The organism is Sorangium sp. So ce119, assembly GCF_051524405.1.
Classification (GTDB): domain Bacteria; phylum Myxococcota_A; class Polyangia; order Polyangiales; family Polyangiaceae; genus Sorangium; species Sorangium cellulosum_G.
This window is the reverse complement of sequence record NZ_CP150310.1, coordinates 6,562,203-6,792,888: the sequence shown is the minus strand read 5'-3', so window position 1 is coordinate 6,792,888 and position 230,686 is coordinate 6,562,203. Positions and strand designations below refer to the sequence as shown.

The 230,686-nt window shown below is 70.2% G+C and carries 174 protein-coding genes and 2 pseudogenes (2 of these 176 only partly in view); 105 read left to right on the top strand and 71 right to left on the bottom strand.

What is annotated here, in order from left to right:
* The 4 genes from WME76_RS25575 to WME76_RS25560 all read left to right on the top strand — a co-directional run.
* Positions 1-356: the end of an amino acid adenylation domain-containing protein gene (locus WME76_RS25575; protein ID WP_437954893.1), read on the top strand. Its footprint begins 4,876 nt before the window's first position; only the last 356 of its 5,232 coding nucleotides appear in the window; its start codon lies off the left edge, out of view; the stop codon is at positions 354-356.
* The gene (locus WME76_RS25570; protein WP_437954892.1) at positions 343-5,799 is read left to right on the top strand and encodes a type I polyketide synthase; all 5,457 of its coding nucleotides are present in this window, start codon (positions 343-345) and stop codon (positions 5,797-5,799) included. The genes WME76_RS25575 and WME76_RS25570 overlap by 14 nt, the downstream gene beginning before the upstream one ends.
* 112 nt (positions 5,800-5,911) lie before the next feature.
* Positions 5,912-6,313 (top strand): nuclear transport factor 2 family protein, encoded by a 402-nt coding sequence (locus tag WME76_RS25565; protein ID WP_437520054.1) that lies wholly within the window; start codon positions 5,912-5,914, stop codon positions 6,311-6,313.
* Between the two features lie 143 nt (positions 6,314-6,456).
* Positions 6,457-10,647, top strand: a complete 4,191-nt coding sequence (locus WME76_RS25560) for an ATP-binding protein (protein ID WP_437954891.1) — start codon at positions 6,457-6,459, stop codon at positions 10,645-10,647.
* Between the two features lie 56 nt (positions 10,648-10,703).
* On the opposite strand, the gene WME76_RS25555 is transcribed toward WME76_RS25560, so the two are convergent.
* Entirely contained in the window at positions 10,704-11,120 is a 417-nt protein-coding gene (locus WME76_RS25555; RefSeq protein WP_061614382.1) for a nuclear transport factor 2 family protein, read from the bottom strand.
* Between the two features lie 496 nt (positions 11,121-11,616).
* Positions 11,617-13,287, bottom strand: coding sequence for an NTP transferase domain-containing protein (locus WME76_RS25550; protein WP_437954890.1), 1,671 nt, complete (start codon positions 13,285-13,287; stop codon positions 11,617-11,619).
* Positions 13,288-13,495: 208 nt separating this feature from the next.
* Between WME76_RS25550 and WME76_RS25545 the strand changes: the two genes are divergently transcribed.
* The 6 genes from WME76_RS25545 to WME76_RS25520 all read left to right on the top strand — a co-directional run bounded on the left by WME76_RS25545 (position 13,496) and on the right by WME76_RS25520 (position 20,006).
* Positions 13,496-13,957, top strand: a complete 462-nt coding sequence (locus WME76_RS25545; RefSeq protein ID WP_437954889.1) for a (2Fe-2S)-binding protein — start codon at positions 13,496-13,498, stop codon at positions 13,955-13,957.
* A complete protein-coding gene (locus WME76_RS25540) occupies positions 13,954-16,089 on the top strand; it encodes a molybdopterin cofactor-binding domain-containing protein (protein ID WP_437954888.1) in 2,136 nt (711 codons plus the stop codon). The genes WME76_RS25545 and WME76_RS25540 overlap by 4 nt, the downstream gene beginning before the upstream one ends.
* Before the next feature lie 11 nt (positions 16,090-16,100).
* Entirely contained in the window at positions 16,101-16,694 is a 594-nt protein-coding gene (locus WME76_RS25535) for a hypothetical protein (protein ID WP_437284805.1), read from the top strand.
* 202 nt (positions 16,695-16,896) lie between these two features.
* On the top strand, positions 16,897-18,093 hold the full coding sequence (locus tag WME76_RS25530; protein ID WP_437954887.1) for a hypothetical protein: 1,197 nt from the start codon (positions 16,897-16,899) through the stop codon (positions 18,091-18,093).
* Between the two features lie 13 nt (positions 18,094-18,106).
* Positions 18,107-19,300, top strand: a complete 1,194-nt coding sequence (locus WME76_RS25525; RefSeq protein ID WP_437954886.1) for a hypothetical protein — start codon at positions 18,107-18,109, stop codon at positions 19,298-19,300.
* Between the two features lie 133 nt (positions 19,301-19,433).
* Positions 19,434-20,006: an SgcJ/EcaC family oxidoreductase gene (locus tag WME76_RS25520; RefSeq protein ID WP_437954885.1), complete on the top strand. Its 573-nt coding sequence runs from the start codon at positions 19,434-19,436 to the stop codon at positions 20,004-20,006.
* A 38-nt stretch (positions 20,007-20,044) separates the two neighbouring features.
* Here the strand turns inward: WME76_RS25520 and WME76_RS25515 are convergent, their stop codons facing one another.
* Positions 20,045-20,224, bottom strand: a complete 180-nt coding sequence (locus WME76_RS25515; RefSeq protein WP_437962241.1) for a hypothetical protein — start codon at positions 20,222-20,224, stop codon at positions 20,045-20,047.
* A gap of 55 nt (positions 20,225-20,279) precedes the next feature.
* On the opposite strand from WME76_RS25515, the gene WME76_RS25510 reads away from it, so the two are divergent.
* Positions 20,280-20,423: a hypothetical protein gene (locus WME76_RS25510; protein WP_437962240.1), complete on the top strand. Its 144-nt coding sequence runs from the start codon at positions 20,280-20,282 to the stop codon at positions 20,421-20,423.
* A 412-nt stretch (positions 20,424-20,835) separates the two neighbouring features.
* Positions 20,836-23,313, top strand: a complete 2,478-nt coding sequence (locus WME76_RS25505) for an SGNH/GDSL hydrolase family protein (protein ID WP_437954884.1) — start codon at positions 20,836-20,838, stop codon at positions 23,311-23,313.
* 75 nt (positions 23,314-23,388) lie between these two features.
* On the opposite strand, the gene WME76_RS25500 is transcribed toward WME76_RS25505, so the two are convergent.
* A complete protein-coding gene (locus WME76_RS25500) occupies positions 23,389-24,108 on the bottom strand; it encodes a hypothetical protein (RefSeq protein WP_437954883.1) in 720 nt (239 codons plus the stop codon).
* 232 nt (positions 24,109-24,340) lie between these two features.
* On the opposite strand from WME76_RS25500, the gene WME76_RS25495 reads away from it, so the two are divergent.
* The 4 genes from WME76_RS25495 (at position 24,341) to WME76_RS25480 (ending at position 31,500) form a co-directional block, all read left to right on the top strand.
* Positions 24,341-24,751 carry a CBS domain-containing protein gene (locus WME76_RS25495; RefSeq protein ID WP_437954882.1) on the top strand — a complete coding sequence of 137 codons (411 nt, stop codon included), beginning with the start codon at positions 24,341-24,343 and terminating at the stop codon, positions 24,749-24,751.
* Between the two features lie 99 nt (positions 24,752-24,850).
* Positions 24,851-26,761 (top strand): GNAT family N-acetyltransferase, encoded by a 1,911-nt coding sequence (locus WME76_RS25490; RefSeq protein ID WP_437954881.1) that lies wholly within the window; start codon positions 24,851-24,853, stop codon positions 26,759-26,761.
* A 96-nt stretch (positions 26,762-26,857) separates the two neighbouring features.
* Positions 26,858-28,591 (top strand): acyl-CoA carboxylase subunit beta, encoded by a 1,734-nt coding sequence (locus WME76_RS25485; RefSeq protein WP_437954880.1) that lies wholly within the window; start codon positions 26,858-26,860, stop codon positions 28,589-28,591.
* Positions 28,592-28,593: 2 nt separating this feature from the next.
* Positions 28,594-31,500, top strand: coding sequence for a biotin/lipoyl-containing protein (locus WME76_RS25480; protein ID WP_437954879.1), 2,907 nt, complete (start codon positions 28,594-28,596; stop codon positions 31,498-31,500).
* Positions 31,501-31,588: 88 nt separating this feature from the next.
* Here WME76_RS25480 and WME76_RS25475 read toward each other — a convergent pair whose 3' ends face one another.
* A complete protein-coding gene (locus WME76_RS25475; protein ID WP_437954878.1) occupies positions 31,589-32,353 on the bottom strand; it encodes a zinc-dependent peptidase in 765 nt (254 codons plus the stop codon).
* A 166-nt stretch (positions 32,354-32,519) separates the two neighbouring features.
* Here WME76_RS25475 and WME76_RS25470 point away from each other — a divergent pair, with 166 nt between their 5' ends.
* Both WME76_RS25470 and WME76_RS25465 read left to right on the top strand, forming a co-directional pair.
* Positions 32,520-34,778 (top strand): 5'-nucleotidase C-terminal domain-containing protein, encoded by a 2,259-nt coding sequence (locus tag WME76_RS25470; RefSeq protein WP_437954877.1) that lies wholly within the window; start codon positions 32,520-32,522, stop codon positions 34,776-34,778.
* A 106-nt stretch (positions 34,779-34,884) separates the two neighbouring features.
* On the top strand, positions 34,885-35,511 hold the full coding sequence (locus tag WME76_RS25465; RefSeq protein ID WP_437954876.1) for a glutathione S-transferase family protein: 627 nt from the start codon (positions 34,885-34,887) through the stop codon (positions 35,509-35,511).
* 12 nt (positions 35,512-35,523) lie between these two features.
* On the opposite strand, the gene WME76_RS25460 is transcribed toward WME76_RS25465, so the two are convergent.
* The gene (locus WME76_RS25460) at positions 35,524-36,267 is read right to left on the bottom strand and encodes a formylglycine-generating enzyme family protein (RefSeq protein WP_437954875.1); all 744 of its coding nucleotides are present in this window, start codon (positions 36,265-36,267) and stop codon (positions 35,524-35,526) included.
* 92 nt (positions 36,268-36,359) lie between these two features.
* Between WME76_RS25460 and WME76_RS25455 the strand changes: the two genes are divergently transcribed.
* The 3 genes from WME76_RS25455 to WME76_RS25445 all read left to right on the top strand — a co-directional run bounded on the left by WME76_RS25455 (position 36,360) and on the right by WME76_RS25445 (position 39,210).
* On the top strand, positions 36,360-36,797 hold the full coding sequence (locus tag WME76_RS25455) for a hypothetical protein (protein WP_437954874.1): 438 nt from the start codon (positions 36,360-36,362) through the stop codon (positions 36,795-36,797).
* Between the two features lie 133 nt (positions 36,798-36,930).
* Entirely contained in the window at positions 36,931-37,650 is a 720-nt protein-coding gene (locus WME76_RS25450) for a hypothetical protein (RefSeq protein WP_437954873.1), read from the top strand.
* A gap of 21 nt (positions 37,651-37,671) precedes the next feature.
* Positions 37,672-39,210: an NFACT RNA binding domain-containing protein gene (locus WME76_RS25445; RefSeq protein WP_437954872.1), complete on the top strand. Its 1,539-nt coding sequence runs from the start codon at positions 37,672-37,674 to the stop codon at positions 39,208-39,210.
* 84 nt (positions 39,211-39,294) lie between these two features.
* On the opposite strand, the gene WME76_RS25440 is transcribed toward WME76_RS25445, so the two are convergent.
* Both WME76_RS25440 and WME76_RS25435 read right to left on the bottom strand, forming a co-directional pair.
* A complete protein-coding gene (locus tag WME76_RS25440) occupies positions 39,295-39,753 on the bottom strand; it encodes a tellurite resistance TerB family protein (protein ID WP_061613874.1) in 459 nt (152 codons plus the stop codon).
* Between the two features lie 25 nt (positions 39,754-39,778).
* Positions 39,779-40,558 carry a HAMP domain-containing protein gene (locus tag WME76_RS25435; protein WP_437954871.1) on the bottom strand — a complete coding sequence of 260 codons (780 nt, stop codon included), beginning with the start codon at positions 40,556-40,558 and terminating at the stop codon, positions 39,779-39,781.
* 356 nt (positions 40,559-40,914) lie between these two features.
* Between WME76_RS25435 and WME76_RS25430 the strand changes: the two genes are divergently transcribed.
* From WME76_RS25430 to WME76_RS25420, 3 genes are all read left to right on the top strand, one after another.
* Positions 40,915-41,208, top strand: a complete 294-nt coding sequence (locus WME76_RS25430) for an element excision factor XisH family protein (protein WP_437954870.1) — start codon at positions 40,915-40,917, stop codon at positions 41,206-41,208.
* A complete protein-coding gene (locus WME76_RS25425) occupies positions 41,205-41,399 on the top strand; it encodes an element excision factor XisI family protein (RefSeq protein ID WP_437954869.1) in 195 nt (64 codons plus the stop codon). Before WME76_RS25430 ends, WME76_RS25425 begins: the two co-directional genes overlap by 4 nt.
* A gap of 278 nt (positions 41,400-41,677) precedes the next feature.
* The gene (locus WME76_RS25420; RefSeq protein ID WP_437954868.1) at positions 41,678-43,114 is read left to right on the top strand and encodes a hypothetical protein; all 1,437 of its coding nucleotides are present in this window, start codon (positions 41,678-41,680) and stop codon (positions 43,112-43,114) included.
* Here the strand turns inward: WME76_RS25420 and WME76_RS25415 are convergent.
* Positions 43,111-44,346, bottom strand: coding sequence for a hypothetical protein (locus tag WME76_RS25415; RefSeq protein ID WP_437962239.1), 1,236 nt, complete (start codon positions 44,344-44,346; stop codon positions 43,111-43,113). The two genes, WME76_RS25420 and WME76_RS25415, sit on opposite strands and share 4 nt — an antisense overlap.
* Here WME76_RS25415 and WME76_RS25410 point away from each other — a divergent pair.
* Positions 44,307-44,651 (top strand): pyrimidine/purine nucleoside phosphorylase, encoded by a 345-nt coding sequence (locus tag WME76_RS25410; RefSeq protein WP_437954867.1) that lies wholly within the window; start codon positions 44,307-44,309, stop codon positions 44,649-44,651. The genes WME76_RS25415 and WME76_RS25410 overlap by 40 nt on opposite strands.
* Here the strand turns inward: WME76_RS25410 and WME76_RS25405 are convergent.
* Complete coding sequence (locus WME76_RS25405; protein ID WP_437954866.1) at positions 44,536-46,176, bottom strand: glycoside hydrolase family 43 protein; 1,641 nt, start codon at positions 46,174-46,176, stop codon at positions 44,536-44,538. The genes WME76_RS25410 and WME76_RS25405 overlap by 116 nt on opposite strands.
* A 103-nt stretch (positions 46,177-46,279) precedes the next feature.
* Complete coding sequence (locus WME76_RS25400; protein ID WP_437954865.1) at positions 46,280-47,317, bottom strand: PA0069 family radical SAM protein; 1,038 nt, start codon at positions 47,315-47,317, stop codon at positions 46,280-46,282.
* A 213-nt stretch (positions 47,318-47,530) separates the two neighbouring features.
* Here WME76_RS25400 and WME76_RS25395 point away from each other — a divergent pair, with 213 nt between their 5' ends.
* Positions 47,531-47,953: a cupin domain-containing protein gene (locus WME76_RS25395; RefSeq protein ID WP_437954864.1), complete on the top strand. Its 423-nt coding sequence runs from the start codon at positions 47,531-47,533 to the stop codon at positions 47,951-47,953.
* A gap of 97 nt (positions 47,954-48,050) precedes the next feature.
* Here WME76_RS25395 and WME76_RS25390 read toward each other — a convergent pair whose 3' ends face one another.
* The 5 genes from WME76_RS25390 to WME76_RS25370 form a co-directional block, all read right to left on the bottom strand.
* Complete coding sequence (locus WME76_RS25390) at positions 48,051-48,665, bottom strand: DUF4276 family protein (protein ID WP_437954863.1); 615 nt, start codon at positions 48,663-48,665, stop codon at positions 48,051-48,053.
* A gap of 2 nt (positions 48,666-48,667) precedes the next feature.
* The gene (locus WME76_RS25385) at positions 48,668-49,831 is read right to left on the bottom strand and encodes an AAA family ATPase (protein ID WP_437954862.1); all 1,164 of its coding nucleotides are present in this window, start codon (positions 49,829-49,831) and stop codon (positions 48,668-48,670) included.
* A gap of 85 nt (positions 49,832-49,916) precedes the next feature.
* The gene (locus tag WME76_RS25380) at positions 49,917-50,363 is read right to left on the bottom strand and encodes a CoA-binding protein (RefSeq protein ID WP_437954861.1); all 447 of its coding nucleotides are present in this window, start codon (positions 50,361-50,363) and stop codon (positions 49,917-49,919) included.
* A gap of 93 nt (positions 50,364-50,456) precedes the next feature.
* Complete coding sequence (locus tag WME76_RS25375; RefSeq protein ID WP_437954860.1) at positions 50,457-52,013, bottom strand: hypothetical protein; 1,557 nt, start codon at positions 52,011-52,013, stop codon at positions 50,457-50,459.
* Positions 52,014-52,486: 473 nt separating this feature from the next.
* Positions 52,487-53,422, bottom strand: a complete 936-nt coding sequence (locus tag WME76_RS25370; RefSeq protein ID WP_437962161.1) for a M57 family metalloprotease — start codon at positions 53,420-53,422, stop codon at positions 52,487-52,489.
* A gap of 493 nt (positions 53,423-53,915) precedes the next feature.
* On the opposite strand from WME76_RS25370, the gene WME76_RS25365 reads away from it, so the two are divergent.
* Positions 53,916-55,115 carry a mechanosensitive ion channel family protein gene (locus WME76_RS25365; protein ID WP_437954859.1) on the top strand — a complete coding sequence of 400 codons (1,200 nt, stop codon included), beginning with the start codon at positions 53,916-53,918 and terminating at the stop codon, positions 55,113-55,115.
* Positions 55,116-55,157: 42 nt separating this feature from the next.
* Positions 55,158-56,120, top strand: a complete 963-nt coding sequence (locus WME76_RS25360) for an L-lactate dehydrogenase (RefSeq protein ID WP_437954858.1) — start codon at positions 55,158-55,160, stop codon at positions 56,118-56,120.
* A 33-nt stretch (positions 56,121-56,153) separates the two neighbouring features.
* On the opposite strand, the gene WME76_RS25355 is transcribed toward WME76_RS25360, so the two are convergent.
* Positions 56,154-57,647, bottom strand: coding sequence for a cellulose binding domain-containing protein (locus tag WME76_RS25355; protein WP_437954857.1), 1,494 nt, complete (start codon positions 57,645-57,647; stop codon positions 56,154-56,156).
* Positions 57,648-58,120: 473 nt separating this feature from the next.
* Here WME76_RS25355 and WME76_RS25350 point away from each other — a divergent pair, with 473 nt between their 5' ends.
* Positions 58,121-58,891, top strand: coding sequence for a hypothetical protein (locus WME76_RS25350; RefSeq protein WP_437954856.1), 771 nt, complete (start codon positions 58,121-58,123; stop codon positions 58,889-58,891).
* A 273-nt stretch (positions 58,892-59,164) separates the two neighbouring features.
* Here the strand turns inward: WME76_RS25350 and WME76_RS25345 are convergent, their stop codons facing one another.
* Both WME76_RS25345 and WME76_RS25340 read right to left on the bottom strand, forming a co-directional pair.
* The gene (locus tag WME76_RS25345) at positions 59,165-60,373 is read right to left on the bottom strand and encodes an FIST signal transduction protein (RefSeq protein ID WP_437954855.1); all 1,209 of its coding nucleotides are present in this window, start codon (positions 60,371-60,373) and stop codon (positions 59,165-59,167) included.
* Positions 60,374-60,605: 232 nt separating this feature from the next.
* Positions 60,606-66,227 carry a DNA repair ATPase gene (locus WME76_RS25340; protein WP_437954854.1) on the bottom strand — a complete coding sequence of 1,874 codons (5,622 nt, stop codon included), beginning with the start codon at positions 66,225-66,227 and terminating at the stop codon, positions 60,606-60,608.
* A gap of 455 nt (positions 66,228-66,682) precedes the next feature.
* On the opposite strand from WME76_RS25340, the gene WME76_RS25335 reads away from it, so the two are divergent.
* Positions 66,683-69,622: a DUF4215 domain-containing protein gene (locus WME76_RS25335; RefSeq protein WP_437954853.1), complete on the top strand. Its 2,940-nt coding sequence runs from the start codon at positions 66,683-66,685 to the stop codon at positions 69,620-69,622.
* Between the two features lie 239 nt (positions 69,623-69,861).
* Here WME76_RS25335 and WME76_RS25330 read toward each other — a convergent pair whose 3' ends face one another.
* Positions 69,862-73,464, bottom strand: coding sequence for a hypothetical protein (locus WME76_RS25330; RefSeq protein ID WP_437954852.1), 3,603 nt, complete (start codon positions 73,462-73,464; stop codon positions 69,862-69,864).
* 464 nt (positions 73,465-73,928) lie between these two features.
* Between WME76_RS25330 and WME76_RS25325 the strand changes: the two genes are divergently transcribed.
* A complete protein-coding gene (locus WME76_RS25325; protein WP_437954851.1) occupies positions 73,929-75,323 on the top strand; it encodes a hypothetical protein in 1,395 nt (464 codons plus the stop codon).
* A gap of 199 nt (positions 75,324-75,522) precedes the next feature.
* Here the strand turns inward: WME76_RS25325 and WME76_RS25320 are convergent, their stop codons facing one another.
* The 3 genes from WME76_RS25320 to WME76_RS25310 form a co-directional block, all read right to left on the bottom strand.
* Positions 75,523-77,745, bottom strand: coding sequence for a hypothetical protein (locus WME76_RS25320; protein WP_437954850.1), 2,223 nt, complete (start codon positions 77,743-77,745; stop codon positions 75,523-75,525).
* Positions 77,746-77,927: 182 nt separating this feature from the next.
* Positions 77,928-78,785 (bottom strand): glycine zipper family protein, encoded by an 858-nt coding sequence (locus tag WME76_RS25315; protein WP_437954849.1) that lies wholly within the window; start codon positions 78,783-78,785, stop codon positions 77,928-77,930.
* A 169-nt stretch (positions 78,786-78,954) separates the two neighbouring features.
* Complete coding sequence (locus WME76_RS25310) at positions 78,955-80,754, bottom strand: RICIN domain-containing protein (RefSeq protein WP_437954848.1); 1,800 nt, start codon at positions 80,752-80,754, stop codon at positions 78,955-78,957.
* Positions 80,755-81,388: 634 nt separating this feature from the next.
* On the opposite strand from WME76_RS25310, the gene WME76_RS25305 reads away from it, so the two are divergent.
* The 3 genes from WME76_RS25305 to WME76_RS25295 are packed head-to-tail and all read left to right on the top strand — an operon-like array spanning position 81,389 to position 82,922.
* A complete protein-coding gene (locus WME76_RS25305; RefSeq protein WP_437284769.1) occupies positions 81,389-82,036 on the top strand; it encodes an RNA polymerase sigma factor in 648 nt (215 codons plus the stop codon).
* Entirely contained in the window at positions 82,033-82,287 is a 255-nt protein-coding gene (locus WME76_RS25300; protein WP_437954847.1) for an anti-sigma factor family protein, read from the top strand. The genes WME76_RS25305 and WME76_RS25300 overlap by 4 nt, the downstream gene beginning before the upstream one ends.
* 11 nt (positions 82,288-82,298) lie before the next feature.
* Positions 82,299-82,922, top strand: coding sequence for a hypothetical protein (locus WME76_RS25295; RefSeq protein WP_437954846.1), 624 nt, complete (start codon positions 82,299-82,301; stop codon positions 82,920-82,922).
* Positions 82,923-82,980: 58 nt separating this feature from the next.
* On the opposite strand, the gene WME76_RS25290 is transcribed toward WME76_RS25295, so the two are convergent.
* Positions 82,981-83,343 carry a BON domain-containing protein gene (locus WME76_RS25290; protein ID WP_437962160.1) on the bottom strand — a complete coding sequence of 121 codons (363 nt, stop codon included), beginning with the start codon at positions 83,341-83,343 and terminating at the stop codon, positions 82,981-82,983.
* 102 nt (positions 83,344-83,445) lie between these two features.
* Here WME76_RS25290 and WME76_RS25285 point away from each other — a divergent pair, with 102 nt between their 5' ends.
* Complete coding sequence (locus WME76_RS25285; RefSeq protein WP_437962238.1) at positions 83,446-84,780, top strand: hypothetical protein; 1,335 nt, start codon at positions 83,446-83,448, stop codon at positions 84,778-84,780.
* 519 nt (positions 84,781-85,299) lie between these two features.
* On the opposite strand, the gene WME76_RS25280 is transcribed toward WME76_RS25285, so the two are convergent.
* Positions 85,300-85,812, bottom strand: a complete 513-nt coding sequence (locus tag WME76_RS25280) for a hypothetical protein (RefSeq protein ID WP_437954845.1) — start codon at positions 85,810-85,812, stop codon at positions 85,300-85,302.
* 205 nt (positions 85,813-86,017) lie between these two features.
* Between WME76_RS25280 and WME76_RS25275 the strand changes: the two genes are divergently transcribed.
* Positions 86,018-87,355, top strand: coding sequence for a DUF5690 family protein (locus tag WME76_RS25275; protein ID WP_437954844.1), 1,338 nt, complete (start codon positions 86,018-86,020; stop codon positions 87,353-87,355).
* Positions 87,356-87,495: 140 nt separating this feature from the next.
* On the top strand, positions 87,496-88,266 hold the full coding sequence (locus WME76_RS25270; protein ID WP_437954843.1) for a hypothetical protein: 771 nt from the start codon (positions 87,496-87,498) through the stop codon (positions 88,264-88,266).
* Positions 88,267-88,332: 66 nt separating this feature from the next.
* Here WME76_RS25270 and WME76_RS25265 read toward each other — a convergent pair whose 3' ends face one another.
* Positions 88,333-89,517 (bottom strand): cytochrome P450, encoded by a 1,185-nt coding sequence (locus WME76_RS25265; RefSeq protein ID WP_437954842.1) that lies wholly within the window; start codon positions 89,515-89,517, stop codon positions 88,333-88,335.
* Positions 89,518-89,808: 291 nt separating this feature from the next.
* Between WME76_RS25265 and WME76_RS25260 the strand changes: the two genes are divergently transcribed.
* Both WME76_RS25260 and WME76_RS25255 read left to right on the top strand, forming a co-directional pair.
* Positions 89,809-90,165, top strand: coding sequence for a hypothetical protein (locus WME76_RS25260; RefSeq protein ID WP_437954841.1), 357 nt, complete (start codon positions 89,809-89,811; stop codon positions 90,163-90,165).
* Positions 90,166-90,305: 140 nt separating this feature from the next.
* A complete protein-coding gene (locus WME76_RS25255; RefSeq protein ID WP_437954840.1) occupies positions 90,306-91,679 on the top strand; it encodes a phosphatidylglycerol lysyltransferase domain-containing protein in 1,374 nt (457 codons plus the stop codon).
* 33 nt (positions 91,680-91,712) lie between these two features.
* Here the strand turns inward: WME76_RS25255 and WME76_RS25250 are convergent, their stop codons facing one another.
* The 3 genes from WME76_RS25250 to WME76_RS25240 all read right to left on the bottom strand — a co-directional run bounded on the left by WME76_RS25250 (position 91,713) and on the right by WME76_RS25240 (position 95,814).
* Positions 91,713-93,074 carry a CotH kinase family protein gene (locus WME76_RS25250; RefSeq protein ID WP_437954839.1) on the bottom strand — a complete coding sequence of 454 codons (1,362 nt, stop codon included), beginning with the start codon at positions 93,072-93,074 and terminating at the stop codon, positions 91,713-91,715.
* 356 nt (positions 93,075-93,430) lie between these two features.
* Complete coding sequence (locus tag WME76_RS25245; RefSeq protein WP_437954838.1) at positions 93,431-94,906, bottom strand: hypothetical protein; 1,476 nt, start codon at positions 94,904-94,906, stop codon at positions 93,431-93,433.
* Positions 94,907-95,301: 395 nt separating this feature from the next.
* A complete protein-coding gene (locus WME76_RS25240) occupies positions 95,302-95,814 on the bottom strand; it encodes a hotdog fold domain-containing protein (RefSeq protein ID WP_437954837.1) in 513 nt (170 codons plus the stop codon).
* Between the two features lie 386 nt (positions 95,815-96,200).
* Here WME76_RS25240 and WME76_RS25235 point away from each other — a divergent pair, with 386 nt between their 5' ends.
* Positions 96,201-97,598: an RNA polymerase sigma factor gene (locus WME76_RS25235; RefSeq protein WP_437954836.1), complete on the top strand. Its 1,398-nt coding sequence runs from the start codon at positions 96,201-96,203 to the stop codon at positions 97,596-97,598.
* A 48-nt stretch (positions 97,599-97,646) separates the two neighbouring features.
* Here WME76_RS25235 and WME76_RS25230 read toward each other — a convergent pair whose 3' ends face one another.
* The 4 genes and pseudogenes from WME76_RS25230 to WME76_RS25215 all read right to left on the bottom strand — a co-directional run.
* A complete protein-coding gene (locus WME76_RS25230; RefSeq protein ID WP_437954835.1) occupies positions 97,647-99,974 on the bottom strand; it encodes a hypothetical protein in 2,328 nt (775 codons plus the stop codon).
* Positions 99,971-101,383 carry a hypothetical protein gene (locus WME76_RS25225; protein ID WP_437954834.1) on the bottom strand — a complete coding sequence of 471 codons (1,413 nt, stop codon included), beginning with the start codon at positions 101,381-101,383 and terminating at the stop codon, positions 99,971-99,973. Before WME76_RS25225 ends, WME76_RS25230 begins: the two co-directional genes overlap by 4 nt.
* A 17-nt stretch (positions 101,384-101,400) precedes the next feature.
* Positions 101,401-101,715 (bottom strand): hypothetical protein, encoded by a 315-nt coding sequence (locus tag WME76_RS25220; protein WP_437954833.1) that lies wholly within the window; start codon positions 101,713-101,715, stop codon positions 101,401-101,403.
* A 745-nt stretch (positions 101,716-102,460) separates the two neighbouring features.
* Positions 102,461-102,946: pseudogene (locus WME76_RS25215) on the bottom strand (hypothetical protein); the annotation flags it as partial.
* Between the two features lie 194 nt (positions 102,947-103,140).
* On the opposite strand from WME76_RS25215, the gene WME76_RS25210 reads away from it, so the two are divergent.
* Entirely contained in the window at positions 103,141-103,458 is a 318-nt protein-coding gene (locus WME76_RS25210; RefSeq protein WP_437954832.1) for a hypothetical protein, read from the top strand.
* A gap of 303 nt (positions 103,459-103,761) precedes the next feature.
* On the opposite strand, the gene WME76_RS25205 is transcribed toward WME76_RS25210, so the two are convergent.
* Positions 103,762-104,076 carry a hypothetical protein gene (locus WME76_RS25205; RefSeq protein WP_437954831.1) on the bottom strand — a complete coding sequence of 105 codons (315 nt, stop codon included), beginning with the start codon at positions 104,074-104,076 and terminating at the stop codon, positions 103,762-103,764.
* A 278-nt stretch (positions 104,077-104,354) separates the two neighbouring features.
* Positions 104,355-105,743 carry an IS1380 family transposase gene (locus tag WME76_RS25200; RefSeq protein ID WP_437954830.1) on the bottom strand — a complete coding sequence of 463 codons (1,389 nt, stop codon included), beginning with the start codon at positions 105,741-105,743 and terminating at the stop codon, positions 104,355-104,357.
* Positions 105,744-105,911: 168 nt separating this feature from the next.
* Here WME76_RS25200 and WME76_RS25195 point away from each other — a divergent pair, with 168 nt between their 5' ends.
* Positions 105,912-107,546: a DUF1552 domain-containing protein gene (locus tag WME76_RS25195; protein ID WP_437954829.1), complete on the top strand. Its 1,635-nt coding sequence runs from the start codon at positions 105,912-105,914 to the stop codon at positions 107,544-107,546.
* Between the two features lie 66 nt (positions 107,547-107,612).
* On the opposite strand, the gene WME76_RS25190 is transcribed toward WME76_RS25195, so the two are convergent.
* Both WME76_RS25190 and WME76_RS25185 read right to left on the bottom strand, forming a co-directional pair.
* Positions 107,613-107,792 (bottom strand): pentapeptide repeat-containing protein, encoded by a 180-nt coding sequence (locus WME76_RS25190; protein WP_437962159.1) that lies wholly within the window; start codon positions 107,790-107,792, stop codon positions 107,613-107,615.
* A gap of 68 nt (positions 107,793-107,860) precedes the next feature.
* Positions 107,861-108,721 carry a hypothetical protein gene (locus tag WME76_RS25185; RefSeq protein ID WP_437954828.1) on the bottom strand — a complete coding sequence of 287 codons (861 nt, stop codon included), beginning with the start codon at positions 108,719-108,721 and terminating at the stop codon, positions 107,861-107,863.
* A 569-nt stretch (positions 108,722-109,290) separates the two neighbouring features.
* Here WME76_RS25185 and WME76_RS25180 point away from each other — a divergent pair.
* Entirely contained in the window at positions 109,291-112,260 is a 2,970-nt protein-coding gene (locus WME76_RS25180) for an nSTAND1 domain-containing NTPase (protein WP_437954827.1), read from the top strand.
* A 7-nt stretch (positions 112,261-112,267) separates the two neighbouring features.
* On the opposite strand, the gene WME76_RS25175 is transcribed toward WME76_RS25180, so the two are convergent.
* Complete coding sequence (locus WME76_RS25175; protein ID WP_437954826.1) at positions 112,268-113,035, bottom strand: glucose 1-dehydrogenase; 768 nt, start codon at positions 113,033-113,035, stop codon at positions 112,268-112,270.
* Between the two features lie 122 nt (positions 113,036-113,157).
* Between WME76_RS25175 and WME76_RS25170 the strand changes: the two genes are divergently transcribed.
* Both WME76_RS25170 and WME76_RS25165 read left to right on the top strand, forming a co-directional pair.
* Positions 113,158-116,553: a protein kinase domain-containing protein gene (locus WME76_RS25170; RefSeq protein WP_437954825.1), complete on the top strand. Its 3,396-nt coding sequence runs from the start codon at positions 113,158-113,160 to the stop codon at positions 116,551-116,553.
* Positions 116,554-116,862: 309 nt separating this feature from the next.
* Positions 116,863-117,501: a hypothetical protein gene (locus WME76_RS25165; protein WP_437954824.1), complete on the top strand. Its 639-nt coding sequence runs from the start codon at positions 116,863-116,865 to the stop codon at positions 117,499-117,501.
* Between the two features lie 97 nt (positions 117,502-117,598).
* Here WME76_RS25165 and WME76_RS25160 read toward each other — a convergent pair whose 3' ends face one another.
* Positions 117,599-118,726 (bottom strand): sensor histidine kinase, encoded by a 1,128-nt coding sequence (locus WME76_RS25160; RefSeq protein WP_437954823.1) that lies wholly within the window; start codon positions 118,724-118,726, stop codon positions 117,599-117,601.
* Between the two features lie 483 nt (positions 118,727-119,209).
* Here WME76_RS25160 and WME76_RS25155 point away from each other — a divergent pair, with 483 nt between their 5' ends.
* From WME76_RS25155 to WME76_RS25140, 4 genes are all read left to right on the top strand, one after another.
* Positions 119,210-120,295: a serine/threonine-protein kinase gene (locus WME76_RS25155; protein WP_437954822.1), complete on the top strand. Its 1,086-nt coding sequence runs from the start codon at positions 119,210-119,212 to the stop codon at positions 120,293-120,295.
* Positions 120,292-120,633 (top strand): hypothetical protein, encoded by a 342-nt coding sequence (locus tag WME76_RS25150; RefSeq protein ID WP_437954821.1) that lies wholly within the window; start codon positions 120,292-120,294, stop codon positions 120,631-120,633. Before WME76_RS25155 ends, WME76_RS25150 begins: the two co-directional genes overlap by 4 nt.
* 64 nt (positions 120,634-120,697) lie before the next feature.
* On the top strand, positions 120,698-122,197 hold the full coding sequence (locus tag WME76_RS25145; RefSeq protein WP_437954820.1) for a hypothetical protein: 1,500 nt from the start codon (positions 120,698-120,700) through the stop codon (positions 122,195-122,197).
* Positions 122,198-122,405: 208 nt separating this feature from the next.
* Positions 122,406-123,398: an aldo/keto reductase gene (locus WME76_RS25140; RefSeq protein ID WP_437954819.1), complete on the top strand. Its 993-nt coding sequence runs from the start codon at positions 122,406-122,408 to the stop codon at positions 123,396-123,398.
* 819 nt (positions 123,399-124,217) lie between these two features.
* Here WME76_RS25140 and WME76_RS25135 read toward each other — a convergent pair.
* Positions 124,218-128,843 (bottom strand): nSTAND1 domain-containing NTPase, encoded by a 4,626-nt coding sequence (locus WME76_RS25135; RefSeq protein ID WP_437954818.1) that lies wholly within the window; start codon positions 128,841-128,843, stop codon positions 124,218-124,220.
* Positions 128,844-129,101: 258 nt separating this feature from the next.
* Here WME76_RS25135 and WME76_RS25130 point away from each other — a divergent pair, with 258 nt between their 5' ends.
* The 4 genes from WME76_RS25130 (at position 129,102) to WME76_RS25115 (ending at position 134,876) form a co-directional block, all read left to right on the top strand.
* Complete coding sequence (locus WME76_RS25130) at positions 129,102-129,977, top strand: sigma-70 family RNA polymerase sigma factor (protein WP_437954817.1); 876 nt, start codon at positions 129,102-129,104, stop codon at positions 129,975-129,977.
* A gap of 353 nt (positions 129,978-130,330) precedes the next feature.
* Positions 130,331-130,609, top strand: a complete 279-nt coding sequence (locus tag WME76_RS25125; RefSeq protein WP_437954816.1) for a hypothetical protein — start codon at positions 130,331-130,333, stop codon at positions 130,607-130,609.
* 123 nt (positions 130,610-130,732) lie between these two features.
* A complete protein-coding gene (locus tag WME76_RS25120; RefSeq protein WP_437954815.1) occupies positions 130,733-133,375 on the top strand; it encodes a M60 family metallopeptidase in 2,643 nt (880 codons plus the stop codon).
* A gap of 409 nt (positions 133,376-133,784) precedes the next feature.
* Positions 133,785-134,876 carry a hypothetical protein gene (locus WME76_RS25115; protein WP_437954814.1) on the top strand — a complete coding sequence of 364 codons (1,092 nt, stop codon included), beginning with the start codon at positions 133,785-133,787 and terminating at the stop codon, positions 134,874-134,876.
* Between the two features lie 89 nt (positions 134,877-134,965).
* Here WME76_RS25115 and WME76_RS25110 read toward each other — a convergent pair whose 3' ends face one another.
* A complete protein-coding gene (locus WME76_RS25110; protein WP_437962158.1) occupies positions 134,966-135,394 on the bottom strand; it encodes a cellulase family glycosylhydrolase in 429 nt (142 codons plus the stop codon).
* 302 nt (positions 135,395-135,696) lie between these two features.
* Here WME76_RS25110 and WME76_RS25105 point away from each other — a divergent pair, with 302 nt between their 5' ends.
* The gene (locus tag WME76_RS25105) at positions 135,697-139,107 is read left to right on the top strand and encodes a protein kinase domain-containing protein (RefSeq protein WP_437954813.1); all 3,411 of its coding nucleotides are present in this window, start codon (positions 135,697-135,699) and stop codon (positions 139,105-139,107) included.
* Here WME76_RS25105 and WME76_RS25100 read toward each other — a convergent pair.
* The 3 genes from WME76_RS25100 to WME76_RS25090 all read right to left on the bottom strand — a co-directional run bounded on the left by WME76_RS25100 (position 138,995) and on the right by WME76_RS25090 (position 144,873).
* The gene (locus WME76_RS25100; protein ID WP_437954812.1) at positions 138,995-141,754 is read right to left on the bottom strand and encodes an ATP-binding protein; all 2,760 of its coding nucleotides are present in this window, start codon (positions 141,752-141,754) and stop codon (positions 138,995-138,997) included. The two genes, WME76_RS25105 and WME76_RS25100, sit on opposite strands and share 113 nt — an antisense overlap.
* 71 nt (positions 141,755-141,825) lie before the next feature.
* A complete protein-coding gene (locus tag WME76_RS25095) occupies positions 141,826-143,556 on the bottom strand; it encodes an ATP-binding protein (protein WP_437954811.1) in 1,731 nt (576 codons plus the stop codon).
* 57 nt (positions 143,557-143,613) lie between these two features.
* Entirely contained in the window at positions 143,614-144,873 is a 1,260-nt protein-coding gene (locus tag WME76_RS25090; RefSeq protein WP_437954810.1) for a toll/interleukin-1 receptor domain-containing protein, read from the bottom strand.
* Positions 144,874-146,803: 1,930 nt separating this feature from the next.
* On the opposite strand from WME76_RS25090, the gene WME76_RS25085 reads away from it, so the two are divergent.
* Genes WME76_RS25085 through WME76_RS25075 form a run of 3 tightly spaced genes read left to right on the top strand, consistent with a single transcriptional unit; the run spans position 146,804 to position 148,658 of the window.
* The gene (locus WME76_RS25085) at positions 146,804-147,343 is read left to right on the top strand and encodes a hypothetical protein (RefSeq protein WP_437954809.1); all 540 of its coding nucleotides are present in this window, start codon (positions 146,804-146,806) and stop codon (positions 147,341-147,343) included.
* Positions 147,340-148,116 carry a hypothetical protein gene (locus tag WME76_RS25080; RefSeq protein WP_437954808.1) on the top strand — a complete coding sequence of 259 codons (777 nt, stop codon included), beginning with the start codon at positions 147,340-147,342 and terminating at the stop codon, positions 148,114-148,116. The genes WME76_RS25085 and WME76_RS25080 overlap by 4 nt, the downstream gene beginning before the upstream one ends.
* Entirely contained in the window at positions 148,113-148,658 is a 546-nt protein-coding gene (locus WME76_RS25075; RefSeq protein ID WP_061616602.1) for a hypothetical protein, read from the top strand. The genes WME76_RS25080 and WME76_RS25075 overlap by 4 nt, the downstream gene beginning before the upstream one ends.
* Before the next feature lie 645 nt (positions 148,659-149,303).
* Here WME76_RS25075 and WME76_RS25070 read toward each other — a convergent pair.
* From WME76_RS25070 to WME76_RS25060, 3 genes are read right to left on the bottom strand one after another with little or no spacing between them, the layout of a single operon-like run.
* Positions 149,304-150,842: a hypothetical protein gene (locus WME76_RS25070; RefSeq protein WP_437954807.1), complete on the bottom strand. Its 1,539-nt coding sequence runs from the start codon at positions 150,840-150,842 to the stop codon at positions 149,304-149,306.
* Between the two features lie 37 nt (positions 150,843-150,879).
* Entirely contained in the window at positions 150,880-152,538 is a 1,659-nt protein-coding gene (locus tag WME76_RS25065; protein ID WP_437954806.1) for a hypothetical protein, read from the bottom strand.
* Entirely contained in the window at positions 152,532-153,710 is a 1,179-nt protein-coding gene (locus WME76_RS25060) for a hypothetical protein (protein WP_437954805.1), read from the bottom strand. The genes WME76_RS25065 and WME76_RS25060 overlap by 7 nt, the downstream gene beginning before the upstream one ends.
* A gap of 228 nt (positions 153,711-153,938) precedes the next feature.
* Between WME76_RS25060 and WME76_RS25055 the strand changes: the two genes are divergently transcribed.
* From WME76_RS25055 to WME76_RS25035, 5 genes are all read left to right on the top strand, one after another.
* Entirely contained in the window at positions 153,939-155,057 is a 1,119-nt protein-coding gene (locus WME76_RS25055) for a sigma-70 family RNA polymerase sigma factor (protein ID WP_437954804.1), read from the top strand.
* 120 nt (positions 155,058-155,177) lie between these two features.
* Positions 155,178-156,068 (top strand): helix-turn-helix transcriptional regulator, encoded by an 891-nt coding sequence (locus WME76_RS25050; RefSeq protein WP_437954803.1) that lies wholly within the window; start codon positions 155,178-155,180, stop codon positions 156,066-156,068.
* A gap of 56 nt (positions 156,069-156,124) precedes the next feature.
* On the top strand, positions 156,125-156,685 hold the full coding sequence (locus WME76_RS25045) for a sigma-70 family RNA polymerase sigma factor (protein ID WP_437954802.1): 561 nt from the start codon (positions 156,125-156,127) through the stop codon (positions 156,683-156,685).
* A complete protein-coding gene (locus tag WME76_RS25040) occupies positions 156,682-156,882 on the top strand; it encodes a hypothetical protein (protein ID WP_437954801.1) in 201 nt (66 codons plus the stop codon). Before WME76_RS25045 ends, WME76_RS25040 begins: the two co-directional genes overlap by 4 nt.
* Before the next feature lie 218 nt (positions 156,883-157,100).
* Positions 157,101-157,346, top strand: coding sequence for a hypothetical protein (locus WME76_RS25035; RefSeq protein ID WP_437954800.1), 246 nt, complete (start codon positions 157,101-157,103; stop codon positions 157,344-157,346).
* On the opposite strand, the gene WME76_RS25030 is transcribed toward WME76_RS25035, so the two are convergent.
* Together WME76_RS25030 and WME76_RS25025 are read right to left on the bottom strand one after the other, a co-directional pair.
* Positions 157,343-158,317 carry a hypothetical protein gene (locus WME76_RS25030; RefSeq protein WP_437954799.1) on the bottom strand — a complete coding sequence of 325 codons (975 nt, stop codon included), beginning with the start codon at positions 158,315-158,317 and terminating at the stop codon, positions 157,343-157,345. The two genes, WME76_RS25035 and WME76_RS25030, sit on opposite strands and share 4 nt — an antisense overlap.
* Before the next feature lie 782 nt (positions 158,318-159,099).
* Entirely contained in the window at positions 159,100-159,321 is a 222-nt protein-coding gene (locus WME76_RS25025; protein WP_437954798.1) for a hypothetical protein, read from the bottom strand.
* A 463-nt stretch (positions 159,322-159,784) separates the two neighbouring features.
* Between WME76_RS25025 and WME76_RS25020 the strand changes: the two genes are divergently transcribed.
* Together WME76_RS25020 and WME76_RS25015 are read left to right on the top strand one after the other, a co-directional pair.
* Positions 159,785-161,491 carry a phosphorylase family protein gene (locus tag WME76_RS25020; protein ID WP_437954797.1) on the top strand — a complete coding sequence of 569 codons (1,707 nt, stop codon included), beginning with the start codon at positions 159,785-159,787 and terminating at the stop codon, positions 161,489-161,491.
* A gap of 419 nt (positions 161,492-161,910) precedes the next feature.
* Entirely contained in the window at positions 161,911-162,480 is a 570-nt protein-coding gene (locus WME76_RS25015; RefSeq protein WP_437954796.1) for a hypothetical protein, read from the top strand.
* A 1,540-nt stretch (positions 162,481-164,020) separates the two neighbouring features.
* Here WME76_RS25015 and tnpC (WME76_RS25010) read toward each other — a convergent pair.
* From tnpC (WME76_RS25010) to tnpA (WME76_RS25000), 3 genes are all read right to left on the bottom strand, one after another.
* Complete coding sequence (gene tnpC / locus WME76_RS25010; protein WP_437954795.1) at positions 164,021-165,625, bottom strand: IS66 family transposase; 1,605 nt, start codon at positions 165,623-165,625, stop codon at positions 164,021-164,023.
* 120 nt (positions 165,626-165,745) lie between these two features.
* A complete protein-coding gene (gene tnpB, locus WME76_RS25005) occupies positions 165,746-166,117 on the bottom strand; it encodes an IS66 family insertion sequence element accessory protein TnpB (protein WP_437954794.1) in 372 nt (123 codons plus the stop codon).
* A complete protein-coding gene (gene tnpA / locus WME76_RS25000; RefSeq protein WP_437954793.1) occupies positions 166,114-166,455 on the bottom strand; it encodes an IS66 family insertion sequence element accessory protein TnpA in 342 nt (113 codons plus the stop codon). Before tnpA (WME76_RS25000) ends, tnpB (WME76_RS25005) begins: the two co-directional genes overlap by 4 nt.
* Positions 166,456-166,998: 543 nt before the next feature.
* Between tnpA (WME76_RS25000) and WME76_RS24995 the strand changes: the two genes are divergently transcribed.
* Together WME76_RS24995 and WME76_RS24990 are read left to right on the top strand one after the other, a co-directional pair.
* The gene (locus tag WME76_RS24995; protein WP_437954792.1) at positions 166,999-167,862 is read left to right on the top strand and encodes a hypothetical protein; all 864 of its coding nucleotides are present in this window, start codon (positions 166,999-167,001) and stop codon (positions 167,860-167,862) included.
* A 474-nt stretch (positions 167,863-168,336) separates the two neighbouring features.
* Positions 168,337-170,358: a hypothetical protein gene (locus WME76_RS24990; protein ID WP_437954791.1), complete on the top strand. Its 2,022-nt coding sequence runs from the start codon at positions 168,337-168,339 to the stop codon at positions 170,356-170,358.
* Positions 170,359-170,689: 331 nt separating this feature from the next.
* On the opposite strand, the gene WME76_RS24985 is transcribed toward WME76_RS24990, so the two are convergent.
* A complete protein-coding gene (locus WME76_RS24985; protein ID WP_437954790.1) occupies positions 170,690-172,384 on the bottom strand; it encodes a recombinase family protein in 1,695 nt (564 codons plus the stop codon).
* Positions 172,385-172,550: 166 nt separating this feature from the next.
* Between WME76_RS24985 and WME76_RS24980 the strand changes: the two genes are divergently transcribed.
* Together WME76_RS24980 and WME76_RS24975 are read left to right on the top strand one after the other, a co-directional pair.
* Positions 172,551-174,089, top strand: coding sequence for a hypothetical protein (locus tag WME76_RS24980; protein WP_437954789.1), 1,539 nt, complete (start codon positions 172,551-172,553; stop codon positions 174,087-174,089).
* Between the two features lie 325 nt (positions 174,090-174,414).
* Complete coding sequence (locus WME76_RS24975) at positions 174,415-174,903, top strand: SMP-30/gluconolactonase/LRE family protein (protein ID WP_437954788.1); 489 nt, start codon at positions 174,415-174,417, stop codon at positions 174,901-174,903.
* A gap of 105 nt (positions 174,904-175,008) precedes the next feature.
* On the opposite strand, the gene WME76_RS24970 is transcribed toward WME76_RS24975, so the two are convergent.
* Positions 175,009-175,779: an SDR family NAD(P)-dependent oxidoreductase gene (locus WME76_RS24970; RefSeq protein ID WP_437954787.1), complete on the bottom strand. Its 771-nt coding sequence runs from the start codon at positions 175,777-175,779 to the stop codon at positions 175,009-175,011.
* Positions 175,780-175,900: 121 nt separating this feature from the next.
* On the opposite strand from WME76_RS24970, the gene WME76_RS24965 reads away from it, so the two are divergent.
* Positions 175,901-176,593, top strand: a complete 693-nt coding sequence (locus tag WME76_RS24965; protein ID WP_437954786.1) for a TetR/AcrR family transcriptional regulator — start codon at positions 175,901-175,903, stop codon at positions 176,591-176,593.
* 465 nt (positions 176,594-177,058) lie between these two features.
* Here the strand turns inward: WME76_RS24965 and WME76_RS24960 are convergent, their stop codons facing one another.
* The 4 genes from WME76_RS24960 to WME76_RS24945 form a co-directional block, all read right to left on the bottom strand.
* Positions 177,059-177,796 carry a class I SAM-dependent methyltransferase gene (locus WME76_RS24960; RefSeq protein WP_437954785.1) on the bottom strand — a complete coding sequence of 246 codons (738 nt, stop codon included), beginning with the start codon at positions 177,794-177,796 and terminating at the stop codon, positions 177,059-177,061.
* Positions 177,797-177,976: 180 nt separating this feature from the next.
* Complete coding sequence (locus tag WME76_RS24955; RefSeq protein WP_437313651.1) at positions 177,977-178,432, bottom strand: hypothetical protein; 456 nt, start codon at positions 178,430-178,432, stop codon at positions 177,977-177,979.
* 145 nt (positions 178,433-178,577) lie between these two features.
* Positions 178,578-179,408, bottom strand: a complete 831-nt coding sequence (locus tag WME76_RS24950; protein WP_148314292.1) for a DUF998 domain-containing protein — start codon at positions 179,406-179,408, stop codon at positions 178,578-178,580.
* 32 nt (positions 179,409-179,440) lie between these two features.
* Entirely contained in the window at positions 179,441-179,575 is a 135-nt protein-coding gene (locus WME76_RS24945; protein ID WP_437284697.1) for a hypothetical protein, read from the bottom strand.
* Positions 179,576-179,653: 78 nt separating this feature from the next.
* On the opposite strand from WME76_RS24945, the gene WME76_RS24940 reads away from it, so the two are divergent.
* The 5 genes from WME76_RS24940 (at position 179,654) to WME76_RS24920 (ending at position 184,368) form a co-directional block, all read left to right on the top strand.
* Positions 179,654-180,553, top strand: coding sequence for a LysR family transcriptional regulator (locus WME76_RS24940; protein WP_437954784.1), 900 nt, complete (start codon positions 179,654-179,656; stop codon positions 180,551-180,553).
* Positions 180,554-180,555: 2 nt separating this feature from the next.
* Complete coding sequence (locus tag WME76_RS24935) at positions 180,556-180,861, top strand: hypothetical protein (protein WP_437954783.1); 306 nt, start codon at positions 180,556-180,558, stop codon at positions 180,859-180,861.
* A 343-nt stretch (positions 180,862-181,204) separates the two neighbouring features.
* Complete coding sequence (groES, locus tag WME76_RS24930; RefSeq protein WP_437954782.1) at positions 181,205-181,495, top strand: co-chaperone GroES; 291 nt, start codon at positions 181,205-181,207, stop codon at positions 181,493-181,495.
* A 33-nt stretch (positions 181,496-181,528) separates the two neighbouring features.
* Positions 181,529-183,160, top strand: a complete 1,632-nt coding sequence (gene groL, locus WME76_RS24925; protein ID WP_437954781.1) for a chaperonin GroEL — start codon at positions 181,529-181,531, stop codon at positions 183,158-183,160.
* A 596-nt stretch (positions 183,161-183,756) separates the two neighbouring features.
* Positions 183,757-184,368, top strand: a complete 612-nt coding sequence (locus WME76_RS24920) for a substrate binding domain-containing protein (RefSeq protein WP_437954780.1) — start codon at positions 183,757-183,759, stop codon at positions 184,366-184,368.
* 12 nt (positions 184,369-184,380) lie between these two features.
* On the opposite strand, the gene WME76_RS24915 is transcribed toward WME76_RS24920, so the two are convergent.
* A complete protein-coding gene (locus WME76_RS24915) occupies positions 184,381-185,331 on the bottom strand; it encodes a hypothetical protein (RefSeq protein WP_437954779.1) in 951 nt (316 codons plus the stop codon).
* A 1,110-nt stretch (positions 185,332-186,441) separates the two neighbouring features.
* Here WME76_RS24915 and WME76_RS24910 point away from each other — a divergent pair.
* The 3 genes from WME76_RS24910 to WME76_RS24900 all read left to right on the top strand — a co-directional run bounded on the left by WME76_RS24910 (position 186,442) and on the right by WME76_RS24900 (position 187,752).
* Positions 186,442-186,702, top strand: a complete 261-nt coding sequence (locus WME76_RS24910; RefSeq protein ID WP_437954778.1) for a hypothetical protein — start codon at positions 186,442-186,444, stop codon at positions 186,700-186,702.
* Entirely contained in the window at positions 186,689-187,021 is a 333-nt protein-coding gene (locus WME76_RS24905; RefSeq protein ID WP_437954777.1) for a hypothetical protein, read from the top strand. Before WME76_RS24910 ends, WME76_RS24905 begins: the two co-directional genes overlap by 14 nt.
* 68 nt (positions 187,022-187,089) lie before the next feature.
* Positions 187,090-187,752 (top strand): hypothetical protein, encoded by a 663-nt coding sequence (locus WME76_RS24900; RefSeq protein ID WP_437954776.1) that lies wholly within the window; start codon positions 187,090-187,092, stop codon positions 187,750-187,752.
* Between the two features lie 137 nt (positions 187,753-187,889).
* Here WME76_RS24900 and WME76_RS24895 read toward each other — a convergent pair whose 3' ends face one another.
* On the bottom strand, positions 187,890-188,180 hold the full coding sequence (locus tag WME76_RS24895) for a hypothetical protein (protein ID WP_437954775.1): 291 nt from the start codon (positions 188,178-188,180) through the stop codon (positions 187,890-187,892).
* 1,571 nt (positions 188,181-189,751) lie between these two features.
* Between WME76_RS24895 and WME76_RS24890 the strand changes: the two genes are divergently transcribed.
* The 4 genes from WME76_RS24890 (at position 189,752) to tnpC (WME76_RS24875) (ending at position 193,085) form a co-directional block, all read left to right on the top strand.
* Positions 189,752-190,021, top strand: coding sequence for a hypothetical protein (locus WME76_RS24890; RefSeq protein WP_437954774.1), 270 nt, complete (start codon positions 189,752-189,754; stop codon positions 190,019-190,021).
* A gap of 429 nt (positions 190,022-190,450) precedes the next feature.
* Complete coding sequence (gene tnpA, locus WME76_RS24885; protein ID WP_436617722.1) at positions 190,451-190,774, top strand: IS66 family insertion sequence element accessory protein TnpA; 324 nt, start codon at positions 190,451-190,453, stop codon at positions 190,772-190,774.
* Between the two features lie 11 nt (positions 190,775-190,785).
* Positions 190,786-191,127 carry an IS66 family insertion sequence element accessory protein TnpB gene (gene tnpB, locus WME76_RS24880; RefSeq protein WP_437297537.1) on the top strand — a complete coding sequence of 114 codons (342 nt, stop codon included), beginning with the start codon at positions 190,786-190,788 and terminating at the stop codon, positions 191,125-191,127.
* 50 nt (positions 191,128-191,177) lie between these two features.
* On the top strand, positions 191,178-193,085 hold the full coding sequence (gene tnpC / locus WME76_RS24875; RefSeq protein ID WP_437954773.1) for an IS66 family transposase: 1,908 nt from the start codon (positions 191,178-191,180) through the stop codon (positions 193,083-193,085).
* A gap of 72 nt (positions 193,086-193,157) precedes the next feature.
* On the opposite strand, the gene WME76_RS24870 is transcribed toward tnpC (WME76_RS24875), so the two are convergent.
* Positions 193,158-194,027, bottom strand: a complete 870-nt coding sequence (locus WME76_RS24870; RefSeq protein ID WP_437962157.1) for a transposase — start codon at positions 194,025-194,027, stop codon at positions 193,158-193,160.
* Positions 193,991-194,827 (bottom strand): annotated as a pseudogene (locus tag WME76_RS24865) (transposase zinc-binding domain-containing protein); the annotation flags it as partial. The gene WME76_RS24870 and the pseudogene WME76_RS24865, both read right to left, overlap by 37 nt.
* Here WME76_RS24865 and WME76_RS24860 point away from each other — a divergent pair.
* Positions 194,799-195,284, top strand: coding sequence for a hypothetical protein (locus tag WME76_RS24860; RefSeq protein ID WP_437954772.1), 486 nt, complete (start codon positions 194,799-194,801; stop codon positions 195,282-195,284). The pseudogene WME76_RS24865 and the gene WME76_RS24860 overlap by 29 nt on opposite strands.
* Before the next feature lie 580 nt (positions 195,285-195,864).
* On the top strand, positions 195,865-196,143 hold the full coding sequence (locus WME76_RS24855; RefSeq protein ID WP_437954771.1) for a hypothetical protein: 279 nt from the start codon (positions 195,865-195,867) through the stop codon (positions 196,141-196,143).
* 392 nt (positions 196,144-196,535) lie between these two features.
* Here WME76_RS24855 and WME76_RS24850 read toward each other — a convergent pair whose 3' ends face one another.
* The 5 genes from WME76_RS24850 to WME76_RS24830 form a co-directional block, all read right to left on the bottom strand.
* Positions 196,536-196,820 (bottom strand): hypothetical protein, encoded by a 285-nt coding sequence (locus WME76_RS24850; RefSeq protein ID WP_437954770.1) that lies wholly within the window; start codon positions 196,818-196,820, stop codon positions 196,536-196,538.
* Positions 196,821-196,914: 94 nt separating this feature from the next.
* Positions 196,915-197,682, bottom strand: a complete 768-nt coding sequence (locus WME76_RS24845; RefSeq protein WP_437954769.1) for a thaumatin family protein — start codon at positions 197,680-197,682, stop codon at positions 196,915-196,917.
* 777 nt (positions 197,683-198,459) lie between these two features.
* The gene (locus WME76_RS24840) at positions 198,460-199,350 is read right to left on the bottom strand and encodes a transposase zinc-binding domain-containing protein (protein WP_437954768.1); all 891 of its coding nucleotides are present in this window, start codon (positions 199,348-199,350) and stop codon (positions 198,460-198,462) included.
* A gap of 612 nt (positions 199,351-199,962) precedes the next feature.
* Positions 199,963-201,372 (bottom strand): PLP-dependent aminotransferase family protein, encoded by a 1,410-nt coding sequence (locus WME76_RS24835; protein WP_437954767.1) that lies wholly within the window; start codon positions 201,370-201,372, stop codon positions 199,963-199,965.
* Between the two features lie 36 nt (positions 201,373-201,408).
* Positions 201,409-202,434, bottom strand: coding sequence for a helix-turn-helix transcriptional regulator (locus tag WME76_RS24830; protein WP_437954766.1), 1,026 nt, complete (start codon positions 202,432-202,434; stop codon positions 201,409-201,411).
* A 138-nt stretch (positions 202,435-202,572) separates the two neighbouring features.
* Here WME76_RS24830 and WME76_RS24825 point away from each other — a divergent pair, with 138 nt between their 5' ends.
* Positions 202,573-203,028 carry a GFA family protein gene (locus WME76_RS24825; RefSeq protein ID WP_437954765.1) on the top strand — a complete coding sequence of 152 codons (456 nt, stop codon included), beginning with the start codon at positions 202,573-202,575 and terminating at the stop codon, positions 203,026-203,028.
* Between the two features lie 123 nt (positions 203,029-203,151).
* Here the strand turns inward: WME76_RS24825 and WME76_RS24820 are convergent, their stop codons facing one another.
* The gene (locus WME76_RS24820; protein WP_437954764.1) at positions 203,152-203,511 is read right to left on the bottom strand and encodes a VOC family protein; all 360 of its coding nucleotides are present in this window, start codon (positions 203,509-203,511) and stop codon (positions 203,152-203,154) included.
* A gap of 381 nt (positions 203,512-203,892) precedes the next feature.
* Here WME76_RS24820 and WME76_RS24815 point away from each other — a divergent pair, with 381 nt between their 5' ends.
* Together WME76_RS24815 and WME76_RS24810 are read left to right on the top strand one after the other, a co-directional pair.
* Positions 203,893-204,213, top strand: coding sequence for a hypothetical protein (locus tag WME76_RS24815; RefSeq protein WP_437954763.1), 321 nt, complete (start codon positions 203,893-203,895; stop codon positions 204,211-204,213).
* A gap of 265 nt (positions 204,214-204,478) precedes the next feature.
* The gene (locus WME76_RS24810; RefSeq protein ID WP_437954762.1) at positions 204,479-205,300 is read left to right on the top strand and encodes a hypothetical protein; all 822 of its coding nucleotides are present in this window, start codon (positions 204,479-204,481) and stop codon (positions 205,298-205,300) included.
* A gap of 194 nt (positions 205,301-205,494) precedes the next feature.
* Here WME76_RS24810 and WME76_RS24805 read toward each other — a convergent pair whose 3' ends face one another.
* Complete coding sequence (locus tag WME76_RS24805) at positions 205,495-207,159, bottom strand: hypothetical protein (RefSeq protein ID WP_437954761.1); 1,665 nt, start codon at positions 207,157-207,159, stop codon at positions 205,495-205,497.
* Between the two features lie 389 nt (positions 207,160-207,548).
* Here WME76_RS24805 and WME76_RS24800 point away from each other — a divergent pair, with 389 nt between their 5' ends.
* From WME76_RS24800 to WME76_RS24780, 5 genes are all read left to right on the top strand, one after another.
* The gene (locus WME76_RS24800; protein WP_437954760.1) at positions 207,549-207,689 is read left to right on the top strand and encodes a hypothetical protein; all 141 of its coding nucleotides are present in this window, start codon (positions 207,549-207,551) and stop codon (positions 207,687-207,689) included.
* A gap of 226 nt (positions 207,690-207,915) precedes the next feature.
* Entirely contained in the window at positions 207,916-208,320 is a 405-nt protein-coding gene (locus WME76_RS24795; RefSeq protein ID WP_437954759.1) for a hypothetical protein, read from the top strand.
* A gap of 415 nt (positions 208,321-208,735) precedes the next feature.
* The gene (rnk, locus tag WME76_RS24790) at positions 208,736-209,158 is read left to right on the top strand and encodes a nucleoside diphosphate kinase regulator (protein WP_437954758.1); all 423 of its coding nucleotides are present in this window, start codon (positions 208,736-208,738) and stop codon (positions 209,156-209,158) included.
* Between the two features lie 363 nt (positions 209,159-209,521).
* Positions 209,522-210,871, top strand: coding sequence for a hypothetical protein (locus WME76_RS24785; protein ID WP_437954757.1), 1,350 nt, complete (start codon positions 209,522-209,524; stop codon positions 210,869-210,871).
* 177 nt (positions 210,872-211,048) lie between these two features.
* Positions 211,049-211,522, top strand: a complete 474-nt coding sequence (locus tag WME76_RS24780; RefSeq protein WP_437954756.1) for a hypothetical protein — start codon at positions 211,049-211,051, stop codon at positions 211,520-211,522.
* Positions 211,523-211,636: 114 nt separating this feature from the next.
* Here the strand turns inward: WME76_RS24780 and WME76_RS24775 are convergent, their stop codons facing one another.
* Together WME76_RS24775 and WME76_RS24770 are read right to left on the bottom strand one after the other, a co-directional pair.
* Complete coding sequence (locus tag WME76_RS24775) at positions 211,637-212,860, bottom strand: matrixin family metalloprotease (RefSeq protein WP_437954755.1); 1,224 nt, start codon at positions 212,858-212,860, stop codon at positions 211,637-211,639.
* Between the two features lies 1 nt (position 212,861).
* The gene (locus WME76_RS24770) at positions 212,862-213,434 is read right to left on the bottom strand and encodes a hypothetical protein (protein WP_437954754.1); all 573 of its coding nucleotides are present in this window, start codon (positions 213,432-213,434) and stop codon (positions 212,862-212,864) included.
* Positions 213,435-213,866: 432 nt separating this feature from the next.
* On the opposite strand from WME76_RS24770, the gene WME76_RS24765 reads away from it, so the two are divergent.
* The 14 genes from WME76_RS24765 to WME76_RS24700 form a co-directional block, all read left to right on the top strand.
* Positions 213,867-216,278, top strand: coding sequence for a type VI secretion system Vgr family protein (locus WME76_RS24765; RefSeq protein WP_437954753.1), 2,412 nt, complete (start codon positions 213,867-213,869; stop codon positions 216,276-216,278).
* An 82-nt stretch (positions 216,279-216,360) separates the two neighbouring features.
* Positions 216,361-219,477 (top strand): DUF2169 domain-containing protein, encoded by a 3,117-nt coding sequence (locus WME76_RS24760; protein ID WP_437954752.1) that lies wholly within the window; start codon positions 216,361-216,363, stop codon positions 219,475-219,477.
* Positions 219,470-220,561, top strand: a complete 1,092-nt coding sequence (locus WME76_RS24755) for a pentapeptide repeat-containing protein (protein ID WP_437954751.1) — start codon at positions 219,470-219,472, stop codon at positions 220,559-220,561. The genes WME76_RS24760 and WME76_RS24755 overlap by 8 nt, the downstream gene beginning before the upstream one ends.
* 7 nt (positions 220,562-220,568) lie before the next feature.
* The gene (locus WME76_RS24750) at positions 220,569-221,219 is read left to right on the top strand and encodes a DUF3540 domain-containing protein (RefSeq protein WP_437954750.1); all 651 of its coding nucleotides are present in this window, start codon (positions 220,569-220,571) and stop codon (positions 221,217-221,219) included.
* Positions 221,220-221,225: 6 nt separating this feature from the next.
* A complete protein-coding gene (locus WME76_RS24745; RefSeq protein ID WP_437954749.1) occupies positions 221,226-221,600 on the top strand; it encodes a DUF4150 domain-containing protein in 375 nt (124 codons plus the stop codon).
* Between the two features lie 93 nt (positions 221,601-221,693).
* Complete coding sequence (locus WME76_RS24740; RefSeq protein WP_437954748.1) at positions 221,694-222,164, top strand: hypothetical protein; 471 nt, start codon at positions 221,694-221,696, stop codon at positions 222,162-222,164.
* Between the two features lie 136 nt (positions 222,165-222,300).
* Entirely contained in the window at positions 222,301-223,233 is a 933-nt protein-coding gene (locus WME76_RS24735) for a hypothetical protein (RefSeq protein ID WP_437954747.1), read from the top strand.
* Between the two features lie 154 nt (positions 223,234-223,387).
* Complete coding sequence (locus WME76_RS24730) at positions 223,388-224,320, top strand: Ig-like domain-containing protein (protein WP_437954746.1); 933 nt, start codon at positions 223,388-223,390, stop codon at positions 224,318-224,320.
* A gap of 84 nt (positions 224,321-224,404) precedes the next feature.
* The gene (locus tag WME76_RS24725) at positions 224,405-225,250 is read left to right on the top strand and encodes a hypothetical protein (protein ID WP_437954745.1); all 846 of its coding nucleotides are present in this window, start codon (positions 224,405-224,407) and stop codon (positions 225,248-225,250) included.
* Between the two features lie 138 nt (positions 225,251-225,388).
* Positions 225,389-226,267 (top strand): AraC family transcriptional regulator N-terminal domain-containing protein, encoded by an 879-nt coding sequence (locus WME76_RS24720; RefSeq protein WP_437954744.1) that lies wholly within the window; start codon positions 225,389-225,391, stop codon positions 226,265-226,267.
* Between the two features lie 81 nt (positions 226,268-226,348).
* Complete coding sequence (locus WME76_RS24715) at positions 226,349-227,260, top strand: SDR family oxidoreductase (protein ID WP_437954743.1); 912 nt, start codon at positions 226,349-226,351, stop codon at positions 227,258-227,260.
* 442 nt (positions 227,261-227,702) lie between these two features.
* Positions 227,703-229,247: a cellulose binding domain-containing protein gene (locus tag WME76_RS24710; protein WP_437954742.1), complete on the top strand. Its 1,545-nt coding sequence runs from the start codon at positions 227,703-227,705 to the stop codon at positions 229,245-229,247.
* A gap of 102 nt (positions 229,248-229,349) precedes the next feature.
* Complete coding sequence (locus WME76_RS24705) at positions 229,350-229,967, top strand: glutathione peroxidase (protein ID WP_437954741.1); 618 nt, start codon at positions 229,350-229,352, stop codon at positions 229,965-229,967.
* A 79-nt stretch (positions 229,968-230,046) separates the two neighbouring features.
* Positions 230,047-230,686, top strand: the 5' portion of a protein-coding gene (locus WME76_RS24700; RefSeq protein ID WP_437954740.1) for a LysR family transcriptional regulator. Its footprint extends 311 nt past the window's final position; only the first 640 of its 951 coding nucleotides appear in the window; the start codon lies at positions 230,047-230,049; its stop codon lies off the right edge, out of view.

The following is a 230,686-nucleotide window of genomic DNA, read 5'->3' as shown; positions in this document are numbered from 1 at the left end:
CCGAGAGCGCGCCGATGGTGGCGCCGCGGAGCTCGCTCGAGGAGCGGCTCATCGCGATATGGCAGGACGTCCTCGGCATCGAGCGCGTGAGCGTGCACGACAACTTCTTCGATCTGGGCGGCCACTCGTTGCTCCTGGTACGCCTCCACGAGCGCGTCCGGGAGTCGTTCGGGAGCGATCTCTCCCTCGTCGACATCTTCGCGCGCCCGACGGTCACCGACCTCGCCGCGTTCCTCGCGAGCAGCAGCGGCCGTGGGAGCGAGCTCTCGGCGGCCGACGCGCGGGCGCTGAAGCAGCGAGAGATCCTGAAACGAAAGAAGCAAGCAGCCAAGAGCAGACAGAATGGATCCGCTTGATCAACCCGTCCCCGAGGACCAGATCGCGATCATCGGGATGGCGGGCCGCTTCCCGGGCGCGAGGAGCGTCGACGCCTTCTGGCAGAACCTGCGCGATGGAGTCGAGTCGATCGTCGCGCTCTCGGATCAGGACCTCGCCGCGGCGGGCGTGCCCCCGGAGGTGGCCTCGGACCCGAGCTACGTCCGCGCGCGGGCCGTGCTCGAAGACGTGGAGTGGTTCGACGCCGCCTTCTTCGGGATGACCCCGAGAGAGGCCGAGATCCTGGACCCCCAGCACCGCTTCTTCCTGGAGTGCGTCTGGGAGGCGCTGGAGCACGCCGGCTACAACCCCGAGGCGTTCAAAGGCACCATCGGCGTCTACGCGGGCGCGAGCGGCCACGACACGTATTTCCTGAGCAACCTTTACCCGAATCACGAGCTCAGGAAGGCGATGGACTACCAGATGTACATCGCCAACGACAAGGACTTCCTGGCCACGCGGACGTCCTACAAGCTGAACCTCCGGGGGCCGAGCGTCGCGGTGCAGAGCGCCTGTTCGACCTCGCTCGTCGCCGTCCACATGGCCTGTCAGGCGCTGCTCACGTACCAGTGCGACATCGCGCTGGCCGGCGGCGTGGCGATCAACGTCCCCACGCGGTCGGGTTACCTCTACCGGCACGGCATGATCCTCTCGCCCGACGGGCGCTGCCGCACGTTCGACGCCGAGGCGCAGGGGACGGTCGCCGGGAACGGCGCGGGCGTTGTCGTGCTGCGCAGGCTCGAGGACGCCCTCGACAGCGGCGATCACATCGAGGCGGTGATCCGGGGCTCGGCCGTCAACAACGACGGATCGGCCAAGATCGGGTTCACCGCGCCGGGCGTGGAGGGGCAGGTGCAGGCCATCGCGCAGGCGCTGGCGATGGCGAACACGGATCCGGAGACGATCTCGTACGTGGAGGCCCACGGCACGGGCACGCGCCTCGGGGATCCCATCGAGGTCGCGGCCCTGACCAGGGCGTTCCACGCCCGCTCCCGCAGCCAGCGCAAGGGCTGGTGCGCGCTCGGCTCGGCCAAGCCGAACGTCGGACACCTCGACGTCGCGTCCGGCATCACCGGCCTGCTCAAGGTCGTCCAGGCGCTCCGCCACCGGCAGCTCCCGCCCACCTTGCACTTCAACACGCCGAACCCCGAGATCGACTTCGCGAACAGCCCCTTCTACGTCAACGCGGCGCTCGCGGACTGGGATCCCGGCGACGGGCCCCGCCGCGCCGGCGTGAGCTCGTTCGGCATCGGCGGCACCAACGCCCACGCCATCCTCGAGGAGGCGCCCCACGCGGCGGCGGCGCCCGGCGGGCGGTCCTGGCAGCTCCTCCTGCTCTCCGCCCGCACGAGGACCGCGCTCGACACGATCACCGAGAACCTCGTCGGGTACCTCAAGGCGCACCCGGACGTCAGCCTGCCCGACGTCACGTTCACGCTCCAGGTCGGCCGCAAGACGTTCCCGCACCGGCGCATGCTCGTCTGCAACGACGCGGAGGAGGCGGTGAGCCTCCTGTCGACGCTCGGGGAGCGGCGGGTCCTCGCGCACGTCGAGGAGGCCGTCGACCGCCCGGTCGTCTTCATGTTCCCGGGGCAGGGCACGCAGTACACCGGCATGGCGCGGGAGCTGTACGAGCGGGAGCCCACGTTCTGCGCCGGCGTCGATCTCTGCGCGGCCATGCTCCAGCCGGAGCTCGGGCTCGATCTCCGCGAGGTGATCTACCCGCCCCCGGGCCGGGAGGCGGCGGCGGCGGAGATGCTCAAGCAGACGCGCTTCGCCCAGCCCGCGCTCTTCGTGATCGAGTACGCGCTGGCCACGCTCTGGATGGAGTGGGGCATCCGGCCCGCGGCGATGATCGGCCACAGCCTCGGCGAGTACGTCGCGGCCTGCCTCGCGGGCGTCTTCTCGCTGGAGGACGCGCTCCGGATCGTCGCCCGGCGGGGCAAGCTGATGCAGGAGATGCCGCCGGGCGCGATGCTCGCGGTCCCGCTGCCCGAGGCCGAGGTGCAGCAGCTGCTCGACGAGGGCGGCGGCGCGCTCTCGCTCGCGGCCGTCAACGGGCCGTCCGCCTGCGTCGTGGCCGGGCCCGAGGACGCGATCGAGGCGCTCTCCGACCGGCTCTTCGCCGAGCGCGAGCTGGAGTGCACCCGACTCCAGACCTCGCGCGCGTTCCACTCCCGGATGATGGAGCCGATGCTCGCCGCGTTCACCGCGATCGTGGCCCGCGCGCGCCCGAGCGCCCCGAAGATCCCGATCGCGTCGAACGTCACCGGCACCTGGCTGTCCGCGGCCGACGCGCAGGACCCCGCGTACTGGGCGAGGCACGTGCGCGAGCCGGTGCGCTTCATGGCGGGGCTCGGGGAGGTGCTCGCCGATCCGACCCGCGCCCTGCTCGAGGTCGGCCCGGGCCGGGTGCTCGCGACCCTGGCCAAGCAGCACCCCGCGCGGGGCGCCCGCCGGGTGATGCTCTCGTCGATCCGGCACGTCCACCACCGCCAGTCCGACATCGGGTTCCTGCTGGAGACGCTGGGCCAGCTCTGGCTCTCCGGCGTCCGCCTCGACTGGTCGGGCTTGTACACCCACGAGCCCCGCCGGCGCGTGTCCCTGCCGACCTACCCGTTCGAGCGGAAGCGGTACTGGATCGACCCGCCCGCGCCCGCCGCCACGACCGCCGCGCGCCGGCCGGCGCGCAGCGCGCCGGAGCCGGCCGGCCTGATCCACCTCCAGGCCTGGAAGCGCTCGGTGTTGTCGGGGTCGATGAAGGCGTCGGCCCGGCCGCCGAGGGCCCAGTGCTGCGTCGTCTTCGCCGACAGCTACGGGCTGGGCGCCCGCATGGAGATGCGGCTCCGCCGGGACGGCTACAAGGTCATCACCGTGCGGCCGGGCGAGGGCTTCGCCGCGACGGGCGAGGGCGAGTTCACCGTCGCCCCCGCGAGCCGCGAGGACCACGCGTCCCTCTTCTGCGCGCTCCGCGCCGCGGGCGTCTCCCCCTCGCGCATCATGTTCCTGTGGGGCGTGACGAAGCCCGCGCGCGCGCCGCTCGACACCGCCCGCCTCGCGGACGCCCAGCGGCTCGGGTTCGCCAGCCTCGTCGCGCTGGCCCAGGGCATCAGCGACGCGGGGCTCCGCGACGACGTGCGGCTCGGGGTCGTGACGAGCCACATGCAGAAGGTGACCGACCCGGCGGTGCTCTGCCCCGAGAAGGCCACGCTGCTCGGCCCGTGCGAGGCCATCCCCAGGGCGTACCCGAACATCTCGTGCATCAGCGTCGACATCGACCTGCCGGAGCCGCGGACGCTCCAGGAGGCGAGGCTCATCGACCAGCTCCTCGCCGAGGTCACGCTGGAGCAGACCGAGCCCGTCATCGCCTACCGGAGCGGGGAGCGCTGGGTCCGGATCTTCGAGCCCGCGCGCATGGACCGCGCCGAGGGCCTGCCGCCGCGCCTGCGGGAGGGCGGCGTCTACCTGATCGCCGGCGGGCTCGGGGTCGTCGGCTCCGCCATGGCGGAGCACCTCGCGAAGGTCGCGCGCGCGAAGCTCGTGCTCACGGGCCGGACGGCGCTCCCGCCCCGGGAGGCCTGGGGCGACCTCGCCGGCGCGGGCGCCTCCGACGCGTTACGCCGCAAGATCGGCGCGGTGCTCGAGATGGAGCGGCTGGGCGCCGAGGTGCTCCTCGTGACGGCCGACGTCTCGCGGCTTGACGACATGCAGCGCGCGGTGGCCGAGGCGCTCCAGCGCTTCGGGCGGATCGACGGCGTGATCCACGCGGCGGGCGCCCGCCGCGCCGTGCCCCTCCAGCGCATGACGCGCGAGGAGGGCGAGGCGCTCCTCGCGCCGAAGGTCGACGGCGCGCTCGTCCTCGACGAGGCGCTCCGGGGGCTCCGGCCCGATTTCGTCGCGCTGTGCGCCGCGCGGACCACGGGCTCCCGCGGGCCGGGCCTCGCGGGCCAGTGCGCCGCGACCGCCTTCCTCGGCGCCTTCGCGCAGCGGCGGGCGGCCGGGGACGGCCCGCTCACGATCGCGATCGAGTGGGACCCGTGGCAGCGGCAGGACGCCTCGCGCGGCAAGGAGCTCGAACCTGCGGCCGAGTCGGGCGAGGGCGGCGCGGCCGCCGCGGAGGAGGGTCTCTCGCGCGACGAGGCGCTCGACGCCTGGATGCGCATCCTCACGAGCCCCACGCCCCACGTCCTCGTCCTGAAGCGGGAAGCGCAGGCGAGGCAGCGCGCCTCGGCCAGCTCGAGCGCGCCGAGCTCGAGCGCGCCGGCGTCGCGGGAAGCCGACTCCGAGGGCATCCCGAGGTCGGTCCACCCGCGGCCCGACCTCGGCACGGCCTACGTGGCGCCGCGCGATCCGCTGGAGCGCGCCGTCGCCGAGACCTGGGAGAAGCTGTTCGGCATCGAGCGGATCGGCGTGCACGACGACTTCTTCGCGCTCGGCGGCGACTCGCTGCTCGCCGTCCAGCTCATCTCCCGGCTGCGCAACGTCGTGAACATGGATCTACCCGGCCACAGCCTGCTCAACGCGCCGACCGTCGCGGCCCTGGCCGAGCTCATCGCGCAGTCCGACTCGCCCTCATCCACCTCGATGTCGCGGCGCTCTCCCGCGCGCCTCTTGCCCCCCTCGCTCGTGCGGATCAAGCCCGGCACCGGGCGGCCGCTCTTCCTGATGCACCCGGTCGGAGGGCACGTTTACTTCTACCACGATCTCGCCACCTGCCTGGACCCGGCGCAGCCCGTGTACGGGCTGCAGGCGCAGGGCATCGAAGGCAAGGCGCCGCCCTTGACCCGCGTCGAGGAGATGGCCGCGCGCTACCTCGAGGCGGTACGGCGGCACATCCAGCCGGAGGGCCCCTACGTGCTCGGCGGGTCGTCCTTCGGCGGGGTCGTCGCCTTCGAGATGGCGCACCAGCTCATCTCCGGGGGCGAGCGCGTCGCGCTTCTCATGATGATCGACACGCCCGCGCCCTCGGCGGTGTTCCCCGAGGATCTCGACACCCCCGAGCGCCTCGCCTACCTGATCAGCGGCGATGCGAGTCTCCCCGTCCCCGCGGAGGAGATCCGGCACCTCTCCCCGGACGAGCAGCTGCTCCACGTGCTCCAGCGCAAGAAGGGTGTCTCCCGGATGTTCCCGAAGCTGGCGCTCCAGGAGCTCGCCACGTTCCGCAAGATCGTCACCGCCAACCTGCAGGCGATGCTGCGCTATGTCCCCCGCCCCTACCCGGGTGACGTGCTCTTCTTCGAGGCGAGCGAGCGCGACGCCATGACCGTGAACAACCCGGCGCGGGGATGGCTCGATTTGATCCAGGGCCAGCTCACTGTCCACGAGGTCCCTGGCAATCACATCACCATGAATTTGCCGCCGAACGTGCAAGTCATGGCCGATCATCTTCGCGCGGCCCTCGAGGCGGCGGGACATCAGGGCTGATGTTGACGGCCGGCCGCCGGTCTCTCTAGCATGGGTGTGGAGCGGCGACGGCGACGCCCCCGCGCGGTCGCGCGGGACCGAGCACGGCCAGGGCGCGCGGCGGAGGTGGAGAATGTCGAAGATCACCGCGGAGCAGGCGAGAGACGAGCACGTCGCGCTCCTCAAGGCGTGGACGAAGGCGGTGGGGGGGGCCGTCAAGGACTACGGCTTCCTCGACCGCCACCTGGCCGAGGGCTGGAGGTACGTCGATTACAGCGGAGTGCAACGCGGTAAGGACGAGTACCTGAAGCTCGTCGACAGCATGTTGACGTACACGCAGGAGCTCCGGCAGTGCGACGTGCGTATCGCCGGCGGAGACGTCGCTATCGTGACCGGAGTCTACCGCTCACGCGCCGAGATCAAGGGTGGTGTCAAGTTCGATAACACCATCGCCTTCACCGCGGTCTGGGAGCTCCAGGGCGGTGAGTGGAGAGCGCTCGTGCTCCACACGACGAGGATCCCTGACGCGTCGTGATCGACGTCCGCGCGGAGCGGGTCGATGTCGAGGCGCTCCGGCGGCCGGCGTCGGGCCGGCGAGGCCGGAGGAAAGATTGACAGGGATCTTGCTTCTAGTACCGTCAACTCAGGATCGTCCTGTCGACGATCTCCAGGGCTCCCATGGATCTTCGTCCGTTCCTCGCATACGCGGTGCAGATCGCATCGGCGCTATCGAAATTTCATAAGTCAGGCACCCTTCACCTGGACATCCGCCCCGCGAACCTCTCCGTGCACCCGGAGAGCGGGGAGGTGTCGCTCGACGGCGGGCTGGCCGTGGTGCGCGGCGATCTCGGCCTCTCCGACGAGGCGAAGATCAACCCGGAGTCGCTGCCCTACATCGCGCCGGAGCGGACGGGCCGCGTCGACTGGCCGATCGACGAGCGCGCCGATCTCTACTCGCTCGGCGTCACGCTGTACGAGCTGCTCTCCGGCAAGCTGCCGCTCGACGCAGACGACGCGCCCGCGTGGGCGCACGCCCACATCGCGAGGGCCCCTGTGCCGCTCGCGGAGGTGGTGCAGGACGTGCCCCGGATCGTCTCCGACGTCGTCATGAAGCTCCTCGCGAAGTCTCCGGAGGAGCGTTATCAGACCGCCCGCGGGCTCTGGTCGGATCTCCTCATGTGCCATACCGAGATGGAGGAGCTCGGGATGATCGACTCGTTCCCGCTCGGGACGGCCGACATCCCGGACCGGCTGCAGCTCCCGACGAAGCTCTACGGCAGGAAGCGCGAGCGCGCGCTCCTGCTCGAGGCGTTCGATCGCGTGGTCGTCACGGGCACCGCCGAGCTCGTGCTCGTCGCCGGGTACTCGGGCGTCGGAAAGACCTCGCTCGTGAAGGAGGTGCAGGAGCCCATCGTCCGCGAGCGCGGGGCGTTCATCTCCGGGAAGTTCGATCAGCTCCAGCGCGACATCCCCTACCGCACGATCGCCCAGGCGTTCGGGGAGCTCGTCCGGCAGTTCCTGACGGAGAGCCCGCAGTCCCTCGCAGGGTGGAAGCACCGGCTGAGCGACGCGGTCGGCGAGGAGGGGCGGGTCATCACCGACATCATCCCGCAGCTCTCGCTGATCCTCGGCGAGCAGCCGCCGGTGCCGCCGCTCGCGCCGAACGAGGCGCGCAGCCGCATCGTCCGCGTGTTCCATGCGTTCCTCGGCGTGGTCGCGCGCAAGCGGCACCCGCTCGTGCTGTTCGTGGACGACCTGCAGTGGGCGGATCCCGCCAGCTTGAGGCTCATCCGCGACATCGTCGCGGTGCCCGAGAAGCGGCACCTGCTCGTGATCGGGGCATACCGCGACAACGAGGTGAGCCCGTCGCACCCGCTCATGGAGGTGCTCCGGCAGATCCACGCCACGGGCGCGCGCGTCTCGACGCTCAGCCTCGACCCGCTCCCGCACGAGAACGTCCTCGAGCTCGTCATGGACACCTTCCGCTGCGAGGACGAGCAGGGGGCTCAGCTCACCAGGCTCCTCGTCCAGAGGACGGGCGGCAACCCGTTCTTCGTGGGCCAGTTCCTGACGGAGCTCTATCGCCAGAAGCTGGTCTGGGTCGACCCCGTGAGCGCCGTCTGGTGCTGGAACATCGAGGCCATCGCCGCGCAGAACCTGACTGACAACGTCGTCGATCTGGTGCTGACCCGCCTCAGGCGGCTCGACGGCGAGACGCAGCGGGTCCTCTCCCTCGCCGCCTGCCTCGGCGCCCGCTTCGACGCCGAGGTCCTCTCGGCCATGTACGGCGAGTCCACGCAGGCGACGCACGCCGCCATCACCCCGGCCATCCGCGAGGGGCTCGTGGCGCGCCGGGGCGGCACGTACAAGTTCCTCCACGACCGCGTGCAGCAGGCCGCGTACCTGCTCATCCGCGAGGGCAACCACGCCTCGACGCACCTGCGCATCGGGCGCCTGCTGCTCGTCCAGACGCCGGAGGAGGCGCTGGAGGACCGGCTGTTCGAGATCACGAACCAGCTGAACATCGGCGCCTCCCTCATCACCGATCCGGGCGAGCGGCGCAGGACGGCCGAGCTGAACCTCCGCGCCGGCAGGAAGGCGAGGGCCTCCGGGGCCTACGGCTCCGCGGTGGCCTACTTCGCCGCGGGCTGCGCGCTGATCGGGGAGGACGACTGGGCGGGAGCCGACGATCTGCTCGCCTTCGCGCTGCACCTCGATCTCGCCGAGAGCGCGAGCGTGAACGGGGAGTTCGATCGGTCCGTCGGCCTCTGCTCGGTGCTCCTCGAGCGCGCGCGCACGCAGCTCGACAAGGCGGCCGCCTACCGCGTCCTGATGCAGAACCACATGGCCCGGTCGGAGCACGACGCGTGCATCGGCGTCGGGCTGGAGTGCCTCGCGCTGCTCGGCATCAAGCTCCGGAGGCAGCCGGCCGACGAGGAGGTGACCGCGGAGATCACGGCGCTGCGCGACGCGCTGCGCGATCGCACGGCCGACGAGATCCTGGGCCAGCCGAGGATGACGGCGCCGCCGATGGTCGCGGCGATGGGCGTGATGGCGGTGATGTACGCCTCGTCGTTCTACACCGATCCGAACCTCAACGACCTCCTGGTCTGTCAGATGGTCCGGCTCAGCCTGCTCCACGGCAACGCGGAGTCGACCGGCATCGGGTACACGAGCCTCGGCAAGGCGCTGTGCGTGAGGCTCAACGCGTACCAGGACGGCGACCGGATCGGCAGGGTGGGATACGAGCTGACCGAGAAGATGAACGCGCTCGTCTACAAGCCCGAGGTGGCCAACCTCTATGGCTGCCTGATCTCGGTCTGGACGCGCCACATCGACACCGGGATCGCCTGCCAGCTCGCGAGCATCCACGCCGCGAACGAGGTCGGGAACCTGACGTGGGGGAGCTTCAGCAACATCCAGCTCACCTTGAACGTGCTCGTGCGGGGCGACCCGATCGAGGAGACGTACAAGGTCGCGGTGAGCGCGCTCGACTACGCGACGAAGGCGAAGATCACGTTCGCCGTGGACGCCGTGACGAGCATGCTGCGCCTGGTCCAGGCGCTGAGGGGCGCCACGCGCCACCTCGGCACGATGAGCGGGGACGACTTCGACGAGCAGGCGTTCGAGGCCCGCCTCGAGAAGGAGAGCTTCCCGAGCGTGCGGCTCGTCTTTTATATCATGAAGACCGCGCAGCACCTCCTTGCGTGCAACGACGAGGGGGCGGCCCTTGCCGCGGAGGCGTCGGAGCGCAACATCGCGGGGGGTAGCGGGTCGCTGTTCGCGGCCGAGTGCCACTATTACTGTGCCCTCGCCCGGGCGGCCCGCTTCTCCGGGGCCCCGGCCGAGGAGCAGGCCGGGCTCCGGCGGTCGCTCGCCGGCCACGAGGAGCAGCTGCGCGTCTGGGCCGAGAGTTGCCCCGACAACTTCGCCGGCAAGCACGCGCTCGTAGCGGCGGAGCGCGCGCGCGTCGACGGCAGGCACGACGAGGCCGCGGCGCTCTACGATAAGGCGATCGTGGCCTTCCGCGAGTCCCGGTTCATCCACCAGGAGGCGCTCGCGAGCGAGCTCGCCGCCCGGTTCTACCTGGATCGCGGCTACAGCGGCCTGCCGGGGCTCTACCTGCGGGAGGCGGTGGCGTCGTACTCGCGCTGGGGCGCGAGCGAGAAGGTGAGGCAGCTCGAGCAGCGGCATGCGCTCGTCCTGAACCAGGAGCAGCGCCGCGCGACGAGCAGCGGCGTCATGACGATGGCGGCGGAGGCCATCGACGCGCAGACCGCGGTGAAGGTCTCGCGGTCGCTCTCGAGCGACATGACGCCGAAGGAGATGATGGAGTCGCTCATGCGGCTCGTCGTCGAGCACGAGGGGGCGGAGCGGTGCTGTCTCCTGCTCACCGGGGACGGCCTGCGGCTCGCCGCCGAGGCCGTGGTGGACCGCGACGGCATCAGCATCCGCGTGTACGAGCGGAGCACGGCGCCGCTCGCGACCCGCGTCCCGGCGTCGATCGTCAACTATGTCGAGCGGACGCGGGAGCGGGTGGTGCTCAGCGACGTCGGGGCGAGCGGCGCCTTCGCCGGGGACGAGTACCTCGTGCGCGAGCGGCCGAAGTCGGTGCTGTGCATGCCGCTCATGAAGAACCCCGGCGAGGTGGGCGGCCTCCTCTACCTGGAGAACCGGCTGGTCCACGGCGCGTTCATCCTGCGCCGGCTGCCGCTCCTCGAGTTCCTGGCCGCGCTGTCGCTGCAGAACACCGTGCTCCGCGGCGAGCTGGAGCAGGAGGCGCTGAAGGTCCAGCGGACCGAGGAGGCGCTGCGCCGGAGCGAGAGGGCGCTCCGGGATCTGGCGGAGTCGAGCGACGTCCCCACGTGAGGCGCGGGCCGCGCCGCCGCACCGGCGTGGTGTGGCGGCGCGGCGTTCAGGCGCTCTCAGGCGCTCTCGAGCACGTGGCCCACGCTGTCGAGGAACGGCCTGTCCGACACGGAGAGGTGGAGTTGCACGAACCGCCAGTGATCCCCGTGGCGCTCCACCGTGCAGGTCAGTCGGAGCGCGGGCAGGTCGAAGCGCACGCCGCCCATGGTGGCGTGGATACCGAAGCCGGCGGTCCCGGCGCAGGCGGCCGCTCCCCCGGCCAGCAGACGCACCTGGACATCGCCGGTGATCCTGCACACGAGGTCCTTCAGGATCTCGCTCTGCCGCCGGAACGAGGCCTCGATCTCGGCCCAGCGCGTGAAGTGCAGCTTGTCGTGTGTGCCGTAGAAGATCAGGGCATCGTCACGTACGAACATGTCGCATAACGCGTCCACGTCGCCTCGCTCGAAGGCGCGCGCGAACTCGACGAGCATCTGGCGAACCGAATCTTCTGGACTTGCCGGCTTTCTCTCCGAGGACTCCATGCGCTCCGCTGCTCCCGTACCGATCCGAGCCTGATCTCGGCCGAGCATACAGCACCCCGGAGGCGACGCGCGACGCCCTGCGCGCGAAGGCGCTCGGAGCCCGGGCGGCTGCGCGCGACAAGGGTCGTCGTGGTCACGAACACGTAACACCACACGACCCCGACCAGCGCCAGCCGACCAGGTGCCCCCTCGAACCCCGGAACCCAGCTGACCAGAAACCCCACGAGCAAGGAACAGCAGCCCCACGCCCTGCAGCTGCGCGATCGACATCCGCTTCAGGAGGGCGCCGACCGAGAGCGAGGGCAGGTACATGCTCAGCCAGTACAGCGCGCGGGCGCGCCGGAAGGGACGGCACAGCGTGGCACGGCACACCGGCAAGGGCCCTCGTGGGCTCAGCCGAGGAGTCCGCCGCGGCCTGCGGGAGCTCGCCCGGCGCGGCGGCGGCTCAGCAGCTCGGCGGATGCGCCGGCGCGTGGCTGTCGAGCGCGCGCACGTCATCGGCCGTATCCACGTCGATCGCCCCGCCCGCCCAGTCGATCGCCACGACGCTCTCGGCGCGCAGCAGCCGGCCGGCGCCCTGGTCGCCCTCGAGGCGCGACAGGGCGTCCCAGCGCGATCGGTCGAACACCGCCGGCGCGCCGACGACGCCGCTGAACCGCGACGCGGCGATCGGCGCGCCCGCCAGCCACGCATTCCGCAGGGCGGTGAGGTGCTCGACCGTGATCAGCGGCTGATCCGCGAGCGCGATCAGGAGCGCGTCGGCCTTCGAGGCCTCCGCCCACCGGACCGCGGCGCGGATCGAGGAGGCGATGCCCTCCTCCCAGCCGTCGTTCGCGACGAGCGCGACGCCCAGATCGCCGAGCGCGGGCGCGACAGCGCCGGCGTGGGCGCCGAGCACGACGCCCACCGGCCCGGAGCGCGCCTCGACGCACGCCGCCGCCACGCGCCGGACCAGCGGCGCCCCGTCGAACTCGACGAGCTGCTTGGGGCGCCCGAGGCGGCGCGAGCCGCCCGCGGCGAGCACGGCCATCGCCAGGCCCGCGTGCAGCGGTCGCGCGCGGTCGCGGAGCTTCCCCCCCTGCGCCCGGCGCGCGACGGCCTGGAGCTCGCCCACGACCGAGAGCGCGATCTGCTCGGGCGTCTCGGCGCCGAGATCGAGCCCGATCGGCGCGTGGATCCGGGGGTCGTCGCCGGGGCCGCGGCCGAGCTCGGCGAGCAGATCGCGCGTGCGGCGCGCGGGCCCGAGCACGCCGATGTAGCGGGCGCGCGACGCGAGGGCGGCCGCGAGCGCGTCGCGATCCGGCGTGCGCTGGTGGTGCATGATCACGACGTACGGCTCGGCCGCCGCGTCGATGAGCGCGCGGAGGCGATCCGTCGCGCCGCCGGTCGACAGCACGCGATCCGCGGCGACGAACCGGGAGCCCTGGCGGATGACGGGGCCGGCCACCGTGACCCGGAATCCCACCGACTTCGCGAGCGTGACGAGGGGGACCGCGTCGTGGCCTGCCCCGAGCACGAAGAGCTGCGGCGACGGCGCGATCTTCTCGACGAGCACCGTGATCCCGGGCCCGTCGAGCTCCACGACCCCGGCCGGCCCCCGCGCCGCGCGCTCGATCGCGGCGCGCGCGGCCGGATCGGTCACCGTATGCGCGAGCGCGCACGGCGGACCGAAGGCGAGGCGCGCGCCGACCGGGACCGCGGACGCCGTCGAGCGGATCACCGTGACCAGCGTGCCCGTGGTCTCCTCGGCGAAGCAGGCGCCGGCGAACGCGAGCGCGTCGTGGGTCGCTCCGGCCTCGACGCGCTCGAGCAGGACGTCGACGACGCCGTTGCAGCCGAGCCCCACGCCCCACGGCTCCCCGTCCTCGGTGGTCGAGTCGTAGGTGACCACCACGGCGCCGTCACGGCACCGGTGCTCTCCGCGGAGCATCACGTCGCCCTCGAGGCAACCGCCGCTCACGCACCCCGACAGCCATCGATCGCCGGCGACAAGCATCCGCGCGCCGGGGCGCCGGTACGACGACCCGGACACCCGCACGACGGTCGCGAGCAGAAACGGGGACCGGTCCGCCACCAGCTTCGTCGCTTCCCGCACGATCCGCTCGAGCTCGTTCATCCGCGTGGCATCATCATCCTTTCGCGACGTCCCCGCCAGGACGTTCATCGTCGCTGGACGCCACGCGGCGCCCTCGCGCGCCGCGGCGCGCCCGGGTTCCCCGGGATGTAACGGGACGATGTCATCCGCTGAACGATGTTGAAGAAACGATAAGAGTGGATGCCGTCGCTTGACGGCGCGCCAGCGCAAAAGTATGGCCTGGACGGCCATGAAACTCCATATCAACGGCGCTGTTCGCGAGGTCGATGCCGCACCGGACATGCCTCTGCTCTGGGTGATCCGGGATCTGCTGGGATTGACCGGCACCAAGTATGGCTGTGGCATGGCCCAGTGCGGCGCCTGCACGGTCCACCTCGACGGCAAGCCCGCGCGCTCCTGCGTCCTGCCGGTGTCGAGCGTCGGGGCGCGCAAGGTGACGACGATCGAGGGCCTGTCCGCCGACGGGTCGCACGCGGTGCAACAGGCGTGGGCGCAGGCCGACGTGGTGCAGTGTGGGTACTGCCAGTCCGGGCAGATCATGACCGCGGTCGCCCTGCTCGAGCAGAAGCCGGATCCGACGGACGCCGACATCGACGCTGCGCTGTCCGGAAACGTGTGTCGGTGCGGGACGTATGGCCGTGTTCGTGAGGCGGTGATCCTCGCGTCGCGGCTCAATCGAGGTGGCAAGTGACCGTCTCCCGGCGTGACTTCTTGCAGGTGACCACGGCCTCCGCGGCGGGGCTCCTGCTCAGCTTCTACGTGCCGGAGGGCGTGCGCGCCGCGCCGAAGGCGGCGCAGCCGGCCCCGGTGTCGCCGAACGCGTTCGTGCGCATCGGCACGGACGACTCGGTGACCGTGGTGCTCGCGCACTCCGAGATGGGCCAGGGCATCTGGACCGGGCTCGCGATGCTGATCGCCGAGGAGCTCGAGTGCGACTGGTCGAAGGTGCGGTCGGAGCACGCGCCGGCCGCGCCTGTGTACGGCCATCCGGTGATGCACTTCCAGATGACCGGCGGGTCGATGACCACGAACAGCGAGTTCGATCGGTATCGCACCGTCGGCGCGATGGCGAAGGACATGCTGGTGCGCGCGGCGGCCGCCCGGTGGAAGGTCGCGCCCGCGGCGTGCGTCGCCGCGAAGGGGATCGTCACCCACGGCAAGAACCAGTTGACGTACGGCCAGCTCGCCGAGGACGCGATGAAGCTGACCCCGCCGGCGAAGGTGAAGCTGAAGGAGCCGAAGGACTGGAAGCTGATCGGCACCCCCGTGCGCCGCCTCGACACGCCGGAGAAGATCTCGGGCAAGGCGCAGTTCGGGATCGACGTGCAGTTCCCGGGGCTGCGCACGGCCGTGGTGCTCCGCCCGCCGGCGTTCGGCGCGAAGCTCGCGAAGTTCGACCCCGCGGACGCGCTCAAGGTGCCCGGCGTCGAGAAGGTCGTCCCCACCGCGAACGGCGTCGCCGTCGTCGCCGCGCATTTCTGGGCCGCCAAGCTCGGGCGCGACGCGCTCCGCGCCGAGTGGACGAAGCCCGAGGGCGGCGGGGTCGACACAGGCAAGCTGCTCGACGAGTTCCGCGCGCAGTCGCGCAAGCTCGGCGCGATCTCGACCCAGGTCGGCAAGGTCGAGGACGCCCTGGCCGCGGCCAAGGCGCGGCTCGTGGCGGAGTACGACGTGCCCTACCTCGCGCACGCGCCGATGGAGCCGCTCAACTGCACGGTGAAGATCGACGGCGATCGCTGCGAGATCTGGACCGGCACGCAGTTCCAGAGCGGCGACCAGATGGCCGCGGCGAAGATCCTCGGCACGGCGCCCGAGAAGGTCCAGATCCACACGCCGTTCCTCGGCGGCGGCTTCGGGCGGCGCGCCAGCAGCACGAACGATTTCGTCGCGGAGGCCGTGACGGTCGCGAAGGCCGCCGGCGTGCCGGTCAAGGTCGTGTGGACGCGCGAGGACGACCTGCGCGGCGGCTTCTACCGCCCCGCCTTCGTCCACCGGATGCAGGTCGGCGTCGACGCGCGCGGCCTGCCCGTGGCGTGGGATCACGTGGCCGTGGGCCAGTCGATCGTCGCCGGCACGCCGCTCGAGCCGTTCATCGTCAAGAACGGCATCGACCACACCTCGGTGGAGGGGATCGCCGAGTCGCCCTACGTCGGGAGGACGCCGGCGCTCCGCGTCTCGCTGCACTCGCCGAAGACGCCCGTCCCCGTGCTGTGGTGGCGCTCGGTCGGCAACACGCACACAGCCTTCGCGGTGGAGAGCATGGTCGACGAGCTGGCCCACGCCGCCGGGCAGGATCCGCTCGCGTACCGCCTCGAGCTGCTCAAGGACAAGCCGCGGCACGCCAACGCGCTGAAGCTCGCCGCCGAGAAGGCGGGCTGGGGCACCGCGCCCCCGGCGGGGCGGGCGCGCGGGCTCGCGATGCACGAGTCGTTCGGCTCGATCGTCGCCGAGGTCGCCGAGGTCTCGATCGAGAAGGGGCGAATCCACGTCCACCAGGTCACCTGCACCGTCGATTGCGGCACCGCGGTGAACCCGCTCGGCATCGACGCGCAGGTCCAGAGCAGCGTCGCCTTCGGCCTCACGGCGGCGCTCTACGGCAAGCTGAACCTGGTCGAGGGGCAGGTCCAGGAGAGCAACTTCCACGACTATCCGATGCTCAGGATGTTCGAGATGCCGCGCGTCGCCGTGCACATCATCCAGAGCGAGGCGAAGATGGGCGGCATCGGGGAGCCTGCCACCGCGCCGATCGCGCCCGCCGTGGCGAACGCGGTGTTCGTGTTGACCAAGCAGCGGCTGCGCTCTCTGCCGTTCCGTCTCGCGTAGGTGCCGACCTTATGATCCGATCCTCTCTCGTGCTCGCCTTCCTCCTCGCCTCGTGCGGGGGGCAGACGCCCGGGGCCTCGCAGGCCCCCGCGCCGTCGCCGGCCGACCGCCAGGCCGGCCTCGCTGCGTTCGAGACCGTGCGCGGCGTCCTCCAGCACCCTCGCTGTCAGAACTGCCACCCTGCCGGCGACGTGCCGCTGCAGGGCGACGAGGGCCGCCTGCACAACCAGCTCGTGCTCCGCGGCCCCACGGGACACGGCATGGCCGGCGCCGAGTGCACGACGTGCCACGGCCCGACGAACCCGCCGAACAGCTTCGGCATGCACGTGCCGCCTGGTGTCTCGAAGGGCTGGCACATGCCGCCCCCCGAGATGAAGATGGTGTTCGTCGGCGTCGCCCCGCGCGCGCTGTGCGAGCAGATCAAGGACCCGGCGCGCAATGGCGGCAAGGACATGGCGGCGCTGCGCGTCCACCTCGAGGACCCGCTCGTGACCTGGGGCTGGAACCCCGGCGCCGGCCGCACGCCCATCCCGACGCCGTACCCCGAGTTCGTCGCCGCCTGGGAGACCTGGGCCCGCGCCGGCGCGCCCTGCCCGGGCGGGTGACCGACCTCCCTCCAGGGACGCCCGCGACCCCGGCGACGGGGAGCGCACGGCAGCCTCCACGAGAAACGATCACCAGGGCTGTTGCTCTCCGCCGCCGGATTGCACAGGATCGCGGTTCGCTCTCGTGCACGCATTGCCCTGGAGGCCCCTCATGCTCTCCGCGTTACGCCGATCGGTCGCCCTTGCATTCAGCCTCACCTTCGTGAACGCCTGTTCGCCGCACGTCAGGGATTTCTCGGGAAGCGGTCCCGGGGGCGGCGGAGGGGCCGGCGGGGGAGAGAGCGGCCCCGCGAGCAGCGTCGGTCCCGTCGGCCCCGCGAGCAGCAGCAGCAGCAGCGCCGGCGGGAGCGGCGGCGCGGGCGGGGACGACGGCCCTGGCGGCAGCGGCGGCGAGGGCGCGACGAGCGCCTCGTCGAGCGCGTCGACGGGCCCCTGCGCGCCCCCGGAGGTCGCGTGCGGCGGCGGGTGCGTCGACGTGCAGACCAGCCCGCATCACTGCGGCGAGTGCGGCCACGGCTGCCAGGGCGGTGCGTGCCGCGCCGGCCTGTGCGAGCCGGTCGAGCTGGCCCGGGGGCAGCGGGACGTCGTCGCGATCGCGGTCGGCGCGAACGCGGTCTTCTGGACCGCGAAGTCGATGGGCAACGTCATGTCGGTGCCGCTCGACGGGGGCGCCCCGACGACGCTGGTGACCGGCCAGCTCAACCCGGAGAACATCGCCATCAATCCGGACGGCGTCTACTGGTCGACGATCTTCGTCCCCGACGCGACCATCAAGTCGCTGCCGCGCGGCGCGCCGACGGAGCAGGTGCTGTACGAGGGCTCCGAGCGGTTGAACGGCCTCGTCGCGCACCGAGGGACTCTTTACTTCGTCGAGGCGGGCGGCAAGGTCGCCTCGCTGCCCGCCGGCGCGGGGCGCGTCACCACCTACGCGAGCAGCCGGATGAACCCGCGCGGCGTGGCCGCCGACGACAACCACGTTTACTGGACGAACAACTATGGCGGCGACACGGGGGTGCGAAAGCACGAGTTCGCGACCGGCACCACGACGGTGCTCGCCTCCGGCCAGGCGTTCCCGTTTGCCATCGTGGTCGACACGCGCAACGTGTACTGGAGCAACCTGGACGACGGGACGCTGATGTCGGTGCCGATCGCGGGCGGCACGCCGGCGCCGATCGCCACCGGACAGGGCCGGGTCACCGGCATCGCGATCGACGAGAGCGGGCTCTACTGGGCCGACAGCACGAACGGGACGATCATGGCCCTCCGGCGGGGGAGCACCACCCCGGTCACCCTTGCGGCAGGACAGAAGAGCCCGTGGTCCATCGCGGTGAACGCGACGAGCGTCTTCTGGGGAACGAGCGACTTCGACAACGGGGTCGTCATGAAGGTCGCCAAGTAGCGAGGAGGACATCATGCGACGATCGCTGGATCTGATGGCGTGTCTGTCGGTGGCCGTCGTGTTCGGGGCGTGCGCCGACGACGACGGCGGGGAGGCGACGGGCACGGGCGGCAGCGGGGCCACGAGCGCCTCGGGGAGCGGCACGGGCACGGCCGGCAGCGGGGCGACGAGCGGCGCGGGCACGGGCGGCGCGACCCCGGGATCTCCCGCGCACGAGGGCGGCGGCCCGCCCGCGGGCAACCCGGACGGCGCCTGCGCCGTGCCGGCCGAGGCGCTGGCGGCCGACACCTCGTCTCCGACGACCGTGATCGGCGACGGCACACCGGCGAGCTGCACCTCGGCGGCCGTCGTCGCCGCCGTCGCGGGCGGCGGCGTCATCACGTTCGATTGCGGCCCCGACCCGATCACCATCACGCTCGAGGAGACCGCGAAGATCTTCAACGACACCGGCCCCGAGATCGTGATCGACGGCGGCGGGCTCGTGACCCTGAGCGGCGGCGGTCAGCGGCGCATCCTCTACATGAACACGTGCGACGAGGCGCAGGTCTGGACGACGCCGAACTGCGATAACCAGGATCACCCGCGCCTGACGGTCCAGAACCTCACCTTCATCGAGGGCGACTCGACCGATGAGGACGACGAGGGCGGCGGCGCCATCTTCGCCCAGGGCGGGCGCCTCAAGGTCGTCAACTCCCGCTTCTTCAACAACGCGTGCGATCCGACCGGCCCCGACGTCGGGGGCGCCGGGATCCGGGCCTTCATGCAGTACAACGGGCTACCGCTCCACGTGGTGAACAGCACCTTCGGCGGCGCCGAGGGGTACGGGAACGCGTGCGCGAACGGCGGCGGGATCAGCAGCATCGGCGTCTCCTGGACGGTGATCAACAGCCTGTTCTCCCACAACCGCGCGCTCGGCAACGGCGGCAACCCCGCCGAGGCGGGCACGCCGGGCGGCGGCAGCGGCGGGGCCATCTACAACGACGGCAACACGATGACGCTCACGCTCTGCGGGACGCGGATCGAGCGGAACGAGGTGAACGCCCACGGGAGCGCGATCTTCTTCGTGAGCAACGACCACTCGGGGAACATCGTCATCGATCGATCGGTGATCACCGGGAATCTCGGCGGCTCGTGGTACCCCACCTACCCGCAGATCTCGAACCACGACGACACCCCCATCACCGTCACCGACTCGACCATCGAGTGAGCGCGGGAGGGCAGCGCCTCGCGCTGGGCCCTTCTCGATCGATGATCACGAGGCCACGGCCCGCAGCGCGCGACGCGCGCGCCGGTTGACGCCTCGCGCCATCTCGATGTAATGGCGCTTCATGATTCGACCCTTGCTTGCCGCGGCTTTGCCGCTCCTGGCCCTCGCGTGCGCCCCGGCCTCGCCGCCGCCCGCCGCGCCGGCGGCGCCCGTCGCGGCGGCGCCCGCGCCGGCCGCCTCCGCTGCGTTGCCCGATGCGCGCGCGCAGCAGGCGCTGGGAGAGCAGCTCGCCGCTGCCTTCTGCGATACATGGAACCGGCACGACATGGATGCGTTCTCGGCGCTGCAGGCCGAGGACGCGGACTTCGTGAACATCTTCGGGATGTGGTGGCACGGGCGGCCGGAGATCCGGAAGAACCATGTCGGAATTCACGAGACCGTCTTCCGCCAGAGCCGCCTGACCAGCGTGCGTGTCGAGACGCGCTTCGTCGCGCCGGAGATCGCGGTCGTCCGCTGGGCCTGGGAGCTGACGGGCGTCGTCACCCCCGACGGCAAGCCGGTGCCCGACATGCAGGGCATCCTGGTGCACGTCGCGCGGCGCGAGGGGGACCGGCTCCGGATCGTGACGACGCAGAACACGCAGGCCACCGCCGACGCCTTCCGCGCGGTGCGCAGCATGGGCGCGCCGGCCAGCCCGGCGCTGTAGTCGCTCGCCGGTCGCGCCTCGCGCGGCGCTCGACGGCCTCAATCGACGCTGACGGTGGTCACGGCGGTCCAGTCGTTGCGGCCGTCGGCGGAGACGAAGTGGAAGCGCAGCGCGTCCTCGTGGCGGGCGGTCGAGACGATGGCCGCGCGGGCGCCGACGAAGTCGTCGTCGCGGCAGGTGTCGCGCAGATCGGTCTGGACGACGCCGAACTGCGACAACCAGGATCACCCGCGCCTGACGGTCCAGAACCTCACCTTCATCGAGATCTTCTCCGTGAGCAACGACCACTCGGGGAACATCGTGATCGACCGGTCGGTGATCACGGGCAACCTCGGCGGCTCGTGGTCCCCGACATACCCGCAGATCTCGAACCACGGCGACACCCCCATCACCGTGACCGACTCGACCATCCAGTGAGCGCGGCCGGGCAAGGCCTCGGGCAAGGAACGTCCGGAGGTCAGCGCGCCCGCAGGGTGAGGAGCCCATCGTGCGCCCTGCGGCGGCAGGCGCGAGGGGGGGGCACCTGGGTTTCGGGGGACGCATGCTCCGGTCGATGTCGTTGCGCAGGCGTCCAGGGTGCTCACCGCCCCGCCGCGCGATCCACGACGTCTCGCAAGCATCAACTCCAGGATAGAGAGCGAGTCCGAGCGTCCTTTTTTGAGTACTGGTTCGACGTTCAGGGTGATATAAGACAAGCTACTTCCGCGCTCTCGCGAGGGTCTCCGTGCGGGAAGCGCGCTTGTCGACGGGTGCAGAGCGGAACGCCGACCGGGTCGGATCAAAGCCTGGGTCGGGCTGGTCTGCGTCACTATCATCCTGGGGAAACGTCATGAACAACATGGACATCGAAAATCCTTTCGGTGGTGTCCTGACGCGGCTTGGTCCCGTATCGGCCGCGTTCTCGGACCTCAATTCACTCGTCTCTGGCCGCCTCCACTCGACGGCATGGAAGGTGTCGGCGTGGGCGCGCGCTCCGCGCGTCCTCCAGCTCCACGAGCACGCGGGCCACTCCGGGCACGGACGACGCTACTGGGTGAATCACGACGCGCTGTGCGCCGACGGCGGGTACCTGGAGCGCCCCTGGACGTGCCCGCCCGGCGTCTCGAGCGTGATCCTCGGGCTCGATGGAGTGCAGCTCCCTCCCGGCGTGTCGTCGTCGCCGGACTTCGCGCTCCAGCTGCTCGACAGCACCAGGACGAACGTCCTCCACGCGACGTCGTTCACGCCCACGAGCGCGATCGCCCACGTGGCCACGCCGGCGATCGCGGTGACCCCGGGCGTGCAGTACTGGACGCGCCTCGCTGTGTGCTTTGCTGGACAGGCGACGTTTCTCTGCGACCGGATCCGGGTCCGCCCGGTCGCTACGTCGGGGATCTTCGCCGCCCCGTTCGTGCGGATCGACGCGCATCCCAGCCTGCTGCACGACTCGAACGAGGTCCGCCACGAGGATCCGGCCTTGTGGCCAAACCCTCGCTTCGCGATGCACACGTCGTTCGCGAGCATGCGCTTCCGCACGTCCGCCACGATGCTGGCTGTCGAGATCTACGACACCGCGAACCGAGGGCTCGGGGACCGGGGGAGGCCTTCTGTGTTCGTGGACAGCGAGCCGCTCGACCCTCCGCTGCCGGTCACGAGAGATCGGGTGAGCTATCACGAGATCCGGATCCCGTCCGGGCGCCGCGCCGACCGCGAGGTGGTGGCTCACGCCGGCCCCCAGCTCTACACGTCCCTCCCCTCGCCCGCGAGAGAGCATCGGGGCGCGTACCTGTCTGCCCTGTACGTGCCCGCCGACGCACGGCTCGACGTCCTGCGACCGCCGGCGGCGCGCCCTGACATCCTGTTCGGCGACTCGAAGGGAACAGGGTACTACTCCTCCTATGTCGGGAGCAACTCGATGCACTTCCAGCTCCACGAGCGCGGCGTCTCGCTCATCACGTACGCGGCCGGCGGGTGGTACCTGGCCGCGAAGACAGGCACCGGGCTGACCGTGGCGGCGTGCAAGCCGCTGGCCCGCGAGCTCGTCCGGCACCATCCGGCGCGGCTATGGCTCCAGATCGGTCGGAACGACCTCGCCGGCCAGACCTTGGGTACGATCCAGAACCTGGCGACGCAGCTCGGCAACCTCTGCGACGCCTGCCACGAGCTGCTGCCCGATCTCACGATCATCGTCCCGACGATCACGCGCGAGGTGAACGAGCCCGACGTCGCGGGCGGCTCATGGAACGACCTCCGGGCGCTCCAGCGCGCTCTCGTGACGGGGAGGGACTACGTCAAGATCCAGGACTGGGCCTCCGCGTGGACAAGGGCCGAGGCGGCGCAGTTCACGGCCGACGGCGTGCATCCGAACGACCGCGCGCAGGAGCATTGCGTCGCGCTGGCGATGGGCGAGCTTCACCCGTACTCGCCAAGGCGGATAAGCTCCCTCGTCGGGTGGTGGGAAGCCGACGCGGGCCTCGGCGGTGGTGAGATGTCCAGCGTGACCGCGACGGGCAACACCCCGCCCGCGGTGACCATCTCGGGGACGGCCACGCGCGCCTTCCGTCTGCGCGTCGAGGTGACGACCGCGGGCGTGCCGCCGAACTCCCGGCTGCGGTGGTCCATCGACGAGGGCCGGTACTGGGAGGAGATCGATGTCCCGCTCGGCGCGAGCGTGCCGCTCCCCGGGACCGGTCTCACGCTGACGATGCCAACGGGCATCGCCTACGCGAACAACGTCGTCTACACGTGGAACGTCCGCCCCGCGAGCTGGGCCGACCTCTCGGGCAACGGGAACCACCTGGGGGTCGAATCGGCCGCGTACGCCGGTCGGTACGACGCTGTCGGTCTCAGCGATCAGCCTGGAGTGCTCTGGGCACCCCAGCAGGGAATGCGTCTGCTGGGGCTCAACCTCACGGCGCCCTATGCCGTGGCGGTTGTCGCGACGCTCGGGTCGATGACGCCCTCCCGCGCGCTCGTGGGGCGGCAATCCGCTGGAGACGGCGTTCTCCTGTACTCGACGAGCTCGACGAGGATGTCGGTGGCCGACGGGACGTTTCAGCTCGACGCGAATGGCGTCGTCGCGACGGCGCCGCACGTCTACGTCGCTGTCGTCGACGGGGCGAACAGTCGGCTTTACGTCGACGGCGTGGCGGCGGTCACCGGTACCCTGAGCAACGCCCCGCTCACCGGGATATGGTTCGGGCTCGATCGCGTCGACGGGTGGGCGTCGGACGGCCGTCACCTCGCCGCCGCGCTGTTCGGTGGTCGGCCGTCCGATGACGAGATCGCCTGTCTCACCGCGCGGTGGCGCCAGAAGTACAGGTTCTAGCGACACGCGCAGCCGGCCGCGGGGCGCCGGCGAGCGGCGCGACACGGGACGACCCGGCCGCCGCGGCGGCGGCGCTCAGTCGACGCTGACGGCGGTCACGGCGGTCCAGTCGTTGCGGCCGTCGGCCGAGACGAAGTGGAAGCGGAGCGCGTCCTCGTGGCGGGCCGTCGAGACGATGGCCGCGCACGCGCCGACGAAATCGTCGCCGCGACAGGTGTCGCGAAGATCGCCGCCGTCGTCGAGCACGCCGACCCGGACGGGCGTCGCGGGCTCTCGCAGGTACGGGGCGGCGATGAGCTCGGCCGGGGTCGACGGGGAGGGGACGCCCGCCTCGAGGTCCCAGAGGCGAAGGTGCTTTGCGTCGGCGAGGTGGGCATAGAGCCGCTCGACCTCCTTGCCGGTGTCCTCCTCGACGGCGAGGGCGAGGAGGAGGATACGGTCGCCCTCGCGGCCGCGCGCGCGGGCCTTGAACGCGACGGGCGCGCGCAGGGTGACCACCGTGGGGAAGCGGCCCTGCGGCGCGTTGAAACGGACGAGGGTGCGGCCGAGGGGGCGAGGGGGCGTGAGGCCGGCCGGGGCGCTCGGATCCGCGGGGAAGAGGAGGTATGCGGCGAGGAGGAGGACAGGCTCGGGCGCGCCGCGGAGGAGACCGTCGTGGCCGGAGGCGATCTCCAGGCCGGCGAGGTCGAGGCGAAGGCGGAAGGCGCGCACGCGCCTCGCGGCCGGCGCGGCGGATACGGGCGGCGCGGCGGACGCGCCGCCCTTGCGGGATTTGCCTTTGCGCTTTCGGGCCATCGAGGGGGCAGAGAGATACCATGATCGTCAGCGGATCGACGGCGGCTCGAGCAGCGGCGCGCGATCCGGCCCGGCGAAGGGCTTGCGCTCGCGCGCAACCGCTGCGAGCGCGCGGGCCGGTCACGCGCCGAGCCGCGGTGACGAGGGCACCGCGACCGCCGGGCTCGTCCAGTGGTCCGCGTCTTGCAAACCCTCTGGGCCATCACGGACGCCCAGCGCCGGCGGAGGCCTCATGAGCACTTCCACTCTTCGCATCCAGGACTGCATGACCAGGAGCCCGCACTCGATCGGCGCCGATCAGAAGGTCGGCCTCGCTCGCTCGCTCATGCGCGGTCACCGCGTCCGGCACCTGCCGGTGCTGCGCGGCGGCCGGCTGGTCGGCATGATCTCCGAGCGGGACATCTACTGGATAGAGACGCTCAAGGAGGAGGATGGAGATGATCTCCTCGTCAGCGAGGCCATGTCGCCGAGCCCGTACGCCGTCGCGCCGGACGCGCCGCTCTCCGAGGTGGTCCGCGAGATGGCCGAGCACAAGTACGGCTCGGCGGTGGTGCTGAAGGGCGAGCACGTCGTCGGCGTCTTCACCACGACCGATGCGCTGGCCGTGCTGGCGGCGCTGCTCACCGGGCAAGAGACCGCCTAGCGAGCTCGCCCGGCGCGACGCGGCGGTCGGCGCAGCGGTCGCCGGTCCCGGCGTCCGCAGAGACACCCACCGATCGAGAGCACGGGAAGAAGGCACACGATGCAGCAGAACGTCGCGGACTGGCGGGCGCGTTACGCCGACAAGATCACGACCGCCGAGGCGGCCATCCGCGCGATCCCGCGCGGGCGACGCATCCTCGTGGGCTCGGGCGCCGCGGAGCCGAGCGACCTCGTGAACGCGATGGTCGAGTCCGGCGACCACCTCGTCGACAACGAGATCGTCCACCTGATGACCGAGGGCCCTGCGCCGTATGTCCGTCCCGGGCTCGAGCGGCGCTTCCGTCACACGGCGTTCTTCATCGGCCAGAACGTCCGCGAGGCGGTCCACGAGGGGCGCGCCGACTTCATGCCGGTGTTTCTCTCCGAGATCCCGAGCTTGATCCTGTCGCGTCGGGTGCGCATCGACGTGGCCCTCATCCAGGTGAGCCCCCCCGACGCGCACGGCTTCGTCAGCCTCGGCGTCTCCGTCGATATCGTCCGCGCCGCCGTCGATTCGGCCGATCTCGTCCTCGCCGAGGTCAACCCGCGGATGCCCCGCACCCACGGAGACTCGTTCCTGCACGTGGATCGGATCACGCACCTCGTCCCGGTCGACCGAGAGCTCCCCGAGCGCGCGAGCGAGCCGCTCGACGAGATCGACCGCGCCATCGGCCGGCACGTGGCGTCGCTCGTGCCCGACGGCGCGACGCTCCAGACGGGCATCGGCAAGATCCCGAACGCCGTCCTCGCCGCGCTCGTCGACCGGAGCGACCTCGGCGTCCACTCCGAGATGTTCTCCGACGGCGTGATGGATCTCTTCCAGCGCGGCGTGATCACGAGCCGCAGGAAGACCCTGCTGCCGGGCAAGCTCGTGACCTCGTTCCTCCTCGGGAGCCGCGCCCTGTACGCCTGGGCCCACGACAACCCCGTCATCGAGATGCGCGGGTCCGCCTTCACCAACGATCCGCTCACGATCGCGAGGAACGACAGGATGATCGCCATCAACGCGGCGCTCGCCGTCGATCTGACCGGCCAGGTCGCCGCCGACACGCTGATGGGCCGCTTCTTCTCCGGCATCGGGGGCCAGGTCGACTTCATCCGGGGCGCCGCGCGGAGCCGCGGGGGCAAGCCGATCATCGCGCTCCGGTCCACCGCGAAGGACGGCAAGATCAGCCGGATCCAGCCGGCGCTCGAGCAGGGCGCCGGCATCGTGACGAGCCGCGGGGACGTGCACTACGTGGTGACGGAGCACGGCGTCGCCGATCTCTGGGGCCGGAACATCCGGCAGCGGGCGCTCGCGCTCATCGAGATCGCCCACCCCGACCACCGCGCCGATCTCCTCGCCGCGGCCAAGCAGCGCCGTTACGTGTTCATCGATCAGGTCATCTCGCGCGCGGATTACCCCTGGCAGGAGGCGCGGACGGCGAGCCTCCCGTCGGGCGAGGCGCTGCTCTGCCGGCCCGTCCGGCTCTCCGACGAGGCCGCGCTGCAGGACCTCTTTTACCGCCTCTCGGACGACAGCGCGCACCGCCGGTTCATGAGCCACCAACGGGAGCACCCTCACGAGGAGATGCAGCAGCTCGTGAACCTCGATTACGATCAGAACATGGCGATCGTGGCCTGCGCCGGGCCGGAACACGAGACCATCCTCGGGATGGCCCGCTACGACGTCGATCCGAAGAACAACCTGGCCGACATCGCCTTCGTGGTCCGCGACGAATGGCAGGGCAAGGGGGTGGGCACCTTGCTCATGCGGCGGATGGCCGAGATCGCGAGGGCCCGGGGGATCTCGGGTTTCGAGGCCGACGTCCTGCTGACCAACAAGGCGATGTTGCGGGTGGCCGAGAAGAGCGGCCTGCGGCTCAACCTCGATCTCCACGCCGGTGTTTACCACATCACCGCTCACTTCGAGCCGCGCGCGGCCAGCGCGCCGGAGGCCGGCGCGAGCAGCTCCGGGCCCGGCCACGCATGACTCGCCCCGTCGGCCGCCGAGGCCGGCGCGCGCCTCGCTCGGGCGCACGAGACGCTTCCCCGGATGCTGCCATGGGGTACGATGGATCTCGTGTCCATGACTCCCCTTGACCATAACGATGTCGTCGCGAAGCCCTCCGCTCCCGTCCCCTCGCTCGACGATCCGCTCGACGATCGATCCAGGGAAGCGGCCGAGCCGGCCTCGACGTACGACGCCGCGCTGAGGGAGGCCGAGGAGCTCCGGCGGCGGCCGTATGTCTCGGCGGGCGTGGAGAACATCATCCGGCAGCACGGCAAAGGCCGGATGACGATCTGGGAGCGCATCCGGGTGCTCACGCCGGAGCCGCCGCGGGTCCTCTTCGAGAACTGGGGGCCGAACCTCGACGGCGCCTCGCTGGTCACGGCGATCCTGCGCATCGGCAGCCGCGACGTCGCGCTGTACGGCCACGATTTCACCGTCCGCGCCGGGTCGATGGACGCGACGAACGGCCGCAAGCTCGCGCGGCTGTTCCACATGGCGGGCGAGCGGGGGATCCCGCTCATCGGCCTCAACGACAGCGCCGGCGCCTACGTCCCCGCGGGCGTCGGCGGGCTCGACGGTTATGCCGAGGCGTTCGCGGCGCTGCGCAAGATCAGCGGCGTGGTCCCGAGCATCATGTGCATGTTCGGGTTCAACGCGGGCGGCGGCTCCTACCTGCCGCGGCAGGGCAGCTTCGTCATCCAGCCCGGCGACACGTTCTTCGGCCTGACCGGGGCGGCGGTCGTCAAATCGGTCCTGGGCGAGGTGGTGTCGCCCGACGAGCTCGGCGGCCCGCGGGTCCACGGCGCCTCGGGCGTGGCCGATCTCACGGTGCCTGACGAGGTCGGCGCGCTCCGCACCACCGTCCGCCTGCTCGGCTACCTGCCGAGCAACAACCGCGAGAGCCCGCCGTTCCAGCGGACGAGCGATCCGCTCGACCGGGAGACGACCGAGATCGACACGCTGCTCCGCCGGGCGATCTCGTCGCCGACGGGCTACAGCACGCCGCTCGATATCAGCATCATCATCCAGCGCATCTGCGATCACGGCGATTATTTCGAGGTGCAGCCGCTGCGCGCGCGCAACACGATCACGGCGTTCGGGCGGGTCGGCGGGCGCGTCGTCGGCTTCGTGGCGAACAACAGCGCTGTCGCGTCGGGGCAGATCGACGTGGCGGCGGCCTACAAGAACGCGCGGTTCATCCGCTTCTGCAACCTCTACAATATCCCGATCATCTTCATGGAGGACACCACCGGGTTCCTCCCCGGCAGGGAGCAGGAGGCGATGGGCATCGTGCAGGCCGGCCGGGCGATGCTCGACGCGATCATCGACGTGCGCACCCCGCGCATCTTGCTGCTCGTGCGCAACGCCTTCGGCGGCGCCTACGCCTCCTTCAACAACTACGCGACCGGCGCGGATGTCGTCCTGGCGCTCCCCACGACGCGCGTCGCCGTGATGGGGCCCGCCGGCAAGGAGTTCGTCTACAAGGACGAGCTCCGCAAGGCGCGCGCGCAGGCGAGCGCCAGGGAGAAGGCCGGCGTCAAGGAGCGGCTCGGCCGCGGCACGGACGAGGCGAGGGCGAAGGCCGAGGCGCGCGACGAGGCCGCGGCGTGGCTGAAGGCCAGAGAGGCCGAGCTCAACGCGCGGTACGAGCGGGAGCTCATGAACCCGCGCGAGGCGCTCAGCCTGGGGTCGATATCGCGGCTCGTGATGCCGCGCGAGCTCCGCGCGGTGCTCGGTGAGAACCTGGAGTTCTTGCTCCGCCATTACCAGCCAGGGCCGTTCGTCGGCGTTCAGCGGGAGTTTCATTGATCATGGGTGCGTCCGAGAGCAAGCGCGGTTACGACCGCAATCCGATGGTGGTGCGGGACCGCAGGCTCGGCCGATCGAGCTCGGCGTGGGTGCGCTCCTTCGCCGCCGAGGACGTGCGGCCGCTGATCGTCGGCCGGGGCCCGATCCGGAAAGAGGCGATGGATGTCTTCGCCCAGATGGGGATCGAGCACCACGGGATCCTCCTCTCGGAGAAGGACTCGATCGTCTACACGCACGCGCTGGCGCCCGAGCTGCGCTGCCTCCACCCCGCGCGCGTGCACCGGGTCAAGGACTACACCGGCGCGACGAAGGACGAGCGCGTCAAGCTGATGCACGAGATCGTCGCGATCGCCCGGGCGGGCGGCTACACGCACGTGTTCGCGGGGTACGGCTTCATGGCCGAAGACGAGGAGTTCGTGCGCACGCTCGAGGAGGCGGGGCTCGTCTTCATCGGCCCTCGCTCGTCGGTCCAGCGCGCCGCGGGGCTCAAGGACGAGGCCAAGCGCACGGCGCTCGCGAGCGCTGTCAGCGTGACGCCCGGCGTCGACGACGCGACCCGGCGGATCGTGCTCCGCAAGTGGCCCGATCACGCGGCGCTCCGCGCGGCCGCGGCCGAGCGCGGCCTGTCGATCGACGGCGCGCGGCGCTCCGGGGAGGTCCCGCTCGCCGAGGCGGCCGACGCGCTGCTCTCGGCCGCGTACGCGCGGCGCGTGGATCTCTACACGACGGACGAGCTCTGCGCCGAGCTCGAGCGGGCCGCGGCCGAGCTCCTCGCCCGCCACCCGGGGCGGCGGATCCGGCTCAAGGCCATCGGCGGCGGCGGCGGCAAGGGGCAGCGGCTCCTCGCCGGCGTCGCGCCCGACGCGGCGGATCCCGCGGCCGCGGCGCGCGCGCGGGCGGCCGAGGTCCCCGCGCTGGCGCGGGAGGTCCTCGCGGAGGTGAAGGCCGGCGGCGTCGGCGACAACAAGAACATCCTGCTCGAGCTCAACATCGAGGAGACCCGGCACAACGAGATCCAGCTCATCGGCAACGGCGCGTGGTGCGTGGCGCTGGGCGGGCGCGACTGCTCGCTGCAGATGCACGAGCAGAAGCTGCTCGAGGTGGCGATGACGCAGGAGGGGCTGAGCGAGGCGAGCGCGCGGGCCCGCGCGGCCGGCGACGACCGTCGCGCGGCGTCGCTCGAGCGCGAGCTCGCCTCGCTGGCGCGGATGGAGGCCGAGGCGGAGCGGTTCGGGCTGGCGGTCGGGCTGAACTCGGCCTCGACGTTCGAGTGCATCGTCGAGGGCGATCACCACTACTTCATGGAGGTCAACACCCGGATCCAGGTCGAGCACCGGGTGTCGGAGCTCTGTTATGCGCTCCGCTTCGAGAACCCCGATGACCCAGCCGACGCGTTCGAGGTGACGTCGCTCATCGAGTGCATGGTCCTCCTCGCGCGCCACGGGGAGCGGCTCCCTCGGCCGATCCGCGTCCGCAGGGAGGCTTCCGCGGTGGAGGCGCGCCTCAACGCCACGAACGGCGCGCTGGAGCCGCACGCGGGCGGCGTTGTCGTCTCCTGGAGCGATCCGCACCCGCACGAGATCCGCGACGATCAGGGCATCTGCGTGAAGAACCCGGATACGGGGGTGTTCATGCATTACCGGCTCGCCGGCGCCTACGACAGCAACATCGCGCTGCTCGTGACCTATGGCGGCTCTCGCGAGGAGGCCTGTTCGCGTCTCTGCGAGATCCTGCGCACGACCACCCTGCGCGGCAACGATCTGCACACGAACCTGCTGTTTCATTACGGGCTCGTGCACTGGTTCCTCGCGCGGGACGTGTGGGCGAAGCCGACGACGCGCTTCGTGGTCCCGTACCTCACGCAGGTCGGCCTGCTCTCGGTGGAGCTCGGGGGCCTCGATCTCGACGCGATGTGGGCCGAGCTCGGCGCCCGCCACGAGCGGCGGCTCGCGGCGCAGGCCGGGGCCGCCGACGGGGCGGGGGTGGCGCTCAAGAAGATCTTCGCGCTCAAGGACACGCTGGTGCGCCGTCCCGTGGAGAGGATCTGCGCGGAGCCGCACCTCCTGTCCGCGTGGCTGAGCCGGAACATGGGGTCGTTCGAGATCCGGTCGGGGCGGGTGCGCTGGCTCAAGAACCCGGTCGAGGTGCTCGCGGACACGTACTGGCTGCTCAACATGGAGCCGCAGCCGCACGCCCCCGCGGTCCACGTGATCTGGGATCACGACCAGGCGCTCCTCTCGCGCGCGCTCGGGTTCTACGGGCGCCTCCGCGAGCGGATGAGCCTGGCGGGCAGCGCGCCGTCGTGGCCCGCGCTGCGAGAGGTCCTGTCCCGGGACAGCGCGCCTCCCGGCCACGACGACGAGCTCTGGCGGCGGGTGCGCGGCGCCCACCTGGGCTTCCAGGCGGGGCTCGAGCTGCTCGACGCGCTGGTCCTCGCGGGGGAGGCCGCGCGCTTCTTCGAGCTCGGGGTGCGGGAGGACGGCACGGTCGCCATCCCCGAGCGCCTGCTCGATCGCGAGCTGTCGGCCCGGATGCGCAAGGTCCTCGCGCCGCCGCCCGCCATGCGAGCGAACGAGATCGTCGCTGTCACCGGCGGCATGTTCTACGCGCAGGAGGCGCCGGACCGGCCTCCCTTCGTGACGAAGGGCAGCCATTTCGACGCGGGCGAGCCGCTCTACGTGCTCGAGGTCATGAAGATGTTCAACAAGGTGCTCGCGCCGTTCTCCGGCACCATCGAGGAGGTGCTCATCGACGGCGGCGAGGGGACCATCGTGCAGAAGGGACAGCCGCTCTTCCGGGTGAGGCCGGACGAGGCGCTCGTGGAGGAGGACGCCGTGGAGCGCAAGCGCCGCCGGCGCGAGCAGACCCTGCGGTACGTCGACGCCATCTTCGACGCGGCGGGGCCCTGACGGAGCGGGTGGCCGGGGGCGGCGCTGCGTCCGGACGCAGCGCCGGCGCCGGTCAACGCGCTCCAGGTCTCTGCCCCGCGGTCGGGGGTCAGCGGCCGGCCGGGTCCTGCCGGTAGAAGGCCTTCAGTTGATCGTAGAGCTCCGGGTGCTTCGCCCTCAGCTTCCGTGGCTTCTCGAAGAACGCCTCGGTGACGACCGCGAAGAACTCGGCCGGGTTCGTCGCGCCATAGGGATCGATGACCGTGCGCTTGAGGCTCGCCTCGTCGCGCAGGAGGCGCTCGTACTCGCGGCCGAGGATGCGCGCCCACGCCGCGTACATCGAGCGCTCGGGCAGCTCGGGCGCGCCGTCGGCGGGGCCGTCCTCCTGGTCGAGCTGGTGCGCGAACTCGTGGAGCACGAGGTTGTGCCCGTCGCTCACGTCCGCGGCGCCCGCGAGGACGCCGTCCCACGCGAGCACGACCGCGCCGCGCGACCACGACTCCCCGAGCCGCGCGTGGTCCCCCTCGACGACGACGCCGCCCTCCCGGACCTCCCGGCCGCGGGCCACGTAGGTGCTCGGGTAGACGAGGATGACCTCGAGCTCTGGGTAGTAATCGGTCTCGCGGTGCAGGAGCAGGAGGCACGCCTGCGCCGCCACCGTGACCCGGATCTCGTCGGTGATCTCCAGGCCGCCGCACCCCTCGAACCGCTTCTCGGCCAGAAAGACCTGGATATGCCCGAGCAGCTCCTCCTGGTCCTCGGCCGGGAGGCGGCCGAAGCAGGGCACGTTCCGGTCGAGGATCGCGCGCCACGCGGCCGGAAACGGCGCGCGGCGGACGGCGGCGCGCCGACGCCTCCTGAGAAAAGCGAGCATCGGCGCCCATCTTACCCGCGATCGACTCCGAGGATCGGCCCTCGGCAGCGAATCAGGCCCTTGATCCGAGCGTGGAGGGGTGCAACAACCTGGTCGTACAGTTCCGACGTGACTGTCGCCATGTGAAGCGGCATCGGCCGGAGCGACAGCGGGAAAGGAGCTTAGGATGAAGGGTCGATTCGTAGGGTACGCGGCGATCGCCTCGGCGATCCTGGCCATGACCGCGATGGCCGCGTGCGGCGATGACGAGGGCGGCGCCGGCGCGCCGTCGTCCAGCTCCGGCGGCTCGGGCGGCGGCGGCGGCGCGCCGTCGTCGAGCTCCAGCGGTTCAGGCGGCGAGGGGGGAGCGATCGCGACGCCGAGCGGGGCCACGGCCGACTTTGCGCTGCTCGAGACCACCGATCTCCACACCAACATCCTCGGCTTCGATTACTTCAAGCTGGTCGCGGATCCATCCATCGGCCTCGAGCGCACCGCGACGCTCATCCATCAAGCGCGCGCCGAGCTCCCGAACAGCCTCCTGGTGGATAACGGCGACACCATCCAGGGCACGGTGCTCGCCGACCATCAGGCGCTCGTCGATCCGGTCGCGTGCGGCGAGACGCTGGCCATCTACAAGGCCATGAACCACCTCGGGTTCGACGTCGGCGGGATCGGCAATCACGAGTTCAACTACGGCCTCGACTTCCTCTCGCAGGTGACCCACACGCCGTTCGACGTCGAGGGGCACGATCTCGCGGGCTCGGCCGCCTGCATGGGCCCGGAGTTCCCGCAGGTGAGCTCCAACGTCTTCAGCCTGAGCACCGAGGAGACGCTCTTCCCACCGTCGGTCCTCGTGTCGAAGACGATCACGGCGACGGCGCCGGGCGGCGGTACGGTGGAGAGCGAGCTCAAGGTCGGCTTCATCCACATCACCCCGCCGGCGATCCTGACCTGGGACAAGAGGTGGCTCGACGGCAAGGTCTTCACGAAGGGGGTGAACGAGGTCGCGGCCCCGCTGGTCGACGATCTCCGCGCCAGGGGGGCCGAGCTCGTCGTCGGCATCATCCATGGTGGGCTCGACGACGCGCCGTACACGCCGACCCTCGAGAACCAGGCGTGGCACCTCGCCCACGTGTCCGGCATCGACGCGGTGCTCATGGGCCACTCGCACCAGATCTTCCCCAACCCGAGCAGCACGGTGTCCCAGTTCAGCCTGCCGGAGGTCGACAAGGACGCGGGCACGGTCGCCGGCGTCCCCGCGGTCATGCCGGGCTTCTGGGGCCAGCACCTCGGCGTCATCAAGATGGGGCTGCTCCACGACGGCGAGCGCTGGACGGTCGACAAGGCGAAGACCGTCGTCGAGGCGCGGCCGATCGCGACGAGCTGCAAGGGCGGGCTGCCCGAGGCGTGCGACGCGATGGAGCGCTGGCGCACGGGCGCGCCGTGCGCGTTCGCGACGCTGTGCGCCGAGCAGCCGGACAAGGCGAAGGTCTTCGTCGAGGCCGACCCCGCCATCGCGCCGCTCCTCGAGGCCGAGCACCAGGCGGCGATCGATTACGTCAAGACGCCCATCGGCACGAGCGATTTCGAGATGTCGACGGCGTTCGCCGACGTGGGCGACGTCAGCGCGATCCAGATCGTCAACCAGGCCCAGGCGGACTACGTCGCCCGCTACATCGAGCAGAACCTGCCGCAGTTCGCGGCGCTCCCCGTGCTCTCGGTGAGCGCGCCGTTCAAGTCCGGCTTCCAGGGCGGCAACGATTACACCGGCGTGCCGGCGGGGGGCATCGCGATCAACAACGCGGCCGACCTCTATCTCTACGCGAACACGCTCCAGGCGGTGAAGGTGACCGGCGCCGACATCCTCGACTGGCTGGAGAGGGCCGCGACGCGCTTCAACCAGATCGACCCGAGCGCGACGGACCCGCAGCCGCTCATCAACGTCGGGATGCCCGGCTACAACTTCGATATGTTCACGGACCGGCGGATCTCGTACGAGATCGACGTGACGCAGCCGCTCCCGCCCATGGGGATGAAGGCCAGCGGCCGGATCAAGAATCTCCTGTGGAACGGGGAGCCCATGGATCCGGCCGCGGAGTTCGTCGTGGCGACGAACAACTACCGCGCGAGCGGCGGCGGTGGCTTCCCTGGACTCGACGGCTCGAAGACGATCTTCGCCGCGCCGGACACGAACCGCGACGTGCTCATCGCGTACATCAAGGAGATCGGGAGCCTCACGCGGGCCGCGAACGGCTCCGACCGGAGCTGGCGCTTCGCCGAGGTCTCGACCGCTGGCCCCGTGACCTTCACCTCGGCGCAGGGCGCGCTCCCGAAGGCGGAGGCCGCCGGGCTGACCAACATCTCGCTGCTCGCGCAGGACGACGGCAGCGGCAAGATGCTCTCGGTCTACGCCGTCGATCTGAGCATGCCTTCGTCGATGTAGTCGTCCTTTCGGGAGATCCCTGATCCGGACGCGCGGTCCGATCGACGGCTGCACAGCGGTGCGCGGCGCTGCTATGGAGGTGCCCACCGGACGGAGGTGCGTTGCGATGGTGACGATCTACGGGTGCAAGGGGTGCGGCTCGACGGTGATCGAGGCGGTCTGCAAGCTGCTCGGCGAGGAATACAAATTCATCGAGGTGGCGCCCTGGGAGTCCGGGCCTGCCGTCGAGTCGTTACGGGCGCTGAACCCGCTGCTCCAGGTGCCGACGGTCGTGCTCGAGGACGGCACGGTCATGACCGAGACCGTGGCGATCCTCCTCTGGCTGCTGGAGCGTCACCCGGACACGGATCTCGCGCCGCCCCCCGGCGACCCGAAGCGCGCCGCATTCCTTCGACAGCTCGTTTATTTTCCGTCGGCTATCTATCCCATGTACACGGTGGGCGATTTCCCCGAGCGGTGGGTGAAGGGCAAGGCGGCGCAGGACGAGCTCAAGGAGGCCACCGTGCAGCGCACGCTGAAGTGCTGGAGCACGATCGAGGCGAGCTTCGGGCCGGGTCCCTTCTTCCTCGGAGATCGGATGAGCGTGCTCGATGTCTATGCCTCCATGCTCTCGCGCTGGCGCCCGGGCCGGGATCGCCTCCGCGAGGTGGCGCCGCGCGCCGTCGCCGCGGCCGAGCGCGCCGAGGCCCATCCGGGCGTCGCCCCGGTGATCGCGCGCAACTTCGGCGGCTGACGCCCGCGGGCCTCACGGCCCCGCGCCGGGCTCCTTGCAGCAGCGAAACCCGATCTCGTAGAACCGGAACATCGGGCCGTGCGAGTCGTTGGTGCCGCGGCACCCCGCCCACGGCTTGGACCAGTAGCCGCCCTTGAGCGACGACGGATGGGGCCACTCGGGTCGCGACGTCGACACCCACTCTTCCACGTTGCCGACGAGATCGACGACGCCGTACGGGCTCACGCACGCCGGATACGAGCCCGACGGCTCGCCCTGCCAGAGCCGCTGCGTCTCGGCGGCGCGCACGGCCGGGTCGTTCGACGCGAGCCGCCGCTCGCTGATCCCTCGGTACGGCTTGCTCACGTTGCAGGCGGCCGGGTCCTGCGCGTACCCGTAGGGGAAGGGGAGCGCGGACGGCCCCTCGCACGCGAGCTCCCACTCGAACTCGGTGCAGAGGCGCTTGCCGGCGGCGGCGCACTCGCGCTCGGCCTCCACGTAGCGGAGCATCACGACGGGCAGCGCGCCCGCGCGGTTCGGCCACTCGTGGCGGTCCATGCACGTGCGCACCGGCGTGAAGCGCGGCTCGGCCGCGAACAGCCCGGGGAAGAAGCTGTAGCAATGGCCGCCGCGGTAGCTCGTGCAGATCCGCTGCACGTTCTCGTGGTGCGTGCCCTCGACGAGCACCATGTCGGGCGGGCAAGGCGCCGCGGCCCCCGGTCGGGGCGGCGGGTCGGCCTGGGCGAGCAGCGGGGCGAGCAGGAGATCGAGGAGCACGCGGCGGCTCTCTATCGCAAAGCCGCGCGGCGCACGAGGGGCTGCGCGCGTCGCCGTCGCGCCGGAGCGCGCACCTGGGGTAGTCTCGCGGCATGGAAATAACGTGGTTCGGGACGCGCCTTGCTGCGCTCGCCGCCCTGGCCTGGGGGAGCGCCTGCGGCGGCCACGTCGTCGTCGACGGGACGCCCGACGGGTCGGGAGGCGCGGGCGCGGCGAGCAGCGCCGCGACGAGCACCAGCGCGAGCTGGGCGAACACCTCGGCCTCGGCGAGCACCACCGGCGCGGGCGGCGGCGACCTGGCGACGACCTGCCTGTCCTACTGCGAGCTGGTCGCGGCGACGTGCCCGCGGGACCTGGGCGAGTGCAGCGCGTTCTGCGGGACGCTGCTGTCCCAGGCGCCGGAGTGCCACGAGCTCCTCGTACCGGTCTTCGAGTGCGCGAGGACCACGGTGGAGCAGTGCGACTTCCCCGCGCGCGAGTGCTCGGTGCTCGTGTCCGCGTACGAGGAGTGCGTGTTCGGCGCCGACTGATCGGACACCGAGCGCGCCGGCGGCGCGGGGGCCCGGCGTCCGCGCGGGCGCGGCGGCCCGCGTCGAGCCGACGCCTCGCCGAGCTCATGACGCGCTCGCGCCGGAGCGCGCACCTGGGGTAGTCTCGCGTCCCATGGAGAACTCGCGGCTCGGGACGCGCCTTGCTGCGCTCGCCGCCCTGACCTGGGGGAGCGCCTGCGGTGGTCACGTCGTCGTCGACGGGATGCCCGACGGATCGGGAGGCGCGGGCGCGACCAGCGCCAGCGCGGTCAGCGTCGGCGTCGGCGTGACCAGCGCCAGCGCGGTCGGCGTCGGCGTGACCAGCACCAGCGCGGGCTGGACGACCACCTCGGCGGTGACGAGCTCGTCCACGGGGGTGGGCGGCGGCGACGCCTGGTCCATGTGCATGGGCTATTGCGAGCTCGTCGAGGAGAACTGCGCGCCGGTGTCGCCGGACGGCTGCGTCGCGGAGTGCGACCGGCAGCTCGCCGAGGCGCCCGAGTGCAACGACCTGCTCGTCCCGGTCTTCGAGTGCGCGATGCCCAGCGCGAGCCGGTGCGACCTCATCCCGGCCGCGTGCCAGCCGGACCTGCAGCGGTATGCCATGTGCGCGTCCGGCTCCGGATCCGGCTGCGAGCCGCTCGCGTGCGCCGGCGGCGGCGACAGGACCTGCCATTGCAAGGGCTCGTGCTCGGGCGTGAACGTCGCTGCCGAGTGCCGCCCCAGCGGGCCCATGGGGGTCGTCTGCTCCTGCTTCGTCGACGGCACGGAGGTGCTCGCCTGCGACGACTTCGGCCCCGCGTGCGGTCTCGCCGAAGGCTGTTGCGGGCCGATCTTCGAAGAGCTCCGCTGAGGGGCGCGCGCGGCGTTCGCCATGGAGGACGAGCAGGGGAGCGGGCAGGGCGGGGCGCTCGCCGAGGCGCTCGCGGGCTGGGTGGGCGCGCGGATCGACGCGGCGCACGCGAACCCCGCGACGGGGCTCGTCGCGCTCGCGGTGTACGCCGGGGCGCGGCGCGTGCTCGGCGCCGGCATCGGGCCGCGCGTGGCCGGGGCAGGGGTCCTGCCGCGGGCGCCGAGGCTCCGCGCCGGCGCCTCGCACCCGCTGGTCGCCGCGATGCGGGCGCACCTCGTCGGCCGCAGCGTGCTGGCCATCGAGGTGCGGCGCGACGGGATCGCCGTGGTGGCGGGAGAACCGCTGCCGGGGGAAAAAGATGGTGAGGACGAAATCGAGGCCGAGGCGGCGCGCGGGCCAGGGGGCCGGCCGGAGCTCGCGCCGGGGCCTCGGCCGGAGCTCGCGCCGGGGGCGCGGCTGGAGCTCGCGCCGGGGCGCCGCGGCGAGGCGCGGCTGCTCGACGCCGCCGGCAACCTGATCCTCCGCTGGCCCCCGCAGGGGGGCGACCCGCCGGCGGAGGTCGCCTACCCGGCGGATCCGCTGGCCGCCGGCGCGGCGCTGGTCGAGGCGAGCGACGCCGCGGCCGCCGCGCAGGAGAAGGCGGCGCTCGCGCGCGCGGTGAAGACGCGGCGCGCGGCGCTCGAGCGCCGGGCCGAGGCGGTGCGCGGCGATCTCGGGCGGCTGGGGAGCGTCGCGCGCCTCCAGAAGACGGGGCAGCTCCTGCTCGCGCAGGGCGCGCGGGTGCCGCGGGGCGCCGCCAGGGCGCTGCTCGACGACTGGGAGACGGGCGGCACGATCGAGGTCGCGCTCGACCCGGCGCGCCCCGCGAAGGCGCAGGCCGAGGCCTTCTTCGCGAAGGCGCGGCGCTACCAGCGCGGCGAGGCGGTGATGCGCGCGCGCCTCGTCGAGACCGAGCGCGCCCTCGAGGCGGTCGCCGCGCTCGAGGCGGACGTCGCGGCGGCGGAGGCGCGGCCCGAGGCGCTCGAGCCGCTCGCGCAGCGCGCGCGCTCGCTCGGCGTCTCGCGCGCGGAGCTCGCCGGGGTGGGCGCCGCGGGCGGCGCCGCCGAGCCGGGCGCGTCCGGGGCCCACGGCGCCCGCGGCGCCCGGGCGGGGCGGGCTGCCCCGCGGCTGCCGTTCCACGCGTACCGGAGCGCGTCCGGCGCCGCGATCCTCGTCGGCCGGGGCGCCGAGGACAACGACGCGCTGACGACGAAGCACGCGCGGCCGCACGACCTCTGGCTGCACGCGAAGGGCGTCACGGGGTCGCACGTCATCGTGCCGCTCCCGAAGGGCGCGAGCTGCCCCGCCGACGTGCTCGTGGACGCGGCGACGCTGGCGGCGCACTTCAGCGACGCGCGCGGCGAGGCGGTGTGCGAGGTGAGCTACGTCCAGCGCCGCTACGTGCGCAAGCCGCGCGGCTCGGCCCCCGGCGCGGTGACGTACGACCGGGAGAAGGTCATCGCCGTCCGCATCGAGGCAGAGCGCCTGTCGCGGCTGCTCGCGACAAAGGACGAGGGCTGACGCCGGGTCCACGGGGCGACGGTCACGCGCGGCGCGGGCCACGCCCTCGGCGGCGCGGGCCACGCCGGCCTCTCGCGGCCGCCCTCAGGCGGCGAACGCCGCCCGGACCTGGTCGTTCAGGTGGGCGAGCCGGCGCGCCGGGAGCTCTGCGGCGCGGGCGAGCGACTCGATGACCGCGCGCTCCGCGTCGGAGACCCCCTCGCTCGCGTGGGCCACGGCCAGCGCGACGATGATGCCCTCCTCCACCGCGTCGCAGTCCATGAGGATCTCCGCCAGCAGGCGCACCCGGGGCTCGACGCCCGCCGCGGCGATCACCTTCAGGCTCGCCTCGATGAGGTAGCGGACGAGCTCCGCGTTGAGCTGGGTGCCGAGCATCGGCTCGATGAGCTGCCGCAGGGCGTCGATCTCCTCGGCGTCCACGGTGCCGTCGGCGTTCGCCACGAGCGCGCCGAGGTCGACGATCGGGGTCGGGTTGTACTCGTTCAGATCGAAACGAGCGCGGAGCAGGCCGGCGGCCTGCTCGACGAGCGCGGGGGGCTTCATGCGGCCTCCGATCCGGCGATTCGCCTCATGACTTGCCACCTCTCGGCGCGCGGCGCCGCACCGTCTCGGCCTCGGGGAGGCCGAGGCAGAGCTGCGCCCGGAGCGCGCGCAGCCCCGCGAGCACCTCGGCCGACGCCGACTCGGCCTCGGCCTTCTCGATGGCCGCGTCGAGCGTCGCGAGCCTGCCTGTCTGGAGCGCCTTGAGCGAGTAGGTCATCTGCACGAACGTGTCGAACAGGTCGCCGAGCTCATCGCCCTTGCGCAGCCCTTCCCCGATGGTGAGCCGCGTCGTGCCGACCTGCCGGCACAGGCGCTTCATCTGGTGGACCGGCCCCACGATGCGCTGGGTGATGAAGATCCCGAGCACGCCGAGGACGACGAGGAGGAACGCGCCGCCGCCGATGAGGATGTTGAGCAGGCGCTGGCGCAGCCCCTCGACCTCGGAGCGCCGCTTCGCGACCTCGGCGAGGTTGCGCTCGTGCTCGCGGTTGGTCTTCTCGAGCTCCTCGTCGAGCGTGCTGCCGAGCTCGGATCCTTCGCCCCCGAGCGCGGCGGTGCTCATCTTCAGGATCTTGGCGCTGTTGGCGGCTTCCTTGAGCGCGAGCTCCGCCTGGGTGGCCGCGTACTGCGCCTGTTCGTTCGCGACGCTCGCGGTCTGCCAGACGACGAGGCCGAGCACCACCATCACCGCGAGCACCACCGAGACAAGGAGCCCCGTGTACTTGAGCTGGAATCGCGGGTTCAGGAGCAGCTTGCGGCGGGCGGCCGGGCGGGCTGTGGCGCGATCCTGGGCGGGAGAGGTCATGAGGTCTCGTCAGCGGGCGGACGGCATCACCGCCTGCACAGGACAGGGCACGAGCGGGGGGAGGCCGCGCCGGTGCGACCCCCTGAAACGCGCTGCGGTCCCCACTGGTACCCCATTCCTCGCGCCCGTCGCAAGGCCCATTCAGCCGCCGGGAGCCCCTCGAAGCGCTCCCGCGCCGTGCCGCGGGCGGCCCGCGCACCGTCGTCGCCCCTGCGCGGCGCCCGCTGCAGGCGTCCCGTGGCCGTGCCCGCTCGGGTCGCGGGATGCGGCGTCCTGCCTGAGCCGGTGGCCTGCGCGGAGCGGGTCAGGCACATCGCCTGGAGGCGGAGCGGGGCCCCTCCTAGGCTTGCGACGCCATGCCCGCGCGCGACCATCATCATGACCAGGTGCGCCAGGCGCTCGTCAAGGACGGCTGGACCATAACGCACGACCCCCTGCGCCTCAGGTGGGGCCAGAGAGATATGTTCGTGGATCTCGGCGCCCAGCAGCTCCTCGCGGCGGAGAAGAGCGAGAGGAAGATCGCCGTCGAGATCGAGAGCTTCGCCGGACCGTCGCTCATCGACGATCTGGAGAAGGCGATCGGACAGTTCGTGCTGTACCGCGACGTGCTCGCCACGTGGAGCCCGAGCGTGTCCTGTATCTCGCCGTGACAGAGTTCATCTATCTCGATCTCTTCGCGGAGCCTGTCGGGCAGCTCCTCCGCAAGATCTGGATCCAGCGCGACGGGACCGAGCGCGGCATCGCGCGCGAGCTCATCCGTGAAGGCATCCCGCCCGAGCGCGTCGTGCTCGCCTTCCGCCCGTCCGGCGCGCGGCCGTACTCCGAGTTCCAGGCGGCCTGAGCTCTCCGATGAGCTGAGCCTGGCGGGGCGCGACGGGCCGAGGTGGGGGACGCGCGCGGCGAGCCGGGGCCGGCAGCGCTGGAGGCGGGGACGCGAGAGGCGGAGGCGGGGGATGAGGCGGCGAGGCGGCCTGGTACGAGCGGAGCCCTGGCAACACGTCTGACCGGGAGCCCTGGTGACACTTGCTTGAGCTATGGGCCCATGCTCCGGGAGGACCGGCTGCCTTCGCCGCCGACGCCTCCAGGACGCGATTGCGGTGTGCATGACGCGATTGCGGCGTGACAGCGGCCGGGCGTATCCTACCGCTCCGGTTACGCGCGTGGCTTCGGTCGTTCGCGCGAGCGTTCGAAAAGGAGCAGAGCGTGAAGCATTTTTGCGTCCTCGGATTGGCCTTGTTGGTGGGGGCATTCGTCGCGTGCAGCAACAGCGAGGAGCCGACACCCCCGGACGAAGGGGAGGGGGGAGGTGGCGGCAACGAGGGTGCGTGCGCAACCGACGGCAACGGCACGGTCACCATCGAGGTGACCGGGCTACCGTCGGGGGTGGACGGCAGCGTGGAGGTCGCGCGCCGCGACTCGCGGCAGGCTGTGACCGAGACAGCGACGCTGATGGATCAAGGGGCGGGCACCTACGCGGTGACGGCGATGCGTGTCACCGACGACGATCCGATCGTCCGCACCGTCTACGAGCCGACGGTCTGGAAGGGCTTGTTCTGTCTCGAGCCGGACGTCGGCCACACCGTGACCGTGGAGTACAAGGCGATTCCGAGCAGCAACAAGCTCTGGACCAGCAATCTTCGAGGCTTTGCCTCCGCCCAGCTCGGTGCCAGCGGGGACGCGGACCCGAGCGTCGTCGGCGACGCGCCCATCGGCAAGGACGTGGCGTTCGACCGCGATGGCAATCTGTGGTCGCTCGGCGCAACGCTGGCGGAGAAGATGCTCGTGCGCATTCCCGCGGAGAACCTCGCAGCCTCGGGCAATAACACGTTCGACCGCGAGATCGACGTGCCCCAGATCGAGTGCATACCGGCGCTCAAGTCGATGGCGTTCGACCGCAGCGGCAATCTCTGGCTCGGCGCGTGTGACGGCAATATCCTCGAGATCCCGGCGGAAGCTCTCGCGCGCTCGGGCGATGCGACGGCCGGCACCGTGATATCCGGCGTGAGCGACAGCGCGGATCTGGCCTTCGACGCGGCGGGGAACCTGTGGGTCGCGACGGGCGACGCCATCCTGCGCTACGACGCCGAGCGACTCGCCGCCTCGACCAGCGACGACGCGGATCTCACGCTCACGCCGCGCGACGCGGAGGACAGCCGCGATCTCGGCACGACTGGGCTCGCCTTCGACGAAGGCGGGAACCTGTGGGGCTTCGACTTCGGTAGCAATTCGATCTTCGAGCTGGGCGCGTCCGAGCTCGAGGGCACCGGCAGTCAGACGGTGACCTCGCGCGTGAGCTTCGTGGTCGGCGTGCTCTCGCTGCTCGACCGAGGCGCCTTCGACGAAGGTGGTGGACTCTGGATCAGCTATGCGACGGACCAGCTTGCGCGGCTCAGCCCCGCCCAGCTCGGGGAGAGCAGCGGCACGGGCGATCCGGTCACTCCCGAGCTCATCGTCACGAGCGACACGCTCGACAGCGGGCTCAGGGGGGCGTTCTTTCCGGCGCCCGAGGCGCTGCCCCTCTACCACACGGCCCTCGGTGGGCGGAAACCGCGCTAGAGGCAACCGCAAGCGAGCGAGCCTTCGCGCACCGAAAAGCCGTCGGCGTCGGCGTCGTCGGTCCAGAAGAGCGGCTTGACGCCGCCGCTGCACTCCGCGTCCGGCGCGAGCGCGATGCCTTCGTTGTTGGAGTCCGGCAGCCCGCTGGGGTGCGTGAAGCGCCGCTCCAACACGAAGCGCCCGAGCGCGTCGTCGATACCGAACACGGCGGATTGGTTGTCGCACGTGTCGTCGCAGTGAGCCCACAAGCTCCCGGTGTCACGGTCGAACTCGAGCCCCATCACGCCCGCGAGCGGCGTCGAGATGCTGGCGACCAAGGTGGCCGCGCCGCTCTCGTGATTCAGCGCGAGAGCGTACACCTTGCCGGTCTCTTCCACGCCCACCAGAAACAGGCCGGCGCCGTGCTCGCCGTAGTCGCTCGGGACGTAAGCTCGGGCCTTGCTCTCGTCGAAGAAGTGGTGCGCCGTGAGCAAGCTGTCAGCCGCCCAAGTGACCGCTTCCAGACCCGCGTTCGCGTCGACCTCGGGCAAGAGGGCGGTGAGGTTCCACTCGTGAGTCGCGGTCAGCGTCGCTCCGGCGGCCGTCACGTCGTAGCGCAACACGGACAGCCGGCTCACGGACGGATCGTCCGTGTCGCGCTCGGCGCACACGTAGACGCCCGCGGCGCTCGTGGCGCCGAGCGTCACTCCCTCCGCGTCGGGCGTGCCCCTGCCGTTCGGGTAACGTAGCCGTTTGCCGGAGGCCCAGTCATTGGACGTGTCCGGCGCGTAGCTCCCTCCGCTCTTCAACAATCGAAACAGCTTGGCGGAGAGGTTGTCGGTCGCCCACAGCGCTCCGGGGGCCTCGTAGGCCAGCCCGCTCAGATCGCTCTCGAACGCGTCCTCGCTGTCGAGCGTGCGTACCTCGGTCTCGCCGGGCCACGGCGACAGCTGCGTCGAGCCCGCCGGGCACGCGCCGGCACCGCTCGCACCGCCGGCTCCGGCGCCGCCGCCAGCGTCCGCGGCGCCGGCCACGCCGGTCGAGCCCGCGACGGCCGCAGCGCCGCCGCTCGCTCCCGCAGCGCCTGTTTGTGCTGCGCTCCCGCTCGAGCCTCCTGCCGCGGACGCGGCGCCGGCCGCCGACGTACCGCCTGCTCCGCCCGACGGCGCTGGCAGAGGCGGCGCGCCAGAGCCGCTGTCGCACGCGGCCACCCATGCCATCGCGACGACGGTCGCGTAACACCGGAGGTTCATCGCGCTCGCTGCGCTTTCTTCCGAGGCGCCAGGAACAGCTCCTGCCAAGGAGACCATTGGGCGAGTGTACCCCGGTGAAGTACCACGGTTCAACGGACGCCGCCGAGCGCATGGAAATCATCGCCGGAAGCTGCGCCGTGCGGCTCGACGGGCAGAGCAGCTTCGAGGCATTCTCCGCGGGCGCGGCGTTCAGGCGCAGGGATCGGGCACGAACGCGCGCGAGGCGTAGTCGAAATGGGCGAAGTCGGCGGGGTGCTGCGTGCCAGCGAGATCCTGGCAGGCCATGCCCACGAACGCGCCGGTGAAGTTGGGCAGGCCCGGCATCGTCGCCTCGTCGGAGAGGATGCTCGCGTCGAACGGCTCGGGGAACCACACGAGCGGCCCTTGCCCGACACGATAGCCGAAGTAGAGGCGCTCGTAGTCGACCTCGACCCGCAACTCGACGGGCTGGCCCGGCGCGATCGGCACCGGCGGCGTGAAGGCGTCGAACACGAGCTGATCGGGGCGCCGGGACATCACGCGCAGGTGTTTGCCGTGCGTGTCGTCGTGCGAGACGTACAGGTAGTGGAACTTGGAGCTGTTGTAATAGGCCACGAGCCCCGCCATCTGCTGGAAGTGCTCCGGCTCGAACTCGACGACGGTCGAGGCGCTGTAGCAGAGCGACTCCTGGCGCCGCGCCACGAGCGCTTGCCGGAACCAGCTACCGATCGTCTCCCGCCCGAACAGGCGCAGGTAGCCGGGGCGCTGGCTCAAGCTGAAGAGCTCCTCCGGGTACGGTGAGCGCAGCCACTGGAACGCGAGCGGCAGCTCCTTGCCGTCGAAGCGCTCGCGCGCCGGGGGGCGCTCGAACCCGTGCGGCGCGAGCTCCGGCGCGAGCACGTCCACCTCCGGCAGCCCGCTGCCATCGAAGGTGCGCAGCCAGCCGTCGTCGCACCAGCGCATGCGAGCGATCGCCGTCTCGCGGCCCAAGGTGCAGCGGCCTCGGTTGTGCAGCGGCCGCCCGCACAGGTACACCATGTAGACGTCTCCGCTCGGCGTCTCGACGAGGTCGGCGTGGCCCGCGCGCTGCAGCGGGAGATCGGGCCGCAGGCGCGAGGAGAGAATGTACTTCTCGGGGTGCAGCTCGTAGGGGCCGGTGATCTGCTTCGAGCGCGCCATCGTGACGGCATGGTTCCAGGCCGTGCCGCCCTCGGCCGTGATCAAGTAGTAATAGCCGTCGCGCTTGTAGAGGTGGGGCGCCTCGGTGAGCCCGAGGCTCGTGCCCTGGAAGACGTTGCGGCGCTTGCCGATCAGCTTGCCTTCGCGCTCCGAGTACTCCTGCAGCACGATGCCGGCGAAGGGGTTGGCGAGCGGGCGGTGGTCCCACAGCATGTTGACCAGGTACTTTCGACCATCGTCATCGTGAAACAGCGAGGGATCGAAGCCGCTGCTGTTCAGATAGACCGGGTCTGACCAAGGGCCGTCGATGCGCGGGCTCGTCACGACATGGTTGTGCGTGTCGCGCAGCGACGCGCTGCCGTCCCGCAGGGAGCGCCCGTAGCGCTTCACGTCCGTGTACACGAGGTAGAAGCGGCCGCCGTGGTAGCTCAGGCACGGCGCCCAGATGCCGCACGAGTCCGCGTCGCCCAGCATGTCGAGCTGGCTCGCGCGCGTCAGCGGGCGGGTCACGAGCCGCCAGTTCACCAGGTCCCGCGAGTGGTGGATCTGCACGCCGGGGAACCACTCGAACGTGGACGTCGCCACGTAGTAGTCCTCACCGACACGGACGATGGAAGGGTCGGGGTTGAACCCCGGCAGGATGGGGTTATGAATGATCCGGTTCTGGCTCATGGGGCGAGAGTCTTAGCATTGCTGCGGGGAGTCGCCCCTGATCGGCAGAAAAACCGCTATGCGCCAGGGGCGCCAAGGGGAGAGAGGAATGCCAACTCCACCCTCACAGGTCGAACAACGTCCCCTGTCGGCTCGGCCGCCGGAACGTCGACTCGCCTTCTCCCTCGCGCACCTCGTCGCCCACGCGCGCCGCGTTCAGCCCGAGGCGCTGGCAGTGGACCTCGAAGAGCCGCTGGATCGCCGCCCAGCGCGGGCCTGCGCCCTGGAAGCGCGCCCCGAAGGCGGCCTCGTTCATCTTGCCGCCGCGCATCTCCTGGATCCCGCGGCGGACCTTGCCGGCGCGGTCCGGGAAGGCCTCCTCGAGGCGCTCGTCGAAGACGGGGAGCACCTCGCGCGGCAGGCGCAGCGGCATCATGAAGGCGGTCTGCGCGCCGGCGTCCCGGGCGCGCTCGAGGAGCTCGGGGACGTCGCTGTCGTTCAGGCCGGGGATCATGGGCGACAGGGAGATGCCCGTCGGCACGCCCGCGTCCGAGAGGGCGCGCATCGCCTCGAAGCGGAGCGACGAGCGGCTCGCGTACGGCTCCATCTTGCGGGCGACCGCGTCGTCGGCGAAGGGGATGCTGAGGTGGACACGGGCGCGGGCGCGCCGCGCGAGCTCGCCGAGCAGGGCCACGTCGCGCCGCACGAGCGCGCCCTTCGTGATGAGCCCGACGGGGTTCCGGAAGGCGAGGCAGACCTCGAGGCAGCGGCGGGTGAGCTCGTAGCTCGCCTCGAGGGGCTGGTAGCAATCGACGTTGCCGGAGAACACGATCGTGTCGCCCTGCCACCCCTTGTGGGAGAGCTCCTTCTCGAGCAGCTCGGGCGCGTTCGCCTTGACGACGATCTTGCGGTCGAAGTCCGTCCCGGCGCCCCACCCGAGGTACTGGTGCGAGGGGCGTGCATAGCAGTAGGCGCAGGCGTGGATGCAGCCCCTGTACGGGTTGACGCTGAACCGGAAGGGCAGGTCGGGGCTGTCGTTCGAGGTGATGATGGAGCGGGCCTGCTCCTCGAAGACCTGCAGCGTCGCCGGGGGCGCCTCTTCGAGGTACTCGACCTGCGTCGACGACCACGGGTTCGGAGGGTTGTTCACGGGGCGCGGCATGGTGCGGGCGGCGCCGGGCGAGGGGCCGGTCGCCGCGAGCGGAGTGTAGCGCTTTCTCGGCGGGGTGGGAGCATTTGTTCAGGTGAGCCCGGTGAGCGCCGGCGTGGCGGGCTGAGCGGAGGCGGAGGGCGCGGCGGGGGAGGGGGGAGCGGATTGACAGGGCAGGGAGGCCCTGCTCGCATGGGCGCCTCCAGGAGCTTTGAGAGGGACAAGATGGCCAATCCGACACAGCCCGGGTTCGATCTTCGCAGCACCTACCTGCACCTCGCCGACGGGGGCGATGCGTTGCCCATCGAGGTGAGGCCGACGTTCTGGCAAGAGCTGATGTCCGGCGACGCCAGCGCCGAGGACGTCCGGCGGGTCGCGCACGCGGGCGGCTGGCTGGTGACGACGTTTCACCTCGTCGAGGACATGCAGCAATGGGAGATGCACCCGGCCGGGGACGAGATCCTGTACCTCCTGTCGGGCGCGAGCGACATCGTGCTGCAAGAGCAGGGCAGCGAGCGGGTCGTCGCGCTGCGGGCCGGCACGGCGTGCAAGGTCCCGCAGGGCGCGTGGCACCGGTTCATCGTCCGGGAGCCGGGAGATCTCCTGGCGATCACGTACGGCAAGGGGACGCAGCACCGGCCGCTGTAGCGGGGCTGCGGCGATCCCGCCGTCGGGCGCTCACGGTTCGGGCGTTGCCGGGCCGCCCGAGAGCGCGACCGGTGCGTGCGCCGGCCAGCGCGCCAGCTCAGGGCGGCCCGGCCGCGGCATGATCCATGAGCGTGTCGAGGAACCGCGCCGCATGTACGGAGGCCGCGCGCACCTTGTTCGGGTCGATCAGCCCGATCAGCTCGAATCCGTGATGTTTCGCGTACTTACCCTTGGTCTTGGACTCCCTGGTCGCCCGCTCGAGCGCCTCGTAGAGGTCTCTCTTCGCGACCAGCTCGACGTTCTTCTGACGGGGTAGCGCATCCTTCCGGAATCCCTGCTTGTAGTACGCTGCGAGCGACTCCGCGTCGGCGACCAGCCAGGCCTCCATCGCTTGCACCATCAGGTGAAGCTGCTCATCGCGCACGCCATCCGGCCTTGGCCACTGGTCTCCCTCGCGTCTGGAGACATGGTCCCAGGTTGAGATCCCGGACTTCACGGGCTCCTCGCTGTCCACGAGCAGAATGCACAGCGCGTGCGGGTGGCTCTTCAGCGCGCGTTTGAAATCGTCGAACGCCTCCTTGCGACTGCCGCATGCGATGACCTTCGGCTTGCCGCGCCCACCGAGGACCTTCTCGAACAGCTTGCTGAAGCCTTCGCGAAGGGGCTCCTGAGCCCGCCTCGAGGCGCCGCCCCCCTCCACGTAGACGCGCACGGCTACCATCTCGTGCCCCCGAGCTCGCCTTTGCGCCAGAGCTCACCGAGCGCGTACGTTTCCAGCCATGTCGAGAGAGCGTCCCGCGTGAGGCGCCGCATGGTCGTCCGACCTGCGTGGCGCTCGCAGACGATCACGGCCTCTGGCCTGTCGGAGAGCGCATCGACGAGGACGTCCGAGTGTGTCGTCACCACGAGCTGCGTGCGCTCGGACGCGCCCACGAGGAGGCGTGCGAGCGCGGGCATCAGATCCGGATGCAGGCCGAGCTCCGGCTCCTCGATGCACACGAGCGGCGGCGGCGCCGGATCGAGCAGGATGGCGAGCAGCGCAAGCCAGCGGAGCGTGCCGTCGGAGAGGCGCGTCGCCGGGATGGTCCAGCGCTCTTCTTCGAGGAAGACCTGGACGGTGCTCCCCTCGATCTGCACAGAGAAGTCGACCACTCCATCGAAGACCTGCTGCAGAGCTTCGATCAGCGCCCGCTTGGTGGGTACATCCCGGCGGAACCGATTCAGGATCAAACCGAGGTTCTGTGCATCTTCGCGCAGGTGATCGGTCGGCAGATCGGGAGGCTGTGGGCGCCGGGGGGACGAGAGGCGGCCGAATCCCCAGTCGCGGTAGAGCCGGATCTTGCTGTACTGATCGCCGATGAACGAGAGCTCCGGATACTGATCTGGATCCTTGCGCTGCGAGAGGATGGACTGCTGCGGGTCGATGTCCTCGCGCCGGAGCTCGCGCTTGCCGTTTTTCGTGTTGAGCGTCGGGCGCCCATGCTCGTAACCGAAGTGGAGGCCATTGCTGGTCTCACCGGCCGATGACTTCTCGCTCTCGATGCGCTCGTCGACGATCTCCAGGCGCGCTCCTACCTCGGTGAAGGAGAGCCGGTGGCGCAGGTTCCAGCCCGACTCCGGCCTGTAGGCGAGGATGGCCTCCACCTCGGCCGTCGCACCCGGCTCACCCCTCCAGATCCACGCGCTCACCCCTCCGCCCTGTCGCACCGGGGCGAGCAGATCCGTGGGTGCGGCGTGGAGAAGGTCGATGGCCTCGATGAAGTTCGACTTCCCCGAACCGTTCGGGCCGATGAGGACGTTCAGGTTGCTGAGCTCGATCGCATCGGTGCCAGGACCGAACGAGAGGAACCGATCGAGCCGCAGACTCTCGAGGAGCATGCGCCGAACTCTACTCGGATCGTCCTCACGAGCGCCACCCGGTGCGCCAGTCCGGCGCGGCGCAACGCCGGCGCCCGCGCCGCCCTCAGCCCCGCCCGGCGTAGCGGCGGTGGTCGACCATGAGGCAGCGGCTCTGCACGACCAGGATGCCGGCCTCGACCAGCCGCTCGGCCACCTGGTCGTTCTGGATTCCGCTCTGCAGCCACACGGCGCGCGGCCGCGCGGCGAGCAGGTCGTCGAGGTGCCCGGTGACGTCCTGGCTGCGCCGGAAGACGTCGACGATGTCGATGGGGCCCGGGACGTCCGCCACGCGGCGGTAGACCTGCTGGCCGAGGATCGTCTTCGCGTCGGGGTAGTAGACAGGGACCGGGATCACCTCCACGCCCGCGCTCTTCAGGTAGCTCGGGACGTAGAAGGCGGGCTGATCCGCCTGCGCCTCGGTCTTGATGCCGAGCACGGCGACGCGCCGCGCCGAGCGGACCAGCTCCGCCACCCGGGCCTCGTCGTGGCTGATGTCGCGAATGTCGTTCATGCGGCGAGTGTACGCCCGCCGAGCCGGCGCGGCACCCCGCACGGCCGGGGGCGGGGGACCCCTGAACCGCCGGGCCGGCGCCCTGCTCCGTCCTCAGTACTTGTACACCTCGGCGAAGATCGAGCGGCGCATGAGGCTGTTCGTCGTCGTCTCGCGCACCCACGCGGCGATCCCGGTCCCGTTCGGGCCAAAGGCCACCGCCGGCTCCGCGTGCTCGGCAGCGTTGTCGTCCTCCAGCGCGTGGGCCTCCGTCCATCCCAGCGCGGGCGACAGCTCGCTGGCGAAGATCGACGGGAGGGCGGCCGATTTCTGCGCCCACACGGCGAGCCCGCGCCCTGCCTCGTCCACGGCGACCTCGGGGCCGCCCACGCTATTTTCGTCGGTCGAGAGCTTGTCGGCTGGTCGGAAATTCGCCCCCGAGAAGCGCCGCGCCCAGATCGCGCAGGCGGGACCGCACTGCCGGAACACCACGACCCCTTCACCCTCCTGATTCATCGCGACGGAGTAGTCGCTCGCGATCTCGCCCGCGGTGTCCACGCCGGTTGCGCCGGTCCACGCGCCCCCTGAATACGAATTGGCGATGACGTGCGACTCCGATCCGGTCGAGCCGCGCTGGAGGAATACAACCATCGCGTTCCCGTTGCGGTCCATCACGACGCGGGGGCTCAGGTGATCGAGCGTGTCGTCCGTCTCCAGCGGCTTCGGGTCTTCCATGCTGCCGTCGTGGGTCGTCAGATCGTAGGTGACCACGTTGCCCAGCACGTTGAGACGCTCGCCATCCGACTGGTGCCACGCTGCCACCGCGCGCAGCGTCGTGCCCACGGTCGAGACGCCGACAGCCGTGCCGCTGGCGCTGGTGGTGCTCCCCGACACCTTCACCGGTGTTCGCCAGCCCTGCCCGTTCTCGTAGATGGCCAGGTATCCCTCATGCGACGAGTTGTCGCTGATGCGCACGTCAATCCCCACGACGGCATGGCCGGCGGGGGTCATCGCGACCGTCATCGATTGTTGCACGAGCCCCGCCGTGCCCTCGGCGACCGTCTCGACCGGGCTCCACCCGGCGGGCCATCCGAGCGATGCGGTGAACCGCCTGGCGAACACGGCGCCACCCACCAGGTGCGAGTACCAGACGACCATCCCGTTGCCCTCGGCGTCGACGGCCACCCTGGCGTTCACGCCCTCCGAGGTCGCGTCGTTGAGCTGCAGCAGCGAGTCCCAGCTGTCGCTCTCCTTGACATAGCGGCGCGCCCAGACGGTGCCCTGATCATAGAACACGAGCAGCGCGTCGCCGCTGGCCGATACCGCGACTTGCGGGAAGAAATTCGAGATCTCATTGGCGAGATCGTCATGACCGACGCGCTCGAACGTGTCCCAGTGGGGTGGGGTGGCTTCGCCCCCGGTACCGGCGTCGCCTGCCCCGCTCCCGCCAGTCGCGCCGCCTCCTCCGCTGCCCGCAGGACCGCCACCTGTGCCGTTGCCCGCAGGACCGCCACCGTGGCCCGCGGCGCCGTCCACGCCACCGGAGCTCGACGACGACTCGAAATCTCGCACCTTCGTTCCGCAGGCCGCGACGAGGACGAGCCCCAGAATCAAAGCCAGCTTGCGCCTGGCGCCCGACCCTCCATCGTGTCCGAAATGTTCGCGCATCATGCGTGAGGATGAGATCCGAACGACTCGGAGATGTCAATCCCGAGCAGCGCGACCTGCTCCGGCTTGACGAAGCACATTCATGCCCTCGGTTATGTATTGACTTCAGATTCACGCCTCGGAGCCGGGGGGGCGCGTTCAGAGATGTCGCGGCGCCCGGGCGCGAACGTCAAGGACGTGGGCGGAATCTCCTCGTCCACAACGTCAATATCGTGTCCATCAGGGATCGATCGGGCGGCGCAGGTGCTTTCGTGTCCGCGGTAAGACCGCGCCGGTGACCTGCTGTCCCAGGGCATGCACGGGATTCCTGATGACAGCCCCACACCGATCCTCGCGCCAGTGTCCGGGATGCGGGGATCCGGCGCCGGACTTCCGCAAGAGCTGTTACGTCTGCTGCTTCGAGCTCGGACGCAGATGACGGAGGGGATCGCGACCGTCGGCGGCGAGGCCGCCGTGGGCGCAGCGCGCTCGGCGCGCTACGGGTTGGCGAGCGAGATGTAGGTGCCGCCGTTGCCGAACCCGACGATGTCGGCGAAGCCGTCGGCGTTCACGTCCGCCAGGAGGCGCGGGTGCTGCTCGACACGCCAGCCTCCGGCGTCGTATCCGAAGTTGTCCACCCAGAGCTCGGCCCGGCTGAACGACGCGCCCGTCGAGAGCGACGTGTAGGCCCCTGCATTGCCGAATCCGACGATGTCCTGACGACCGTCGCCGTTCACGTCCGAGAGGAGGCGCGGATGCTGCTCGACACGCCAGCCCCCGGCGTCGTGGCCGTAGTTGCCGATCCACAGCTCCGGCGCCGAGAAGCTCGACCCGGTGGAGAGCGCCACGTAGACACCGGCGTTGCCGAAGCCGACGACATCGTCGCGGCCGTCGTTGTTGACGTCGGCCATGAAGCGCGGGTGCTGCTCGACGCGCCAGCCCCCGGCGTCGTGGCCGAAGTTGCCTGTCCACAGGGCGGGCGCGCCGAAATTGGGGCCGTAGAGCTTGCGCGCGCCCAGCGCGTCGAACCCCGTGATGCTCAGATCGGACGTCATCACCCCGTTGCACCACGGGTAGTGCATCGTGGAGCCGGCGTCGTACCTGGTCAGCGTGCGCCACTCTCCGCCCTCGACGCACGTTCCGCCGCTCTCCGCGCGCACGTGCTCGTGGCGCAGGCCAAGCACATGTCCGAGCTCGTGCGTGACCACGCCGGTGGTGGTCATGTTGGGCGCGTTCGTCTCGTAGAACGGGTTGGTGTCGAGATCGTTGTAATCGATGACGACGGTCCGCGCCACGCAACCGCCGCCCGACGGGAAGAACGAGCAGGCGCCCCCGCTGTTCCACGGCCTGACCGCGAAGACGACGTTCGTGTTCGCGTTGTTGCAGTCGCCGTTCTGCCCGGGGACATAGACGAAGTCGACATCGGCCTCGATCTCCCTCCCAGGCGCGGGCGGCGGCAGCCATCTCCGCGACCGCTCGCGCGTGGTTCGCCCCGAAGGCGTTGCTCACGCAGTAGGTGAGGTTCGTCTGCTGGCCCCCCCAGACGTCGTCCCGCGATCCCACCCGGTTCACCGTGCTCTTCGGCTGGCTGCGAACCCTGTCCGTCGAGATGCCGTACGCCACGTGCTGCTCGTATGATCCTGCGCATCAAGGACGTTGACTGCGATCTCGCTCACCGAGCGCGCGTCGTGCTTGAGCGCTCCGTCACGCAAGGGATTGCGTCGTTGCACAACGCGCAGCGCGCGGCGCGAGCTCCAGCGCGCAGATGGCAGGCGTCAGGGACCGCAGCGCGAGCTCCAGCGCGCTGAGGACGGGCGCCAGGGGCGCAGGGCAGCAGGCGCGCGGCGGCGCGCCGGCACGCGCGCTGCCGGCACGCGCGCTGATCCGCGCGAGCTCCCCGGTCTCCGCTTGTGGCAGACTCGTTGCGTGAACCTCGAACGGCTGCCCGCGCTCTGGGCCGACCTCGTCCGCTCCCCCGCCTCGCTGCCCGTGGCGCTGGGGATGTCGCTCGCCGTCCTCGCGCTCGGGCTCCTCGTCTACCGCCTCCTCTTCGCGTTGCTCGCGCGCATCGCGGACGCCACGCAGACGTCGCTCGACGACCTCCTCATCCGCCGCATGCGGCTCCCGGCGCGCCTGCTCGTCGCGCTGCTCTCGATGCACACGTTCATCGCCCTGCGCGGGGGCGACCTGCCCACGCTCCACAAGGGCGTGCTCCTCATGGAGCTCGCGCTCGCGTCGTACCTGGGCATCGAGGTCGCCGAGACCCTGGTCATCGACTTCTGGCTCGCCGAGCGCCAGAAGGTGCAGATCCCGGCGCTGGTCCGGCACCTCTTGCTCGCGATCCTCTACCTGGTCGCCGGCCTCTCGATCGTCGGCGCGGTCACCGGGGTCGACCTCGTGCCGCTGCTCGCGACGTCGACCGTCATCACGGTGGTCCTCGGCCTCGCGCTCCAGGACACCCTCGGCAACCTCTTCGCCGGGCTCGCCCTGCACTCGGAGCGGTCGTTCGGCGTGGGCGACTGGATCCTCGTCGACGGCGTCGAGGGGCAGGTGGTCTACGTCGGGTGGCGCTCGACGCGCCTCAGGACGTTCTCCGGGGACGTCGTCATCCTGCCGAACTCGGTCATCGCCAAGGCGCGCGTGCAGAACTTCTGCGCGCCGGACCGCCGGTGCGCGCGCAACATCGAGATGCTCGTCGCCCTCGCCGCCCCCCCCGAGGCCGTGGAGCGCGCCGCCCAGCGCGCCTGCGCGCAGGTGCCGGACGTCCTCGAGGATCCCGCGCCGAGGCTCTGGCTCGCGGCGGTCACGCCGCTCTTCCAGCGCTACGTCATCAAGTTCTGGATCGGCGACTTCGAGCGCCACGATCTGATCGAGTCCGAGGTCATGAAGGCGTTCTTCCGCGCCTGCCGCGAGGAGGGCATCGCGCTCAGCCCCGGCGCAGCGCAGGCGGGCCTCGCCGTCGAGCTGCACCCCGGCGCCCCCCCGACCATGGCCCCGCTTGTGCTGCCGGCGATCGTCGCTGCGCCCGCTTCGCCGCCGCCGACCGCCGCCCCGGCGGGCGCGGCCCTGACCGCCGCGTCGCCGACCGCCGTTCCATCGCCTACGGCCGCCCCTGACACGGCCTGATTTGGCTTGGTCCGGTCGCGTCGCTGCGGTACCCCGGGCGGCATGCCCGATCTCCAGTCCGTCTCTCCCAGCAAGGTCGCGGTCGTGGGCGCTGGCAGCGTCGGCGCGACGATCGCTTATGCCTGTCTGCTCCGCGGCGTGGCGAAGCAGGTGGCGCTGTTCGACGTGAACCGGGCCAAGGTCGAAGCCGAGGTGCTCGACCTGAACCACGGCCTGCAGTTCGTCCCGGTGGCGACGCTCGAGGGCAGCGATGACGTCGAGGTCTGCCGCGGGGCGCACGTGGTCGTCATCACCGCCGGCGCGAAGCAGAAGCCCGGGCAGAGCCGGATGGACCTCGCCACGGCGAACGTCGCGATATGCCGCGAGCTCCTGCCGCGGCTGCTGGCCGTGGCGCCGGACGCGCTCTATCTGCTGGTGACCAACCCGGTCGACGTGATCACGTATGTCACGATGAAGCTGACGGGCCTCCCGCCTGCCCGCGTGATCGGCAGCGGCACGGTGCTCGACAGCAGCCGGTTCCGCTTCCTGATCGCCAGGCAGCTCAACGTGGCCGTGCAGAACGTCCACGCCTACATCGCCGGCGAGCATGGCGACAGCGAGGTGCCGCTGTGGAGCAGCGCGAGCGTCGCGAACATCCCGCTGGACGAGTGGTCCGTGCCCGGCCATGGCAAGCTCGGCGCGAGCGACAGGACGGCGATCTTCCATGGCGTGAAGAACGCCGCTGCCCAGGTGATCTCCGGCAAGGGCGCGACGAACTACGCCATCGGCCTGGCGACCGCCAAGATCCTGGAGGCGCTGCTGAGGGACGAGAACCGCGTGCTCCCCGTCAGCAGCCTGCTCAGCGGCTACCGCGGCATCGACGATGTGTGCCTGAGCGTGCCGTGCATCGTGAACCGGTCTGGCCTCGACTCGCAGCTCCCGATCCCGATGAGCTCCGAGGAGGAGGCCGGCGTCCGCGCCAGCGCCGACACGATCCGCAAGGCGATCAGGTCGCTCGGGTTCTGACGGGACCGGGCGCGCTCGCGGCCGATCCGGAGCTCACCGGATCCTGCAATAGCCCGGGAAGCTCGCCGGGATGCCCGCCGCGTAGGGCCGCGGCGTGACCTTGTACGGGTGGTCCTCGAGGAACTGCCAGCTCGACGCGGCGATGCCGGACGGGATGCGGTGTCCGCCGCCGCTGTCGCAGTCGATGGCGAAGCCGCCTTTCGCCTTGATGTCGTCCTCGAACGCCGCGCTGGCGCGCGCGAAGTCGATCCCGACGACATCGGAGCCCTCGGCGCCGTGGACCCCCATGACGGCGGGCGGGTTGGCGGCGTCCTGGAGCGCCGGGGTGCCGAAGCCCGTCGTGCCGCCCGAGTACGTCACGACGCTCGCGACGTAGCTGGATCGCGCGTACGCCATGTACGCCGCCTGGAGCCCGCCCGCGCTGAACCCGAGCGAGTGAATGCGGCGCGTGTCGATGTTGCGCTGCTGGATGGCGCACGCGAGCGCCTCATCGGCCGTATTGAGATCTCCCACGTACCACACGTTGTTGCCCGTCGTCCGCGTGCCGTCCTCGCCGCCGTGACCGTCGTACGCGTTGGGCGCGAACACGACACCTCCGCGGCTCGTGATCTCGTCGATGGCGGCCTGTCCGAGGCCGGTCACCGCCTCTCGCGGCCTGGAGCCCGTGGCGTGCCAGTAGACGACCACCGGCGCCGGCGTGGCGGACCGCGCGCCGGCCCACACCTGCACCTCGCGGCCGCGGAACGTCATCGTCCCGGTGGCGATCGTCGGACACGCCTCCCGGGCCGCCGGCAAGGCGCTTGGCGCGCTCGCGCCGTCCGAGCCGCCGGCGCCGCCGCTGCCGCCGCTGCCGCCGGTGCCGCCGCTGCCGCCGCTGCCGCCGGTGCCGCCGGTGCCGCCGGTGCCGCCGGTGCCGCCGCTGCCGCCTGCGCCGCCGCTGCCGCTGCCGGTCGTGCCCGTCGAGCCGGACGCCGGCGTCCCGTCGCCAGTCACGGATGAGATCGTCGGGCGGGTCGTGCCCGTCGCGCAGAAGTTGAACGTGACCGAGGCGCCGGACGCGATGCGCGCGTTGCTCGCGGTTGGCGTCGCTGTCAGGAGTGTGCCGCTGGTCGAGAACGCGGCGCCCCAGGACCTGGTCACCGTCGCGTTCTTCACGTCGGTGACGACGCTCCAGGACGTGGTGGGGCTCGCGCTGTCGTTCGTCACGGTGACGGCGGCGCAGTAGCGGCCTCCCCAGAGTGGCTGGTATCTCAGCTCGGCCGAGAGGCCGCTCTCGGCGGCCATCGGCGACTCGTCGCCCAGCTCCGCGTCGCCGGCCTCTCCAGCGACGCACGCGCCCAGCGTCGCGAGCAGCCCGGCCAGGGCGACGCGCGCGAGGAGGTGTGTGCCTGCGCGTCCTGCCTCGACCGGGCGCGGGCTCGACGAGCCGGCGGCTCGCTCGTCCCTTGCTTGACGCTGCTCGTCGCTCCCGCTCCGGGACTGCGGACGTCGATGCGACGAGAGCTTCTGCGAGGGTGCAAGGTTCATGAGGATCTCCTTCGTCCTTGTGATGCTGAGAGCACGCGGCTGCGCCAGGCGCTGAACGGCCCGCGCGCGATGCGCGACGCGAGCACCCCCGGGAGCAGCCGCGAGCTTCCTGAGAGAGAAGCTGGCTCAAGGCCGCGATGAGCACATCATAACAGATGCTGAGTTCTCCGTGAGCAGATGAGTGTCTCTCAGGTCCGAATTGTCTGCAGCTTTGCCTGAAGTTTCCACGGCGCATGCAAACGGTTCGCACGGTGTGAGATGCGGACTCCGATGACAGCATCGTTGTGTGTGGCGCTATGTTGTGTAAAGTTTCATGAGCGCGATCCGATGCTGTGTTCTTGCTTTCAGTTGGCTTCCCGTGCTCGCGGGCGGGCCTGGGACGAAGAGCGCGGCCGCACGAGCGCTCTTGTTGTCGTTCCGATCATTGGGCCACTCACCGTGCGAGATTCTGTGGTTGTCCTGGCGACCATGGGTTGGTTGGTCTCACCGCTTCCGATCGGCTAGGATCGCCCCGGATGACCAGAAACGACCGCTGCAGGGATGGGGTTCAGCGCCGAGCGCGTCGGTGCGCCGCGCTCCTCGCGCTGCTCGCCACCGGCGGTGCGCGTGTCGCCGGGGCCCAGGAGGAGGGCGCGTCACGCGGCGCGTGCATTCTGCTTGCCATCATCGATTCGACGCCAGCGGTGGCCGAGTGGTCCTGGTGGCTATCGGGCGGCGCCGGCGCGACGCTCGGCGGCGCGTCCGAGGGCGGTCTGGGCGTGCTTGGCGTGGGGAGCGAGATGACCACGGGCCTCGCGTCGTTTGGCTCCGAGGCCATGGTTGGCGGACCGATGGAGCTCCGCTGGGGCCCCTGGTTCGGCGTGCACACCGATCTTGACGGCGCGCGTGGCGAGGGCGGGTTGCTCCTCAGCATGGGCCAGGTGCGGCACGCGCGGTGGGGGACCTATGCGCTTCGTCTGGGCGGTGGTCTTGGTGACGACAGGCTCGGGCTCACGCCGCACCTGGCGCTGACGCTCACGGGCGGCGTGCGTCATGTGGAGGGCCGGATCTCGGAGCGCGGCGCGTGCGACTCTCCCGCCACCCCCGTGCCGTCGGCGTTCGCGTCCGGTCTACGCCTCTTCGCGACGACGCGTGCGGGGCTCGGCGACGAGCGCGCGTGGCAGCTCACGTTCGGCGTCGAGATCGAGCCATCCTTTCTGCTACCTCCGCACTCGCTGTCGAAGTGGATCGGCGTGCATCGATAGCCGTCATGGTCTCCCGTCTCCCGTCTCCCGTCTCCCGTCTCCCGTCTCCCGTCTCCCGACCTTCCCTCTCCCGTGCACGTCTGTCGTGCGCGTGCGCGTGCGCGTGCCCGATCCATCCCTCTCCCGTCACCGTGAGACGTGTAGCGGCACGACGGAGGACGGGGAACGCGCACGCGCACGCGCACGCGCACGACAGACGAGGACGGGGATCGGAAGACGGGAGACGGGAGACGGGAGACGGAAGAGGAGAGAGGGAAGAGGCGAGGGACGGTGTTACCCGCTCGCGGGCCCTGTCCCTTGGTCGGACTCCCCCCACGCCACCATCACCGCGCTCGTGTTGTGGAACCCCTCGACGCTCCCCCCGAACTTCGCGATCTGCCCGTAGCACGCCATCCCGAACATCGGATGCGACGCCGCGTTCGGCGACAGGAACGCCCTCACCTCGTCGCGGTACCGCTCGCCGAGCAGCCGCAGCCGCGACGCGCAGTCGAACACCAGCGACCCGGACACCGCCGGCAGCGGCCCCAGCACCTTGGTCGACAGCCCCTTCGCCGCCTGCACCAGCGCGTCGGGCGCCGCGTTCACCACCCGCACGACCTGCCCCCGCGCCAGCCCGCCGGTCAGCACCACCGCGCCATCCCCGCGGATCGCGATCGGCGACCTGATCTTCAGCGCCTCCCCGAACGGCGTCTTCGCCCCCAGCGCGTGCTTCGCCATCGTCTGGAGCAGCCCCTCGCCGCTCGTCCTGAAGCCGAGCCGCGACAGCTCCTCCTCGTACACCCGCGCCGCCGGCTGCCCGTCCAGCGTCCTGAGCACGTTCCGCTCGATGTCCGTGATCGTGAAATCCCGCCCACCCTCCGCGGCCCGGAACCCGTGCACCACGTCGATGTTCACCCGGTGGCGGTGCGTCAGCCGCACCAGGATCGCCGCGTCCGTCAGCGCCTTCCGGCCCAGGAACACCCGCGCCCCCTCGAAGGTCCACCCGTCGCCCGCCGTCCCGCCGAAGACGCGCGTGTGCGGCGGCACACCCTGGCGGAGCGCCGCCACGAGCTCGTCGCCGTCGCACGCGAACGCGTCCGCCAGCACCAGGATCGAGCTCGGCGAGCCGCTGCGCGGGCCGTTGCTCGAGATCGCCTCGTCCATGTCGCTCAGCGCCGCCCGGATGCTCTTGCCGTGGTCCGCCCGCAGCTCGCGCGCCGCCGCGCACGCCACCTCGACGCTCGTGCCGCCGAGGAACGCGCACGAGATGCCGCTCCTGCCGAAGCCGCGCTCCGTGAACGACCCCCCGCCGGTCGTGGCCCCGACCACCGGAAGGCCGGTCGCGTCCTCGACCGCGGCGAGGTACTCCTCGTGCTTCGTCCCGCTCGGCATGGCCACGATCGCGAGCTTCGCCGGCTCCTTCCACTCCGCGACCGTGCGCTCCACCTTGCGGCCCAGCAGCCACGCGTTCCCATCAAAGGGTCCGAGGGTCATCATCTTCATGTGCCGAAGCTCCTGCGTGCCCGGCGCCGGTGCGCGGGCTTCGAGTCCTGGCCATCGCTGACGATACGCGTCGCGGCACGGTGATAACACGCACAAGGGACGCGCCTCCACTGCTGATGGAGGCTCCTGTCCCGTGCGTCCGCTCGCTGTGTGTGGGGAACGCGCGGCGGGCCGGCGGCCGAGCTCGTGCGCTGTGATCACGGCGCGCACCTCCGCAGCGGCGCCCGCGCCCTCACGCGCGCAGCAGCATCGGCTCCCGCTGCCGCACGAACCCCTCCACGAGCTCCCGCTGCTCGCCCGAGAGCCGCACGAAGCGCGCGCCGAACCCGGGCGGGCCCTCCTCCTGCGCCTCGCGCGTCCACTCGACCACCGCCACCGCCTCGAGCTCGCCGCCCTCCGCGAACGGGATCTTGATCGCCACCGTCGTCCCACGCGCCGGCGGCTGCCGGGAGGTCGGCACGAAGATGCCGCCGTGATCCACCACGTCGGCCGCGGGCGCGGTCCGGTAGAAGTTCGCCGGCGACCCCGCCCCGAGCCGCGCCTCGTAGCGCGGCGGCGGCGGCTGGCTCGCCGGGCGCGCCCCCGCGCGGACCTTCTCGTCGAGCGACCGCAGCGCCTGCCCGAGCTCTGAGACCTGCGCCTCGATCGCCCGGATGCCGAACGCGCTCTGCGTCGTCGCCTTCGCGAGCGGCGCCACGATCCGCTCCACCAGCGACAGGTGGTGCCCCACGAACTCCGACACCGATCGATCGGTCTCGACCTTCACGTCGACCCGCGGCTGCGCCACCCCCTTCAGCGCCGTCGACAGCCGCTCGATCTCCGGCGCGAGCCACTGCTTCATCTCGCGCGCCCGCGCGTCGCCCGCCTGCGCCACCGCGGCCGCCTTCCCGATCGCCCCGCGGATGCCCTCGAGCTGCTCGCCCAGCATCGACAGCGTGCCGGTCACGCGCACGACCGGGTCGTCCTCCTTGCCGCCCATGCGCTTGATGCGCACGAACCCGCTCTTGATCGCCTCCCACCGCGCCTTCTGCTCGGGCGTCATCCGGCCGCGCAGCTCGGCGAGCTTCAGCAGGTTCTGCTCGGCGCCCGTCGTCAGCGTCTGCGACTCGCTCACGTAGTGATCGTCGATGAGCCGGTCGACCTCCGCCGGCGTGTGCGCCGCGACGACCTTCTCGGCGAGCTTGTTCATGTTCCGGTAGCTGCCCTGCAGCTTGAACGGCGGCTCGGTCCGGAAGGCGTCGTCCTGCGACGCGCTCCGGATGTACTCCAGGTTCACCGAGAGCAGCACCCGCTGCACCTGGAAGAGCCGCTCGAACACCGCGACGATCTCCGACACCTCCGCCGCCGAGTAGGCGTGCTCGAGCTCCGTCGTCGCCACGGCCTCGCCCTGCGCCATCCGGAGGAGCCGGTGCGTGTCGCCCGGCGCCCGCCCCGAGAGCGGCGCGAGCGTCGGGTTCGACGTGAGCGCGTTCTCCAGGTAGCTCAGCGCGAACAGCGCCTCCTTGCCGTCGAGGATGTCGCCGAGGTTGTACGTGTCGGCCCGGTTCGACAGCATGTCGGGGATCTGGAACCGCGCGCCCGACTCCGTGTACGGGTTGCCCGCCATCACCACGCAGAACTTCTTGCCGCGCAGGTCGTACGTCCTCGTCCGGCCCCGCCACACGCCCTCGATCCGGCGCTGCCCGTCGCAGAGCGAGATGAACTTCTGCAAGAGCTCCGTGTTCGTGTGCTGGATGTCGTCGAGGTAGAGCATCACGTTGTTGCCCATCTCGAACGCGAGGTTGATCTTCTCGACCTCCTGGCGCGCCGTCGCGTTCGGGGCCTCGGCGGGGTCGAGCGACGTCACCTGGTGGCCGAGCGACGGCCCGTTCACCTTCATGAACACGAGCCCGAGCTTGCTCGCGACGTACTCCATCAGCGTCGTCTTGCCGTAGCCGGGCGGCGAGATGAGCAGCAGCATGCCCATCAGGTCGGTGCGCTTCACGTCGCCCGCCGCGCCGAGCTGCTTCGCCAGGTTCGCGCCGACGAGCGGCAGGTACACCTCGTCGATCAGCCGGTTGCGCACGAACGACGTGAGGACCCGCGGCGCGAACTCCTCGAGCCGCAGCCGCTTCCGCTCCCGCTCCGCGATCTCGCTGCGCACCTTGCGGTAGGCGCGGTAGCGCGGCGCCCTGTCGTGCAGGAAGTCCTCGATCCTGCTCAGGAATTCGTCGAGCCGGAGCGCGAGCGCGCGCTCCCGGATGCGCGGGTGCTGGCCGAGCAGCCCCTCCACGCGCGCCTCGGTCACGGCCCCGCTGGGCTCCCGCTCCAGGTGCCGCTCCGTCACGATCACCACCGCCGCCTCGAGGGCGAGGTGGCTCAGGGGCGCGCGCGCGGCGTCTCTCGAGACGAACCCCCTCAGCCAGGCGAGCGCGAGCTGGAGCCGCTCGGCCGGGTGCTTCTCGAGCTGCCGGAGGTCGTCCTCGAACGCCGCGCGGCCCCCCGCGACGTCGAGGTGGGCAAGGAGCGCGTCGCGCAGCGACAGCGCCGCGTCGCTCGTCACGAACCGCACGCGCTCGGCCGCGAGCTCCTCCACGAGGTAGCGCGCCGCCACGCGCACCTCCGCCGCGGTCGGCTCGAGCCGGTGCGCCGCCGCCGTCGCGCGCACGCCCTCCGCCAGCTCGGTCGCGAGCGCCGCCCGCGCCTCGCTCTCGCCGAGCTGCGCCGCGAGCCGGCCCAGGCTCCGCGCCCGCCGGTGCGCGAGGTCCCGGGCGCGCGCGTCGAGCCCCGCCCAGTGCAGGCAGCCGAGCGCCCGCGGCGCGCTGCCGAAGCGGAGCAGCCCCGCCGTGGCCCGCAGCGCGAGCAGCTTCTCCAGGATGAGCGCCGCGTCCGCGTCGTGGACGCCGCGCTCGTAGCCCTCGTCGTGCCGCCCCTCCGCGTACGCGCGCACCGCGGCGAGCAGCCCGCCCGGGCCGATCGCCGCCTCGCGCAGCCGGTCGATCGACATTCCGCACAGCCCGTGCCGCCCCGCCTCGGCGTCCGCGAGCATCGAGCCCGCGAGGAACTCGCCCCGGTACACGTCCGGGGTCTCGCTCGCGAGCTCCTGGCCCCAGAGGTCGCGCGCGCTCTCGAGCGCCGGGTCCTCGATCGGCTCGAAGAAGTCGGTCCCGGTGAGGTGCAGCGCCAGCCCGTCGCCGCGCGGGACGAGCGTGAGCTCGAGCGGCTGCGTGCTCACGTTGAACCGGTGGCGGCCGAGCTTGATGACGTCGCCGCCGCCCTCGAACAGGTCCTCGCGGTCGCGCAGCGCCCGCAGCGCGTCCTGCCGCGCCGACTTGAGCCGCGCCTCGACCTCGTCGCCCTTCACGCTGTCGCCGAGCGCGTGGAGCTCGGCGGCGAGATCGCGGACCTTCGCGACCATCGCGTCGGACGCGAAGTACGTGTTCAGCTCGTCCGCGCTCGCGAACGAGCGCGCCCGCCGCCCGACCCCCTGGACGATCCGGTCCGCCGCGGCCACGAGGTTCGAGACGCGCCGCTGCCGCTCGTCGAGCAGCGCCTGCCGCCGCGCGGCGATCGCGTCGTTGACCTCCTCGCGCTTCGCCGCGAGCTCGCCGAGGAACTCGTCGAACTCGCCGAACTTGCCCTCGAGCTCCTCGAGCTGGACGAGCAGCTTCGACAGCTCCCTGTCGCAGCGCTCGGGCGAGTCGCAGATCGCGATCGCGCTCGAGACGCTCTGGCCGAACACCTTGAACTGCGCGCCGAACTCGGCGCGCCCCTCGGCGCCCCGGAGGTCCTTGCCGCGGGCCGCGAGCGTCGCGCGCGCCCGGTTGAGCTGCGCGTACACCTCGCTGATCCCCTCGAGGATCCGCGTCCGCGCCGTGGGGTCGTCGACCTTGAGGCTCGCCACGATGTCGGCGAGCACCGAGAGGCCCTCGTTCACCGCGTCGAGATCCGCGGCGAACGGCGCGAGCCCGGGCGACTTCGCGACCGCCTCGATCTTCGCGATGAGCCCCGCGAGCCGGTCGGCCAGCGGCTTGAACGCCTGCTCGCCGAGGAGGAACGTCACGCACGCCTGGCTCACCTCGTCGGCCCGCGCGACGACCTCGGCCTCGAGCGCGTCGACGCGGCCGAGGTCCATGTACTTGAGCTCGCGCAGCGTGATGAGGTGCCCGCGCTGCCGCCGCAGGGCGGTGAGCGCCGTCAGGAAGGCGTCGACGCTCGCCGCGTCCTCGGGCCGCACCCCGCCGAGGAGCTGCTTCTGCGCGGCCTCGGTCTCGGCGAGCGCGCTCGCGGCGCGCGCCTTGATGGCCTCGACCTTCTCGAACTCGTCGACGATGCTCTCGGACACGGCCCGGAGCTCGGTCACGGTCGACTGGAGGTCGCCCGCCTCGGCGTGGCCGAGCCAGTAGAAGGCGTCGGTCATCCGCCCGGCGGTCCGGATGAGGTCCTCGAACGTCTGGCGGGTCGGCGACCCGTCCATCGCCGCGCGCCGCAGGCTGAGCGCGTCGGAGATCCCGCGCACGAGGTCGGCGTTGCCCACCTTCGCGAGGTACGAGCCGTCGGTCGGCGCCGACGCCGCGAACTCCGCGGTCATGAACGGCGTCTGCCAGATCTGCATCGGGTGGACGCGCGTCGCCTCGTCGCTCGACGCCCGGAAGATCACCATCTTGCCGTCGTCGAAGAGGCTGTACCCGTGGCACTGGATCGGGGTCGCGATCTCCTTGCGGATCAGGTTGTAGGGGAAGAGCACGTAGCGCCCCTCCACGACCTGGTGGAACACGTAGAGCACGTCTTCCCCGTTGGGCGAGCGGATGACGCGCTCGAAGACGAGGCTCTCGGTGCTGCCCTCGAAGCGCTTCGTCTCGCCGGTGACGAGGTAGTAGCCGTTCGGGAAGACGATGCCCTGGTCCTCGGGGAGGCTCAGGCAGGCGAGGCCGATCGCGTCGATGCGCACGACCTTGCGGGTGCGGCCGTTGTAGACGAGGTAGCGGTACGACGGCTCGCGGAACGGCTTGATCTTGAGCAGGATGAGCGGCCCGAGCCGGGCGTACTGGATGTCGGCGTCGTCGAGCGCCTGGCCCGCGTCGTCGACCGGCTCGCGGTAGATGCCGAGCCCCGTGGTCGTGTTGTTCTCGACCTTGACGGTGAGATCGCCGCCGACCGTCTCGACGAAGATCTCGCCGAGGATCGAGACGTGCGGGTGCTTGCCCTGCACGTGGTCGTCGCGCGTGGACTGCGTCCAGGCGAAGTCGTGGGCGCGCGGCCGGACGCTGTCCTCCTCGCCGCGCGAGTCGAGGTACCGGATGCGCCCTGTCGCGTCGATGCTCCAGCGGAACACCTTCACGTCGCGCTCGGTCGCGCCGACCTGGAAGATGGCGAGCAGCCGCGTGTCGCTGCGCCTGAGCTGGAGCAGCCGGGGCTCCTTCACGTAGCGGTGCAGGTCCTTGAATTCCTTGAGGAATCCAGCGTCGGTAAGAAACGCGTCGCCCTCGTCGAGCGCGACGGGCGTGAGGTCGAAGGCGCCGTCCTCCTTCGCGAAGCGGTGGAGGCTGAAGACGTCGCCGACGTTCACCTCCTTCAGCCCCATGAACACGAGGTAGCCGACGAGCAGCTTGCCCCGGATGCTCACGATGTCGCGGGGGACGCAGTTGTTCTCGGTCCTGACGCGCGCGTTCTCGAGGAGCGCGAGGTCGGCGCCGCCGAACACCTGCTTTCGCCGCGCGTTGAGCGCCTCGGCGCGGCGGCCCAGCTCCTCGGCGCGCTCGACGAGCCGCCGCCGGATGACCTCGTAATTGCCCCCATCCAGCGTATCCGCCGGCTTCGGCGGGGCGGCCTCCGCCGCGCGGGCCGCCCCGTCCAAGGCCCCTGTCGACACCATGCCTGCTCCGTTCGATCGCCTTGTTCCTCGCCTCGACCCGCCCCGCGTCGCGCGAGCCCGGCTTCCCCGCGGCCAGACTACAGCCCTTCTGCCGCGCCCGGGGGACGAGTTGGCGCCTTCGTGCGGCCCGTGAGGGCCGAGCCGCGATGTCAAGACCGAGCGGCCGGCGAGCCGCCCGCGCCCGCGCCGCGCCCGCGCCGCGCACCGCCCGGGCGGATTCCGTGGCGGCGCGGCGCGCGGCGCGTCGCAAACCCGCTGTGGCGAGAAATCCGCTTGCAATATTGCAGTGTTTGCGTTGCGATCGGGCCGGGACGAGGGCGGCCTGCACGCGCGAAAGCGCGGTGCGACACGCGCCCACGCCGTCCCCGGAGGCGCACGTCCATGGGCGGAGGCGCTCCGCGGCATTCCTTAAACAAAGTGACGCTCTTCTGAAGCGGGTTGGGATGGTGGCATCGATGCGCTTGGCAAAGGGACTTTCTTCTGTGGTGCTCGCCCTGCTCGCCGGGCCGCTCGTCGCCTGCGGTGGAGGCGGCGGCGACACGGGCGCGGGCGGCGGCGCGACGGGCACCGGCGGCGCGGGCGGCGCGGGCGGCGCGGGCCAGGGCGGCGCGACGGGCACCGGCGCCGACGACAGCTCCGGCGCCTTCGGCGGCTTCATCACGGTCGGGCCCGCGTCGGGGAGCGGCGGGGGCGATCCGTGCGACGGGCCGGACGCGCCGCCGGAGTGCGACGCTGTCGAGCCTGCGTGCGGCGACGGCGAGACGAACCGGGAGGAAGAGCAGTGCGACGACGGGAACAGCCTCCCCGGCGACTGCTGCTCCGGCGCCTGCAAGATCGAGCCGTACTGCGCCTGCGAGCCGGGGGAGGGGTGTCACACGACGATCGCGTGCGGCAACGGCGCGATCGAGCCCGGCGAGACGTGCGAGGACGGGAACACCGCGGCGGGCGACGGCTGCGACGATCGCTGCCAGCGGGAGCCGGGCGACTGGGTCTGCCCGCGCGCGGGGGAGCCGTGCTACCGGCTCCACACGTGCGGCGACGAGCGCGTCTCCACGGGCGAGGCCTGCGACGACGGGAACACGACGGCCGGCGACGGGTGCTCCGAGGTCTGCGCGCTCGAGGACCCGGACAACATCGTCTGTCCCCTGCCGGGACAGCCGTGCAGGCCGATCGAGCGCTGCGGCGACGGCCGGCTGCGGCCGAGCGAGCGGTGCGACGACGGGAACACGGAGCCGGGCGACGGCTGCTCGCCGACCTGCCTCGTCGAGGCGGGCTGGGTGTGCGCGGACGGCCAGCACTGCACGTTCACGGTCGTGTGCGGCGACGGGCAGATCGGCGTGGGCGAGGGGTGCGACGACCGCAACCGGACCTCGGGCGACGGGTGCTCCGCGACGTGCCAGATCGAGGCGGGGTTCGACTGCCCGCGCGCGGGGAGCCGCTGCACGGCGGTCTGCGGCGACGGGCGGGTCGTCGCCCGGGAGCAGTGCGACGACGGCGGCACGCTGGACGGCGACGGGTGCGACGCGGCGTGCCAGTGGGAGCCGGGCGTCGTGTGCGAGCCCGCGGCCGGCGGCTACATCTGCCGCGACACGGTCTGCAACGACGGCGAGCGGGAGGGCTCCGAGCCGTGCGACGACGGCAACGCCAACCTGGGCGACGGCTGCACGCCGTTCTGCCAGGTCGAGCCGGACTGCGGCGACGCCGGCTGCACGTCGGCGTGCGGCGACGGGCTGCGCCTCGGCGGCGAGGCCTGCGACGACGGCAACACGGCGGACGGCGACGGCTGCTCGTCGGCGTGCGCCGTCGAGCCGGGATACAGCTGCACGAACGTGGTGACGCTGGGCGACGAGCTGCGCGTGCCGATCGTGTACCGCGACTTCAAGGAGGACGCGCCGAACTTCGAGCCCAACACCGACCCGCCGAACGCCCTCGTGCGCGGGCTCGTGCGGGCGACGCTCGGCGCCGACGGCAAGCCGCAGTTCGCGGGGTCGCCGCCGACGGCCGCCTTCCTCACGAACGCGACGGATTTCAACCGCTGGTACAACGACTCGTCGATCTCGAGGACGGTCGTCGACCACCTCGCGCTCCTGCGCGCCGGGGCGTCGGACGTGTTCGTCTTCGAGGATCCCCTGTTCTTCCCGCTCGACGGCCGCGGCTGGCAGGACCCGTTGGTGCCGGCGGCGCAGCGCGAGGCGAGCCGCCTGGCGCGCGATCCGTTCAACGACTGGGCGGAAGCGGGCAACCACAACTTCTACTTCACGAGCGAGGTCCGCTACTGGTTCGAGTACCGCGGCGGAGAGCGGCTCGACTTCTACGGCGACGACGACGTCTGGGTGTTCATCAACAACCGGCTCCGCATCGATCTCGGCGGCATCCACACGCCGATGGGGACGGGCGAGGTCGCCGGCGTGGAGGACGATCGCGGGACGGTGCTCATGGACGAGCTCGGCCTCACCGAGGGGCGCGTCTACGAGGTCGCCGTGTTCCAGGCGGAGCGCCACACCGCGGCGTCCAGCTACAAGCTGACGCTCGGCGGCTTCAACGCGGCCCCGTCGGTCTGCGAGCCGGTGTGCGGCGACGGCATCGTCACGTCCGACGAGCAGTGCGACGACGGCGCGGCGAACGGCCCGGGGTACGGCAAGTGCTCGACGAGCTGCACGCTGGGGCTCTACTGCGGCGACGGCGTCCGGAGCTCCCCGTACGAGATCTGCGACGACGGCACCAACCTGGGCGGCTACGGCTCGGCGGCGTGCGCGCCGGGCTGCGTGGCGGCGCCGCTCTGCGGCGACGAGAACATCGACAGCCAGTTCGGCGAGGAGTGCGACGACGGCGTGAACGACGGCCGCTACGGCGGGTGCACGGAGGAGTGCCTGATCGGGCCGCGGTGCGGCGACGCGCGCATCGACGCCCCCCAGGAGACGTGCGACGACGGCGTGAACGACGGCCGCTACGGCGGGTGCACGCCGGAGTGCGCCAAGGCGTCGGACTGCGGCGACGGCGTCATCCAGGAGGAGTGGGGCGAGGAGTGCGACGACCGGGTGAACGACGGCAGCATGGGCTGCCTCGGCTGCCGGATCGGCGCGGTCTGCGGCGACGGGAGCGTGCAGCGGGACCTCGGCGAGGAGTGCGACGACGGGGTGAACGACGGCGGCTACGGCGAGTGCGCTCCCGGCTGCGTGATCGGTCCGCGCTGCGGCGACGGCGTGACCCAGACGCCGCCCGAGCAGTGCGACGACCGGGTGAACGACGGCGGCTACGGCGAGTGCGCGCCCGGCTGCGTGTTCGGCCCGCACTGCGGCGACGGCGTGCGGCAGGCGCCGTACGAGGAGTGCGACGACGGCAACACGGCGAGCGGCGACGACTGCAGCGCCACGTGCCACACCGAGGTCCAGTGATCCCGGTGGGCCCGTGACGGCGTGAAGCGCGCGGCGGCCTTCTCGGGCCGCCGCGCCGCCGTCACCAGGCCTCGGTCGCGCGGCGTTCTCTCGTCCCCGCCTTCAGATCCCGCCCTCGATTCCCCTCTTCGGTTCATCGATCCCGAGCGCGAGCAGGAACGCGTGGCGTCCCGGAGCGCTTGCGCGGCCCGGCGCCCGCGCGCGGGCGTGAGCGCCGCGCGCGTCGGGCCGCCGATCTGTCAGAACGAATCGCCCGACGCGCCCGCCGTACCGGCGTTGCCGCTCGAGAGGCCGCCCGCGCCGCCTGCGCCCGCCGCGAGGACGTTGCCCGCGAGCGACACGGTGGTGCTGACGCGGTAGACGCCGTACGAGACGCCGCCCGCGCCGCCGCCGCCGTGCCCGCCACGGCCGCCGGCGCCGCCCGTGCCGCCGTTGCCGCCGGCGCCGACCTCGCCGGTGCACACCGTGCCGCCGGCGCCCCCCGTGCCGCCGTTGCCGCCGTTGCCGCCGTTGCCGCCCCGGCCGCCGGCGCCGCCGCTGCTGCTGGAGATCTGGTTGGCGACGAGCTGGAACCCCGTCGAGTTCACGAGGAACAGCCCGAACGAGCCGCCCCCCGCGCTGCCACCGAGGCCGCCGCTCCCGCCGCAGCCGCCCGCGCCGCCGCCGCCCCCGCCGTTGCCGGCGCCGTTGATGATGGTGATGCCGCCCTGCCCGCCGCCGCCGCCGCCGCCGCCGGCCCCGTTCCCGTGGACGCCCGTGCCGCCCACGTTCCCGGCCCTGCCCTGCCAGAAGCCGCCGGTGACCACCCCCCCGGTGGCACCGGTGCCGTTCAGCCCGGCCGCAACGACGGCGCCGTTCTGACCGTTCGTGCCGGGCAGCCCCCGGCTTTCGCTCCCTGCTGCGCCTCCGCTGCCGCCGAGCGCTCCGCCGGTGCCGTTGCTGCCCGCGAGGCCGGCGTGTGTCCCCTGGGCGCCGCCGTTGCCGCCGTTCCCCCCGGTGCGCCCGCAGCTCGACGTCCCGCCCGCGCCCCCGGTGCGGGTGCCGACGCCGTCGCAGCTCCCCGCCCCGCCGGTCGCGCCGTTGCCGCCCGCCGTCCCTGTCGCGCCGTTCGCGCCCGCGGCGCCCGGCCCGCCGCCGCCGGCCTCGAGCCGGCTGTTCCTCAGCGTCACCGCCGTGCAGCTCACGCACCGCATCGCGTAGTTCGACGCGCCGGCCAAGGTCGCCGTCGACGTCCGGATCGTCAGCCGGTCGAGCGTCGTCGGCGCGTTGATGTTCTGGCCCTCGACCGCCGCGAGGTAGCCGCCGGTCGTGCTCCCCGAGCGGATCTCCACGATCGACGCGGCCGAGCGCGCCCAGCCGGCCGTCGCGTCGTAGCCGCCGTAGAGCGACACCCCGCTCGAGAGGGTGACCCGGCCGATGTACGTCCCCTGCGAGACGTAGACCTGCGTCTTCCCGGTCAGCACCGCCTCGTTGATGCCCCCCATGACCGACACCTTCGGCGCCTGACGCGTCCCCGGGTTGGCGTCGCTCCCCGTCGGCGCCACGAAGACCGCGAGGCTCGCGTCGCCGTCGATCCCGTCGCAGTTCGCGTCCACGAAGCCGTCGTCGGGCCGGTCCTCGTCGCTCACGAACGCGCACGCGTACTCGCAGCCGTTCGCGAGCGACCCGTCGAGGTCGTAGAAGCCCGGCAGGCAGCCGCCGAACGTGCACGCCCCCACGCTGCACCCGACCGCCGCGTTCGGGATCCCCTCGGCGCAGTCCGCGCCGCACGCGCCGCAGTTCGCCGGGTCCGACGCGATGCTGACCTCGCACCCGTCGGCCTCGACGCCGTTGCAGCTCGCGAAGCCCGCGTTGCAGGCGACGAGCTCGCACGACCCGAGCTCGCACGCCTCGGACGCGTTCGCGAGGTTGCACGCCATGCCGCAGCCGCCGCAGTGCGCGAGGCTCGTGCCGGTGTTCGCCTCGCACCCGTTCGCCGCGGCGCCGTCGCAGTTGGCGAAGCCGGCCTCGCAGGCGCCCATCACGCATGTCCCGGCGAGGCACGACTCGGCCGCGTGCGGGAGCGCGCACGCCAGGTTGCAGCCGCCGCAGTGCGCGAGATCGCTGGCCGTGTTCACCTCGCAGCCGTCGAGCGCGCTCGCGTTGCAGTTCGCGAACCCCGGCTCGCACGCGCCGATCACGCACGTCCCGGCGAGGCACGACTCGGCGGCGTTCGCGAGGGCGCACACGGCGCCGCAGCCGCCGCAGCTCGCGGCGCTGCTGTTCGTGTCGACCTCGCAGCCGTTCGCCGCCTCGCCGTCGCAGTTCGCGAACCCCGCGGCGCAGGCGCCGAGCGTGCAGGCGCCGTCGACGCACGACTCGGACGCGTTCGCGAGGTTGCACGCCATGCCGCAGCCGCCGCAGTGCGCGAGGCTCGTGCCGGTGCTCACCTCGCAGCCGTTCGCCGCCTCGCCGTCGCAGTTGGCGAACCCCTCGGCGCAGGCGCCGAGCACGCACGTGCCGCCGAGGCACGACTCGGCGGCGTTCGGGAGCGCGCAGGCGATGTTGCAGCCGCCGCAGCTCGTGAGGCTCGTGTCGGTGCTCACCTCGCAGCCGTTCGCCGCGCTCCCGTCGCAGTTGGCGAAGCCGGCGTCGCAGGCGCCCAGCACGCAGACGCCCGCGAGGCACGCCTCGGCGGCCCCCGGATAGCTGCACACGGTGCCGCAGGCGCCGCAGTGGTCGAGGCTGGCCCCGAGGTTCGCCTCGCAGCCGTTCGTCAGGTCGCCGTCGCAGTCGGCGTAGCCGGCGTCGCACGCCCCGAACTCGCACTCTCCCGCCGCGCACGTCCCGCTCGCGTGCGCGAAGTCGCAGGCGATGTTGCAGCCGCCGCAGTGGGCCGCGCTCGCGAGGAGGTCGGCCTCGCAGCCGGTCAGCGGGTCGAGATCGCAGTCGGCGTGATCGGGCGCGCAGCCGATGATGTTGCAGTTGCCCCCGTTGCAGAACGCCTCGGTGTGCTCCTTGAGGCAGCTCGTCCCGCACGCCCCGCACGAATCGACGTCGGTCAGCAGGTTGGTCTCGCAGCCGTTCGTCGCGTTCCCGTCGCAATCGGCGTGGGAGTTGGTGCACGACGACACCGTGCAGATCCCGTCGATGCAGCCGGTGGTCCCGTTCGGCGAGACGCAGAGCTGGCTGCAGGCGCCGCAGTGGGCCGCGCTGCTGAGGAGGTCGGTCTCGCAGCCGTTGTCCGGCTCGTCGTCGCAGGCGGCGGTCCCCACGGGACAGCCGTTCGAGCGGCCGATGACCGGCACCACGACGTCGGGCGCGTGCGCGTCGCCGACGTCGGCCTCGACCGTCACCCGGTCGGCGGGCAGCGGCCCCGCGATTCCCTTCGAGGTGAACGTCACCTCGAAATAGAGCGCGCTGCCCGGCTCGCTCTCCGCCGGCAGCTCCTCCGCGGCGCGCGTCCACGCGCCCGGGCTCCCCGGGTCGGGCTCGTAGCGCACCGGCTCGATCGTGAAGTCGGCGCTGGCGATGGTGGCCTCGGTGAACGTGACCGTCTCCGCGGTCTGGTTCTCGACGCGGAACAGGCGCGTTTGCTGCCGGCCCGCGGGCACCGCCTCGAAATCGAGGACCTCGGGGCTCGCGCACGCGTCCGTCGGCCCTCCGTCGTTGAGCACGCAGAGCTCGAGCTTCCCGCTCGGGGCCGCGCCCGCGTCGCCGCCGGCGCCGCCCGCGCCGCCCGCGCCGCCGCTCCCGCCATGGCCGCCGGTGCCCGCCGCGCTGCTGGACCCGGTGGGCCCCGTCGTCACCTCCGAGCCTCCCGCGCAGCCGGCCGCGGTGAGCGAGGCGAGCACTGCGATCATCGGGACCAGCGGCGCCATAGAGGCGGCCAGCGAGGCGAATACGAACCGAGGACGCAGAAAATTCCTGTCGCGCGCCATAAGACGAGTGGACCCGATGGCCTTCACGGTGTCCACAGGTCTCGAGCGCGCCGGACGCAGGGAGGCGCCCTGCGCGGGCGCGTTCCTGTGTCCGAGATGCACCGCGTCCGAGATCGCTCCCCGCGGCGCGCTGCGCGGCGTCACCGGCCGCGGTCGCCGCGCTCCCTCGCTGACGAGAGTGTGCTTCTCTGCCGGCGCAGCGCGTCTGTCCTGGAACTATCCGGCCTGTCCCGCGGTCCGTGTCGACCTCCGGGACGCTGCATCATACGGTGATCTGTCTCACATCGATTGAGGGGGGCGCCGGCAGGGCCGGCGACCCGCTGGCGATGAGGCTTCATGACCCCGCTGGCGCGTCGGCGCGGCGGGCGCGGTTGAAAAGGAGTTCCATGCGACATTCGATATCGGGCGTGTTCGCGCTGCTCGGGCTGCTTCCGGCGCTGCTCCTCGGCTGCTCTGGCGAGGATGCGCCTGGCCCCACGGCGGCGTCGCCGACGTTCCATCGCGACGTCGAGCCGCTGTTGCAGAAGCACTGCATGAGCTGCCATTCCCCTGGCAACATCGCCCCGTTCAGCCTGACGACGTACGACGCGGCGCGCTCGGTGGCCAACCTGGTCGCGCGCTCGACGCGGGAGCGCACCATGCCGCCGTGGGGCGCGCAGGAGACCGACGAGTGCGCGCCGCCTCATGGCTGGAAGGACGACCTCCGGCTCACCGAGGCCGAGATCGCGACGTTCGAGGCGTGGGCCGCCGCGGGCAGCCCCGAGGGCGATCCTGCGGACGCGCCGGCGCCGTTCGTCCCCGGGGCCGGCGGCCTCGCCGGCGTCGAGATGGAGATCGCGCCGAAGGAGCCGTTCGTCGCGAGCGGCGACGCCGACCAGTTCCGGTGCTTCGTGATGGATCCCGGGCTATCGGAGGTGCGTTACCTCAACGGCGTGCACGTCCTTCCTGGCAACAGCAAGGTCGTGCACCACGCGCTCGTGTTCCTCGACAAGGAGGGCGCGTCCGTGGAGCTCGCCGACGAGCAGGGTGGATACGACTGCTTCGGCGGCCCCGGTTTCTCGGGCGAGCTCGTCGCCGCGTGGGCGCCGGGGGGTGTGCCGCTGGAGTTCGAGCCGAACATCGGCGCGGAGATCCCCGTGGGCTCGCGGCTGGTGATGCAGGTGCATTACCACCCGGCCGGGACGACCGCCGAGCCGGACACGACGCGCGTGCAGATGCGCTTCACCCAGGGCGTGCCGGAGTACTTCATGGGTGTCGCGCTGATCGGCAACTTCGAGTCTCCCATGGACGAGGGGGGCGGGCTCCTGCCCGGCCCGAACGACGCGGACGGCGTCGGGTTCCTGATCCCGGCCGGCGTGAGCGATCATGTCGAGACGATGCAGTTCAGGATGCCGGCGTCGCTGTCCGAGTCGGAGGTTTACCTCTACGGCGCTGGCACGCACATGCATTATGTCGGCAAGGACATGAAGATCACCCTCGCGCCCGAGGCGCCCGCGGCCGGCGAGCCCGCGGAGCAGTGCCTGGTGCAGACGCCGAGGTGGGATTTCTCGTGGCAGCGCGGCTTCTATTACGACGCGCCCATCGCGGACCTCCCGCGCATCCGCGGGGGCGATCTGCTCACGATGCGCTGCACCTACGACAACACGATGAGCAACCCGTTCCTCGCCAGGGCGCTCAAGGAGCAGCAGATCCCGGCCCCTGTGGACGTGCGCCTCGGCGAGAGCACGCTCGACGAGATGTGCATCGCCGCCCTGATCTACGTGACCAAGAACCAGCAGTGATCGTGGCTTGATGAAAGCAGGTGCTCGGGGAGCGCGCGGTGACTCCTCGGCATGCGGTTGGACTCCCGCCGAATGGGAGCGGTGCTCTCCCGCACAGGAGACGGGCTCAGATCGGCGTTTTCGGCGCGCAGGCGCACTCCTGTGCGCCGAGCACCGAAAACGTCGAGATGGGCCCGTATCCGAAGCGGGTGAGCGCCGCTCAGGCGCGCGGGCTTCGCTGCTGGACGAGCTCGTCGAGGCCGAGCTCCCGCGCCTTCTGGGCGAGCGCCTCGATCTTCTTCTTCCCGTCGTCGTCGGTGCCCGGCAGGAGCGACGTGAGCATCCCGGACAGGGTGCCGTCCTTGGGCCGCGCGAGGGGCGCGGGGTGGGAGATGATCTGCTTCAGGTCCTCGGGGAGGCTCGCGTTGCCGTTCAGGTAGTCGCCGACCAGGGCGCGCACCGTGGCGCTCTGGTCGACCATCCCGTCGACCGACTGGCCCAGGGTGACCGCCTTGACGAAGCGGTCGAAGAACGCCCCGTCGCCGCCGACGATGTTGATCTTCGCCTGGTCGAACGCGCCCCGCAGCACCTCGGCCTGCGCCCGCGCGATCTCGGCGCGGATGCGCAGCGCCTCGAGCTCCACCGCGCGCTCCTTCTCGAGGCGCAGGCGGAACTCCTCGTGCTCGCGCCCGACCCCGTCGAGCGCCTTCATCGCCGCCGCCTTCTCCGCCGTGCCGGCGGCCTCGGCCAGCAGCCGCTGCTTGATCGCCGTCGCCTCGGCGAGGCCCGTCTTCTCCAGCGCCAGCGCCTCGGCCTCGCGCGTCCTCGCGGACGCGAGCCCCTTCTGCTCGATGCCGGCGGCCTCGGCGAGGAGCCGCTCCTTCGCGGCCAGCGCCTCGGCGCGCCCCTGCTTCTCGATCACCTGCGCGTCGGCCTCCTTCACGAGCGCCCGCGCGAGGCCCTGCTTCTCCTCGCCGGCCGCCGCGGCCGACATCTTCTCGAGCGTCACGCGCGCCTCGGCGAACCCCTGCTTCTCGATCGCCTGCGCGTCGGCCTCCTTCACCCGGATGCGCGCCAGCCCCTCGGCCGCGGCCTCGGCCTGCACGCCCTCGGCCATCCGGATCTTCGCGCGCGCGGCCTTGTCGCTCGCCTCGAGCTCGGCGTCGGCCGTGATGAGCTTCTCGCGCGCCCGGAACTTCGCCGCCTCCTCGCTCGCCTCGGCGCCCTTGATGTGCTTGACGAGCTGCTCCTGCGCCTCGGCCTCGGCGTTGATGCGCACGACGTCCTTGAGGCGCGTCGCCTCGGCCACCGCGCGCACGTCCTTGATGCGCTCCTCCTCCTCGGCCACCGTCTTCTCGACCGCGATCCGCGCCCGGACCACGTCGGCGATGTCCTTCTTCTGGAGCTCCAGCTCCTTCTCGCGCGCGATCTGTTGAAGCGCCACGTCGCGCTCGCGGCTCACGATCTCGAGCTGCCGCGCCTTCTCGACCCGCTCGGTCTCGACCGCGATCTCCCGCTCCTTGTTCTTCTGGGCGACCGAGACGCCGCGCTCCTTCGCCTCGCGCGCGATGAACGCCTCCTCGTCGTTCTTCTCCTGGAGCAGCACCGTCTTCTTGCGCTCCTCGCTCGTGATGCGGGCGGCCTCGTTCTGCTCGCGCGCCTGCGCCACCGCGATCTCCTTCGCCTTCTTCGCCTCGGCCTCGGCCCGGCGCTGATCGAAGCGGAAGACGGCCTCGTCGGAGTTCAGGTTCTGGCTGCCGATCTCCATCCGCTCCTTCTGGCGGAGCTCGTTCGTCAGCACGTTCTGCGCGACCGTGAGCTCGGTGATCTTCCGGATGCCCTCGGCATCCATGATGTTGTCCTTGTCGAGCAGCTCGATCGGCGTCTGCTCCAGGTAGTCGATCGCCGCGTCGGCGAGCACGAACCCGCTCAGGTCCTTGCCGATGACGTCGATGATGTCGTCCTTGAACTTCTGCCGCTCCTTGTAGAGGTCCTCGAAGTTCAGCCGCTTGCCGACCGTCTTCAGCGCCTCGGAGAACTTCGCCGCGAAGAGCTGCTCGAGCGTCTCCGGGTTCGACGCGCGGACGCAGCCGATCGTCCGGGCGACCGTGCGCACGTCGTCCTGCGTCTTGTTCACCTGCACGAAGAACGTGACCTTGATGTCCGCGCGGATGTTGTCCTTGCAGATCAGGCCTTCCTTGCCGCGCCGGTCGATCTCGATCGTCTTGACCGAGATATCCATGTACTCGGCGCGGTGGATGATCGGGATCACCAGCGTCCCCGTGAAGGTGACGATGGGGTCCTCACCCCGCGTGTTGATGATCAGCGCCTTGCCCTGATCCACCTGCCGGTAGAACTTGGCGTACATGACCAGCATCCCGAGGGCGACGAAGGCGAGGACACCGACGAGAGCGATGATGAGGGGGACGGTCAGAGTGGGCACGCGGAGCTCCTTCGCGTTTTCGGCGGGGGGCAGGGCGACGGCCCTCGCTTCCGCGTTCGCGTCAGCGAGGGCTCGGCGCCCGGCCTGAGCCGGATCGGGGGCCGCATGATGCCCCCTCAGGGAGGAGCGTACACGAAACCGCCAGCGCGACGGCGGCGTTCGAGCGGACCGCGCTGACGGCTTCAGCGACCGCGCTGACGCACGTTTCCGGCGCCCGACGCGGCGATCTCGTTGTCCTCGGCGTCGTCCGGGGGGCCTTCCGCGGGGGACGCAACCCGCTCGGCGAGCGGAGGGGGCGGGCCCAGCAGGGCGTCGAGCGGCTCGACGCCGAAGACCTCGCCGTTCGGGTCCCAGCTCACCAGCAGCGCGCGGTCGCCCCGGCGGAGGGCGCCGGGCGTGTCGCTCCGCACGTCGAGGATGTGGCTCGCGCCGCCCTCCTCGATCACCGCCTGGCCGAAGCGCTCGTCGACGCGGCCGGTGGAGATGACGCACACGCGGCCCACGAGGTCCTTCTTCGCCTGGGCGTGCCGGGTCACGAACAGGGGGGCGATCGGCCGCACCGCCAGCGAGGTCAGCAGGACGGCGACGGTGAGCGACCCCGCGAGCACCGCGAGGCCGAGCGCCCAGCGCGGCAGCCCCGCGCCGATCCAGGCCGGCTCGGCGAGCATCGTCGACAGGACGCTGGAGAACCAGCCGAACGCCGCGACGAGCGTGAGGGACACGGTCGCGGGCACGCGGTGGAGCTGGAGCGCGACGAGCAGCGATCCGACGCCGTCCGCGACGTCGCCGCCGTCGGCCAGGCCCTCCGCCGCGCCCTTGGCGGCGCCCTCGAGCGCGCCCTTGGTGGCGCCCTCGAGCGCGCCCTTGGCGGCGCCGCCGAGCGCGCCGAGGTCGGGCGCGGCGTCCGCGTGCGCGCCGCCGAGCAGGTCGAGGTCGAGCGCGCCCAGGAGCACGAACAGCCAGTAGATGAGCGCGAGCGCGAGCACGACCGTGAAGAGCACGGCGGGGAACATCAGCGATGCGGCGAGCACCTCGGCCATGGGCAGACCCGGGCAGGAGGCAGGCGCAGCGGGCGAAGCGCGACGCGGCGCCCGCGACCGGCGTTCCGGATTGGATCACAGCGACGGGAGGAGCGGGGTCAAATTCCACCGCCGCGGTGCGCCGCCGAAAAGGGTTGACATGTCCGGACAGGCGCCCCTGCGGATCCGGTCACGGGACCATACGGAACCGCTGGCTGTCGGCGCCGGTGCAGGGCATCTGGACGACATCGGCCAGGGGCGCGGTGCTCCCGTTCGCGATGCTCAGGCACTGGCCGCTGTGCTTGGCCTTGACGTAGAAATAGCTGCCTCCCGCGTCGACGAGCTGGAATCGCTGGTTGGGGGCGCCTGTGCACGTCCACTGGACGACGTTGGTCCCAGGGTCCGGGCTGGAGTAGTGCACGTCCAGGCAGAGGCCGCTGTGCCTGGGCTTGAGGAAGTAGTGGCCATCGCCCTCGGGGGTCTTCACGAACTCGAAGCTCTGGTTGGGGCCGCCCGTCGGCGTCCACTGGATCACCGGGGTTTCGAGCGCGGTGCTCGAGTAATAGACGTCCATCGCGAGGCCGCTGTGCCTGGCGATCAGCGGCGCTGAGAACTCATGGATGCTCACGTGGCTGAAGTCCACGGTGGTATTCGTCCAGATCGTGTTCTCCTTGGAGGACGAGAACACGTCCGACCAGAAGACGTGCCACTCGACGTAGGTGTCGCGCAGCGTCTGGCTGTACTGCAGGCGAACCGGCACGGCGCCCGTGTAGCGCGAGTCCGCCCGATAGATGGTCTGGAACTGGGGCGTCAGCGTCGATTTGGCCAGGAGCGGCAAGTAGCGCAGATAGCCGTTCAACGGGTTCACGAGGTCCTGCGGTGCGTTGTACGGATTCCCCTCCGCGGCGCTCATCCGCCAGGTCCAGTCCGTGCGCGTCCCGACGCTGCTGTCTATCGCGCTGAAGTCGCTCAGCGTGACGCTGCTCGTCGCCGCCGTGCTGCACGAGAAGCTCGTCGTGGCGCCGTCGGTGCCAACCCCGCCGCCGAAGGAGCAGCCGTTGGAGACAGCGTACGAGTTCACCCCGTTGGGCGAGTTCGGCGTGTGCATATGGGAGATCAACGGCGCCGACGCGTCCGGCTGGATCTGCACGTTGACCGACTCCTGGAACCAACCCCGCTGACCGCCGTCGTCGGCCGGAAGACCGCCGGGGTTCGTGCCCGAGCCGACGCCGGAGATGATCAGGAACTTGCCGGGCGGGTTGGCCGATGCCACGAGCTCGACCTCGAAGCCGATATCCATCGTCGCCGTCTGGACCCAGCTGCAAGAGGGGCACCATCCAGGGCTCCAGGTCGTGCGCAGATTGACGAGGTAGCTCCGGTACGTGCCCTGCGGGTAGCTCGACATGGTGAGCGCCATCGGCTTCACAGACGTCGCCTTCTCCGCCACGATCTCGCGGAGGCGCCGGGCCACGTCGTTCGCCATCTGCTCCGGGCGCGCTGCGGGCGGCGATGCCCCCGTGGGCGCCTGGCTCGACGCCGGCGCTTCATCCGTGGCAGGAGCGCCGAGGTCGAGGCGACCGCTCTGCGCGTGGGCCTCGTCGGACGGCTGGGCGGCCACCACCGCGTGCTCGCTGGGCCCGGAAGCCACCTGCATGTCGCCGGCGCTGCCGAGGATCTCGATACGGAACCTGGTCCCGCCCATCGACGGCTCGACGATCGCGGCGTCGGCGGGCACACCGTACCCGATGGCGGCGGCCATGCGCGACGCGTCGCGGGCGTTCTCCAGGACGAGGGGAATGCCGGCCTCCGTGGCGGCGCGGAGGAGGGGCAGGACGGCCTCGATCCGGTCGGGGCCCAGCGCCTCCATGTCGGCCACGATCGCGCTGGCGTCGTCGAGCAGCTCCGCCAGGTCTGCATCCGCGGTGGGGAGCCGATCGAGGACGCTGTCGGCCTCGAGAATCCGGAACTCGCCGGCCAGGCGATCGAGCATCGGCGCGCTGTCCGCCGATATCGGCGTCAGCGCGACGAGCGAATCGCGCGCGCCGAGCGGTTGGCGCGACAGGACGGCCTCTCGCGACGGGATTGCCTCTCGTGGCGGGACGGCCTCTCGCGACGGGATGCCGTCCGGCGGGGCCAGATCTCCAGTGGCGTCCACCTCGGCGGGCGCGCCCTCGCCTTCCGCTGCACAGCCGGCATGGAGGGTGCTCAGGGACAGAAGCGCCAGGGAGAATGACAGACCAATCCTGTGTTTGCGCATGGATTCCTATCTTTCGATGGTTGGGTTCGTGGTTCGCAGCGGCTCCGGCGACGCGGCGCTCCTGCACGGCAGAGGCTTCCCCGAACGCGCGGCTCCTGCGACGCGGTGGAAGAAAACGGCCCTCGTCCCTGCTCCTCGACAGGTCTTCGAGGGATGGGAGCTGCCGGGGCAGGGCGCGGTCGCCACCCGGTCGTGCATGGAGTGTCCGCGTCGCGAGCGAATGTTACAGCGCTCGCGGCGATTGTCGGCGGACGCCCAGGACGAGCCCCCGACCGGAGGGTCGAGCGAGGATGGCAGTCCGGCGCGACGTCGCTGCTCCGCGGCGCCCGATGGACATGCCGCCGCTGGGGCACTACCCTCAGCGACCATGCCTCCCACCGAGGAGAGCGATGCGTCGCTCGTCGACGGGCTGCGCGCTGGACAGCAGGGGGCGCTGGCCGAGCTCCTCCGGCGCTACCACCGCGCGAGCATCCGCGTCGCGCTCACCTACGTGGGCAGCGACGCGCTCGCCGAGGAGGTCGCCCAGGAAGCCTGGCTCGGCATCGTGCAGGGCGTCGAGCGCTTCGAGGGGCGGTCGTCGTTCAAGGCGTGGCTCTTCTGCATCGTCGCGAACATCGCCAGGCGGCGCGGCCGGCGCGAGGCGCGCACGGTCCCGTTCTCGGCGCTGGGCGACGGTGACGGCGACGACGAGCGCGGGCCGACCGTGGATCCGTCCCGGTTCCAGGAGGGCGGCCGGTGGGACGGCCACTGGGCGGTGCCCCCCGCGGGCATGAGCGACGTCCCCGACGACCGGCTGTTCGGGCTCGAGGTGCGCGCCTTCATCGAGCGCGCGATCCGCGAGCTCCCCGCGCTCCAGCAGCGCGTCATCGTGCTCCGCGACGTCGAGGGGACGAGCGCGGAGGAGGCGTGCAGCATCCTCGAGATCACCGAGGCGAACCAGCGCGTGCTCCTCCACCGCGCGCGGGCGAAGGTGCGCAGCGCGGTGGAGAGCCTGCTCAACGAGGCCAAGGAATGACGATCGACCCGCTCGACATCGCCTGCCGCGACCTCGTCGAGGTCGTGAGCAACTACCTCGAAGGCGCGCTGGGGCCCGCGGAGCTCGTCGCTCTCGAGGCGCACCTCGTGATCTGCTCGGGTTGCGCCGAGTACCTCGCGCTCCTCCGCCGCGTCCAGCGCGCCACCCGCGGGCTCGCGACGACGGACCTCGACCCCGCCCTGCTCGATCGGCTGACCCAGGCGCTGCAGTCGCGGCGGGGAGCGCCGTGATGGAGCGGACCGTGCGCGCGCTCAAGTTTCTCGGCGAAGGGGGCGTGGGGCCGTTCTCCGGCTTCCGCTGGCCGCTGCCCGAGGGCGGCGCCCCGGGCGCGTGGGTCGAGGCGAGCGAGGCGACGCGCGCGTGCGCGCGCGGCGTCCACGCGTGCCTGCCGGCCGATCTGCCCTACTGGCTCGCGCCGGAGCTCTACGTGATGGAGCTCGGCGGGGCGGTCACGCGCGCCGAGCTCAAGCTGGTCGCGCCGCGGGGCCGGCTGCTCGGCCGCGTCGAGGGGTGGACCGGGGAGCAGGCGCGCGAGCTCGCCGTCGCCGCCGTCCTCCACGCGCGCGACACGGCCGCGGCGATCCTGTGCGCGGAGGCGGAGGCGCCGATCGCCGATCGGATCGCCGCCTGCGCCGACGTCACCGCGCTCCAGGAGGCGCTCGCTGGCGCGTCACCATCGAGCGACCGGGGGAAGCTCGCGCTGGAGTACCTCGACGACGCGGCGTGCTCGCTCGCGTCCCCCGTCGTCAGCGCGTACTGCGCCGCGCGGGTCGGGCTCGATCGACGAGGCTACCTCGCGGAGAGGGCGTGGCAGGCGGAGTGGCTCGCCAGGGCGCTCGGGCTCTGGGAGGCGCTCGCGGGCTGACGAGGGGGCGTAGAAGTCCGGCGCCTCTGGCCGGCGCCGGACGTCTGGGCGGGCGGAGCTACGAGGCGTTCCGGCGCGACTCGTTGTTCTTCGTCTCCGTGGACGACGTGGCGCCCGCGGAGGTGATGGCGCCGGACGCGCCCGCGGTGGAGCCGGACGACGCGGTGGAGCGCTCGCTCGACGACAGCCCGGCGCTCGTCTTCGTCTCGCCCTGCTGCTGCTGCTCGCGGTAGAGCCGGATCTCGTTCCGCACGTCGGACACGCCCGACACCCGCTCCGCGAGCGTCTCGAGCTGGTGCTTGAAGCGGCGATCGCGGACGGTGCCGGAGAGGATGACCTCGCCGTTCTGCACCTTCACCTCGACGTCGCTCGCGTCGAGGTCCGGGTGGTCGGAGATCTGATCGCAAATGTCCTCGCGAATCCGGTCGTCCGAGCGCTTGTAGCCCTTGGGCGGGCGACCGCGCGAACCGCTGAGGCCTCCGCCCTGTCCACCGACGGTCTCGAGGAAGCTCCGTCCGCCGCCGTGGCCGCCCTGGCCGCCGTGGCCCTGTCCACCCGGCTGGTGCTGCTGGAAGCCTTGATCGCCCCGGAAGCGCGATTCCTGGCCTTCGAATCCTCGCTGCTGGCCGGACCGCTCGGTCCAGCCGCGCTCGTCGTCGGCCCACTGCCGGAGGCCGCCGCGGGCTCCCTGGTGCTGGCCGCCGCCGAAGCCTCCCTGGCCACCGAAGCCGCCCTGGCCGCCACCAGGTCCACCCTGGCCACCGAATCCACCCTGGCCGCCGAAGCTGCTCTGGCCGCCGCCGTAGCCGCCCTGGCTGCCGCCGAATCCACCCTGACCGCCGAAGCTGCTCTGGCCGCCGCCGTGGCCACCCTGGCCACCGAATCCACCCTGACCGCCGAATCCACCCTGGTGGCCGCCGTAGCCACCCTGGGCGCCGTAAGCGCTCCGGCCGCCGAGCTCATGCTCGCTGCCGAAGTAGCCCGGGCCACCCTGGCCGCCGTGCTGGCCCCCGAAGCCGCCCTGGCCGCCGCCGAAGCTGCCCTGGCTGCCCCCGAAGCCACCCTGGCCGCCACCGTGGCCGCCCAGGCTTCCTCCGAATCCACCCTGGCCCCCGAAGCCGCCCTGGCCGCCGCCGTAACCGCCCTGGCCGCCGCCGAATCCGCCCTGGCCGCCGCCGTGACCGCCTTGGCCGCCGCCGAAGCCGCCTTGGCCGCGGTAGCCGCCCTGGCCGCCGCCGAAGTGACCTTGGCCGCCGTGACCGCCCTGGCTGCCGCCGAAGCCGCCCTGGCCGCCACCGAAGCCGCCCTGGCGGCCGCCGTAGCCGCCCCTGGCGCCAAGATCGTCGCGACCTCCTCGCTGGAAGTCATCGCGGTAGCCGCCCGAAGCGTGGGATGCGTGGTGCTGGCCTCCGAAGTCCTCGCGCTGTCCCCAGCCGCGCTCCTGCCGGCCCTCCCAGCCACGCTCGCCGCCGTGGCCGCGTCCGCCCTGGTCGCGATCGTAGCCGCCTCCGCCGAACTCACCCTCGTAACCGCGCTCCTGGCCGCGTCCACCGAACTCCCGTTGATCCGCGCCACCACGGAAGTCGTCGTGGCCGCTTCGGGCGTGACGCTGGTCGTCGCGCTGGAGTACTTGCTCGTAATTGCCACGGTGGCCGTAACTAGCATCGCCGGTGGCTCCGCGCTCGCTACGATATCCTTGATCACCTCGCTGCCCCTGCTGTCGCCCGAACCTCTCGTCGTCGCGTCCCCGACCGTCACTTTGCTCCTCGTCGATCCAACCCTGACGATTCGGCATGACTCCTCCGCCTTTCTCTGCAACACGAGCGACAGCTCGGCGAAACCGTGTCGCTTCCGGTGATGATCCAGTGGGCGCTCATGGCACGCGGGACAGCAGTGATCGGGCCGCCTGTTGTTCGCGCCTGTCCGGTGCCGCGCCCCTGAAAAAACCGGGGCCCCGATGCCCCAGCGCGGTCGGATGTCGCAAGGGGTATTCCAGATCCGCCGGGGCGACGTTTCGGTCCGTTTTCAGGAAGATGACGGGACTCGACCCCGCGCGCGGAGGTGCAAAGTGCCCCACGCGCGAGCGACAGAGCGTCCCATCGAGACGATGTGCCACAGGGGCGAGAGCGTCGATTCAGGTCGTTCCTGAGCTCTCTCCAGGGATCGATTGACGCTCTCCCGCAGCGGTCGAGCGTGCGCTGATCGAGGCATCTTCAGCGCGAGAGAGAGAAATCCCGCGGGTCGATCTGACCTGGGCGTCTCTCGTCCTGTCGAGCTCGGTCGCGCGTTCGCCTTGCTCGGGTCTGCTCGCGCGCTTCCTTTGCGCGCTCTTTTCTCGTTCTTTGCTCGTTCTTTGCTCGTTCCGTGCCGCGCGCCGTCAGCGCGGCGCGCGCAGCGCCTCGAGGATCCCGTCGAGCCGCTCGAGGATCGCCCGGTTCTGCTCCTGCAGCTCCTGGGACGCCGGCGCGCCGCCGGGCGCGCTCAGCGCGGAGCCCACGAGCGTCGGGCCGAAGGTCATCGCGAAGGAGGCGATCGTCTTGCCCGCGGGGGTGCGCGCGAACAGGTCGGTGTAGCCGCCGGACAGGCACGTCGAGATGAACAGGAGCGCGTCCACGAAGCGCGTGCACCGCGGGTTCTCGGCGTGCTCGGCCTGGTAGAACAGGTACGAGCACCCGAGGACCATCACCGCCATCGAGTCGAGCGGATCGCGCGTCATCGCGCTCCGGAAGCGCTGCTTTATCTGGTCGAAGGAGAGCTCGCCCGCCCCTCCGGCGGCGAGGCCCACCGCGAGCAGGGCGACCGCGCCGCGCAGCCGCTCGTCGCGGCCGAGGGCAGGGGCCGCGGCGTCTCCCAGGACCTTCCTCGCGGCGAGCGGTGACGGATCTCCCACGGCGTGCCCTCCCGGCCGCGCCGCGGACCGCGGCGCAGCCTCCATGTCTCGCACGGGAGCGGGCGGAAGGGAACGGCCGCGCGCCTCACCGAAACCGAAAAATCCTGCGCGCGCCGCGCACCCGCGGCTACCCTCGCGCCTTCCCCGGAGCGCCCATGCCGGACAGGACAAGCGTGATGACATGGCTCGTGAGCAGCGTGACCCGATGACCCGTGCGCCGCGTGACGAGGCGGCGCGCGGGAGCGTGACCCGGTGGCTCGCGCGCGCGCCGGCGCCGGTGTTCATGGCCTTCGCCGTGACCGCCGCGTTCGCGACGTACTTCTGCATGTACGCGTTCCGCAAGCCGTTCGCGGTGGGCACCTTCCCGGGCGCGGTCGCGCTGCCGCTGCTCCCCGCGCTCGACCTGAAGAGCCTCTACATCATCGCCCAGGTGCTCGGGTACTGCGCCTCGAAGTTCCTCGGCATCAAGGTCGTCTCCGAGATGCCGCCCGAGCGGCGCGCCCTCGCCATCCTCGTGTGCATCGGGGTGAGCGAGGCGGCGCTCGTCCTGTTCGGGCTCACGCCGGCCCCCTACGCCGCGGTCTTCCTCGTGCTCAACGGGCTGCCGCTCGGGATGGTCTGGGGGCTCGTCTTCGGCTTCCTCGAGGGGCGCCGCGTGAGCGACCTGCTCGGCGCCGGCCTCTGCGCGAGCTTCATCGTGGCGAGCGGCTTCGTGAAGACGGTCGGCAAGCTGACGCTCGGCTGGGGGGTCCCCGAGGGGTGGATGCCCGCGGTCACCGGGGCGCTCTTCTTCCCGCCGCTGCTGCTCTCGGTGTGGATGCTCGCGCAGATCCCGCCGCCGTCGGCGACCGACGAGGCGCTCCGGACCCGGCGCGCGCCGATGGACCGCGCCGCGCGGCGCGCGTTCGTCCTGGCGAACGCGGGCGGGCTCGCGACGCTGGTCCTCGGCTACATCGTCCTCACCGCCTACCGCGATTTCCGGGACAACTTCGCCCGCGAGATCTGGGACGCCCTCGACTACGCCGATCAGCCGGCGATCCTGACGACCGCCGAGATCCCCGTCGCCATCGGCGCGCTCCTCTCGGTCGCGGTGATGATCGGGATCCGGAGCAACCGGACGGCGCTCCTCGCGATCCACGGCATCATGGTCGCCGGGGCGGCGCTCGCCGGGGTGAGCACGGTGCTCTACCAGGCGGGCGTCATCGGCCCCGTCGCGTGGATGATCAGCGTCGGGCTCGGGCTCTACGTCGGGTATGTCCCGTTCAACTGCGTGCTCTTCGACCGGCTCATCGCGGCGGTGGGCTCGGTGGCGACGGCGGGCTTCCTGATCACCGCGGCCGACGCGTTCGGCTACCTCGGCAGCGTGGCGCTGCTGCTCTACAAGAGCTTCGGCCAGGCCAGGCGCTCGTGGCTCGAGTTCTTCCTCGGCTTCAGCTACGCGACCTCCTTCCTCTGCGCGGCGCTCTTCGCCGCGTCGGCGGCCTACTTCTGGCTGCGCACGCGCCCCCCGCTCCCCGCCGCGCGCGCCGCGTTCGACGCCTGAGCCGCGGTCACCCCCTCGTCGAGCGCAGCACATCGTGGTCGGGATGGCGCCGTCCCGGCGATCCGATTCCTGCTCCGCGTGCCTGCGCGTCCTTGACGTCCGTTATCCTCGGCGGTGCTTTACAACCCAGGAGGTCCAGGTTGATCCGAACAGCACTTGTCAGGCTCGGGTTCGCGGCGTTTCTCGCGGCAGCGCCGCTGCTTCCAGCATGTACCCTCGGTCCGGACGGCGCGGAGCAGGCGGAGGCCACCGGCCGCGCGAGCCTGTCGCTGGTGACGCAGGCCAACGGGCGCGTGTACCGGTTGAGCAACGCGGTCTTCTCCGTGGAGGGGCCGATCGTCACCTATCTCAGCAGCTCGGACGATCCGGGCGAGACGGCGCTCACGGCGGCGTTGCCCGTGGGCGATTACACGAGCTTCCTGGAGACGGGCTGGGTCCTGGAGCGCGACGACGGCGGTACGTTCGTGCCCGTGCAGGCGACGCTCGTCTCCGGCAATCCTGCGCTGTTCACCATCCACGAGGGGGCCACCACGGCGCTCGTGTACCGGTTCCAGACGGACGGCACGGTCGTCACCATCGGGGATGGTCAGCTCGACATCTCCATCGAGGTGACCGAGGTCGGCGGTACGTGCACGCCGCTCGTCTCGGGCTGCGGTGACGGCGGGTGGTGTGTCCCTGGAGAGCTGGCGGGGGGACAGCCTGCCTGCCTCGAGGACGGCGACATCCCCGTCGGCGGCGCCTGTGACGACCCTGCCGCGTGGTGCGTGGCCAACGCGCTGTGCGGCGACATCGACGGAACGGGCGCGGCCGTCTGCATCGAGCTCTGCCCGATGGACAGCATCGGATCGCCGTGCGAGAGCGGCGGGTTCTGCCAAGAGGTCGGCTTCCTCGAGTTCGGGATCTGCTTCTGATCGGGGCCCGCCCCGCCGGGGGCCGGCGCGGCACGGCGGGCTGATCGGCCGATCACCGGGCGCCGTTCAAAGCACGTAACGGACCCAGCACTCCTTCAGCCCCCGCAGCAGCAGGGAGAGGTTCCACTCCGGCGCCCTGCCGTCTGCCCGCTCGAAGCGCCCCGGGAGGGACGCCAGCACCTCGATCCCGATCTTCGCCTCGGCGCGCGCGAGCGCCGCGCCGATGCAGAAGTGGACGCCGTGGCCGAACGACAGTCCGACCTGCCGCTCGCGGTCGATATCGAAGCGATCCGGGTCCGGGAAGACCTGCTCGTCGCGGTTGGCCGAGCCGATGAGCGCCGCCACGAACGCCCCCGCCGGCACCGTGACGCCCCGGATCTCGACATCGGTCTTCGCCTGCCGCAAAGCGATCTGCCCCGGCGGCTCGAACCGCAGCACCTCCTCGAGGAAGGCCGGGATCAGCGCCCGGTCCGCGCGGATGCGCGCGTACACCTCGGGGTGATCCATGAGGAGCACCAGCGCGGCGTTGAGCAGGTGGGTCGTCGTCTCGAACCCGGCGGCCAGCAGCACGAAGAGGAAGCTCACGAGCTCGGGCTCGGTGAGCGCGACGCCGTCGACCCGGGCCGCCAGGAGATCGCTCACGAGATCGTCCCGCGGCGCGGCGCGGCGCGCCGCGATGACCTCCAGGAGGTATTGCTCGAGCTCGACGATGGTGGCGCGGATGCCCGGCCTCATCTCCGGCGTGGCCGCCGCGGTGGCGACGAAGTCCGCGGTCCAGCGCTGGAAATGGGCGCGCAGCGCCGGGTCGAGGCCGAGGAGATCGGCGATGGCCGCCGCCGGGATGGGCATCGCGAGCTCGGCGTAGAAGTCGAGCTCGCGCCCGGGGGTCAGCCGCTCGACGAACTCCCGGGTCACCGCGCGCAGCACGGGCTCGACCCGCGGGATCACGCGCGTGCTGAACGCGCGGCTCACGAGGGCCCGGGTCTTCGTGTGCTCCGGCGGATCCATGAGCAGCAGCGAGTCGGCCATCGGATTGCGATCGAGCCAGGGCGGGAGCACCGCCACCCGGCCGCCCTGCGCGGAGAACAGGTCGTTGTTCTTGAGGGCGAACGCGACGTCGTCGTAACGGCTGAGCGCCCACAGGCCCCCTGGATCGACCTGGCACACCGGATGGGAGCGGCGCAGCTCCGCATAATAAGGATACGGGTTCGCGCGCAGCTCCGGAGAGAGCAGATCCAGGCGATGGCTCATGTGTCCTCCCTGATGTCGGGTAGCTGGATGAAGCCCCCCATGGTCCGCGAACGCGCGGACGACGTCAATGGACGTGGGCCTCCGGGGCGACGGCCGCCGCGTCGCCTGCGGGCGACCGAGGGCATCGCCGCGGTCGGGCCGGGGGTGACGATTCCGTGATCCCGGCGCTCGGCGCCGAACATAGCGCGGGGAGACCACGATCGGCGCGACCCGGGCTGACCACCCTGCTCGCGCGAGGTGGACGTCTCACCATGTCGCGCTCTCTCGAGCGCTCATCCAGGAGGAATCGCCATGCGCAACATTCTTGTCTTCATGTTCGTGCTCGTCGCTGGATGCGGCGGTGAGGGTCAGGTCGCCGGCAAGGTCGCCTGCGACTTCAGCTCCTCCGCCGCGAGCGGCGTGAAGGTCCATAGCTGCAGCGAGGTCGAGGCGGACGACATCGACGAGCAGGAAAGCCAGTGCAAGGATTCCGGAGACGTCGACGCCACGCTCGTCGATAGCTGCTCCACGGAGGACGTGCTGGGCACCTGCGTCATCACCCGCGGCGAGGAGACGATGACGACGACCTATTACAACGCGGAAGGGTTCACGGAGGAGGCCGCGAAGCCGATCTGCGACGGGCTGAACGGCACCTGGACCGCGAGCTGACCGGCGGCGCGTCGCCGCGGTCGTCCCGGCACGGCGCGGCCGTGCCCCCGCGATCACCGATCCATGCAGGCTACCTTGCCGGGCTCCCTCGAACCGCGCCGCGCGCGCCGGAGCGCCCCTGCGCTATGCTCCGCCGGACCGTGCCGCCGCTGAATGAGCGCTCCGACCGCAAGCGCGTCCTCGCGTTGCTCAAACGCTACGGGTGGAACGCGACCTCGTTCCAGACCCTGGAGTCCGACTTCCGGTACTGGTTCCACGGCGACGACGCCTGCGTGGCCTACGTCGACACCGGCAGCGCGTGGGTCGCCGCCGGCGCGCCGCTCGCTGCGGCCGAGCGGCTGGCCGAGGTCGCGCAGGCGTTCGTGGAGGCGGCCGCGGCGGCGGGGCGGCGGGCGTGCCTCTTCGGCGCGGAGGCGCGGTTCTCCGAGCAGGTCCCGTGGAGCGCGATGCTCATCGGGGAGCAGCCGGTGTGGGATCCGGCGCGCTGGGGCGATGTCCTCCGGTCGAGCCGGAAGCTGCGGGAGCAGCTCCGGCGCGCGCGCGCGAAGGGCGTTGTCGCGCGCCCGGTGAGCCCCGGCGAGCTCGAGGACGCCGAGAGCCCGCTGCGGCGCGAGGTCGAGCGTCTCATGGCGCGCTGGGCCTCCTCGCGGCCGATGGCGCCCATGGGCTTTCTCGTGCAGCTCGAGCCGTTCTCGTTCGCCGGCGAGCGGCGCTACGTCGTGGCGGAGGCCGGAGGCGCCGTGGTCGGCTTCCTCGCGGCGGTGCCGGTGTACGCGCGGCGCGGCCTCTTCCTGGAGGACCTGCTGCGCGACCCGTTCGCGCCGAACGGCACCACGGAGCTGCTCGTGGATCAGGCGATGCGCACCGCCGCGGCGGAGGGGTGCCTCTATGTCACGCTGGGCCTCGCGCCGCTCGCCGGGCCTGTGCGGCGCGGGTTGCGCGCGGCGCAGCGGCTCGGCGCTCGCCTCTACGACTTCCAGGGCCTCTACGCGTTCAAGGCGAAGCTGCGGCCGGACGGCTGGGCCCCGATCTACCTGGTGTACCCGCCGGGCGGCCGCGGGCTCGTCGCCATCCATGACGCGCTCGCGGCGTTCGCGCGCGGGGGTCTCCTGCGCTTCGGGCTCGCGACGCTGCTGCGCGGGCCGGCCGTGGTCTTCGAGGTGCTCGGCTGGTTGCTCATCCCGTGGACCGCGCTGCTCGCGCTCGCGCCCGCGGCGCGATGGTTCCCGTCGCCCGCGGTGAAATGGGCGTGGGTGGCGTTCGACGTGTGCCTCGCGCCGGCCATGCTGCGGCTGAGCCGGCGGCACGGCCAGGCGCTCTCTCTGGTGCTCGCGGCGCTGGTGACCTGCGACGCGGCGCTGACGCTGGCGCAAGCGTTGCTGTTCAACCTGCCGCGGGCGCGGAGGCCGTTCGAGCTCGCCGTCGTGGGGGTGGCGGTCGCGGCGCCCGCGGTCGCGGCGGTGCTGCTGTGGAGCGCGCGGATGCACAGGCCGGAGCGGCTCGTCGGCGTCTGAGCCGCGGCCGCGCTCCGCCCGCGCGGCGGGGCCTCAGTCGCCGCGCTGCGCGCGGGCCGCGCCGTCGAGGAGGCCCCCCATGCGGCTGCGCATCTCCGACAGTTCCCTCCTGAGGTTCGCGACGTCCGCGGCCCAGGTGTGCGGGCGGGGTCCGCGCGGGTCCTCCGCGATGGAGGAGCGAATCAGCTCGGCGTAGCGGTCCACCTGCGCCTCGAGCCGCCCTTCGCGGAACGGGCCGTCGAGCAGGTCCCGGACCGCGCGCCGGTGGCCCTCGAGGTCCTGGTTCAGGGCGCTGAACAGCACGTCGCAGCCGGGCGCGCGCACGTGCGACCTGCCGTCCAGGACCGGGATGTCTTCGTCGCACAGGTCCGGTGTCTCCGTCCAGTGAGGCACAGGGCCGAAGTAGCGCCAGCTCCCCACGCTCAAGGTGTTGTCGAGATCCCACGGGACCACGCGGAACCTGCCCGACGAGGGCTCTTCGTAGACGAAGTAGTTGTGGTTTGCGGCGGAGCCCTCCTCCTCGACGTAGAAGGTGGTGATCCCGTCCCAGTTCAGGATGGCGTCGTCGACGGCCATGTAGCGATGCAGCTCCTCGACATCCATCCGTGTCGACAGGGCGGCGAGGCGCTCCGCGCCCTCGGTGGCCGCGAGCTCCTCCGCGAACGCGATGAAGCGATCGTGCGTGGCATCTTCCTCGTTCGTCGTGATCTTCTCGGCGTAGTAACCGGGGTCGACCGTGACCGGCCAGGCCGCCTCGTAGAGGCTGCCGTCCGGATCCTCGGGAAACTGGTTCTCCGTGAAGCGGCCGTCGACGTCCTCCACCATCGAGAAGAGGCCGAGCGGCTCGCCGTTCACGTACAGCGTGGCCCACGCGCTCCTCGGGGCGACCACGCCCATGTCCCTGTAGAGGTCATAGCCGAGCCGCTCGTGGAGCTTCGTGGGGTCGCGGATCATCGAATGGAAGTTCAGGCGCTTCTGCCGGAAGAAGCGCTTTCCGTCGACGTACTCGTCGAACCTCACCTTCATGCTGAGCTTCGGGCAGGGGAGCACCTGCGGCTCCTGGAAGCACATCTCGAGGGTGCCGTAGCCGCCCTTGAAGCGCAGGCCCACGAGGCCCAGGCTGCTCTCCTCGTAGCAAGCCTCTGCCTCGACGTACTCCTCATCGAGCGCGTTCGCCTGGAGCTCCGCCCATGTCTCGTCGTGAAGTCGGAAGTCGAAGCGCGGTATGTCGACGGCTGCGTACAGCGCGTCCGGGTCGCCGTCGGCCACCGCGGCGTCCGGCGGATAGCACGGCAGCGTCGCGCCCCGCCCGCCGTTCTCGGCCGCTTCCTCCCCGCAGCCTGCGCTCAGCGTGGAGAGCGCCAGCGCGAGCGAGATGCAACAAGTCATTCTCATCAGCCGCTCCTTCGGGGCGGCGACTAGTTCGTGACGCTCGGCCTGTCAACGTTCGCGCGAGCTGACTCCTTCTGGCGCTGCGCGACCGGCGTGCGACGCCTGAAACCCGGCCAGCCCCGCTGCGCGCAGCGTGTCCCCGGCGCCGTGGTGGGTGAGAATTCGAACCACAGAGGCACAGAGGGCACAGAGGGGAGAGAAGAAGAAAGGATCATTGTCCAATCTCTCTTTTCTTCCCTCTGTGCCCTCTGTGCCTCTGTGGTTTTTCTCTCTCTCTCCCTCATGTGCGAGGGCGGCGAGGGCGCCGGCGCGGCGCGCCGACCGACCCCGCCGCTCGCGGGCGCGCACGGGGGAGGGGCTCAGTTGACCGGCGGGACCTCGGTCTTGCAGCCGACGCGCAGCTCGACCTGACCGCCCTCGCGGAACTGGGTGCAGGTCGCGGGGCACATCACGATCTTCGTCGGCGCGCCGCCGGTCGCGGGGTCGACGTCGTAGTACCAGCCGCCGGCGGCCGCGTCGCAGCTCGCCTCGTCGGCCACGTAGAAGATCGTCGACGGGTCGTTGCCGTCCGGCCGCGTGTGCTGGACGTTGAGCGTCCCGTAGTCGAGCGTCTGCCCGGCGGACGGCGCCGGGACCTGGTACTCGCACGCGAGGCTCTTGCCGCGGATCTCGGTGAGCGCGTCGAGGAACGCCTGCGTCACGTCGGTGCTCGTGTCGATGAAGAAGGCCGACGTCGTCCCGCCGCCCTCGGCGATGCGGTCCATCGTGTCCTGCGCGCCGTCGTCGTCGCCGTCGAAGACGCCGATCACGAAGGTCGAGATGCTCGGCGTGCCGCTCAGCGCCTCGCCCGCGATCTGCGCGATGCCGTCGGCGCTCAGGGGATCACACTCGGTGGGCATCCCGTCGGTGGCGAGCACCGTGACCACCCGGTGCGTCGGGTTCGCCTCGGCGTGGGCGCGGGCCTGCTGGAGCGCGCCGGCGAGGGCGCCGGCGGTCGGCGTCGCGCCGAGCGGATCCTTCTGCCCGATCGAGGTGACGAGCGCCGCGGCGCTGGCGTCGTCGAGCGGCGTGATCGGGACGGCGGGCGCCGCGTACACATCGGCGCTGCACGAGTCCGGGTGCGCGCACTCGCTCTCGGTCAGCTGCCGGCACGAGCCCCCGCCGTTGCGGCAGGTCCCGCCCGCGGGCGCGCACAGGTCGCCGCTGACGGAGCACTCGCCGAGGGCGATGCAGGTGTCGCGGGGCCCGCAGTCGTCGTCCGTTTCGCAGACCGTGATGGGCACCGCGTTGCGGCAGATCCGCAGCTGACACGGCCCGTTGGCGCCGCACTGGGAGCTCGCCGTGCAGGTCTCGGGCACGCCCGGGTCGCGCAGCGGGAAGTACTGGAGCCCGACGCCGAGCCCCGCCGACTGCGGGTCGGTGAAGAACGCCTCGAGCGCCTGGGTCACGGCGTCCCACTTGGTGACGTTCCTCGAGATGTTCTCGTCCATCGACCCCGACGCGTCGAGCATGATGTAGAGATCGAGCGGCACGAGCTCCGCCGTGCTCGTCTCACCGGCGCACGACATGTCGCCCCCCGAGCCCTCGCCCGAGCCGCTGCTCGGCCCCCCCTGGGTGCCTCCGGGCTCGTCACCCGGGCCGTAGCCCGCGCCGGAGCTCATCCCCGAGCCCGTCCCCGTGCCGGTGCCAGCGCCCCCGCCCGAGCCCGAGCCCGAGCCGGATGCATCTCCGCCGGTCCCCCCGCCGAAGACCGAGCCATTGGACCCACCGCACGCCGCGAGGATCACGCTGATCCCTGTCGCGGCGAGCGCCACCCTCGTTGACCGGTTCTCCATGAAAGTATCGAAACACCCCGGATGGCCTTTGTCGAGTGTGCGCTGAATCGAGCCTCACTCAGGAGATGGTCTGATGTGGTGCCGGGTGAGACTCTTTATGAGAAGTGCGGGGACATCCGGATTCAGGGGTGTCCTGGAGAGCGGGCGGCATGCAGGCGCACGGGCGCTCCGTGCCACCGCGCGCTCCGGAACGCGGGGTGGCTCGAGGCGCCGCGGGCCCTGGAGGACATGGGGTATCGGGGCGTCGTGTGCTTTGACGCACAGGGCGCCTCGGGGCGCAGGGCGCTTTGCGGCGCGGGCGGCGCCGTGGCGCAGGGCGTTTTGCGGCGCGGGCGGCACCGGGGCACAGGGTGCTTTGCGGCGCGGGCGGCACCGGAGCGCAGGGGCTCCGGAGATCAGGATTGCTTCTTGGGGCCGACGAGGCTGCGGAGGACGGCGCGGGCGACCTCGGCGCCCGTCGCGTCTCGCATGCTCACGGGGATCTGGTACTCCCGGCGCTCGCTGCTGTCCGGGACAGGGCACTCGCAGACGGCGCGGATCGTGCCGCGGGACTTCTTCAGGTACTCGATCGAGAGGCCCGCGACGATGAACCGGGCGTCGTCGGGCAGCGCGTAAGCCAGCGCGGTGTTGCCGGTGAGCTCGGCGAGGTTGACCAGGGCGACGGCGTGCACCGAGCGGAGGTGGTTGCGCAGGCCGGGCCGGTCGCGCATCGTCACCTCCGCGCGGCCGCGCTCGAGGACCTCGATCTGGGCGCCGATCGTCCCCGTGTAGGGCGCCATCCTGCCGAGGAGCGTGCTGAACAGACGCTTGCCCCCGGGCATGTGGCGCAGCCTGTCCCAGAGGTCGCGGAGGACGTTGCGGCGCGAGGTCGCCGTGAGCGAAGCGAGGGAGAAATCGGAGAGGTTCATGCGCAGGATCCGCGGTGCGGCGGCGGCAGCGTGCCTCAAGTCGCCCGCGCGCGCACCTGGAATGCGGCGGCCGTCCGCCTCGCCCGCTCGGCCCACGGCCAGGGCGACGATCTCGTCCGCTCCGCCGGTCAGCTCCTGCGTTCCAGGGACCCTCCGTGGGCCCCGAAAAGGGGTCTGAAAGAGCAATTCGCACCGCGAATTGCTCATCCGTCGCGCATTGAATCGTTGGATGGGTCGTCCGGGGCGCCAGCGCCGCGTCTTCGCGACGTTTCCGCGGTGTTTGCGGCCCACGGGGGCCGGCGAGCGGCCGCCCGGGGCCAGCGCGCGCCGCGAGGCGCCTGCCACGGGAGATAAACCCCCGTCTGGCCCCGGAATTTGGCATATGTATGACACGACCTCGCCGCCCGGGCCAAGGTGGTCCACCCGAGAAAGAGCGGGCTTTCGAGCTGCTCTTTCGTGAGAAGACGTTCGCGCTTGTATGGCGCTGGTTGACGCGCCTCGGAGTCCCGCTGCGCGACCGCGGAGATCTCGCGCAGGACGTCCTGCTCTCCGCGTACCTGAGCTTCGACAACTACAAGCCTGAGATCTCCCGGCCCGAGCGGTGGCTGAACCGCATCGCGGTCCACACGGCCGCACACTACCGCGAACGGGCCCAGCACCGCTACGAAGAGCTCGTGTCCGAGGACGAGTTCCCGGTCCTCGTCGACCAGTCCAAGACCCCGGACGAGCTGATGATCTCGGACCAGGAGCGGCTCATGGTGCTCGAGCTCCTGCACCACCTCGACGTCGACGCGCACTCGATCCTGGTCGCGCACGACCTCGACGGCGTCCCGATGGCCGACATCGCGCAGCAGCGCGGCATCCCGCTCTCCACGGCGTACAAGTGGCGCGCGCGCGCGCTCGCGCTGTTCCACGACATCGTCGCGAAGCGCCGGCGCGAGGACCGCAAGAAGGAGGGCCCGCGCTTCGTGGTGCCCGTGGATCTGGCGGCGCTCTTCGCGTCGGCGCGGGTCGCGCCGCGCGTGCCCGACGACGTGCGGCTCTCGATCCTCCGCGGCGTGCAGGAGGCGGCGCGGGCGCTCGAGGACGGCGCCGCCGGCAAGGCGGCCAGCGGCGCCGGCAAGGCGCTGAGCGACGTCACGGCGTGGCTCAAGGGGCTCTGGAAGCTCGTGTCGACCGCGGGCGTGGGGCCGGTCATCGCCGCGCCCGTCGCCGCGACGGCGGTCGCGGGGGCGCTCTGGCTCGCGCTCCGCGCCCCGGCCGAGCCGCCCGCGCCGGCGGCGATGCACGTCGGGCCCGCCATCACGGCGGCGGTGCCCCCGCCCGCCGCGGAGCCGGAGCCGCCGGTCGTCGAGCCGGAGCCGCCGGTCGCCGAGCCGGAGCCGCCCCCGGTCGACGCGGCGCCGGTCGAGCCGCCGCCGACGAGCACCGCGGCGGCCCGCCGCCCGCGCCCCCCGGAGCCGGCCGCGCCCACGTCGGAGCCCGTGGCGCCGGCGAGGGCGGTCACGACGCCCGGCGGCGACCGGGACATCGAGCTGTTCGAGGTGTGCAGCGAGGCGGTGCAGCGGCGCGAGCCGCTCCGGGCGATCGCGGCGCTCGAGCGGTACGAGCGCGAGATGCCGAAGAGCGCCTTCGGGTCGGAGCGGACGGTGCTCTGGATCCGGGCGCTGCGGCTCGCGGGCCGCCTCGGCGAGGCGCGCGCCCTGTTCGAGCAGGCCAGGCTCGATCCGGCGATCAACCAGCGGCTCCTCGACGAGCTCGAGGACAGCCTGATGGTGCCGTGAGCGGCGCGGGGCTCGCGGGACGCGCGGGGCTCGTGGGGCGCGCGGGGCTCAGTCGCCCGCATAGGTGCCGAAGCTCGCGCTGCGGCTCGAGGAGACCTGCGGCGCGGCCTGGCCCACCTGGACGACGGCGGACAGGAACGCGGCCGGCTTGAGCCCCTCGTCGGGGCCCGCCTCGTTGGTGATGTACTCCAGCCCGAGGCCCGCCAGGAAGCCGAACGACGTGGTGTTGCCGCCGGATCCGAGGATCGGGACCGTCGGCGCGACGCCCACGTAGCCGAGCAGGCCGACGCGCCCCTCGCCGAGCGTCTGCACGAAGCCGCCGAGCTGCGCCGCGACAGGGAAGGCCCGGCGCTCCACCGGGTCGTAGCGGTCGATCGCGAGCGCCACGCCGACGGCGCTGAGCACGCTGCGCGTGACGAGGGGCTTCTCCACCCACGGCGCGCGCGTGATCTGCAGCGTCGCGAGCATCGCCGGGACGGTCAGGTAGGCGCGGAAGCAGCTCCCGGCGCCCTCGAGCGTCTCGAAGTTGTCCTCGCCGCAGAGCGGGACCGAGTGGATCGCCACCGAGCCCACGAGGCGCCGGGCGCGCTCCGGATCGCCGGGCTCGTTCGAGCGCAGCGAGCTCGCGACGCGGCCCGCGTCGGACAGGAGCACCACCTTGCCCTGGGGGCTCAGCGGGTCGCTGTAGACGGCCAGCCGGAGCCGCGCGTCGCCGTCGAAGTCCTCCGCGAGCGGCGGGAGCGGGAACTCCGCGCTGCTGGGCGTGACGATCCACGTGCCGTCCTGCAGGAGCTCGATCGGCGCGCCGCCCCGCATCTGGTCGGTGCGCGTCAGCGAGACGTGGAGCGCGAGCGGCGCGACGAGGCGGTGCTTCGTCTGGCCCGTCAGCCGGATGCGGCAGTTGCCCAGCCGGAGCGGCGCCGGCGAGATGACGACCGCGCCGTGCGCGAGCGGCTGCGGCCCGGGGCGCGACGGATCCACGTCGGGCGCCCGGCGCGGGGGGAGGCCGGCCGGCGCCGGCGGGGCGCCCTGCGGCGGCGGGGCGCCCTGCGGCGGCGGGCCGCCCTGCGGCGGCGGGGCTGCCGACGGCGGCGCTGCGGGCCGCTGGCCGGCGCTCGCGGGCGCCGCGGCGGGGCCCGGGCCCCCGGGGCCGCCCCGGGGGTGCCCGGCGGCGCGCGGCGGCGCAGGACCCCCTGGCGGGGCCGCGGGCGACCCCGGGGAGCCGGGCGGCGGGGCGCCTGCCGGCGGCGGGAAGCCGCCGGGCGCCGCGCGGGGCGCGATCGGCGTGGGGCCGCAGTCGACCTTCAGGTCGTCGGCGAGCGGATCGGGGAAGAGGAGCCGCGCGGGGTTCGACTCGACGAGGTTCTCGAGCGGCGGGATCGTGACCCGGTAGGTCGCGTTGACCACGGTGCCCGCCGCGGGCGCGTGGAGGTTGAAGGCGGTGACGCGCAGCCAGCCGCCGCCCGGGAAGACGCGCAGCACCTTGCCGTCGGGGCGCCCGCAGCTTCCCGAGGCGACCTCGAGGACCGGCACGGTGAACGTGCGCTGGAACGGCTGCACCCGGGCATTGCCGCAGCTGTCGACGATGGCGAGGTAGTGGAAGTCGGCCATCTCGGACTGCTTCGGCCACTGCATGCCCAGCGTGAGCTCGCCCGCGTCGGGCGGCGGCGGCTCGGGCCGGCCGTCGCGGCAGACGTCCACGCGCTCGGGCGACGGCGCGGCCGCGGGAGACAGCGCGCCCGGCGCGGCCGCGGGAGACAGCGCGCCCGGCGTACCCACGGGCGACCGCGCGACGTCCGCCACGGGGCGGTACGCGCAGACGTGCCGGTAGGACCGGCGGCCGAGGAGCACGGGATCGAAGTCGAGCAGGCGCTGGCCGTCCTCGGTGATCCGCCCCCAGACCGTGAGCGGGAGGGGCAGCGTCGGGGTCTGGAGCTTGATCGAGCGGAGGATCTGGTCGCCGATCGCGCTCTGCCCGGGATCGCCGGTCTGCGCCGCGCAGCCGCCGCCGCTGCACAGCCAGCGGCCGCCGCGGCGCGCGGCTTCGATCGGGACCGGATCGGTGTCGCGCACGCTCATCCAGACGCGGCGCGCGTCCGGGAAGATCTCCGGCCCGCCGCCCGCCGCCGCCGCCGCGCCGGCCGTGCCCGCCGGGGCGCGCACGACCTGCAGGCTGCCGCCGAAGTCGGCGGGGACGGCCATCGGCGCCGCGCCGGCCGCGCTCCGCGAGGCGGCCTGCGCCGCCGCGGACGCGTCCTCCTCCGCCCCCCCGGCGTCCGTCTCGGGCTCGTCCTGCGCCGGCGCGGCCGCGGGCGTCACGAGCGCGGCCGCGAGCGCGGCGGCCGCCAGGAGCATCGCGGATCGGGGCGCGCTCACGGCGAGCCTCCCTCGCCGGGGTTCGGTCCCGGCTCGGGTTCCGGCTCGGGTTCCGGTTCCGGTTCCGGTTCCTCTTCTTCCACTTCCGCCCCCGGTTCCGGCGCGACCACGGTGATGGGCTCCGAGGTGCACTCCGGGCTCGCGAGCAGGCGGGGCGTCACCCGGAGCTCCGTCGTCCCCGGCGCGACGGCGACGCCCTGGATGATCGTCGCCTCGCTGTCCTCGCCGCGCAGGGTCACGGACGCCTCGCCGAGCGCGATCACCTGATCGTCGCCGACGGCGAGGTCGACGGGGACGGCGATGCGCACGCGCTCGGCGTTGTAGGCGCTCACCTCGAACAGATCGCCCGGCGTCCCCGCGGTCACGACGCTCCGGAGGGCGCGCACGCGGAGCAGGCGCGGCTCGGGGTCGACGGTGAACGACGGGCTCGGCTCGATGACCTTCTGCCCCGAGCTCACCGCGAGCCTCACCTCGCCGCCGAGATCGCTGAAGCACACGGTGAACGGCGGGCTCTCCCCGGTCGGGCCGAGCAGCGCGCGCAGGCGGGTGGCCCGCTTGCGGCAGTCGGGGTCGAGCGAGAGGGCGGCCTCGCTGTGCAGCGACTCGATGATCACGGGGGCGTGCTCCACCACGCCCGGCGCGTTCTGGGGGGGCGACGCGCGGACGCGCGCCTCGCGCGCCCGGATCGCGCCTGGTCGCCAGGTGGCGCCGAGGTCGCCCGGGAGCGGGCCGATCGTGCACGTGAGGGGCAGGTACGTCGCGAGCACCCGGTCGCTCTCGCCGAGGCCGCCCGCGATGAGCGCGAAGTTCGTGGCGTCCTCGGGCAGGCCGGCGGGGAGCACGGTGATCGGCAGCTCCTCGGTGCGGTCGGCCCAGGCCACGACGAGCCGCGCCTCGCCGGACCAGTCGCCCTCGGAGGCGGCGGTGAGCCGGGCGTAGCCCTGCGTGCCGGCCGTGCAGCGGAACGCGCCGTCCTTCACCCCGCACGAGGCCCCGTCGCCCTGGGCGTCGTCCGCCGGGTGCAGCGCGAGCGCCTCGCTCGGGACGACGCGGACCTCGACGTAGGCGCCGTAGGCCGGCTCGTTCGCCTCGGTGAGCTTGAGCGAGACCCCGGTGCGCCACGGGCTCTGGCGGGGGAGCACCGGCTTGCCGGCCGCGTCGAGCGTGTCGGCCGCGAACAGCGGCCCCGCGACGTCGGCGCGGAGGTCGACCTGGCCGCTGCCGGCGAGCGGGTAGCCGCGCTCGATGCAGGCGGCGGCGAGGAGGAGCGCGCCGCCGGCCGCCGCCGCGAGGAGCGGGGCGCCCGGCCGGCGCCGGCGAGGCGGGCTGTGCTGGGCGAGGGGGGCGCGCGGGGCGCGCGGGGCGCGGGGCGCGGGGGCGGCGCGGGGCCAGCGCGCGGCGGGGGGCATGGCCCGTCGAGGCGCGCTCACTTCTGGTAGATCTCGGTGTACTCGGTGCCGAGCGGGTGGCGGTGCCACGCGTAGGCGGTCTGCGGGAATCCGCTCTCGTCCGTGTAGTCGCACGGGCCGAGCTCCCACTCGGTGTGCCAGGCGCTCGCGCCGGTCGTCGGGTCGACGGACATGGAGTGGGCGGTCACGTCGATCTCCGGCTCGACGCCGTCGTGCACGAGGCGCGCGGCCTCGACGACGTAGCGCTCGAGGACCGCGACGGGGATGCGCGCCACGCGCCTGCCGGGCATCGGGATGAGGAACACGTCGCTCTCGTCAACGGTGCTGGTCATGGACTCTTTCCTGGCGAGCAGCGGGGGGCGGCCGCTGGGCCGCGGAGCGCCGCGCCGGTCCCGCGGCCGCGCGCCGCGCCGGGGCGCGGGCTCTGGCTGGTGCTCGGCGCTGTCCCTCCACGCTGTCTCGAGCATACCTGCATCCCGCGGCGCGCGGGAGCGCATCGCGCGGTGCGCGGCGCCCGGGAGCGCTGGGCGGCGCAGGTCGAGCGGCCCGCGTCGAGCTGGTCGGCGAGCTCCCGAGGTCCCGTCGAAGAGCCCCCGCCAGGCAGCCCGAAGCCGTCCCCGCGCCCTCGTTCGGGGCGGGCGGGACGCCCTGAACCCATCCGGGTGAGGTGGCGCGTCCACGCCGAGACGCTGGCGCCCCTCTCTCGGTGGCCGCGCCTCCAAGAAAAAGATGGGTGGCACCCATCTCCTGGTGGACGTGCCTCCACGAAAAGATGGGTCGTACCCATCTCCCGGTGGACATGCCTCCACGAAAAGATGGGTGGCACCCATCTCCTGGTGGACGTGCCTCCACGAAAAGATGGGTCGTACCCATCTCCGCGGTGGAGAGGCTGTACGAGCGGAGCCCCGGGTTCACCTCGGACCGGGAGGCGCGGTGACACGTGAGGGGCCAGCTCGGCGGACCATCAGTCAGCCTGAGCGTCGACGGCCCCGGCGTCAGGGCACGAGCTCCGCGATCTTGATCTCGGGGATGCTACGGGGCGGGACAGACGCTCGACGGCTTCCGGCGGCCAAGGGTTCAGGAGCCGTTCGTGGCGAGGAGCTCCCTGGCGTCGCTGACGACCGCGGCTCGGCGGAGCCAGCGGTCCAGCTCGGCGAGGTCGGCGTTCGCGAGGACGCGCTCCCGGACCTCCGCGGGGATCTCCAGCCCGCGGGCCTCGAGCACGACGAGCACGGCCTGCGCCTTGGCCTTGATCTCCCCCTTCGCCACGTAGCTGCGCGCGAACTCGCTCTGAAATTCGTATCCGGCCTTCATCATCGCCTCCAATGTCCGCCTCGCCGCTGCGTTCAGAGAGGATAGCACCACGTCCGCGTACAGGGCGCGGCGCTCCTGATCGAGCCCGGCCGCCGCCGCCAGGAACGCCACGCCGATCGCCTCCCCGGCCTCCTCCTGCCCGTGCGCCATCGCCGAGAGCGCAACCACCTCGGGCGCCGCCTTCGCCTGCTCGGCGTCGGTGACGATCGGGACGCCCTCGGGCCCGAGCACCAGCGGGGTCAGGACCCAGCTGTAGATCCCGGGCAGCTTCCCGGACTGGTCACGCCGTGTGAGGGGACCGCGTTCACTCCACAGCCTGCGGGGTGAGCGCCGCGCTGTAACGGAGAGTCTTCGCTTGCGCCACCGATCTGTCACGAGCGCGGATCACGCTGTTTCCCAGGAACATGCGGATCGATCCACCAGCCACGCTGGGACGACACACCGTGACCCTGTACCTCGGGCCCGCGGAGGACGAGGGCCCCGAGGCCAACGAGTCGTTTGGCGAAGCCATCTGGTTCGACCGGCGGGATCCACGATCCATTCGCCGCGCCCAGGAGATCATCCAGGACCGGCTGCGACTCTCGGTCGCACCGACGCTGTGCGACGAGCCTTCGCCTGGCCTCGGGGCAGCGCTGGGCCGGATCCTCGCGGCCCTTGGCAACGTGCTCGGGCGCTGGCATCGGCGCAACGCTGGTGAAGAACACCTTGAGCTCGAGCCTCGAAGGACGGGATCAAGCCGCAAGGCATCTCCAGCCTGTTAGGGCGTGTCGGCAAACGCGTGCGACCACAGGCGGACAGCCGCCAGGTTGACCATGGACAGGTCCTGTTCGCCTCGTTTCTCGTATCGGGTCGCGACGCGGGCCGACTTCCTGAGACCGATACGCCGATCCCGGGCCGAGATAGATCGGGCCCGGCGCTCGCCGTTGACCATGCGAGCCTGACGACCCCAAAGGCGAGCTGTCACGGGTGCGCCGTGACCAGCCACCCCTCTCGCGCGAGACGCTCGACGGTCCGGACGATCCCCCCCGACGACCGCCCCCGTTGTGCGAATTCCGAACTCAATGTTATTCCGGAGGCCGCCCGCGATCGGTCTCCCGGCGATGGAGTCCCTTTCCATCGAAGCGAATGAAGATGCCCTCGCCGCGCAGCTCCACGGCCGGCAACCAGGGGAGGGCTTGCCCGTAGAGCCTGCCCATCCGGCTCGTGGGGGCGCGGAGCGAGGTTGAGGGCGGCGCTACCACGACGGCGTCGTCGCCTGGCGGCGCGGGCGCATCGTCGGACGGCCCGGACTCGGGCGCCTCGATCTCGGCGAGGTCGGGCGGCGCGGGCGCGCGGGGCGAGAGCGCGCGGTCGAGCCATTCGCGGAGCCGGCGGAGCATCCGCGCGGTGCATCCGAGCCGGCGACGCCCGCCACCGCGCGCGGCCGAGCGAAAACCAAATACAGGAACGGGCCTGCGGGCATTCAGTGACGATGGAGACGTGGCCAACGCGGGCACTCAGCGTAGATTTCGCGCCCATGGGGCACGAGTGGGCCGACGGCGACGCGCCAGCGGCGTTCCGCTGACGAATGCGACGCCGATTACAACGATGCGCTTCCAGAGCGTCACGAAAACACACGCCCCCCTTACCCCCGCTATGGTTTCGGCTGGTTTCGGGCTCAATTATGCCAGCGGGCGAGCTGCGAGCGCTCCGGCACGTGCAGCTTCGTGCCCCGGCTCGACCGGGCCAACCTTCCCGGGACGAGGATCAGCGCGCGGCGAAGCCACGGCGTTCGCCAGCTCGCGAGCTGCGGAACGTGGTCCAGCACATAGCGGCGCATCAGGTTGGCGGTCAGCAGCTTCAACAGCAGCGCGGCATGATTGGCGTTGAAGCAGTGGCTCGGCACGCGACCGCATCCCCACCCGTGCTTGAGATCGCCGATGAGCGGCTCGATGCCCGCGCGCAGGTCATATCGCGCCGCTACATCTTCCGGCGCTTCGACCGGCTCGTTGGTCAAGAAGACCTGCACCGTGTAGTCGAGGCCTTCCCAAAGGTAGATCTGCTTGCCGTTCTCCCGGTCGCGTGTGCGTACGGCGATGACGCGGACCCCATCCGGCCAATCGCCGCGCCGGAAAGGCACCTCGGCCACCTGCCGTCGAGGACGACCGTCGGCATCCCGGTCGATGGTACGCCATCCGGTGGCGTGTGCGACCATGCCCACCAGATCGGGGCTCATCCGCGCCTTGGTCAGGAAAAAGCATCCCCTCGCGGCGACGGCGTGCATCAGCGCGCTGCAATCGCCCGCGCCATCGATCCGCACGTAGATGACCGCGCTTGGCGCTGCGGCGCGCGCCCGGTCGATGCACTCCTCGACGAACGGTACATCGGCTTCGCCGAAGCTCGTATCGCCGGGTCGCAGTTTGGCTCCCACGATAGCGTCGGCCTCGGCGATGCGCGCCAGGATCGGGTGATAGCTCGGCCGGCCGTGGTAGCGCGGGTTCGGGCCCGGAAGCGCCCCCTCCTGCATCCCGAAGAGCGGCTCCACGGTCGTATCGACGTCAATGTGCACGAACCGGTGCTTTCGGCGAGCAATGAGGGCGAGCCCGTGGTCGACGACCATGCTGTGCAGCGCTTCGAGCGCCTGCTCATCGAAGCGGCACAGGTCCCGATAGACGGTGTCGATGCTCGGAACGACCCCGCCTGCGAGACGTACGAAGAGCGGATCGACGGCGAGCGCTTCGATGCCGAAGACGCGCTCCTCGCCGGCGAGCGCGCAGTCCATCAGCAGGCGCATCTGTGCGGCCATTGGGTAGATGACCGAACGGCCCGTCTTCAGCCGGAAAAACCTGCGGCTCAGGGCCGCGTCGACGCCGAGCTCCCGGAGGAAGACGCCGAAGGGAGCAAGTCCTGCGATGCCCGTCAGGTTCTTCTCCGAGGGCTCGACGTGAATCCTGGAAGGGTCTGGCCGCCGGATTCGCTCCTGGTGCCGCCTATCGCCTTTGCTCTTGAACCCGAGCTCGCGTCGGCGCACCTTGGAGGTGCTCGGCGTGCGTCTTCGTTTGGTCATAGCAACCCGGGCGGGTCGCCACGCCGAGCCTTTCTTTCAAGGCGTTCCGTTTACCTCGCCGGATTTCTCACGCCCCGGATCGGCATGGTAGGCGCGAAATCCACGCTCAGGAAGCGTCTCGGGTGACAGCCGGGCGTCTGCATCCATTGAGACCGGAGAAATACAGCCATGACAACACGCATCAACCGAAGAATCTTCCTCCGGGGGCTGGGCGGAGCCTGCGTCGCTGCGCCGTTCCTCGGCTCGATCGCCGGCCGCACCCTGATGGCGCAGCCGGCCGCGCCACCGAAGCGGCTGATCGTGATGTACACGCACCATGGCTGCATCACGACGCGGTTCTTCCCGAAGAAGTCGCACGGGCCGCTCACCGCCGCGGACCTCGAGCCGACGACGCTCAAGCACCTGGCGCCTTACGTCGACAAGCTCCTCATGCCCCGGGGCATCCGCGCGATGAACGAGTGGACGGCGACGCTGGCGCGGGGGCAGGGGAACGATCACCACACGCAGGTGAACGGGTCGTACTTCACTTGCCACCCGGTCACTCCCAACAGCAACGACCCGTTCAGCTTCGACCAGGCGACGAAGTTCAACGCCATGCCGACCGGTCCCTCGCTGGACCACGTCATCGCACGACAGCTCAGCCCGCACGGCACTCCGCTGTTCATGAACACGATTGGCGGGAATGACAACGCTCAGTCGGCGATCTCCTACTCCGCTGCCGAGACCATCTTCAAGAGCATCCCCGCGTCGCAGGTCTTCAACAGCCTCACCGGCCTCTTCGAGGCGGGGAGGCCGACGTCTCCGGACACCTACGCGGCGGTGCGCGGCAAGAGCATCCTCGACCTCGTGAGGGACGATCTGCAGACGCTGGAGCGGTTCGACATGAGCCGTGCCGACAAGCAGAAGCTCGCAGCCTGGAAGGAGCTCCTCCACGCGACAGGAAGCGTGGTGGTTCCTTCGCAGTGCAACACGTCCCTCGCCACGGCGCTCGGTGTGACGCAAGAAAACATCGACCTGCAGAGCACGCGCCCGAGCGTCGACGACTGGCTGACGCGGCGAATCTCGGACAGTCTGGATGGCGCCGACCTCTATTCGAACCTCGCCGTGCTCGCGGCGGCGTGCAACGCGAACCCCGTCATCTTCCTGAAGTACCCCGCGGCCTACACCTTCAAGGGGCTCGGCCTGACGCAAGAGAGCGAAGGTCTCTCGAGCCGCCTGGACCACGCGGGAGTGCAGGGCCCCTGCGTCCCGGGTGTGATCGACATGCTCCTCACGATCGACGACTACCATGCAAGGAAGTTCGCCCACCTCGTCGGGCAGCTGAACAGCATCGACGAGGGCGACGGGACGCTCCTCGACAACTGCGCGGCCGTCTGGTTCCAGGAGATGTCGGACGGCTGCGCCCTCAACCTCAACAACCTGCCGATCGTCCAGGTCGGCAGCGCCGGCGGCTATTTCAAGACCGGCTGGGCCGTGAACGTCGATGACGGCTCGCCCGATCTCACGACCGGCAACAGCGAGATCACGTGCGCCGAGGGCGCTCCGGACGAGGTCGACGGGTACTCCCAGGAAACGGGGACCGATCCGTCGCTCGCCAACGCGCCGATCAACAAGTACTACTGCAACTTGATGAACGCCCTCGGGGTCAAGGCGGGCGCGGATGGCTTCCCGGCGCGGGGCGGTTCGGGACCGGTGACCCACTTCGGCATGTATGACCGGACGGAAGACTTCATCGGTGGAGGGACCAATCCCCCCACCATCCACGATCCAGGCGAGTTCACCGCGCTCCGGGCGAGCTCCTGAGCGGTTCGCGCGGGGACGCCGCCATGCTCACCCGTCACCGGCGTGTACCGCCGGAGGTAAAGGCCGCTACGGGCGTCTGGAGCCCTGCGGGAGCCTGGCGCCGTCGAGCTTGGCGCCGTCGAGCCTGGCGCCAGTGAGCTTCGCGTACCGCAGGTCCGCGTCGCGGAGGTCGGCGCCGCGGAGGTCAGAGCCGTCGAACTCGGCGCCGGTGAACTCGGCGCCGGCCAGCTTCGCTTCGCGGAGGATCCGTTGCCTTTCAGCGCTCCATCGGTCGTCATTGGCGTCTGGAGACCCGGCGGCGCTGCGCCGCCGGATCAGAACACGAGCCGGGCCGACAGCCCCGCAGGGCCGAGCGACGCGATGGGCCGAAGCTCGATCTCCACCTCGCCCCGATCGCGGACGCGGTAGGCCTGTGGCCTGTTCATGAGGAGCAGGACCGTCCCCGTGATCATCGTCGCTCCGCCGGCGACGAAGGCGCCGATCGCCAGGTCGCCGCCGCCCCGGTTGCCCTCGTCTGCCGCTCCGCTCCACATCAGCCCGCCACCCGCGACACCCAGGGCTGCGCCTGCCCCGAGCATGGTCCAGGGGATCCACGTGGGCCACCGGGGCTGGCCGATGACGGTATCGACGCGCCGCGCGAGCTGGCCGGAAGCCTCTTTGCCGGCGATGACGAGGATGGGCTTGACGACCGTGGAGTAGCCGTCCCTTCTCACCATGACCACGTGCTCTCCGGGCGTGACCATCCGGCGCGCGGTGCCGGGGCCGACGAACCACGACTTGTCGTCGAGCAGCACGGTAGCGCCCGGCTCATCGCAGCGGATCTCGATGGCGGCGAGCTCGTGCTCCATGAGCGCACGCATCGCCGCGCGCGCCTCCTGCTCCTTGTCGGGCGCGAGCGCGCCGGGCCCCCATCGCAGGGCGAGTCGCAGGTTCTCGTAGGCCTGGAGCGGCAGCCCGATGCTCTTCAACACCCGCGCGAGATAGAGCCGGAGCTCAGGATGCTCCCAGGCCGCCAGCGCCTCTTCGTATTTGACCCGCGCCTCGGCGAACATCATGCGCCGGTGCAGCGCCCGCGCCTGCGTGAAGAGCTCGTGCGCCTGCTGCTTGCGATCGTCGGAGATGCCCTGGTGCCATGGCCGCGACGACAGCGATGAACGGGGCGGTGACGCCTCCACCGCCGCCGGCGGCAGCAGCGGCGGCGGAGACGAGAGAGAAGGTGGATGCGGCGACAGCGACCCTGGCGGCGGGCTCGCCGTCCCTGGGCCCGTCCCTGAACCCGTCGTCCCTGAACCCGTCGCCCCTGGGCCCGCCATCCCTTGGGCCCGCGCAGGCGCGGCGCAGAAGGCGCACAGGGCCACGAGAGCGATCGATGATGGGAGCTTCGCTGCTGGAATGCGGACGTGCATGGGTCGCGTGTGGGTCGTTTTGCTTTGCGGGGGTCGCCCGAGGTGATCCATCGAGCCTTCACCCCGGCTCACCGGGCCGGCGAGCATGCCGCGCTCCCGAGCGTACGCCCTCGCATGTCCTCCTGTGAAGCGAGCTCGTATCCGATCCGAGGTTGGGCGCGTCCATTGGGCGCCTGTGCTATCGTGATCGCTCTCGCAGCTCTCGCCGTGGTAACCACGGTTTCAGTGGTGGCGTTGTTTTACGCGCAGGGGGGAAGATGTCCACCGAGCTGATCGTTCCGGGGCCGAATCGTCGCTCGTCCGGCGCAGGCGAGCGCCATCCTGAGGGGAGCTTGCCAATGCGCGCCGGAGGGCTCGAGGACGCGTGCTACTCCAGCACCGTGTCCGTCGGCGCAGCGCCGGCTGCGCCCGCGCTGGCCGGCTCCGCGGCGGCGGCCGATGCCATGCGGGCGGGCGCTCGAGCGGTGAAGGCCGGCCGGGCGACGAGCACGGGCGCTCCGCCGTCCTCGTCGCCTCCGCATAGCAATCCGCTGCTCTCGGTCGGTGCCCGCATCGGGCATTACGAGCTCTTGCGCGAGCTCGGCCGGGGCGGCATGGGCAGGGTCTTCCTGGCGCGAGACATCAAGCTCGCGCGCCTCGTCGCGATCAAGCTCCTCACGAAGCTGAACGGCAACGGGGTGCAGCGCTTTCTGATCGAAGCGCAGATGACCGCTCGCTGCAAGCACGAGCATATCGTGACGATCTACGAGGTGAACGAGCACGACGGATACCCGTACATGGTGCTCGAGTACATCGAGGGGCAGAGCCTGGGTGCCTGGATGAGGCAGCGCAGGCCCGCGGACGCCGGGGAAGACATGTCGACGGCGCCGGTGCCGCCCAGCCTCGCCGTGGAGCTGATGGTCCCTGTCGTGAGCGCGCTCTCGCGCGCGCACGCGTCCGGCATCGTCCATCGCGATCTCAAGCCCGAGAACATCATGATCGAGGCGTCGGGGGCGATCAAGGTGGTCGATTTCGGGATCGCCAAGCTGCGCGAGGACGAGACGAGCCTCGCGCTCGCGGTCGAGCGCTCCGTCGCCGGCGATGCGCGCCTGACGCGCGACGGAGCGATCATCGGCACAGTGCCTTATATGTCTCCAGAGCAGTGGCGAGGAATGGATATCGACCAGTCCAGCGATATCTGGGCGGTGGGCATCATGCTCCACGAGCTCGTGCTCGGCGCGCACCCGCTCGCGCCGGTCAGCATGGCGAGCCTCCTCAGGGTCTCGAGCGCCGACGATCCGATGCCCGAGGTCGGCGCGCGCCACCCGGCGCTCGGCCCGCTCGGCGCGATCATCGATCGCTGCCTGCGCAAGCGAAAGGCCGAGCGGTTCGCCTCCGCGGAGGAGCTCCTGGCCGAGCTGTTGCCCCTCCTGCCCGGGCGCCGGGAGATCCACCTCGCCGCCGACGAGAGCCCGTTCGCCGGCCTGTCGTCGTTCCAGGAGGCCGACGCGGACCGCTTCTTCGGCCGCGCGCAGGTGCTCGCCGCCGTCGTCGCGCGCCTCCGGAACCAGCCGCTGCTCGCGCTCGCCGGGGCGTCCGGCGCGGGGAAATCGTCGCTCGTGAGGGCGGGGGTGATCCCGGCGCTCAAGCGCTCCGGGGAGGGCTGGGAGGCGCTCGTCCTGCGGCCCGGGCGCGAGCCCGTGGCCGCGCTGGCGCACCTCTTCAGCCACCCCGCGCTGACGCCGAGCGCAGCCACGCGCGCGCTCGCCGCGCAGGGCGGCGCGGCGACGGGCGCGGGCTGGAGCGAGCGGCTGCGCGCCGAGCCTGGCCTCCTCGGCGCCGCGCTGCGCGCGTGGTCGGACAGCACGCAGCGACGCCTGTTGCTGTTCATCGATCAGTTCGAGGAGCTCTTCACGCTCGGCACCCCGGCCGGCGAGCGCGAGTCGTTCCTCGCGTGCCTCGAGGGGGTCGCCGACGACGCCTCCTCGCCGCTCCGGGTCGTCCTGTCGGTGCGATCGGACTTCCTCGAGCGGATGGCCGAGCACGAGCATTTCATGACGGCGATGATCCGCGGCCTCGTGTTCCTCCGGCCGATGGGGCGCGAGGGGCTGCGTGAAGCCCTGATGAAGCCGGTGGAGGCGGCGCGGTACCAGATCGAGGATCCGGCGATGGTCGAGGGCCTCCTCGACGCGCTGGAGAGCACGCGCGGCGCGCTGCCGCTCCTCCAGTTCACCGCGGCGAGGCTGTGGGAGATGCGCGATCGGGGGCGCCGGCTGCTCACGCGCGCCAGCTACGAGGCGCTCGGCGGCGTGGCGGGCGCGCTGGCGAGCCACGCCGACACGGTGCTGGCCGCGATGAGCCAGCGCCGGGCGAAGCTCGCGCGGGCGGTCCTGGAGCGCCTGGTGACGCCGGAGCGGACGCGGGCCGTCGCCAGCCTGGGGGAGCTGTGCGAGCTGCCGGGGGACCGAGGCGAGATCGAGCGGGTGGTGGGGCTGCTCGCCGATGCGCGGCTCGTGGCGATCGAGACGGGGAGCGACCGCGCGGGCACCACGGTGGAGCTCGTGCACGAGTCGCTCATCGAGCGGTGGCCGACGCTCAAGCGCTGGCTCGATGAGAACCAGGAGGACGCGGTGTTCCTGGACCGCCTGCGCGCGGCGGCGAGGCTCTGGGAGTCGAGCGATCGCGCCGCGGACACGCTCTGGCGTGGCAAGGTCGCCGACGACGCGCGCCGGTTTCGCAAGCGCTACCACGGGGAGCTGCCCGAGCGGGAGCGGCTCTATCTGGAGGAGGTGCTCCGGTTCGCCGATCAGCAGCAACGCGGGAGGCGCCGCCTCGTGTCCGGGATCATCGCGTCGCTGTCGCTCCTGAGCGTCGCGGCGGGGGCGGGGATCGTCACGGTGACCCGTCAGAACCGGGTGATCACGGCGCAGTTCCGCGAGATCCAGAGCACCGAGCACACGCTGAAGGACACGCTCGCGAGCGCGGAGGCCGCCCGGAGCGCGGCCGAGAGGGCGCGGCAGGAGAGCGAGGCCGCGCGGCAGGAGAGCGATGCGCAGCGGAGGCGGGCCGAGCAGCTGCAGCAGGAAGCCGAGGAGGTCCGGGACCACGCGGAGGCCGAGGCCGAGAGGGCCCGCGTGGCGGCCGGCCAGGCACAGGCCGCGCGGGATGAGGCGCGGAGGTCCGAGGCGGAGGCGCGACAGGCCGAGCTCAAGGCCACCCAGGAGCAACAAAAAGCCAGGGCGGCGTCCGAGGAGGTGCTCCGGAGCCAGCGCGAGCAGGAGGTGCTCATCGAGCGGAGCGTGGGGAGGATCGAGGAGAGCTTGGACTAGGTCCGGCTTACTTCGCTGTCTGCCCCCCGTCGACCGCCAGGGAGTGCCCGTTCACGAACGACGCGTCGTCGGAGCAGAGCCAGACGATCACCCGCGCTACCTCGTCGACCCGGGCCGGGCGACCCACCGGGATGTCGGCGATGTACGGCTCTATCAACCCCGGGTAATTCTTCATCACGTTGTCGATGAGCGGCGTGCCCGCGACGACCGTTGGCGCGACCGCGTTCACGCGGATCCCCTGCTTCGCGTAGCTGAGGGCGGCCGACTTCGTGAGCCCCTCGATCGCGTGCTTCGTCGCCACGTAGATCGATCCCGACGGCGCGGCGACGTGGCCCATGATCGAGGACAGGTTGACCACGCTCCCGCCGCCGCCCTGCCGCAGCATCTGCCGGAGCTCGTGCTTCATGCACAGGAATGTGCCCTTGCAGTTCACGGCCATCATCCGGTCGAACACCGCGTCGTCCGCCTCCGTGATGGGCACCACGTCCTCGTTGATGCCCGCCGAGTTGACCGCGCAGTCGAGGCGGCCCCAGCGCTCCACCGCCGTCGCGACGAGCGCCTCCACCTCGCCGGGGATGGTGACGTCGACGCGGGCGAAGACGGCCTCGCCGCCGCGGGCCGCGATCTCGCCCACCACCTCGCGGCACTCGGGCTCGCGACGGGCGGCGACGACCACCCGCGCGCCCGCCGCCGCGAGCGCGAGCGCCGCGCCTCGCCCGATCCCCGAGCTGCCGCCCACCACCAGCGCGACCTTGCCGTTCAATGCCATGGACATGTTCTCTCCTCCCGCCGACACGACAGCATAGAACGGCGGCGGCTGAGCTCGGCGCGAGGGCGCCCTGTGGTAAGCTGCGCCGGCCGCGGCCTTCACGAGGTGGTCCCGACCGCGATCGTCCCATGCTGCACCAAGAGCGCCCGATCGTCCTCGGCGGCCGTTACCGTCTCCTGAGCGAGATCGGCCGCGGGGGGTCGGGCGTGGTCTACAGGGCCGACGACCTCGAGGGCGGCGGCCAGGTCGCCGTGAAGGTCCTGCTCCGGGTGCACCGGGGGGGGCCGGCGCAGGCGCGCTTCGAGCGCGAGATCCGGGCGATGAGGCTCCTCGACGCGCCCGGGTTCGTGCGCATGGTCGACGCCGGCGTCGCCCCCGAGCTCGACGACGCGCCCTTCCTGGTGATGGAGCTGCTCCGGGGCAACGACCTCGAGCACCTCGTCGCCACCGAGGGCAAGCGCTCGCCCGGCGAGGTGCTGCGCTGGCTCGGCGAGGTCGCCGAAGCGCTCGAGGTCGCCCACGCGCGGAGCCTTTTCCACCGCGATCTCAAGCCCGCGAACCTCTTCCTCGCGACCGGCGACGACGGGCGGGAGCGCGTGAAGATCCTCGACCTCGGGCTGGTCAAGGAGCTCGACCCCGGCGCGCTCGGCGCCTCGGGCGGCATCACCGCCACCGGCACGGCCGTCGGCACGCCCATCTACATGGCGCCCGAGCAGGCGCGCGGGCGCGCGGGCCAGATCGGGCCCGCGGCGGACGTGTGGGCGATCGGCCTCATCGCCGTTCGCCTGCTGACCGGCGACATCTACTGGACCGCGAACAGCATGGCCGAGCTGATGGCGGCGCTCCTGGTCATGCGGCTCTACCCGCCGTCGACGCGCTGGCGGTGGCTCCCGCCCGCGTTCGACGCGTGGTTCCTGCGGTCGTGCGACCGCGATCCGGCCCTGCGCTTCCCCTCGGTGCGCGAGCAGAGCCTCGCCCTGCGCGCCGCGCTCGAGGGGTACTGCGCGCCCGCCGAGCTGGCCGGCGCCGAGGGGCCCGGGTCGACCGCGGGCGGCGCGCCGCTGGACATGCTCAGCACCGAGACCATGGAGGTCGCCGGCACGGTCGAGGCCCCCTCGCAGCGCTTCGCGCAGGCCGCCTCCGCGGCCGCCGGCGCCGCCGGCCGCGATCCCGGCGGCGGCCCGGCGGAGCCCGCCGCGCCCCCGCCGGGCCTGCACGCGCCGCCGCCGCCCGGCCTGCACGCGTCGCCGCCGCTCGGCGCGAACGCCTCGCCGGAGCCCGAGCGGCCGCGCCACAACCTCCCGGTCCAGCGCACGGGGTTCGTGGGCCGCGCCCGCGAGCGCGCCGAGATCGCCTCGCTCGTGCTCGATCCGAGCGCCGGCCTGCTCACGCTCACCGGCGTCGGCGGCACCGGCAAGACCCGGCTCGCGCTCCAGGTCGCCGAGGACCTCGTCCCCGTGTTCACCGGCGGCGTCTGCTTCGTCCCGCTCGCGTCGCTGCGCGACCCGGCGCTCGTGCCCTCCGCGATCGCGCAGGCGCTCTGCCTCGGCGAGGGCGGCGCGCGGCCGGACCTGGAGCGCGTGGCCCAGTTCCTCCGCGACCGCCGTTTCCTGCTGGTGCTCGACAACCTCGAGCACCTGACGGCCGCGGCGCCGGTGGTCGCGCACCTCGCCGCGAGCTGCCCGCGCCTCTCGCTGCTCGTGACCAGCCGCGCCGCCCTGAACCTCTCGGGCGAGCGGCGCTTCGTCGTGCCGCCGCTGGAGCTGCCGGAGCCGCGCGAGGTCACGGTCGACGCCGCGCTGGCGAGCTCGGCGGTGAGCCTGTTCTGCCGCCGGGCGTCGGTGATCAAGCCCGGCTTCCAGCTCGGCCCCGGCAACGTCGCCGAGGTCGTGGAGATCTGCGCGCGCCTCGACGGCCTGCCGCTCGCCATCGAGCTCGCCGCGTCGCGCCTGCGCGTCCTCACGCCCGCGGCGCTGCTCGCGCGCCTCCGCGACCGCGGGGCCGCCGGGCGCGGCGGCGGCGCGACCGCGGGCTCGTTCCGCCTGCTCACGGGCGGCGCGCGCGACCTGCCCGAGCGCCAGCAGACCATGCGCGCCGCCATCGACTGGAGCTACGGCCTGCTCGAGCCCGAGGAGCAGCTCGCGTTCCGCACGCTCGCGGTGTTCCCGGGCGGCTTCTCGCTGGCCACCGGGGACCGGATGTGCGCCTTCCGCGATCCGGCGCTCGACACGCTCGGGATCCTCGAGTCGCTGGTCGACAAGAGCCTGCTGCTCCCGGTCGCGGGCGACGAGCCCCGGTTCCAGATGCTCGCGATCCTCCGCGAGTACGGCGTCGAGCGGCTCGAGGAGGAGGGCGCCGCCGCCGCGTGCAACCGCCGCTTCGTGGAGCTCTCGCTGGAGCTCGCCGAGCGCGCGGCCGAGGCGCTCCGCGGGCCCGAGCAGGCCACGTGGCTCGCGGCGCTCGATCTGGAGCACGACAACCTGCGCCTCGCCCTCGAGCTCGCGCTCCGGGGCGAGGGCGAGGCAGGCGGCGACGCGGCCGCCGCGGTCCGCCTCGCCGCCGCGCTGGCGTGGTTCTGGTACATCCACGGCCACTACCAGGAGGGCCGCGCCTGGCTCGGCCGGGCGCTCGCGGGGGCGGCCGGCGTCGCGCCCGAGCACGTGGCCGCGGCGCTCCGGGGGGCCGGCAAGCTCGCGCTGCTCCAGTGCGACTACCGCGAGGCGCGCGCGCTGCTCGAGCGGGGCGCGGCGCTCTACCGCGGGCTCGGCGACGAGCGCGGGCTCGCCTCGGTGATCCAGATCCTCGGCAGCGTCGCGCGCGAGCAGGGCGACTACGAGCGCGCGCTGTCGCTGCACGGCGAGAGCCTCGCGCTGGCCACGCGCCGCGGCGACACGCTCGAGGCCGCGCACGCGCTCGGCTACACGGGCTTCGCCGCGTGGCTCTCGGGCGACGTCGCCCGCGCGGAGAGCGCCTGCCGGCTCGCGCTCGCGGAGCTCCGCCGCGCGGGCGATCGCGAGGGCACCGCGACGGCGCTGCTCAACCTCGGCTGCGCGGCGTTCTACCGGGGGGAGCTCGGCGAGGCCGCCCGCCTCTGCGAGGAGAGCGAGGGGCTGTCGCAGCAGGTGAAGTTCAAGGAGGGGATCGCCTGGACGAGCAACATCCAGGGCCTCATCGCGATCGAGCGCGGCGACCTCGCCGTGGCCGGGCGGCGCCTGCGGGCGAGCCTCCGGCTGCACCGGGAGCTCGGCGACCTCTGGCGCTCCGCGAGCGTCCTCGAGGCGCTCGCGCGCGCCGCGGTGGGGGCGGGGAGGGCGTCGCGCGGCGCCCGCCTGCTCGGCGGCGCGGCGGCGCTGCGCGAGGCCATCGGCACGCCGGTGCCGCCCATCGAGCGGCCGGCGCTCGCCGCCTGCGTCGAGGCAGCGCGCTCCGCCCTGGGCGACGCCGCGCACGAGGCGCGCCTCGCCGAGGGGCATACCGCCGGGCTCGACGCGACGATGGCGGCGGCGCTGTCCGACGGAGCGTGAGCCTGGGCGTTGCGGGTGCTGGTGCCGTGGAGTGGCGGGGGCGCCGCAGGCCGCGAAGCGAGCGTGAGCTCGCGCCCTGCGTGAACGGGAGTTCGTTCGACGGAGTGAACTTGAGTTCGCGTCATGGGGCGCAATCTCGCCTCGTGGAGTGAATGTGAGCTCGTTCCGTGCGGTGAACGCTGTTTCGCGTCGGGCGAGCGAGCCAGATTCCGCGTCTCGAGGGGCGAGATCCGCTTTGCGTGTCAGGGCGAGTCGTGTTTCATGAGGGTCATGAAGACAACACGATGGTTGTTTGCAGGGTTGATGGGAATGACGTTGGCCTTGCCCGCGTGCTCGGATGACGACCCGCAGGGCGGCGGCACCACGAGCAGCAGCAGCGGTACGGGCGGCAGCACGGGCGACGGCGGCAGCGCCGGCGACGGCGGCAGCACGGGTGACGGCGGCAGCGGCAACGGGACCGAGGGATTCTCGGTCACGGGACCGATCTCCGGCGACGCCGCGCCGGAGGACGCCGAGGTGATCGTCGCCTGGGTGGTGAGCTCGAGCAGCCCCGACTACGCGTTCAATTTCGGCGAGGGGAGCGTCTCCGGCGCGAAGTTCACCGTCCGCTTCGGGGCCGAGCCGCCCAGCGAGGCGATCAACAGCTACGGCGTGGGCGTCGGCGTGGTCATGCTCCTCGAGCCGGGCACCGAGGTGCCCGAAGGCGAGCTCGACGAGGACGTCGTCGAGGCGGCCATCCTCGGCGCGAGCCCGCAACACGCGATCATCTGGCGCGACCCCGCCAGCCAGGGCCCCGACTGGTCCGAGGGCTTCCCGGACGGGTACGGCTGCGGCAAGTGCGTCCCCGCGGAGGAAGGGTTCGACGCGTTCGAGCAGGTCGACTGCTCGGAGGTGGAAGTCCAGGCCACCTCCGACTTCGATTCGCTCGAGTTCTGCAACTGGACCTGACGTCGCGGCCCGCGCGCCTCGCCGAGGGCCGGGGGGCAGGGCTCGACGCGAGGATGGCGGCAGAGCTCTCGGATCGAGCAGGATCCGAGAGATCCGCTCAGACCGCCGTCTCGCGCCGGTCTGACGCGCCGAGCGCACCTGGAATCGTGAAATAGAACGTGCTGCCCTCGCCCACCCTGCTCTCGGCCCAGATCCTGCCGCCGTGCGCCTCGACGATGCTCTTGCAGATGTACAGGCCGAGGCCCAGGCCTCTCCGGTCCTTCTTGCCGACTTGCCAGAACCGCTCGAAGATGAGCTCCAGCATGTCGCTGGGTATGCCAGGGCCGGTGTCGCTCACCGAGACGAGGAGCTCGCCTCCAGCGCGCTCGCCGCGAACGCAGATCCTCCCGCCCGGCGCTGTGAACTTGATCGCGTTCATCACGAGATTGGAGAGCACCTGGAACATCCGCTCCTGGTCGAAGTGTGCCGACAGGGAGCTCTCGGCGATCACCAGCTCGATGTTGATTCCCCTCTCCGACGCGGCGGGCCGGAACGTCTCCACCGTATCGACGATCAGCGCGAACGCATCGCCTCGATCCGCGGCGGTGGCGAGCTGGCCGGATTCGATGCTCGCGACGTCCACCAGGTCGTTGATGAGCCTGCTCATCCGGGCGGCGTAGCGTCGGATTCGCTTCGCTGCCACGGCGGGCTGGCTCTCCTTGTCCTGAGCGGAGGCATCCTTGGAGAGCAGCTCCGCGCTCAAGACAATTCCGCTGAGCAGGTTTCTCATGTCGTGGCTGACCATGCCCAGGAAGTCGTCCCGGTGCGCGATGGCGTCGTCGGAGCGGGCGCGCTCGGTCAAGAGGTGCCTGTCGGTCGTGTCTCTCTCCAGCGGCAGCAGCCTGGAAAGTATCCGGGCATGCTCGGCCCGCTCGCGGCGAAGGTTGTCATCCGCAATGGCCCGCTCGCCTCGGACGATGACGTCTTCCATCAATCGTGCTTCGGCGACGTCCCCGCTCGCCTGAGCGGCGCGCTCGGACTCCTGCGATCGCTGGTCCGCCTCCTCGCGCGCGGCGCTCAGCACCGCGTCGGAGCGCTCCCGGGCCTGGACGACCGCCGCGTCGGACTGCGCTTCGACGATCGCCCGCCTCTCGGCCAGCGCTCGATCGGTCGCATCCCGCTCGAGGCGCAGGCTCTCGTCCGTCTCTCCACGCTCCGGCCGCGGCTTCGCGACTTCACCCATCATGCCAGAACGCTAGCACGAACGCGCCGCGGCCAAGCCAAGGTGTTTGGCCATCGCGGCGAGCGCGTCCGCGTCGAAGGAGGGCCGCCCCCGCCCAGCCGAACGAGCACGGCGTCGAGCGCGCTCACCTCGCGCGGGCGCTGCTTCGGCAGCGTTCCACATCGCGGGCGGAGACCGTCCGCAAGCCAGTAGAGCCTCCGCGGCGATGCAGTCGATCAAGGTGGTCGTGCTGAATCGATCGCTCCTGGGCGATCGATCACGATCCAGACAGGGAGGACCCGCGGCCGAGACGTCGTTGACGGCGGGTAGACAAGGCCGGCCCGCAGGCCGTGGACTCCACCCGAAGGGAGCTGCCGAGCCGACATGACATCGCAGCAAGAGTGAACGAGACGCCCCCACCGCACCGGTCGAGAGGCCGATGCGGTGGAATTGCAAAAACTTCTGACCGTGGCATATTGGAGGCCTCTCCGCAACCGTGCCAGGGCCATGTCCATCACGTCCACCACCGACGAGTACGCGCTCGAGTACCCGATTGCCCCCGGAGACATCCTCCTCGGCAAGTACCGCGTGGAGAACGTCCTCGGACGGGGCGCCATGGGGCTCGTCGTCGCCGCGCGCCACCTCGCGCTCGACGATCGCGTCGCGATCAAGGTGCTCCTGCCGAAGTACGTGCAGGACGCAGACATCCTCCAGCGCTTTCTGAGGGAGGGGCGCGCCGCGGTGCGCATTCGCAGCCGGCACGTCGTGCGTGTCGCCGACGTCGGCACGCTGGAGAACGGCGCGCCGTACATGGTGATGGACCACCTCGAGGGGAAGGACCTCGCCGCCGTGCTCGCGGAGAGCGGGCCCCTCCCGGTGCCCGTGGCCATCGAGCTCGTGCTCCAGGTGTGCGAGGCGCTCGCCGAGGCGCACGCGCAAGGCATCGTCCACCGGGACGTGAAGCCGAGCAATCTGTTCCTCACGCGGAACGCGGACGGCTCGCCGTGCGTCAAGGTGCTCGACTTCGGTATCTCGAAGATGACGCACGCAGAGGACCACGCGCTGACGCGGGTGGGCGGCGTGCTCGGCTCGCCTCTCTACATGTCGCCCGAGCAGCTCCGCTCCGCGAGCGACGTCGACGGCCGCGCCGACATCTATTCGCTGGGCGTCGTGCTCTTCCAGCTGCTCACGGGGCGGACACCCTTCATCGCGCTGGAGCTCGCGCAGCTCGTCTACCTGGTCACGCAGGGGGAGCCGCAGCGGCCGCGCGCGCTGCGCCCCGACATCCCGGAGCCCCTGGAGCAGGTGATCCTCGTGGCGCTCGCGCGCGATCGCGATCGCCGCTTCCCGACCATCGCGGAGCTCGCGCTCGCGCTCGTGCCCTTCGCTCCGCCGCACATGCGGGCGGCCGCCGAGCGCCTCTTCGGCGTCCTCCCCTCGCGGCCTCGGCGGCGGGGGCGTCCACGTCCCCGGCGGCCCACCCCCTCGACGGGGGAGCGCTCACGATCGCGCCGGTCGGCACGACCCACCGCAAGCCAGCGGCGCGGAGGCACGCCCTCCCCGTCGCGCTCGGGATCGGCCTGCTGGTCATGACCGGCGGCCTGTTCCTCTGGCGCCTGTCGCCCCGAGCACCGCACCACGTCGAGCGTGAGGCCGCGCCGGCAGACGGCCCTCAGGGCGCCGCCGCGGAGCCCCGCGCCGCCCAGCCGAGCGCCGCTCAGCCCGCGACCGTCGAGCCTTCCGCGAGCGCCGTGCCGCCGCCGAGCGCCGCTGCCAGCGCGTCGGCCGAGGCGCCGCCGCCGGAGGCGCGCGCCACGGCCACGGCGGCGCCGGCGCGCGCGAAGCCGACCGGCTCGGCTCCCCCCAGGCGCAGCGCGCCGCCCGTGAAGCGACCCGCCAGCGCCGACCCCTTCGATCGCGATGTCTTCTGATACCCTCGCAGAGACGATGACGCCGCTGCACAGGAGGAGCCGAGTCGAGCGCGGACGCCGGTGGATGGCGCGCCTCTGCGCGATCGGCGCCGGCCTGACGGCGGCGATCGGGGGAGCAAGCGCGGCGAGGGCCGAGGACAAGGCGGGCGCCGTGGCGCTGTTCAGGGAGGCGGGGGCGCTCATCGATGCTGGCCAGCCGGCGCGCGCCTGCCCCAAGTACGAAGAGAGCCTTCGCCTCTACGACAGCAGCAACACCCGCTACTTCCTCGCCGATTGCTACGAGCGCATCGGCAAGATGGCCTCCGCGTGGGCGCACTTCCTCGAGGTCGCCGCCCGGGTGCACGCGAGCGGCGACCGGGCGAAGGAAGCGAAGGCGCGCGAGCGCGCGGCGGCCGTCCTGCCCAAGGTCTCCCGCCTCGCGGTGGTCGTCGGGGCCGCGAGCGCGCCGGGCCTCGAGGTGAAGCGCGACGGCACGCCGGTCGGCGCCGGCCAGTGGGGCGTGCCCATGCCGGTCGACGCCGGGACGCACGTCGTCGAGGCGAGCGCGCCGGGCAAGCGAACGTGGACGGCGCGGGTCGCGGTCGGGCCGGGCGGCGCGACGTCGACCCTCGTCGTGGGCCCGCTGGAGGACGACCCCGCGTCGAGGGACGCGGGCGGCGCGGGCACGCAGCGCCGCACGCTCGCGCTCGCCACGGGCGGCGCGGGGATCGCGGCCGTGGGCGTCGGGACGGCGCTCGCCTTCGCGGCGAAGTCGACGTTCGACGAGTCGAGCGCGTTCTGCAACGGCGACCGCTGCGACAGGCGCGGCTATGGACATCCGCGACAGCGCCGTGGCGCGCGCGAACGTCGCGACGGTGGTCTTCGGCGTCGGCCTCGCGGCCATCGCCGGCGGTGGCGTGCTGTGGCTCACCGCGAAGAGCCCGACGAAGGGCGCGTCGATCGGGCTGGCGCCCACGGTGGGCGGCGCGCTCGTGCGAGGCAGCTTCTGATGCGTCTCCAGGTGCTGGTCGTCGGCCTCTGCGCGTCGACGCTCGCGAGCGGATGTGGTCTCGTCTTCGGCATCTCGCCCGGCGAGTACGACCCCGATCCGTTCGGCCTCGGCGGCGGCGCCGGGGGCGCCGGCGGCGGTGCCGGGGGTGCCGGGGGCGCCGGCGCCTCGGACGCGGGGGCCGAGCCGCCTCCCTGCACGGCGCTCCTGGACGACCTGGAGGACGGCGACAGCGCGATCCTCACGTGTGAGGGCCGCGTCGGGAGCTGGTACACGTACAACGACGGCACCCGGAGCGGCACGACGCACATCTACCTGAACTTCCCCGACCGCAACACCGATCGCGAGGGCGGCGTGTGCGAGGGCTCGGGCTGCGGCGACCACTTCGGCGAGGGACTCGACCTCACGACCGAGTGGGCGCAGTACACGGTGATGTTCTCCATCCTCAGCACGGACGGCTGGGGCGTGCCGGCGCCCCCCGCGTTCGACGCCGCGCACGTCTACTCGGTGGAGTTCCATACCGCCAAGTCGACCGTGTTCGACATGTTCGTCGACGACATCGCCTTCGTCCCGTGAGCGCGGGGGCGGCGACGGGCGCGCTTCCCCGCGCGCGCGCCTCCATCGAGCCGGCTCATGGGCCCCTCCAGGGAGCGTGGTCCGCGGCGGCCGCCCCCGACCGTCGCTGACCCGGTGGTCCACGCCGGAGCCGCAGCGGCGGTCCTCGTCCCCGCGCGCCTGCGGCCTCATACCTGGCCTCGGACATCGGGTCCACGAGGAGGACGCCATGAAGCGACGATGGGAGAGAGCGGGCATCGAGACGAGCGCGCTGGGCCTGGGGTGCTGGGCCATCGCGGGGAAGTGGAACGATCCGGGCGCGAGCTGGGAGTGGCACGGCACCGACGATGCAGAGTCCATCCGGGCCGTCCGCGCCGGCATCGACGCCGGCGTCACGCTGCTCGACACCGCCGACGTGTACGGGTCGGGGCACAGCGAGATCCTGGTCGGGAAGGCCATCCAGGGGATCCGCGACCGTGTCACGCTGGCCACCAAGTTCGGTCACGTCTTCGACGAGGAGAAGCACGCCAACCTGGGCAGGACCGAGGCCAGCCCGGCGTACATCCGGCGTGCCGTGGAGGGGAGTCTGCGGCGGCTGGGGACCGATCGGATCGACCTCTACCAGCTCCACATCTGGGAGCACCCGCCGGACAAGGCCGGCGAGGTGGTGGAGGTGCTCGAGCAGCTCGTGGAGGAGGGGAAGATCCGCACCTACGGCTGGAGCACCGACGTGAAGGCGTCGGTCGAGGCCTTCGCCCGCGGCCCGCGCTGCGGCGCGGCCCAGATCCTCCTCAACGTGTTCGAGGGGAACGACCGGCTGATCGCCTATGGCGAGGGCAAGGGGCTGGCGCTCCTGTGCAGGAGCCCGCTGGCGATGGGCATGCTCTCGGGCAGGTACACGAAGGGCGAGACCTTGCCCCGCGGCGATGTGCGGACCAGCAACTTCGAGTGGATCAGCTGGTTCAAGGACGGCAAGGTGAACCCCAACTACGCCCGTCGCCTGGAGGCCGCCCGCGAGATCCTGACCAGCAACGGCCGGACCCTGGTGCAAGGCGCGCTGGCGTGGATCTGGGCCAGGAGCCCGAACACCATCCCCATCCCCGGCTTCAAGACCGCGGCCCAGGCCGTGGAGAACGCGCGGGCCATGGAGAAGGGGCCTCTCACCGCCGATCAGGCGCGCCAGGTGTCGGAGCTGGTGGCGTACGAGGATCGGAACCTGTAGCGCCCGCGCTGCGACTCCGCCTGTCCAGAGCTGCCGAGCTTTTGGTAGACGCAGGAGAGGTAGAAATTCCGGCCGAAACCGGCGATTTGATCAGCTTGGCCGGCCGGCATAGAATCAGCCTTTTGGACAGTATCGATAGACAATATCGAGCAGCTCATCGAAGCTGTGTTTCATAGATTCACTTGACCCTGGTACCAAGTTCTTCGTAATACTTCGGAAAACGCTCTCTCATGCAACCTTTGTGTCTGTCACAGAATATGCCCGGCGGGAGATCCCGACCGCCCTCCTCGTATAGGTGCTCAGCGCACCGATTCGCGACATCGGTGCTATAGATCGCTGCGGTGGGCGGCTCGCCTGCGATTCTCGGAGCCGTCCCTGACTGGTGGAGTCCGACTGGACGAGCTCATTGACAGAACGGGCCTAATGCGATTAGCCAGGTCTTCCACGCCTGAAACGCCTGGGATTACCCCGACGTAGCACCAGGCGGTAGGCATCCTACGTAGTTCTGTACCCTGCTGACACTCGCGGATGACAGCGGACGACAAGCCGCACTGCGCCGCGCCCGATGCCGGTGGCCTTTTCGCGGCCGACCTGGGACGCCGCGTCGAGCTGCGTGCTCATCAACCTGTCGAGCGATATCGTCTCCGAGACGCGCACGCAGTTCCCCGGGGACGAGGACTACTACCTCGGCAACACCTTCCTGCCCGACAAGGGCGGCATCATGACGTCGGGGCATATGGCAGTCGACGTCCCGGGGAGCCCAGGCGAGGCCGACGCGCGCGCCCGCAAGCCAGCGCCGACGTCGGTGGTCACGGACCATCAGCGCCCGGGCGCGGCGGCTTGCGTCTGGACCTCACGGACACGACGCTGGCAGCGCTCGAGGTCGGCGCGGGCCTGCTCCTCCGGAAAGCCGAGCAGGCGCTTTCGGATGTCGAGGGGCATGCAGTAGGTGGTGGCAGTCCACAGCTTTGGGTCGTCGGCGCCCGAGAGCGGATCGAGGTCGCTCCACACGATCACCGTCTTGTCGTCCGAGGCCGTGACGATGCGCCTTCCATCGGGGCTCCACACCGCCGTGTTGACGGCATCGTCGTGCCCAAGGAGCACGAGGGGTTGTCCCGTGCCGTCGGCCTTCCACACGCGCACAGTCTTGTCCTGCGACGCGGAGACGATGCGCTGGCCGTCTGGGCTAAACGCCGCCGCGTAGACGGGGTCGTCGTGTCCAAGGAGCACGAGGGGCTGGCCCGAGCCGTCGGCCTTCCACACGCGCACCGTCCTGTCCTCGGACGCGGAGACGATGCGCTGGCCATCGGGGCTCCACGCTGCTGTATGGACGTCACCGTCGTGACCACGGAGCACGAGGGGCTGGCCCGAGCCATCGGCGTTCCACACGCGCACCGTCTTGTCTTTCGACGCGGAGACGACGCGCCCGCCATCGGGGCTCCACGCCGCCCCATAGACGACAGCGTCGTGACCACGGAGCACGAGGGGCTGGCCCGAGCCATCGGCGTTCCACACGCGCACCGTCTTGTCCTGCGACGCGGAGACGATGCGCTGGCCGTCGGGGCTCCACGCCGCTGTATTGACGCCACCGTCATGGCCACGGAGCACAAGGGGCTGGCCCGAGCCGTCGGCGTTCCACACGCGCACCGTCCCGTCCCACGACGCGGAGGCGATGCGCCGGCCGTCGGGGCTGAACGCCGCCCCATAAACGATATGGTCGCAACCACGGAGCACGAGGGGCTGGCCCAAGCCGTCCGCCTTCCACACGCGCACCGTCCTGTCAGAAGCGGCGGAGACGATGCGCTGGCCATCGAGGCTGAACGCCGCCGCGTTGACGCAGTCGCTGTGACCACGGAGCACGAGGGGCCGGACCGAGCCGTCGGCGTTCCACACGCGCACCGTCCTGTCTTCGGACGCGGAGACGATACGCTGGCCGTCGGGGCTCCACGCCGCCGTAGGGACGCGGTCTGCGTGACCACGGAACACGAGGGGCTGGCCCGAGCCGTCGGCGTTCCACACGCGCGCCGTCTTGTCAAAAGACGCGGAGACGATGCGCTGGCCGTCGGGGCTAAACGCCGCCCCATAGACGCTAGCGTCGTGACCACGGAGCACGAGGGGCTGGCCCGAGCCGTCGGCGTTCCACACGCGCACCGTCCTGTCTTCGGACCCGGAGACGATGCGTCGGCCGTCGGGGCTCCACGCTGCCGTATGGACGAAATCGTCGTGACCACGGAGCACGAGGGGCTGGCCCGAACCGTCGGCGTTCCACACGCGCACTGTCTTGTCCATCGACGCCGAGACGATGCGCTGACCGTCGGGGCTGAATGCCGCCGCATAGACGCGGTCGTCGTGACCACGGAGCACGAGGGGCTGGCCCGAACCGTCACTGTTCCACACGCGCACCGTCTTGTCCCACGACGCAGAGGCGATGCGCTGGCCGTCAGGGCTAAACGCTGCTGCATAGACGACAGCGTCGTGACCACGGAGCACGAGGGGCAGTCCCGAGCCGTCAGCGTTCCACACGCGCACTGTCTTATCTGCCGACGCGGAGACGATGTGCTGGCCGTCGGGGCTGAACGCCGCCGCATAGACGTGGTCCTCATGACCACGGAGCACGAGGGGCTGTCCCGAGCCGTCACTGTTCCACACGCGCACCGTCTTGTCCCACGAAGCGGAGACGATGCGCTGGCCGTCGGGGCTGAATGCGGCAGACCAGGCCAGATCCTCGTGGAGGAGCACCATCGTGGCGACGCCTGCACCCCGTGCCCACCGCGCAAGCTCGCCCCATCCCGGCGGCGCCGGGCCCGGCTCGATCTCGCGGAGTAGCGCGAACATCGTGGTGGGGTCTCCCTGGGACTCGCGGGCCGCGGCCATCCGCGTGGCATTCCGGGCGCTCGCGGCGCTGCGCTCTGCCTCGGCCCTCTCCGCCTCGGCCCTCTCCGCCGCCCGCTTCGATTGGACCGCCAGCGCGGAGACCAGGAGCACGACCAGGCACAGGGCACCGAACAGCACCGCGACGACCTGCCTCCTCCTCCGTCGTTCCCGCTCCCCCAGCGCCACCACCGCCGCGAGGTAGCGCGCCTCCCGCGCGCCCTGCTGCGCGCCCGCCGCCGGGCCCTGCCGCTTCTGCCAGCGCCGGGCTTCCGCCGCCGCCTCGCCTCGCCAGAGCAGGCCGTCGGCGCAGCCGCTCGCCTCCCATTGCTTGGCCGCGGGGCGCACCCGCGCGAGGAACTCCGCCGCCTCCTGGTTGTCGTCCAGCCATCGCCCGAGCTTGGGCCAGCTCTCGATCAGCGACTCGTGCACGAGCTCCACCGTCGGGAACGCGCGCTCTTCGGCGGTCTCGATCAAGAGCAGCCGCGCCTCGCAGAGGCGGAAGACCACCCGGTCCACGGCGTCTACCTGTTCGTCGAGCTCTCGCAGGTCGGGCAAGCTCACCACGGCGCGCGTCCGCTCGGGTGAGACCAGCCGGAGGAAGATCGCCCGGCAGAGGCTCTGCTCGATCCCCGAGAGACCTGCGAGCACCGCGTCGGCATGGGTGGAGAGCGCCCCTGCGACCCCCCCGAGCTTCTCGTAGCTCTCTTGCGTCAGGAGCCGGCGCCCACGATCGCGCGCCTCCCACAGCTTGGTCGCGGTGAACTGCAAGAGCGGCAGGGGGCTCGCCGCGCTCTCCAGGGCGCGGAGCATCGCTAGCGTCATCTCGGCGGTCTCGAAGCGATAGCCGAGAGCCTCGACCGGCCGCATCAGCGCCGCCACGAGGCCGTTCGCGTCGAGGGGCGGCAGGAACCAGAGCCCGCGGGTCACCTCGGTCATGAGCCGGCGATCTTCGGCCAGCCGGTCGAGGAAGTCCGAGCGCATGCAGAGCACGACGCGGAGCGGGGACAACGCGTCGTCGGCGACGCCCTCCAGGCACGCGACGAACGCGGCCCGCTCCGCCGGATCGATGCCCTGCGTGTAAAGCTCCTCGAGCTGATCGACGAAGACGAGAATCTTGTGCTCGGCGCTCTGGCTGCGGCAACGCGCGCGCAGCCGGGCGCCCAGGAGGCCGGGCTGGGCGCGCAGGGCCGCGATGAGCGCATCGGGATCGCTCGCCGAGGAGAAGGCGTGCGAGCTCGACGCGTCGGGTGGAGCTCCCGTCGTCACCGGCGTGGCCGCGATCTGCGCGAGCAGGTCGGCGAGCGCGTGGAGCGGCCTTCGCCCCGGCCTGCGCGTGAACGCCTCCCAGGGCTCGCCCGAGCGCTTCAGCGCCGGGATCACGCCCGCGCGCACGAACGACGATTTTCCCGCGCCCGACGGCCCGGCAACCATCACGAGCGGCTGGCTGCGAAGACGTCCGACGAGCGCGGCGACGTCGTGATCGCGCCCAAAGAAGCGCCCGGCGTCCACCTCCTGGAACGCGCCCAGCCCGGCAAAGGGGCTCTCGTCCTCGCGGAGCGCCGGCGCCTTCGCGCCCGGCAGCAAGGGCTCGAGCGCCGCGATGAGCTCCTCGGTTCCGCCGAAGCGCTCGTCCGGGCGCTTCTTCAGGCAGCGATCGATCACGTCGCCCAGCGCGCCCAGGTCGGGACGCGTGTCGCTTGCGCGCGGCATGGGCACGTCGAGACGCCGAACCTGCCCGAGTTGCCCCACCGCGAACGGCGCGAGCGGGTGCGTCCCGGTGCAGAGCTCGAAGAGCATGATCCCCACGGCCCACAGATCCGTCCTGGGATCGACCTTCTCCGCCCGCCATTGCTCCGGCGCCATGTACGGGACGGTGCCGACGAGCGCTCCTTCCTGCGTCAACGCCGGTAGCCAGCGCGAATTCTCGCCCTGGGCCGCGAGCCGCTCGATCTCGTCGGCGTCGAGCTGCTTGGCGATACCGAAGTCGAGCACCTTGATCGGCCCCGCCTCGGTCAAGAAGACATTCTCCGGCTTGAGGTCACGGTGCACGATCCCGAGCGCGTGGGCGCAGCCCAGCGCGCGCACCACCGGGAGCATCAGCTCGACCGCGAGGCTCAGCGGCAGCGGCCCTCCTCGCTCGACCAGGAAGGCGCGCAGCGTGCGGCCCTCTAGGTGCTCGAGCACCATGTAAGGAACGCGGTCGACCTCGTCCACCTCGTGGATCACCACGATGTTCTCGTGCTTGCAGCGCGCCGTGGACCGCGCCTCGGCGAGGAAGCGCTCGGCGCTCCGGCCGTCGGACTCGAGGAGGACCTTGACGGCGACCAGTCGGCCCAGCTTGGTGTCGCGGGCCAGGTAGACCACGCCCATGCCACCCTGGCCCAGCTTGCGGATGATCTCGTAGTGCTTGAGGGTGGAGTCCACCTGCGGAGCCGCGACCGCCGGGTGCAGGGGTCGCGACCGCAGGGCTGCGGTGGCGATCCGCGCGCGACCGAGGGCGCCCGTCGCGTCGTCCTGATCGCTGGTCTGGAGGACCTCCCCCGGCGGCGATCCCTCGGCGACGCCACGCAAGGATTCTCCCGGAGGCGCCGCCACGCTACTGAACTCCAGCTCGGCCAGCCGAGCGACGATGACGCGGCAAACCGCACATCCGTCGATGTGGTGCGCGATCGCCTCGAAACCTGACGGATACGCGGCGTACTCTGCGAGCTGGTTGTCCGTGGGGCAGTGCGACGTCGGCTCGATGGTGCCCGACTCTTACCACACGGAGCGGGACTGTCAGGCGGCACGCCTTCTTGACGGCGCGCCAACATCAGCCATTCTCCGCAGGTGGATCGAGCGAGCGGTCTCTCCTCTGCGTTCGCGGCGGGCCTCGGCGGGGGCGGGGTGATGCCCGAGGCCGATCCCGGCGCGACGATCGCGGCGCTCTTCGAGGCGGGGCAGGCGGCCTTCCCGGCCGTCGCCGTCGAGGCGACCGCGCTGGCGCGCTACCTCGGCGAGCGTTGCTCGGCCGCGGGCGGCGCGCTGCCGCCTCCGTCGCTCGCGGCGGACGTCTACCTGGCGTGCGCCTGCGTCCTCGGGGTACCGGGTGCGCACGCCGCGTTCGAGCGGGAGTTCTCCGGGGTGATCGCGCGCGCGGCGGCCCGCGTCGAGCCGTCGCCCGCCTTCGCCGACGACCTCCGGCAGGTGGTCCTCGAGGGCCTCTTCAGCGCGCCGCCCTCGGCCACGCCGAAGATTGCCGAGTACGCGGGGCGCGCGCCGCTCCGGACTTTCCTGCGCGTGATCGCGGTACGCACCGCGATCAACCTGCGGCGGCGCAAGGCGGACAGGGCGAGCACCCCGCTCGACGAGGCGCGTGAGATCGCCGCCTCCGTCGACGTGGAGGCCGCCTACCTCGAGGCGCGCTACAGGGCCGAGTTCGAAGAGGCCGTGCGCGTCGCGATGGGGCGCCTCTCGCCGAAGCAACGCGCGCTGCTTCGCCTCCACCTGCTCGACGGCCTGAGCATCGACGTCCTGGGCGCGCATTACCAGGTCGGGCGCGCCACGGCGGCGCGCTGGCTCGCGGCCGCGCGCGAGGCGCTGCGCGAGGGCACGCGCGCGGAGCTCGTCGCCAAGCTCGGCCTCACCGAGTCGCAGTACGCGAGCCTGGCCAGGTTGATCCGGGGCCGGCTCGACGTGAGCGTCGCCTCGCTCCTCCGCGAGTAGGCACACCTCGCCAGACTATTTTTGAGACTTCGTCCGCCTCACGGTGACTTCCCGGTAGGCACGCGGGTGTGAGCCCCCGGCCCTCCTGGCGAGGGAAGGGCCTGGCACCACCGCGAAACGCCGTGGACCGTTCGGCGACGTCGCACGTCGCCGATATAGCGTGACGAGAAAAATGCACCCGGAAAGGATCAAGAAGGACGCGATCACCCGCACGCCGCGTCCTCCTCGCAGCCGACCGAGGGGCGCGCCGCCAATCCCTCCTCGCCCTCGCCGCGCCTCTTTCCTCGCCACCGCCGCCCTCCTCGCGTCGGCGCCCCTCGCGTGCGCGCCCCCGGGCGATCCGAGAGGGGCAGATGGCTCGGACGCCGCGGGGCGACGGCCTGAGCATCGACGTCCTTGGCGCGCATGACCAGGTCGGGCGAGCCACGGCGGCGCGTTGGCTTGCGGGCGCGCGCGAGGCGCTGCGCGAGTTCACGCGCGCAGAGCTCGTCGCCGAGCTCGGTCTCACCGAGTCGCAGTACGCGAGCCTGGCCAGGCTGATCCAGGGCCGGCTCGACGTGAGCGTCGCCTCGCTCCTCCGCGAACAGAGCTCCTTTCGCAAACGTACGGCGGGAGGGCTGCGCCTCGCGTAGCGCACGTGGGTGCCGCCTTGTCTCGGGAGACAGAAGCTAGCCCCGCGCGCGCGAAGGACGTTTGCGGCCGTCGGGGTAGCCATGCCCTCGCCAAACTATTTTTGAGACTCCGTCCACGTCGCAGTGACCTTCACGTGGGCAGAGCGATGTGGGCCCCGGTCCTCCTCCCGAGGGGAGGGATCTGGCCACACCGCGGGGGGGAGCGCTGTAGACGAATCGGCGAAATCGCCGAGAAAAACAATGAGAAGCATCATGCAATCGAAGAGTATCAAGAACGACGCAATCACCCGCGCGCCGCGTTCTCCTCGCTGGGTACCGATGGGCACGCCTTCACGACCTGCTCGCCCTCGCTTCGCCTCCTTCCTCGCCACCGCCGCCCTCCTCGCGTCGGCGCCGCTCGCGTGCTCGCCCGCCCACGATGCGACAGGATCAGATAGCTCGGACGCCGCGAGCGCGAGCGTGACCGCGAACCTGTTCGGCGATATCAACGAGTGCCTCACCGACAACGGGGGTTGCGGCGATCCCGCCCTGTTCGCGTGTCGGAGCGCAACGGCCGCGCCACCTGCGTGCGAGTTCCTCCCCGCGAAGGACCACGCCGCGCTCACGCAAGGGATCTGGTCAATCGACGTGGGGGGTGCGCTCCCGTCCGCGCTGGTGGTCTATGGAGACACCGCTTTCCCCGTCGCGGTCGACGCTGCTCACAACGCCTACATCGCCGCCGCGCGCGTGGGCGCGGGCAAGGTGGTGCACTACGGCCACGACGCGTTTCTGGCGGACCTGCTCTACACCGATCTAGGCTCGGCGACGCTGCTCCTCAACACGCTTGCGTGGATGTCCCCTGCCAAGAAACCCACCGTCGGCGTCCAGCCCGGGCTCCCCGTGCTCACGGAGTTCCTCACACGGCACGGCTTCACGGTGACGACGACGACGCCCTCCAACCTCTCGGGAATCGACGTCTACTGCATGAACTCGCACACAGACTATCCCGACGCTGACGTTCAGAAGATCAGCGCCTTCATGCAGTCCGGCGGAGGCCTCGTGAGCGCCGGCCTCGCCTGGTGGTGGGGCAATTCGCACACGCAAGCCGCCGAGAACTACCCTGGCAACAAATACCTGCGCACGGCGGGGATCGGCGTCACCACGGCCACCTCCGACAGCCTCCCCGACCGCAGCGATCGGCCGATTTCGCCGGTGGCGCTCTCGGATGTGTTCCACGCCCGTAAAGCGCTGTCGCGCCTCGTCGAGCACGTCTCCGGCCGGGCTCAGCTCCCCTTCGCCGATCAGGACATCGCCGCCGACACCGTCGCTTCCGCGATCGATTTTTTCCCGCTCTCGTCCACCGACTATTTTACTGCGGCGAACGTCCTGAAAGAGAAGACGGGCCCGGTCGTCCCCACCGCGGCAAACCCCCTCTTCGTAAAGGATCACCCCATCGAGCGCGCCGTCGTCCACATCGATCACAAGTACGCCAACGAGTCCCCGCCCGACGAGGTGAAGGCGCACCCCGCCGCCGCGGATTTCCCTGGCGCTGTGCCCGCGGGTGCGATGGCGATCTCGAAGACGATCACCATCGACGGCAACTACGCGGGTCGCGATAGCCGATTCGGGGGCGCGCACCCGACAAAGCCGGTGTGGCGGAGCACGGGAATCTATGCCCCCGCCGGCAAGAAGATCCACGTGAAGATCGACGCCGCCGCCGCTGGAAAAGGGCTCGCGGTGCTCCTGGGCGCGCACACCGACACGCTGTGGGATCTGTGGGATAGCGACACCTGGTCTCGCTTCCCCGCGATCTCGCGCTCTTTTCCGCTCGACGCGCCCGAGATCGACACCGCGAGCGCGTTCGGAGGGCTCGTGTACGTGCAGGTCCCCGTCGGAAGCAAGCTCGGGCCGGTCACGGTAACGATCGAGGGTGGGGTGGGCGCACCGCTCTTCCAGCTAGGCAAGACGACCCTTACCGCGTGGCAGAGCGTGGAGCGGAGCCTGCCTGGCCCATGGGCGGAGATCACGAGCGACAAGTTCTCGATCACGGTCCCTTCGGCGGCGATCGCCGCGCTCACCAATCCCGGTGCGTTGCTCGGTCTCTGGGGTGGGGTCCTCGACGCCGACGCCGATCTCGCGGGGATCCCCCGGGCCCGCCCGCGCGCGGAGCGCATCCTCGTCGATCGCCAGATCAGCAATGGATCCATGCACTCGGGATACCCGATCATGGCTGGCCTGGACGTGCAGAACGACCTGGTGTCGTTATCGCGGCTCATGGCGGGCCTCTGGGGCCCTCTGCACGAGCTCGGCCACAACCACCAGTGGGACCCCTGGGTGCTCCCGGGTTCGGTCGAGGCGAGCGTCAACCTGTGGAGCGTCTACGCCTACGAGAAGGTGCTCGGCATCCCTCGTGGCAACGCGATGCCCGAGCGCGTTGCCGATCTCGCTCCCGCGATGCGCGCCAAGCGGATCCAGGACTACCTGGCGGGAGGGGCCAATTTCGCGAATGACTGGAAATTGTGGACGGCGCTCGAGACGTACCTCCAGCTTCAAGAGGGCTTTGGCTGGGAGCCCTTCACGCAGGTCTTCAAGCAGTATTACGCGGACGCGCCCAACACGGATCCGACGGACGCTCAGGGCAAGATCGACCGCTGGGTGCTGCGCTTCTCGCTGGCGGTCAACAAAGATCTCGGCCCCTTCTTCAGGGCGTGGGGGTTCCCTGTCTCGGCGGGGGTGCTCGCGGAGATCGGCACACTGCCCGCCTGGGAGGAAAACCCGATGCCCTGAATCAAGTCCCCGATCGCGTGAGACGTGCTGCCCGCAAGCCGTCAGCGTGCTCGGCCTACCTGAGGGCAAAGGAGGGGCTTCTCGCTGGATCGGCCGACATCGGCCTCCCCTCCTCGCCCGCAGTCCCCCCACAAGGAGATCGCAATGCGCGTTTCAATCCGTCAGACGACGTCGGTGTGCCAGCCGCCGAGAACTACCCTGGCAACAAATACCTGCGCACGGCGGTCGCTGAATACGATCCGCTAGACAGAAACGTCGCTGAAATGGATTTGAACAGCGTTGAACACCGTTGGACAGCGCCAGGCAGCGCCAAGCAATGACGATGGAAGCTCTCGCCTCTCGGCCAGCCGTGATTGCCCACGCGAGCCCTCACATCGTGCGAGATCACACGCCTCGTAAAGGAGACACCATGAGAAATACATTCGCCTTCGCCATGTTCGGAGCCACGCTTCTCGCCGCCACGGCGAGTGCCCAAGCGAGCACAAAGAGTGTTCGTGTCCTCTACGTCGTGCCGAGCGACGCGCAGCGAAGTGACCGCGCCGCTCTCGTCGCGAACGCCGTCGAGCACAACCGTCAGACATGGCAGAACTACGGCGCCACGATGACCACGGAAGACGTCGTGACGGTTCGAAGCCATCATGACGTGAACTGGTTCCTGACCAACCCCAACGACTATCACGGCGCCCTGGCAGAGTGGTACTGGCTCGGAAACGCCTGCAACGCGGCCAGGGACGTGTACCCTGACGCCTGCACGTGGGACGCCAACCACAAATACATCATCTTCCTCGAGGCCGACATCTCGAGCGTGAACGGCAACGGGGCGGCCACCGGCTTCGGCGCATCCGTCATGCCCAAGTGGATCATCGATGGAGCCGAGCAGGGAGACATGGGCAGAATCGGAAGCATCGGCCACGAGCTCGGGCATACGTTCGGCATGCCGGATCCGGGTCCGGATACCGACTGCGCGTCGCAATGGCCTACGAAAAACATCATCTGCAGTGGCGACTACTACCCGCACAACCGGCTGAACCATCTCGACTACCCCTACCTGTTCAGCGCTGAGCACAGTGCCTATTTCGAAGAGACTCCATCTGATCTGTTCGACGTCGGCCAGGGGAAGGTCCTCGACGGAGAGATCTGGAAGACCCAGCTCGGGCTCGACCTCGAGGGGTGCGCGCTCTCCTGCCTGAGCGACCCTGACTGCAGCGCCTTCGTTCACTTCGGCACGACGTGCGAGTTCAAGGGAGATCACCTGAGCCAGGCCTGGGATGTTTCTGGGTATACCTCGGCTCAGATCAAGATACCCGCCGACGGCGCCGTCGAGAAGAAAGTTGCGCCGATCTGGGACCCGAATCACGCGACGCAGGTGTGCCCGCAGGTGTGCGACATCTGGAAGAACGTCCCCTGGACCGAGTCGAGCTGGACGGGGGGCTCGTGGACCCCCCTGGAGAATGAATACTCAGTTTGCTTCTGCGACTACAATCCTGACTACAATCCGTGAAGCGATACGCCGGGGCATGCGCTCGCGCATGCCCCGGCGGTGGCCGAGCTCGGCGCGAGCGACGTTGGTATGAATCCCGCTATCGACCGCTACATTTCCCGGGATTTTTGCCGTAGGAGGTCGATAGTGAGGCTGGAACCGGGGCCCCGCCGCTGTTGCTGACGACCTCGAACTCCTCCCAGCGCTGGGCTGAGCTGCGGTTGGCGACCAGCGGCGCGTTGCCGGCAGGGCGCTCGTCGCCTTTCGCGGAGCCGCTGCTCGTGCGTTCCCGCGTAGAAGTGCAGCGTGTAAGCGACGTTGGTGTGCCTCGTGATCGGGTCATTCGCGGCCAGATCCACGTCCTGGGACCAGGTCGGGGTCCCGGCGCGTAGGTAAAAGAAGCCGGATCGCAGACGCCCGAGGCCGTGCGCCACGCGTCCGGACCGGGGAGGCCCCGGCCCCGCCCGGAAGCTCGCGCAGGGCAGGCCGGGCGAGGCGCTCGCCGCCGCGGAGGAGGCCCTCTCGCGCCACGCGTCCATGGGATTGCACGACCACGTCTTCCGCGGCTCCTTCCTCCGGCTGGTCCACGTCGAGAGCCCGCGGGCCACAGGGCGCCACGACGAGACGCGCGCGCCCTTGACCTTGCCCGCGCCCGCCTCTTCGCGACCGCCACGAAGATCGCCGACCCCGCCGACAAGAAGACCCTTTTCGAGCACGTCCCCGAGGACCGCCCGAGAATCGCGCTCGCTCGCGAATGGTCCGTTGAGGGAGACGATCGATTCGCCCGCAGCAGACGTGACGCCCAGCGCTCTGACCGGACTTTACACGCGCAGCCCGATGCGTGAATACTCACCCCGTGCGGCCGGAGACAGTTTTCGCGGGACGTTACCTCCTGGAGCGCCGTGCGGGAGCCGGGGGGATGGGTGAGGTGTGGAAGGCGCTCGACCAGGAGACGGGCGAGGCGGCGGCGGTGAAGGTGTTGCCCGGGAGCGACCCAAAGGACGTGGCCCGGTTCGAGCGAGAGGCGCAGATCCTCGCGGGCCTCGCGCATGCGCATGTCGTCCGGTACGTGGCGCACGGTGCGAGCGCGGAGGGGAAGCCGTATCTCGTCATGGAGTGGCTGGAGGGCGAGGACCTCGCGGCGCGGCTTTCGCGCGGTCCGCTCGCCGTGGGCGAGAGCGTGGCCCTGGCCCTGCGCGTGGCGGAGGTGCTTGCGTTTGCGCACGAGCAGGGGGTGATCCACCGCGATCTGAAGCCGAGCAACATGTTCTTGCCGGGCGGACGGCTGGACGCGGTGAAGGTGCTCGATTTCGGCATCGCGCGGGTCAGGCACGCGACGCGGATGACGCGCACGGGAGCGCTGATCGGGACGCCCGGGTACATGGCCCCCGAGCAGGCGCGCGGTGAGGCGAACGTCGATGCACGCACGGACGTGTTCTCGCTGGGATGTGTGCTGTTCGAGTGCCTGACGGGCGAGGCAGCGTTCGGCGGCCAGCACATGGTGGCGGCGCTGACGAAGGTGCTGTTCGAGGAGACGCCGAGCGCAAGGAGCGTGCGGCCGGAGGTGCCGGAGGCGCTCGACAGGCTGTTACGAAAGATGCTTTCCAAAGAGAGAGAAGAGCGGCCGCTGGATGGTCGAGCAGCCGCGGAGGCGCTGCGGGCGCTCAAGGACCTGCCCTCGAACGGGCCCGGAGCATCGAGCCGCGCGCCGTCGCTGACGGCAAGCGAGCAGCGCGCGGTCGCGGTGATCCTGGTGAGCGCGCCGGGCGATGCCGAGGTCAAGGCGTTCGATGGGAGCTCGACCCTGGTTGTGACCCCCGTCGGCTCGGCGATCCTTCGCGAAGCAGCCGAGCATGGCGGCAGGGTCGAGATGCTGCTCGACGGGTCGGTGGCGGTGATGCTGGCGGGCGCGGGCCTGGCCAAGGATCTCTGCGCGCAGGCGGCGCATTGTGCGCTCTCGCTGCGCGCGCATGCCGAAGGTCGGCGCGTGGCGCTGGCGATGGGGCGCGGCGAGCGGACGGCGAGGTCGATGGGGCCGGTCATCGACAGGGTAGCGCGCCTGTCGGATACAACGGCGCGGCGCGCTGCGCCGGAAGGCGCGGTGATGATCGACGACGTGGCCGCCGGGCTGCTGGACGCGCGGTTCGAGGTGCGCGAGGAAGAAGGGTTCTTCGCGCTACATGGAGAGCGGGCGCTGGCCGATGGCGCGCGGCTGCTCCTGGGCAAGGCGACGCCGTGCGTGGGGCGCGATCGCGAGCTGGGCATGTTGCGAGCGCTCTTCACCGAGAGCGCGGAAGAGGGCACGGCGCAGGCGACGATGGTCGTGGCGCCGCCGGGTGTGGGCAAATCGCGGCTGGCGCAGGAGTTCTTGCAGGAGCTCAGGGCGCGCGGCGAGGCGGTGTCGATCTGGATCGCGCGCGCCGACGGGCTGCGGGCCGGGTCGCCGCTGGGAATGCTGGGACAGTTGGTGCGGAGCGCTTGCGGGATCCGCGAGGGCGAGCCGCTGGGGGTCCGGCGAGACAAGCTCTCCATGCAGGTGGCCGTGTGGGTTGCGCCGGGCGAGCAGCGGCGCGTCGCGGCGTTCCTGGGCGAGATCATCGGCGCGCCCTTCCCGGACGAGGACAACCTGCCGCTGGAGGCCGCGCGGCTCGACGCGCGGCTCATGGCAGATCAGGTGCACACGGCCTTCCTGGATTTCGTGCGCGCGGCATGTGAAAGGGCGCCGGTGCTCGTGCTCCTCGAGGACCTGCACTGGGGAGACAAGATCACGGTTCAGCTCCTCGATGCGGCGTTGCGCGCGCTGGAAGAGCGTCCGCTGTTCATCCTGGCCCTGGCGCGACCCGAGGTGCATGAAGTCTTCCCGAAGCTCTGGACCGAGCGCCGGTCGCACGAGGTACGGCTCAACGAGCTGAGCCGACGTGCGGGCGAGCGGCTCGCGCGCCACGTGCTGGGCGCGCGCGCGGATGCCGCGATGGTCGAGCGGATCGTGCGCCTGTCGGAGGGCAATGCGTTTTACCTGGAAGAGCTGATCCGCTGGACGGCCGAGGGCAACGGCTCCGACATGCCAGAGACCGTGGTGGCGATGGTCGAGTCGCGGCTCCTCGGGCTCGACGAGGAGGCGCGTCGGCTGCTCCGGGCGGCGAGCGTGTTCGGAGAGGTGTGCTGCAAGAGGGAAACAATTCGCAGACGCAGAAATAATCCTGAGTGGTTCCGAAACGTTGGCTGCTGTGCCCGGCGGCTGCGCGGCAAGCGCGGGGAGGCAGGCGGGACGGTACGGGGCCATGGGCGCGCGCCCGTGCCGGTGCTGGCGGTCGCGGGTCGCCAAGGGCGCGGCTTCGGATCGCTGCGCCTGGGGCACGCGCTCGGGGCTGTGGTCGTTCACCATCCAGCAGCTCGACAAGGAGGAACTCGGCGCGGCCGCCATCGAGCGCATGGCGCGGGAGCCGATCGGCACGGTCCCTCGCCGCGGCGCGAGGGTCGGTCGGGGCGCCACTCCACGCCTAGCCGGCGTCAAGGTCGCCGCGCGCGAAGTCGGGGCCGCCGCAGTCGACCTAGGCACGCTCGGGGCCGTCGCGGATGTCGAAGCGGACGTCGGCCACCTCGGCTACTTCCGTGTGTCAGAAATTCCGTGAGAAAGACCGGTCGACGACGAGCGGTCGCCGGAAGCAGAAGCGATTTCGTAGTTTCCGCTTGTTTCACCGCCGAGGGCGGCTCCGGTGTGGGCCAACGGGCGCCCTCCGCCGTGGCGTCGCCGCGGTTAAGGGACGGCGGCATCACAGATCGGGGTCGGCGCCTGGCCCGGCCGCGCAGCACCGAGGCATTCTCCTTCGCTCGCCGCCCCGTTGCCGGGCCCTTCGATGCGTTGCCGCCTGTTTCGGGATCGTGCCTGCGTCCCCGCACTCTGCTGGCCCAACGGTCGGATGAGCCGCGGCGCGAAGCGCCGTCGGATCCATCCGACCGTCGGGCAGTTCTGGGTATGCAGTGCGATCCATGTGGCGTTCACGATCAGCCATGCGCCGGATCGACGTCTCGATTGCAGGTGCGCAGAACGTCAGCCTCAAGGACCGAGGCCGGCGAGCACTCGGATAGTGAGGGTAACGGTGGGCCGGAAGATGGTGCGTCGCGTACTCCTATGGAGTTCAAAAGCGCGGTCGCCACACTTCCAGCTCACGATTCAGCCCCTTTCCAGTTACCACTCCGGCCTTCTCGAAATCTGTTGCGTCCCAGAGTCCCCACCTCGCGCCGGAGTTGATTGCCGACGTCGCGCTGAGGACCTGGTGTGGACTCGATTCGAAGAGAGCCTTGTCGCCGGCGATGCGAGCGGCCTCCACGATCGGCAAGCCGATCGCGTTGCGGGTCGGGCCCACCTGCCCGAAGTAAATCTCGCCATAGCTGAGGCCGACGCGTAGCCGGGGCGGTTTCTCCTGCATCCGATTGAAGAGCGCCCGAAGAACCTCGTGGGAGGTCCCGGCCACTTCGAGCGCGCCCGCGAGGTTGGCGAGCCGCGCGCGGACGTCGACGGCGACCTTCCTGCCTTGAAGGACGGCAAATAGGACGCCGTCCCCCGTAAAGGAGATCGTCGTCCCACCGAACGCCCCGATCTGCCTCTGGAGCTCCTCCGTCAGCAGCCGGAAGACGTCCCACCTCTCCTCCGGTGAGACCTTCGGGTTCGACATGAAGGATTGCGTGGAGTTCACAAAGTCGACGAACCCACATATCGCATCGAGCTTCTGCGGGGCGGATTCGGACTTGACGATCTCGGCGAGCGCGCGCTCGGCGGCTTCGCGCGCCCGCTCCGCCGCGTCCTTCTCGGAGCGCGTCAGTTCCAGGTCCACCCGGATGCGGGCCGTCTCGCCGCTGGCGGTCAGCAAGTTGCGGATAATCGCGTGCGCGTTCTCGCGGTCTCGACCGATCATGTCGCGCGTGCTGGTCCAGCCGAAGTAGTCGATCACGGCTCGCCAGGAGATGAGCGAGAGACCATCGGTCGCGGCATTCCTGAGCTCGGACTGGCCTTCGGCCAAAGCCTCTCGCAGCCGATTCATGAGGTCGTTTCGCGCGTTGACGTGGATGACAAGGTTTCCACCCTTCGACTCAAGCTGTTCCAAAAAGCCGATTAGCTGCTGGCCGACTCCGGCCACGTTGTTCAGGCCCGATAGCTGATCCCGAAGCGTCCGCACCTGCTCGTTATCGACCTTCGTGTCCGTAATGATGATCGGGATGGTCTTCGGCTCGAACGCCTCGACAACGACCTCGTGTGAGCGGCCCGAGAAGATGAGGCCGCGCTGCAAATGCTGTCGGACTTGGGTCCAGCGCTCGGCCTCGTGGCCGTCCACGTCACCGAACCGACTGGCCTGGACCTCTACGAGCGCGACGTTCGGCACGTCGGCCCCCATCGACTGGAGCGCCGCGAACACGAGTTCGTGCGACTTTTCTGTGCGGCCGACGTCGAACAGCTCCTTGTACCTCTCGATCAGCAGATCCTTCTCGACCGGCTGCTGGCTCCGGGTGAAGTACACCCGCATGCGCCCGTGCTCGTCGACCGGCTCGTCGGTGGAGGCAGACCGGTTCCTGACTTGCTCCGGGGTGAGTTCGCGGCGGCGTTTCTCGGCGAACTCTTCGATGGTTGTCCACGTCGGCCGTCCCTGCGAACCGCTAATCAGGTCCACCAGGTAGAACGGCAGCTTGACGCCTCCAGACTTCAAGAAACGCTTGGCCGCAGCCTTCAGCGTGTCGTCGTTCTCGTTCTGGTACGCGTCCATCAGGTGGACGATGAAGCTGTTGTCGATCGCGGGCCACACACTGACGAACTCCTCGATGCGGCGGTTCGTCATCTCCAGAAAGGCCCGCTCGAACTCCTCCAGCATCGACGATCTAAGCCACTTGTATGCCGGGTCGAAAGGAGCCACCTGGCGGCGCGAGAGATCGACCTCGAGCTGCGGACAATCGACGATACCGGAGGCAAACACCCCGTACGGGGGGATGAGCTGCCGGTCCTCGGGGTTGACGAGCATCCGCTTGACGTAGAGCTGCACCGACGGCGTCCGGTTGAGCTGCTCGCGGAAGTACAGCACTCCCGCTACCCTGTATCGACCGTTCGGATCCTGCCGCTCGAAGCGGTGGGTAAAGAAGGGGGCGTTCTTGCCGAACAATGCCTTGAACGCCTCCGCGGCGAGATCGTCCGACTGCCATGGTGCGCGGACGAGGTTCGCCACGCGACCGGGCTCGTCGCGGACCGCTACACGGATCGCGAACGGCAAGAGGTAGCAGTTCGCGCGGACGATCTTCTCAATGCCGTCGATCGTTCGAAGATCGTTAATCCGCTCGGCGTTCGTTCCATCGTACCGGTCGCGGAAGTAGAGTCGAACGCGCGTCCCATGACGGAAGTCGCCCGTTCGTGCCCACTCCGCGGCCTTTTGCGGCGTAAGCTGCGCGAGCGTCCAATTCTGTTGATCACGCGTGGCCCAGAGCCAGTAGCCGCCGTCCTCCCCGGCCGCAAGCGCGTCGTGCTTCTTGGTCAGCACCTCGACGTGATCGGCTACGATGAAGGCCGACAGAAAACCGATGCCGAACCGGCCGATGATCTCCGGCTTTTCGAGCGCCCGTTGGAGCTTCTCCGAGTCGCCGATCTTGCCGAAGTTCTCCTTCATCTCGGTCCCAGACAGACCTATTCCGGTGTCCTGGATCTCAAGGAAGGGACGGGCGTCCATCGCCCACAGGCGGAGCGTAACGGATTTGTCGCGATCAGAGACGGAGTTACCGAGATCGACGAGGGCATCGTGAGCATTTTGGATCAGCTCTCTAATCGCGAGGTGAGGGTCGTGTCCATACAGGCTGCCCACGAGCAGCTTCATCACATGGGAGACGTCCTTGATGGTGATCTGGCCGGATTGTTCGGTCATGTCTGGCTCCAAAAGAGTGTCAGTTCACGTTGTCATCGTCGAAGGCGCGCTGGGAGGCGAGGCGCCGGCCGTCAACCCATTTGTTCGGCGAGGAGCTCATAGATCCTGGTCGATTCGCCAATCGGGACGCTCACTCCACACGCAACGCGGGCCAAGAAGAACAGGAGGCGCGCCAGGCGTGTCTCGGTGTCGCGCAACGCGCCGGACTGCGACTCGATACGGGCGTTCAAGGGGTGCCGAGTATTGATTACGGTTACCATGTGGCCCTTCCGCTCGAGCAGACGATTGAGCAGCATGCGTAGCACAATCACATCGATGCTGTCGGCCTCCGGCCCATCAAGGCCCGGGCCGCCGAGAGAGAGGACCTTGAGAGGGAACCGTTCGTCTTCGTCGTCGCTGCAGATGATCTCACAATCTTCGGGAACGACCTGGCGGAAGAGCCGTTCGACCCTGGGAGCGGTGGTCACCCTGCCGCGCATGTCTGTCACGTAGGCTCGCGGAGCCGACTCGCAGGCGATCCCGAGATGCTTCGAGATCATCTGCACCAGATCTCGTTCGGGGGCGTCCTTCAAGACGACGGGCTGTTGATTCAGATGAAAGGCGCGATCAGCAAAGACCCTCTCGCGATCGGGGTCGCCGACCCAAATAATGCGTTGGCCGGCCGCCGCGGCCTCGCTGATGGCCAGCGACTCCACGGCGCCGGCCTGCGCATGGTAACGCGACATTCGATAGGCGGAGCCGATCGCTTCCCGCAAGCCTCGGTGCTTGAGCATGGCAATGATCAGCGGCTTGCGATGGGCACTCAGGATGGCCGAGAAGGCGGCCGGGCTCTGCCGATGCAGATCCGCCAGCATGGAGTGGCTCGCCTCCTCCATCTGCTCGCTGAGCCGTCGCAGCGCGTCGTCGTCGACCAGCGTCTCCCGATCCGGTTTCAAGTGAACTTCATCGCAATCGACCAGCCCGCAGAGAAAGGCATTCAATGGCGCGGGAATGATCTCGGCTCGAGTGACCGCGATTCCGCGTCGATAGATCTCGACCGGCGGCGCCATGACACCGTCGGGACACACCACGAGCCAGCCCCGGACCTCCCCAGTCAGGGCGTGGACGCCGAGCGGCCTCTCGTCCCAGCCATGTCGCTCTCGAAACCAGTCGAGCGCGTCTGCCCCCGCGTGGCGCGCGCCCGCCAGCCGGGTCCACGCGCGGCGCGTTGGAAGGCCCAACGGTTGACGATGGATATCGATCCGATAAGGGACGTAGAGGAAGGTCTTGATCAGCTCCTCGCGGATGAGGTCATATGCCACCCAGTGCCTCAGCTCCGGGCGCAGCGACAGCTTGACCGCCGTCCCGCAGCTCACCGCCCCGGCCGCGACGGGTTCGATCTGGATGCTTCCGTCGGAGGTGGAGATCGTCATCCGATGGCACAGATCCGGCTCGAGGCGTGATCGGGACACGACTTCGATCCGGTCCGCTGCGAGAAAAACGGAATAGAACCCGAAACCGAACTGCCCGATGCCGAGCGTCTTGTCGGCGTCGGTCGGCCAGCCGCTGCGAAACAGCACGGTCAGCTTGGTCTCCATCTCTTCCCGCGTCATGCCGATCCCATCGTCGGTCACGCTCACGGTCCCGGTGGAATCATCAGCGTCGATCGACACCCTGCCTACCGGCATGCCGCGGCGCTCGGCCTGAAAGATCGCTTCCATGGAGTTCTGCACGAGTTCCCGCAAACAGACCATTTCGGCGCGAAACAGGCGACGCATCATGCCGATGAAGCCGCGGATGTCGATGCTGTGAGCTGTCGTCATGGCGTTTCCTCCCTCGATACGTGGCTAAAAAGCAAACGAGGAGGCGAATCGGCCCTCCTAGAGCTTGCGGGCGTCCTCCAGGATCGTGGTCGCGAGCTTCACGAGCACCTCGTCGGCATCGGCACGGGTCATCGCCATGAGCGGGCGGCTCGGTGGGTTGAGGGCCTGATACTTCGACAGCTCGGCCACTTGTGAGAACAGGCAGTGTCCTACGATGACAGGCAGGATCAGCGTGCCCCCCCGGGAGGCGCTGTCCAGAAGGGGCGGCAGCTCATTCTTCATAATGAAGTCCGATGCCAAGAAGTGCGCGCTGACCAGGAGAACCGCCGTGTGAGCGCGCGCGAGGGCGTGGGCGACCTCGGTGCGCCATACGTCCCCGGGACGCATTCTCGTGTCGTCCCAGAGATCCAGGACCCCGCGACGCGCGAGCGGCAGGAGGTGCAGTTGAAGCCTCTCCAGCCACTCTGCGTCCTCATGGGAATAGCTGACGACCACGCGCCTCCGGGCGGCCGGTCGCGCCGGTTGCGGAAGATCGGTGGCCGGTCGCGCCGGTTGCGGAAGATCGGCGGCCGGTTGATCTGGGATCGCGGGGGCGTGCGAGGAGGTATCGATGCTCTGGGACCGCGGGGCAGCTGGTACCGCAGCTGGCGATTGCGCGCTCGGGCCGCAATCGGGGGGGATGGGCGGGTTGGCGATGCCCGTGCCATGCGCCGACGGAGTGACATCGACGATGGTCCATCCAGCGCCATCGGCGCACCGGCGGACGAAAGGATGCAGTGTGCCATCACGGAAACGCACCTGTGAGAGTTCCTCGAGCACGGCGGACACCGACGTCTCATCCACCCTCGTGGTCGTCCGAGAATCGAGCTTTCGAGTGAGCTCGGCGGGCGATACACACGATGGCGCGACCTGCGCGAGGAGACTCAACAACCGAACATGAATATCGGTGAGGCAGGCAGCGCTGCGGCGCAGGATCGCGAAGGCGATCACGCTCACAGCCACCAACGGGGGCGCCGCGGCGGAGGGCGATGCGGGCTGTTCGAGCATTCCGGGCACGGAGGTGATTAGCTCGCACACGCGATCGATGGTTCTGAGATCGATCTCGCGAACCACCCAGCGTGCAAGGGGGAATCGGTTAAATTCGCTCGGCCCACCTGCCGGGGCCCCGCCGACATCTTCCCTCAAGCGGTCGGAGATGCCGTCGATGACGCGCTCCACCGCGGCCGGAGGCAGCATCGGAGCCGCTTGGACGAGTCGTGCTCTCAGTAGTCGGCGCAGCTTCCGGCGATCTTCGAAGAAACGAGGGGGGTTCGTCATGGGCGAGACCGCCTTGCCGGCACGAGGAGGCGGCTGGATGCCGAGCCCGGGATCGACTCGCCTCGTGAGGAATGGGGATCACTCCACATTCGGGACGAGCGGCTGACCCACGTGAACCAAGATGCGAGGGACGGCTCAGGGGGTTGGCCAGGACGCGCTGTTGCGGTGCAGAGGGCCGCCTTGAGGGTGCGGACAACGGCGCCACGCGCCAGATGTCGTGGCGAGCTTTTCGCCTGGAGCCGCTGCACCGCGCCCGAGGAAGTCCCTTTCCCTACGCGCGGACAGACTACGGAGCAGCCGGCGGCATGGCTTGTCTCGGTCGCGCGGAACAGATGTATACAACCAAATTTAAAACACCTTGTGGGACCATTCTTCTCTTCGCGGAAATCAGACCCTCGTGCGATGCTTTTGTGGACTCTTACCGGCGCATTGGCGATGGGGTATTCGGGGGTGAGCCGCTCACGGATTCCCTCGATAGCTTGGGCGGCCGCGTATCCGGAGCCGAGCTGGTCGCGGATTCTCCGGACGGCTTGCACGGCCTCGGATTCAGGCGTGAGGGCTTCGCGAGCACTCCGGACAGTTTCAGCGAGGTCGATCTGGTGAAGCGCAGAGGGATGTACGGCGCCTTGCAGAGCCATAATTCGCTGAAGCCGTAGCGGGTTTGCAAGGCCCCAAAGCGCCCCGATCTGCTGAAGCGACTGTGGGTTCAAGAGGTCTTCAAGCGCGTTCATTTCATCGAGGTCGTCGTCGTTCATCACGGAGTGTTCCATCGAGATAGAGGAGTGACTGGGACACATTCCCACCGCGTAGATCTGCAACGACTCTGCAATTGCCTGACTAACTATCAGTCGATTGGTCATCCGAAGCCGCCGGACCAGGTCTATCTAGCTCGTCGCCTTTCGTAGCCTCCCTCGCGAAAATCTTGTCGCCGATTGTGGCCTCTCTCACGAAAATTCTCACGGATCGGCTCTACGCCGCAAGGCTGAAATGCTGTCCAGTGCCATAGGGCAGCAGGTGTTTCCCTGAGTGGCTCTCCACGTGCCCGAGCGCAGGAACGACGCTGGCAACGAGCAGCTCGAGGGCGAGCGTGGCGCCGTCGCCTACCTGGCCGAGCACAGGAGCGGTGTCGGCGACGAGGAGCGCGGGCGCGAGCTCGGCGCGGCCCCTCTCCGCCGCTCCGGTCGTAGAGGTCGAAGCGCATGCCGGGACGCACGGTGCCTCTGCCATAGTCAAGCGGAATAGTCGCGGTCCTGCGGATTTCCGGGCGGGGGCCGTTCGTCGACCAGTTGGTTGGCGAACACTCCCGCCGCGTAGCCGCCTGCGCACCTGCGTAACGCGATCTCGGCGACGCCCCCAGGCAACGGCGGGCTCTGCGGGATCGTCCGGGCTGCGGTGCCTGCGGAGCCCCATCGGGCCATCCGTAGCCGGTCTCGTGGCTCCCCGCCGATGGCGCACGCGACGTGCGGTGCTCGCAGCCGGCGCGACCGCGAGCGCAACGTCGTGCGGCTCCAGGCGCGTGAGCGCTAGCGCGTCGCCGTCGCCGATCGCGCAGGCCACCGCCAGGCGCCGCGCACGCAGGCGGCGTGGCCGCCCGAGCGACGTCGTGCGGCGCCCCGCGCGCGGCCGTCACAGCGCGGTCACCGCTGCCTGAGCACGGCGCCGCGCTGGGTCGGGCGTGCAGCCGACATCGTGCGGCGCGGGGCCTGTGGCCGGTCGCGCGCTCCTGCGGCGGCGCGACAGGCAGCTGCCGCCAGCACGTCGACACGCGCTGGAGCCGCGCAGGTAGCTGCCCGCTGGCGCACGCTCTGGACGGTACGACCCGCGGTCAGCGTGATGTGCTCGTCTAGATTCCGTTTGACGCCGATCCCGTGATCAGAAGAATGGCCCGCGTCGGCACGGTGCTCGCGAGTTGCGGAACAGGAAGGGGACGATGAAGACGACAGATCGGCGTATCCGATCGGCGACAGTGCTCGCTTTCGTCCTCAGTGTCGTTCCGATACAGGCAGACGCATCCGAGCTGAACGCTGGAATCAACTTCGGGTGGCTCCAGGCTGGCACCGCGACGCGCCTCGCGGTGAGCCCGCATGCGGGAATATCGTGGCACATCAAGAACGATCTCCTGTTTAGTATTCGCGATCTGTTCAGTGTTGTGCCCCCAATCCAGATAGGTGGAACTGGCGTCTACAACAGCACCATCGTTGCCCTCGGATATAGTTGGGAGACTGGCGACTTGAGTGCGGGGCCATCAGTCGCGTTCTACTTCATGCCGGCTTGCGGACGTGCATTGTGTGGGCACGTTGCCGGGGTGGCGGCAGGCGCGCATACGCAAGCCAACGCGTACGTCGCCGGACCGCTTGGCGTGTCGGCGAGCGCCAATGTGGATTGGGTTGGCGGGAGCAGCCTTGTGCTTCCAGGCTACGTATCGGTGCTCGTTGTCGCCGGTCCCGTGCTTCGGTGGAGTATAAAATGAATACAGAAAGAACTCTACTGCCGATTCTGGCTATCGCCATCTGCGTGCTGACGGCATGCAACTGGACGGTAGGAGACTGCTACCCACGCGAGGAGTGGGAGAGGGGTGCAGGTGCAGGTGGCCCAGTCGGGCCGTCCGTTCCCATCTTCAGCTCCAGCGCATCGGGTGACTTCGGGGCTGCGCCGCCGGATGGCCCGCAGGACGGCAGCGAGCGCAAGATCCAGTGCAACAAAACGGACGACGACGAGGAGCAGAGCCCGAGCGAGAGCTCGGAGAGGCCGACAGATAGCCCGGAGAGCCCGCCAGACCCTTGCCCCGGAGTCGGCGACATACCCGTAGATGGCGCGACCTTCTTGAGCTGTAGCGATGCGTGCAGCTCGAAGTGCCCGCCGCCCGGAATGGCCCCATGGCTATACGTGGATTTCCAGCCATCGGATTTCAAGTTCGTCACCATTGTCGAGGACGATGGCGAGGGTAAAGGCGGAGGGTGGCAAGAGGCCAGGGCCAAACTGCATTTCAAGAGACTCAATATCCCGCATAAGATCAAGAACTGGTCCTGCCCTTTGACCATCGGCATGCCGCTCCGGACTGAGATTTATGGAGAAATCGATGCCGACCGTGCGACCAGCCTCAGCGAAGAGATCACGGAGGAGGTAGCGAACCGCATGGATTACGATCTCCCGCAGGAGACGTTCTGCGACACATTTCGCAAAGAGGCGGACGCCGCGTTCAAGTCTAAGTATAAGCGACTCGGTGCCAGGGTGACGAAATGAAGGTGATAACTCGCTCCGAGCTGCTCGACGTCGTCTATCACTTCTACCCGCGGGGCGTACGTTGCACCGATCGCAGCAACGTACCTCCGAATGAGGCCTTCTACGACGACACGGAGGAGCACCGCCGCTTGGTGGAAGCCGCGAACCGAGGGCGAGCGGAATACCCAACGTGGAAAGCGATGATCCGCCGCCTGGGGGATCGGTACGGCCTTCAGAACGAGTCGCTCCACCTTTTGGCGGGAGGGGGCGACCCGGCGTACTCGGCCCGCATCTGGCTCACTGACGAAACGGCGCTCAGCTTCCACGTGTCCCTGCTCGGGCCATACTACGGGATCCACCTCCCCGGCATCCCCGAGGAGGAGCCGGTGGCGCGCGAGATCGCTCGGGAGATCGAGGCCACCTACCCCGGTTACCGACCGATCCCGGCGGAGCTCGGGAACGAGGTGGTGCCGGATGTGGCGATGGATACGGTGTTGATGGGCGAGGCGACGATCTACATCTGCCTCTTCTCGGTCGTGTGGACTTGGGTGGATCCGGCGTAGACATTCCCTGGCGCCCGCCGTCCACGTGGACGAGCTCGGGCGCGACAGCGATAGCGGGGCCGCGGCGTCGAGGAGCACCGCGGCGGAGTGCGCACCTTCCGGTGGACCGAAGGGAGCGGTTTATGAGAGGATGGGCTGCCTGATGAAAAGAAGAGCGTGGTCTCCCGGGTGCGGCGCAGTGGCCGTCTCCTTTAGCTCGGATCCCTGGGATTGGGCGTGGGTCGGCGTGGCCCTGCTCGTGCTCGTCGGCATGGGCGCCGCGGTCGTTCTCGGCATCCGGCGCCGTCGCTGACGTGGTAGGGCGGCTGTACCCGCAAGGGGCGCCGCTCGCTTGGGGCGGCGCCAGGCGGGGGAGCGGCCGCGGGGTCGAGGTGGATGCCGGCGAGCTCGGCAACGTCGATGTCCATCTGGTCGAGGGCGAAGCGTTGCAGTCGGCCTGGTCGCAAACCGCATGGACTACACTCTCCCGCAGGGGATCTTCTGTCATGAGTTCGTCAACGCGGCGGACGCTGCCTTCAAGTCCATCTCGGATATCTGGACTTGGGTGGATCCGGCGTAGCCCTGCCTTAGCGTTCGGGTTGGATCCCGAAGCTTTCTCATAGCCGTCGCCGAGATCCGCGCCGTCCGCCCATGACGTGGCTGCGGCTATTCCGGAAAGCGAAGCGTCTCGTGGGCCTCGCCGCTCTCCCCCACCGTCGTGCTGCCATCGTGGTTCCAGCTCGTGCCGCCCTTGCCCGGCTGTCCGATCTCGAAGGTGACGCCCTCGAGCGTGAGCTGATCCTCGTCGAGGTAGGCGACGCCGATCGAGTCGCCGCCGCGCCCCGGGCCGCCGTAGCCGCCAGGCCCTCCCTGGCCGCCCCGTCCACCCATGCAGGCCTGAAAGACGTCCAGCAGGGCGGCGCCCGGTGCGCCTCTGCCGCCTTCGCCGCCCTGCTGGGGCGGCCCGCCGTTGCCGCCCGTGCCGCCGTAACCCGTCATGATCATGCTGTCGCGCACGGTCAAGCGAGCGTGAAGCGCGACGACGCCGATCGCCGGATGAGCATTCGCTCCCCCGCGGCCACCTCGACCACCACAGCCGCCGGCCCCGCCCGAGCCTCCTCCCGCGCCGCCCTTGGAGGCCACGCCGCACATGGCGAGCCCACCCCGACGACCACCGCCGCCGCCGCCGCCTTGGCCCGGCGTGCCCCAACTCCCCTCGGCCCCCGTGTCGCCCTCCCATCCTCTCTCGGTGAGGCGCCCGATGCCCTCGCCGGGCGCGCCCTGTGTTCCCGGCGCCCCGGGGCCCCCGTCGGACCCGCCGTAGCAGCGGACATTCTCCTGCTCCGCCGTACCACCGATGCCCGAGGGCGATGGTTGTCGCTCCGGGACGGGCTCACCGTCGCCTCCATCCTCGGCGCTGTCGGCCAGCCCGTCCCCTCCCTTGCCGCCGATGCTCGTGAGCCCGCTCTCGCACCGGTTCACGGCGGCAGCCCCGCCGGCGACGATGGCCGCCGAGCACGCCTCCGCGGCGAACGTGCCGTCCGGTCCGACGGGAGGGCTGTACCGGGGCCACTTCTCGCCATTGCTACCTGCCCTTCCGCTGTTCACGCGGATCTCGCTCCGAAGGATCTCCACCACCGTGTTGGACCGAACGATCACGCCAGTCGCGCTGGCCACCCGGAAGTCGAGATCGGCGAGCGTCGAGACGCCGTCCGCTGCCCCCTGGTCCTCCTGGCCCGCGGGCTCTATCGTCATCGGGGTACCGTCGAACTCCCTGTAATTGATCATGGATCTCGGGCGCTGGGAGTCGTGCACCCATGTCCGACAGTTGAAGCCGCCGAGGATGTCCACGCCAGAGGGTAGCAAGATCGGAGCCTCCTCGAAGATCTCGTTGCAGAGGAACACTCGCCCTCGTCCAGCACGCGCGAGCTGGATGGCATGCTGGATGGTGTAGACGGGCTTCTCCTTCGTGCCGGGGTGCCTGTCGTCGCCGCCACCGAAGTTTCCGGCGACGAATACGCCGCAACCGCTGTCGAGGATACCGGCGGCGATGTGCTCGACGCAAACCGACTCCGGGGGCGGCTCGCCATCGCACGAGGTGCCCTCGCAAGGCGCACCAGCGTCGTTCACGTCGGGCACAGTTCCGCAGCCAGTAGCCCACGGTGACACCAGGAGGAACAAGGTAGTGGCAGTCATCTTTCTCATGTGCGTCTCCTGAGGCGTGCGGCCAGAAGAGGGCGGCTCATCGAGGCGGTTCGTGATCTGGCGCATCGAACCTGTACCAGAACAGCGCAGGCCCCGCTCGCCCCTGCCCTGGCGCGTCTTCGATGACTGCATTGCCAGAGCGGCCACCCTGGCCAGGTTGTCCGGGCAAGACGATCGCATCCTCCAGAAGGTTCACGGAGGCGCTCATGGAGGCGATGCCGAAGGACGCACCCCCGAGACCGCCGCCGCCGTCGCCCCCGCGGCCGCCGTTGCCTCCGGTTCCACCGCTGCACGCGGGCAACATGTCACCTAAACCCGCATGGGGCTTTCCACCGTAACCGCCGAATGACCCGCCACCGCCGGGTTGGCCCGTTCCGCCGACGCCACCATTGCCGCCCTTTCCTCCGAGGACCTCGCTGGCCTCGACCGTGAGGGCGCTCCCCTGCAACGCGACGATCCCGATGCTCGCGCCGCCGTAGTCGCCCCCCTGGCCTCCCGTGCCACCGCAGCCGCCGCTGCCCCCCGATCCTCCGGCCGCGCCGCCCTGGGGTCGGCCTGTCGGACACGCGAACGTAGGGCCGCGCGACCTGCTGCCACCACCACCGCCGCCGCCCTGGCCGACGCCGCCCCTCTTACCGTCCTGGCCGCGGACGCCGATCCATCCGTCAAAGCCCAGGCGGCCAACGCCAACCGCTCCGGCAGCGTGTTCCGCATCGGCGCCGTCTGCTCCGCGGCCCCCATTTGTGCACGGCATGCTGGACGCGCCGGTCCCAGCCAGGCCGCGGCTGTCCGGACTGCCGACCGGCTCCGGCAGCCCTGAAGCACCATCCCCGCCGTTCTCCATCCCGCCGTCTCCGCCGTACCCGCCCGTCGACTCGATCCCATCGCCGCACACGGTCACGACCGGAAGGGCGCCCAGCGCTGCGTCCGCGGTGCAGGCGTCGGTGCCGTCGTTCCCCAACACGCCGGAGTTCGCGCGGAAGCTCGGCGCGTCCTTGCCCGGCTCTCCATCCTTGCCATTGCCAGGGAGGATCTTGCTCTGCCGCACGATCGCCCTGGCCCCAGGGCTCAAGATCATCGCGATCGACGACTTGCCGTCGTCCGCCGACGCATCCGACGCCTCGACGCGCACGCCGAAGACCGTTGACGTCGCGTGCTCTTTGTCATTCGCGATCACCCTCAGCGGGATACCCACCTGCGGAGCGATGATCGTCGGGTAATTCGGTCCACCGAACGACCCGTCGTACGACCAATCGCCGCCGTCACACAGGCGCCCGCCCCAGAGGTCGACCCCCGAGGGCAGCGTGATCTTCTCCTCGAACAACCCGCCGCACGCGTACACGCGCCGGGTCGGCCGCTCGCCGTGGCCGCGCCCGTGCGCGGCGAGCCCGATCGCGTGCTGCAACGTCCTCACAGGCGCGCGCTTCGTTCCGGCGCTGTTGTCGTCGCCCTGCTCGCTGACGAACACCCCGCACTTGTCCAGCGCTGGCGCTGTGCCGGGCTCTCCCGCGCAGAGGTCGGGCGGAGGCTCCGGATCGGGAGCACACGCCAGCTTTGCCGAGCAATCATCGGGATACGCCGCGCAAGCTGTCAGCGTGCTAGCTCCCCACACGCAGACAGCGAGAGCGGCGACCGACGTCACCGCGCTTTGGCCCGCGAGCGAACCCGTTCTCCCGGCCCCCCGCGCGTTCACCATACCCCCTCGATTCGCGCGCCGATTTCGCTCCCATTCGCCACGGGCGAGACCTCGACCCGATCCTGAGCCGGCTTGAATCGCAGGAAGGAGAAGTCCGTGAAGAACGACGCGGCGGTCACGGCACCGACGACACCGCCGGTGATCACCGCGGCCAGACCGGCGCGGCCGTGCATGTTGCGCGCGTCCAGCAGGCGCGCCAGCTCGCCACACGGCGAGCTCCGAGGCGCTTGCCAGCACATCGACGCGCTCGATGACGGCTCGCTTTCGAGCCGAGCTCGCCGGGCGCTCAGATCGTCGTCGAGCTTGCCCGCCCGGACCATGAGGATGGTGCCCACCGTCACGCCGGCCGTCGTGACGGCGATCCCCGTGATGCGCAGCGTCCCCGGCCAGGAGGCCCACGGGCTGGGAGCCTGCGCGCGCGCAGCGGGCAACGTGCGCAAGGGAGGCGGCGTCGCTGGCGCGGTATCCTTGGCGCTGCTGGCCTCGTTGGCGCTGCTCGCCACCGCAAGGGGGAGCAGCTCCAGCGTCATCTCGTGCTCCGCGCCCACCACGCTGCGGAAACTCTGAAACGCCTCCGTGCGGCCCGGTGCGTGAGCCCGCACCATGACGTGTTTGCCCGGCTCGAAGAAGAGCGTGTAGGTCCGCGCGGTCCTCCCGACGCGCTCGCCGCCGATGAGCACCTCGGCGTCGGGCGGATCGACCGAGAGCACGAGCGTAGCGACGCGCTTCACTGCCTCGCGCTGGCCTGCCTCGAATCGCCGCTCGAGCGCGTCCGGCAGCGCTTCGCGCTGTTCGAGGCTCTTGGCAAGGTGCTCGGCCGCATCGCGGTACTTGTGCAACGCGACCTCGCAGAGGCCGAGCTCGCCGGCGATCTCCGCCCGCTCTCGCTCGGTGCTGGTCGTCGGGTCTGCGGCCTCGAAAGCGGCCTTGTAGGCAGCGTATGCCTCCATCCACCGCCCGGCATTGCGCGCTCTCTGACCACGGCGAACATGGTCTTTCACCGATGAGCTGTCGCGCGGTCTCGCCTGTGGGGCCGAGATCGGCGGCGCAGGCAGACTTCGGGAAGCCTGTTGCGCCTTCGGGGGGCCATCATTCGCGCTGGCCGCGGTCGGGAAGCCTGTTGCGACCCCGAGCATGAGAGAAATCGAGAGCGAATGCGCAATGCAACGCATCCCGTGACGGTACTTCCGCCGGCCGTTCGGCGTCAACCGGCGGGGGCCGCGACACGTCGGCCGTTTGGGCGAGAATCGGCGGCCGTATGACGGAATGAGCTCGGCCGTCCTGATAAGACCGCTCATGTGTATACAAAAGTGGCATATTGGCGCACGTTGGCCGACCAAAAATCGCTCGTTGGTTCTTTCCTCTGAAGCATCGGGGGTGGTTCAAGTGTGCTGCTAACCGTGGACAAGCCCGCGACCGTCTCCCCCGGCTTCGAGCTCTTCCGACGCCTCGCCCGGCGCCACGGTGTGCCGGCGCGAAACGCCGCGGATGTCGCCCAGGACGCGCTGCTGCGGGGCCTGCAGGCCGACAAGCGGATCGAGCCGGGGGGAGACCCAGGCCCGTACCACGTCACGATCGCCATCAACCAAGCGCGCAATCACGTCCGTGACGCACACCGCCGCGGCGAGGTGCTGACATCGTTCGATGGGTGCGAGATCCAAGATGAATGCCCCACGCCGGAAGAACTGCTCCGGAGACGGCAGCGGGAAGAGATCATGCGGCAGCTTCTGGATCGACTCGATCCCAAGCACCGAGATCTCTTGATCAAGCACGACCTCCAAGGGGTTTCGCTCGCCGAGATCGCGGCCGAGCAGGGACTTCCGCTGGACACGGTGAGAACGCGACACTGGCGGGCGCGCAAGGCGCTCAGGGTCCAGCGGGAGCGGTGGCAGGAGCAACAGCGCTCTCAGGGATGGGACGACAGCGCCTGCGTGCCGCTTGCACTGGGCTTCCGCCGTCGCGCCTCGTGGGTGGCCTCGCTGCGCCGTCTGGGCCTGAGGATCCTTGTCCAGGCCGGGCTCGTCCTGCTGACCGGCGCGCTCGTCTCCTCGGCGGCATCGTTGCCCGACCCGGAATCGTGGCTCGGGGCGGCTGCGGTCCCTACCAGCCCGCACGCTGCGCAGGAGACTGCGGCGTCCCCTGCGCGAGACGGCGTGCCCAGCGCCTCGGCGCCCGCCGGTGGAGAACGCGCGCACACCGTGGCGCCACCGGCCGCGCCGATCGCGCGCGAGATCTCGTCGCCGAAGGAGCAAGGAAGCGCGCGCGCGCAGGCGGTGGGGAGCAGCAGGCCCGCTCCCTCAACGACGACCGAGCGCCGGCCCGCGTCTTCGGCGAGCGCCGTTCGACCGACCCGCAGCGAGCGCGAGATGAGCCTGATCACCCAGGCCCGGAGGGCCGTCGAGGCCCGCAACGCCACGGCGAACGTCGAGGCTCTCCGGCTGCTGAACACCCACGCGCGGGAGTTCCCCCGTGGGCGGCTGGTCGCCGAGCGCGAAGCGCTCCTCCGGCAGCTTCGCTGAATCCTCGGCTGTCGTGCGGCAGCTAGCAGGCGGGGACCCTGGTGACGTCTTCGAACGGCACAAGGCGGAGATCCGCCTTGCGTACCGACAGGAACGATCACGTCCAGGAGACGAAACGCGATGAATACGATGGAGGATCTACTTGGTGCGATGTGGCTCATCTCGCCGCTCGGGCTCGCGATGATAGCCTGCGTCGCGATCGGCTACGCGGTCACCGCGCGCGAAGCGCTGGGACGGGAGCGGGGGCTTCGCGAGGCGCGCGAGCTCGCTCACGATGACGAGGAGGCCGCCCTCACCGATGCGAAGGAGCAGGCAGCGGGGGAGCGGGACCGATACCGGCGCCTTCTGGACTGTCACGTCGATGCGGTGCTCGCCGAGCTGACCGACGTCCGCGCGCGCCCCGTCCCCTCGCCAGGAAGGGTCCTCGAGTCGTGCTGCGCGACGATGCCTTCGTGGAGGAGGAAGCTGGCCGAGAGCACGGGGTTGGAGCCGGCGGAAGTGGAGCGGCTCCTGAGGAGCGACCTCCCGATGACGCCCGGCCTTGCCCGGCAGCTCGAGGCCTTCACCGGCACGCCTGCTCGGTACTGGGAGCGCCTGTGGCGGCTACACGACGACCGCCGAGCGGACGCAGAGGAGACCGTGATGATCCAGGTCGGCGAGCCCGTCACCAAGCGCGAGAGCGCGGCGCGTCGCGTGGAGTCGACGCCACTGACCCCGCCGACGATACCTCCTCGCGCGCTCGATGTTCCTCCGCCGGTGGTGCCGTCGCCGGAGCCTGCGGCCAGGAGCCCGCGGGCGAAGCTACCGCCGCCTCCACTGCCGCGGCTTCGGTCGCCGCTCCCTGTCCGCGCTGCCATGGGGGCCGAACTCGCCCGGCGCGCGGGGACGCTGACGAGCTTCCCGCTACAGCGTGATGAAGGAGGGGCGAGCTCTGCCAACGCGTCCGATTCGGAGGAGGCCGAGCGCACTCCGCTGATCAAGACATTTCCGGGAGTAGGGAGCCATGGGTGAGCGTAGCCGTGCCTCGCGTTCACCATAGGGTGCGATTGCCCAAGGGGGGTAAGGCCATGGATCGTCCGAACGAAGGCAAGCGCGCTGAGGCGTACGCGCGCTTGTTTTGCCCGATGTTGGTTCGTTCCGTGCTGCGCTGGCTGGAGAGGCTGGGGGTCCCACGGTGCCATCGTGGCGACGTCGCGGGCCAAGTCTGGGTCAATGTCTGCGAGAGCTGGCACAGGTTCGATCCGAAGCTCGGCAGGCCGGAGCGCTGGTTGAACACGATCACCGTACACGTTGCCGCGCACTACCACGAGCGTGCGCAGCACCGCAGGGAGGAGCTGGTCGATCTGATCGAGGTGCTCGATCCGGCGCCGGATGCTGCTGCCGTGATGGAGTCCGACAATGACAGGGCCAGCACCATCGATGCAGTGAATGAGCTCGTTCCGGAGCTGCGATTTGTTCTCGTGGCACACGACCTGAACGGCGTTTCGATGGCCCAGGTAGCCCAAGACACAGGGGTGCCTCTCTCCACGATATACAAGCGACGCACAAGGGCCATTGGCGCGCTACGCGACATCATCAGGTGTCGGGAAGCCGGGGAGACCATCGCGCGGAGAGCGCGGTTGCAATGAGCGCCAAGGGTCTGGTTGTTCACTTCCGGCGTGACTTGGATGACCATGAGGCGGAGCGAATGATCGACGCTCTTATGATGATCAAAGGCGTCGTCAAGGTGTCACCCGTCGAGGCCGGTTACGAGGACGAACTGAACCGGCAGCGGGTCAGGCGAGATCTGCTCGACAAGATGCGCGCGCTTCTGGGCGAAGAATAGGCGTCGAACTCGGCGCTGGCGGACCGGGGTTCGAGGCCGTCAGCGTCGGCCGATCACCGAGCCCGTCGACCCGTTTCCCTGAATAGGATCGGCAAGCAGGGCGCGAACGGCCAGCACGGGCGACGTCCGCCCTTGTTGCCCCTGACGGGGAGCAGGCGGACGAGCGGAGCAGCGGGCAGTCCTGGTGCGCGAGGAGACCGGGGCGCACGGAGCGGGCGATGCGCGCGCCGAGCGTGACGTGCGCGCGCTCCGCCCAGGCGAGGATCGCCGCGTACTGCGCCTCGGCGCCGAGCTCCTGGAGCTCCTCGCGCTCCATGGACAGCTCCGCCGCGGTGGCGCGCGCCGGCGTCGAAGGCGCAGAGCACGGCCGCGGCCGGAGGCCCTTGGAGCGCGAACTCGTCGAGCGCGCTGACGTCGAGCTCGTGCTCCTCGAGCGCCCGGAGCGCGACCGCTGTGCGCCCTAGAGCGGCGCGTCCTCGTCGAGGTCTTCGCCGGCGCTTTCGTTGTCGTGGTCGCTGTTGCCTTCGAGCTTGCTGGCGAAGTGGAGGGTCAACAGGGACATGAGCTCGCGGAGCTGGGTGTCCTGCTGCTCGGCGGCCTCGTCTCCGTGGGACTGCGCGGTGGGGCTGCTCTGCTCATCGGCTCGGGGCTTGTTCTTCTTGCCGGGCTGCGCGCGGGGGTAGGCGGGTCGCCCCCTCCGGCGCTTGGTCGCCTTGGAGGCCTTCGGCTCGTCCGGGGGTGGCGGCATCCGGCGCGGCGGACGCTCGCCCGCGAGGACGTTGCGGGCCCTCTCCTCCTGCTCCACGACCGTCTCAGCGTACGCCACGAAGCGCAGCGCGTAGAACGGGACGCCGGCCTTATCGAGCTTTTCACCTAGAAGGGGCGGCAGCCGCGCGATCCGTGCGTACTGGCTCTGGCGCGCCTTCGACACCTGCGCACGCACATTCGGCGGCGTCTGGTACCTGAAGGCAGCGCACCAGGCATAGGTGATGAATTCTGGCACCAGCAGCCGCTCTTGGTGACGTTCGTCGAAGCCGTAGGTCGTCACGAAGCGGGGCGGCGGGGGTCTCCTGCGGCGCTGAAAGCGCCCTCCATCGCCGCTTGGCGTGGGCGCCAGCCGCGCGGCTTCGTCCTGGAGGCGCTTGTGCTCCCGCTCCAGCTCCGCCGCCCTGCGCTCGAGTACCCGCTCCCTTCGGGCGAGCTCCCGCCGCTCCTGCTCGAGCTGATGGCGCTCTAGGGCGACCTGCATCTCCTGCTCGTGGTGGTCGGTGCGGTCCTCAGTGAGCAGCTCAACGACCACCGGCAAGCCCACGGCCAGGGCGGGCGCGGCAGCAGCGAGGGCCTCGACCAGCGGCGAGGGCTGCGGCGACTGGGGGGCCTGCGGCGGCTGTGGGGCGTGCGTGCCCTGCGGGGGCTGCCGGTCAGGGGAGGCCATCCGTCCCACCGTACCGATGGACGCGGCCGGGTCGACTCCATACCCGGTTTACGACGGCGTAAACCGGTCGCATCTTCCGCGCCATCGCTGCCAGATGCCGAACCATTTCGCAGGGTTGGCCGTACAGCCAACGAGGGCTCAAGCGTCGTCTGGCGCGGCGCTGCGCGCAGAAACGAGCTTCGTGCCAAGCGGGACGCGCAGCGGAGTCGAGGTGGGCGCCGGTGAGAGCAGGGCCGTCGATGTCCGCCAGGTCGGCGGCATAGCGGGCCTCGTCGAGTGCCTCGGCGCGGCGGTCGTGCAGATCGAGGCGTGCATCGGACAGCCCGGGGCCGTTAGTGGCGTCACGCTATATGGCGACCGGTGCAGATGAGCCGCTCGAGCTGGGCGCGGGCGAACTCGGGAGCGCGCTGGCGTCGAGGCCGAGCGACGCGAGGTCGTCGAGCGCGCCGGCGTCACTGAGCAGCGCGATTCGTATACGAGACGCTGGGCCAGGTCGGGCGAGCTCGGGGCCGTCGAGGTCTTCGAAGCACGGCGCGGCTGGCGTCGAGGCCCTTGCGCGCGAGCTCGTCGGGCGCGTCGGCGTCGACTCCCGACTCGGTTGGCTCCTGGGCCGTCATCTATTCGCCGACCTCCGCCGGTCGCGAGGGCCAGCGAGGAGCCGTTCGACCTCACGGCGGGCACTGGCTCGTGGCCATGGCGTGGCCGTAGCGCTGACGTGGCATTGACGTAGCGGGCGTCCCGGGGCCCCTCCGTGGCAGCATGCTCCACGTGGTTCCGTGGGGTTATGCGCGCCCTTCGGCCGTTCTGGCGCGGTGTGTTGAGTCCGGCGCCATGTACGACGCCAGTGTGATCGCGAGCTCGCCGGCGTCCACCTCGACGCCCGCGGCCCCTCCGCGGTCGACCCGGGCCGCGGCGCCAAGCCTGCGCTCGAGGAACCCGCCGGCGACGGCCCCGAGCTCGACCAGGTGGACGGCGACGGCCCCGAGTTCGCCGGCGTTGAGCACCAGTGTCCAATCACCAGCGCCCGACGTGACCCTCGACCGCGCGGACCGCCCCGAGCTCGCCGGCGTCGTCCTCAACGCTCGCGGCCGCTCCATGGTTGATCAGGCCGTGGCGTCGAGCCCGCGCTCAAGGAGCTCGCCAGTGACGGCCCCGAGCTCGACCAGGTGGACGGCCGCCTAACCAGCCGCTGTGCCGCGGTCCGGGCAGCCACGCCGGGGCGCGGCTGCCCGGACCGCGGCACAGCGGCCGATCGTTGGGCCGGCGGGCTGTTATGCCAGCAGAGGCACAAACGGGTAACATCTTCCAAGATAGGGCATTTCGACCGACGTCCCGTCCGAGACGTCAGGAGAGTCCACTGGCGCGTGGTGGTCGACATCGACGCGTTCGCCATAGCGGACCGGAACGAAGCCCCCCACCATGGGCTTGACATGGGCGAAAGGTCTAGGTTTTCCTACGCCTTGGTCCATGGAGGTCAGAGACATCAGGGGGCGCGTAGATTTCGGGATCATCACGATCCGCGAGGACGAGTTCGAGGCGGTGCTGGACCGCTTCCCGGAGCATCTAGGCATTGCCTCTGGTCGCCGGCAGTACAATATTCGCCGCATCGCGTCAGACGATCCTTACACCGTTGCCATCGTCCGCTGCGCCGCTCAAGCAAACAGCGAGGCGCAGCAAGTCGCCAACGCGCTCCTGGATGAGCTGCAGCCGCGCTGGCTGCTCGTCGTCGGCATCGGCGGGGGGGCGCCGGCGTTCGAGTTCACGCTGGGCGACGTCGTGGTGGCCACCGAGGTCTGCGACTTCAACGTGGGCGCCGTACTGAAGGACGGCTCGCACGAGTATGCGCTGCACGGCTGGATGAGCCACATCGAGGTTGCGAAGCTGGCGGCTAACCTCCCGGCGATGCGCAAGCAGCTCGGGGCGTGGAACAGCGCGAAGTCAGTGCATTGCGAACGCCCGGGCATGAAGATCTCGCCGAGGTCGCTGTACGGCGACGCAAACTGGAAGAAGAAGGTCAGGAAGACACTGGAGCACCATCTCACCGAAGGACGGCAGGAGCCAAAAGTGACAGCCGGCGCGATCGCGTGCAGCGACATCGTGATGAAGGATGCTGAACTATTCCAGGCATGGCTGAAGTTTACTCGCCAAGTCATCGCCGTAGAGATGGAGTCGGCAGGTGTCCACAAGGCCGCGCAGGACCGGCACGTGCCGTTTATGTCGATTCGCGGACTGAGCGACATCGTAGGACTCAGCCGCGATCCCAAGTGGACGGCGTACGCCTGCCACAGCGCGGCGGCGTTCACGCGTGCGTTCCTCCTCACCAGGCCCATACCGCCGCACGTATCCAAGCATTACGATCCCGCGATCGGTCATGACCTAGGACAAATATCGGATGCAAACCCGACTCGAACACCGATAGATGCGAACTCCGTCACGGCGACCACGACCACTTCCTATACCGTGGGCCACGGTCACCTCAAACGGCTTCCTGTACCGGATAGAATCCTGGATCAGCAGTTCGATCAACTCAACCAGTTGGCCGCGCTCTTTGAAGGGAAGTCAGAGTTGGATTTGCGCCAAGATGCAGCTCTCGACGAGCTTATCGTGGTAAACTGGCTGAGAACTGTCGACGACTACGCCTATATCTCGTTTCGAATGGAACCTAAGGACGTCAAAGAAAGGCCGTATAACAGGATTGGTCGGACTGTTATTACCACCGAAGGATTAATTAAGTATTATCGTCCGGTGGATAGCCATGTTAGGCCGGATCCGGTCGCCCAGGACACCAACGATGCCCCGAAGGACTACCGATCTGTCCCGTGGGCTGAGTACGACCTCTTTGAACTTAAAATACCTGACCGCCTGGGAGACTTGCATGATAATCTTATGCGATTCGTTGAGTCACGGTTCATTCCGGAGGAGTGCATATCTCTAATTCGGGCGTATGCCGACGCGTTGAGCTATAATGAGAGACAGGCTTGGGACCTCTTGCGAGAGGCGGCACGAGAATTCCCCTATGTGTACGCGAATTTCGATGTGCTTCGACGAGCAACGCCGGAGTCGGTGTTGTTCAGATTTACTTCGCGAGTTCATCATCTCAAAGGCCCTGCCGACGCAATCCTCGCCTTTGTACGCAAGTTCCTGACGGTCGATGCGGTGACTCGTGTGCGGTGAGGAACTGCTATGCGCTTTCTGCGGCCCAACAAGGGTCTGCTAGCCGACGCTTAAGTGCGCGAAGCGCGCCCAAGGTTGCGGCCCCGCATCGAAACGGCTGCAGCCTTCGCGGATACCCGGAGTTTCTTGCATCTAGAGGAACCGGACGCTTGACTCTGAGAGCAGTCGCGCATCGCCGCCCACGGAGGCCGTTACTATCTAGGCCAAGTGGACGCCAGCCGCAGTCCGAACCGACAGCCGCGTCGCTGGTGGGCGACACGTCCCCGTTCCGGATACCAGGACGGCGACTGTTTCTACTAGGCTTGCTTTGCACGTGGAGCCAGAGGCACGCGTGAGTGCAAATGGCGGTGAGAAAGATGGCATGAACTACACGCGTTGATTGATAGAAGATGTATGTCGCACCAGAGAGGAATCGATAAATGCTCACACACGACGATCTAGAAGCGGACGACGCAGTTGCCGTCCTCAAGATGTATTGGCCTATTGGGCGACGGCTCAGCGATGCAGTGAACGACTGGGCGAGGTGCCATGATCACTGCCCTGGATACCCACAGATGCGTGAATGTCTGCAACGGACGCTTGAGACATCGAAGGCCGCTGCCCGCGATGTGCCACACAAGAAGATGACGCGCTTGCCTTGCGGGATAGAAATAGAAGACGCGCACCTGCGGTACGTCGAAAGCCAAATTGCACATTTTACCCGGATGACACAGTGGGCCGAACGAAACGCGAGCGACCTTGAAGTGCGGATGCGCGACAAGCCGCTCGCGGAGGTCTGGCCCGAGATCGTCGACAAGTATCCGATTGATATGTCCTATGGCTACGCACAGATCATGGACGTTGAGCGCACGAAAGCTCTGTTCCAGTGTGGACCAGAAGACAACCTTGCCTCGATCAACAAGGTTGCGGCGCGACTCAAGCTGGGGCCGGAATCGGAGGGCGGTGGCTCCCTGCGCGTTCGTTCATCGCAACGTGTGCTCGTTCCTTGAACCGCACCGAGGATCGGCTCGCGAGCCCCACTCGCGATCGCCGTGCTCGGTCAATGAGCGCCACGAGGGACAGGAGCGCCGGGCCGGAGCGGGGCAGCGTCGAGCCCTCTAGGGGCGCCGAACAGGTTGGGGCGGTGCACCTTCAGCGAGGCGGCCCCATGGGATCGGCGTGGGCGCGCGCACCTTGGGGTGCCCGACGGAGCTCCGGGGGCTCCCCTCAGCGCTGCCAGCCCGTGGACCTGGGCGCCGGCCACGCTGGCGGCGTGAGCGCTTCGGCACTTCCTCGGCGCCGCTAGTAGCCGCTGGCGACATCGCGCTGGGCGGGGGCGCCGCGCGCCGGCGTGGACGCGGCGCCGTGGCTCCTGCGTCGCCGTCCAGCGCGGCGCGCGGCTTGCGACCGCTCTTGTGCGGTTCGGGCTTGGTGGCGGACGCGCTCGACTTGTCGGCGCGTCGCCTTCGCACGCCGGCGTCACTGGTCGCGCGTGCTTCGGCCGCCGCTTCAGGTCCCCTCAGTCCGGTCTCGCCGCTCTTGCCAGCGCCCTGCCGTCGCTCTCGCATCGCACGGCAAGCCTATGTCCCCGGCCTGCTCGGCGTCAGAATGCGCTCTGCCGAACGGATACTGTGCGCCGCGCCGGCGGTGGCCCCGCGCGTGACGGTGTCCGCCTCGATCCGCGTGGCCGCCCACGCTGGTGGAGGCCACTCCGGCGTGCGACCGTCGGCGCACCCGGCGCACCGTCACCGCCGCCTTCCTACAACGCCGCAACAGGCCGCGCTCGCGGGCGACGCTGGCGCGCGCGGGCGCCGTCGTGCAGCTCCTGTGTGCGGGCCGTCAGCGCGGCAGCCTACGGGCGGCGCAGCGATGGGCCACGCTCGGAGGGAACGCTGGCACGGCGGCGCCGTCGTGCAGTCCCAGGGGTGCGGCCGGCAGCGCGCGGCCGCGGCGACCTGTGCACCGCGCCGTGACGGGCCCGCGCTGCCGCGGTTTGGTGGCGCACGGACGAGGTGGTGCACTTCCAGGCGCGCATCTGTCATCGCGCCGTCGCGGCGCGCCGGGAACCGTGACCTCAGGGCCTGTACACGCCTCCGAAGGCTTGACATGTCGGGCTGGCCGTCCGCTACGCTACCTTCCTAACGATGCGCAGGACGGGCACGAGGGGTGGGAGCGGATCTAGGGGGTATCCGTCCTGTAGACCCCATCCTCGCGAGGTGCGTGCCGTCGCCGTAGATTCGCGACGCGATGCGAGAGCAAGAGCGGCCTGCGGCGAAGGGTGGTTGGGCGCAGCAGCGAGCGGGTAAAGCGGCGGTCGATGCCGATCTCCCCGCCCGCGTGCAGGTCGCCCGCAGGCGCACGGCAGCGAAGCCGCGTGCCGCCGATGCCACTGCCGACCCCGAGTCGTCGACGAGGCGCCGGAGGCCACGCGTCGGCCGAGCGAGCGCCGAAGAGGCGGCACCAGCGCAGCAACGCCGGCGAGCGGCGAGTCCGGCGGCCGGCAAGGGGGCGCCGGTGCCTGCGGCAGCGGACGGCGAGGCCGGGGAGCGATCAGCTGGCGGCCGCGGCCGGCGCCCGAGGCCACGGACTGGCCGCGAGCTGCTGCCGAGCGTCAGTGTTCTCGAGGGTCTGCTTCCAGGACTTGGGAGCGAGCTCGATGAGCCGCTCGGGAGGCCAGGTTCGCAGCAGGATCAACACGTCGCGCAGGTAGGCCCAGGGCTCGATGCCGTTCAGCCCACAGGAGGCAATGAGCGACACGATAGTGGCGTTCCACTCGGCGCCGTCCTTGCTGCCCACGAAGAGCCAGTTCTTCCTGCCGACGGCTTCGCGGCGGAGCTCAAGCTCGCTCCGATTGTTGTCCAGGCGGAGCCGACCATCCTCAAGGAAGCGAGTGAGCGCGGTCCACTGATTGAGCGCGTAGCCGATGGCCCCGGCGATGGGGCTTTTCGGCAGGACGAGCACGTCCTCTGTCTCAAGCCAGGCGCGGAAGGCCACGAGCACGGGCTCGGCATCCGTCCGGCGCTTCTCGGTCCGGCGGCTCGGAGGCAGCTCCTTGGTCGCCTTGTCGATCGCGTAGAGCTTGCGAATGAAGCCGATGGCGACTGTCGCGCGCTCCCGGTCGGAGGTCATCGCTTCGAAGAACTTCCGCCGGCTATGGGCCCAGCAACCGACCTCGGTCACCTGCTCGGTGCGGAAGAGCTGCTCGTAGACGTTGGAGGCGTCGGCCTGGACATAGCCCTTGTAGCCCCGAAGGAACTCCTTGGGGCCATCCTGGTTGTGATGGGGCGTGAACCGGAACAGGACGTGATCTCGGTCCGCCACCAGGACCCAGAAGTGGCCCCGCCGGCACCTTTCCTTTGCTTGCACCAGCACGCCGGTGGCATCGATGGCGATGCAGTGCGCGTTCAGGGCGTCCTTGGCCATCGCCCCGACGAGGATCGCGAGCTTGTCGGCGCACGATTCGACCCAACCGCACAGCGTCGAGCGCGAGAGGTGAAGGCCCCAGCGCTCGAACATCTTCTCCTGCCGGTGAAGCGGCAAGTGATCCGCGTACTTGCTCACCAGCACGTGCGCGAGCAAACCCGGACCGGCGAGACAGCGCGGGATGGGGCTGTCGGGGACGTCGGCGATCGTGATGCCTTGCTCGGGCTCACCTTTGACCGCGAACTTCGGCCTCACGATCTGCAGCCGCACGAAGCTCGCGGGCCGCCACTCCAGCGTCTCCGACACCTCCTCGCCGACGCGGACGAGCGCGGTCGCGCGCTCATCCTGCGCCTCCGGCGGCAACAGCTCGATCCGCTCGACAGGCAGATGCTCGGGCAGGCGTTGCCGCCCGTGCGGGCGGGCCTGGCGCCCCTTGTCCCCGCCGCCGGAAGAGCCGTTCGGCGTGGCGTCATCGCGGCCTTCCGGCGAGCCGGTCGCGCCCGCGTCCGGCTGCGCACCGGCGCCCGCGAGCATCTGTACGATCGCGTCGAACGCGAGCTGCATCTGCCCGGGGTCGACGTGCTCGGCCTTCTGGCCGAAGATGTGCCGGCGAAGCCGCTCCAGCTCGATGCTGGCGAGCTCGTAGAGCTTGCGGTACTCGTCCCGCTCGTGGGCAGCGCGCGCGAGTTTGTCCTTGAGCTCGCGAATCTGCTCTTCGACCGGCTTGCTCACGGGGCGGTAAGTACTCGTGAGCTCCTGCTTTTTGAAGGGGCTTGTTGAGGAAAGTTACAGCGTCTCGCGGGAATGCAACCATGGGTGCTGCCCGCGAGAATGCAGTGCTATCAGGTAGGATCAGGGGGCTGGAGGGGGTGCAGCCTCAGCGAGGCGGACCTCTCGCCGCAGCTTCGAGGGCGCAAGCGCGATGCCCTCCAGGATCTTCGCGAGCTCGGCGGCGTCGATGATGACGCTCGTGCCACCCGGTGTGATTGCGCGCGGGACTCGAAACGTTCCGCGCTCTAGCCTTTTGTAGAGAAGACAGTACCCGCTGCGGTCCCACCACAGGGCCTTGCAGCGGTCAGCTGCCCTGTTGAAAAAGAGAAACAGCGCTCCGGAGAGCGGGTCCTCCCGTAGCACTTCCCGCACGACAGCAGCGAGGCCATCGAACGACCGGCGCAGGTCGAGCGGCTCGGTGGCAACGTAGATCGAGACGCGGCCCGGGATCATCGCATACCCCCGAGCGCTCGAACAACGCGCGCCAATGTCTCCTCGTCGAACGTCGGTGGTACGCGCACGACCGCGCCGTCTGGGAAGACGATCTCCAGCGCCGCGCCCGAAGGGCAGGCCGCAGCGCCCGACGGGGCGACCACCACCGGGAGCAACGTGGGCAGCGTCGCCTTCTCCGAGCGCTGCCGGTAGTCGCTCCGCTTCATGCCCAGTCGGCGGCTCCACGAGTACAGCGTGCCGGCGTTGACCCCCTCCTGCTCCGCGAACACGCGGGCGGAGTGCCCGCTCTTGTGCCAGCGCGCCACGCGGTCGCGCCAGGTGCGTGTGCTCTCGTCCATCGATACCTCCGGCGCCGGTTTCTAAGCGGCGCAGAGGCTCGAAGACAGGATGGGGTCCGCAGAACGCGTACTCTAGGGGCGATCTACGCAGGAGCCGCGATCTGGGGACTGGAGGCTGATCACGCGGAGCTAGCCGCGATCAAGTAACGCCATGACCACATCCTCCAAGCGTGCGCGCCTGCTGCGGATCGACGCGCTAGCCGAGCGCACGCGCACCCTCGAACTGGACGAGGCCCCTCATGAGGCTAACGACGACGGGCGCCCGGCGCTCGCAGCAGATGCAACGATGCAACTGTTGGGTAGGGTCCCTCGTATTGAGACCGCGAAGCACGCGGAGCCGCACGAAGCCGTCGAGAGCCGTGTCCTCGCGCCATCTCGCCACCGCTCGGGGTGCATGCTCTTGACGCTGGATCCAACCGAGTGGCCTAGGGTAGCGTTGCAGTGCGCGCTCATGCGCGACCAACTCTCAGCGTGACGCAGCAACCAATGATCGGGAGCACGAGAATTTGGGATGGGAACGAGTGGCAGGAGCACATTATTCGGTTGCTGAAGATGCGCTATGCCCTCGGCGACTTCCAAGAGGTGCCCGACCGGCACCGCGGGGACTTCGGCATTGAGGGATTCTCACGAGACGGCCGTGCCTATCAATGCTACGCGCCGCTCGAGCCATTGGCTACCAACGCGCGCTACGAGAACCAACGCGACAAGATTGCGACAGATATCAAGAAGTTCATCGACAACAAGGACGACCTGGTAAAGGTATTCGGCCCGACGAAGATTGCGAGATGGGTACTGGCGGTGCCGACATTCGACAGCGGTCCTCTCGTCCAGCACGCTGAGAAGAAAGCCGCCGAGGTAAGAGCGGCGAGCTTACCGTATGTCGCCTCCGATTTCTGCATAAGCATCGTTACGGAGGACGATTTTGAGGCCGAGCGCGCCAAGCTGTTGCGACTTGGCCTTGAGCAACTGCACATTGCTCCGAAGGTGCTGCAGGTGTCCGACACTGCGGATTGGGCAACCCAAAACTCTTCGCTACTGGGTACCCTTGAGAGCAAACTTGCGCGTGTGCCAACGTTTACGTCGGCGAAGCGTGGGACTCTTCGAGAACGCCTTCTGCAACATTACCTTCAGGGGCAGGACATTCTCGACACGCTGAAGAATAAATACTCGGACGTCTTCGAGGCAGCGATCCGGACCAAGGGGGCACGCGAGGCATTTCTCGAAACTCATTGTTTGATGGCGGAGGACACGCCCCAGCGACTCCTCAGTAAGACGCTTGAAGACTTCAAGCGGGAGCTCATGAAATTCGAGATGATGACCGAGCAGATGGCTGAGGCCTTGGCGTACGAAGCGTTAGCGGATTGGCTCATGCGCTGCCCGCTCGACTTTCCACAGGAGGCGCCATGAACGACCAGTTTCCGGAGCTTGACTGGATTCCTAGGTTCACGTTCGTACAGCGCCCTGTGCCTGTCCCACCGGACCTTCGGCCTCTGTGGAAATTGTTCTCACTATGCCTCATCCTCTCGCGCTGCTGCCGAGGTCAGAAAGCGAGCCTTACCAAACTTCACATCCTTTCATGGTGCCTGAAATCGGCCGTTGCCCGGAATGCGCTACTTTCGTTCCTCGACGGTACACTGCGTCCGGAGGAGGTCATCGTGCATCTCGAGCCGAGCGTGAACCGCGCTATCGATTTCGGAGTCGCTGATGGTGTATTGGGCCTCGTTAGCGGAAAGATTTCCTTAACCGATAAGGGAAAGTTGGCCGTCAATAGCTTGGAGAAAATGGTCGGGGTACTTCAACCGGAGAAGGAGTTCCTTTCGAGAGTGGGCAACCGACTCACAGACCAAGTCATGAAACGCCTAACGGGCGCTACGGCCTAACATGAAACTAAAGGTTAGAGCACTGAAGCTGCGCGTAATGACGGATAAGGGGCCAGTCGGCGCAACTATCCCGTTTAATGATGGCTTATGCATTCTCCGTGCGAACAACACGAGCGGGAAGTCGACCTGCATGCAGGCCATCATCTACGCGCTGGGGCTCGAAGGGATGCTGAGCGCGGCTCACGATGTACCACTCCCCCACGCTATGACGGAGCGCGTCGAAATTGACGGTGAGGATCGCGTTGTTCTTGAGTCGGAGGTCATCCTCGAAATCGCGAACGGTGACGGCCGAATCTGGACGATCGCTCGATCTGTAAAGGGGGGATTCGACAGACATCTCGTGCGGACTTGGGATGGTGCAGCGATCACCGGACGAGGGCCGTTTGCTCAGCGTGACTTCTATGTTCGTCATCCTGGCGCGGCGACCCGCGAGCTCGGATTCCACCACGAGCTCGCTTCCTTTATCGGGTGGACGCTCCCGAGTGTCGGCAAATATGATGGGTCGGTCTGCCCGCTGTATCTCGAATGCGTGTTCCCCATGATGCTCATAGAGCAAAAGAGGGGATGGTCGGCAATCCAGGCGCGCATGCCGCTACACTATAGGATCCGAGAAGTAGGGAAGCGCGCCGTAGAATTTATCCTCCGCATGGACGCGCAGGAGATCGCGATGAAGCGCCAGCGGCTGAGCGAGGTCGTGGGAGCCATTCGCGGACGGTGGAGCGCGCTACTTAAGGAATTACAAGAGCTGGCAGCAGGCATTGGCGCGATCATCCAGGGACTGCCTCCAGCGCCAACGAGCACATGGCCACCGGCTGTCCAGCCACAGTTCATCGTCGCCGTCGGTGGCGAATGGCAGCCGCTGCGCCGATATCTCGCGAACCAGCGTGCCAGGCTGTCACAGCTTGAGGCGACGCCCGTAGCTTCCGTCAAGGAGCAAGCGAGAGACCTTGAGCAGGGGCTTGCCAGAGAGGAAGAGAGGGCTGCCGATTTGGATGCAGCCCTCAAGGAGCTCTTTGAAAACGTGAGGCGCGAGGAGGCCCAACTCACGAGCATCAAGCGGAAGTTGGCGGCCTTGGAGGACGACCTGCGCCGAAACCAAGATGTCGTGAAGCTTCGAAAACTTGGATCGGTACTAGATCTTAGTGTATCGAAGCTGAAGTGTCCGACGTGCCACCAGAATATATCCGATGCCCTCTTGCCTCAAGAAGGCACAATTCGGCCTATGGCGGTCGACGACAACATCGATTTCATCAAGGATCAAATGGCGGCCTATCGTGCCGTGCTCGCAAACACGTCCACGAGCTTGGAAGCGAAGAGCCGGCAGCTCGTGGCGCTTCGGAGCGAGGTTGCCGACGCGCGTCGCAAGGTACGCTCGCTTAAGAGTTCGCTCAGCTCCGATGAGCTCGCGCCCTCGGAAGCCGCAGTCCAGGAGCGCATTAGGCTAAGGGACCGGGTCGAGAGGGAAACAGGCGCCGCGGATCGAATCGAACTGCTGTTGGTGCGATTTGGTGAGCTCGCGGCGGAATGGCGAGCAGTCGATGCCGAACTTAATGCGCTGCCGTCTGACGACCTGTCGGACAGTGATCGTGCGAAGCTTGCAGCGCTCGAACGACTCGTCCAGGACCAGGCGGCCGAGTTCGGGCTCTCGAGCGTGGCTCCTAAATCTCTTGGGATCTCCCGAGACGTCTATCGCCCTGTCCATGAGGGCTTCGATCTCGAATTTGATTTGTCGGCAAGCGATATGATCCGGACTATCTGGGCATATCTCCTAAGCATGCTCGAGCTGTCCCGGCGATTCCATACGAATCACGCGAAACTACTTGTGCTAGACGAACCAAGGCAACAGGATACCGCACGCTTGAGCTTCGGGGCGTTCCTGAGGCGGGCGTCGCACGCCGCAGAGTACGGAGAGCAGATAATCTTTGCCACGAGCGAAGAGCTTGATACGTTGAGTCCACTGCTGGAAGGGATTCCACATACAATGCATCTCATAAAGGGCAAAGTCTTGAAGGCGCTAAGTTGATCGTTTGCGCACGGGCGCGGTTGTTCAGTTCCCGGCGCGCCGCTGTCACCGCACCGGGCCGTCCGGTCGGCCCCATCCAGCTGCGGATGCAGAAGGCGAGCGCGAGCGCAACCACCAGCGCCGACGGGCCGGTGATGCGCACGTTGATCGCGTCCGGCAGCTGGATGTTGTCTCCGGCGCCATGTACGACACCAGCGCGCTCGCGCGCTCGCCGGCATCCACCTCGAGCCGGCACAGCACGGGCGGCCTGCGAGCGCTAAGATAAGCCAGCCGAGCAGGGTGCGCACCGCGTCCATGCTGACGCGCCCCCTCCAGGGTTGACGCGGAGCAGTCAGCCCCGCGAACGCTCGACTGAAGCTGGGGCACTTTCCGGCGAGCCGAGGTAGTCACGCGCAGACATTGACGGTGCGGGGAGCGCAGCGACGACCGGGGACGGCAAGGCGACGGGCGAGGGGGCGGCGAGCGCAGCTACGATCGGCGCAGGGCGGAGCGCTGGCAACTCCTGCGCACCATGCGCCGCTGATATCTGCGAAGGATCGCGCCATGTAATCCTGATCTGCTTGTCCTGCGTTGCCTCGACTTTTGACGAGAACGCGCGGATCAGCGCTCGCTGCACATCGACCGGCAGAACGCTCCACTCGTCAACTATCTGCTGCACATACGCATGCGCGTGCTTGCGAGTCTCGACGGTGTCGTTGCCCGCCGTTTCGTTGAACTCGGCTTCCTTCGCCTCGATTGCTGCAAGTGCGTCATCGAGACGGTTCAGCTCTGTCTTTACGTCCTCGACCGTGAAGAGTCCCTTTGCAACAAATTCCACGACTCGCTGTCGCGCGATCTTGATCTCCCGGCGCTGAGCGGCGAAATCCGGCTTCTCGATCCGGCGCGGCGGTCTAGTAAGCGAGATGAGCAGCGAGCGAGCAAACGCCAGGAACTGCTCTCGCGCAGCGGCATCCGCGTCCGGCTGGCGAAGCCATGCCGAGGACTTGCACCGCACGCCTTTCTCTTTCTGCTCCACGTGACCACGGCAGACGTAATAGCCCACCGTGTGTCGGCTGCGGCGGGACACCGGAACGGCAGCAACGCTACCGCCACATTCCGCGCAGCGGCAGATGCCGCGCAGCAAGTGGTTCGCGGTCGCAGATTCGGCCTGTGGCTTCCGCCCTCGGCGGCGATCTCTCAGTGCAAGCTGGACGTTGTTGAACGTCTCATCGTCGATGATCGCCTCGTGTGCAGAGATCCACTCGGCCGGCAGCTGCACCACGCCGCGCGTGGCATTAGGTCGTACGCTGGTCTTTGCAACACGCCCCGTGTATGTCCGGTTGCGCAGCGCAGTAACGACCCAGGCACGCCCGAACGCCTTGATGTTGCCGTACTCCTGGCGCAGCTGCTTGGCGATCTCGAATACGCTGAAGCCTTCCAGCGAGAGCGCGAACATGCGACGCACCACCGCAGCGTGCTCCGGAACCACGCGGAGGGGGAGCGGCGTCTTCGTCCCCTTGGGCTTCGGCTGGCGTTCGTAGCCGAACGGCGGATGCCCCTCGACGAAGTACCCCTGGACGCGCAGGTGCTTCCGCCCTCCTTCGGTCCGCTCCTTGATGCGGCGTCGCTCCTGCTCCGCGCCTACCGCCCAGTTGGCCAGCGTGTCCTCTGCCATCGGCGACCGTGAATCGAAGCCCTTGTCGATGGCGACGAACACGGCGCCCTTGCGCATGATCTGGCGGACGTTCTTCACGATGAAGACGACGTCGCGACCGAAGCGATCGATGTCCGTCACGATCACCATGTCGCCGCGCCGTACGTCGGCCAGGAGAGCGGCGACCTTCGTCCTGTTCGCTTCGTTCTCCTCGCCGCCGCTCTCGACTTCCGGAAACAAGATCGGCTCCGGCAGCGAGTGGAGCCGGCAGTAGTTCGCGATCCTCTCCGCCTGGGCGTCCAGGGACACGCCTGCGATCTCCTGCTCCCTGGTCGAGACGCGCGGGTAGCCGAGCGTCCGCCGGATCGCGGTGTTGGGGGTTGCGTCTTTCATTTGTTGCACCTGTCCGAAAGGATGATCCTATTACGACCGGGCCGGCTGAGCAAATCGCCGGTTTTGGCCGGAATTTTGGCCTCTCCTGCGTGTACCAAAAGTTCTGCGGCTCTGGGCCGGAGGCGTGGCGGCGCTCCTCGGGGGCGAGTCGCGCCGGAGCGGGGTGATGGCCGGGCTCCAGACGCTTGTGGAGCGTGAGGTCCTGGTGCCGCGCCGCGACAGTCGCTTTCCGGGCGATGAGGAGCTGGCGTTCCGGCATGCGCTGCTGCGCGAAGGGGCGTATGCCATGTTGACCGAGGACGACCGGGTGCTCGGTCACCGGCTCGCCGGCGCGTGGCTCGAGGCGCGGGGCGAGCAGGACGCGCGAGCGCTGGCGGAGCATTTCGACAAGGGTGGCGATGGACCGGCCGCGGGGAGGCACTACCTGCGGGCAGCGCAGCAGGCGAGCTGGGGCGCCAGCGTGCTGGAGCAGGCCGCGCTGGCGCGTCGCGGGCTCGCGCTGCCACTGCCCGCCGACCTGCGCGTGCGGCTGCTCGGCTCGCTCTGCGAGACCGTCATCTGGCAGCCTGAGCTCGCCGCCTCCATGCAGCTCGAGGCCGAGGAACTGATGCAGGCCGCGCCGCGCGGGAGCGCGCCCTGGGCCCAGGGCGCGTCCGCCCGGCTCTCGGGAGCTGCAGTGGCGGGCGATTCCAAGACGATCCTCGCCGTCGTCGCCGCGCTCAAGGGTGCAGAGGTGGCGCCAGATGCAGTGTACCCGATGGCGTTCACGGTCGCGCTGGCCAGCCACATCCTCTATCTGGCGGGGCGCTCTCCGGACGGAGAGCTGCTGTTCGCGAAGCTCGAGGCGATGATGGATCCCCCCGGGGACCGCAGCGCGATCGCGATGAGCGTCTTCTATCTCATGGCGGCGGAGCGGGCTGCGAAGCGAGATGATCCCGCGGGCATGCTGGAGGACGCACGGAAGGGCGTTGAGCTGGCCAGGCAGTGCGGCCATCGGCGCATAGAAAGCCTCACGAGCGTGGTCGTAGCCATGAGCCACTGGTATCTCGGCGCCCCGGAAGAGGCCCAGCGCCTGCTCGAGGCGGTGCCGCTGCCAGATACCGAGCTGGGGCCCGGGTCGGCATTCAGGCCGTTCGCCATGGCCTGGATGCTCGCGGAGCGCGGCGCGCTGGCCGAGGCGCAGACTTGCGCGGAGCACCTCGCCTTGACCCTGGGCTGCGCCCGCGGCCTGCCGGTCGACGAGGGCCGGGGCCGCTGGGTGCTCGCGGAGGTGCTGCGTCGCTCGGGCGCGCTCGAGCAGGCGGAAAGGGAGGTGGAGAGCTCCGTGCTCTTGCTGGGCAGAGCGTGCCCGGACGACGTTCCAGGCGTGCTCGCCACGAAGGCAGCCCTGAAGCTCGCGCAGGGCAAGCCGGAAGAGGCGGTCGCCGCCGCCGAGGAAGCGCTCTCGCGCCAGGCAGCCATGGGCTTGCACGACAGGTTCTTTCGAGGCGGCTCGTTCCTCCGCCTGGTCCACGTCGAGAGCCTCCTGGCGACAGCGCGCCACGACGAAGCCGTCGCTGCGCTCGCCAGCGCGCGCGCCCACCTCTTCTCGATCGCCGTCAAGATCGGCGATCCCGCTTATCAAAAAAGCTTCCTCGAGAACGTCCCGGAGAACCGCCGGATTCTCGCGCTCGCACGCGAATGGCTCGGTGACGAAGGCCGATAATCAACACCGCGTCTCGCGCCCAGCAGACGTACGGCAGCACGACCGCCGCCAGGGCGATCGTGAGCCAGGGATTGTGCTGGTCGGCTGATCCAGGGCGCGTAGGTAAAAGAAGCCGGATCGCAGCGCGAAGAAGTGGTGCGCAGCAAACCGAAAGGGTGGGGCCGCGAGCGTCGTGATGGCTCGGTCCTGGGTCGAAAGAGCGTGGTCCGGGCGGCGCCGAGCGCGCTAGGGGCGCATCGGCGTGCCGTGGGCACACGTGTCCGTCCGGGCGTTGGTCTGGCCCGGGAGGCGCGTCGCGAGACGCTATGCGGCGTCAGCGGGCGCCTTGCGGCGCAGAACGGTGCTCTTCCAGTACGGCGGGCGCAACGTGGGCGTTGGGAGAGCGGTCCTCGGCGTCCCGCTCGGCGCCAACGGCCTCGCGCTCTCGGACAACGCCTTTTACGTCGCCAACACGGACAAGGCCGCGCTCATCAAGATCCCCATCGAGGCGGACGGGACCCCGGGCGCCGCGGTCGTGCTCTCCACGTCGGATCCGGCGATCTGCCTGCCGCTGAAGGGCGCCGACGGCATCACCGCTGACGCGGATGGGAGCATCCTCGTCGCTGGCAACGCGGGCAACGCGCTCGTCCGCGTCGGGCCCGAGGGGAACGAGACCGTGCTCGTCAAGGACGGGCCGCTCGATGGGCCAGCGAGCGTCGCGCTCGCGACGCTGGGCTCGAAGAAGTACGCGCTCCTCACCAACTTCGGGCTCGTGACGCTGCTCGCCATGAAGACCCCTCGTACGGGCCTGCTCTCCTACGGCCCGATCGAGTGAGCGCTGGCCCGACTCGAAGCCGCTGAACGTCGCTGTCACGTGTGTCGTTGCGCCCGGCCATGCAGCCGGTATGCGCTGATTCAGCGCCGCGCGCCTGTCCCCTCGTCACATCGGCCGGCCGCCGCTCGCGCGGATGATCTCCCCGGTGACCGCGGTGTTCGCCGCCGAGCACAGGAAGACGATGGTCGGCGCCACCTCCTCGGGCCGCAATAGCCGGCCCACGGGGTACGCCTTCCCGCGCTGCGCCATCACCTCCGGCGATATCACCCCGATCATCTTGTCGGTCACGGTCAAGCCCGGGACCACCACGTTGGTCAAGATCCCGTGCGGCCCGAGCTCGCGCGCGAGCACCGCCGTGAGCCCGTGGAGCGCCGACTTGGCGGCGGCGTAGGGCCCGGTGCCCACCACGCCGTCGAGCGCCACGCCAGAGGAGACGTTGACGATCCGGCCCCAGCCCCGGGCGCGCATGGAGGGCACCGCGGCCTGGATCGCGGCGAAGGCGCCGTCGATGTTGTCGTGGAGGGTGCCCTGCCACTCGGCGAGCGGGATGTCCTCGAAGCGCGGCGCCTCCCAGGGCAGGCGCTCGCTCCAGCGGACCGCGTTGTTGACGAGGACATCGAGCTGCCCGAAGCGCGCCAGGGCGGCCGCGACAGCCGCCTTGATCGACTCCGTCGATCCGAGGTCGAGCTCCAGCGCCAGCGCCTCGCCGCCTTGCCGCTCGATCTCCCGGACGACCTCCGCGGCCTTCTCGCGCTCGCTCCGGTAGGTGAGCGCCACGCGGGCCCCCTCGGCCGCGAGCTGCAAAGCCACCTCCCTGCCGATCCCCTGCGAGCCGCCGGTCACCAGCGCGGCCCTCTTCTTCAGTCCCAGCTTCATGCGACACCTCGCTTTCGAGTGGAAGGTAGCCTGAGTGGAAGGAACTTCCAACAATAAATTGGAAGAATCTTCCATCTAGGCCGGCTGGTCAGCGGCGCGCAGCTGGGGTAGGGGAGGGGGCATGGCCGTGGCTCGACAGAGCGGCGTGGCCCGCCGGGAGGCGCTGCTGGACGCGGCGCTCCGCTGCTTCGAGCAGCGAGGCATCTTGCGCACGGGCATCGAGGACGTCCGCAAGGAGGCTGGGGCGAGCCCTTCGAGCGTGTACCACCTGTTCGAGGATTTCCCGGCGCTGGTGGCGGCGCTGCTCGGGCGGACCTTCGAGCGGCTTGTCGGGTACGTGACCGCGCGCGTGCTCGCCGCCAGGACGGCGCGCACGGCGGTGCGGGCGCTGGTGGAGGCGCACCTGACCTGGGTGTTCGAGCACGAGGCCGAGGCGCGCTTCATGTACCAGGCCCTCGCGCTGGAGCTGGACGGGCACCACCGCGCCGCGCTCCGGGACGAAAAGGCGCGGCTCAAGGCGGAGGTGACGGCGCACCTGACGGAGCTCGGCGTCTTCTCCGGGGCGCGCTCGTCCGAGGTGGTGCTCGACGTGGTGCTGCTCGGCCCGGCGCACCAGGCCTGCCGTCTGTACCTGTCCGCGCGCGGCGCCGTGGACCCCGCGTGGATGAGGGCGACCCTGCCCGACCTCGCGTGCGGAGCGCTGGCCACGGTCGAGCCCGCGGCCCGGGCGGCGCGGACCGGCAAGGGCGCGGCCGCCGCGGAGCCTGCTCAGGAGCCCGGCGGGAGAAGAAAGAGCAAGCCGAGCCGCGGATGACACACGGGTGAATCGCGGCGCAACTCGCCGCAGCGCAGACACAGGGCGCGTAGGTAAAAGAAGCCGGATCGCAGCGCGAAGAAGTGGTGCGCAGCAAACCGAAAGGGTGGGACCGCGAGCGTCGTGATGGCTCGGTCCTGGGTCGAAAGAGCGTGGTCCGGGGCGGCGCCGAGCGCGCTAGGGGCGCATCGGCGTGCCGTGGGCACACGTGTCCGTCCGGGCGTTGGTCTGGCCCGGGAGGCGCGTCGCGAGACGCTATGCGGCGTCACCGGGCGCCTTGCGGCGCAGAACGGTGCTCTTCAACGCTCGGGGCTCCGGGTCGCCTGCGGCGCCCTGCGCCCCGAACCCCCAGTACGGCGGCCACCGCGTGGACGCTGGGAGAGCGTGCTGGGACGTCGGTCGGCTCGCCGAGCGCGGAGAGGAAGCGGGCGATGTTCCTTGGCTCGGTCACCATGGTGACGAGCTTCATCCGCCCCTTGCAAGCTGGGCACTCGAGGACGTCGATCCCGTCAGCGAAGGCTCGTCCATGCGCGGCGCGTCGAACTCGGCGATCAGCAGCAGATCGCAGCGCGCGCGCGCCCAGCGGAGCAGCGCCGGCCGCTCGGCCGGGGCGATCGCGTGCAGGCAGAAGGTCGCCTGCGCGACCGCCCAGCTCCGCGACGCCATGGCGGGATCCGCGGCGAGGTCCTGGAATCGCCCGCTGAAGGCCTCGAAGCCGACGCCCCGCGCCGAGAGCGCCGCGGCGCACCGCTCGAGCAGCGGCGCCGCCGGCTCCACCACGGTCACCCGCCGCACCGCCGGCGTCAGCGCGGGCAGCAGGGCCATGCCGTCGCCAGCGCCTATGTCGAGCAGATCGAAGGGCGCCTCCGGGTACTGGCCGGCAAGCGCCGCGCTGGTCTCCCGGTAGAGCGGCACATTGCCGCCGCCGCGGATGAAGGCGGCGAACCCCTCCGCGGACACGTAGACGTTGCGCTTCCCCTCCCGGCCGACCCGCGCGAGGTGCGCCGCGGCCGCGCGGAACAGCGGGTCTCCCGGCGAGGCCTCCGCGGCGCGGGCGGCGAAGGCCGCGGCGTCCGCGGTGCGCTCGTCGGCGAACGCCAGCATCGCGAGGTAGCAGAGCTCCTCCGGCGACGGCGCCGCGGCGGCGGCCGCAGCCTCGTCGAGCCCGGCGGCGCGATGACGATCCCAGATCCGCTTCAGCATGGTTCTCCTTTTCCTGCGCGTTGCCTCGCTCGTCCGGCGCGCGAGCGGAGCCCTCATCTCATGATCGGGAACGAGCCCGAGCGGCGCGGCCCGGACGCGCCGTGCTGTTCGCGAGCGAGCTCTCCTCTGCGGCCGCTGCAGCAGCGCCGCCGTGACTGACGCGCCTGGCCAGCGACCGCGTCAGCGCTTCGTGGTGGGCTGCTCCCAGCACACGACCTCGTCGGTCGCGACCCCCTCGCCGGCACCGCCGCCGGGGTGCGCGCAGGCCATGAACACCTCGTGGCCGCAGCCCTTCACCTCGAAGACGTCGAGCTCGTCCAGACTCTCCCGCGTCGCTGCGTCCTCTTCGGCCCGGTCCTTCTGCCATTTCGCCAGCCGGCCGGGGTCGTTCTTCACCTCGTCGGGCGGCGCCTCAGCGGGTCTTTTCGCGAGCACGATCGAGCCCCATTTCACGTCGTCGCGTGAGCGGACCGTGATGCGGTCCTCGGGACAGCTGTGCTTTCTCCCGAACTCCTCCCGCGCGCCGGTCTTGAGCCGCTTGCACCCGATGGAGAAGACGACCGCGAGGAGCATGAGGAAGGACAGACGGACAAGCGAGCGATAGGCGGCGTTGGTGTTCATGGATTCCAATCGCATGTCAATCCGTGTGCAGAAGAGCGCCTGTTCTGTGGATATGTTACAGGTTTTCATGCCGCTGTCGAGGTCGCGGAGCACGAGCGTGGTCGAAGGCGGAGGTCGCGAAGCTGCATGAGCTGCTGCTTCGTAGGCCGGCCGCGGCTAGCTAGAACAGCTTGGCGCTCGCTCCCGCCTTGGCGCGCATCTTGATGATGTTGATGTAGGCTGGCTGCTGCTTCAGCATCTGTGGTCGGGAAGTCTCGCCCTCGCCGCTCGAGCGTGCAACGGTCCGGCGATTCCAGATCGACGCCCCCGCACAGATGAAGCCGACCATGATGGGATAGACGGCGCAGCGTTCGACGAGGCCGATGAGGACGTTGGCCCCCGAGCTGGCGACCACGAGGAAGGCCACCATCGAGGCGAGCCCGAACACGCCGAGGACGACCATGGCCCTCCCGGCTTTGGGAGTGACGCCGACTTGTTGACGCTGGCGTCCAAGGAGCATCGCGAGCACGTTGCCTCCGACGATAGACGCGAAGGCGCCCAGGGCGTGATAGTCGACTGCGCCGTCGGGCGGCTCTCCGGAACCGGGGTTGAACGCCAGCAAGACGCCGCCAAGCGCGACGAGAGCTCCCAGGATGAGCGCTGCCCAGCGGCGCCAGCTTCGCAGGCCCTTGAGCGCGGCGACACCGATGAAGAACATGATCCCGAAGAGAAAGAACCCGGTGTTCATGACCCACGCGAGTGGCGATTTCATGAACTGGCCAAGAGCCTCGAGGGGGCCACGGACTCCCAGGTTGCTGATGTAGTGATGCGTGTAGCTGTAGGGAGGATCCGTCCATGCCGCGGCGGCGATGAACTCGGCGAGGAAGAAGATCACTGCCCCGGCGACGAGCAGCGCGCCGGCGGGGCGACGTTGCATCATCTGGTTCGCCTCGGGTGCGGGCCTCGCGCGCTCCTTTGGTTCCGAGCTGGAGGTGGGGTTGTTCTCGGTCATGTTCGGGTTCTCTCGGTTGTCGGTCGCGAGGCTCAGCGAAACAGAAGCCCCAGCGTGTGCTTTGCGTCGGCGCTCGAGCAGTCGACGCGCGACGCCCAGCCGCGCGCCAGCTCAGCCGGCCCAAGAAAGCCGGGCGACAGCTTCTCGAACGTCTCGTGTCGCCTCATGTTGAACAGCCTGCACCGTCGCGCTCAAGACCACCAGGACATTGATCGCAACGGTTTCAGACCCTATAGGTCTGAATCATGGAGCTACGTCACCTGCGGTACTTCATCGCCGTCGCGGAAGCGGAGCACTTCGGAAGGGCGGCCGAGCGGCTTCACGTCTCGCAGTCGCCCTTGAGCCGGCAAATCGCTCAGCTCGAAGCTGAGATCGGCGTCGAGCTCTTCGTGCCCTCGGGACGCGGGGTGAAGCTGTCCGCCGCCGGCCGGAGCTTCCTCGAAGGTGCGCGCGCGACCCTGGCTCGCGCCGCGCTCGCGGTCGAGGACGCCCGCGCGACGGCGCAAGGCCGTATCGGGACGGTCGTGGTCGGATTCGACGGGGCCCTGGCTGACACCCTCCTGCTGCCGAGGATCGTGCAGACGTTCCGCGCGCGTCATCCGCGCGTCGAGGTACGCCTTCGGCCGCTGCCGAGCGAGGAGCAGGTCGCCGCGCTGCGCGATGGCAAGATCTCGGTCGGGTACGGCTACCATTCGCCGGAAGACAACCCGCTCTTCCGCTTCCGCGTGCTGTATCGCGAGCGCGTCGGCGTCGTGATGTCGAAGAGCCATCGCCTCGCTGCACGGCGCACGCTGAGGGTCGCGGACCTGAAGCAGGAGCGCTTTCTCTGGCCTCCGCGCAAGGAGGGCCCGCGCCTCCACGACGACATCATCGCCGCCTTCCGGGCGCATGATCTCACGCTCGAGCTCGCCCACGAGGAGGCCAGCAGCGATGTGATCTTCATGCTGGTGGCGAGCGGCGAAGGTCTCAGCTTGTGTCCCGAGAGCGCCGCGTCGACGCTCCTTGCCGGAGTGGTGTTCAAGCGGGTTCGGGACCTCAACGTCGTCATCCTTGGCCGCTCGGTGTGGCGCGCCATGGACGACAAGGACCCGCTCGTGCGGTCGCTCCTCGATATCACGAATTCGGTGCATGGATCCTCACGATAGGCGTGCGCCAGGCGGGACTGCTCACGCTCGACTTCTTCACGTCGCCCGTCCAGCCCAACCCCTCCTGGCTGGGGACCCTGAAGGTGCTGATCTCGATCCCGTCCGCCGGCATCCATGACCAGTTCGTCGGGACGACCAACCTGAGCCCCGCCAACAAGAAGGCGTTCGCGCCCGTCACGTTCACGCTCGCGGCGCCGACCGTGACCGCGCTGAACGCGTCGCCGAGCGACGTGTCGCTGACGATCGAGCTCAACGTGAACGCAGGCTCGGGGCCCTACTTCGTGGACAACGTCCGGTTCACGAACTGACCGCAGGCGCCGCGGCACTCCCGCGCTCGGTTCCCCGACGCGTGCTCGCGGCGCGGCGCCCTGGCAGCACCCCCTTTGCGCCCCTCGCGCGCGCCCGGGCGACGTCATGCGTCTTAGAGATGGACAACCCGAGGCCCCCGGGTATATTGCGACGTTCTTGCTAGCACTCACATCTCGCGAGTGCCAGACCCCAAGCCAACGCGAGCATCCGCCGGACAGCAGAGGCGCGCCCGGAGCTGTTCCCAGGGAGACCGGGGAGCAGGGGCCGAGCGCGCCGCCGCGCACGCACGGGATGAAGCGACGTCAGGTCGTGACCGGTGAGTCACGCCCGGAGAGAACCAGAATGAAAATCCGACCGCTCCAGGACCGTGTGATCGTTCGTCGCGTGCAGGAGGAGGAGAAGACCAAGGGAGGTCTCTTCATCCCGGACAGCGCGAAGGAGAAGCCGACGGAGGCCATCGTGCTCGCCGTGGGCAACGGGAAGACCCTCGAGGACGGCACCGTCCGCAAGCTCGACGTGAAGGAGGGCGACCGCGTCCTCTTCGGCAAGTACACGGGGAACGAGGTCAAGATCGACGGCGAGCAGGCCCTCATCCTCCGTGAAGAAGACATCCTCGGCGTTATCGAGAGCTGATTCGGGCAAGACCGTTTCCAGGAGATTCGCACCATGGCAGCCAAAGAAATCATCTACAACGAGTCGGCCCGAAGCATGATCCTCGCGGGCGTCAACGCCCTCGCGGACGCGGTGAAGGTCACCCTCGGCCCCAAGGGCCGGAACGTCGTCATCGAGCGGAGCTTCGGCTCCCCCACGATCACCAAGGACGGCGTGACCGTCGCCAAGGAGATCGAGCTGGAGAATCGCTTCGAGAACATGGGCGCCCAGATGGTGCGCGAAGTGGCCTCGAAGACCAGCGACATCGCCGGTGACGGCACGACGACCGCGACCGTGCTCGCCCAGGCGATCTACCGCGAGGGCTCGAAGCTCGTCGCCGCGGGCCACAACCCGATGGAGATCAAGCGCGGCATCGACAAGGCCGTCGAGGCCGTCGTGGCGCACCTCAAGGGCGCCTCCAAGTCGACCCAGGACGCGAAGGAGATCGCGCAGGTCGGCACCATCAGCGCGAACGGCGACCTCACCATCGGCAAGCTCCTCGCGGACGCGATGGAGAAGGTCGGCAAGGAGGGCGTGATCACGGTCGAGGAGGCGAAGAGCCTCGAGACGACGCTCGACGTGGTCGAGGGCATGCAGTTCGACCGCGGCTACCTCTCGCCGTACTTCGTGACCGACCCCGAGGCCATGAAGTGCACCATGGAGGACGCGTATGTCCTCATCTCGGAGAAGAAGATCTCCAACATGAAGGATATCCTGCCGGTGCTCGAGGCGATCGCCAAGAGCCAGAAGCAGCTCCTCATCATCGCGGAGGACATCGAGGGCGAGGCGCTCGCGACGCTGGTCGTCAACAAGCTCCGCGGCACCCTCCACTGCGCCGCCGTCAAGGCCCCGGGCTTCGGCGACCGCCGCAAGGAGATGCTCAAGGACATCGCGACCCTGACCGACGGCCAGGTGATCGCGGAGGAGCTCGGGCTCAGGCTCGAGAACGTCACGCTCAGCGACCTCGGCCGCGTGAAGACGGTGATCATCGACAAGGACAACACCACGCTCGTCGGCGGCCAGGGCACGAAGGACAAGATCAAGGCTCGGCTGGCGGAGATCCGCGGGCAGATCGAGCACACGACGAGCGACTACGACCGCGAGAAGCTCCAGGAGCGTCTGGCGAAGCTCGTCGGCGGCGTGGCGGTGGTCAAGGTCGGCGCCGCGACCGAGACCGAGATGAAGGAGAAGAAGGCCCGCGTCGAGGACGCGCTCCACGCGACCCGCGCGGCCGTCGAGGAGGGCATCGTCCCGGGCGGCGGCGTGGCGCTCATCCGCGCCCAGGCCGCCCTCGAGAAGCTCCAGGTGAGCGACGAGCAGCGGTCCGGCGTGAACATCATCCGCCGCTCCATCGAGGAGCCCCTCCGCCAGATCGCCGCCAACGCGGGCGAAGAGGGCTCGATCGTGGTGCAGAAGGTCCGCGAGGGGAAGGACTCGTTCGGGTACAACGCCGCGAGCGGCGAGTACGGCGACCTGATCGCGCTGGGCGTCATCGACCCGGCGAAGGTCGTCCGCTCCGCGCTCCAGAACGCGGCGAGCGTCGCGAGCCTGATGCTGACGACCGAGGCGCTCATCGCCGAGCGCCCGAAGGACGAGAAGCCGGCCGGCGCCGGTGGCCACGCGGGCCACGGCCACGGCGACTTCTAGTCTCCTGAGGGCGCGCGCAGGGCGATGAGCCCGCGCGTGCCCGCCTGGAGGGGCGTGAGGGCCGGTTTCCCGGGCGGGAGACCGGCCCTTCGCCTTTTGTGCTCCGGAGGCGCCCCGCCGCGAGCGCTCACGCCGGCCCGCCGTGCGCCGCGGGGGGCGGCCCGCGGCGCCGCCTCCCCCCCCGCCGGCCGCGCGTCCGCGGCCACGCGGAGCAGCTCCTGGAAGTGCCGCTCCACGGGGCCGAGATCGATGCCGTCCAGCGCGTAGGTAAAAGAAGCCGGATCGCAGCGCGAAGAAGTGGTGCGCAGCAAACCGAAAGGGTGGGACCGCGAGCGTCGTGATGGCTCGGTCCTGGGCCGAAAGAGCGTGGTCCGGGCGGCGCCGAGCGCGCTAGGGGCGCATCGGCGTGCCGTGGGCACACGTGTCCGTCCGGGCGTTGGTCTGGCCCGGGAGGCGCGTCGCGAGACGCTATGCGGCGTCACCGGGCGCCTTGCGGCGCACAACGGTGCTCTTCCAGTACGGCGGGCGCAACGTGGGCGTTGGGAGAGCGTGCTGGAACATCGGTCGGCTCGCCGAGCGCGGAGAGGAAGCGGGCGATGCTGCTCGCGCCGGCGGTGACGCGGCTGCTCGCGACCTACCCCGATGTCCGCGTCGAGTGCCTCACCGACGATCGCTATGTCGATCTCGTCGGCGAGCGCATCGACGTCGCCCTCCGGGTCCTCTCGCCGCGGGACCGCTCCGCGCTCGGCGCGCGCCGCCTCGGCGAGACGAGCCCTGTCCTGTGCGCGTCCCCTGCCTACCTCGAGGCTCGCGGGGCCCCGCGGGCGCCCGAGGGCCTGTCGTCGCACGCCCTGTGCGTGTTCGGCCGGGATCGGAGCGCCTTCTCCTTCCGCCTCGTCGATCGCACAGGCGCAGGTCGCGCCGTCCGGGTCCGCGCCGTGCCGCGCCTCCTGACCACGAGCGACGCCCACCTGCGCTCGGCGTGCCTCGGCGCGGCGGGCATCGCGCTCATCCCGCCGTTCCTCGTCGACGCCGATCTCCGCGCCGGGCGCCTCGTGCGCGTCCTCCCTCGCTGGGCCGGCGCGGCGCTCCGCCTGTTCGCCGTCACGCTGAGCGCGCGCGCCGTCCCGGCGCACGTCCGCGTCTTCCTCGACCTCCTCTACGCGCACGTGCGCCAGCACCCGCAGCTGCTCGACGACGCCGCGTGACGCGCCGGGACCTCACCACCGATCCGCGGGCGGCGACACCGCCAGCACGACCTTGTCGAGGTCGGTCACGACGAGCAGCCGGTCCTGCTCGTCGAAGACCATGTCGGACAGGAAATGCGGCGCGAGACCCTCGCTGCGCTCCATCCAGCTGACGCCGGCGTCCTTCGATAGCCACACCCGGACCAGGTGATTCTCGCCGTCTTCGCTGTACTCGAAGCGACCCACGGCGAGGACGCCGGAGGCGGAGACGGCGGCGTGCCAGGAAGAGGCGCTGTCCAGCTTCGGGCTCTCGGAGGGCGTCACGTCCGTCCAGCGCTCGCCATCGTCGCTTCGCCAGACGCTGTCCGAAGCGCTGACGAGGTACAAGGTGCCGCGACCGTCCTCGAGCACGTTCCGGAAGCTCCGGCTCGGAGGCTCGGGGATCGAGCTGGTCGGGACCTCGGACCAGCTCGCGTCGCCGGGCACGCGGCGGAACAGGCGCCCCGCGCCGCCCGCCACCAGCAGGAGGCTGCCGTCGTCGCTGGCCCGGAGCGAGATCTCGCCAGATACGCCGTCGGGGTAGGGGATCGAGGTCCACTGGTCCGGACCGTCGTAGCGCCACAGCCCTCCACGACCGTGCATCCAGGTGCCCGCCGCCGAGGTGACCATCGTGATGGGCTCGAATCCATCCGGTACCAGGCCGACGGGGATCCACGTCCTCGTGGTCGTGTCGTGACGGATCAGCGAGATGACGCCCACGGCGTCGGGGGCTCGGGCGCTCACGCCGAGGAGCGTTCCGGAGTGGTCCCGACCGAGGAACCAGAAGGTGCCGTCGCGGAATCCCGGGGACGCGTACCCGGACTCCATGCGCTGCCACGTCGCTCCGCCGTCCTCCGTCCAGACTTGCCCGATCTGCGAGACCTCACCGCTCAGGATCTGGGGCTGGCCCCACCGGATGGCCCAGAGGCTCGGGCCGAGCACCATCGCGCGCCTCGACCCCTGACGCACCGCGGGCGTCGGAAATAAGGTCCAGAACGGCTGCTCGGTGGAGGCATCGTCCGGAGGCGGAAGCCCGGCGTCGCCGTCCGCCGCGCCCTGTCCCGTACCGCTCGTGGGGGGGAGCGGGCCCGCCCCGCCGGTGCCCGCGGAGGGATCACCGCCGTTCGAGCCCTGGCCGCAACCGAGCACCGTGACGGCGAGCATGAGCGTATATCCAAGAATCCGCATGTCGTGCTGCTCCTTGAAACGGAAGAGAGACCCAACTCGAATCGAGAACGTCAAGCCGTAACCACCGCCGGGGGTCGACCGGATTGCTCCATCGAGCGCTCCGCGCGCCGCCGGCATCGAGGGATCGTGTCAGCGGGTGTACAGGACCTCCGACGAGCTCATCAAGGTAAAGCGGGTTGGAACCGTGCGCAGCGTGGCGGCGCCGGATGACCGCCGGACCCGGGGGGTGTGATACAAGCAAACGGTCGTCATGACGGGACAGCGGACGAGGCGCGTAGGTAAAAGAAGCCGGATCGCAGCGCGAAGAAGTGGTGCGCAGCAAACCGAAAGGGTGGGACCGCGAGCGTCGTGATGGCTCGGTCCTGGGTCGAAAGAGCGTGGTCCGGGCGGCGCCGAGCGCGCTAGGGGCGCATCGGCGTGCCGTGGGCACACGTGTCCGTCCGGGCGTTGGTCTGGCCCGGGAGGCGCGTCGCGAGACGCTATGCGGCGTCACCGGGCGCCTTGCGGCGCAGAACGGTGCTCTTCCAGTACGGCGGGCGCAACGTGGGCGTTGGGAGAGCGTGCTGGAACATCGGTCGGCTCGCCGAGCGTGGAGAGGAAGCGGGCGATGTTCCTTGGCTCGGTCACCATGGCGACGGGCTTCATCCGCCCCTTGCAAGCTGGGCACTCGAGGACATCGATCGCACATGTGCGGCGCAAGAGCTCGGCGAGGTTTGTCGACCGCCCGATAGCCGCCACGCTTGCGTTTCGAAGCGGCGTCATCGTCCGCCTTCGTAGGCTCTTGTGGCTTCGCAGGGCGCGGTCCGATGCGCTTGCGCGCCAACGTGGGCGACTTGCCGAGGCGAGCACGCCAGCGTACTTGACGGTGTGAAAGCGCGGCGGCGGGACGCTGGCCGCGAGGCGGCACAGGAGCGAGAGCGGATCCATGTCCACCGCGATAGTCCCGTCAGCGAAGGCGCGCTTGAGCGACAGCCGCTCTTCGCCTCGGTCTTTCCCGAGCTTGAGGTCCGCGTCGCGCGCTCGTCGCTCGTCCGCGTCATGCGCACGGACGAGGCGCTTGTCGGGGAGGCGATCATGGGCGTCGCGACGCTGGGGGGGCCGGGCGGCGGTGCCGGTGAACGGCTTTGACGCGGTGCTCCGCGTCAGCGACCCTTTGACGTGGGGAGACGTGCCCTGGCGGGTCGAGGCGCACGGCAGAGTCCGCACCCATGTCCTGCCTGCGCTCGCCGGTACCGGGGCCTATTTGCGCGCTCTGCTCGTGCACACGCAGGAGCAGGGCGGGCTCGCGCTCGGGCCGGACAGCGGCAGCCACCTCGGATTCAATCCGCTCGGGGAGGCCGCGGCGCCGATCGTGACCATCCTCTTCGATGGCCAGGTGCCGGCAGCGAGCGAAGGGTCTGGATCGAGCGCCGAGATCTTGGGGGTTGCTACTCCGCGGGCCCGGTGAGACAGTAACAAGCTACCCGGGGCGCGACGATACGCCCACAGCAACGATCCAGGAAGGGACGATGAGCCATGTCGGAGTACCGTAGAAGCCTCGATGTCAAGCAGGGTTACGACTTCAACAAGGCCAGACAGCCCGCCGTTGGTTTCATCACTAAGATGAAGATCGGCGAGAAAGAGCTGAAGGCGGATCAGGCCTGCAAGGACCCGATGAACCCGACCGCGGACCTCCCGGTCGTGGCGGTGCTGAGCGGCGTCCTCTGGGAGACGGGCGTCACCGATGCCGTCTACCTTTCGGGGCAGATCTCGCCGACAAACCGGCAGGAGGTGGCAATGCTCACGTACAAGGAGCTCCTCAACATCAATGCCGCGTTCCAGTTCATGGTGTACGAGTACGACAAGGTCGCGAAAAAGTACTTCGTTGCGTTCAAGAGCACGGACACCGACATGAACGGCCTCATCGAAAAGCGCGGGGAAGAACTGACATTCCGGTGGCGGACGACGCCTCGAGCGAGGTCGAGTCGCCGGAGAACTATGCGTTTCAGATCGGCATCAAGCCGCAGACCTCCGCCCAGGCTCTCCATATCGCCACGGCGGATCAAAAAAACGTCATCAAATCCTGGGGGCTCAAGGTCGGCTGACCTCGGGTCCGGGCGCGTAGGTAACAGAAGCCGGATCGCAGCGCGAAGAAGTGTAGCGCAGCAAACCGAAAGGGTGGGACCGCGAGCGTCGTGATGGCTCGGTCCTGGGTCGAAAGAGCGTGGTCCGGGCGGCGCCGAGCGCGCTAGGGGCGCATCGGCGTGCCGTGGGCACACGTGTCCGTCCGGGCGTTGGTCTGGCCCGGGAGGCGCGTCGCGAGACGCTATGCGGCGTCACCGGGCGCCTTGCGGCGCAGAACGGTGCTCTTCCAGTACGGCGGCCCTCGGTTGGGAGAGCGGCTCGGCGACGCCGGGCGCCTCGATGTCGAGGCGCGCGACGCCGAGCGCTCGGTCGTTCCTGTCGACGCTCACGAAGACGCGGCGCTCGCCGATGGCCTCCGCGTCGACCAGAAGCGCCGGCGCAGCGAGCCGCAGGAAGTCGTCGTTGTAACCCCAGTGCGCCTTCGACCGCCGGCAGAGCGCGGTCAGGGCGCCTGCCTCGTCGAGCCGGGCGAGGCGAATCACGGGAGGCATCCTCTCAGGGTACATCATCGTTGGCTCCGCGGACCCGGGGTCGGCCCCCGTCGACTGGGGGCCCTCCGTGGAGCTCCGTGGAGCCTCGTGCCCTGGCGTCACCCGCCGCGCCTGCTCCCCGTGGGCCCACCTACCTCCAGCCGCGCAACGATTCATCCTTACTGAAATTTATCGGGTCGCACGCAGGGCACATAAAAGAAGAAAGACACGGCTCTCGCCGTGTCTTCTTGGTGGAGGCGCCGGGAATCGAACCCGGAGACGAATCTGCGGGCCAGATGCGCGAGAGATACGGCGGACGCCGCGTCAATCGCATCGGAACGGTGTCAGAGGCCATCCGCGCTCAGTTCCGCTCGTATACCCGAGTGCCTTCTCGTGGAGCCACGTACCCTGGCATCGGGGCACACGCAGGGCACACGGCGGCGAACGAGCCCAGCCAAGGCCAGTAACGAGACGGAGAGCCGTCGAGCGATCCGCCTCGGACGCAGCGAACGAGCAAGTGAACGGGACGATGCCGAACTTGCTGACGCCCCCCTTGATCATCCACGTTGCCGGTCGCGCTCCGGCCCTCGTGTGCGAGGACCGCTTGGACGTAATGTGGTCCAGATTACCCGTTGACGCCGCCTTCCAGTAGGAGAAGCATCCGGGATCGGGGGAAGGCATGGGGCACGGGCTGAAGGCCAATGTGCGCGTGCACGTGCTGTGCGGCTGTGCCTGTGCGTTCGCCAGTAGTGTACCGGCGCCGGCACACGCACTCGAGTTCAGCGGCGGCGTCAGCGTGGGCGGGATCCAGGTCGGGATCGAGCCCAGGCTGGCCGTGAGCCCCTTCGCCGGGTGGCTTTGGCGCAGCGAGGGAGACTTCAGGCTCGAAGCCCACAATATGCTCAGCATCGTTCCAGGCGCTGGTGTCGGGTTCTACGACCGAACGGCCGTCACTCTTGGGTACGCCACGAAGTCAACGACCGTCAGCCTCGGGCCGTCCCTTGCGATCTACTCAATGCCGGTATGTAGTGCCGTGATCTGTGACCGCGTGGTGGGGGTTGCTCCAGGTGGCCGCGCCCAGTCCGAGTGGTACTTCGCCGGGCCCTTCGGCGTGTCCTCCAGCGTCCATGTGGACTGGGCTGGCGGCAGTAGTCGCGTTCTCCCCGGAAGTCTGGTTGTGACGGTGACCACTGGGCCTGTTTGGAGATTCAGGGCAAAGTCAAAATGAACAAGCTATCTATTTTTCTCTGCTTCGGTCTCGCAGCATGCAACTACGATGTGGGAGAGTGCTATGTCCGCGGTGAGGGGAACGCAGGCGCCGGCGGTAGCATCATCACCCCGACAGGAGGGGACGGGGCCTTCGGGTATGTGCCGCTGGAGCCGCAAAACGCACCGGTGGGAAGCGGATCCTATGAGGCGATGGCAGGGTGCACCCCCGACTGCCTAGAGGCGTGCAAGGAAAAGTGCGACCAAGCATGGGAACGATGCTGGGACAATTGCCCCAAAGGGGACAGGAACTGTCGGAGCCAATGCACCGAGGAGCTTGGGCGATGCCTCAAAGAGTGTGACAAGAGGTGTAAGTGATGATGGATCTAATATTCAAGGTGACCGGAGAGGGCGGCGAATCGCGTGACATCTTGGTTCGCATCCACGAGCCGACCCGAAGCACACCGGAGAAAAAGTGGCCGTGGGTTATCCCTGTGGAAGTTGACGGGCGCAGCTACAACGTACCTGGGGAGGATCCTCTAGATGCGATCGAGAACGGAGTTCGTCACGCCGCGATCCTGTTGCGCGAGCTCCATGGTGATGCGCTCGATCCGCCCATCGAGCCGCGGATGAAGGAGGGCCAATAATCGACTCACGTATGCGCCAAGCCTGCCCATGGCCGGAACCGAGACGTACTCGGCTTCAGCCCCCCTGGGTGCCGCTCGAAGACGGACGGCTCGCTCGGCTGTAACGGCCGTCGCAACGAGCGGACGCCCGAGCGCGTAGGTAAAAGAAGCCGGATCGCAGCGCGAAGAAGTGGTGCGCAGCAAACCGAAAGGGTGGGACCGCGAGCGTCGTGATGGCTCGGTCCTGGGTCGAAAGAGCGTGGTCCGGGCGGCGCCGAGCGCGCTAGGGGCGCATCGGCGTGCCGTGGGCACACGTGTCCGTCCGGGCGTTGGTCTGGCCCGGGAGGCGCGTCGCGAGACGCTATGCGGCGTCACCGGGCGCCTTGCGGCGCAGAACGGTGGTAAGCGCTGCGCGAAGCGCCGTCTCTCCCCGGCTGCGCTGTCCAGTTCATGATGGCGTGCATGACAAGGACGAAGGCGACCGAAGTGATGTGGTCCGAGCGCGTTCGGGCATGGCGCGAGAGTGGTGAAACGGCGGAGGAGTTCGCTCGGAGCCGCGGATTTGCGGCCTCGACGCTGCACGGCTGGTCGAGCCGGCTGTCGCGGGCCGAGCCACCGCGCTTTCTGCGCCTGGTGCCGAAGGCGCCCGCCGTGACGAGCAGCGCTGCGGAGCTCGTCGTCGAGGTCGGCGGAGCTCGGGTGCGCGTCGCCGCGGGGTTCGACCCCGCGCTGCTGGCGGAGGTGGTCCGTGCCCTCGGCGGAGCGGCGCGATGATTCCGGCGGGCGTGCAGGTGTTCGTCGCGCTGGAGCCGGTGGACATGCGCTACGGCTTCGAGCGGCTTTCGGGTCTCATCCGTGAGCGTGTGGGGTACGAAGCGCGCTGCGGAGCGCTGTTCGCGTTCGTCGGCAAGCGGCGGACCACGATCAAGATTCTCTTCTTCGATGGCAGTGGAATCTGCCTGTTTTCAAAACGCCTTGATCGCGGAGCGTTCGCACTTCCCGACCCCCCGACCGAGGGCGCCACGCACGTCGAGGTGGACGACGCGACGCTCGAGACCCTGCTCGACGGCATCGAGATCGCGCCCACGTCCAAACCGCGAAGGCGCGCACCGCGCCGCGTCCACTGAGCCGCACGAATTCGCTCGACAAGTACGCGTGGCTTACGTAGAGCGGCGTCGTGCACGACGCCGCCGCCAAGCCGACGCTCTCGGCCGAGCAGCAGCGCATCGCGCAGCTCGAAGCGGAGCTCGCCGCGGCAAAGAGCGAGCTCGTGGGAGCGCGCGATGCGCTCGCGCAGCTTCGGCGCGCCTACACCCGTGCGCTCGAGCAGCTGCAGCTTCTGCGACATCGACTGTTCGTGGCCAAGGCGGAGCGCGCCGAGGTGAGCGCGGAGCAGCTGGCGTTCGACTCGATGTTCCTCGAGGTCCAGCGCCTCGAGAAGGCACTCGACGCCGCCGAGCGCAACACGGGCGACGAGCGGCAGCACGACGACCCCAAGGGGCCGAAACGAAGGTCCGGCGGCAAGGGCCGTCGCGACCTGTCCGAGTCCGACCTGCCCGTCGTCCGCATCGAGCTCTCCTGCCCCGAGCTCGATGCGACGGCGACGCGCATCGGGGTCGAGGAGACCTCGCGACTCGGCTACGAGCGCGGCGGAATGCGCCGCATCGTGCTCGCACGCGTCGTGTACAAGGCCGAGCGGTCCGTCACGGATGCGAGCAGCTCTGGCGAGGGGGAAGCGGCCCCGCTCCAGGTCGTCGCGAGAGAAGCCCCGACGCCGACGCCCGCTGCGAGCGTCAGCCCGGAGGACGCGGCAGCGGCCGGCGAGCCGAGCGCTTCCTCCACAGCGCTCGACGCGCCCTCGCTCGATGCGCCGCCGCCGGCGCCGACGGGCGAGACCTGCACGGTCTTCATCACGACGCCGCTTCCGAAGGAGCTGTTCCGGCGGTCGTTCCTCGCGCCGTCGATGATTGCGCACATCCTCACCAGCAAGTACCTGCTCGGCGTCCCGTTCTATCGACTGGAGCAGCAGCTGGAGCTTCAGGGCGCGTCGCTCGATCGCGGCACGATGTGCCGCTACGCCGAAGACGTCGGTGCGACCCTGGGCGCCATCGTCGAGGCCGCGCGCAAAGAGGCCTTCGAGACCGCCTTCTGCCTGTCCACGGACGCCACCGGGGTCTCCATCCAGCCTGGGCCCATCCAGGAGCGCAAGGACAAGAAGCCCGGGCCGTGCCGCAAGGCACACTTCTTCGTCGTCCTCGCGGACAAGGATCACGTCTTCTTCGAGTACCAGCCCAAGCATACCAGCGCTGCGGTCTGCGATATGTTCCGCGGCTTCTCTCGGTATATTCAAGCTGACGCTCACGCCATCTACGACGCCCTCTTCCGCGGCACACCACCAAGAGGCGCTGCTGCCGACGAGAAGCGCGGTCCGCCCCCGACCGAAGTCGGATGCTGGTCGCATTGCCGTACCAACTTCTGGGAGGCGGCGGTCTGCAAGCACGAGCTCGGTGTCGAGGGGCTGCGTCGCATCAACGTCATCTTCGCTGCCGATCGCGCGCTCGCGGATCTTGCGCCCGCGCAGCGCAAGGTGCGCCGAGATGCCGTCGTCCGCCCTCTGGTGGACGCGTTCTTTGCCTGGGCCAGGGCCGAGCACGCGCGTCCTCGCGAGCGCGGCCTGGTCTCCACCGCGCTCGGCTACGCCCTCCATCAAGAGCAGCCCTTGCGGCGCTTCCTCGACGACGGTCGCCTGCGCCTGGAGAACAACGCCAGCGAGAGAGCGCTGAGATCCATTGCTGTCGCGAGAAAGTCCTGGCTCTTCTTCGGCAGCGACGACCACGCCTCCGCCGCGGCCAACCTCTTCTCGCTCGTGGCGAGCTGCAAGCTGCACGGGCTCGACCCGGAGGCCTACCTGGCCGACGTCATTCGCGCGATGCCCTACTGGCCGCGGGACCGCTACCTCGAGCTCGCCCCCAGGTACTGGGCGCGCACCCGCGCCCGGCTCGTCGCCGACGAGCTGAACCTCGCCCTCGGGCCGATCAGCGTCCCGCCTCCGCTTCCCGCGGAAGAGCAGCGCGCGACGAGCTGACCGAGCCGGTTCCATCGCCCCCATCCTGCACCAGCTGACCGAGGTTGGGGCCGACGGCGCTTCATGCAGCGCTTACGAACGGTGCTCTTCCAGTACGGCGGCCGCCGCGTGGACGCTGGGAGAGCGTGCTGGAACATCGGTCGGCTCGCCGAGCGCGGAGAGGAAGCGGGCGATGTTCCTTGGCTCGGTCACCATGGCGACGAGCTTCATCCGCCCCTTGCAAGCTGGGCACTCGAGGACGTCGATCGCAAATGTGCGGCGCAAGAGCTCGGCGCGGTTTGTCGACCGCCCGATAGCCGCCACGCTTGCGTTTCGAAGCGGCGTCTTCGTCCGCCTTCGTAGGCTCTTGTGGCTTCGCAGGGCGCGGTCCGATGCGCTTGCGCGCCAACGTGGGCGACTTGCCGAGGCGAGCACGCCAGCGTACTTGACGGTGTGAAAGCGCGGCGGCGGGACGCTGGCCGCGAGGCGGCACAGGAGCGAGAGCGGATCCATGTCCACCGCGACGGTCCCGTCAGCGAAGGCGCGCTTGAGCGACAGCCGCACCAGGCCGTCCTGCTGCGGCTCGACGCGCTCCTTTGCGATCGGGGGTCGCAGCACGTAACGCAGCAGCGCCTCCCTCGCCGCGGCATGGTGCGCACCGGCGCGCGTCGCTGCGTGCAAGGTGAAGCCATCGAGCGCAGCGCACAGCGGCTTGTCGTACGCGAGCGCGCTCGGCGAAGACGGCGAGAGCCCGCGGAGCCATTGCGGGGCGACGACGTGTGGCGCGACTCTCGTCCCGAGACGGCGGAGGCACAGAGCGCTGCCTCGGGCTCGCCGTCCTCCTCGACGTCGTGCTCGATGTCGAGATGCCCGTGCCGCCGAAGGGTTCGGAGCATCCGCCCGACGGCGTGCTCTATGACCTGACCGACCTCGCCCGTTCGCAGGTGACCGAGCTCGTTCCACACGAGCTCGGTGCCGTCTTCGTGATAAGCCCCGTCGAGGAAGACCACGTGCAGATGCGGATTGAGCCGCATGTCGCCGGACCTGCGTTGCACGGCGGTCACCGCGCCGCTCTTGACCGCGCCGCACGCGCCTCGGCGCGCACCGCGCTCTTCGTAGAACCGCTCCACGCTCTCGACGAAGAGGCGGGTCAGCACGCCGAACAACGCCCCGTCCTGGGCGAGCCTGCGCCGCCACGGAAACGGAGACGTCACCCCCCACGGACGGTGCGCCACCTCGGGCAGGACGTCCTCGATCAGGTTCGCCGCCGTGGCACACATGCGTCGGCCCAGACACGACGGGCAGAAACCGCGTCCTTTACAGCTGAAGGCCACCAGCCGACTCTCTTCGCAGCGCTCGCACCGGAGCCGCGCGAACCCGCGGCAGAGCAGCCCGCAGTCGAGGTAGGCTTCGATCTCCTTCTTCGCGTGCTTGGGTATCCGGACCGCGATGGCGCCGTCGTCGATGGCCCCGTACAGCGTCTCCACGTTGTCGCGCACGATCTCGTAGAGCGTCGTCTTCTCGGGGCGACGGCGCTCGTAGACGACGCCCGTGGTGCGAGCCGCGCTGGCCACACGGCGCCGACACCGCACGCCGCGCACTCCACGACGAGTTCGCGGCCAAGCGCGATCACGGCGAGTGGTTCCGCCCTTCGCCGGCACTCGTGGCGAAGATCGAGGAGATCCGCTCCAGCCGCCGCCGGCTCGTGGGCACGAACCGATGGGAGGCAGCCCGATGACCGAGGCGCTCGAGAGGACAGCCATCCACGAGGCGGGGCACGCCGTGCTCTCCTGCCTGCTCCGGGTGCCCTTCCGACGGGTGACCATCAAGCCGCGTGGGGACAGCGCTGGCCGGGGGGTGGGCACACCGTGGCCGTTCTTGTTCCGCCCCGACCTGCCCGGTCAGGGGCCGCGCGTCGCGCGCCGGCTGGAAGCCGAGATCATGGTCCTGTTCGGCGGCTACCTCGCAGAGGTCGAGCGCTACGGCGGCGAGCCTGCCGAGTGGGGCTGGAGCGGGGACCGTGAGCAGATCGCGGACCTGGGGTTGTACTTGGCCGGGCCGCAGGCGCAGCGGGCTGTCGACGAACTCCGCGACCGCGCCCGCGGCCACCTCCGCGCCGCGTGGCCTGCTGTCGAGGCCACCGCGCAGAAGCTCCTGGAGGTGCGGACGCTGCGTGCCGCCGAAGCGAGGCGGCTGTACCTCGCGGCGAAGCCGGCCTAGATCTGCAGCGCTGGTGCGGCTGGCGCCGGTGTTCGAGGCGATCGACGTGGCGCTGGCGGAGGAGGGCGAGACCCCCGCGTCGGGGGCGCGGCGCGCGGAGGACGCGGGCGCTGACGCGGCGGAGTGAGGGCGGCAACGCGCGCGCCACGGCGGCGCGCGACCTGCTTCCGCCCGGCTGCGGCTCCTGTACTCTTGTCGGATGAGACGAGTCAGGATCGCCGCGGCCGTACTCGCCGCAATGTTGCTCGCTGCGGTCACGGCACATGCAGAGCCCCAGACTGCTTTGCAGAAGCTGAGGGAGATAGAGAGGCGCAAAGCCAGAGCCACGGCGGCCGCAGCAGGTTCAGCTCCTACCCCCGCAGCTACCCCCGCAGCTACCCCCGCAGCTCCTACCCCCGCAGCTACCCCCGCAGCTCCTACCCCCGCGTCAGCGGCCGCTGCCTGTGACGAGGCCGACGGCCCGGAACTCCGGGCCAAGCTGCAACAACTGGCGCTGGCCGAACTGGATCGCGAGATCGAGAAGCTAGCCGAACACCGGGATGAGCTTGCTTGGTACAATCGCCTCGGACGAGTTATGTTCGTGGTCGTCCACATCATCCTTGGCGTAGCATTGTGGATGGCGTGGCTGGAGTTTGATAACGCTCGAAAAACGCGCGCCAAGGTTGCCCCGCTGAAGGGGGCTGCCGCGAAGGGCAAAGGGAAGCCTGAGCCTGACGACGAGGCGGCGCACGAGTTGAAGCTGGGACTTGACGGCATCGCCTTCAAGTCGTCGCTTCAGGGCACGGCTATTCTGGCGCTAGCGTTGGCGTTCTATGCTCTTTACCTAAAGTTTGTGTACCCGATCGTGCTCCTGCCCTGAGCGCGCCCGCGCGCCGGGCCTCTACGTCGCCACCTCGAGGTCGCGCCCTCGGCGAGCGGGGGGCGGCGGGGTGTCCACGCCGCGGCGCGAGCTCGCCGGCGCCGACGGCGCCGACGGCGCCCGCAGGGTAGCCGGGAGCGCCGCCGCCTCGCGCGTAGGTAAAAGAAGCCGGAGCGCGTAGGTAAAAGAAGCCGGCTCGCAGCGCGAAGAAGTGTAGCGCAGCAAACCGAAAGGGTGGGACCGCGAGCGTCGTGATGGCTCGGTCCTGGGTCGAAAGAGCGTGGTCCGGGCGGCGCCGAGCGCGCTAGGGGCGCATCGGCGTGCCGTGGGCACACGTGTCCGTCCGGGCGTTGGTCTGGCCCGGGAGGCGCGTCGCGAGACGCTATGCGGCGTCACCGGGCGCCTTGCGGCGCAGAACGGTGCTTTTCCAGTACGGTGGCCGCCGCGTGGACGCTGGGAGAGCGTGCTGGAACATCGGTCGGCTCGCCGAGCGCGGAGAGGAAGCGGGCGATGTTCCTTGGCTCGGTCACCATGGCGACGAGCTTCATCCGCCCCTTGCAGATGGTGTCGGGGAGCGCGGCGGGCTCTCGGCGCCCCCGGCGCGGCCCCGGGGTCACCGGGAGGCGGCGGCCGCCCTCCGGAGCTTGCTTGCGCGCGCGGCGGTCCTTGGTGGCCACGCGGCTGACCTAGCACGGAGCGCCGCGCCCGGGGATCCCCGGTTCGGTCGTGCCGCGGGGATTGAGCCGGGCGCGAGAATGCCGAGGAGCTCGGTCAAGGGCAGAACACGATGTCGTAGTCTTCCCCCGCGCAGGCGGCCATCGACTCCTGGTCGTCCCCCGACCAGGAATAGGCATCCTTGCATTGCTCTTCGAAGTACACGGCCACGGGGTTCGTGGGATCGTCCCGGTCGGGGCTCACGCAGGAGATCGTCGCGCCGCTCGCGTCCTCGTAGCGGCCCACCTCCGGACATCGCGCGAGCAGGCTCTCCGGACACGCCAGCGTGCGGCAGTCCGGCAGGCCGACGGGCACGATCGCCAGGGGGAGGTTGTGCGCGTCCACGTGGCTGATGTTGTACCAGTCGAAATCGTTGAAATCGGTGTTGAGGGTCATCTCGGCCAGCGTGTGTCGGCCGCCGCCGGGATCCGAACCGGCATACGCCCAGTAGCGCAGCGACGACAGCGGCTCCTCGCTGGTGCCCACGTCGCGGCACGCGAACTGCCCCGGGCCGAGCTCCCCGCCCTCGATGAGGCTGCCCAGGAACTGGAGCGGCTCGTCGCACCGGTTGACGAAGGCCAGCGTGGACTTCCCGTCCCCGGGAGTGCGGCAGTCGACCTCGACCGGATCGCCGGGCGGCTGGCCTGTCGACGAGCTGCTGGCCTCGCTCGACGAGGCCCCGCCGGCCGAGCTGGACGCGGAGCTCACCGAGCTGGATCCGCCGCCCGTGGCGCCGGGCGAGGCGTCCTGCCCGGGGTCGGCGCAGCCGGCGTCGAGCAGCGCAAAGGCGAGCGGCAGGGCCGCGATCTTCCAGCGTTGCGACATGGCGGTCTTCCTTGCAGCGTGTCTCGGGAAGAGAATACAGAACGTCCGGAACGATGTCCCGCCCGCCGAGCTCGACGCATGGCAGCGGAGCCGGCGACCAAGGCCCGCGGGCCGACTGCCATGCGGCCCTTGGGCCATCGAGCTCCCTCGCATGCGCCACGGCACAATCTGGCACGCAGCGCTATCGTGCACCGAGCGTCTGAATCGCCGCGAGCAGCGCTTTCGCATTCTCCCGCCCTGGCACCGGAGCTGCATGGTCGGTACAGCCATGAACAACAGATCGGTCTTCGTCGCTTTGATTCCGCTCGTGCTGACCGCCTGCGACCCTGCTTTCTGGGACGGCGGCTCGGTGGATATCTCCGACGTCTTCAACGGCGGCGCGCACGATCCGCCGGATTCGAACGATCCTCCGGGGCCGCCTGGCACCGGCGGCGCGGGCGGCGCCGGGGGTGGCGATACGGGTCCGCTGTCGGCGGCCGTCGCGATGACGCGCGCGCAGCGCGAAGCCCTCATGCAGGCATATTACGATCAGATCATGAACGAGACCGGCACCGTGGTCTCGACCGCGGCGGCCGGCGGGCAGCCCGACCAGGATCCCAACGATCTGATGCTCCACATCTCGGACATGGGCGAGTCCTGTGATGTCTATCCGAGGTCCCTCCCCTGCGGTGAGCACTGGCAGCTGCGCTTCGTCCTGCCGATCGCCTACCAGCAGGTCGGCGTCTACGAACTCGACGATTTCGCGCTCCACGCCTCGGTCTTCGAGACGGGCGCGCCCTACTCGCCAGCGCCGGACGACTGCCCGATGGGCGGCGGCACGCTCTTCGGCTCGGGCACGCTCGAGATCCTCGCGATCGACAGCGCCGAGGTGCGGTTCCGCGTGACCACCACTGCGGCGCTCATGGGCGGCAACCCGAGCGGTGAGTACACGGCGCCGCGCTGTCCGTGACGACGCTGCGACGACGACGCGCGCGCGCGCCGCGCGGCGGCGGGCGCGGCGTTGCCGTGAGGGGGGCCGAAGCCGGGTCGTGCGGCTCCGCCCGAGCCGGGTGAGCGGCGTGAAACCGATGCGATCCGGCCCGCTCGTTCCACGCTCTCGACGAAGATGCGGGTCAGCACGCCGAACAACGCCCCGTCCTGGGCGAGCCTGCGCCGCCACGGAAACGGAGACGTCACCCCCCACGGACGGTGCGCCACCTCGGGCAGGACGTCCTCGATCAGGTTCGCCGCCGTGGAACACATGCGTCGGACCAGACACGACGGGCAGAAACCGCGTCCTTTACAGCTGAAGGCCACCAGCCGACTCTCTTCGCAGCGCTCGCACCGGAGCCGCGCGAACCCGCGGCAGAGCAGCCCGCAGTCGAGGTAGGCTTCGATCTCCTTCTTCGCGTGCTTGGGTATCCGGACCGCGATGGCGCCGTCGTCGATGGCCCCGTACAGCGTCTCCACGTTGTCGCGCACGATCTCGTAGAGCGTCGTCTTCTCGGGGCGACGGCGCTCGTAGACGACGCCCGTGGTGCGAGCCGCGCTGGCCACACGGCGCCGACACCGCACGCCGCACGCCACGCGGTGAGGGCGCGTTTTCGCCGCGAATTTCGACAACGAATAGGCGTTTGCGGGACTGCGCCTGAGCCGCAGCGGCGGCGAGGTCGCGGCGCAGTCCCGCAAACGCCTATTCGTTGGGCCGGGGTTGGGTCCATCCCTCCCGAGGGCGAGCGATCCGTCGTCACGCCCCCCTGAAATCCCGAAGAAAGCGACGGTCCGCGACGGTTCGCCCCCGCAGCGGAATCCTGGCGGGATTTCTGACACGCGGAACTAGCGGAGGTGGCCGACATCCGCGACAACCCGAGCGTGCCTAGGTAGACGACGGCGGCCCCGAGTTCGTGCCCGGGGACCTCGGCGTCGCCTAGGTGCGGAGCGGCCGTCCGGCGGCCCGACGCCCGCGCCGCGGCGAGGCACCGCGCCGATCGGCTCCGGCGCCCTGCGCTCGACGGCGGCCGCGCCGAGTTCCTCCTCACCGAGCCGCTGGATGGTGAACGACCACTGGCCCGAGCGCGTCCCCGGGCGCAGCGATCCGAAGCCGCGCCCTTGACGACCCGCGCCGCCGGCACCGGCACGGGCGCGCCCATGGCCCCGTACAGCTCCCCCGGCCTCCCCGCGCCTGCCACGCAGCTGTCGGGCACAGCAGCCAACATTTCGAAACTATTCAGGTTTATTTCTGCGTCTCCGAATTGTTTTCCCCTTGCAGAGCGCATCGCCGCAGACGCGGCGACGGAGGGCTCACGGCGAACTGCTCTCACGGTCCGCATGCCGCTCGACGAGGGCTCCCAGCAGCTCGAGGCCCTCGTCGAGCTTCTCGTCCGCCACGTTGCCGTAGCCGAGCACCAGCGCGTCGCCCTCGCTCGACGGCTCGGCCCGGAACTCGTCCTCGGTCGAGATCCGCAGCCCCTCCGCGCTGCAGACGTCGGTGAAGGCCGGGCCGAAGCGCCGCCCGCGGAAGCGCACGTGCAGGTGGAAGCCGGTCTCACCGCCGCCGGTGCGGACCTGATCCCCATACCGGCTCTCCAGGAAGGAGAGGATCGCCTCCAGCCGGGCGCGGTAGCGCCGCTTCATGGCGAAGACATGGCGCTCGAGGTGGCCCTCCTCGATGAAGCGGGCCAGCGTCCGCTCGTGCGGGATGGAGCCCCGGAGGTTGGTGCGCCGCACCAGGTCCGCGATCGGGCCCACGAGGTGGGGCGGGGCGATGAGGTACCCGACCCGCACGAAGGGCGCGAGGCACTTCGAGAAGGTCCCCAGGTAGACGACGCGCTCGGCGTCGAGCGAGGCGAGCGGCGGGACCGGGCTGCCACGGAAGCGGAACTCGGAGTCGTAGTCGTCCTCGAGCACAAGCCCTTCCGCCGGGGCGGCCAGCTCCAGGAACTTCACCCGCCGCTTGAGCGGCAGGAGCGCGCCTGTCGGAAACTGGTGCGAGGGCGTCAGATAGAAGAGCGCGCCGCGGGGCACCTCGCCCAGGCCGGACGGGAGCGCGCCGGCGTCGTCGACGTGCACCGGGCGGCAGCGGAACCCGGCCGAGGTGAAGGCGTCGCGGGCGAAGGTGAGCCCGGGCTCCTCGCAGAAGAGGGTCGTGGCGGGGAGGAGCCGCGAGAGCAGCGACAGCGAGTGCGAGGTGCCGGAGGTGACGCAGATCTGCGCCGGATCGGCGGCCAGCCCGCGGAACCGGTACAGGTAGTCGGAGATCGCCTGGCGCAGCCGGGCGTCGCCGAGCGGCGGGCCGTACGAGAGATCGGCGGCCTGCGCCAGCGAGATCGCGTCGTCCGCGGCGCGGCGCCACGCTTGCCGCGGGAACCTGGCGAGATCGGGGATCCCGGGGGTGAAGTCGAAGTGGATGGCGGGCCGACGCCGTCGGAGGGGCACCGCCGCCGGGACGCGGGCGTGCGGCGCCCGCGCCGGCAGCGCGGCGGCGTAGGTCCCGTGGCCCGCGCGGGTCTCGAAATAGCCCTCACCGGTGAGCTGCTCGTAGGCGTCCGTCACCAGCCGCCGGGAGATCCCCAGCTCCGCCGCCAGCAGGCGCGACGGCGGGAGCCTGTCGCCGGGCGCGAGCTCGCCGGCGACGACCGCCTTGCGCAGCCCGTCCGCGAGCTGCAGCGCCAGCGAGCGCCGCGAGGCGCGATCGAGCACGATGCCGAACACGGGCCCAACATAGCCCTTCTCCCGGGCAAGAAGGCATCATGCGACCGTGGTGTCCGGGCGGCCGACAGGAGGCCCAGAGGCGCCTGGGCCCTGCGCCGCCGCTCCGGCGCGCCCCGCGGCCCGGCCGAGGCGATCGGCCAGGCGGCGGAGGACCTCGATCAGCTCCTGCGGCTCGTGCACCTCGAACTCGAACCCCATGAACCCGAGGTGGAACGCGAGCGACTCGAGGGTCCCGCCGCCGGTGTGGACCACGCAGCGGTCCGGCGCCAGCGGCTCGACGCGCCCCGCCACGCCGGAGAGCTGCGCCGAGACGACGTCCGCGGGCGCCTGCACCGTCACGCGCGCGCGGAACCGGTACGTGTCCGTCGAGACCGACTGCGACACGTAGGCGGCCACGTCCTCGGCGGGCAGCGGGCGCGGCTTGAAGCGGCCCGCCGCCCTCGGTCTGCCCTGGATGCGATCGACGCGGAACGTCCGCCACGCCTCGCGATGGAGGTCGTACGAGAGCAGGTACCAGCGGCGGCTCGTGTGCACGAGCCGGTACGGCTCGACGACGCGCGCGCTCGCCGCGCCGCTGTGGCTGCTGTAGTCGAAGTGCAGCACCTCGGCGTCGCGGCAGGCGTTCGCCATCGCGGCGAGCGCGTCCGCGTCGAAGGTGGGCCCGCCCTCGCCCAGCCGCACGCTCACGGCCTCGAGCGCGCTCACCTTGCGCCGGAGCCGCTTCGGGAGCACCTGATCGAGCTTCGCGAGCGCGCGCACCGACGCCTCCTCCAGCCCCTTCACGGGCCCGGTCGCCGCGGCGCGCAGCCCGACGGCGACGGCGACCGCCTCGTCGTCCTCGAGCGGGAGCGGCGGCAGCTCCTTCCCGGCGCCGAGCTGGTACCCGCCGCCGGTGCCCGTGGCCGCGTGCACCGGGTACCCGAGGCTCCGGAGCCGGTCCACGTCGCGCCGGACGCTGCGCTCGGTGATCTCGAGCTCGCGGGCGAGCTCCCCGCCCGTCCAGAAGCGCCGGGACTGCAGCAGCGACAGCAGCTTCAGCAAGCGCGCGGAGGTCTGGATCACGTGCCGCTCCTCGTCCTCACGTCGCTCTTCCTGGATCCTTGCGGACCGAATCTGTCCGCAAGCCAGTGTAGCCTCCTCTCATCACGCGGGCGAGCCGCCGAAGGCGCCGCGCCCCCTCAATCCCTGGAGCTTTCCCCCATGAGCAACGCCGCTTCCGCGCAGACCACGACGACCCCCGGCGCCCGGACCTACAGGGGGAGCTGCGCCTGCCGCGCCGTTCGCTTCGAGGCCGACTTCGACCCGAGCGCCGGGACGACCCAGTGCAACTGCACCATCTGCGCGAAGACGAGGTGGTGGGGTATCATCGTGAAGCCGAGCGCCTTCCGCCTCGTCGCCGGCGAGGAGGTCCTCGGCGACTTCTCGCGGTCCGAGGCCGGCCATGCCCGCTTCTGCAAGACCTGCGGGGTCCGCGTCTTCGGGCACGGAGACCTCCCGATGCTCGGCGGGGCGTACTGCACCGTGAACCTGAACTGCCTCGACGACGCGGATCTCTCCGGGGTCCCGGTCACGTACCTCGACGGGCTCCACAACACGTGGGAGCAGCTCGCCGTGGCGCCGTACGTGGATCCGGTCACGGCCGCGAAGAGGGCCTGAAGCGAGGCGGCAGGTCCGGCGCGCGCCGGTGATCGACCCCGTGACGCGTGCGGGGCATCGAGAGCGGAAGCTCCGCGTGTCCCGCATGCGAGGACCCGCCGGGGGCCCGTCGTGGGGATGGCGTCACCGGGTCAGCATCACCAGGTTGCCGTCGGGGTCGACGACGTAGGCGACGCGCTCGCCCCAGGGCTGGTCGGCGGGCTCGAGCACGACGGGCGCTCCGGCCGCCCGCAGGCGCTCGACCGTCACGTCGACGTCATCGACATAGACGCAGAGCTCGATGCGGTGCCCCGACGCCGGTCGCAGGGGCTGCCCGTGCAGGGCGGGGCCGGCCCCGAGCGCGCCCAGGCCGATCTCGGACTCGCCCAGCCGCAGCGCGACGAAGGCCGCGGGCCCGCTGTCGGGGAAGCGAAACGTCTCCACGCCGCCGAGGAGCGTCCCGTAAAACTCGATCGCCCGATCCAGGCTCTCGGTCGAGAGCATGGGAAACAGCCGCCTTGCGCTCATGAAGGAGCGCCACTACCAACCCGCGGCCGCGCCGGCAAGGGCGCCGCCGTGGTCGGGCCTCCCGTCGACCTTGCGGCGAGCTCGGTCCGCAGCTGCGTTCCACTGCCGGACGCGCACCCGGGCCTCCGCGAGGGGTGGCATGCGGTTGCGGCCGAGGCGCTTCCTGGACACGAGGCTGGCTTCGGCCGGGCGAAACGGATCGCCAAGACCGAGGGGAGGCACTAGGTTGGCCGAGCGCGCGCCGGGCTCGCGCGCCGAGGCCGGCGCTTCGCCTCGTCCATGCTGTCGGTTTCTGTGCGGAGTTCGGTCATGGCGTGTCTCGCTGACATGACGTCAGCGGTGTGCGGAGGGTAGTCGATGCGAAAGATCCACGTTGCCTTGGGTGTGCGCTCGTTGACGGATTCCATCGCGGATTACACGCAACGCCTGGCGGCCCAGCCGCAAGTGATCGTGCCGGACGAATATGCGCTCTGGCGCACCGACACGGTGAACTTTTCTATTCGTCAGATCCCCGCTGGCGAGGTTCCGGGACTGCGTCATCTGGGATGGGAGGACGATGCCGCCAGCGCCTTCTCCGAAGCACGGGATTGCAATGGTATTGTCTGGGAAGAGTTCGGTCCCCAGCAGCAGCTGCAAGAGATCCTCGAGCTCTGGCCTGATGCCCAGATAAAGCGCTGACTCCGCGCTGGCCACGATCCGGCCGGAAGGACTGATCGATCCGGACGCTGCCCCGTGCTGCCGGCGCTCGCCGCCGACGACGAGACCTGCGCCGTCAACGCCGGTAGGGCCGGCGCGCCGGTCCTGGCGCCGCCCTGGCCCGAAGCGCAGGGATCGGGGATCCACGACGCATCTGTGCTCTTCCCCGCGCATGGCCATCGACGCGGCGGCAAAGCGGTGGGAGCGTCGGCCCGGGAGAAACCCCGGACTGGAGTCGATAGGACCGATGAAGAAGAGCGCGCTCGTGATGATCTTTCCGCTGACGGTCGTGACTGCCTGCGGGGCGACGGGGGGGCCGGACGATCTGGAGTCCGCCCCGGAGCTCGCCGCTTCGCAGGAGGCGATCTCCATCTCGCCCGACTTCGGCGCTCGGTACCTCGACTGCGACGAGTTCGCCGGCGTGGGGCTCGCCCCCATCGCCGCCGTGGCGCCGCTCGTGCCCGACGACTACACCGTGATCGAGGCTGCCCCCGGGATGGCCGTCGTGGTCGCGCAGGCGGGGGACTGCGCCGCGATCAGCGTGAATGACCATCTCGCCCAGCCAGGCGTGTTCGCGCAGCTCGGGGTCGGCGTCGTTCCCCCGACCGGCACGGGAGATCAGAACTTCTACCAGATCGCCTTTGCGACCACCCACCCGATCCTCGCGGCCCGCCTCCGCCTCCTCGGCGTGAACGCGCGCTACGCTCCTTTCATGTCGTACGAGATCACGGATCCCCCGGGCCCTCGGGCCGAACTGGCCGTCTCCGTTCCTCGGCCGGCGGGCCTCGCGTTCGAGCTGAACGGCCCCGTCACCCTGCCTGATCCCTCGGCGCCGTCCAACCCGCTCACCACGTTCAACTACTGGCATCAATCCGCGTGGTACGGCAACATCCTCCAGGAGAACGCCGTCACCGGCATCCGCCTGGGCGAGGGGACCGGCGTGACGCTCACGGCCGTTGGCGACGATCTCGAGGCGATCCTCGGCAGCACGACGCTGACCTTCCCGTTCTTCTCGAGCCCGGAGATCTTCGACGAAGCGGTGCTGACGGTCCAGACCGACGCCTTCTGACGGCCGGAGCCGCCGCTCCGGAGGAGCCGCTCGGCGTGGCGGAAGCGTGCGTGGGGGGGAGCGGCAGGAGCGCCGCGCCGCGGCGGGCCGCCTCGCGGCGCGGCGTCGCCGAGCGGCAGCGGGCCCCGCGCGGAGACGCGTCTCGGCGGCGCCGCGCGGGGAGCGGCGGGAACGTCAAGCCGCCGGGCGCGACCTCAGTGGGTCACCGAGCCGCCGAGCGTGGGGACGTGCTCCGCGCTGTCCAGGGGAGCCTCGGCGCTGTCCAGGGCAGCGTCCGCGCTGGACGCCGCGACATCGGCGCTGGCGGCCGTCGAGGGGCAGGCCGCATTGCACGCGTTGTCCTCGATGAAGTTCTCGAGGATCTGCGCGCGGTGGGGGAGGAACTTCCACTGGAGGGGCGCCGAGATCTGGCCCTGCTCGTTGACGTGGACGAACGTGCCCGGGGCGGTGGTCGGGAAATGCTCCGGCCACACGTGCAGGCCGCCGAGGTCCTCGTTGCCGACGCTGCTCAGCTCGTGGCACCCGGCGCACGACTGGGTGGTGGCGCGATCGGCGGCGTTGTCCGCCGTGACCATGCCAGGCAGGAGGCCGCGGCTCTGGATGATCGGCACGAGCGCCGCGTCGATGTCGGCGATGAACGCCGTGTTCCCCTGCAGGCGGTCCCGGTAGTTGTTGTCGGTGTCCACGATGCTCTCGCCGGAGTTGAAGAGCTCCTGGTCAGGCAGCGTGCGCAGCGAGATGTCGTTCTCTTCGTCGCCGAGCGGCACGAGCCCGTCGAGCGCGTCGAGGAAGCCGCTCCGGAACGCGGCGCCGCGGGGGTCGCTCGGGTCGAAGCTGGCGTTGAACAGACCGCCGAACGGGTTCTCCTTCACCGTGACCGGCTTGAAGAAGAGCCTGACCGAGTTGTCCTGGGAGTCGGTGCCCAGATCGAGCTTGAACTCGCGGAGATTCCATGGCTGGAAATCTCCGCTCGACGCCATGAACTGGTTCGTGCGGATCTGGCCGGTACCGTCCATGAAATTGGACGCCTGGATGACCGGTGCGAAGCCGTCCCGGCCGAAGAAATAGAACTCCTCGAGCGCGTTTCTGCGCTGGGTCAGGGTCATGTTCGGGTCCGAGAGGCTTGCCCAGAGCTCGGCGACCGGGAGGCAGGCGGCAACGCCGCACTCGGGGTGCGGGTTCGGGAGCTGGGCCTCGAAGATGATGAAGTTGCGGTCGGTGGGGCCGGACGAATTCTTGGCGTAGATGATCCGGTACTCGCCGCAATGCGAGCCGTCCACCGGCGCGAGGTCGAACCGGTTCACGAGCGCGACCGGCTCCATGAAGTGGTCCCCCGCGGGGTTGAACGGGTTGCTCTTGGCGGGATCGGACGGATCGATCCGGGCGAGCACGCCCTCGTTCCTGGGGCACGTGTACGGGAACCCGTTGAGCAGGCCACCGCCATTGCCGTCGGGCACGTCGTCGCAGTGGATGGCGTCGGGGTCGTTCTTGAACTCCACGGGGGCGTCGGCCCTCTTGTTCTGCGTGTTCCACCAGCGCCGATAGACATCCAGGGGCTGCTGGTCGGAGCCGACGCTGTCGATGAGCCGCTGGAGGACGAAGCTGAGCGTGAACTCGGTCAGGACGCCCGGGTCCGTCTCCTTCGTGATGATGAGGGACTTCCGCATGTCGAGGGTCGGCACGGACGCGGGGCACGTCAGCGCCTCCGCGCTCTCGGCCGTGAGCTCCTGGGCCTCGCCGGCGGCGACGACGTCGCCCTCCACCGGATCGGCGCCGCCGCAGGCGCCCAGGGAGACCGACGCCGCGGCGCACATGACCGCTGCGATGAGGGGGAACTTGGAGACATAACGAAGATGCATGATCGCTCCTGTGGCGTGAGGCGGACCGGGGTCGCTCCGCGGCGGCGCGCGCTCCTGCGCCTGCGCCTGCGCCGCCTCGCGCTGTACCTGCTCGGCGTGCCTCGTCAGGGCGAGGCCCGGCCGTCGCAGCCCGGCTCGTGGCGCGCTATCGCAACCTGCATGCCGTCGTGTCGCGCGAGGGCGCTCCCGACGAGATCGCGCGGCGCAGGGGCGGCTGTCGCGGGATCGCGCCCGCGCGCGGGTCCAGCATGCGGGCGGCAAGCGTTGCCGTCCTGGCAAGGTTTGCCAGCGCTGAAAGACAGGGGCATGGCAAGGATTGCCAGCGCGCCGCTCGCCGCTCGCCGCGCGCCACACGCCCGCGCCCGGAACACGGCAATGCAACTTCTCTGATGCTGCGTCGACACGGGTGCTCCCTGGTCGCGCCGGCGCGCGCCCCCAATCGCGCGGATCTGCGCTTCACCGTCACGCCGAGCGCGGGCGCCTGGTACCGCTACACCGGGGCTTGCATCGAGTACGTCCCGGTGCCCTGAATCAGGAGCCCTCGAGGGCTTCACGCGGGTCGGGTAGGCCGCGGTCGACTACCACATGGGCGCTTCGGTAGGAAAGTGGGCGCGATCACCTGCGGCTCGCCGCTGGCCGACGCCGTCGAGGGATGCTGGTCGTGAGCGCGTCTCCCGCCCGTGAGCGCGAGCCGAGAGTGATTCGACCCTGCGATTGGGAGGAGATTCCCGGGTCTGGTTGCAGTATGAAGGGGCCGTGGAAATCAAAGACCTGTCCGACTCCCTGCGCGCCGATCCTCGCTTCACCACCCGTCGCAAATGGCTGATCTTCAGCGACTTCGTCTACACCCCCACGGGGGAGAAGGTGGAGGAGGGCTTCCGCTACTTCACCTGCCCCATGGACGCCCTCACCGCCGCCCTGGCGAGGCGGGACTTCGCCGCCATCGCGAAGCTCCCCTTCGCGCTGGACGGGGAGGGGGAGCCGGATACCTCCGCCGTGCGCCTGGATCTCGCCTACACCGCGTCCGGCGCCATCGCCGCCTTCCAGCCCGTGGAGTTCCGCGATCACGTGCCCACGCCCGTGTCGGCGGCCGTGGTCCTCGAGGGGGCCGAGGCCAAGGCGCTCCGCGAGACGTTTCTGGCCATCGACCAGTCCGCGTAGCCGGGTAGGCCGGCGCCGTGGGCCCGGCCTGCCGCTGCGGGCGCGCCCCCTGACCTCGATCGCCCGCGGTCGGGGGCGCCGCCCCCCGGCCATGGCCAGGGGAGGACCGTCGTGTTAGGGTCTCCATGGGATGAGCGCCTGCCTGCACCTCGTCGCGTCGCGTTCGTGGCCTCGCCGCGGCGCGCGTAGCGCGCCCATCCCCCAGCGGACCCGGCTGCTCTGCCCGAGGTCGCCCGCACGCTCGTAGGGGAGCGGTCATCCGGCGCCCTGCGCCGACCGCTCCCGGGATGAAGCGGGCTGGCGTCGAGCGCGCCTGCGCGGGCGACCTGGACGAGCGCTCGCGCCGGCCAGCTCGCACGGCGTGGACCTTCGGCCGAGCCCGGCTCGCGTCGACGACACAAGGAGATCCCAGTTCATGGCACCTCACTCGAACCCCATTGTCATCACCGAATTCGACCGCGATCGGCTCGCGCGGCTGCTCGAAGCGCTGCGCGCGCGGCCCGGGGGCGATTCCCCGGACCTGGAGGCGCTCGAGACCGAGATCGAGCGCGCGGACGTCGTGAAGCCGGGCGACATCCCGCCGAACGTGGTCACCATGAACTCGAAGGTCGAGCTCGTCGACCTCGACACGGAAGAGCGGCTCTGCGTCACTGTCGTGTTCCCCGGAGCCGCTGACGTGAAGAGCGGTCGGATCTCGGTGCTCGCGCCGATGGGGCTCGCGCTGCTCGGCTGTCGAGAGGCCGACGACGTGGAGTGGCCGACGCCGAGCCGCACGCGGCGCCTCCGGGTCGAGCGCATCGTTTACCAGCCCGAGGCGTCGGGTCGCTTCGACCTCTGAGCCCGGTCGGATTGCTGGAAGCGGCGGGGCACACGCCGTGTCACCTCGTCGATCGTCGCGTCCGCCCCGCCCGTGACGTGGACCCACGGCTCGGGATCCCGCCCGGCCACGTTCTCGATCCGCAGGATCGCCACGTCACCCCCCTGTGCCACTGCGGTCAGGCCGATCTTCCGGCCCGCGTCCCGCGCGGCCGCCCCGCGTCGGTGAGGGCCGTTGTACTGGGGGTGTGTTTGTTGACAGTCCTGGCGATCCGGTAGTATGGGTCTCCGCCATACCCGGATTTTGCTGAAGGAATCCCGGCGCGCTGAAATGATTCGCGCGGACCGTACCGCGCACCCGATTCACCGCCAGAGGAGATTGTTCATGAGCACCTGGAAGACGCCTGGAGCAACTCTCGTCGTCTCGCTCTCGCTGGCCGGAGTTGCTGCACCGGCGACGGTCAAAGCGCAAACGGCGGATCCGCCTCAGCAGGCCGCGTCCGCCGAGCCGGCGCCCGTGTCCTTGGTGGCGCCCCCCTCCGCGGAGTCCCGTCCTGCTCCTCCTCCGCCGGTCGAGACGAAGAAGCCCGAGGACAAGCCGCTCGTCCGTGTCTACGGCATCGTCAAGCCGACCGTCGTCGTCGGGAACGGCCTCGAGTCCTTTGGCAACCCGAACTACGTCGCCCCCACGGCCGCGGCGAATCCGCTGTTCCTCGCCGACCCGGATGCCGTCGGCCTGAGCTTTCAGGCGCAGCAGACGCGCCTCGGCGTGGCCGTCGGGGAGGGCACGCCCGTCAAGGGGCAGGTCGAGGTCGATTTCGTCGATTTCGCCAAGTCGTCGCCGGCGCAGGCGACCACCCTCCGCGTGCGTCAGGCATTCGTGGACTGGTCGCCTGCCGAGGGGCACAAGCTCACGCTCGGTCAGCTCTGGGATCTCTTCTCGCCGCTGAACACGCACACGTACAACCTCGTCGGCGGGCTCTTTCAGTCCGGGAACTCGGGCTTCGTGCGTCACCAGCTCATGTACGTCGCGAACCTCGGCGGCGTCGAGGTGGGCGCCGCCCTCGGCCTGGTCAGCCAGAACGTCACGGCGATCCTCAACAACGTCGAGTACTCGCGCACGCCCACCCTCGCGCTGCGCGCGAGCTACCGCGCCGAGAAGACCGCGTGGGTGGGCGCCTCGCTGATCGGCACGCGGCTCACGTTCGACGCGAACCTGGACACCGAGGAGGCGCGGACGGCGCTGGGTGGCAACCTGTTCGCCGAGGTCACCTCCGGTCCGCTGAACGTGCGGGCCGAGGCGTACGGCGGTCAGAACCTCGCCAACCTGGGCCTCCTGACGCTCGGGCAGGGCTACCGCACGAACGACGTCACCGAGGTAGGCGGCTGGGTCTCGGGGAAGCTCTCCTTCGATGCCCACGCTGTGCATCTCGTCGCGGGCGTCGCGCTGGTGGCCAACACCGACGACATGCAACTCGGCTACACGCCCGGCACACCGGCCACGGACGGCGCGCCGGCCACCAATCCCACGCGCGTGGGCGGCAATGGCCCCGGCATCGAGCGCAACGTGACCCTGCGCGGGGGCTATGCCTTCGCGCCCATGAAGGCGCTCTCGATCGTGCTCGAGCCCTCTCTGATGCTCACGCGCCACAAGCTCGATCCGGCGGCCGGCGCGCAGACGGACGCGAGCCGCGTGGGCTGGGGCGTCGAGACGGGCGCCCTTTACCAGTTCTGACGGCCCAGGCGCCGGCGCGCTGACGCCGGCCGCCGGCTGCGGAGCCTGCCAGCGTTCCGCCGTCACGCCCGCCCGAAACCCGGTGGCCCGGGCCACGAATTGCCCTGACGCGGCCTGACGTGACGCCTACACTGGTGTGGTGGCCCGGTACCGTGCGCACGCGGGGAGGCGGTGCCCATGAACAGGCGGAAGATCGAGGACAGGAGCTGGCTTTACGTCGACGACCGCGGCGTCATGAGGAGCTACGAGCTCGGCGGAGGCATGATGCTCTACGTGTGTCGCGGTCTCCAGATCGGAGAGTTCGCGCCCCACGTCATCGAGGACGGCGCGCGGCAGATCCAGGAGTTCCAGCGTTGCATCTACATGGTGGACGCGCTGGAGTCGAACCGGATGGAGACCGATTTCCGCGACCAGATGACCGAGTGGCTGAAGAAGAACAGCCAGCGCGTGGAGGCCCATCTGCTGATCCGGTCCATGCTTCTGAAGATGGCCGTCAGCGTCGCCAACCTCGTGATCGGCGCGGCCACGACGCACGCCCACACCGACGTGGAGGCCTGGGAGGCCGTCGGCCAGCGCGTGAACCCCGGCTTCAAGCGTCGACCGCTCGTGCTCCCCGACGACGTGCCCGAACCCCCCGCGTCGTCCTGCTGAGCTGCCCCTCACCCCGCCGGGAAGCGCGCGCCGAGGCAAGCGCCCGCGGCGCCGGATCGTCCGACGTCGACGACGTGCGAGACCACGGCAGGCAGCTGAGCAGCCCGATCGAGATCAGGTTGTTGCGCGCCGCCGCCGTCGCGATACGAGCGCGCCGAGCGCGCCGAGGAGCGCGAGCCCTCCGAGATCGGCCGAGCGACCGCTCGTCGAGCAGGAGCACCCGGAATCGCTGCCGGACTCCCCATCGCCACCCTTGGGCGTGTCGTCGGTCTCCGCGTCGGCGCCGCCCGCGCCGCCCGCGCCGCTGCTCGAGGAGGCGGAGGACGAGCTCGCCGACGCGCTCACGGTCGATGCGATGCTGCTCGACGAGCTCGACGCGCTGGTCGCGCCCGCGCCGCCGCCCCCACCGCTGCCGTCGCTGCCGCCGGCGCCGCTGCCGCCGCCGCACTCGGCGGAGCACTCCGTCGAGCAGGTGTCGCAGACGCATTCGATGAGACGGACATAGATGTTCGCGCCCTCCGCCTGCTCGCGCGTGCAGCGCTCCACGCAAGCGTCGTCCGGGCATTCGGAGATGCAGCCTGCGAACGCCCGGCACGCAAACGACGCACCGCAGGCGTCATACTGCGGCCTGCAGGCGTCCGACAGCGAGCCGTTGGAGCAGCTGTCGCAGCTGCCGCCGCCGCCGCTCGCGGCGCTCGAGGCGCTCGCGGCCGTCGTCCCGCCGATGGGATACAGGGCGCACACGCCCTCGATGTCGTCGTCCTCGAGGGTGCGCGTCGACGAGCCGGCAACGTAGTACGCGGTCATCGTCGCGCTCCGCTCGCCGGAGTGGCCGAGGCCCAGGAAATGTCCCTCCTCGTGCGTGGCGATCGACTGCGTGTCGACACAACCGTTGTTGCCGGTGTCGTTCCAGCAGAACCCGACGTTGTTGAAGACCATGTCGGCGTCGACGATGGCGTCGTCGCGCCCCCAGACCGTCATCGTGACGCCGATGACCGAGTTGACGTCGCCGATCGCGGCCGGCCAGGAGCCGCTGATCCAGTGGAACACGTTCTTGCCGTCGTTGTAGTTGTAACGATCGGTCGTGTCGCCGAGGAGGTTGACCCGCCACTCCGTACACCCGGTGTTCGCCCACGCCGCGAAGCCGGCCTCGATATGGGCGACGGCGAAGCCGGCGAGGGGGCCCGGGATCGTCGAGCGGTTGATGTAGTAGCCGACGGGCAGCTCACGCCAGCGGGGGACGCCGGAGTCGAGCGGCGTCCACGCGGCGGCCTCGGGAGCCGCGGCGAGGAGCGAGACGGCGCCGAGCGAGACGGCGAGGGCGACGCGGCGGCTCATCTCACTTCCCTCCCGCGATGCGGACAACGTCCGTCATGAGGCTCTCGACCGGCTCGATCTCGTCGGCGGGCCCGTGGACGGGCACGAGCGCGCCCCCGCTCCGCCGGACGAGCTGCAGGCCCTCGAGGCTGCGCCGCGCCATGCCCTTCGTGTCCACGTGATAGACCGACAGCGCGAGCGCCGTGAGGTGCCACCGCCCCTTGTCGCCCGGTCGCAGGAAGACGATGGCGTCCTCGCCCGGCGAGAGCCTGGCGTCGCCGACCAGCCGCTGCGTCTTGCCTTTGTACGTCCCGCCGATCTGCTCGAGCACAATCACCTTCGCGCCGCCGCCGTCCGCCTCGCCGCCCTTGAGCGGCTGGGTGACCCTGAGCTCGGTGCGGGTCACGATCGATTTTCCGTCGTCGGACTCCGTCGTGGTCGACTGGCCCACGCTCACGCGCGCGATCGTCGCCGAGCGGCGCACGAGATCCTCACGCGAGAGCAGGACGGCCGTCGTCGCGTCGGCGGTCGCGCCGATGCAGAGCAGAGCGGCGGAGACGAACAGGGACAGCACCGCGTTCACGCTTCGCTTCATGTCGGTGGCTCCTCCAGGACCATCGTTTCTATCCCGAAGCGCGCGCGGCCACCATACAGGAAGCGACACTGACCTCGTGCTCGCGGCGCTGCGATGCAGCACGTCTGTCGTGGCGGCGGATCATCACACCGTGGCGCGACGTGACGCCGTGATCCGCGGAGTCGCCGGTTGCTGCTCGCGTGGCAGCTCACCGGGATTTATGCCGTGAGCCCGTCACCTCGTGCTCGGGAGCCGCCCCGCGCAACCGGGCGGCCGTCATGGAGCTCCGCCGCGCGACGAGCTGATCCCAGCGGAAAATTCCGCCTTGGATGCCTATGTCGTCCTGGACGACAGCAACACGCAGGCGACACGACACACGGTTGTCGCAAAGACCCTCCAGGCTCAGCAGCGCGCTTTTGCGCTTGTCGCCGTTTCTTACCCGCAAGGCTCCACATGCCCGACACGTTCGTCGTTCAATCGAGCGCGCTGCCCACGTCCATCAAGCTGGCCGCTTTTCACGGCACCGAGGGGCTCTCGAAGCTCTATCGCTTCGAGCTCTACCTGATCACGACGCGCGACGTCGGCCATGAGCTCGACATGGCGGCGGCCGTGGGCCAGCCGGTGACCGTCGCCCTCGAGCGGAGCGACGGCGGCGAGCGCTTCATTCGAAGCGGCGTGATCGGCAGCATCGAGCTCATCAACGATTTCGCCGGCCGGTGCGTCTTCCGGGCGACCATGATCTCGCGCCTCGAGCTGCTCACCCTGTCGGTCCACAGCCGGATCTTCAGCGAGAAGAGCATCCCGGAGATCATCCAGAGCGTCCTTCAACAGGGCGGCGTGACGGAATGCGCCCTCCAGCTCCGGGGTGCCTACAAGGCCGAAGAGCACGTCTGCCAGTACCGCGAGAACGACTATGCCTTCATCGCCCGGTGGATGGAGCGCGAAGGCATCTACTACTACTTCGAGCACGAGGAGGGCGGCGAGACGCTGGTGCTGACCGACGATCGGTCGGTCCATCAGCCGAATGGCGGCAAGCCCATTCGTTATTACCCGCAGCCCGGCGCGAACACGGCGAGAGAGACGATCCGCGCCTTCACCTGCCGGCACGGCGCCGTGCCCGGCGCGGTTCGCCTCAAGGACTACGACTACGCCAACCCGGCCGTGCCGGTCGCCGGGCAGGCGTCGGTCTCCGCCAGCGGCTTCGGCGAGATCAGCCTGTACGGCGCGCGGTTCTTCTCGCCGGGCGATGGGGAGCGACTGGCGCGGATCAAGGCCGAGAGCCTCTCCGCGGCCAGCGTCGTCTACCAGGCGACGGGCGCGTCGGTGACGCTGGTCCCCGGGTTCACCTTCGAGCTCGAGGAGCACCCGCGGGCCGCGTTCAATACGCAGTACCTGACCACCGAGGTCGAGCACTGGGCCAACCAGGCCCCGGAGGTGCCCGAGCTTCAGGGGCTCACGCCGTGGGAGGACAACTACCGCATCGAGGCCAGGGCCATCGCCGCGACGGCGCAGTTCCGCGCGCCGCAGGTCACCGAGTGGCCGCGCATCTACGGCACCGAGCCCGCGGTCGTCGATGGCCCTGCGGCCAGCGAGTACGCCCAGATCGACAGCCATGGTCGCTACCGGGTCAAGTTTCACTTCGACGAGAGCGACCTGAGCGGCGGGAAGGCGTCGACCTGCGTCCGGATGCTGCAGCCCCACGGCGGCGGTATCGAGGGCTTCCACTTCCCGCTGCGCGCTGGCACGGAGGTCATGTGCTCGTTTGCGGGAGGCGATCCCGACAGGCCAGCCATCGTCGGGGTCGCGCCCAACGCGCTGACGCCGAGCCCGGTCACGTCGGGGAACAGCACGCGGAACGTGATCCAGACGGGCGGGCGGAACCGGCTCGAGCTGGAGGACCAGGCCGGGCAGGAGCGGATCACCCTATCGACGCCCCACGCGAACACCTACCTCCGGATGGGGGCGCCCAACGCCGGCTCGACCTATGAGGTCAAGACCAACGGCCACGCCTTCACGTGGATCGGAGGCTCCCAGGAGAGCATCGTGGGCGGCAACCGGACGGCGATCACCGCGGGGATCTCCGAGAGCATCGTGGCGGGCTTCCGCCTGAGCTTCACCGGTGGGTACGCCGGGAACTACATCGTTGGTTACTCGCAGAACCTGATCTTGGGCTATCGCGACACGCGCATCAAAGGCAACGAGTCCACGAAGGTCTTCGGGAACCGAAAGACCTTCATCAAGGGGACCCGGGACACGACCGTCGGCGGTGACAGCACGACCTTGCTCATGTCCGATCGAAAGCTCACCGTCAACGGCAAGAGCGACCTGATCATCCTCGGGAAGCGTACCACCGCTATCACAGGCCACGACAAGGGCACCTTCCTGGGCGGTCGAGAGACGACGGTCACCGGGCTGAACAAGACGACGATCAACGGCAGCAGCCAGACCCGCGTCACCGGTACGAGGCGAACGGACGTCGTCGGCCTCGCCAGGAGCAACTTCCACGCCGGGCGAGAGGTCACGGTCACGGGGCCGAACCGCACGAAGATCACGGGCCCGACCGACACCAAGATCACCGGCAAGCGCTCCGCCACGACGATAGGGCAGAGCGAGAGCACCGTCGTGGGCAACGCCACCGGCAACGTCACCGGGCTTTACAAGACCAAGATCGGGTCGCGCGTCGAGATCATCCGGGGGACGAAGACCGAGAGGATCGGCGGACTGGCGTACAAGCATTCTCCTCTCGAGGTGAAGAAGTTGAACGCGCAGGAGATCAGGGCGAAGGGCCTCGATTGGAAGGTCGAGCTGGCTCGCATCAAGACCTCGCTGGAGGTGCAGGACGTGGGGATGCTCATCGTGAAGTGATCCACCTGCTCGTCGTGGAGCAGGCTCGCGCTCGGCGCCGAGCCGTGCGCGCCATCGAGCCCGCTCCCCTGAAGGCTGTCGAATGAAAATCGTCAAACCCATGCGCCTCGGGGTGGTGCCGAGGGTCTTCATGGCCCAGCGCACCCCGCACCTCCTGATCACCTCCTTCGCCGGCTTCTCCTATGAAAGGCCGGCCCGGCTGCTCTACGAGCCGACGGTCTGGAACGTGGCGATGGAGGAGCTCGGCAAGGACGGCCTCCTCGACGAGTTCAACCCCAAGACCCGGGGCGAGCTCCTCGTCACGGGCCGCTGCTATCCGCCGGGGCGCGTCGCTCGCCCCGCGAGCTCGGTCCGCGTCCAGCTCGGGGCCATCGACAAGAGCCTCTATGTCATCGGCGACCGGACGTGGGGTCTGCTCGGCATGTCGGACCCGGCGCCCTTCACCGAGATGGCCGTCTCCTGGCGAAACGCCTTTGGCGGAGAGGGCTTCGCCAGGAACCCGCTGGGCAAGGGCCACGGCGACAGGAGCGCAGCGCTCCCCAACATCGAGTCGCCGAGGCACCTGATCCGCGGGCGCGGCGACCGCCCGGCGCCCGCCGGCCTCGACGGGTACGACATCACCTGGCCTCAGCGGTTCTCGAAGATCGGCACCTGCGATGCGGCGTGGCGCGACCAGTGCTTTCCTGGCTTCGCGCGGGACATGGACCCGACGCTGTTCAACATGGCCCCGGACGATCAGCAGATCGACGGCTTCTTCCGGGGCGACGAGACCTTCGTGGTCGAGAACATGCACCCCGACAGGCCTCGGATCGAGGGCGCCCTCCCCGGGATCGCGAGCCGGTGCTTCGTCTGCCTCAAGACGAGCGACGGGGTGGAGATCCGCGAGCCCGCCATGAAGCTCGACACGGTGCGCCTGTTCCCGCACCGCGAGCGGGGGGTCGTCCTCTTCCGCGGCGGCGTCGAGATCGCCGAGGACGACGCGAAGGACGTGGTGGCCGTGCTGGTCGCGTGCGAGGCCATGGGCGCTCCCAGGCCCGCCGCGTATTACCACGAGTACCTGACCCCCCGGCTCGGCCCCCGGAACCCCGATCTCCCGGACGACGAGGACGACGTGCTCATGCCCGAGCCCGAGGATCCGGAGGCGCCGCCGCTGCCCGATGACCAGCTCTCCGGGTTCGCGTCCAAGCTGAGGCGGCAGGGGTTCCTGGGGGGTACTCCGGCTCGAGCGGCCAGGAGCGCTGCCGCGGGCGCGGTCGGCGCCGGCGCCGGCGCCGCCGGCGTCCACGAGGCCGAAGCCGACGAGGACGACGACGTCGGGCTGACAGAGGCCGAGCTCGCCGAGATGGGGATCGACCCCGCGCACCTCGTCGCCGCGGCCGACGAGGACGAGGCAGAGCTCGCCATGGGCCTGCCGGAGGGCGCGGAGGACGAGGAGGAGAGCCTCGCGTGGTCCGATGCAGAGGCGGGTCCGGACCACGAGGCAGACCCGGAGCCGATCGCGCGGTCGGCAGCGGCGACGACCCCGGACGCGGCCGACGACGCCGAGGAGGCCGAGGCGCTTCGCCAGCAGGACGCGCTCTCGGAATGGGCCGAGAAGCGGCTGCGGGACCAGGGCTTCGATTCAGGGGCCTATCTCTCCCAGCAAGGCCCCTTCGAGGACCCCGAGCCCCTCGATGAATCCGAGGATGCCCTGGTCGGCCTGATCGATAGCAAGATCACCGGCCGAGCGTTGAAGATGGATGGAGTGGACGTCGGTGCGCTGCTCGCGGAAGCGCGCCGGAGCGCCGCCGAGCAGCCGGGGAATGTCTCGGTGTCGCAGACGCGCGAGCGCTTGCGACAGGCGATGGAGAGCGAGGGCGTCACACAGGACAAGGCCGAAGAGCTCCTGTCGGCGCTGGACTGGCAAGCGCTCGAGGACGAGACTCGGGCCGCCCAGGCCGATCTCCCCGACGAGGCGCCCGAGGTCGCCCACGCCCAGCCCGAGGAGCCAGCCGGAGGCCCCTTTGCAGAGGACGAGCCCCTGGGCGGTGACTTCGCGGAGGACGAGGCGTGGGGCGGTGACCTCGCGGAGGACGAGGACCCTGCATTCGCGAAGGTACTCGACGAGAAGGCCTCGTTTCGCGCCGAGTGGGGCGAAGAGGGGCGGCTGCTCGCGCACTTCTTGCCGGCCTCGCCGCGCCTCGACAGCGAGGAAGCGCTGCGACTTCGCCACGAGGTCGAGGCCGGACAGAAGGACGGGCGGAGCTTTGCAGGGGCCGACCTCACGGGCGCCGACCTCTCGCATCTCGATCTCGCGGGACTCGACCTCTCGGGCGCCATGCTCGAGTCGGCCTTTCTCACCGGGAGCAGCCTGCGCAAGGCGAACCTCACAGGAGCCATCCTGGCGCACGCGAACCTGGAGGGCGCGGATCTCTCGGAGGCCAAGCTCGATGGGGCCAACCTCGGCTCGGCGTGTCTGCGGGACGTGAAGGCCCTCGGAGGCGTCGCTCTCGGCGAGGCCGTGCTCGTCAAGGCCGACCTCTGGGGAGCGGACCTCACGGGCGCCGACCTCACGGGCGCCGACCTCTCCGAGGCCAACCTCCGCGACACCAACCTGGAGGGCGTCGTCGCAGAGAAGGCGACGTTCCAGAAGGTAGACCTCACGGGAGCGCGCCTCCTCGGCGCGCGGCTCTCGGGGGCCACGTTCAACGAGGTGAACGTGACCGAGGTCGATTTCACCGGCGTCGACCTGAGCTCCGCCACCTTCATCGCCGCCGAGGGCGACGGCGCCATCTTCCGGGACGCCATCGCCAGGGACCTCGCCAGCGTGAAGGGCTCGTCCTTCGCCGGCGCAGACTTCCGCGGTGCGACGCTCACCGGCGCGAACCTGATGGGGACGCGCCTTCGCGGCAGCGACTTCTCGGACGCCGACCTGCGCGGCGCGCTGCTCAACGAGGCTGACCTGACCGAGGCGACGCTGGATCGCGCGATCCTCGTCGACGCCATGCTGACCCGGGTGAACCTCACCGGGGCCTCGCTCTACGCCGCGGACCTGAGGCAGAGCGTCATGAACCACGCGTGCGTCCGGGGGGCCATCTTCGAGAAGGCCAGCCTGTTCGGCGTGTGCGCCGACCGGATGGTCGGAGACGACGAAACGAGCTTCGAGGGCGCCAACGTCGAGCGACTTCGGGTGATACCGCCCCGGAGGCAGCATGGATAGGGAAGCGCTGCGCAAGCTGATCGACGAGGGAGAGGTCCTCTCGGAGCTGGACCTGTCAGGCCGCGACCTGTCGGGCCTCGACCTGTCCGGCGGGATCTTCGAGGATGTCTCCTTCGCCAACGCCAACCTGGCGGGCGTCAAGGTGCGCGAGGCGATCTTCCACCGCTGCGACCTCGCGGGAGCGAACCTGAAGGGGCTGGATTTCCACCTCGGCACCGCCATGGACTGCACGCTCGCGGGGGCCGCGCTCGCCGACGCCTCGCTGGTCGGAGCGAGCTTCTCGCACGTGGACCTCGAGTCGGCCGATCTTACCGGAGCGGACCTCTCGTCGGCCGGCATCGCGCGCGCCAGCCTCAAGAAGACCCGGTTGGTCCGCGCCAACCTGACCGACGCCACCCTGTTTCAGACCGAGAGCGGAGGCGCGGACTTCTCCCGGGCCAACCTGACCAAGGCTGTCTTGTTCCGTCAGGACCTGTCCCAGGCCATCCTCACGGGCACCACCCTCGTGGACGCGATCCTGGTCGAGGTGCGGATGGGGCCCAAGGACTTCCGGCGGATGGACCTCAGCAGGGCGCAGCTCACCAACGCCGACCTGCGCGGCTGCGACCTCTCCGGGGCGACGCTGACGCAATGCAGCTTCAAGGGGGCCGACCTGACCGGGGCTCGGCTGGACGGGGCCATCGCCCACACGGCCGTCTTCGTCGAGGCGAATCTGATGAACGCGAGCCTCGCCCAGGCCGACCTGAGCCAGGCGCTCTTCGTCGATGCGCGCGCGGGCGCCGCGAACTTCTCGGGCGCGCGGCTCGAGATGAGCGTGTGGCACCGAGCGAGCTGCCCGGGGACCCGCTTCTGCCGGGCGGACCTGAGCCACGCAGACCTCTCCCACGCCGACGTGTCCTTCGCCGACTTCTCCGAGGCGACGCTGGCGCGCGCGCGGCTGCACCGCGTGACCGACAAGGGCACGATCTGGCCGCCGAGCAAGGCGCTGGCGCACGGCGACGACCAGGAACTCAAGGAAGCAGAAGACTGGCAGGCCAACGTTCTCGGGAGGCCTGCCGGCGGTCAACGCACCCCCCACGCATGAGGAGACGATGCAGAGCGTAGCAAGGACGATGCGGTACGAGCGGGGAGCCCACGGTGACCACGGCGCCGTGCTCCGCGCCGATGGCTCCACGTACATTGTCGAGACCGAGGACGGCGAGGTCCGCGCGAGGCGCGCCACGAGCTGCCTGCTGGAGCCCGCCGCCGGGGATCTGGTGCTCCTCGCCGTCGTGAATGGCGCGCGGTACATCCTCGCCGTCCTCGAGCGGGAGGAAGGCGCGCCCTCGCACCTCGTCTCCGAAGGGGATCTCCAGATCCGTCTGCAGCGCGGCTCGCTGGGCCTCTCGGCGCCGGACGGCGTGCACGTGGCGTCCGGCAAGGACCTCTCGATGGCCGCGTCGACCTTCCGTGTCCAGGCGAAGGAGGGGCACGTCGCGCTGGGGCTGTTCTCGTTCGTCAGCGAGATGGTTCGCGGGGAGGTCGACCGGGCCAGGCTGATCGGCCGGAGCCTCGACGCGCAGCTCGAACGGCTGCACCAGAGGGTGAAGCGCGCCTACCGCATCGTGGAAGAGGCGGATCACGTGCGCGCCGAGCGCATCGACTATGCGGCCAAGGGCGGCCTCGCCCTGCACGGCGAGAACGCCAAGATCACCGCGTCGCACGTCGTGAAGATCGACGGCGACCAGATCCAGGTAGGGTGACCGGACATGTGCTTTGCCATCACCTCGGGCGGCGGGATCGACTTCGGCGTCCCGGACGTCTGCCTGCCGGGGCCTGTCCCGTACCCCAACACGGCGTCTCGACCCATGGGGACGTCCGTCGCAACCAAGGTGATCCTGGGGAGGGGCGCCGCCCATACCCTGGCGACCATCGTCCCCATCTCCATGGGCGATAACCCGGGGATCCTGGGCGGCGTGGTCTCCCGTCGCAACATGGGCCCCTCGCGGCGCCTCGTCCCCTATCCCAAGCTGCTGCTCCAGAACAAGCCGGCGGTGCGGCTCGGCGCCACGGGCATCCAGAACCAGATCAACATCAACGGGACGAACATCGTCCCGGGCCAGGTCAAGGTCCTGCTCCTCTGAGGTCCGCTCGGTCCTCGGCGCGATCCGCCGCGAGAGCCGTCCGCGAGGGCGACCCCGACCCCTGCGCTGTTCTGCCCGGTGAGGGACACAAGCATGGCCATCAATGAGCACGCCCGCATCCGGCTGGCGATCATCCAGAAGAAATACGGCAAGCGCCTGGCCCAGGGCGCGAGCGGCGCTGACCTGCCCGACCGGCGCGCGCGGTTCAACGCAGATTTCCAGCGGATCCTGGCCGACATCATCGCGCCCACGTGCGAGGCCATCGGCAGCGAGCTCGCCGCGTCGGGCCATTCGTGCCGGCTCGAGCAGGACGTGGGCGAACAGACCCCGAGCCTCGAGTTTCACATCCTGCTCCAGGGCGTGCCGGCCGACGCCAACAACCTGATCCGCCTCTTCTCCAGGGCCGATGCCGAGGGCGATGGAGAGGTGATCGCCGAGGTCAACGTGGGCCAGACGTTGACCGAGCTCACGCGGTTCCGGGTGCTGTCTCGGATCACCCAGGAGGTGGCGGAGCAGATGTGCGTGGACGCCATCGAGCACGTCTTCGCCTGCAACGCTCGCTGAGCCCCTGGCGGAGCGAGCGCGAGCTACTTCATTCGATGCCATCAGATTTTTCCATGCCTTCCCCCTGAGCGGACGTCCGCCCAGCCAGCGATCGAGCAGCTTGGACGCTGGCATGAGCTCCTGTACGATCGCGCGCATGCGTGGAAGGTGCGTGTCGGTCGCGGTACTCGCGTGGGCCCTGGCTGCCTGTTCGGAGTCGCCGCCCGACGACGGCGCGGGCGGCGGCGGCACGGGTCCAGCCGGCAGCGGCGGCGCCGGGAGCACCGCGGAGACCAGCTCGAGCGCGGCGGAGGGCACGGCCTCCAGCGCCGCGACGGGCGCCGGGACAGGTGGGGGCGGAGGGGCACCCGAGGGCGCGTGCGCCAGCGTCTCGGAGGTGCCGACGGAGCTGGGACTCGACCCTTTCTACAAGAAGTACGTCGACGCCTCCGGGATCCCCGTCGTCAGCTCGGAGGGGCCGCCGGACGCGGCGCTGCTGCGCGCGTGCTCGGTCGTCGTCCGCATGCTCGGCCTGCGCGACGACGTGCGTCAGGCGATGATCGCGAACCACACGCGCGTCGCCGTGATGGCGGAGACGGAGGTGACGAGCGACATCCCCGAGCACAGCGACCTCTATGAAGCGTTCCCGGGGACGGACTGGGACACGCGGGCCCGCGGCCTCGGCGCGACCCCCGCCCGCCCGGCGAGCTCCTGCGCCGAGGAGAACGTCCTGTGTTATCCGAGCGATCCGTACAGGGGCGAGGACATCCTCGTGCACGAGTTCTCGCACGCGATCGCGATCATGGGCATCGCCTTCGCCGAGCCGGCCTTCAACCAGGAGCTCGCCGACGTGTTCGAGGGCGCGATCCAGGCTGGAAAGTGGGCGAACACCTACGCCGCGACGAACAAGGACGAGTACTGGGCCGAAGGGGTCCAGGACTGGTTCGATACCAACATCGAATCGATCCCGGGGAACGGGATCCACAACGAGATCAACACCCGCGCGGAGCTGCGCGCGTATGATCGCCCGCTCCACGATCTCATCGCCAGGTACTTCGCCGACGACGCGTGGCGACCGAGCTGCCCCTGAGGCGCAGACATCGAGGGAGAAGGAAGAGCAGGGCCGGACCAGGACATCCTCCCCGCGGGCGCATCCCGGCGCGGCACAGCGTGGCACAGCGGTGCATTCCCCGCCGATTCTGGAGCAACACAGGCTGGCATCCAGCTTGCTGGGAGCGCCTGCCATGCGCCACCTCCTTCTTCGTCGCTGTGTACCTGGCCTCGTGGCCGGGGCAGCGGCCCTGTCCACCCTCACATGGACGACCGAGCCGGCCGCGTGCGGCGAGACGGCTCCTGAGGTCACCGCGCTCTCGCCGGGCGACGGCGCCGTCGACGTGCCGCTGAACGCGGCGCTGTTCGCCGGCTCGAACCTGGGTCGGGTCGCCTTCACGCTGCGTGAAGCGCAGAGCGGCGAGGTCGTGCCGCTCTCCGTGTCGTGCAACGGATTCTACGACGGGAACCTCTGCGCCGCGCACGCAGGGCCCCTCGCGGAGAACACGACGTACGAGTGGACTGCCGTCATGGTGGAAGAGCTGGACCCGAACCCCGGCGCTCCGGTGTGGCGCCAGTTCACGACGGGCACGGCGCACGACGAGCGGACGCCGCTGTCCCTCGACCTCTCGCTCAGCGTGCTGGAGCGCGGTGAGAGCGCCCCCTCCGACTGTGGCCCCGGCGGCCCCTGGACGAAGGTGCGTATCTCCTTCTCGGTGGATGAGCCGGTGCTCTTTGACCTCGCGTCGTCGCAGAGGATGCCGGTCCCGGTGCCCGAAGGGCGCTCGGAGGTCGAGATCACGGTGCCGAGCGACTCCTTCTGCCTCGCGCCCCGGATGCTCGATGTCGCCGGCAACGAGTGGGTCATGCAGACCGCGTGTGTCTCCGCGGACGACAGCCCGGCTCAGCCGACCGACCCGGCTCCGCCCGACGAGACGGACCCGCCTGCGGAGGACACCGCGACCCCGGGACCCGATCCGGTGTCCGTGCCGCCGGAGCCCGGCGCGGCCGGGGGCTGCAGCGTTGGCCAGGCGGGCCGGACGCGCGACCTCGGCGCGGCCTCCCTGCTGTCCCTGGCGGTGCTCGCCCTGGTCTTCCGACGAGATCGCCGATCCGAGCCGGCGTGAGCCGAGAGGCGACGCCGCGCTGGTCTTCTCTGTTGCTCCCGCGCGGCGGTGGACCGCGCCCGCGCGCCGGTGGTAGGAGGAGACATGGCGAAGAGGCGCGCAGCATGGATGTGGGCGGCGTGGACGCTCACGGCCGGCGGGTGCACCGCGCTCGCGGGGCTGGACGACAGCTACCACCTGGTGGAGGGCGCGGGCGGCGCGCCCGACGCGACGGGCGATCCGTCCTCGGCCTTGTCCGCCGGCGGCGCGGGCGGCGCGGGCGGCGCGGGGACCGGCGGCGACGTGCCCGACCCCGTGGACGTCGATTTGATCGACGACATGGAAGACGGCGACGCCGCCATCGAAGAGGTCGGCGGCAGGGTCGGCTACTGGTACAGCTACAATGACGGGACGGGCACGCAGACTCCCCCGGTCTACTCGGAGGACATGCCCGTCGGGTTCATCCCGGAGGAGCTCACGCCGCCGCGCGGCGAGAGCACGAGGGCGGTGCACACGTTCGGGTCCGGCTTCACGGAGTGGGGCGCCGGGGTCGGCTTCGCGCTGAACGGCCCTGACATGGGCCTGTTCGCCTACGACGCGTCGGCGTACAGCGGTATCAAGCTCTGGGCCAAGCTCGGCGACGCGGGCGCGGTGACGACCATGAAGGTCAACATCTCGGACAAGGTCTCGGAGCCCGCGGGCGGGATCTGCGATGAATCGGCGGGAGAGGGCGAGCCCAACCGGTGCTTCGATCACTGGTTCTACACCGCGCCCCTCGGCGCGGAGTGGGCCGAGGTCGTGATCCCCTTCGAGGAGCTCACGCGTGAAGGAATTGGCGCCGAGCCCACCGCCGAGGCCGCCGACGTCGCAGGGCTCTACACGATCGAGTTCCGGTTCGCGGCGGACGAGGACTTCGACGTCTACATCGACGACATCAGCTTCTACAGGTGATTGCAGCCAGCCGGCGCGCCAGGTCTCGGTTTTGGTGAGCAGCGCGTCGCGGTGTACACTGGCACCATGCTGCAACGATCCAGGGCTCGGCTCCCGCCCGGTCCCAGGGGGCCGCATGACGCAAGGCTCCATCGTGCGGTGCCGGCCGGCGAACGCGCGGCGCTCATCGCCAGCCAGGCCGAAGCCGAAGGATGCACGGACGCGGCGTTCCCGGGCCTGCGATTCGTCCGCGTGTCGCGCCCTTCGATCTGTCCGATCCTGCATGCCCTCGGTCCGACGCTCACGGTGGTCGGTCAAGGCAGGACGACCGCGCGATTCGACGCTGTCGAGCTCGAGGTCGACGCCTCGCGCTATGCCATCATCGCGAGGGAGGTGGTCTTCGAAGAAGCGGTGATGGAGGCCGACAGCACCTCTCCTTACCTCGCCATGAGCCTCGAGATTCCGCCGGACGCGATCGCCAGGGTGCTGCTCGCGCTGGCCGACGTGAGCGCCGAGCCTGTGGCCGAGGCGGCGCTGGCCTTCGTCTCGGACCTCGACGCGCCGATCGAGGACGCCATCGTCCGGCTGCTCCGCGCGATCCGCGACCCGGTGGAGCGCCGGATCGTCGCTCCCTTGGCGCTCGAAGAGCTCGTCTTTCGTCTGCTCCGCTCGGAGGCCGCCGCCATGGTCCGGAGCGCCGTGGGGCGCGATCGCGACGCGGACAAGGTCCACGCGGCGATGCGCTTCCTCCGCGCGAACGTCGAGCGGCCGCTGTCCGTGGAGGACGTGGCGCGGCACGTCGCCATGAGCCCTTCGCACTTCGCCCATCGATTCCGCGCCGTCGCGCGCGTCTCCCCGATGCGCTACCTGAAGCAGCTGCGCCTGCAGCACGCGCGGGCCCTCCTGCTCTCTGGCCTGCGCGCGAGCGAAGCCGCGCAGCGCGCCGGGTACGAGAGCGCCTCGCACTTCAGCCGCGACTTCAAGCGCTGCTTCGGCGCCGCGCCGGGCGACTACGCGGAGCGCTTCCGGAAGCAGTAGGGCGCCGGATCGCAGGATCTGGCAAGAGAACCGCAGCTCTCGCCGTCGCCGCACCCCCGGCGCGACCATAGACTCTCCACCATGATCATCCTCACTGGCGCCACGGGGCACCTCGGCTCCTCTGTCCTCGAGCACATCCTCGAGCTGGTCCCGCCCTCCGAGATCATCGTCTCCTTGCACAACCGCCGGGCTCGCGAAGAGATCGAGAAGGCAGGAGTGCAGGTGAGGTCGGGGGACTATACGGACCCAGGATCCCTGGAGGACGCGTTCCGTGGCGGAGACAAGCTGCTGATCGTCTCTCATCCGTCCTTCTCCGACGATCTGCGGGTCACGTCGCACAAGAACGCGATCGACGCCGCGGTGAAGGCGGGGGTGAGGCACATCTACTACACCTCTCTCGCCTTCGGACAGGAGAGCGAGGCGGCCGTGATGCGAGCGCACCTCGACACGGAGGCGTACCTGAGATCGCGCGGGGTCACCTACACGATCATTCGAGAAGGCGTCTACATGGAGAGCTACCCCGTGTTCCTCGGGTTCTTCGGCGCCGGGGACGACGAGGTGATCGTGCCGGGCGACGGGGGCGTCGCCTGGGCTGCGCGGGACGACCTCGGAGAAGCGACGGCGAGGATCATCGCGGGCGGCGGATACGACGACGAGACGATCCTCCTCGCTGGGCCAAGGGCCTACACGCTGAAGCAGACGACCGCGCTCATCTCGTCGATCCTCGGCCGCGAGATACGCTTCTCGGTGGTGAGCCAGGACGAGTTCGTGCGGCGAAACAGCGCGACGGGAGATGTAGCGAGGTTCTGGGCGTCCACCTATCCGGCGCTGGAGGCGGGCGAGGCGTCCATCGTGGATCCGCTCCTTGGGGCGGTCCTCGGGCGACCGCCCGTCTCCTTCGAGTCGAGGTTGAGGGAGCTGCTCGAGAACGAAGCGGAGCCGCGGAAGGAGATCTCGAGCTGGCTCGACAACGGACGAGGACGAGCGCGCTGAGCGCCATCCGTTCCCGTCGTGCCTACCCGCCGGCGAGCGGGCAATCCGTCATGGTTTCCCTCTCGTTCAGTTCTTCGGAGACGCCGACTTGAGCGTCGCGTCGAACAGCGCGAGCAACGTCTCACCATCGCCCTGACCGGCGCCATGCGCAGCGCTCTGGATCTCGGCCGCGGCCCGCTCCCCTACGCGGGGGCCGAGGACATCGTCGTCGTGGCGTTCAGCCCCTGAGGAGCGTCCCGCCGGGCGGTGGGCCCGGGTCGACCATGGTGGGTGTCGTGGTTACATAAACCTCCGGACCAACGCAGCGCGTGATCAAAAGCCCATTTCCCGGGCATGTGGTACTACGCGCGGAGCTACGCGCGTGAAACGCTGACGTAAGCATCTTACTTGACCATCTTGCTGACTACCTTGCGGCTCATCTGGCCGCTCCAAGGAGAAAATTATGCGTCTTAGCAGCTTGCTGAGCTACGGCTCGGTCTCGATCGCGTGCAGCCTGCTCGCCTGCAGCGGCGGCGACTACAGCGACGACGAGATCGCAGCGCTGGAGGGCGACCTCAGCGGCGACGCCGCGATGTCGGCGGTGATCGAAGTCCAGTCGCAGTGGCCGACGGGGTACTGCGTGAACGTCGTCGTGACGAACGGCTCCACCCCGGTCACCGGCTGGAACATGGTCGTCGCGCTCAACGGCTCCACGCTACAAAGCGCGTGGAGCGCGAAAGCCAGCGCGTCGGGCGGGCAGCTCACCGCCTCCAACGTGGACTACAACGGCTCACTGCCCGCGGGGGGGAAGGCGAACTGGGGCTTCTGCGGGAACGGCACCGGCAGGCCATCGGTCGTGTCCATCAGCGGCAACGGGGCCGGGAGCTCGACCTCGACGAGCGCGAGCAGCAGCAGCGCATCCAGCAGCAGCAGCAGCAGCAGCAGCAGCAGCGCATCGAGCAGCAGCAGCGCATCGAGCAGCAGCTCCTCGGCCAGCTCCGGCACCGGCGGCGCCGGGGGCAGCGGCGGCGCCGGCGGCTCGGGCGGCGCCGGGGGCGGCGGCGGCGCAGGCGGCGGTACCGCGGGCGGGCCCTCGGGGCTCCCGGTCCCGCCTGGCGGCGGCGTACCCAGGCCGTCGGGCGCGCCAGGGAACCTGGTCGTGCTGAACTGGGCGGGGTTCCAGGGCGCCGTCTCGTACACCTTCGACGACTCGAACTCGAGCCAGATCAACAACTACGACGCGCTGAACGCGCTCGACGTGCCGTTCACCTTCTACCTCCAGACCGGCAAGAGCGAATCGAACAATGCTGTGTGGCAGAGGGCGGTCGCGGACGGGCACGAGCTCGGCAACCACACGAAGAGCCACTCGAGCAACGACAGCGGCGCCGACACGGACGCCGCGACGCAGTTCATCGAGAGCAAGTTCGGCGTCGACGTGTGGACGATGGCGGCCCCGAACGGCTCGTCGGTGTACTCGAACATCGCCCGGACGCGCTTCCTCATCAATCGCGGCGTGGCCAACAACCTGATCGGCCCCAACGACTCGACCGATCCGTTCAACCTGCCCTGCTACATCCCCCCGACCGGCGCCTCCACGTCGGCGCTGGACCAGCAGGTCACGAGCGCGCGGTCCGCCGGGAAGTGGCGCACCGTCCTGGTGCACGGCTTCACCGGCGGCAGCGACGGCGCCTATCAGCCCATCCAGCTCAGCGCCTTCCTCGATCACGTCAAGCACACCAAGGATCTCCGCGACGTGTGGATCGACAGCGTGGTCAACGTCGGCGCCTACTGGCGCGGCCAGAAGGCGCTCTCCTCGGTCTCGCCGACGACGTCCGGCAGCGACAGGACGTGGCGGTGGACGCTGCCGGCCAACTTCCCGCCGGGCAAGTACCTGCGGGTCAAGGTGGACGGCGGGACGCTCAAGCAGGGCGGCCGCACGCTCCAGTGGGACGACCACGGCTACTACGAGATCGCGCTCGACGCGGGCTCGGTCACCCTGTCGCCGTAGCCGCTCGCGCCCCCTCGGCGCGCCGCGCCGCGCCGCCGCTCCGGCGCGCGCGGCGCGCGTTCCTGCTCGACGCGGCCCGGACGCGGGTCTATCCACGCCGTCATGAAAAGCTCGCCGCGCGCGCTCCGGTGCGGACTCGCCCTGACCACCTCGCTCGCGCTCGCCTGCGTGTCGGGCTGTGGGAAGGACGTCCAGCAGCCCTCGCCGGAGGGCGCGCCCGGCGCTGCTCAGGAAGGAAAGGCCATGTCGATCCACGACGTCACCGTGAAGACCATCGACGGACAGGACCGCTCCCTCGGCGAGTACCGGGGCAAGGTGCTGCTCGTGGTGAACACCGCATCGGAGTGCGGCTACACGCCGCAGTACGCCGGGCTCGAGGCGCTCCACGATCGGCTGAAGGATCGTGGCTTCTCCGTGCTCGGATTCCCCTCGAACGACTTCGGCGCGCAGGAGCCGGGGACCGACGCCGAGATCGCCGCCTTCTGCTCCACGAAGTTCGGCGTCAGCTTTCCCATGTTCTCGAAGATCCCGGTCAAGGGGGGCAGCAAGCACCCGCTCTATGCCTTCCTCACGCAGGCCGCGCCCGCCGGAGAGGTGAAGTGGAACTTCACCAAGTTCCTGATCGGCAAGGACGGGTCGGTGATCGGGCGGTTCGAGTCGTCCGTGACGCCGGACGACCCGCAGCTCACGCAGGCGATCGACAAGGCGCTCGGCGGCTGAGCCCCGGCGTCGGCGCGCGTCCTCGCCCGGGCGAGCGCCCGCTGGCGCGCGCACCGGCGTCGGGCGAAGATGCGCGTCCATGGAGATCTACCAGGTCCGCTATTTCCTGGCGGTCACCGAGACGCGCAGCTTCACCCGCGCGGCAGAGCGCTGCGCGGTCTCGCAGCCCGCGCTCACCGCGGCGATCAAGAAGCTGGAGGAGGAGCTGGGCGGCGCGCTCCTCCTGCGCGAGCGCGGCGGCGCGAAGCTGACGGCGCTCGGGCAGCACGTGCTGCCTCGGTTCCAGCGGCTCCAGGACGAGACGCAGGCCGTGCAGGTGATCGCGGACAACCATCGACGGCTCAAGCAGGTCCCGCTCCGTGTCGGCGTGCTGTGCACCATCGGGCCGGCGCGCCTCGCGCGGGCGCTCGCGGCGTTCCGCGGCGAGGCGCCGGGCGTGGAGCTGGAGATCTCGGTGGCCGCGCAGGCCGAGATCCTGAGGCGCCTGGAGGAGGCCGAGGTCGACGTCGTCGTCACGAACCCCGGAGGCGCCATCCCGGCGTGGTGCGTCGTCGCCCCGCTCTACGACGAGCGGTATGTCGTCGTCCTGCCGCCCGGACATCGCCTGGAGGCCAGCGAGGCGCTCCGGCTCGAGGATCTGCGGGGAGAGCCGTACCTCGACCGGCTCGCGTGCGAGATGCGCGAGTCGGTGACGGCCGCGTGCGCGGCCCGCGACGTCG

Excerpts from the sequence above, each read along its gene's own strand:
- WME76_RS25570 (WP_437954892.1), top strand. The coding sequence starts at position 343 with ATGGATCCGCTTGATCAACCCGTCCCCGAGGACCAGATCGCGATCATC.
- WME76_RS25565 (WP_437520054.1), top strand. The coding sequence starts at position 5,912 with ATGTCGAAGATCACCGCGGAGCAGGCGAGAGACGAGCACGTCGCGCTC.
- WME76_RS25560 (WP_437954891.1), top strand. The coding sequence starts at position 6,457 with ATGGATCTTCGTCCGTTCCTCGCATACGCGGTGCAGATCGCATCGGCG.
- WME76_RS25555 (WP_061614382.1), bottom strand. The coding sequence starts at position 11,120 with ATGCTCGTCGAGTTCGCGCGCGCCTTCGAGCGAGGCGACGTGGACGCG.
- WME76_RS25550 (WP_437954890.1), bottom strand. The coding sequence starts at position 13,287 with ATGAACGAGCTCGAGCGGATCGTGCGGGAAGCGACGAAGCTGGTGGCG.
- WME76_RS25545 (WP_437954889.1), top strand. The coding sequence starts at position 13,496 with ATGAAACTCCATATCAACGGCGCTGTTCGCGAGGTCGATGCCGCACCG.
- WME76_RS25535 (WP_437284805.1), top strand. The coding sequence starts at position 16,101 with ATGATCCGATCCTCTCTCGTGCTCGCCTTCCTCCTCGCCTCGTGCGGG.
- WME76_RS25525 (WP_437954886.1), top strand. The coding sequence starts at position 18,107 with ATGCGACGATCGCTGGATCTGATGGCGTGTCTGTCGGTGGCCGTCGTG.
- WME76_RS25505 (WP_437954884.1), top strand. The coding sequence starts at position 20,836 with ATGAACAACATGGACATCGAAAATCCTTTCGGTGGTGTCCTGACGCGG.
- WME76_RS25500 (WP_437954883.1), bottom strand. The coding sequence starts at position 24,108 with ATGGCCCGAAAGCGCAAAGGCAAATCCCGCAAGGGCGGCGCGTCCGCC.
- WME76_RS25495 (WP_437954882.1), top strand. The coding sequence starts at position 24,341 with ATGAGCACTTCCACTCTTCGCATCCAGGACTGCATGACCAGGAGCCCG.
- WME76_RS25490 (WP_437954881.1), top strand. The coding sequence starts at position 24,851 with ATGCAGCAGAACGTCGCGGACTGGCGGGCGCGTTACGCCGACAAGATC.
- WME76_RS25485 (WP_437954880.1), top strand. The coding sequence starts at position 26,858 with ATGACTCCCCTTGACCATAACGATGTCGTCGCGAAGCCCTCCGCTCCC.
- WME76_RS25480 (WP_437954879.1), top strand. The coding sequence starts at position 28,594 with ATGGGTGCGTCCGAGAGCAAGCGCGGTTACGACCGCAATCCGATGGTG.
- WME76_RS25475 (WP_437954878.1), bottom strand. The coding sequence starts at position 32,353 with ATGCTCGCTTTTCTCAGGAGGCGTCGGCGCGCCGCCGTCCGCCGCGCG.
- WME76_RS25470 (WP_437954877.1), top strand. The coding sequence starts at position 32,520 with ATGAAGGGTCGATTCGTAGGGTACGCGGCGATCGCCTCGGCGATCCTG.
- WME76_RS25465 (WP_437954876.1), top strand. The coding sequence starts at position 34,885 with ATGGTGACGATCTACGGGTGCAAGGGGTGCGGCTCGACGGTGATCGAG.
- WME76_RS25455 (WP_437954874.1), top strand. The coding sequence starts at position 36,360 with ATGGAAATAACGTGGTTCGGGACGCGCCTTGCTGCGCTCGCCGCCCTG.
- WME76_RS25450 (WP_437954873.1), top strand. The coding sequence starts at position 36,931 with ATGGAGAACTCGCGGCTCGGGACGCGCCTTGCTGCGCTCGCCGCCCTG.
- WME76_RS25445 (WP_437954872.1), top strand. The coding sequence starts at position 37,672 with ATGGAGGACGAGCAGGGGAGCGGGCAGGGCGGGGCGCTCGCCGAGGCG.
- WME76_RS25440 (WP_061613874.1), bottom strand. The coding sequence starts at position 39,753 with ATGAAGCCCCCCGCGCTCGTCGAGCAGGCCGCCGGCCTGCTCCGCGCT.
- WME76_RS25435 (WP_437954871.1), bottom strand. The coding sequence starts at position 40,558 with ATGACCTCTCCCGCCCAGGATCGCGCCACAGCCCGCCCGGCCGCCCGC.
- WME76_RS25430 (WP_437954870.1), top strand. The coding sequence starts at position 40,915 with ATGCCCGCGCGCGACCATCATCATGACCAGGTGCGCCAGGCGCTCGTC.
- WME76_RS25410 (WP_437954867.1), top strand. The coding sequence starts at position 44,307 with ATGCCATCGCGACGACGGTCGCGTAACACCGGAGGTTCATCGCGCTCG.
- WME76_RS25415 (WP_437962239.1), bottom strand. The coding sequence starts at position 44,346 with ATGAACCTCCGGTGTTACGCGACCGTCGTCGCGATGGCATGGGTGGCC.
- WME76_RS25405 (WP_437954866.1), bottom strand. The coding sequence starts at position 46,176 with ATGAGCCAGAACCGGATCATTCATAACCCCATCCTGCCGGGGTTCAAC.
- WME76_RS25400 (WP_437954865.1), bottom strand. The coding sequence starts at position 47,317 with ATGCCGCGCCCCGTGAACAACCCTCCGAACCCGTGGTCGTCGACGCAG.
- WME76_RS25395 (WP_437954864.1), top strand. The coding sequence starts at position 47,531 with ATGGCCAATCCGACACAGCCCGGGTTCGATCTTCGCAGCACCTACCTG.
- WME76_RS25385 (WP_437954862.1), bottom strand. The coding sequence starts at position 49,831 with ATGCTCCTCGAGAGTCTGCGGCTCGATCGGTTCCTCTCGTTCGGTCCT.
- WME76_RS25380 (WP_437954861.1), bottom strand. The coding sequence starts at position 50,363 with ATGAACGACATTCGCGACATCAGCCACGACGAGGCCCGGGTGGCGGAG.
- WME76_RS25375 (WP_437954860.1), bottom strand. The coding sequence starts at position 52,013 with ATGATGCGCGAACATTTCGGACACGATGGAGGGTCGGGCGCCAGGCGC.
- WME76_RS25360 (WP_437954858.1), top strand. The coding sequence starts at position 55,158 with ATGCCCGATCTCCAGTCCGTCTCTCCCAGCAAGGTCGCGGTCGTGGGC.
- WME76_RS25355 (WP_437954857.1), bottom strand. The coding sequence starts at position 57,647 with ATGAACCTTGCACCCTCGCAGAAGCTCTCGTCGCATCGACGTCCGCAG.
- WME76_RS25345 (WP_437954855.1), bottom strand. The coding sequence starts at position 60,373 with ATGAAGATGATGACCCTCGGACCCTTTGATGGGAACGCGTGGCTGCTG.
- WME76_RS25340 (WP_437954854.1), bottom strand. The coding sequence starts at position 66,227 with ATGGTGTCGACAGGGGCCTTGGACGGGGCGGCCCGCGCGGCGGAGGCC.
- WME76_RS25335 (WP_437954853.1), top strand. The coding sequence starts at position 66,683 with ATGCGCTTGGCAAAGGGACTTTCTTCTGTGGTGCTCGCCCTGCTCGCC.
- WME76_RS25330 (WP_437954852.1), bottom strand. The coding sequence starts at position 73,464 with ATGATCGCAGTGCTCGCCTCGCTCACCGCGGCCGGCTGCGCGGGAGGC.
- WME76_RS25325 (WP_437954851.1), top strand. The coding sequence starts at position 73,929 with ATGCGACATTCGATATCGGGCGTGTTCGCGCTGCTCGGGCTGCTTCCG.
- WME76_RS25315 (WP_437954849.1), bottom strand. The coding sequence starts at position 78,785 with ATGGCCGAGGTGCTCGCCGCATCGCTGATGTTCCCCGCCGTGCTCTTC.
- WME76_RS25310 (WP_437954848.1), bottom strand. The coding sequence starts at position 80,754 with ATGCTCGATCGCCTGGCCGGCGAGTTCCGGATTCTCGAGGCCGACAGC.
- WME76_RS25305 (WP_437284769.1), top strand. The coding sequence starts at position 81,389 with ATGCCTCCCACCGAGGAGAGCGATGCGTCGCTCGTCGACGGGCTGCGC.
- WME76_RS25300 (WP_437954847.1), top strand. The coding sequence starts at position 82,033 with ATGACGATCGACCCGCTCGACATCGCCTGCCGCGACCTCGTCGAGGTC.
- WME76_RS25275 (WP_437954844.1), top strand. The coding sequence starts at position 86,018 with ATGACCCGTGCGCCGCGTGACGAGGCGGCGCGCGGGAGCGTGACCCGG.
- WME76_RS25265 (WP_437954842.1), bottom strand. The coding sequence starts at position 89,517 with ATGAGCCATCGCCTGGATCTGCTCTCTCCGGAGCTGCGCGCGAACCCG.
- WME76_RS25260 (WP_437954841.1), top strand. The coding sequence starts at position 89,809 with ATGCGCAACATTCTTGTCTTCATGTTCGTGCTCGTCGCTGGATGCGGC.
- WME76_RS25250 (WP_437954839.1), bottom strand. The coding sequence starts at position 93,074 with ATGAGAATGACTTGTTGCATCTCGCTCGCGCTGGCGCTCTCCACGCTG.
- WME76_RS25245 (WP_437954838.1), bottom strand. The coding sequence starts at position 94,906 with ATGGAGAACCGGTCAACGAGGGTGGCGCTCGCCGCGACAGGGATCAGC.
- WME76_RS25240 (WP_437954837.1), bottom strand. The coding sequence starts at position 95,814 with ATGAACCTCTCCGATTTCTCCCTCGCTTCGCTCACGGCGACCTCGCGC.
- WME76_RS25235 (WP_437954836.1), top strand. The coding sequence starts at position 96,201 with ATGACACGACCTCGCCGCCCGGGCCAAGGTGGTCCACCCGAGAAAGAG.
- WME76_RS25225 (WP_437954834.1), bottom strand. The coding sequence starts at position 101,383 with ATGCCCCCCGCCGCGCGCTGGCCCCGCGCCGCCCCCGCGCCCCGCGCC.
- WME76_RS25220 (WP_437954833.1), bottom strand. The coding sequence starts at position 101,715 with ATGACCAGCACCGTTGACGAGAGCGACGTGTTCCTCATCCCGATGCCC.
- WME76_RS25205 (WP_437954831.1), bottom strand. The coding sequence starts at position 104,076 with ATGCTCCGCCGGCTCCGCGAATGGCTCGACCGCGCGCTCTCGCCCCGC.
- WME76_RS25200 (WP_437954830.1), bottom strand. The coding sequence starts at position 105,743 with ATGACCAAACGAAGACGCACGCCGAGCACCTCCAAGGTGCGCCGACGC.
- WME76_RS25195 (WP_437954829.1), top strand. The coding sequence starts at position 105,912 with ATGACAACACGCATCAACCGAAGAATCTTCCTCCGGGGGCTGGGCGGA.
- WME76_RS25180 (WP_437954827.1), top strand. The coding sequence starts at position 109,291 with ATGCGCGCCGGAGGGCTCGAGGACGCGTGCTACTCCAGCACCGTGTCC.
- WME76_RS25175 (WP_437954826.1), bottom strand. The coding sequence starts at position 113,035 with ATGTCCATGGCATTGAACGGCAAGGTCGCGCTGGTGGTGGGCGGCAGC.
- WME76_RS25170 (WP_437954825.1), top strand. The coding sequence starts at position 113,158 with ATGCTGCACCAAGAGCGCCCGATCGTCCTCGGCGGCCGTTACCGTCTC.
- WME76_RS25165 (WP_437954824.1), top strand. The coding sequence starts at position 116,863 with ATGACGTTGGCCTTGCCCGCGTGCTCGGATGACGACCCGCAGGGCGGC.
- WME76_RS25160 (WP_437954823.1), bottom strand. The coding sequence starts at position 118,726 with ATGATGGGTGAAGTCGCGAAGCCGCGGCCGGAGCGTGGAGAGACGGAC.
- WME76_RS25155 (WP_437954822.1), top strand. The coding sequence starts at position 119,210 with ATGTCCATCACGTCCACCACCGACGAGTACGCGCTCGAGTACCCGATT.
- WME76_RS25150 (WP_437954821.1), top strand. The coding sequence starts at position 120,292 with ATGACCGGCGGCCTGTTCCTCTGGCGCCTGTCGCCCCGAGCACCGCAC.
- WME76_RS25145 (WP_437954820.1), top strand. The coding sequence starts at position 120,698 with ATGGCGCGCCTCTGCGCGATCGGCGCCGGCCTGACGGCGGCGATCGGG.
- WME76_RS25140 (WP_437954819.1), top strand. The coding sequence starts at position 122,406 with ATGAAGCGACGATGGGAGAGAGCGGGCATCGAGACGAGCGCGCTGGGC.
- WME76_RS25125 (WP_437954816.1), top strand. The coding sequence starts at position 130,331 with ATGGCTCGGACGCCGCGGGGCGACGGCCTGAGCATCGACGTCCTTGGC.
- WME76_RS25115 (WP_437954814.1), top strand. The coding sequence starts at position 133,785 with ATGAGAAATACATTCGCCTTCGCCATGTTCGGAGCCACGCTTCTCGCC.
- WME76_RS25110 (WP_437962158.1), bottom strand. The coding sequence starts at position 135,394 with ATGGACGCGTGGCGCGAGAGGGCCTCCTCCGCGGCGGCGAGCGCCTCG.
- WME76_RS25100 (WP_437954812.1), bottom strand. The coding sequence starts at position 141,754 with ATGACCGAACAATCCGGCCAGATCACCATCAAGGACGTCTCCCATGTG.
- WME76_RS25095 (WP_437954811.1), bottom strand. The coding sequence starts at position 143,556 with ATGACGACAGCTCACAGCATCGACATCCGCGGCTTCATCGGCATGATG.
- WME76_RS25090 (WP_437954810.1), bottom strand. The coding sequence starts at position 144,873 with ATGACGAACCCCCCTCGTTTCTTCGAAGATCGCCGGAAGCTGCGCCGA.
- WME76_RS25085 (WP_437954809.1), top strand. The coding sequence starts at position 146,804 with ATGAAGACGACAGATCGGCGTATCCGATCGGCGACAGTGCTCGCTTTC.
- WME76_RS25080 (WP_437954808.1), top strand. The coding sequence starts at position 147,340 with ATGAATACAGAAAGAACTCTACTGCCGATTCTGGCTATCGCCATCTGC.
- WME76_RS25075 (WP_061616602.1), top strand. The coding sequence starts at position 148,113 with ATGAAGGTGATAACTCGCTCCGAGCTGCTCGACGTCGTCTATCACTTC.
- WME76_RS25070 (WP_437954807.1), bottom strand. The coding sequence starts at position 150,842 with ATGAGAAAGATGACTGCCACTACCTTGTTCCTCCTGGTGTCACCGTGG.
- WME76_RS25065 (WP_437954806.1), bottom strand. The coding sequence starts at position 152,538 with ATGGTGAACGCGCGGGGGGCCGGGAGAACGGGTTCGCTCGCGGGCCAA.
- WME76_RS25060 (WP_437954805.1), bottom strand. The coding sequence starts at position 153,710 with ATGCGTTGCATTGCGCATTCGCTCTCGATTTCTCTCATGCTCGGGGTC.
- WME76_RS25050 (WP_437954803.1), top strand. The coding sequence starts at position 155,178 with ATGAATACGATGGAGGATCTACTTGGTGCGATGTGGCTCATCTCGCCG.
- WME76_RS25045 (WP_437954802.1), top strand. The coding sequence starts at position 156,125 with ATGGATCGTCCGAACGAAGGCAAGCGCGCTGAGGCGTACGCGCGCTTG.
- WME76_RS25040 (WP_437954801.1), top strand. The coding sequence starts at position 156,682 with ATGAGCGCCAAGGGTCTGGTTGTTCACTTCCGGCGTGACTTGGATGAC.
- WME76_RS25035 (WP_437954800.1), top strand. The coding sequence starts at position 157,101 with ATGCGCGCGCCGAGCGTGACGTGCGCGCGCTCCGCCCAGGCGAGGATC.
- WME76_RS25030 (WP_437954799.1), bottom strand. The coding sequence starts at position 158,317 with ATGGCCTCCCCTGACCGGCAGCCCCCGCAGGGCACGCACGCCCCACAG.
- WME76_RS25020 (WP_437954797.1), top strand. The coding sequence starts at position 159,785 with ATGGAGGTCAGAGACATCAGGGGGCGCGTAGATTTCGGGATCATCACG.
- WME76_RS25015 (WP_437954796.1), top strand. The coding sequence starts at position 161,911 with ATGCTCACACACGACGATCTAGAAGCGGACGACGCAGTTGCCGTCCTC.
- tnpB (WP_437954794.1), bottom strand. The coding sequence starts at position 166,117 with ATGATCCCGGGCCGCGTCTCGATCTACGTTGCCACCGAGCCGCTCGAC.
- tnpA (WP_437954793.1), bottom strand. The coding sequence starts at position 166,455 with ATGGACGAGAGCACACGCACCTGGCGCGACCGCGTGGCGCGCTGGCAC.
- WME76_RS24990 (WP_437954791.1), top strand. The coding sequence starts at position 168,337 with ATGAAACTAAAGGTTAGAGCACTGAAGCTGCGCGTAATGACGGATAAG.
- WME76_RS24985 (WP_437954790.1), bottom strand. The coding sequence starts at position 172,384 with ATGAAAGACGCAACCCCCAACACCGCGATCCGGCGGACGCTCGGCTAC.
- WME76_RS24980 (WP_437954789.1), top strand. The coding sequence starts at position 172,551 with ATGGCCGGGCTCCAGACGCTTGTGGAGCGTGAGGTCCTGGTGCCGCGC.
- WME76_RS24970 (WP_437954787.1), bottom strand. The coding sequence starts at position 175,779 with ATGAAGCTGGGACTGAAGAAGAGGGCCGCGCTGGTGACCGGCGGCTCG.
- WME76_RS24965 (WP_437954786.1), top strand. The coding sequence starts at position 175,901 with ATGGCCGTGGCTCGACAGAGCGGCGTGGCCCGCCGGGAGGCGCTGCTG.
- WME76_RS24960 (WP_437954785.1), bottom strand. The coding sequence starts at position 177,796 with ATGCTGAAGCGGATCTGGGATCGTCATCGCGCCGCCGGGCTCGACGAG.
- WME76_RS24955 (WP_437313651.1), bottom strand. The coding sequence starts at position 178,432 with ATGCGATTGGAATCCATGAACACCAACGCCGCCTATCGCTCGCTTGTC.
- WME76_RS24950 (WP_148314292.1), bottom strand. The coding sequence starts at position 179,408 with ATGACCGAGAACAACCCCACCTCCAGCTCGGAACCAAAGGAGCGCGCG.
- WME76_RS24945 (WP_437284697.1), bottom strand. The coding sequence starts at position 179,575 with ATGAGGCGACACGAGACGTTCGAGAAGCTGTCGCCCGGCTTTCTTGGG.
- WME76_RS24940 (WP_437954784.1), top strand. The coding sequence starts at position 179,654 with ATGGAGCTACGTCACCTGCGGTACTTCATCGCCGTCGCGGAAGCGGAG.
- groES (WP_437954782.1), top strand. The coding sequence starts at position 181,205 with ATGAAAATCCGACCGCTCCAGGACCGTGTGATCGTTCGTCGCGTGCAG.
- groL (WP_437954781.1), top strand. The coding sequence starts at position 181,529 with ATGGCAGCCAAAGAAATCATCTACAACGAGTCGGCCCGAAGCATGATC.
- WME76_RS24920 (WP_437954780.1), top strand. The coding sequence starts at position 183,757 with ATGCTGCTCGCGCCGGCGGTGACGCGGCTGCTCGCGACCTACCCCGAT.
- WME76_RS24915 (WP_437954779.1), bottom strand. The coding sequence starts at position 185,331 with ATGGTGCTCGGCCCGAGCCTCTGGGCCATCCGGTGGGGCCAGCCCCAG.
- WME76_RS24900 (WP_437954776.1), top strand. The coding sequence starts at position 187,090 with ATGTCGGAGTACCGTAGAAGCCTCGATGTCAAGCAGGGTTACGACTTC.
- WME76_RS24890 (WP_437954774.1), top strand. The coding sequence starts at position 189,752 with ATGATGGATCTAATATTCAAGGTGACCGGAGAGGGCGGCGAATCGCGT.
- tnpA (WP_436617722.1), top strand. The coding sequence starts at position 190,451 with ATGATGGCGTGCATGACAAGGACGAAGGCGACCGAAGTGATGTGGTCC.
- WME76_RS24860 (WP_437954772.1), top strand. The coding sequence starts at position 194,799 with ATGACCGAGGCGCTCGAGAGGACAGCCATCCACGAGGCGGGGCACGCC.
- WME76_RS24845 (WP_437954769.1), bottom strand. The coding sequence starts at position 197,682 with ATGTCGCAACGCTGGAAGATCGCGGCCCTGCCGCTCGCCTTTGCGCTG.
- WME76_RS24825 (WP_437954765.1), top strand. The coding sequence starts at position 202,573 with ATGAGCAACGCCGCTTCCGCGCAGACCACGACGACCCCCGGCGCCCGG.
- WME76_RS24820 (WP_437954764.1), bottom strand. The coding sequence starts at position 203,511 with ATGCTCTCGACCGAGAGCCTGGATCGGGCGATCGAGTTTTACGGGACG.
- WME76_RS24815 (WP_437954763.1), top strand. The coding sequence starts at position 203,893 with ATGCGAAAGATCCACGTTGCCTTGGGTGTGCGCTCGTTGACGGATTCC.
- WME76_RS24810 (WP_437954762.1), top strand. The coding sequence starts at position 204,479 with ATGAAGAAGAGCGCGCTCGTGATGATCTTTCCGCTGACGGTCGTGACT.
- WME76_RS24805 (WP_437954761.1), bottom strand. The coding sequence starts at position 207,159 with ATGCATCTTCGTTATGTCTCCAAGTTCCCCCTCATCGCAGCGGTCATG.
- WME76_RS24800 (WP_437954760.1), top strand. The coding sequence starts at position 207,549 with ATGCTGCGTCGACACGGGTGCTCCCTGGTCGCGCCGGCGCGCGCCCCC.
- rnk (WP_437954758.1), top strand. The coding sequence starts at position 208,736 with ATGGCACCTCACTCGAACCCCATTGTCATCACCGAATTCGACCGCGAT.
- WME76_RS24785 (WP_437954757.1), top strand. The coding sequence starts at position 209,522 with ATGAGCACCTGGAAGACGCCTGGAGCAACTCTCGTCGTCTCGCTCTCG.
- WME76_RS24780 (WP_437954756.1), top strand. The coding sequence starts at position 211,049 with ATGAACAGGCGGAAGATCGAGGACAGGAGCTGGCTTTACGTCGACGAC.
- WME76_RS24775 (WP_437954755.1), bottom strand. The coding sequence starts at position 212,860 with ATGAGCCGCCGCGTCGCCCTCGCCGTCTCGCTCGGCGCCGTCTCGCTC.
- WME76_RS24770 (WP_437954754.1), bottom strand. The coding sequence starts at position 213,434 with ATGAAGCGAAGCGTGAACGCGGTGCTGTCCCTGTTCGTCTCCGCCGCT.
- WME76_RS24765 (WP_437954753.1), top strand. The coding sequence starts at position 213,867 with ATGCCCGACACGTTCGTCGTTCAATCGAGCGCGCTGCCCACGTCCATC.
- WME76_RS24760 (WP_437954752.1), top strand. The coding sequence starts at position 216,361 with ATGAAAATCGTCAAACCCATGCGCCTCGGGGTGGTGCCGAGGGTCTTC.
- WME76_RS24755 (WP_437954751.1), top strand. The coding sequence starts at position 219,470 with ATGGATAGGGAAGCGCTGCGCAAGCTGATCGACGAGGGAGAGGTCCTC.
- WME76_RS24750 (WP_437954750.1), top strand. The coding sequence starts at position 220,569 with ATGCAGAGCGTAGCAAGGACGATGCGGTACGAGCGGGGAGCCCACGGT.
- WME76_RS24745 (WP_437954749.1), top strand. The coding sequence starts at position 221,226 with ATGTGCTTTGCCATCACCTCGGGCGGCGGGATCGACTTCGGCGTCCCG.
- WME76_RS24740 (WP_437954748.1), top strand. The coding sequence starts at position 221,694 with ATGGCCATCAATGAGCACGCCCGCATCCGGCTGGCGATCATCCAGAAG.
- WME76_RS24735 (WP_437954747.1), top strand. The coding sequence starts at position 222,301 with ATGCGTGGAAGGTGCGTGTCGGTCGCGGTACTCGCGTGGGCCCTGGCT.
- WME76_RS24730 (WP_437954746.1), top strand. The coding sequence starts at position 223,388 with ATGCGCCACCTCCTTCTTCGTCGCTGTGTACCTGGCCTCGTGGCCGGG.
- WME76_RS24725 (WP_437954745.1), top strand. The coding sequence starts at position 224,405 with ATGGCGAAGAGGCGCGCAGCATGGATGTGGGCGGCGTGGACGCTCACG.
- WME76_RS24715 (WP_437954743.1), top strand. The coding sequence starts at position 226,349 with ATGATCATCCTCACTGGCGCCACGGGGCACCTCGGCTCCTCTGTCCTC.
- WME76_RS24710 (WP_437954742.1), top strand. The coding sequence starts at position 227,703 with ATGCGTCTTAGCAGCTTGCTGAGCTACGGCTCGGTCTCGATCGCGTGC.
- WME76_RS24705 (WP_437954741.1), top strand. The coding sequence starts at position 229,350 with ATGAAAAGCTCGCCGCGCGCGCTCCGGTGCGGACTCGCCCTGACCACC.